The organism is Streptomyces sp. AC512_CC834 (genome assembly GCF_019049325.1).
Taxonomy (GTDB): Bacteria; Actinomycetota; Actinomycetes; order Streptomycetales; family Streptomycetaceae; genus Streptomyces.
On record NZ_JAGMUO010000065.1, the window covers coordinates 108,870 to 337,582 of the forward strand.

Below are 228,713 nucleotides of genomic sequence, written 5' to 3' on the forward strand. Positions count from 1 at the left end.
CAGGATCTCGACGAGTTCACCGAGATCCGAACCCTGATCGAGGTCCCCACGGTGGGGCGCGTCGCGGCGACGACGGCCGTCGAGCAACTGGAGGCCCTGCGTCCGCTGGCGCAGCAGATCGTCACAGCGGCCCAGGAGCACGATGTCCTCAAGTACCTCGAAGCCGATCACCGGTTCCATCTTGAGCTGCTGGCGCTGGCCGGCAACCACCATCTCGTAGAGGTGGTGGCGGGTCTGCGCAAGCGTTCGCGCCTGTTCGGACTGGGCGCTCTCAACGGGACGGGGCGGCTGGTCGCTTCCGCCCAGGAGCATGTGGAACTGCTGGATCTGATGGTGAGCGGCCGGATTCATGAGGCGGAGGAGTGCATGCGCCGCCATCTCGCGCACGTGCGCACCCTGTGGGCGGATGGCCGGACGGACGGCGAAGAGCTCACCCGCCCCGGGGCGCACGTGACACCGATGGCTCAGAGGGTGAACCCCGCCGGGTAGGGATCGGACGGGTCGAGCAGGTACTGCGCGGTGCCGGTGATCCAGGCACGGCCGGTGACGGACGGCAGGACGGCAGGCAGATCTCCGACGGTGGTCTCCCCCAGGACGCGGCCGACGAACCGGGAGCCGATGAACGACTCGTTGACGAAGTCCTGGCCGACCGGAAGCTGCCCGCGTGCGTGCAACTGCGCCATCCGGGCGCTGGTGCCCGTGCCGCAGGGCGACCTGTCGAACCATCCCGGATGGATCGCCATGGCGTGTCGTGAGTGTTCCGCGGTCGATCCGGGGGCCTCGAGATAGACGTGGTGGCACACGTCTATCTCCGGGTTCTCCGGGTGGGACACCGGGTTCTGCTTGTTGACGGCGTCCATGACGGCCAGTCCGGCGTCGAGCAGCCGCTGCTTGTGCGCCCGTTCGAAGGGGATCCCGAGGTCCTCGGTCCGGACGAAGGCGTAGAAGTTGCCGCCGTAGGCGATGTCGTAACGCACCGCCCCGTATCCCGGCACGTCGACGACCTGGTCGAGTGCGTGGCAGTACGACGCGACATTCTCCAGGGTGACCGATTCCGCGTGGCCGTCGCGCACCCGCACCCGGGCCGTCACCAGTCCGGCCGGTGTGTCGAGCCGCACCAGGGTCTCCGGCTCGACCACCTCGACCATTCCGGTCTCGACGAGGACTGTCGCGACGCCGATGGTTCCGTGCCCGCACATCGGCAGGCAGCCGGAGACTTCGATGAAGAGCACACCGTAGTCGGCGTCCGGCCGGGTCGAGGGCTGCAGGATGGCCCCGGACATCGACGCGTGCCCGCGCGGCTCGCACATGAGCAGGGTGCGCAGGTGGTCGCGTTCCGCCACGAAACGTTGTCGTCTCTCGAACATCGTCGCGCCGGGGAGGACGCCGACACCGCCCGTGATCACGCGGGTGGGCATTCCCTCGGTGTGCGAGTCGACGGCGTGAAAGCAGACGGTCGAGCGCATCGTCAGTTCGTCCCGGCGTCGATGACGGCGCGGGTGGCGGAGCGCACGACGGCCTCCGTCTCCGGTGCGAGTGGCCGGCGCGGCGGGCGGCACGCGCCACCGCGGCGGCCGGTCATCTCCTGGCCGAGCTTGATGGCCTGGACGAACTCCGTCTTGCTGTCCCACCGCAGGACCGGGTGCAGCCGGCGGTAGAGCGGAAGCGCCGTCTCCAGGTCACCCGCGAGGGACGCCTCGTACAGTGCGAGACAGGCTCGGGGAAAGACCTGCGGGTATCCGGCGACCCAGCCCTTGGCGCCGGCGACGGCGACTTCCAGCACGGTGTCGTCGGTGCCGATCATGAGGTCGAGGCCGGGTGCCAGCTCGGCGATCTCGTAGCAGCGCCGGACATCGCCGGAGAACTCCTTGACACCGACGACGAACCCTTCGGCGTGCAGCTTGGCCAGCAGGTCCGGGCGCAGGTCCACCTTGGTGTCGATGGGGTTGTTGTACGCGGTGACGGGGAGGCCGGCCGAGGCCACCAGTTCGAAGTGCTCGAGGACCGCGCGATCGTCGGCGCGGTAGGCGTTGGGCGGCAGGCACATGACGGCCTGACAGCCCGCGTCCTTGGCGAACTGGGCGTGCCGCTTGGCCTCGACGGCGCCGTAGGCACCGACACCCGGCATGACGGTGAACCCGTCAGGGGCGTTCGCCACGGCCGTCTCGACGACACGGTCGCGCTCGTCGTACGTCAGGGTCTGGTATTCGCCCAGCGAGCCGTTCGGCGCGACGCCGTGCATCCCCTGCTCGGCGAGCCATGCGACGCTCTCGCCGTAGGCGCCGAAGTCGACCGTGAGGTCGTCGTCGAACGGCAGGCTGGTCGCGACGATGACGCCGTGCCAGGGCTTGCGGGTCTCGCTCATGAGCACTCCTTGTCGGCTTTCCTGTGTCCGTCGAATGCGACGGTCATTCCTCGAGGTCGTCGAGTTCGGCGAGAGCGCCGAGGGTGACGGGGGTCGCGACGAGCCGTTCCGCGGGCTCGTAGGCCCGCCGCTGTGCGGCGAGGCAATGCACGGCAGGTCCGCACATCCGCCCCTGGCACCAGCCCATGCCGGCGCGGGTCAGTTGCTTGATCTGCCGGTGGTCGGGCGCTCCGCCCTCGGCGCGGGCGGCCCGGATCGCACCAGCGGTCACCTCCTCACAGCGGCACACGACGGTCTCGTCGCTCAGCCAGGAGGACCATGCCGGAGGGATCGGGTGCGCGAGAGCCAGCGCCCGCGCGAAGGCGCGTTGCCCGGTCACCGCGGAGCGCACCGCGGCCAGTTGCCTCTGCCGCAGCACGGGGGCGGCGCCGGAGTCGGCGAGGACGGACTCCGCGGCCAGGCGGCCCTCGCCCACCGCGAGTGCCGCACCGCCCACGCCGCATGTCTCCCCCGCGGCGTAGAGACCGGCAACGGTGGTGCGCTGCCCCCTGTCGACCGCGACGACCGCGTTGCCGTCGGCCGAGTCCGTGAGTGCGCAGCCGAGGGGGACGAGCAGGTCGAGCTGCGGCGCGAATCCCCATCCGACCCCGACGGCGTCGACTGCGACGTGCCGTTCGGTGCCCGGGCGCGGGCTGCCGTCCGACGTCAGTGAGGCGATCCGGACCGATGTCACGCGGTCGTCTCCTTCGGCGCCGATGATCGCCGTGCGCGGGCGGATCCGGACGCGATGACGTGCGAGCGTGGCGCCGTACCCGGCTCCCTCGGCCCATTTGCGGGGGTTGCGCAGGAGTGGACCGGGGTGGCGCAGCCATGCCGTCGGGTGGGCGGCCTCGCAGACCGTGACCACCTCGACCCCGCGTGCGGCGAGGCCGGCGGCCACCGGCAGCAGGAAGGGGCCGGTGCCTCCCAGCGCCACGCGGTTCCCGGCTGCGACCCCGCCGCCCTTGAGCAACGCCTGCAGGCCACCGATGGTGAGTACACCGGGCAGATCCCATCCGGGGAAGGGCAGTTGCCGGTCGTAGGCTCCGGTCGCGACGAGGAGCTTCGGCGCGCGCAGGGCCACGGCGATCTCCCGTGGCTCCTGTCGACGGTCGACCACGTGGACGGCGAATCCGTCGTCCTCGCGGACGGCGGACCACACGTGGTGTGCCAGGCGCAGGTCGAGTCGTCCCGCCGTCCGGGCCGCGGACAACGCCTCGCACAGGGCGTGGTACTGGCGCAGTCCGTGGTGCAGATCCTCTGTCGGGATCGAGTCTCGCGCGTGCTCCGGCGGGTGCCGCCAGAACTGACCGCCGACGGCCGTGCCGGAATCGACCAGGACGACGCGCAGCCCACCGGCCAGGGCCGTGGCCGCCGCAGCCATGCCGGCCGGGCCCGCGCCCACGACAATGAGGTCTCCCGAATCACTCATCGTCACTCTCCTCGGCGTCGCTGTCCTCGGTGTCGCTGTCCTCGGCGTCACTGCCTTCGGTGTCGCCGTCCTCGGTCGCGACGGTCATGCCCGTACGTGCCGGTACCAGGCAGGCGCGCCGGCCGCCGGCTCCGTCGATCGTCACGAGGCAGTCGAAGCAGACGCCGATCCCGCAGAAGACGCCGCGTGGACGGTGTCCGACGCGGGTGGTGCGCCAGGCGACCCGGCCCGCGGCCACGAGCGCCGCGGCGACGGTCTGTCCCTCGACGAACGGCAGGGGCTCGCCGTCGACGATGATCTCGTTCACCGCGGCACACCTCCGGGGGTGAGGAAGCGGTCGGGGAGAAGCCCGGTGTGCGCGGCCGGATCGGCGCCGCGCCAGGGACGGCCGAGCAGATGGGCCGTCACGAGCGCGCCGGTCGCGGGGGCGAGACCGATGCCCGCTCCCTCGTGACCGCAGGCGTGGACGACCCCCGGCACACGTGGGTCGGGGCCGACGACGGGCAGATGGTCCGGGCAGTACGGCCGGAAACCGCGATAGGCACGGATCAGGTGGACTTGACGCAGAAAGGGGAAGAGCAGGCACGCCTGTGCCGCGAGCCTGGCGACCACGGCGGTGTTCATCGTCATGTCGAAGCCGACGCGTTCCCGGCTGGCACCGATGAGGATCGTGCCGCCCCGGGTGCCCTCCACGACGCACGAGGTCTCCAGCCCGGCGTCGGACGAGGCGACATTGGCGACGTAGTCGGCCGAGTACACCTTGTGGCGGACCATCGGCGGCAGCGGTTCGGTCACCAGGACGAAGCCACGACGTGGGAGCACCTCGATGGGCGCGCCGAGCCGACGGCCGACCTCACCGCCCCAGGTTCCGGCGGCGTTGACGACGGCGTCGGCGGGCAGGACCTCACCGGCAGTCGTGCGGACGCCGGTGATCCTGCCGTCCCGGCCGGTCACCGCGCCTGCGACCTCGCCCGTGTGGAAGCGCGCGCCGTGCCGCACGGCGGCGCCCAGCAGCGCGACCGCCGCCAGGACCGGCTGCACCTGGGCGTCCTGCGGGTAGTGGACGCCACCGGGGACCTCGGGCGCCAGGTGGGGTTCGAGGTCCCGCACCTGGTCGATCGGCTCGACGCGGACACCGGCCGCTTCCTGCCGCGCGGCGAACTCTCCGAGCGCCACGAGGCCTTCGGGGCTGCCGGCGACAACCAGGCCGCCCTTGGACTCGAGCTCGAACGAGTCCGCCCCGATCTCCTGGCCGGCCTCGTCCCACAGCGTGCGGCTCAGCCGCGCCAGGTCGAGTTCGGGGCCTGGTTCCTTGTCGGAGAGGAGAACGTTGCCCTCCCCACGACTGGTCGTCCCGGCGCCGACGGGGCCGCGGTCGGTGACCGTGACGTCCATGCCCGCCGAGGCGGCGTGGAAGGCGCAGGCGGCTCCGACGACGCCCGCGCCCACGACGACGACCTTCAACGCCACGAGGCTCCCCTCCGCCCTCTGCCTCTGTGCAATGTCACATGACATTGCACAGGCTATACATCCGACCGACCCGGAGACAACGCCGCGGCGGCGTGACTTTGTGACAGGCGAGCCCCGGACCCGGACAAGGGACGCTAGAGGGTGACCACGATCTTTCCGTGGGCGTGGCGCTGAGCCTGGAGTTCGACGGCTTCCCGGAGCCGGTCGATGGGGTAGGTGGCGGCGATCGGTACGGTGATCTCGCCGGCGGCGACGGCGTCGGCGATCCGCCCCAGGTCCTCGGGCCGGGCGTTGAAGCCGCCGGTCGCCCGCACGCCCCCCGGCGGGTTGGGACCGGCGGCGATCGTGGAGATCCGCTGCGCGGGGACACCGAGCCCGAGTGCCGCCTCGGCCGTTTCCGTGCCGAACAGGTCGCTCGCCGCGCTCACACCGTCGGGAGCCATCGCGCGTACCCGGTCCTCCAGTCCCGGACCGTAGGTGACGGGATCGGCGCCGAGCTGCCGAAGGAAGTCGAAGGTGCCTTCCGAGGCGGTTCCGATCACCCGGGCACCGGCGAGCTTGGCAAGCTGGACGACGAGCACCCCGACGCCGCCGGCGGCACCCCCGATCAGGACGGTGTCCCCGGCCTTCACCTCGGCCGCCTCGAGCACCGCCGAGGCGGTCAGTCCCGCCACCGAGAGCGTGCCGGCGACCTCGTCGCTGATCCCTGCCGGGGTGTGAAGGAGCGAATCGGTCGAGGGATCGACCACCGCGGAGTCGGCGGCCGCCCTGCCCAGCGCGCCTCCGTAGACCCGGTCGCCCACGGCGAAGCCGGAGATCCCCTCGCCCACCTCGTCCACGACGCCGGCGAAGTCGGTGCCGAAGCCGGACGGAAGGGTGATGCCGAACTGCGCCGCCACCTCCGGCATCGAGGTGAGGATCCAGTCCATGGGATTGAGGCCGAGGGCAGCCACACGTACGCGGACCTCACCCGGCCCCGCATGCGGCTGCGGGACCTCGCGCAGCTCCAGTACCTCGGGGCCTCCGAACGTGTCGTACACAACGGCTCGGCTCATGGTATTCCTCCGCGTTCAGTGATGAGACTTGGTCAGTGATGAGACTTGGTCCCATCACTGTACACGGTGACGAGACCAAGTCCCGTAGGCTGTACTCATGGCTCGCTGGGAACCCAACGCATCGCAACGACTCGCCGACGCCGCCCTCGAACTGTTCGCGGAGCGCGGGTACGAGGACACGACCGTGCTCGACATCGCGCAACGCGCGGGGCTCGCCAAAAGCACCTTCTTCCGGCACTTCCAGGACAAGCGAGCGGTGCTCTTCGGCGAGGACGCGCTGATCGAGCCGCTCGTCACCGCGATCGCCGCGGCGCCCGCCGGAGCCGCCCCGCTCGAAGCGCTGGCCTGCGGCTTCGACGCACTCGGACGGGACGTCTTCACACCCGCTCGTCGTGCGTTCACCGTCCGCAGGCGAGCGGTGATCGAAGCCCATCCCGACCTCCAGGAGCGTGAAGCCCTGAAGGGCACGAGCCTCACCGCTTCGACAGCAGGCGCCATGGCGCGTCGCGGTATACCCGACCTCACCGCCGGGGTGACCGCACAACTGGGCGCGCTCGCCTTGAAGATGGCCTATGAGCGGTGGAGCGACCCGGGCAACACCGAGGAGTTCGGCAATGTGGCCCGGCAAGCCCTGGGCGACGTACAAGCCGCTGTCTCAACCATGTGAGCACCAGCTCAGCCACGTTCGGGGCAAGAGGCGTGGCTGCGCGTCTCCTGCCAGGGCACGGGCACCGTCGACCACCTCGGCGGGCGGCCGCGCCGACGCCGTCGCCCCGGGACCCCGTCGGTCGAGGATGTCCTGAAACCTACTCGGTCATGTGCGCCCGGTGCCCGTACGCGCGTGCGACGACGTCTCGCGGTCCCCGTCCGGCGCCCGGACGGCCGGTCCGGACAGCCCGCCGGGGACCGCTCTTGGGACCGGGCCTCCGGGGTCCGGCGCGGTGCTCTCCCCGAGGAAGCCGCCCGACTGGTGCTGCCACAGCTTGGCGTAGGCGCCCTTCGACGCGAGCAGTTCCTTGTGGGTGCCCTGCTCGACGACGTTTCCGCGGTCGAGGACTACGAGACGGTCCATGCCGGCGACGGTACTCAGACGGTGGGCGACCACGAGGGCCGTACGTCCGTCCATCAGCCGCCACAGGGCGTCCTGGACGAGGAGCTCGCTCTCCGAGTCCAGCGCGCTGGTCGCCTCGTCGAGCAGCAGGACCGGGGCGTCGCGCAGGATGGCCCTGGCGAGGGCGACGCGCTGGCGCTGGCCGCCCGAGAGCTTCACTCCCCTTTCCCCCACCAAGGTGGCGAAACCGTCGGAGAGTTGGTCGGCGAATTCCGTGACGTGCGCGGCCGCGGCCGCGGCGTGGATCTCGTCGTCGGTGGCGCCGGGCCGGGCGAAGGCGATGTTGTCCCGCAGGCTGCGGTGGAACATGGCGGGTTCCTGCGGGACGTAGGCGATCAGTGAGCGCAGGTCGGTCTGGCGCAGCCGGCTGATGTCCTGACCGCCGATCAGGATGTGTCCGCCGTCGATGTCCGACATCCGCAGCAGGAGCCGGGTGAGCGTGGTCTTGCCGCCGCCGGACCTGCCGACCAGACCGATCCGTGCGCCTGCGGGGACGTCCAGGTCGAGTCCCTGGAAAATCGGTTTCGCACCGTCGTGGGCGAAGATCACCGCGTCGAAGCGGATGCCGGTGTCCCGCGGTGCCGGCGGTTCGGGTGCCGGCGGGTCCAGCACGGTGGGCGGATCCAGCAGCAGCTCCGTGAACTGGGCGGCCTCGGTCATCGAGCTCTCCAGGCGCCGGTAGATCTGGTTGAACTCGAACATGATCTGCGTGGCGTTGGAGTAGTAGGTGAAGGCGACGACGACCTCCTCCACGCCTTGGCCCGAGCCACCGAACGCGACGGCGACCAACAGGCCCAGCACGTTGGTCAGCACGGACATGGGCGCGATCAGAATGTCGACGCGCAGATTGCCGTAGTCCCACGATCTCAGCGTCAGCCGCCGGGAGTCCGCGACACGGCTGCGGTGTTCGTCGGCCTCCCGCCGCTCGGCCGCGAACGCGCGGATGGTCTCCATGTTCATGAGGCTGTCGGAGACGTGGCCGGAGACGCGGGCGATCGCCGCTTCGCGCTCGTTGACGAGTCTCTGCCGACGACGGATCAGAGGGGTCGCGGCCACCACGGTCAGCGCGATCATCACCACCAGGCCGGCGACGAGCATCGGTTCGTAGCTCCACAGCACCACGGCGCCGAAGACCAGCGGGATGAGACTGCCCACGATCCGGTAGGTCACCGTGTCGACGAAGTCCTCGAAGCGCTTGCCGAAGCTGAGCACCCGTTTGGTCAGGGAGCCGGCGAAGTTGTCGTGGAAGAACGCCGCGTCCTTGGCGAGGAGTTCGTCCATCCCACTGACGTACAGGTGTTCCATGCCGAGGGCGTCCACGCGGTTCAGGCAGTGCTGCCCGACCCGCCACACGGCCTCGGCCAGCAGCAGCGTCACCCCGAAGCCCAGCACGTACGGCACTGCCGAGGTGAGGGTGAGACCGTTGTCGTCGGCGGCCTGTCCTGCCAGTTTGGCGATGAGCAGCGGGGCGATGTAGCGGATGCCGATGTTGCCCACGGCCGGCAGCAGCAGCGCGGGCAGGGCCAGTCGTCGTAGTCGCAGCAGCTCCCGGCCGTAGTGGCGCAGCGCCAGAACGACCGCGCTCCTGCCCGGCGTCGGCCCTTGCGTGTCAGTGGTCCCCATCACACTCCCGGAGGTTCGGAAGTCGGAAGTTTCCCGTCAGGGGCCGATCTCAGTCCAGGCATTTACGGCGGACTGGCGAGAACCGGACAGCCGTCTGGCCGCTCGCGTCACAAGCAGCCGGACAGGCGGTGCCGAGCAGCCGGGCGAGGGTGCCTTCGACCCCGCCCAACAGGGTGCGCACCGTCAGGCGGGTTTCCACCGGCGGGGCATCGGTGACGGGCAGGTGGACCAGGCTCCGCTGTTTCGCCGAGGTGGCCGAGCACCGGAATTTCGGCCGCAGACGGTGCCCTGGTAGCACCCGCGACACGCCTCCGTAATGGTCCTGCGGGCCTCGTCCTCGAGCGGGCGTCGGGCGCGGGAATCCCCTTGTTATGGTGCGCCCATGTCATCGATCAGGCAGTTCCAAGTCACCTTCGACTGCGCGGAGCCTGAGCGCGTCGCTCGCTTCTGGTGCGAGGTGTTGGGGTACGTCGTCTCTCCGCCACCGGGAGAGTTCGCCACGTGGGACGAGTTCGACCGCTCCCGGGCTCCTGAGGATCGGGGTGCGTGGTTCGCCTGCGGTGACCCCTCGGGTGCGGGCCCGCGGCTGTTCTTTCAGCGCGTCCCCGAGGGCAAGGTCGTCAAGAACCGGCTGCACCTCGACGTGAGGGTCGGCACCGGGCTCGTGGGTGAAGAGCGCCTCGCCGCGCTCGAAGCCGAGTGCGCACGGCTGGTCCCGCTCGGCGCCGTACGTGTGCGGCTGCTGTATGACGGCAGTGATTCGTGCATCGTGATGCAGGACATCGAGGGCAACGAGTTCTGTCTCGACTGAGCGTCTTCCGAGTCGGTGGAGCGGGTCGGGAATACCTGGTCCAGGCCGACCATGCTGAAGATCCGGCTGACGCGGCCGGGGACTCCGGCCGAGCCGGACCTGCTTCTGTGAGAACGAGACGCCCTACGATCGGCCCGACCAGGCTTCCTGAAGGAACGTCCAGGTCCGAGATGTCAGACCTTCCCGATGCCGAGCGTGGTCTCGCGGGGCAGCATTCCCGAGCCCAGGACCTCCAGCCAGAGCGGCCCGAGGAGTTCGGCCAGCCGCGCGGTGCCTTCGTCGCCGAGAGCCTGCCAGGGGGCAGCGGCCAGTTCGTCGGTGCGGTGCTCGACCTCGGTGCGCAGGGCACGGCCCGCGTCGGCCGCGGTGTGGTCGGCGTTCAGCAGTCCCCGGCTGAAGAGCCGTTCGCCGGCGGCCGACCATTCCTGCTCGGTCCAGCCGCGGCTTGCGAAGACGTCGGCCGGCGCCGCGCCGATCGCGGCGAAGGACACCAGGGCCTCCACCGGGTCGAGGCCTGCGGTGAGCAAAGCGGCGAGATGGCCGTCGCCGCGATGCTCGCGCAGGATCGTCGCGGCCTGCCACAGCACGAGGTGCGGCTCCTTGGGCCAGGGAAGCTCGGCGTTGGCGGCGGCGAGCGGACGGCCCTCGGTGCGCACGGCCTCCGCCGCCCTGCGGGCGAGCGCGGCGGCCTCGGCGAGATCGGGACTGTCCGTCCGCTCGCCGAAGAGAGCGCGGTAGGCCCGGTCGATGCCGCGCGTCCGGGCCTCAATCACCTTGCCCGGTGCGGCGACGTCCCAGGCGGCGGGGATGTGTTCGGCGACCGTGCGCGGGCTGAAGCTGTAGAACGCGGAGGTCACCCGACGGGGTCCTGGGGCCCCGAGTGGCGCCGCCCGCAGGGCGAAGTAGCTCGGCCAGCGCTCGCCGGTGTCGTACCCGAGTGACTCGGCCTCCTCGAAGACCTGTGGCGCGAAATAGAGGACGGCGTGCAGCGGCTCCAGGAGGTGCCACATCTGCCGTACGCGCCCGTTGTCGTTGCTCAAAACGGCTCCCTTTTCCACACCCATTCATCTTGTCGCTGCCTAGACTGTCTTCACCGCATCATCTTGTCAATGCCAAGATTGCGCTAAGCTGCTCATCATGTCCACGGAACGCTCCTACCACCACGGAGACCTGCGCCGGGCCGTACTCACCGCGGCCCTCGACGTCATCGCCGCCAACGGTCCAGCGGCCCTCTCCCTGCGTGACCTGGCCCGCCGCGCCGGCGTCTCCCATGCCGCGCCCGCACACCACTTCAAGGACCGCCCGGGCCTGCTCACCGCCATCGCCACCGAGGGTTACGGTCTCCTGTCCGCCACTCTCGGTGAGGCAAAGGACCTGCGGGACCTGGGCGTCCGGTACGTGCGCTTCGCCGTCGCGCACCCGGCACACTTCCAGGTCATGTTCCACCCGGAGCTTCTGCGCCCGGACGACTCGGAGCTCCGCGCGGCGCGCGAACGGACGCGGAGCATGCTCCGTACGGCCGTGGAGGACCATGGCGACGATCCGGCGATCGGCTTCATGGCGGCCTGGTCGATGGCCCACGGGTTCGCGACGCTACTGCTCTCCCACAACCTTGACGGTCCGGACGGTCCATTGGACGGGCGGAATCCCGAAGAGACCTTCGGGGCACTGGCGGGCGTGATCTTCCGGCCGGCCGGAACCCCCTCGACGGACTGACTCGCCTCGACTGCCACCGCCAGGCGGTTCTTCGAAGCGGCGGGTCACGAGCCGCGTTCGGTGCGCGTCCCTCAGGCGGTGAGCTCGGCGACGAGGTCTGGGATCAAGGACGCGTTGGGGTGGCTCAGAGGCACGGTCAACACCGGCTTCTCGACGCCCGTCCGGTAGACACAGATCATGCCGTTGGACAGTTGCGTGGCGCCGATCGACTCCCGGGGCAGGGAGAGCCGTGGCTTCGCACACGTGATGCCGCTCCGGTTCACCTTCAGGCTGCCGCCGACCGTGATGGTCTCACCACGCCGGATCCGGGCCACCATGTCGGTGAGCAGCCGGGGCTCCAGGTACTGCCTGGCGAGGTTCACCAGGAACGTCCACTCCGCGGGCTGGTCGGCTCGCCGTCCTCCCTGGTAGAAGGGCACGCGGATCACGGGCCCGCCGTAGTACGGGTACCTGCCCACCGCGAACTCCCACGTACTGTCGTGGGTCGTCGGGAACAGGAAGCGCTTGGTGGCGGTGTGGGTCGCCGCATAACCGACCCACTCGACCTCGTCGAGGGCGAGCGAGTGTCTGCCGAAGGTGATCACCTGTGGGTCGGCGTAGAGGCGTTTCCGGCCGATCTGCGTGTCGATGACCGGCACCGGAGGGGAGGTCACCGCGTGGGCCTGGCGCTGGTCGGATGCCCGCGTTGTCGCCACACCGGTGGACCGAGGTGCCGTGCGGGGCGTGGCGGGCCTGGGGCCGGGCCCGCCCTCGCGTTGGCCCGCGACGTATGCGGACAGCCATTCCGGCGTGTGCGCGCGAGGGTAGGCGGCGAGGTCGTCGCGGTACTGCTCGGGGCTCAGCAGGTGATCGTCCGGGAGGCGCTGGTCGCCGTAGTCGTAGTCCGTGGTGATACGGGCGTTCGTTCCGGCGCTGTGGCTGACGGTGAGCAGCAGACGCCACCACGGGCCGGCCGGCATCCACGCGGCCAGGTGTCGCTGCCTGCGCACCAAAAGGGCTGTCTGCTCCGGTACCCGAACCTCGGTGCTCCGGTTTCCCGACCAGAACCGCAGCCGGGCGACCTCGCCGGAGACCGTGAAGGAGAACACGGCGGCGAAGCGGTCCCACCCCGCGTCCGGGCCCAGCAGGGCCAACTGCTGTGTGATCGGGGCGAGAAGCCGGGACGCCCGGGCCGCGGCCATCTCCTGGGAGGGGGCGTCGACGGTGAACGAGCTGATGCCCGCGGAGCCTTGGGCCGCGGAGTCGAGCCGGGTGACCTCGTCCCGGAGGTCGGCCATCAACCGTTCCTCGGCGGGCGGGCGGCGGACGTACGCCTCTTCGGCGGTGAACATCTGCTGTGCCTGCTGCGGAGGGATCGAGCTCGACGTCTCCTTGACCCGTCCGATGTCACTCACGAGGAACACCGACCGGCCCACCGGCATGTCCAGGAACGCCATTGGGTCGGTTTCGTCGATGTCCACGGGGGCGTACACGCTCCAGCCCGCGTCGAAGCGGTCCGCCGCCAGCCCCTGAGTGGGGTAGTCCAGGCGTCGGCCCCGAATCCGGTCCACGACCAGTGAGATCGCCCGCGCCGCGGCCATCCGCCCGCCCTCGGGCGCGGGGACATGGTCAAGGGGGTGGCCGACGGCGTCACCGCCGAGGTCGGTGACGGCCGGAGCCGGGCCCTGGTAGTGCTGGGTGAGGTCGAACCAGAGGCACACCTCCTCGGCCGTCTCGACGTCGACATCGGCCGCGATCACCGACCAGGAGTTGCCGGCACCCCGCCCGTAGAGCGTGACCACGTCGGCACCGTCCAGGCCGGTCACCACGTAGTTCGTCTCGTGGAGATCGCCGAGTCGGGCGGCCTCGGCGAGCGTGGGTGCCGAGGCGCTGACGCGCTCCCCGAAGGGTTCTCCGTCCACGTCGACGGCGGTCGACACGTAGTCGCCCTCAGGGGCTGGGGCGTACTCGAAGCCGACCTGAGGGCTGTCGTCCCGGGCGGGCTCCGGCCGGTACAGGTCATCATGCTGGCGACGTATTTCCACGACGACGGGGGCCGGGGCATTGGCAGCGAGGACCGACCAGGTGCCGGTGGCGTCTCTCCCGTAGAGCGTGATGGCGTGGCCGTGACGGACCGAAACGTAGTTCACCCGGTGGCTGTTGCCGTACTCGGCGGCTTCGTCGAGGGTGGGCGCCGCGGGTGCGACACGTTCTCCGAGCCGTTTGCCGGAGGCGTCGGTGGCGGCCATCACGTGCTCGGTCATCAGTCCTGCTCCTGTCGCGATGGGGATGGGGGTGCAGGTCACCAGGTCACCCGTCACCCTAGCGGCTGACGATGTCAGCCTGCCGGGGCCGGAAAGGACTGCCCCGCCAGGCAAGTGCCCTGCTCCACCGGGCGAGTTGGCCAACCGATCTGTGAACCTTCATCGAGTCTCCGCTTCGAATGCCTGGGCGACGGCGAGGCTGTCCTCGTACACGTGGTGCCGGGTGACGAGACCGTCCTCGACTGTGAGGTGCAGCGCGAACCGTGCGCGATACGCCCGGCCGGTGGACCGGGCGGTCTGGCGGATCTCACCGAGCACGACCGCGTCGTTCCCGTCGATGAGGATGCGCTCGACCTCGGTTGCCACGCCGTCCGGCAGGTGGTGCTCGGCAAGCTCGCGATAGTGGGCCGCCGCGTCCGCCCGGGTGGACCGGTGCCGGATCCATGGCGTGGCGGGACGACCGTGCTCGGCCTCCGGCCAGTCGAGCTTCCAGTCGCCCTGCTCGGCATACAGCTCGGCGATGCGCGCGGGATCGCCCTCGCCGATCCTGCGCAGCAGCTCTTCGATCACTGTGCGTGTGTGCGTGGGTGTGGCAATGGACATGGCTGACCTCTTGCTCCTGGCCCGCATTCTGTCGATGCGGAGAGATCGCCCATCTTGCCGACGCGGCCCGCGCGAAACGATTACCTCCGGGGTAGGGCGAGCCAGCGCCTCACGGACCAGCACGGGTCTTGATCGGCGTTTCGCGTAGCGCGTAGCGTCAGGACGGTGGAATCAACGCACCGGCCCGCCGCCCGGGTCATCTGCCTGGACGCCGGCCTTCGTGTGCTCCTTCTGCGTTGGCGGGATCCGTTCGACGGCACATGGCTTTGGGAGCCGCCCGGCGGCGGCCTCGAGCCCGGTGAGACGCCGCTGGTGGCGGCACGACGTGAACTGGTCGAGGAAACCGGACTCGATCCGGCGGCAGTCCGTGAGCCGTCGGTGCTCGTCGACCGTGACGTGCGGTGGAACGGCAAGCGGTACACCGGGACGGAGCATTTCTTCGTCGCGCGGTTCGCCGACGAGCAACCACCCCTGGTGCGGAGCGGCCTGCTTCCCGACGAGCGGGCCAACCTGGACACGCACGCCTGGGTCGCACGGTCGGATCTGGAGTCGCTGCCGGACCCGGTTGAGCCGCCACAGTTGTCGGCCGTGCTCCGCAGCTTGGTGCCGGACCCGTCGTCGCCGATGTGCTTCAGTCGGCGTCTCGGACGTCCCAGCGGGCCGTGAGGCGCTGGGGCTTGCGGAAGACCAGACCGTACGGGGAGCTTGTCGACCGGTCGTCCAGGCGAAGTGCCGGCAGGCGGTCGAGACAGGCGCGCAGGGCCACGCGGGCCTCCAGGCGTGCCAGGTGGGCGCCCAGGCAGTAGTGGGGGCCATGGGCGAAGGCGAGGTGGGAGCGGGCGTTGCGGCGACGCGGGTCGAAACGGTCGGGGTCGGTGAAGACCGCGGGATCCCGGTTGGCGCCGGCCAGGGAGACGACGACCAGGTCTCCGGCGGCGATGCGGGCGCCCGCCAGTTCCGTGTCACGTGTCGCGTAGCGGTCCACCACGGCCGCGCCGGGCTCCAGCCGCAGCGACTCCTCGATGACGTTGTCGAGCACTTCGGGCTCCCGGCGCAGCAGGTCGTCCGTGCCGGGGGTGCCGAGTATGTGCAGCCGCGCGTTGGTGATCATGCCCTCGGTGGTCTCGATGCCGCCGAAGAGCAGCACGGCGGCGTTCGAGGCGATCTCGTGGACCTCCAGTGCGCCCGTGGCGGCTCGCACGAGCAGGGAGTCCTCGCGCCCGGCGTCCACCGTGCCGGCGACCGCCGCGCGCAACGCGGTGTACGCCGCCGCCCCCTCGCCTGAGGCCGTCCGGCCGCGGGTCAGGGCGTCGACGGCGCTCACGATCGCGTCGTACCAGGCGAGGATGCCGGACACGGGTACGTCCCGCAGGCCCACGGCCTCGGCCATGACCACGGCGGCGAGCGGCCCGGCGAACTGCCTGCGCAGGTCCGCTTCGCCGAGCGGCAACAGGCCGTCGAGCAGCCGGTCCGTCTCGCGGCCGACCGACCCGGCGAACGAGGCTTGTACGGCGCGCGGACGGAAGGGTTCGGTGAAGGGCTCACGGTGCCGGGCGTGCTCGGGTCCGTCGAGCGACAGCATGCTGGGGCCGGTGATCCGCGCGGTCGTGAACCGCGGGTCGTCCACGGTGAACGTCCCGGCGTCCCGCATCACGGCGGACGCGGGCTCCCGCCCGGTCACCATCCACCCGCCGACCGCCGGCACCCACGCGACCGGGGCCTGTGTGCGAAGCGCGGCCAGATGCGGATGCGGATCCTCCGCGAGCGACGCCAACGAGACGTCCGCGGACCCGTACGCTGCGGTTTCCCCGTTCACGGCCATCTATTGAGTCTAGTTCTGCCGCCCGGCGCGGTGCGGTGCGGGAATCCGGGTGGTGTCCCCCGCGTTCGTCTCAGCGTCACCCTTACGTTTCTGTTTCTGTTTCGTCCAGGAGACCTCTCCCATGTCATCAGAGCCAGAGATCGATGTCCTCGTGTTCGACGTGCTCGGCACGCTCGTCGACGAACCTGCCGGTCTACGCGCCGGCGTTCGTCAACTCGACCCATCGCTCGACGATTCCGGGGTCGAGCAGCTTGTGTCGCTGTGGCAGCAGCACGTCGGCCGCGAGCAACGTCGCATCCTCGACGGCGTCCGGCCCTATCTCACCAGCGACGCCCTCGACCTGGAAGCCGCCCGGCTCGTCGCCGATGCCGCCGGAGTCGACGACCCGGCCGCGGTAGCGGCGCTGGCCCTGTCCGGTCGCACGCCGCCGCCGTGGCCCGACACCGTGGCAGGGCTCGCGCGACTCGCCGAACGGTTCCCACTGATCGGGCTCTCCAACGCGAGCCGGACGGCGCTGCTGGGACTCAACGCCCAGGCCGGACTGCGCTGGCACCAGGCGCTGTCCGCCGAAGAAGCCCGGACCTACAAGCCGGACCCGGCGGTCTACCAACTGGCGGTCACCGTTTCCGGGCGGCCGCCGGAGCGGCTCCTGATGGTCGCTGCGCACGCCTGGGACCTGCGCGCGGCACAGGGCCTCGGCCTACGCACCGCCTACGTTGCCCGCCCCGTGGGCGACCCGCCCGCCTCCTCCGACCGGTTCGACCTGCACGCCGACGATCTGGCCGACCTGGCCCGCCAACTCGGTGATGCCCGGGCGTTGACGTGACGCCTGGCGCGACAGCCCCCGGCGGCGAGCCGATCGCCGTACTCCGTCCGTCCGAGGCCGCGATCTACGGCCGCTTCGGCCACGTCGTGTGTGTCTTCCTCGGGAATGCGGAGGAACCGCGCAGGTCCGCCGTCGTGGCACCCACCGCGGCGACGGCACCGAGGCACAGCAGGCCACCGCTGACGAGGGCCGCTGTTCCCGAAGTGGCGTCTGCGACAAGGCCTCCGCGCATGTTTCCGACGTCGGGTCCGGCTTGCCCGACGATCTGTTCAGCCGCACCGACGCGGCCAAGCAGCTCGTGCGGGGTGTGCAGTTGGACGACGGTGCCTCGGGAGACGACGGAGACGGTGTCGGCGGCGCCTGCCACGGCGAGGAAGGCCAGACCGGTCCACGGGTCGTGCGCCAGGCCGAACAGTGTCAACGCCGCGCCCCAAGTGGCGGAAGCGCCGAGCATGACCAGGCCGGGGCGGGGGAAACGGGTGAAGGTTCCCGAGAATAGGGAGGCTGCGACGCCGCCGACGGCGATGGCCGTGAGGAACAGTCCGAGGGTGCGTGGGTTGTCGCCGAACCGTTCGGCGTTGATCAGGGGAAACGTGCTGACGGGCATCGAGAGCACGGTCGTGGCCAGGTCGGTGAGCAGGGCTCCGCGGACGACGGGGGTACGGCCCAGGAAGGCCAGCCCGTCCAGCACTCCCCGCAGGCCGGGCCGTGCGGGCGCGTCTTTGGGGTTCATCGGCGGCAGGCCGAACGCGCCGTACAGGGCGGCGGCGAACGTCAGGGCGTCGAGCAGGTAGCAGGCGCCGATCCCCAGTCCGCCCACGATCAGTCCGCCCAGCGCGGGACCGAGCAGCATCGCGCCCTGGAAGGCGATGCGTCTCAGCGCGAGTCCTGCGGCCAGTTGGTGCTTGGGGAGCAGGTGCGGAACGAAGGTGCGCGAGGCCGGGCCGCCGCCCGCGACGAAGCAGGACTGGAGTGCGACGAGACCCAGCACGCCGACGGCAGGAACGTGTCCGAGGAAGCCCTGGAGTGCGAGCAGGAGTGAACACACGGCCTGTCCACTGGTCGTGAGCAGGTAGAACTTCCTTCGGTCCACTCGGTCGACCAGCGATCCGGCGAACAGCCCCAGCGCGATGAGCGGCACCGCCTGGGCCAGCCCGACGGCACCGGTCCACGTGGGGCTCTCCGTCGCCTGCCAGACCTGGAACATGACGGCGACGAGCGTCATCTGGCTGCCGAACCCGGACAGGGCCTGGCCGATCCACAACCGCCGGAACGGTGGTGAGGACCGGAGCGGAGTCACGTCGACGAGCGTGCCTCTCATCCCCACGCAGGATCCGCGGCCAGCTTCTCGGCGATCCGGTCGTGAAAGCTCTTGCGCTCCAGAGCCCGCTCGATGTCCGTGACGACCTGGGAGAGCGGGTACGGCATCTCGGCTTCCAGGTCGGCCAGAGCGGCCTCGGTGGCTCGCCACTCCGCGGCCAGGCGATCGACGACGTGGCGAGCCTTGTCGGTGAGCGTCACCTTCCTGGTCCGCGCGTCCTCGCCCACGACGGTCCGGACCCAGCCGGCTGTGCGCATTGCGGCGACCTTCTGGCTGAGTGCCGAATGCGTGCGCTCGACGGACTCGGCCAGTTCCGCGATCGTCATGGGTCCGCACGTGTGCAGCCGGAGCAGCTCCATGACGAAGCTGGGCTTGAGCCCGTCGATCGGTTGCTCGGAGTAGATCCGGGCGATGTCCGCGTCCATCGACGCCTGGAGGAGACGCAAGGGCCGCCAGAGGCTCTCCTGCGTCGGGTCGGGTGCGTGGGGATCGGCCATGAGGCAACTATAACAGCATTTATATAAGTGCTGTTATTGCCAACTTCGTGGGACACGATCTAGCGGGCAAGGGGCAGTTCGGTGAGGTGTCGCCAACCTGTGGGGGTGAGGGCAACCACCTGCAACGAGTTGACCTCAGTGGTGATCGGCAGCGAGGCGGCGGTGCGGCGGGCGATGTCGGCGGCGGCTTCCGGGGACGCGTCCAGCGCCACGGTGACGTGCACCGGCGGGTTGGGGCCGTAGCGGCCGCCGTATGGGGCCTGCGCCGGAAAGGCGGTGCGAACGGCCTTGGCCACGGGGCCGAGTTCGGGCACCGGGACGCCGACGAAGCCACCGGTTCGTTCGACCGCGGCCATCCGGATGGGGATTCGGCCGGCCGGTAGTGCCGCCCGTAGCCGGTGCAGCTCCCGCTCGCCGACCTCGTCGACGGCCAGCCATGGATAGAGCAGCGCGGCGTGCGCGGGCACACCTGGTCGCACTGCCTGTGCGTCCGCCTCGGCGGCCGACCGCAACAGCGGTTCGGCGTCCGGCAACACCGCGAGTACCGCCGTCGTTCCAATCCGAGCCAATGTCTCCCCCTGCTCCCCCTGCTCCCCCTGCTCCCCCTGCTCAGACGTCCCCGGGCGACACGGCTCTACGGCTTCCGGGCCATGCCTGCGGCGATGAGACGCTCCCAGACGGTCAGTTCGTCTTCACCGTCTTCACCGTCTTCACCGTCGTCGTCTCTCGCACGGCCGGCGGCCTCGGAACGCCACACGGACGCCGGTACGATCCCCGGCTCGAGAATGTCCAGACCGTCAAGCAGGGCCGCGATCTCCTCGTCGGTCCGCCACCTGCCGCGGCCGAAGGTCCCCTGGAGGACCTTCTCGGCCTCCGCTGTCTCCGGGTTGTTCCCGGAACGGAAGTGGCTGACGAAGAAGCAGCTTCCGGACGGTACGTGATCGCGCCAGTAGCGGACGATCCCGGCGGGGTCTTCCTCGTCGTTGACGTGGTGAAGGATGGCGCTGAACATGACGGCGACGGGGCGATCGAAGTCGATCAGCTCCTGGGTGTCCGGGTGGCTCCGTACTGCCTCGGGGTCCCGGACGTCGACCGGCACGACCCGCGTCCGGTCGTTCTCCCCCAGCAGCGCCCGCCCGTGGACCAGCACCTGCGGGTCGGTGTCGACGTACACCACCCGGGTGTCCCGAGCCCGCCGTTGCGCGACCTGATGCACGTTGTCGGCAGTGGGAAGACCGCTGCCCAGGTCGATGAACTGGCGCACCTCGGTCGTCGTCACGATCTCCCCCACCGCCCGGGTCAACGCCGCGCGGTTGGCGAAGGCGATCGCCACCGACCCGGGCAGGTCACGTTTGAACACGTCACCGATGTCCCGGTCCACGGCGTAGTTGTCCTTGCCGCCGAGCAGGTAGTCGTAGACGCGGGCGATGCTGGGCCTGGTGCAGTCGATGGAGGAACTGTCTCCCGTCATGACACCCATCATCTCCCGAAGCCTGGCGCCGCGACCACCACTTCGGCAGCGGGCGGCCGTTCGTCGGGGTGCACGAGCACGGGCTCCGTTTGACCTTGACACGGTGGCAAGGCCTTCACTGCTTGCCAGGGAGGTGGTCTTGATGACCATGACGAGACAGGACGCGGACGCGACGCGAGCGCTCCGGGGTCTGGAGGACAGCCGTTCGTCCGTGCGGCTGCGGGCGGCCATGGCGGTGGGCACGGCGCCCGACCCGCGCTTCGTCGGCAAGCTCATCGAACGCTCCGCGATCGAGCCGGAGTTCTTCGTCCGCGACATGCTGACCTGGGCGCTCACCCGCCACCCCGTGTCCTTGACGCTCCCCCGGCTGGTCGGTGAAGTCCGTTCGGAGCGTGCGCAGGCACGGAGTCAGGCGCTGCACACACTGTCCAAGATCGGGGACCGGCAGGCGTGGCCGGCGATCACCCGGGCGGTTCTGTCCGACGCCGACGACGAGGTGGCGCGCAGCGCCTGGCGGACCGCGGTCGTGCTCGTGCCGGAGGGCGAGGAGCCCGCACTGGCATCGGTGCTGGCTACGCAGCTCGGGCGCGGCGACCGGGAGACGCACCTGAGTCTCAGCCGGGCACTGGTCGCGCTGGGTGAGACGGTGGTGGGGGTTCTGCGTACCGCCACGACGGCCCCCTCCCCGGACGTGCGCGCACACGCGCTCGCCACCCAACGGCTGCTGCGCGACCCCGACGCCGGATTCGAATCCGCGATCGAGGAGGCGAAGCGCGTCGTGGCCCTCGGCGGGTCCGGCGAGGAGGCAAGATAGAACGTGTTGATCGGTGAGGTGGCGCGACGGTCCGGGGTCAGTGCCCGCATGCTCAGGCACTACGAGTCGCTCGGCCTGGTACGGCCTTCAGGTCGTACGGGCTCCGGATACCGGGAGTACTCCCGGGAGGACATCCGGCGGATCTTCCATATCGAGAGCCTGCGGTCGCTGGGGCTGTCGCTGCGGGAGATCGGCCGCGCGCTCGACGAACCCGGTTTCACGCCGTCGGTCCTCGTCGACGACCTCGTCCGGCAGACCCGCGAGCGCATCGCGGCCGAGACGGAGCTGCTCACCCGGCTGCGCCGGATCGACGCCGCGGACCCCGCGGGCTGGGAGGACGTCCTCCAGGTGGTCGCGCTGCTCCAGGCGCTGGGCTCGAAGAGCGCCGACGCGCGGCAGCGGGCGGCCCTCTCCTCGGTCCACGAGGCCGTGGTGCCGGTGGAGGCGCTGGTCGAGGCGGCACTGAGCGAGACGGACGCGAACGTCGCCGGAGCCCTTCGGTGGGCGCTGGCCCGATCGGGCGACGACGGCACGGCACTGCTGGCGGAGGGTCTGGGCTCACCGGTCGGCGCGGTACGGGAGCGGGCCGTTCAAGCCCTCGCCGAGATGCCCGGCGGTGAGGCCGCCGCGCACCTGCGGGGCGCCCTCGCCCATCCCGACGTCGTGGTCCGCGGGTATGCGGCACTGGCGCTCGGGACACAAGGGGTGACGGACGCGGTCCCGACGCTCATCGACATGATCGTGGCGGGACGGAACGACACCGATGCGGCCGACGCGCTGAGCGTGCTGGCGGGCGAGGCCGCGATGGCCGACGAGATCGCGGCCAGGTTCGTCGGCCGCCTCGCCGACGACGCCACCGCGGCGCCCGCCCGCGGACGGCTGACCCAGGCGCTGGCGGGCATCCCGGGCAGGAGAGCGTCCAGTGCCCTGGTGGAGCTGTCGCGGGACGAGGACCGTGCCGTCGCGCTGACCGCGGAGTACCTGCTTCGGCTGCGGGTCGTAAATACGTCGACAGCGCCCCTCCGCACCCGGCAGAGTGGCCGCCCGTGACGACCAGTGAGCTGTGGACCCGTGCGACCGCCGACCGCTACGACGCCGAGGAGAGCGAGACGTCCTCGGCCGCCGCCCTCGGACCGACTCTCGACTTCCTCACCAAGCTGGCCGGAGACGGACGCGCGCTCGAGTTCGCCATCGGAACCGGACGAGTGGGCGTCCCGCTGCGCCAACGCGGCGTGCCGGTGGCGGGCATCGAACTGTCCGAACCCATGGCCGCGGTCCTTCGGCGCAAGATCGACGAGGACACGCTGCCGGTGACCATCGGGGACATGGCCGCGACCGTCGTGCCCGGCGAGTTCGCCCTGGTCTATCTCGTCTACAACACCATCACGAACCTGCTCACGCAGGACGAGCAGGTCGAGTGCTTCCGCAACGCGGCACGCCATCTGAGGCCCGGCGGCCGGTTCGTCATCGAGCTGGGCGTGCCGCCGCTGCGCTTTCTGCCGCCCGGCCAGCTCGCGGTGCCGTTCGACGTCTCCGAGCGGCATGTCGGTTTCGACACCTTCGACGTGGTCGAGCAGATTCTCGTCTCGCACCACTTCACCCGCGACGGCGACGACGGCGGCTACCGCCGCGACAACTCCCGGCACCGGTACGCCTGGCCGGCGGAGCTCGACCTGATGGCACGGCTCGCCGGGCTGGAGTTGGAACGTCGCGTCGGGGACTGGGACGGGGCGCCCTTCACCCAGGATTCCGCGAAGCACGTCTCGGTGTGGCGCAAGCCGGTCTGAGACCGGCCCTCGCGAACGCACACGGTCGTGGCCTTCGCACGCTCAGTCGGTTCCAGCGCCTTGCGCAGAACGTGAATGGCCTGCTCGACGGCCGCGCTCGAGGCCTGAGTCCCGCGAACCGGGTTCAGCATCATGAAGTCGTGCAGGGCGGCGTTGTAGCGAATGCTCGTGGTCGGCACGCCGGCCTGGAGCAGCTTGCGCGCGTACGCCTCTCCCGCGTCGCGCGCAGGGGCGACGCGGTGATCTGGGCGCGCTCGGCCGGGTCGGTGGTGTAGGCGTCCCAGAACCACTCCATGGTCTTCGCCGCCAGGTGCGGCCCGTGGGCGAAGGTCCGGTAGCTCTCGGTGTCCCGGGCCGCGTCGGTGACGGGGTAGTACAGCGACTGGTGCAGGAAGGTGACGTCCCCGCGCCGCTTGGCCAGGTGCGTGAGGGCGGCGGTCATGTTGCCGCCGACGGAGTCACCGGCGAAGACCAGCAGGGAGGCGTCGAGGCCCTCTCCCGCACCCTTGGTGGTGATCCACTGGGCGGTGGCGTACGCCTGCTCGACGGCGACGGGGTACTTCGCCTCCGGGGAACGGTCGTACTCGACGAAGACCAGCGCCGCCTTCGCTCCGACGGCCAGCTCGCTCACCAGACGGTCGTGGGTACCGGCGTTGCCGAGGATCCAGCCGCCGCCGTGCACGTCGCCGACCCGGGCCGGGACCGTGATCCACTTCTCGTCCACGTCGAGCTATGCGACGGGCTGTGCCTGCACGTCGTCGAGCAGTTTGCGGGCACCGTCGACGCCGAGTTCGTACAGCAGCGGCGGCTTGGCGGTCGCGTCGGCGAATTCCCGCGCGGCGGGCTCGAGAACGATGTCACTCACGGCGTGCTCCTTGGGGGCGGACATGGCCGACTGGGGCCCTGGCGGACGACCGGGGGCTCCGCGTCGCGGTGGAGCCCCCGGTCGTCCGGCGTTGCCGATCAGCGGTCGCCGGCGAACCAGTCCTTCTGCGGGGTCTTGGCCGCGAGCGCGCCGCAGTTGGAGCCGTAGTTCCAGGCCTGGAGGTTGTCGATGACGCCGCCCCACTCCACGCAGGCGCCGCGCGCGGACACGTACACCGGCCCGGCGTACGAGCGGTAGTCCCCCTCGTCGTACTGGTCCTCGCCACTGTCGATGTTGCGCACGTAGGCCACCATGTACGTCGGTGCGCCCGTGCTGTTGCGGATGGTCACGGTGCAGTTCTTGCCGGTTGACGAGTTGTAGGTGAGGTACACCGTGCCGGTACCGCCGATCGGCATGGAGTTCACCACCTTGTAGCCGGAGCCGCAGACACCGTTGTACGACGCGGTCGTACCGGTGGTCGCCGCGCCGGCGGCGGGAGCCGTCGCCAGCAGCCCCGCCCCGATGGCCCCGACGGCGATCAACGACGCCCCCGCGGCTTGCATGGAACGCTTCATGGCACCTCGATCCGTGAATGGACTGGCCTCTCCATGGTGTTGCTGAAGCCACCCATTGAGACCTTTGCACCCGTTCGGTGGTTGTACGCCGTTGGCGGCTTTTTACAGCCATTCGCGAAGAAGATCAGCGAGTTCGCCGACCTTGCCCGGTCCAGGCCACCGAGTGCCGTATCGGCGCTCCCCGACCCGCCCTGGCCGACGCTCACGACCGTCGGCCCCGCTCGTGCGCTGCGTCGGCAGGCGGTATGGGCATCGCCAGGTGTGCGAGGTCTCCTGGTGGGGGCGTACTGACCGGCCACAGGGGGGCGGGCGTGCCGTCGGCGACCGCGGCCGGGGCGTCGGTCAGCCGCATGCGTTCGCGCAGTCGGCCGTAGAAGTCCATGGGCCCCAGCCGTACCGCCCGCAGCCGGCGGGGAGCGGCGTAGACGCCGAGCCAGTCGCCCGGATCGAGTACGCCCCGCAACTGTCCGTCGATGCTCACGGCGGCGCGGCCCGAGCGTTCGAGGATCCGCAGGCCGACGGGCTCGTCCGGTGCGGTGACCACCGAGCGGTCGAACGTCATGTGCGGGGCCACCGCCGTGAAGACGAGTGCCTCGGCCCGGGGAGAGACGACCGGGCCGCCCGCGGCGAAACTGTAGGCGGTGGAGCCCGTCGGGGTGGCCACCAGCAGCGCGTCGGCGGAGTACGAGGCCAGCAGCCGCCCGGAGACATAGACACCCACGGAGATCTGCCGGTCCCTCGCCAGCTTCTCGAGCACCACGTCGTTGAGGGCCGTGACGTTCAGGGCGATGCCCCATTCGTCACCGCTCTCGCAGTCGGTACGCACCCGGGGCGGCGGCAGCAACGGGCCTCGCCCGTAGCGCAGGAGCGATTCCATCTCCGAAGGGATCTCCAACAGGCGGGAGGTCCGCAGCGTGAGCAGCATGCGGCTCTCCGGCTCCAGACGATCACCCTGGACGGCGTCCAGGGCGGAGCGCACCGCGGGCGCGGGAACCTCGGTCAGGAACCCGACCCTTCCCAGGTCCACGCCCAGGATCAGGGCGTCGTTCTCGGCCGCCAGCCGGGCGCCGCGCAGGAAGGTGCCGTCACCTCCCAGGGTGACGATGAGGTCCGGGTCGCCCGCCGCGTCCATCTCCTCCCGGGCGCTGTGGCGGCCGTCGCCGCTCCACACGTCGATGTCCGTACACACGACGGCGTTCTCGTCGCACCACTCGCGGACTTCCCGTGCGGCTTGTGCGGAGCCCTCGCGCCCACCGTGCACCACGAGTCCGACCCGCTCGATCGTCACCACTGCCTCCCTGCGCGTTCGTACGGGTCGCCCGAGGTGTGCTCAGCTCGCGTCGAACCGCGAACGACGGAATCCTCGCCGACCGCCGCCGCGAGGCGGGCCGCGACATGCCGAGGCCGGGCGACCGCGTCGGGAGACGGAGAGGCTGCCGCTCACCCGCGGGTCGCGCGTCAGGTACCGGGTAGGTACCATGCCGGTATGCCATCGCTCAACGTGACCTTCACCGAGGAAGAACTGGAAGGCGTGCGTGCCGCTGCCGCAGCCGAGGGCAAGAGCCTGAAGCAGTACATGCACGACCTGGGTGTCCGCGAGATGCAGCGCAAGCGGTTCGTCGCCGGCGCCACCTCGTGGGCGGACCGGCTGCGTGCCGAGTTCGACGAGGCGTTCCCCGACGAGATTCCCCCGTCCCAGCGTGGCGAGGGAGTCACCGCCGCCTGATGAGCGAGCCCCTGTACATCGATGTCCCTTGGCTCCTGGATGTCCAGGACGCCGCTCTCGACAACGAGGACGTGTCGGTCACGGACTACTCGGCCCTCGTCGCGGCCGTGGCACGTCACAAGACCCGCATGCCGACCCTGGCCGCGTCCAACCCCGACAGCGCGTGGCGGGCGGCCGCCCTGTTGCACACCATCGTGCGTCTCGAGCCGCTCCCCCACCGCAACAGCCTCTTCGCCGCCTTTGTCACCGGTCAGTACATGGACCAGTCCGGGGAGGGCATCGACCCGCCCTACGGGGATCTGTCCGACCTGATCAGAAAGGTGCGCGAGACCGGGCTGAGCATCTACGACATCGCCGACGCGCTTCGTTCCTGGCGCATCTGACACCGCTGCGGCCGGACGTCGGCGGAGCTGTCACATGCCGCGCCAGATGTTGTCGAACGCCGCCTCCTCGATGCTGCGGCGCTGCCGGATCGCGGCCAACTCCACCACCGCGTCGTTCACGGTGGCGAGCACGGCCGCGATCGCGTCGTCCTCGGGGTCCGCCACATGGTCCGCCGACTCGTGCCGGATGCCCACCGCGGCCGCGAGACCCACCAGCACGGGATCGCCGGAGGACCATCGCTCGGTGGCCCGCCGCCGGGCCGACGGATCGGCCGGGGCCGGCCGGTCGGCAGTACGCCGCATGGTCCATCGCGATCGCCTGCGGCCGTCGTCCGCCCCCGCGGCGGCGAGATACTCCGCCGCCAGGCCGCGCCCCCGGCGCCACAGCCAGTCCTCCACGGACTCGGCGGGTTCCTCCGCGACGAGGGAGGCGGCCGCGTCGAGGAGTCGGTCACCGGACTCCGACGGCGACGCCGGGCGAAGGCGGGGACCGTCCAGCGACACCCTTCCCGCGTCCAGCAGGTCCACCAGTTCGGCTCCCGCCAGGGCCAGCGACAGGTCGCCCCGCTCGACCGGATACTCGGAGCCGACCTCGAGAGAGACGATCGTCAGGTCGTGCGCTGTGGTCATGACGGAAGCTCCATATCTGTCACATCCGCTGCGATACGGCAGCCTTGATCCGCGTCAGCCTACCCACGCCCGTCGTACGGCCCGCGTCAGGTGGCCCCTGGCGTGCGAGTCTGCGGCGGCACAGCCGCGGCTGGGTCTGCGCCGTGGAAGACGGCCGTTCGAACGGGGTGGGAGGCGCTGCTCGAGACGGTCGTCGAGGGATGCCGTGCCGGAGGGTGCGAGTGGCTGCATGTCGACTTTGAAGAGCACTTGAAGTCCTTCTACGTCGACACCTGCGGCTTCCGGGAGACGGCGGCGGGGCTGATCGCCCTGGCCTAGCTCCACGACCGCAGCTTCTCCGGGTTGCGGACCGCCCAGATTCGGGTGACGCGGCCCTCGGCGACATCGAACGCGGCTACGGTCATGACGGCGCCGGCCCGCCGGGCCACCAGGCCCGGCACACCGTTGACCGACCGCTCCAGGAGTTCGAGCCCCGGTGCCTTGTCGGCGATGGCGACCATGTACTCGGCGATGCGCGTGCCGCCTTCGACGGGGCGCAGGACGGTACCGACCTGTCCGCCGCCGTCGGCGGTCATCACGGCGGCCGGGTCGAGGAGGTCGACGAGGGCCGCGATGTCCTTGCTCTCCCATGCCTCCTTGACCTGCCGCACCACGTCGGCCTGCACGGCGGCCGTCGCCGGGGCCCGCGCCACGCGCACCCGCCGCCGGGCGGAGGCCGCGAGCTGCTTGCAGGCGGCAGGGGTCCGGCCGACGATGCCGGCGATTTCCGCGAAGGGGTAGCGGAAGACGTCGTGCAGCACGAAAGCCACCCGCTCGGCGGGGGTCATCGATTCCAGGACGACGAGGAAGGCCATGGTCACCGACTCGTCCAGGACCATCCGGTCCGCGGGATCGGCGGAGTCGGCGCCGTGGCCGTGGTGCCACTCGGCGTGGTCGGGCAGGGGATCGGGCAACCACGCGCCGACATAGCGTTCGCGCCGGGCCCGCGCCGAACCGAGCAGGTCCAGGCAGATGCGGCCGGTCACCGTCGTCAGCCAGGCGCCCGGCGCCACGATCTCGTCCTGCCGGCTTCGTGGCAGCGCGTACCAGCGTGCGTAGGCCTCCTGCACGGCGTCCTCGGACTCGGCCAGCGAACCGAGCAACCGGTAGGCGACATTGATCAGTTGGCGCCGTTCACCGGCTGCCGCGTCGGTGCCGCTCCCGGCCGTCTCCATGCCCCGCGCGCCCCCTCGCCTTACCTTTCACCGGCCCGCGTCGTCGGACTGGTGAGACCTTACCGATCCACTGCCCCCGGGGGCGGAACAGGGGATGTGGCATGGCAACCCAGGCGACGGCACGGCGACGGTTCTCGTTTCTGCGGATCACGATCGCCCTGCAGACCCTGACCATCTTCCTTCAGGCGGTCTCCGCCGGACTGCTGCTGACCTCGTCCTTCGGAGAGACGCTGCACAGTGTCGGAGCGCGCGTGATGTACGGGGCGTCGATGCTGTACCTGCTCGCGGCGGTGCTGGCGTGGAAGCCTGGTGGAGGCTCGCCCCGGCCCGTCCGGCACGCCTCCGGCTTCCTCGTCCTTGCCTCCGTCCAGGTCGTACTCGGCATCGCCCACATACCGTCGGTCCATCTCCCGCTGGGTGTCCTGATGTTCGGACTGAGCCTGCTCGCGCTGGCCCGGCGCTGACCTCACCGAGCGCGGACGGCCCGCTCGTCCCGGTCCGGGGTGTGACGGAGGCAGGAGGCGGCGACCACGAAGGGCCACACCGACTGGAGGGACGTCACGACGCGTTCCGCGACACCGGCGCCACCCTGTCGTTGCACCGCGATCAGGAACCACACCCCGCCGGCGGCCATGAGGGCCGTCGCCACGATCGAGGGCGCGCGTCGCAGGGCCCAGGGAGCGGCCGAACCGCCGTTGACGGCCAGCACCGGCCACACCGCCAGGAGGGTGAATCCGACCACCACCACCGCGCCGTGGCGCAGGGAGCCCCCGCTGCTCGGCGCGGGCAGCGCCACCAGGACCAGCGCGGCGAGCCCGCCGCCGGCCAGCGCCACGCGTCCGGCGGTGGCGGCCGGCCGCAGTCCCCAGGCGGTCAGCAGGTGGCAGATGCCCAGGATCAGGAACGCCCCCGTCATCACCCAGAATCCGGAGGCACCGTAGGCACCCAGGACACTGATCGTCTGGGTGACGGGGTCGTAGGAAGACCCTTCGAACAGCGCGGCCACGGTCCAGCCTGCGATCAGCAGGACGGGCGCACACCCTGACGTGAGCAGGACCCATCGGGGAACAAATCGCATCAGGCAACCATAAAGCGGCCACTCATGTGTCGCAGCGAAGACGAGGTCAGCGAGCCGCGCGGCGCCCGGAACGGTCGAGGGCCACGGTCACGATCCGGCGCCAGTCCAGCGGCTGGTCCGCAGGCACGGCGCCCGGCCGCTCCCGCGGGACCAGGACGCGCAGGGCACCCGGTCGGACGGTGCACACCACAGGCGTGGGCAGCGTCAGCGCCTCGCCGTCGACGGCCACCGGGATGCTCACGGCGTCGGCGGTGACCTCGATCCGGCGGGACGTCAGGATGGTGAGGGCCGGGGACAGGGAGCGCCGCACCGCGAGGTCGGCCGCCTGCGCCGCACCGTCCACGCGGACACCGAGCACTCCGAGTTCGCCCCGGTCCAGCCGGGGTCTGCGCCCGACGTCGAGCGGATCGGCCGACGCGTAGGCGTTGTTGCTGACGAGCAGCGCCTGCTGTCCGTCGACCGGCCGGTCGTCGGCGAGGGCGTCGAGACGCTCGCCGGCTCCACCCGCCAGAAGGTCCGGCATCGCGTCGAGCGCGGTACCGGTCTTGGCGTCGCGGTACTCGGGGCGCTGCACGATCGCCGCGTACACCCCGAACGACACCGTGTTGACGAACGCCCGGCCCGCCACGTCACCCAGGTCCACCCTGAGTTCCTCGCCGTCGGTGAGGGCGTCCAGACACCGGGAGGGATCGGCACGGTCCAGACCGAGGTCCATGGCGAAGTGGTTGCGGGTGCCGGCGGATATGACCAGGAACGGCAGGTCGTGCTCGGCCGCCACCGCGGCGACCAGCGCCTGGGTGCCGTCGCCGCCGGCGACGCCGAGCAGGTCGGCGCCCTCGGCGACGGCGTTCCGGGCGAGTTCCCCGACATCCGTGCGGATGCCCGGCTCCAGGAGGAGCACCCGGGCGCCGAGGGCCTCGGCCCGCTCGACGAGTTCGAACCGCTCCACCTTTCCGCCGCCCGATGCCGGGTTCATGATGAGGACCGGCCGCCTGGGCGCGCGGTGCGGCCGGACGGCCGTCCGCGCCGGCTCCGGCCGGTGCTCGGCCCGCAGGGCGCCGCGGGCGCAGGCCAGTGCCACGCCCCACAGCAGGATCGCGGCCGCCGCGGTGAACCACATGCCGCCGGTCAGGAACAGCAGGAGCACGGCCACCGGCGCCGCCACGGCGAGCACCGCGCCCAGCATCCGCAACGGCCCCCGGTGGGCCAGGAACCACCAGGCGCCCACGGCGCACACCGCCAGTCCCGCCAGTGCTCCCAGGATGACGAGGGAACCGCCACCGCCGAGCGACAGCAGGACGACGAGGACGGCCGCCGCGGCGGCGAGCAGCGCGTAACGGGCCAGGGAACGGGCCCTGTCCGACGGATCGACCTTGCTCACCTGCGCGCTCCCCACTGCACCGAGGCTCCGGGCGAGGGGGAGCCGTCGGGCAGCCTACGGCCTCCGTGCGGGCCGTGGACGGCCGTCGGTCCCGCGGTCGCCAACGCTGCCCTTCGGGCGTTCCCGTCCGGACCGCCGCCACTGCCCGCCCGGTCCCCCGCCGACGGAACGGCGGGGCGGGGCGGGCGGCGGGTCGTCTCAGCCCGGCATCGGAACCCGACCCAAGCTCCGCTGCCAGCGCAGCTCGCCGTCGTGCCACCGGCCGGTCGGCGTGAGCCCGGCGGCCAGGGCGACGGCTGCGGAGGCGTGATGTTCGGGGTGGATGTGGGCGATGACGCTTCGCACCCGCTGCCGGGCGAGCCGGCCGACGAGTCCGCGGGCCGCCTCGGTGGCGATGCCCCTGCCCTGCCACACAGAGCCCACCACCCAGGCGATCTCGGCGATCAGTCCGTGCCCGGCGGTGCGGACCGTCGCCTGCACCGTGCCGGTCAGGCACTCCTCCGCCCGGAGCCGGATCACCCAGTTCAGCCAGCAGTCGGCCGGGTCGGGGGAGCCTTTGGTCAGGCGCTCGTACCGCGCACGCAGGGCCTGCGGGGTGTCCGGCGCGCCACCGATGTAGGTGTGCAGGGCCGGATCGGCCAGCACCCGGGCCATCTCCTCGGCGTGATCGACGCGAAGCGGCTCCAGGTCCAGCCGCGCGGTCCCGATGGCCTCGACCGCGAGGCGGCTCATACCGCGCCCTCCTCTGAGCGTTCGCCGGCGGTGAAGCGGTCGTCGTTCCTCACCGGAGTGTGACTTCGCTCGGACCGTTGAACGGCGCCAGCGACAGTACGGTCCGCGGCGTCCGCAGCCCCTCGCTCTCCGCGAACAGCCTGCGCGCCGCGTCGAAGGGGACGTCGTCGCCCGTCACCGCCGAGGCCCTGTCGTGGAGTTCACGGGCGGTGTCGCTCAGCTCCCTTTCGCCTCCCGCCCCCCAGGTGTCCCACAACAGCGTCTCCACCTTGTTCAGCGCCGCGAGGTCGATCCGGACGTCGTGCGCCACGAACCACTCACCGAACATCGGCCCCTCCTGCGGAGGGTGGAGCCCGAAGGCCCTGGGGTCCGCGTCGCCCGCCCGGACGGCCTGCCACGCCTTGCCGGCGACGATGAAGCGGTCACGCGGCACGTCCATCGGATCGAAGTCCACCTTCCAGCGGTCGCAGACCACCGGGTCGGCGAGCTGAGGATCGGCGAGCAGCCAGCCGCGGGCGGGGTCCCAGTACTCGGTCACGACGTGGTCGCCGTGGAAACCGTCCGCACCGAAGTAGTCGGCGAAGCCGGAACGCAGTCGTGCGGGGATGCCCGCGTGGCGCAAGAACGAGCAGCACAGCAGCGCGAAGTCGCGGCACACTCCGACGAACCGGTCACCGACCTCGCGCCGCCGCGTCAGCGGGGCGTCGTCCCGCTCGACGACGATGCGCAGGACGTCGTCGAGGTAGCGCGTCTCGGCGTCGTTGTGCAGGCGGTCCGGCGGGACGGCATGACGGAACAGGTCGCCTTCCAGGCGGTGGACCATCAGGTCCCGGGCGGTGCGGGCGAGCTGTGTTGGATCGTCCGGCAGGTCGGCATAGAGCCCGACGAGTTCGCGGGGATCGGAGAACGGGCTGTGCGCCGTATAGAACGAAGCGGCGTCCCGTCCGAGGCGAGTCGATGGCATGGCTGGCCCCTCAGGGGACGACGGACACGGCTTCGGTCGCCGGGTTTCCGGTGCGCGTCACCGTGTCAAAATCTCCCCGTACCTGTCCAGAGCGGACCGATCGCGCCTCCCCGTCTCCCCGCGCCGTCCGCCGCGGACGCTCACTTCGGCGGGTTGAGTGTGCGGAAGTACGTCCAACTGGTCTCGTTCGGCTCGCTCCACTGCTCCGGGGCCCGGGCGAACTCCGGGTGGTGATCGGCGATGTAGGCGCGGGTGCGCTCCGGTACCTCGGCGTACGAGTCGAGCTTGCGGCCCCGGCAGTGATAGGTGAGGCCGCCGGGCCGTTGGCCGCGGGCCATCCACGGGGCCCACGGGGACATCCGGGTCCAGGACATGGTGGCCGGGACGCTGGGGGCCGGTCCTGCCAGGTCCGCGCGGTGGGCGAAGAACTGGAAGAGCTCCAGGGCCCTGTACGTGTCGCCGGCCGAGTGGACCGGATACTGGGCCACCGGCAGGGGCGAGGGATAGGCGAGCGGGATCTCCAGGCTGAAGCAGACCTGTTCGCCGAGGTCGGTCGTCGGGATCGGGAAGGGGCGCCATTTCTGGTTCGCCGGGTCGTTCCAGATGTGCACCACCGGCAGGTCCTGCCAGGTTTCCAGGATCTCCCCGGTGGTGGGGTCCAGGTAGAAGGCGGCCTCGCGGGTGAGCAGCCGGTAGGAGTCCGGGCCGTCGTCGGCTTCGTGGACGAGGCGGGCGACGTTGACGCCTTCGAAGCCGAAGAGGCGCTCGTAGGGTTCGTCGGGGGCCCAGGTGTACACGCTTCCGGACCACCAGTAGGTGACCTCCTCGCCGTCGAGGGAGGCCCGGGTGCGTGCGAGGGAGCGGAGCGATTCCGCGGGTGTCGTCATGGACAGTACTCTGCGCGACGGTCACCCCGGCCGGGCGGAGAACACCGCGTCCGGGGCCGAAAACGGCCGGAAGCTTCCGTTCCGGAGGGCACGGAAGGGGATCCACAGGAGGTTGTGGGCCCGGCGGACGCGTCGCGCGGGAGTGGGGGATCCCGGCGATGAATTCCGGCGGCGGATGGGGTCCACCCTGTATGACTCGCATCATCGCTGACATCTCGGTCTCTCTCGACGGCTTCGTCACCGGGCCCGATCCCGGCCCGCACAACGGTCTGGGCACCGGCGGCGAGGCCCTGCACACCTGGGCGTTCTCCGACGACCCCGTGGACCGCCGGATCGTGCGCGAGGCGACCGCCCGCTCGGGTGCCGTCGTCCTCGGCCGCCGGCTCTTCGACGTGGTCGACGGGCCGGGCGGCTGGGACGACGAGATCGGCTACGGCGCGGCGGAGGTCGGCAAACCCCCGTTCGTCGTCGTGACCGGCTCGCCGCCGGAGTCGGTCCGGCTCACCGGCCTCGACTGGACGTTCGTCACGACCGGTCTGCCCGACGCCGTCACCGCCGCGCGCGAGCGTGCCGAGGCGGCTGCGGCGGCCGGTGGCAAGGACCTCGACGTCGTCGTCATGGGCGGCGGCGCCACGGTCGGCTCGGCGCTCCACGCCGGACTGGTCGACGTGCTGTCGCTGCACCTGGCGCCCGTCGTTCTGGGCTCCGGAACACCCCTGTCCACCGGCGGATCACCGCGCACACTGGTCCAGCGGAGCGTGCACCCGACATCGACGGCCACACACCTGATCTACGACGTCCTCTGACGGACCTCAGGGTCAAACCGGCACCTCGACGACTTCCTCGCCCGGGCGGCGGACACGACGGTGGCCCGGCAGCGGCACACGGGGCCGCACCGGTACGCGGTCGGGGTGCCCGGCCGCGCGGGCGCGACGGAGGTCGTGTCGGCACCCGTAGGCGCATCGCCATTGACAGGCCGCTCCGAGTCGTTCAAGGATGACCTTGTTGACAACGTTGTCGCCCGCTGAAGAGGACCATCATGGGACCCATTTCCCTCCCTGTCGACCGCAGGCTCCTTCTGCGACTGCTCGGCGCGGGCGGCGCCGCGGCCGCCCTCCAGCCGGCGCTGGGTTCCCCTTCGGCCGCCGCCGGCTCTGCCCCCACCTCCGCCTCCGCCTCCGCCTCTACCAGCGCGTCCGACCGGACCGGTGACCCGCCGGACGACGTCGCCGCCACGTACCACCGCGTTCTCCTGCGGCACACCCGCTGGTCCGAGACGCAGTGGGACGAGGCCAAGGGGACGTACACCGACGAGTACTTCGGCTTCGCCGTGGTCCTCGGGCACGCCGTGCTGCTGACGCACGGGACCTTCGACGAGGACGCGGCCGGTGTCGACCGGGAGACACTCAAGAGCCGGACCCTGGCGACGCTGCGGCACTTCGCCGCCTCCAATCGGCTGATGGGCGGCACCCAGTGGGGCCGCACACTGTTCTTCGACACCACCTTCCAGTCGTACTTCATCCTCGCCGCCCACCTGCTGTGGGACCAGCTCGACGACGCCACCCGCTCCGCGGTGGACACCATCACCCGCGAACAGGCGGCGTACACGCACTCCCTGGGCACCGGCGACGACCCGGCTTCCGGGGACTGGACCCCGAACGGCCTCGAGGGCGGGTACGTCGGTGACACCAAGCTGGAGGAGATGGGCCTCTACGCGCAGACCCTCGCCCCCGCGCTGGCCTGGGCACCGGACGACCGGCGCCGCGCCGACTGGGCGACCGACTACGGCACCTGGTCGCGCAACGAGGGTGGTCTGCCGCCCGCCGACCTGGCCAACCCCACGCGGGTGGACGGGGTTCCGGTCTCGCGCAACACCGCGCACAACACGTACGACACCTTCATCGTGGAGAACCACGGTTCGTTCGGGCCGCACTACCAGGAGGAGATGTGGCGTACCTCGGGGCGCAACGCGGCGCACTTCCTCGCGGCGGGCGAGCCATTGCCCGAGGTGCTGACCAGGCAGCCCAACGCGGAGCCGCTGTGGCGGACGCTGCTGGGTGTCATGTCGGACGCGGGTGAGCCGCTGATGCCGATGGTGGACGACCGCGAGCACCTGTACGGCAGGGACGTCATACCGCTGGCCTTCCTCTCCCGGGTCGCGGGAGACCGGGCGGCGGCCCGCGCGGAGACGGAGCTGGCCGCGCGCCTGGAGGCGTATCAGGCGTACCCGCCGGAGTACCGGCTGGCGAAGTTCTCGGGCGAGCCGAAGTACGAGCCGGAGGCACGCGCGGAGCTCGCCATCAGCTATCTGCTGCACGTGTGGCCGGACGCGGGCCGACGGGTGCGGCCGATGTCCCGCGAGGAGTTGTTCGCGTACGCGGCCGGCGTCACCGACTTCGGGACCGGCCCGGGACTGGTGTCCCACCAGTCCCCCGCCGCCTGGGCGGGTGCGGTGACGAAACCCGGGTTCGTGAAGTTCGCCTGGCAGCCGGGGCACGACGACTGGCTGTTCCGCCTCAGCGGGAAGACCCCCATGTTCCTGCCCTCGACCGCCGCGGCGGTCACCGGCCGGACGGTGCGTGTGCACACGGAGCTGCGGGACGGGTTCGACGGCAGCGCCACGGTGCTGCGGCTGGGCGAACGCTTCGCCGGTTACGCGACGCTCCCCTCGGGCGGAGTCGTCTACGCCTGCGACGGGCCGGAGGCGGCCGGCTCGCGGCTGGAGGTGCACAACCTCACCATGCCCGGTGTGGCGGGCCTCGACGGAAGCCGCACCTACCGCTTCGCGGAGGGTTCGGCCACGGTCCGCGCGCAGGACGCCACGCCCTCGGCCGCGGGACGCGTCGACGAGCTGACCTTCACCCGCGCGACGGTACGGCACATCCGGATGCTGGGCGTGCAACCCGACCCGACGTACGGGTACTCGCTGTACGCGGTCGAGGCACGCGACGGGGCCGATACCCCCGACCTCGCCCGGGGCGGTACGGCGACGGCCTCGTCGCAGTCGCCCGGCATGACGCCGGAGCTGGCCGTGGACGGCGACGCGAAGACCCGCTGGGCGGTCTCCCGCGACGACCGGAACCGGGCGGACAGTTGGTGGGCGGTGGACCTCGGCGCCGACCGTGCGCTCGACCGGGTCACGCTGCGCTGGGAGGCGGCCGCCGGCCGTTCCTACCGCGTGCAGGGGTCGTCCGACGGCGAGCGGTGGACCGACCTGGCGACCGGACCGGCGCCGGCGCTGCGCAGCCACGGCGGCTGGCTCGACGTCGACGGCCGTGCGGGGCTGGTCGTTCGCGGCGGCGAGCAGGCACTGGCCGTGTACGGGGACACGATCGCTCCGGCCGAAGGGGCGCGGGGCCCGCTCGTGGTCGAGGGGCACTGCGGGGTCGCTTCCGACGAACTGCGCGAGCTGGCACGCGCCGACGCACCCGCCGCCGACGACGACCGGGTCCGCGCGGCGCGGGTGGACGGGTACCTGAGCCTGTTCAACCTGTCGGCGGACGAGGTGAGTACACGGGTCGAGGTGCCGCAGCGGGGCCGGCGCCGGCAGGTCTACGAGGGCGAGCAGACGGTGACCGGGGAGGGCATCGGCTACCGGGCTCGGCTGGACGCCGCGTCCGCCCTGCTGCTTCCCCCGCGCTTCACTCTCACGGCGTTGTCGGGGCGGACGCTGCCGCCGGGGCTGCGGGTGCGGGTGAGCGACGGGGCGACCCTGGTCCTGTCCGGCGCCCGTTGCCGGCTGCGGATCGAGGCCCAGGGGCACAGCACCGACGCGACCGTGCGCGACGGACGCGAGACACGTGTCACGGTGCGTGGCGCACAGCCGTATCCGCACCACGACCTCGCCCTGGGACGGAACACCTTCCCGACCAATCCGCTGCCGCCCGGAACGACCGGGCCGGGCGCCGCCGTGGACGGCGACCCGGACACGGTGTGGCGACCGGGCCGCGACGGCCGCATGGTGGTCGACCTCGGGGCGCGCACCCGGGTGCGGTGGGTGGAGGCGCGGTGGACGACGGGGGCGGCCCCGGCCGCCCGCGTGGAGTTCAGCAACGACGGGGTGCGCTACCGGCGCGTGGGGTCCCTGGACGGCCGCGGCCGCGTACGCCGGCTGACCCACGCGGGGTCGGTCCGCTATGTCGCGGTGACGGTGGTGGGCACGCCGCACGCACACGACGGGCTGATCCGGCTCTCCGTGGGCTGAGCGGGCTCCCGTTCCACGGCGTGGCCGTCCGGTGTGCTCCCAGGGGCGCACCGGACGGCCGTTGCCGCTTCGGACCGGTTCAGCAGTACGGCTTGGAGTCGGCCGCGAAGTCCTTGAAGGCCGCCTTGGTCTTCGTTCCGGCGATGCCGTCGATCTTGCCCTTGTAGCCGTGGTACTTCTTCAGGTCGCGCTGCAGGGCGCTGATGGTGTTCTTGCCGACGATGCCGTCGATCCTGTCGTCGTAGCCCCAGTACTTCTTGAGCCAGCGCTGCAGCGACATCCAGCTCTGCGGGCCCAGTTGCCCGTCCAGGGCGCCGTTGTAGTTCCACTTGTCCTGGATCCAGCACTGGACGTACCTGGCCTGCGTCGTGCTCAGGCCGAGGTTGTTCACCGCCAGCGGAGCGGCGTCCCGGGTGCTGGTCGCGGCGGGCGCGGACCGGGTGGGCTGCGCGGTCGCGGTCGCGGCTCCCGCGAGGCCGCCGGCCGCGATACCGGCCGCGGCGGTGAGGCTCACGACCGTCCTCGTCATCGTGTTCGTTCGCATTGCTTCCCCCTGTGGGTCGTCGTGCGTCGGAGTCCTGCCTTCTGCCGTCCTTGCGGGGCGGCATGTACGACGATGGGGGCCGGTCGGCGAGTCCCGCCAGGTCCGCCGCGAATGTGGCGCGGGACGGGGACGCCCTACGCCCGACCTGCGCGTTCGCCGGCCCGGATGACGCGCCCGCGGGACGCTGCGGGACATCACAGGGCGGGATCACGCGCCGTCGGCAAGTGTGAAGCAGGCCCCCGCACGGCCATTGACGGCCGTACGCCGTGCCCCTACGGTGCCCTCACCGCGCGGCCCGCGATCGGTCCCGGGGCGGCCCGAGGGGATGGTGGCAGGGCGATGAAGGCAGTGGTCCAGGAGCGGTTCGGCGCGCCGGACACCCTGCGGCTGCGGGAGGTCGACCGGCCCCGCGCCGGGGCCGGTCAGGTGCTGGTGCGCGTACACGCGGCCGCGGTGAATCCGTACGACTGGCACATGCTGCGCGGAGACCCGTACGCGGCACGGCTGTTGGGAGGGATGGGGCTCACCCGTCCGAAGTCCCGGGTGGCCGGGATCGACGCGGCCGGGGTGGTGGAGGGCGTCGGTGCCGGTGTGCGCGGGCTGCTGCCGGGTGATCCGGTGCTCGGCTTCTGCCCGGGGTCCTTCGCCGAGTACGCGTGCACCACCGAGGAGTTGCTGGTGCCCAGGCCGGCGGGCCTGACCTTCGAGCAGGCCGCGGCCCTGCCGATGGGGGCGGTGACCGCGCTGCGCGGCGTCCGGACCGTCGGCCGGGTCCGTCCCGGGCAACGGGTGCTGGTCAACGGGGCGGGCGGCGGGGTCGGCACCTTCGCCGTGCAGCTCGCGGCGGTGCTGGACGCGGAGGTCACCGGGGTGTGCGGCGCACGCAACACCGACCTGGTCCGCTCACTGGGCGCCGCCCATGTCCTCGACTACGCCCGGGAGGACTTCACCGACGGACGCGAGCGCTACGACGTCATCCTGGACAACGTGGGCAACCAACCGCTGGGCCGGCTGCGCCGGACGCTCACTCCGACGGGAGTCCTGGTGGCCAACGGCGGCGGCTCCCCCGGCCGGGTGTTCGGGGCGATCGGCGCCATGCTGAAACTCGCGGCCGTCGACGCCGTCACCCGGCAACGGCTGCGCCCGATCCTCCCTGCGACCCCGGACGGGCCGGCCCACGCGGACCTGCTGGCCGTCACCGCGCTCGTCGAGGCGGGGCAGGTCGTGCCGGTGGTCGGCCGGTCCTACGCCCTGGCCGACACCGCGCGGGCGCTGCGGCACGTCGAGGAGGGGCACGCCTGCGGCAAGACCGTGATCACGGTGCCGTAGGCCGAAAGCCCCGGGCGGGGTCGCCGTACCGCGCTTCAGCGAAACCCCGTGCGGGGAGCCGTGACCTCGATGGTGTCCTTCACCAGGGCCAGCGCCGCCCCCACCGGGCTCGACCGTCCGCCGCTCACGGTCACGTCACCCGCGTCGGGGCAGCCGAAGACGACGGCCTTCTCGGGTCCGGTCAGCGCGTGCAGGGGATCCCCCGGCTCGGTCTCCTCCAGGCGTACATACACCATGTGGGGCTCGTCCGCCGACGCGCCGGCGACCGCCCGCAGCCGACGGGACCGGGCGGCCGCGTCCAGGGCTCTGCCGACGGTGTTTTCGTCCACCGGCTCCGTCCGCACGCGCACCGCCGCCGGGTCCCATCCCCAGGCCAGTGCCGCCAGCAGCCGCACCTTGGTGGCGGCGTCCTCGCCCGACAGGTCGGCCGAAGGATCCGCCTCCGCGATGCCCCGGAGCCTCGCGGCACGAACGGCGTCGCTCAGCGTGTCGCCGTCGGCGAGGCGGTCGAGTACGAAGGTCACGGTGCCGCCCGGGCAGGCCCGGATCGTCCGGCAGTCCAGGCCGCGCAGGGACGTTCGCGACAGGTCGCCCGCGGGAAGCGCCGCTCCGGTCGCGCCGGAGATCCTGATCATGCTGCCGCCCGCCCGGGCGGCCGCGTCGAGTTCCCGCCAGTGCGTGAGCAGGTGGCTCTTGGTGGCCGTCACCACGTGGATCCCCCGGCGCAGTGCGGTCACGGCCTCTTGTGCCGCGTGCTGCCGCAGTTGTGGCGAGGAGGGGACGGCCTGGACGAAGACGCGGGCGCCGGTCCGGTCGAAGGTCTCGCCCAACGGTCTCGGCGCGCCCCACTCCGAGCGCGGCGGCACGGACCCGTCGTCGCCCGGCCGGCACTGGGCCGAGCTCACGCGCACGGCACCGACGCGCGGACGTACGCCGTAACGGCGTTCGAGCGTGTCCCCGTGCCGGGCCAGCCTGTCGACGAAGGCCTGGCCGACCGGGCCGTAGCCGGAGAGGACCACATCGGTTCGAGTCGCTTCATCCATGGATCCGGGATCCTCTCACATCGCCCGAACGTGACGCGGCCCGTCAGCGCGGTGGCCTCACCAGGCCGGAGCGGTAGGCGTGGGAGACCAGTTGGGCGCGGTCGCGGGCGCCGAGTTTGGTCTTGGCGCGTTGGACGTGGGTGCGTACGGTCAGCGGGCTGAGGAACAGTTCGGCCGCGATCTCCTTGTCGGACTTGCCGTCCGCGACCAGGGCCGTCACCTGCCGCTCCCGGGCGGTGAGGGCGGCCAGGTCCTCGGGCAACACGGGGGAGGCTGCGGGGTCCGGGGAATCGAGGAACCGGGTGATGAGGCTGCGGGTGGCCGCGGCGGACAGGAGGGCGTCGCCGGCGGCCACCGTGCGGATGCCGTCGAGGAGTTCCTCGGCCGTGACGTCCTTGCCCAGGAAGCCGCTCGCGCCGATGCGCAGTGCTCGGGCGACGTGCTCGTCGGTCTCGAAGGTGGTGAGGACGAGGACCCGGGTGTCCTGGAGGCCGGGGTCGGCGCAGATGGCGGCGGTGGCGGCGAGGCCGTCGGTGCCGGGCATGCGGATGTCCATGAGGACGAGGTCGGGGCGGTGGGTGCGGGTCAGCGCGATGGCGTCCTGACCGTCGGCGGCTTCGGCGACGACTTCCAGGTCCTCGCTCGAGTCGATGAGGATCCGGAAGGTCGCCCGCAGCAGAGCCTGGTCGTCGGCGAGCAGCACGCGGATGGTCATTGGGGCTGTTCCCTTGGTGGAGGAGGGGCGGGCAGTTCGGCGGTGACGGAGAAGCCGCCTTCGGGCAGGGCGCCCGCCCGCAGACGGCCGCCGGAGGTCTGGGCGCGTTCCCGCATGCCGACGAGGCCGAAGCCGCCGTCGGGGGCCGGTGGGCGCGGGGTGGCGCCTCCGTCGTCGGCAACCGTGAGGGTCAGCCGGTCGTGGGCGTAGGCGAGGTGCACGTCCGCCGTGCCGGCGTCGGTGTGTTTGGTGACGTTGGTGAGGGCCTCCTGCACGATCCGGAAGGCGGTCAGGTCCACTCCGGGCGGCAGGGGGCGCCGCACGCCCTCGGTGGTGACGGTGACGAGGAGTCCGGCGGAGCCGAACGCGGAGACCAGTTCGGGGAGTCGGCGGAGTCCGGGCGGGGGTTGCAGGGCGTCCTCGGGGTCGTCGGAGCGGCGCAGCAGACCGACGGTGGCCTTCAGTTCGCGCAGTGCCGATGCGGTGGTGCCGGTCAGGTGCGAGAGGATCTCGTGGGCCTGTTCCGGGTGGGTGCGGGCGAGGTGGGCGGCGGTGCCGGCCTGGGCGTTGGCCAGCGCCATGTGGTGGGCGACGACGTCGTGCAGTTCGCGGGCGATGCGGACGCGTTCCTCGGCGACGCGTCGGTGGGCCTCTTCCTCGCGGGTGCGCTCGGCGTGCTCGGCCCGGGTGTGGACGGCGTCGACGTAGGCGCGTCGGCTTCTGACCGCCGTGCCGGCCAGAACGGGAAACAGCATCCAGGCGACCGGGCCGAAGCTCTCGTTCACCCACGGCTGGCCGTTGCGCCCGGAGAGCAGCGCGGTCGGGACGATCAGCGCGACGGCTCCGAGGTAGGAGACGTAGGCCGCTCGCTGCGGGGTGCGGGCGGCCGCTTCGTACAGCGCGACCAGCACGGGTGTCAGCAGCAGCGGCAGGACCGGATAGCCCACCGCCACGGACACGGCGGCGCAGGCGGCGGTCGTCAGGACGGCGGCTCGCGGGTGGTCGCGGCGCCGCAGCAGGCCCGCGGTGGCCGCGAGGGCCAGGGGCTGGCCCGCCCACCAGCCGGGGTCTCCCTCCACGTACTGCCGGCTGGTGACGGCGAGCGCCAGCAGCAGGAAGGCCGCCTCGACGAGGTGCGGGTGGCCATCGGCGTACCGTCGCCAACTGCTGAGCATGAGTTCCTCCTCGGACCAGGATCGCCGATGCGGCCCGCGCACGTCAGGGGGGCCGCCCGTGTCACGCACGGGCGGCCTTCCCGGGGCGCGGTTCAGAGGCGCACCGGGTCCTGCTGTTCGGCGCCGGGCCCGGCGGCGAGCGCCGGGGCGGGGGCCCGGCGGCCGAGGGCCTCGCCCTCCACGTCGACCCGCGGGAGCAGCCGGTCCAGCCGGCGTGGCAGCCACCACGCCCGCTCGCCGAGCAGGACGAGGACGGCGGGCACGAACGCCATGCGGACGACGAAGGCGTCGAACAGGACGGCGAGCGCCAGGCCGAGGCCGACCATCTTGAGCAGGGTCTCGCCGCCGGTCATGAAGCCCGCGAAGACGGCCGTCATGATGACCGCGGCGGCGGTCACGACCCGCCCGCTGTGGCGGAACCCGGTGACGACGGCCTCGGCGGGCGGCTCCCCGTGGATGACGGCCTCCCGCATCCGCGACACGAGGAACACCTGGTAGTCCATGGCGAGGCCGAAGACGATGCCCACCAGCATGAGCGGCATCGTGCTCATGATCGGTCCGGTCTCGTCGATGCCCAGGAGTCCGGCCCCGTGGCCGTTCTGGAAGACGGTGACGAGTGCGCCGAAGGACGCCCCGACCGACAGCAGGAAGCCGAGGGCGGCCTTGAGCGGTACGAGTACGGACCGGAAGACGACCAGCAGCAGGAGGAAGGCCAGGCCGACGACGACCACCAGGTACGGGATGAGGGCGTCCGTCATCTTCTGGGCGACGTCGATGTTGAGCGCGGTGGTGCCGGTCACCTCGAAGGTCGTGCCGGTGGCGGTCTGGGTCGCGGGGCGCTCTTCGCGGATGGTGTGGACGAGTTCCTTGGTCCGCTCGCTGGTGGGCGCGGTGGCCGGGACGGCCTGGATGACCGCGGTGTCCTTCGCGGCGTTGAACCGGGGCGGCGACACGGAGACCACTCCCCCGGTGCCGGCGACCTTCTTGGCGACCGCCGTGACCGCGGAGCGCGGGTCGTCGGCCTGCCGGGCGTCCACGACGATGGTCAGCGGGCCGTTGAACCCGGGGCCGAAGCCGTCCGCGAGGGCGTCGTACGCCCGGCGCTGGGTGGTGGAGGTGGGCTTGGCCTCGTCACCGGGCATGCCGAGCCGCAGGTCCAGCGCCGGCACGGCGAGAGCGCCCAGTACGGCCACCGAGCCGAGCAGCACGGGCACCGGGCGGCGCCGGACGAACCGGGCCCAGCGGGCGCTCCACTCCCCGGTTTCGGCGCCCCGCTCCCCGGTTTCCCGGACCCGCCGGGCGGGACGGGGCTTGGCCCCCTCGCGAGCCTTCGCTCCCTCGCGAGCCCGGCGGGCCAGCAGGGCATCGGGCCAGAAGCCGAACAGCGCGGGCACCAGGGTCAGTGTGATCAGCACCGCGAAGACGACGGCGCCGGCGGCGGCCAGGCCCATCCGCGTCAGGGACGGGACTCCGATCACCGACAGGCCGGCCAGCGCGATGACCACGGTGAGTCCGGCGAAGACGACCGCGGATCCGGCCGTGCCCGCGGCCAGCCCCGCGGCCTCCTGGGCGTGGTGTCCCTTGGCCCGCTCCTCGCGGTAGCGGGAGACGACGAGCAGGGCGTAGTCGACTCCCACCGCGATGCCGATCATCATCGCCAGTTCGCTGTCGGTGGAGGACAGGCCGAGGGCGCCGCCCAGCGCGATGACCGAGGTGAGGGTGAGGGCCACGCCGACGACGGCGGTGATCAGCGGCAGCCCGGCGGCCGCCAGCGATCCGAAGGTGATCAGGAGAACCACCGCGGCGACACCGATGCCCAGGAACTCGCCGATCCCGGTCGACGGTTCGCCCGCCAGGGCGTCGCCGCCGGCCTCGACGGTCAGGCCCGAGTGCCGGGCCTCCTCCACCGCTTCCGTGAGATCTTCCCTGTCGGCGTCGGTGACCTTGTCGTCGGTCACCTCGTAGGTGACGGTGGCGTACGCCGTGGACGCGTCCTCGCTGACCGTCGCCCCCTCGAGGGGGTCCGACACCGCGGCGACCTGTGGTCCGTCGGCCACCTCGGCCACCAGGGTGTCGATCGCCGCCCGGTACTCGGTCGCCGTGACCTTGCGGCCGTCCGGTGCGACGAGGACGATCCGGGCGCTCGAGCCCTCCGCCTCGGCGTCCGGGAACCGTTCGTTGATGAGGTCGAACGCCTGCTGGGACTCGATTCCCGGCATCGAGTCCGAGTCCTCACCCGCCTCGCCGGCGCTCATGGCGCCGAGTCCGACGACGGCGAGGACGGCCACCCACAGGAGCGTCACCCACCGGCGCCGTCGGAAGGCGCCACGTCCCAACCGGTACAACAGGATTGCCATGGAGAGGTCTCCGCATCTGATCTGGGGAACCTCTCCAGCCTCACCGGGCGGGCCCCGCCCCGTCGTCGTCCCCACCGACCGTCGCGTGTACTCAGTTTCGAGTACCGCCGGGCTCCGGCTCCGGGGAGTCCTCCGCTCCTCCCTCCCCCGCGAAGCGCATGTCCACGACGGTGGCGGCGAAGACCAGGGGGCCGGGAAGCAGTGGGATCAGTACGGGGATGGACCAGAGGAGCAGCGCGGCCAGGACGACCGCGCCGGTCAGCAGGAGGCTGCCGCGCGGGTCGGCGACGGAGCGCAGGAGACCCTCGCGCGGGGACAGTGCGTGCGGTGCCGCAAGCGCGGTCGTGCGCAGTGCCACCACCGCGATACCGAGGGCGAGCAGGACCAGCGCGGGGGCCATGACGTCCGCGCCGGGCATGGTGCTGCGCGCCAGCGCGGAGTCGACCAGCAGGATGCCGGCGAGGAGCGGCAGGGCCAGACCGCCGGCGAGTGAGCCCCGGGTCAGACGGGCACGCAGGTGGCGGGCGTACGTACCGGTCCTGACGGGCACCGCGTCCTCGGCCGCCCGGCGCAGGGTGGCCGACGCGGCGGCGAACGCGGCCGGCGCGGTCACGACGGGCAGGCAGGCGACGCCGGTGAGCAGGCCCACCAGCAGCATGTCGGCGAAGAGGGTGAAGCCGGCCGAGAACACCTCTCCGGGTTCCCTGCGGTCGCTGGGCGGCAGCGCGGGTGCCTGGGTCATGGTGTCAGCCCTTCAGTCCGGAGGTGGCCATGCCCTGCACCAGGTAGCGCTGGAAGACGAAGAAGAACAGCACGATCGGCAGCACGGAGATCACGGACATCGCGAACATGGGGCCGTAGGCGGAGGTGCTGGACTGGTCGACGAAGCTGCGCAGGGCGAGGGTGATGGTGAACTTCTCCGGGGCGAACAGATAGATCATCTGCGTGAAGAAGTCGTTCCACGTCCAGATGAAGGTGAAGATCGCCGTGGTGATCAGGGACGGCCGGCTCAGCGGCAGCGTGACCGACCAGTACGTGCGGAAGGCGCCGCAGCCGTCGATGCGGGCGGACTCCTCCAGCTCGCGGGGCAGACCCCGCATGAACTGGACGATGAGGAAGACGAAGAACGCCTCGGTGGCCAGGAACTTCGGCAGGATCAGCGGCCAGTAGGTGTCCACCATGCCGAGCCGGTTGAAGATGATGTACTGCGGGATCAGCACGACGTGGTGCGGCAGCATCAGCGTCGCGACCATGAAGGCGAACATCACCTTGCTCATGCGAAAGCGCAGCCGGGCGAAGGCGTAGGCGGCCAGGGAGCAGGACACCACGTTGCCGATGACGGCGCCGCCCGCGATCAGCAGGGAGTTGCCCAGCAGCCGGCTCACCGGGACTCCGGACACTCCGTCCAGGGCGGTCGTGTAGTTCGACCACTCGAGGTGGCTGGGCCACAGGTCGAGGCTGGTCACCACCTCGTCGGCCGGTTTGAGCGACGTGGCGAGCAGCCAGGCCAGGGGGTACAGCAGGACGAGCAGTCCCACGACGGCGATCGTGTGCGGGAGCCATCGCCTGGTGGTGAGGTTCATCGTCCCTCCTCGTCCGCGTAGAAGACCCAGGACCTGGAGGTCCTGAACAGGATCAGGGTGATGACGCCGATGGCGATGAGCAGCAGCCAGGCCATGGCCGCCGCGTAACCCATGTGGGAGGCGGTGAAGCCGCGTTCGTAGAGGTACAGGGTGTAGAACATGGTCGAGTCGGCGGGGCCGCCCTCGCCGCCGCTGACCGCGAAGGCCGGGGTGAACACCTGGAACGACTGGATCATCTCCAGCACCAGGTTGAAGAAGACGACCGGGGACAGCATGGGCACGGTGACGGAGACGAACTGCCGCCAGCGGCCCGCGCCGTCCAGCGCCGCCGCCTCGTACAGTTCGGGCGAGATCTGCTGGAGCCCGGCCAGGAAGATCACCATGGGTGCGCCGAACTGCCACACCGTCAGCAGGACGATGACGTACACCGCGAGGTCCGGGTTGCCTACCCAGCCGCCGAGGTCGATGCCGAGGGAACCGAGAACGCTGGGTACGGAGCCGCCGTCGTTGAACAGCGCGCGCCACACCAGGGCGATCGACATGCTGGCCCCGAGCAGCGAGGGCGCGTAGAAGGCGGAGCGGTAGAAGGCGCGGCCGCGGCCGAGGTTCTTCAGGAGCATCGCCGCCCCGAGCGCGAGGATCAGCTTCAGCGGCACGGCGACGACCACGTACAGGAGTGTGGTGCCGACCGAGCGCCAGAACCGGGGGTCCTCGGTGAGCATCTCGGTGTAGTTGCGCAGGCCCACCCAGTGCGGCGGGTCGAAGAGGTTGTAGTCCGTGAAGGACAGGTACAGCGACACGGCCATCGGTACGAGCGTCAGGACGGCGGCGCCGAGCATCCACGGGGTGAGGAACACGTAGGCGGGCCACTGCTGTTCGCGGCGGCCGCGGCGGCGCTTGGCCGGCGGCCGCGGTTCGGTCGTGCGGTGGGCGTGCGCGGGCGCCCTGGTCGACACCGTGCTCATGACCGCAGCTCCCGGTTGGCCTCGTCGATGAATTCCCGTGCCGCCTCCCGCGGGGAGGTCAGTTCGTACATCACACGCTGGTAGGCGCGTTTGAAGGCGGTCTGGATGGCGACGTCGCCCCGGGGCGGCGCGGGGGGCGGGGCGTCCAGGCCGTACTTCTCCATCTTCTGCGCGTACTGGTAGATCTCCCGCTCGGCCCCTTCCAGCGTCTTGGCGACCCGGGCGGCGATCTTGCGGTTGGGCGGTGTGGAGCGGGTGAAGCCGAGGACGTCGCCGGCCCGCTCGTCGTTGAGGAGGAAGTCGACCAGTGCGGTCGCCTCCTTGGGGTGGTCGCTGTTCGCCCCGACGCCTAGGAGCATGGAGGGTTTGAAGTACGCGCCCTGGCGCCCGTCGGTGGTGGGGACGGGCGCGAAGTGGACCTGGTCGCCGAGGAGTGCGGGGTATCCGGGGAACGGGGCGTCCCAGGTGAAGTCGGCGGCGGCGAGCCCGCGGCCCATGGGCGACATCTCGGTGGTGTTGGCCTGCGAGGTGTCCGCGGCCTCGGCGACCACGCCTTCCTCGCGCAGCTTGTCGCAGAACGTCCAGAACTCCGTGAGGTCGTCCTCGGTGAAGCCCAGCTTCGTCTGGCTCGCGTAGAGCTTCCCGCCGCGGCTGCGCAGCCAGTCCTCGAAGATGTCCTCGTTGACGCCGTTGTCGTTGGCGCCCACCACGTCACGTCCGTCGGGGGACTCGAGGCCCAGTGCGGTGATCCTCCGGTTGGCCTCGGCCCATTCCTGCCAGGTCCAGTCGGGCTGGGGGGTGGGGATGCCGGCCTGCTGGTAGATCTTGGAGTCGTAGGCGTAGCCGGTGATGCCGCGGCCCATCGGCACGGCGTACTGCCGGCCCTCGAAGGTGCCGGTGCGCAGGAACTCCTCGTCCATCTCGGAGGTGCGGATGGCGCCGCCGGCGACGGCTTCGTCGAGCGGCAGGAGGGCGCCTCCGCCCGAGTACTGGGAGATCTGCCGGTAGTCGAGCTGGGCGACGTCCGGGATGCCGCCGCCGGCCGCCTGGGTGGCCAGCTTCTGCATGTACGAGCCGAAGTCGGCGTTCGACGTGCGGACGGTGACGCCGGGGTGTTCCTTCTCGAAGAGTTCCACGGCCTTCCTGGTGCGCTCGGCGCGGTCGTCGTTGCCCCACCAGGAGAAGGTGAGGGTGACGCCGCCGGACGACACGTCGCCGGAGGAAGAGGAGCAGGCGCTGAGCGATGCCGTCAGCGCGGTGCTGAGACCGACGGCGGCTGCGGCCAGGACGGCCCGGCGGCTCGGGAGTCGGCGCCGGCCGCTTCGTGGCTCGGGCATGGGGGGCCTTCCCAGGGGGTGCGTGGATGGGTGGGGCTGAGGCTCGGGTGGTACCCGCCGTTCGGGAGAGGGGGAGAACGCGGGGGCGAGCCGTGGGGGCGAGCCGTGGGGGACGACGGACCGGAGGTCAGATGCCCGGGTAGACGGCCAGCCTGCCGCACATGCCGAAGCGTCCGCGTGCCGTGGGCCCGGTGGCGGACACCCGGGCGTCGGCGAGGTGTCCGTCGTTCCTGCCGCGCAGGGCGTCGAGTTGGGTCCGGGTCGCCTCGGCTGCGGCGTGCGCGCCCTCGCGCCAGCGCCGCTCCCACGCCGCCAGCCGGGGCCGCACCAGCTCGGCGGCCGCCCGCTGGAACGCCGCCAGCGGCTCCGGATCGCCGCTCTCGGTGGCCTCGCGCAGCTCCAGGAAACGCCGGGTCGCCAGGTCGCGGCGAGCGCGCGCGACCCTCACCTGCTCGGCCTCGGGGACATCGGCGGGGATGCGGATCGCGTCGGCGTACGTGTCGGGATCGGCGAGCAGGTCCCCGGGCAGGGTGAGGACGGCGTCGCCCGCCTCGGGCAGACCGCTGTTCTGCATCACGACGGTGATTTCGAGGCCCGAGTCGTTGATCAGGCGGTGGATCGTGCCGGGCGTGAACCAGGCGACCGTGCCCGGCTCCAGGGGGGTCTCCTGGAAGCCCGAGGTGGTGAGGGTCTGCACCGCGCCCCGGCCCGACGTGACCACGTAACCCTCGCTGCAGGTGAGGTGCAGGTGGGGGGTGCCTCCGCCGGGCAGTCCCTCGACGGTCGGCCAGTCGTAGACGGTCAGCCGGGACACGCCCACCGCTCCCGGGAAGCCGTCGTACGTGGCGCTCACCATGTGAGTCCCTCCAGGTGGGCGGCGACCCGCGCCCGGTCCCAGGCGCCGTCGGCGACGAGCACGCGGTAGCCGCGGGCGAGCGTTTCGCCGGGCGGCAGGACCAGCTCCTCGTGGAACGCCCAGGACGGGGCGACCGCGGCGAAGGGGTCGCTGCGCACGAACCAGTGCGCCGGGTGGGTGCCCTTCTCGCCCAAGTGGTCGTTGGAGGGGGCGTGTTCGAAGACGACCGTGGCGTGGCCGTCCCGTCCGTCGTGCTCGCCGACGTACGCCAGCCAGGAGGCCTGGCTGCCCATGAGGTCGCCCTCGGACGGGTCCACGGACGATTTCATGGACGACGAAGCGGTGAAGACCGTGCCGTCGCGGAAGGCGCGGGGGCCGCGCCAGAACAGCCCGGTGTATCCGGCCGCGGGGCGCCCGTGGGTGGTGGGGCTGCCGAACCGCAGTGGTTCGGCACGCCGGTTGGTGATCGCCGACGTCCAGGTGAGCGTCCAGCTCCCGGTTTCCGGGTCGACGTCGCGCACCTCGATACGGCGTTCCTCCTCGGCCCACAGTTCGCCGCCGTGCGGGTGCCAGGTCAGCTTCTCGGCGATCACGGCGCGGTCCGACGAGGCGCTGACCTCCTCGAAGGCCACGTGGGCCATCGAGCCGACCTTCTCCGGAAGGGCGAGGTAGCCCTCGCCGTGCACATAGGTGTTGCCGCCCCACAGGTTCTGTCCGGAGAGGTGGGAGGCGGTCAACTGGAGTCCCTTGTGCCAGCGGTGGTCGTTGGGCCGGTAGTCGGTGACGAGTGCCCCGGACAGGGTCCGGACCGGGTGCAGATACGGCTTGGGCGCCTCCCAGCCGGCCTCGGGGCGGTACACGTAGGAGAACAGTTCGGTGCCGGCCGCCGTGTGGGCCACGGTGATGCGGTCACCGTGGACGTGGGTCAGTGAGAGCGTCATACGTGGTCCTCTTCCTTGACGGTGGCGGCCGGTGCCCAGCCCGGGGCTCCGCCGTGCAGTTCGGTGTAGTACGGGTCGCCGGGGCCGATGTCGCCCGCGCGTACGGTCGTGCCGGTGAACGCGGACTTGTACAGGGCGGTGATGAACTCCAGGGTCCGCCGGCCGCCCGCGCCGCTGGTGGTGTGGCGCCGGCCGCTGGTGATGTCGTCGACCAGGACGCGTAGTTGGGCCAGGTGCGAGCTGGGTTCGTCGGCGCCGAAGTCGCGCCAGGCCGCGACGGTCTCCTCTGGGACGCCGGGCGCCGGGGTGATGCGCCAGTCCGCGTTGCGGTGGCCGTACAGGTGGGTCAGCTCGATCGTGGCCAGTTCGCAGTCGACGCGTATCCGGCTCACCTCGTCCGGGCTCAGTACGCTGTTGACGAGGGTGGCGACGGCTCCGTCGGCGAAGCGGACCAGTGCGGTGGAGACGTCCTCGGTCTCCACGTCGTGGACGAGCCGGGCCGCCATGCCGCGCACCTCCGCCCACGGGCCCAGCAGATCCAGCAGCAGGTCCGTCTGGTGAATGCCGTGGCCCATGGCCGGGCCCCCGCCCTCGGTGGCCCATCGGCCCCGCCAGGGAACCGCGTAGTAGGCCTTGTCGCGGTACCAGGTGGTCTGGCAGTGGGCCACCAGCGGCCGGCCCAGCGCGCCGCCGCGCAGCAGGGCGCGTACGTGGCGCGCGCCGGACCCGAAGCGGTGCTGGAAGACGATGGAGGCGTACGGGCCGGTGCCGTCGCCCCGTTCGGCCGCCTCGCTGCCGACGCCCTCTTCGGCCGACTGGCCGCCGGTGCCCCCTTCGGCCGCCGCGACGGCGTCGAAGTCGGCCAGTGAGGGGCTCGGCGGCTTCTCGCACCACACCCAGGCCCCGGCCCGGAGCGCGGCCACGGACTGCTCGCGGTGCACGGCGGGCGGCGTGCACAGCACCACGAGGTCGGGGCGCACCGCGCTCAGCGTCGCGTCGAGGTCGGTGGACGCGTGCGGGATCCCGAACTCCTCGGCGAACGCGCGCACCGCCGGGCCGTCCACGTCGACCGCTGCGACGACCTCCACCCCGCCCTCGGCGGCCAGCTTCTGGAGGGCGGGCAGGTGGCTGGAGCGCGCGATGGACCCCGTGCCGACCACTGCTGTGCGCAGTGGGGCGTTCGGAACGTGCGAAGACATGCGGACCCTCTCGTGAGCGGGACGGGCCGGGTGCTGCGGGACACGTGGTGCGGGGTGTGCGCAGTCAGGGGGAGACGTCGGGCGCACCTCGCAGCAACCGCTTGCTATCGTGGTGTTCCAACGTTGTAACCGGCGTGCGTCCGCAAGGTCAACCCTCTGTCGGGAAAAGAGTCGGCGGTCGGCACGCCTGCTGACAGGTGACACACGCAGGTGCATACTCTGCGGAAACTTCGGCAAGGGGGCGGGCTGTGGCCGCGGTGACACTCAAGGACGTGGCGGAGCGCGCCGGGGTTTCGATCAAGACGGTGTCCAACGTTGTACGCGGCGCCCCGCGCGTGTCCGACGCCACGCGGTCGCGGGTGAGGCGGGCGGTGGACGAGCTCGGGTACCGGCCCAACCCCTCGGCGCGCGGGCTCCGCACGGGGCGCAGCGGCCTCGTCGCCCTGGTCGTCCCGGAACTGGCGACGCCCTACTTCGCCGAGCTCGCCCATCACGTGCGCAGGGAGGCCACCCTGCTCGGTCTGACCGTCCTGATCGAGGAGTCACTGGGGGACGCCGCCGAGGAGCTGCGGCTGGCCAACGGGGTCGGCGCCTCGCTGCTCGACGGCGTGATCCTCTCCCCGCTGCGCGTCACGCCGGACGAACTCGCTTCCGTCACCGACGAGTTCCCGCTGGTCCTGCTCGGCGAGCGTACCTACGGACGCGACCGTGTCGTCGCCGACCACGTGTTGATCGACAACGTCGCCGCGGCCCGTGACATCACCGCCCACCTCATCGGCCTGGGGCGCACCCGGATCGCCGCGATCGGCGTGGACCGCCAGGGGTCCGCGACCAGCCGTCAGCGCCTGGAGGGTTACCAGCAGGCCCTGCACGAAGCGGGGTTACCCTTCGACCCCCGGCTCGCGCCCCGGGTCGAGGAGTTCGACCGTCACAACGGGCTGCTGGCGATGCGCGCCCTCGTCTCGCCGGCCGTCGGTGTACGGCCCGACGCGGTCTTCTGCTTCAGCGACCTGCTGGCCGTCGGCGCGCAACGCGCCCTGCACGAGGCGCGACTGGGCATCCCGGACGAGGTCGCCGTCGCCGGCATCGACGGCTCCGAGGAGGCGCTGTACAGCACGCCCTCCCTCACCACCGTGGTCCCCGACAAGGCCGCCATCGCCTCGCTGGCCGTGAAGTGCCTGGCGGCCCGGATACGGTCGCGCTCGCCCCTGCCGTTCGAGGTGCACGTGGCGCCGCACCGGCTGGCGGAGCGGGAGTCCACGCTGGGCGGCAGGCGGCCGGTCCGCACGGGCAGCGGTGAGGGCAAGGACAATTGCCCTCACCGAGAGCACTCTCGCTCGACGAGACACTGAGGCCGCACTCCTGCCGACCTAGGCTTTTGATCATGGAAATCCCGAGACGCCTCATCCAGCTCAGCCATGCCGTCGAGGCCGCGGACAACCGGTACCGCAGCAACTCCGGCGAGAACGCCACGGTCGCCCTGGCGGTCTGGTCCGACGCCACCGCCGCACTCACCCAGGGCATCACCGCCTACGCCGACGAGACCGGTGTGCCTCGCCGGGAGGTGGAACTGGCCCTCCAACGTGCGGCGGGACGACGCGCCCCGACCGACTGAGCCCCCGGCGGGCGCCATTGACAGCGTTGGCTAATAGCAGTAGCTTTTAGCTAACGCCTTTAGCCCACTCTTGGGGAGTGACATGACCGAGTACCTCGCTGTCGACGGCGGCACGATCGCGTACGAGGTGACGGGGTCGGGCCCGCTGATCGTGCTCGCGCACGGCATGGGCGACAGCCGCGCCGCCTACCGTGCCGTGATCCCGCCGCTGGCGGCGGCCGGTTACCGGGTCGCCGCGCTCGACCTGCGCGGCTGCGGCGAGTCCGGCGTCGACTGGCCGGCCTGGAGCCGCACCGCCATCGCCGGTGATCTGCTCGCCCTGATCCGCCACCTGGGCGGCCCGGCCGTACTGGTCGGCCACTCGGTCTCCGGCGGCGCCGCCACCATCGCCGCGGCGCTGGAGCCCTCGCTGGTCACCTCGGTCGTCGAGCTGGCGCCGTTCACCCGCAAGCAGTCGGTCCGGCTCGGCGACCTGCGGGTGAAGCGGTTCCGGCAGGGCATGCTGCGGCTGCTCGGCACGAGCGTGTTCGGCAGTGTGTCGCTGTGGCGCTCGTACCTCGACGTGGCGTACCCGGGCGCGAAGCCGGCCGACTGGGCCGAGCGGCTCGGCCGCATCGACTCCCTGCTGCGCGAGCCCGGCCGGATGAAGGCCATGCAGGGTATGGGCCGCAGCGCGCCGACCGACGCCGGCGCCCAGCTCGGCGGCGTCCGCTGCCCGGTCCTGGTCGTGATGGGCACGCTCGACCCCGACTGGGCCGACCCGCACGCGGAGGGTTCGGCGATCGTCGATGCCCTGCCGTCCGGCCTCGGCCGCCTCGAGATGGTCGAGGGCGCCGGTCACTACCCGCACCACCAGTTCCCCGACCAGGTCGTGGCGCTCACGCTCACCTTCCTCCGCTCGGACGCCGCGCGTGCCTAGGGCGGGCCTGGACCCGGCGGCCGTGGTCACGGCGGGTGCCGCCCTCGCCGACGAGGTGGGCTTCGCCAATCTGACGATGGGCCTGCTGGCCGAGCGGGTCGGTGTGCGTACCCCGTCCCTCTACAAGCACGTGGGCGGGCAGGACGACCTCAATCGGCGGATCGCGGCCCTGGCCCTCAATGAGGCGGCCGACGCCGTCGGCGGCGCGGTCCAGGGATACGCGGGCCGTGACGCCCTGGCTGCGGCCGCGCGCGCCTTCCGTTCCTTCGTCCTGGAACACCCGGGCCGGTACGCCGCGACGATCGGTGAGGAACCGTCAGGACCGGACGATCCGATGGCCACGGCCGGACAGCGGTTGCTCGGCGCGTTCACCGCGGTGCTGCGCGGCTACGAGATCGCGGACCGCGACGTGAACCACGCCCTGCGCATGCTCCGCAGCCTGTGCCACGGCTTCGCCACCTTGCAGGCGGCCGACGGCTTCCAGTGGAGCACCGACGTGGACGAGAGCTTCGAGTGGCTCATCGCCTTCGCCGACCGGGGCCTGCGCGCCATGTGAGCCCCCTCCCCGCCCCCGGCGGCTGCCTTCGACGCGACCCGCGCGGGGCGGGCGTGCCGGACGGTCCCCGTCAGCCGAGCCGGACGTCCGCGGAGCGGCTCTGGACGGCGTCGAGCGCGGCGAGGGACGCCTCGTCCAGGGCGAGCCCGCCCACGGCGATGTTGGCGTCCAGGTGGCCGGCGTCGGCGGTCCCGGGGATGAGCAGCACGTTCGGGGCGTGGTGCAGCAGCCAGGCGAGACCCACCTGCGCCGGTGTGCCGCCGAGGCTCTGCGCCACGGCGTGGACCGCGGGCTCGTCGGTGACCTTGGGCATGTCGGGGAACGCGCCGCCGAGCGGGAAGTAGGGCACCCAGGCGATTCCCTCGGCCGAGCACAGCGCGAGCATGTCCTCGTCGTCGCGGCTGACGACACTGTAGGCGTTCTGGACGCAGACGATGCCCGCGGGAAGGGCCCGGCGCAGTCCGTCCGCGTTCACGCTGCTCAGGCCGATCGCACCGATCTTGCCCTCGTCGCGCATCTGCGTCATCGCGGCGAGCTGGTCGTCGAGGTCGACCACCTGGTCGCCCTCGGCGCGGAGTCCGGGACCGGTGTCGAGGCGGCGCAGGTTCACGATCGCGAGCCGGTCGGTGCCGAGGCTCTTGAGATTGTCCTCGACGCTCGCCCGCAGGTCCTCGGGCCGCTGCGCGGGGCGCAGCGGGATGGGGCGGCCGGGGTCGGGGTCGGCGCCGACCTTGCTGACGACCACGGCGTCGTCCGTGGCGGACAGCGCCTCGCGGAGGACCTCGTTGACAAAGCCGTTGCCGTAGAACTGGGCGGTGTCGAAGTGGTCGACGCCGAGTTCCACCGCACGTCGTACGAGCGCGACGGCGGCGTCGCGGTCGGTGTGCAGGCGCTCGAGCTGCATCGCGCCGTAGCCGATCCGTGAGACGGTCCGGCCCGCGAGCAGCCCGGCGCCGCCGGGGCGAGGGGTGCCGTCGGGCGTGAGGTGGGAGGAGGAGGTGCCGGTTGACGTCATGGGAAGTCCGTCCTCATGAGAAGATGGCAGAAGCGGAGGATCCTCCGCTTTGACCACTGTAGCACTACCGGAGGACCCTCCGCTTTGAGTCCGGACCAGGAACCGAGCCCTGCCGCCGGTCGACCCGACCGGCCGGCCCGCGACGACCGCCCGCTGCGCGCGCACGCGCGGCGCAACCGCGAGAAACTCATCGCCGCCGCGCGAGCCGCGTTCACGGCCGCGGACGACACCGTCCCCCTCGACGGCATCGCCCGCGAGGCGGGTGTCGGCATCGGCACGCTCTACCGGCACTTCCCCACCCGCGAGGCCCTGGTCGAGGCGGTCTACTCCGCCGAACTGGACAGCGTCACGGCCGGTGTCGCCGCGCTGCTCGACGAACTGCCGCCCGACCAGGCCCTGCGCGCGTGGATGGAGCGCCACGCGGCGTTCATCGCGACGAAACGCTCCATGCTCAACACCCTCCGCAGCGGCTGGGCCTCGGGACGCCTCGCGACGCCCGCCACCCGCGAACGCATCACGGACGCGATCGGCGTCATCCTCGCGGCCGGAGCACGAGCGGGCTCGCTGCGCGCGGATGTCGCACCCGACGACGTCACCGCGATGCTCCTGGGCGTATTCCTCTCCACGGCCGACGACGACGATCCGGAGCGGACGGACCGCCTGCTCGACCTCGTCGTCGACGCCCTGCGCCCGCGAGGGAGTTCATAAGCCCGGCCCGAGGCTCACCGCCGGGCCGACGCCGCCAGCATCGGGAGCGAGATGATGTCGGCGAGGGCCTGCTGGCCGGCGATGTTCGCGTGGACTCCGTCGCCCGTGTCGTACGGCGGGTAGATGCTGTTCGGCCGCACGGGGTCCTCGAGTACCTGGTCGAAGGGGAGCACCCCGTCGCAGGTACCGCCGCAACTGTTCCACTTCGAGACGAACGTGCCGACGGCGTGCCGGTCGCGGTTGTGCTGGTCGGTGTAGCCCGGCCGGGGGGTGATGGGCGTGACGTACACCTTGATCCCCGCCGCCCGCAGCCGCTGGAAGACCTCGCGGTAACTCGCCTCGACCTGCGCGGCGTCGCACCCGGCCGGAAGGTCGTTGGTCCCGTAGTAGTAGAGGACTCCGGTGACTCCGTGCAGCGACAGGACGTCCCGCTCCAGCCGGGCCGACGCGTCCAGGCCGCGGACCGAGTCGCCGATGCCCGGGCAGGTCGCGGCGCTGGTGGTGCCGCCGATGCCCGCGTTGGCGACGGCGAACTGCCGGGTGCGAGGGAGTTCCGACGTGATCCGCCTGGCGAGGTCGTCCGTCCACCGCAGATCGGCGCCCGGACGGGTGCAGTCCTGGCCGCAGTCGGTCGACCCGGTTCCGTCGACCACCGAGCTGCCGTAGGCGACGAGGCTGCCGCGCAGCCGCCGGTTGCGCACGTCGACCGCGCTGACCAGGTAGGTGGATCCGGTCGTCTCGGTGAACGCGGTGCCGGCCGTGTCGGCGGTGTGGTCGCCCGAGCCCGACGGGGTCAGGTAGTTGGTACGGAAGGCGCTGTTGTGCCGTCCCGGGGTCACCGTGCCGGAGACGGAGAGCGACACCGCGATGTCGTCCTGGGCCGCGGTCCTGAGTACGGCGGTGTCGCTCCACACCTCCCCGCCGGCCGGGACGACGACCTCGCGCCGGCCGTCGAACGTGACGGTCCGCGGGCGGCCTTCCGTGGCCGCGTCCTTGCCGGTGCTGTGGGCCACCGTCGCCGCGTCGACGGTCAGCGGTGTCTCGCCGAAGGTGTTCTGGACGCGCATCCGCAATGCGTCGCCCCCCTGGCTCAGGTGGGTGATCATGCGCATGGACTGGTCACGCAGGGGGGTGGGCGCGAGGCTCTGCTGTGAGGCGGCCCAGGACGTGAACCAGGCGTTGCCTCCCGGGCCGCGGCCCGCTTCGGCGTCGGCGGGGGCGGCGGTGGTCGCGGACGCGGTGAGGGCGCAGGACGCCAGGGTGAGGGCCAGGGCGGCCGCGACGCCTCTGGCCAGGGGCGCCCGCTTTGGGCCGAGTACTCGGGCAAGGAGACGGTGCATCAGTGCCTGCCTTTCCGACATGACTGGACGGGTGCAGGACTGGATCCTCCCCGGCGCTCACCCGGCCCACGCCACTCGCGACGCTCCAATGCCTTTCTGCCACGCGGACACCAACACCACTCCCCCGCAGCCGTGTCGCGGTCCCCGACCGCCGTCGCGGCAGGCGCCGGCGGGACGGTGTCGCCGTTGCGACATGTCCCACCTGTGCCACCGGAATCGGGTGACACCCCGTCTTCGGCAAGCTCATTCTGGCCAACGCATGAACTTGCATCGAACGCATGGGAAGGCAGCGCACTGATGAGACGGATCCGCCTGTTGGCAGCGATATCGGCTGGTCTGGCGCTGGCCGCCGGCGCCGTGGCACCCGTACCCGCGCTCGCGGGCACACCGCGTCAAGGCGCCCCCGCGACCGCGTCGGACCACGGCGCGGCGACGGTCAAGCTGATCACCGGTGACAGTGTGACGCTCACGCGGGCCTCGGACGGCCGCCAGGCGGCGTCCGTCACGCCGGGGCCCGGAAGACGGGGTCTGCTCTTCCGGACCCTCGAACAGGACGGCCACGTGACGGTCCTGCCGTCCGACGCCGACGCCCTGGTGGCCGCCGGGCGGCTGGACCAGGACCTGTTCGACGTGACGGCGCTCCTCGCGCAGCGGTACGACACCGCGCACACCGACGCGCTGCCGCTCATCGTGGAACAGGCCGACGGGGTGGCGGCCTCTTCCGTGAACGCCCTGACCGAGCTGGGGCAGGACGCGTCGGTCCGCAGGCTCGACAGCATCGACGCGCGTGCCGTGCGGGTCGAGGACGCGGACCTCGGCAGGTTCTGGAAGCAGTTGGTCTCTTCCGACGACGGGCAGCGCGCGCAGGCCGGGGCCGGCACGCCGCGCGTGTGGCTGGACGGCCGGGTGGGCGCCTCCCTCGACCGCAGTACGGCCCAGATCGGTGCCCCGGACGTCTGGTCTGCGGGTTACCGGGGCGAGGGTGTCAAGGTCGCCGTCCTGGACACCGGCGCCGACCAGAGCCATCCCGACCTGGCCGGACGGGTCGTCGCCGCCAAGGACTTCTCCGGCAGCTCCGGCACCGGGGACGCCTTCGGGCACGGCACCCATGTCGCCTCCATCGTCGGTGGCAGCGGAGCCGCGTCCGACGGGCGCCGCCAGGGCGTCGCGCCCGCCGCGCAGTTGCTCGTCGGCAAGGTCCTCGGCGACGACGGCTTCGGCAGCGAGTCGCAGGTGATCGCCGGCATGGAGTGGGCGACGGACCAGGGCGCCGATGTCGTCAACATGAGCCTCGGCTCCTCGACGGCCACCGACGGCACCGACCCCATGAGCCAGGCGCTCAACGACCTCAGCCGGAGCACCGGCACCCTGTTCGTCGTCGCGGCCGGCAACGAGGGCGAGCAGGGCCCCCGTACCGTCGGCTCGCCCGGCGCCGCGGACGCCGCGCTGACCGTCGGGGCCGTGGACCGGGACGACTCGCTCGCCCCGTTCTCCAGCCGCGGCCCGCGGCTCGGTGACGACGCGGTGAAGCCGGACGTGACGGCTCCCGGTGTCGGCATCGTGGCGGCACGCGCGGCCGGGACCGCCATGGGCGACCCCGTCGACGAGCACTACACCGCCGCCTCGGGCACCTCGATGGCGACCCCGCACGTGGCGGGCGCCGCCGCGCTGCTCGCCCAGCGTCATCCGGACTGGACCGGCGCGCAGTTGAAGGACGCGCTGATCAGCACCGCGGCCACGGTGGACGGCCAGAAGGTCACCGAACAGGGCGGCGGCCGGATCGACGTGCGCGCCGCGGGGCTTGGCGCGGTGACGGCCAGCGGCACGCTCGTCATGGGCCCGTTCACGTCGCAGGACACCGAGCCCGTGACCTCCGAGGTCCGGTACACGAACTCCTCGGACAAGGACGTCACGCTCTCGCTCGCCGTCGAGTTGGCCACGGAAGGCGGCAAGGCGCCCGCCGAGGGATCGGCGCGGCTCGGTGCCGACTCCGTGCGCGTCCCGGCCGGTGCCTCGGCCGAGGTCCCGCTGACCGTCGACCCCGCCCGTGCCGGGCAGGGCAAGTTCTACGGCTACGTCACCGCGACGTCCGCCGACGGCTCGGTGGCGGCGCACACCACGCTGAGCCTGGTGGTGCACGGGCCCACGCACCGGATCACCGTGAAGACGATCGACAAGGACGGCAAGCAGGTCCACGACCTGCCGACCATCTGGGGTGCGGAGGGCTTCGTCGGCTACACCGACCCCGCCGCGGCCGTCGCCGAGGTCGAGGAGGGCGTCTACCAGCTCAACACCAGTTGGACCACGTCGGCGGACGACGGCCAGGAGCTGCGCCACGTGGTGCTGCCCGAGGTGAAGGTCACCAAGGACATGACCGTCACCCTGGACGCCCGCAAGACCGTTCCGGTGGAGATCCGCACACCCCGGCCCGCCGAGCAGCGCGGGATCATGAGCTACCAGACCTACCGGGAGATCGGGGGCCGCAGCCTGACGCAGGGCACGATGTACTTCGACATCGCCAAGCGGCTGTACATCAGTCCGACGGCCAAGGTGACCGAGGGCACCTTCGAGTTCGCCTCCCGGTGGCAGCTCGTCGCCCCGCTCATCCGGGCGAAGGTGTCCCGCTCGAAGCTCGACCTGGGCGCCTACTACATGCCCGCGTCGCCGCTGTTCCCCGAGCGTGGCGCGACACTGACCGCGGTCGACGCGGGTGACGCGGCGAACGCCGACTTCAGCCGTGCCCGCGGGAAGGCCGCGGTGGTGAACAATCCGACGGGAGCGAGCGAGAGGGCCCTCGTCGAGCGGGCGGAGGCGGCCGGTGTCCGCGCGGTGATCCTGATCCACTTCAACGACACGGGCTGGACGCGCTGGAGGCCGACGGGCGACCGTACGGCCCTGCCCACGCTGCGGATCGGCAAGGGCACGGGGGCCGAGCTGCTCGCCCGCATCGCCCGCGGCAGGACCTCGGTGAGGTTCTCCGGCACCGCACGCAGCCCGTACCTGTACGACGTGATGCAGGTGTCGAAGCAACAGGTGCCCCGGAAGGTCGTCCACACGGTGTCCGCGCGCAACAGCGCGGTCGTCCGCACCACTTACGCGGACAACGGTGTCACGGGCTGGGCGAGCGAGCAGCGCTTCGGCTGGCGGCCGTACCAGAACACGGCCTGGCTGCAGTACACCCGGTTCGTGCCGCTCGGCTTCGCGCGCACCGAGTACGTGAGCGCCAACGGCACCGCCTGGCAGCACCGGGTGCACCACACCACGACGTTCGACAGGGACCAGCCGCTCGTCGTCGGTATGCGTGACGATCCGCGCACCTACCGGGCCGGCGTGCGGCCCCGGGAGAGCTGGCAGGGGGCGGTCGTGCGGCCGTCGATACCCGCCGGCACCACGAAGCCGACCGTGCGGGACGGCAACGTGATGCGGCTGAGGATTCCGGAGTTCACGGACTCGCAGGCGGGCCACTGGTCGCCCGCCTCGGGAGGCGGCGGCTTCGGGACCTCCGGCACGGTCACCGCGGGTGATGCCGCGAGCGCCGTGCTGTACCGGGACGGCAAGCGGGTCGACGACGTCGAAAGCGCCTGGCAGAACGTGAGTGTTCCCGCCGAACGCGCCGACTACCGGCTGGACATGGAGACCTCGCGCACCTCGGAGGACTGGACGATGGGCGTGGCCACCAGTACGTCGTGGTCCTTCGAGTCGGGCCGGACAAAGGCGGCCACACCGCTGTCGCTGCTCCAACTCGACTACGACGTACCCGTCGACGTGCGCAACACCGTGCGCGGCACCCGGTCGCACCGCATCGGCGTGCAGGTCCGTGCCCAGGAAGGACTCGCCGTTCCGCGCGGCGTGCGGGTCCGCGTCGAGGCGTCCTACGACGACGGGCGCACGTGGTCGACGGCTCGGGTGCACGCCCACGGCCACAACGCCTTCCGGGCCTCGCTCACACCGCCGGCCCACAAGAAGACGTGGGTCACGCTCCGTGTCACGGCGCGCGACTCGGCGGGCGACTCGGTACGGCAGACGGTGCGACGCGCCTACGCGGTGGGCCGGTAGCCCGGCACCGGGGTGTGCGGTGATGCCGTACACCCCCAACGCGCCCTCCTCGCCTGTGCAGTACGGTGTTCAACCGTCACAGCCCAGGATCCGGGGAGGGCGTTCGGGGTGCTGGAGATCGCGGGGCTGTCGCCCGACGAGGAGTCCGTGTACGCACTGCTCGTGGCGTCCGGCCGGGCCGGTGCCGCCGACCTGGCGGAGCGAGGCGGCCTGCCGGTCGCGCGGATGGACGACGTCCTGGAATCGCTCACGGCGAAGGGACTGGCCAGTCCCACCGACGGCACGCCCCGGCTCTACCAGGCGGCTCCGCCCGATGTCGCCCTGCTGCCCCGGCTGAAGCGCAGCGCCGACGCCCTCGACCTGGCCCAGCACGAGGCGGCCAGGCTGATCGAGTCCTACCGGGACACCATGCGCAGACGCGACGCGGGTCAGCTCCTCGAGGTGATCACCGGCGCCGAGGCCCTGCGCCAGCACCTTCGGCAGATCCAGACCAGCGTGCGCGAGGAGATGCTCTGGTTCTGCAAGGCCCAGTACGTCGCCATGCCGTCGGGCAGCAACACCGAGGAGTTCGAGGCGCTGGCCCGGGGCGTTCGCTACCGGGTGCTGTACGAGAAGGCGTTCTTCGACGACGAGGGGGCGGTCGACAACGTGGTGGCGGGGGTACGGGCCGGTGAGGTCGCCCGCGCCGTGCCGCAGTTGCCGTTGCGTCTGGCGGTCGCGGACCGCGCCGTGGCCGTCTTCCCGCTCGTCGCCGGCGGTCCGCACGGCAGTCCGGAGGAACCGACGACGGCGCTGGTTCGGGACAGCAATCTGCTGGCGGCCCTGATAGCGCTGTTCGAACGCTACTGGGAGGACGCGGTCCCGCTGGACGTCGACGACACGGGCGAGCTCTCGGGGACCGACGGACCCGGTGCGCCCGACGCACTGGCCCCCACCGACCGCAGGCTGCTGTCCCTGCTGGTGGCGGGCGTGGCCGACAAGGCGATCGCCTCGCAGATGCAGTTGAGCCGCCGGACGGTCCAGCGCCGTATCCAGAGCATGATGGAGCGCGCCCACGCGGAGACCCGTATGCAGCTCGCCTGGCAGGCGGCGCGGCGGGGTTGGCTGTGACCGGCGAGGTTGGCTGTGACCGGCGGGGATGGCTGTGACCGGCGGGCCGGCGGTGTCCGGGCCCACGGGGTGGCGGCGGGGGACGCCGTGGACAGCCACCGACCCGCTGTGATGTGATCCGTGCGGCGGAACGGTTCTGCTTGGCGTGGTCACCGGGCGATCCCCGGGTTGCCTCGCGCGAGAACGGGCCGACCCCCCAGTCATGTCCTCCGCCGCTCGTTGCGCCCGCCGGCCCGCCCCGCCTCGCCACGGCGAGCGGTCGGGTCCGTCCCCCCAGGCTCGAAAGTTCCGTACACATGCAGAAGACCAAGGCCGCACTCTGGGAATTCCTCCAGGGGCTCGGCAAGACGTTCATGCTCCCGGTGGCCCTGCTCGCGTTCTGCGGCATCATGCTGGGCATCGGCTCCTCCCTGTCCAGCGAAGCCGTCACTGACAACGTTGCCTTCCTGAAGGGCGAGGGCTTCCACCTCGTCTTCACCTGGATGGCCAACACGGGTCTGGTCGCCTTCACGTTCCTGCCCGTCCTGTTCGCGATGGCGATCCCGCTCGGTCTCGCCCGCGAGGACAAGGGCGTGGCCGCGTTCTCGGGCTTCGTCGGCTTCGCCGCCATGAACCTCGCGGTGAACTTCTACCTCACCGCCAAGGGCGTCGACTTCGAGGACGAGAAGGCCGTCGAGCACTACGGCATCGCCGATGTGCTGGGGGTGCAGTCCATCGACACGGGCCTGCTCGGCGCGGTGGCCGTTGGCATCGTTGTCAGCCTTCTCCACCGGCGCTTTCGCACGCAGCGGATGCCCGACGCGCTGGCCTTCTTCGGGGGGCTGCGCTTCGTCCCGATCGTCTCGGCCCTGGTGCTGAGTGTGCTCGGTCTGCTCATCCCGCTGGTGTGGCCGACCTTCAACGGCTGGATCACCTCCGTGGGCCGGGGCATCGGACACACGGGGGTCTTCGGGCCGTTCTTCTTCGGCATGGGCGAGGTTCTGCTGCGCCCGATCGGCCTGCACCACATCCTCGTCGCCATGTTCCGCTTCACGGACGTCGGCGGCTCGGGAGCCGTCTGCGGCGAGCACGTCTCCGGCGCCCTGAACCTGTTCTACGCCCAGCTCGACTGCTCGGCGGCGCCCAACTCCGCGGTCACCGACGCGACGCACTTCCTCTCCCAGGGGAAGATGGCGGCCTACCTGGGCGGCCTGCCGGGCGCCGCGCTCGCGATGTACCACTGCGCGAAGCGGCGGATGCGCCCGGAGATCAAGGCGCTGCTCGTGTCCGGTGTCGTGGCCTGCGTGGTGGGCGGCATCACGGAGCCGCTGGAGTTCCTGTTCCTCTTCGTCGCCCCGTGGCTGTACGCCATCCACGCGGTCCTGGTGGGGCTCGGATTCCTCACGGCGGCGTCGCTCGGCGTCTTCATCGGCAACACCGACGGCAATGTCATCGACTGGCTCGTCTTCGGAGTTCTCCAGGGATCGACGACCAAGTGGTACCTGGTGCCGGTGATCGCGGCGGTGTGGTTCGCCGTGTACTACTTCCTGTTCCGCTGGGCCATCACCCGGTTCGACCTGAAGACTCCGGGCCGCGAGGACGTCCCCGAGCAGGACGAGGACGAGCGGGGCGAGGACGAGCGGGGCGAGGACGAGCTGGACGGCGGCGCGCCGGCCGGCTGCGACGAGACGCCGCGACCGGGTCGTGAGCTGGTGGCCGGGAAGTACGACGCCGTCGCCATCCTCGACGCGATCGGCGGTGCCGACAACATCCGGTCCCTGGACAACTGCATCACCCGCCTGCGCATGACGGTCCAGGACGCCGAACGGGTCGACGAGGCACGGCTGAAGAAGCTGGGGGCCGTGGGGGTCATCAAGCTCGACGGCCACAACGTGCAGGTCGTCATCGGCCCGCAGGTCCAGTCGGTGAAGGACGCCCTCGCCACGATGATCCCGGTGGGCTGACCATGACCTCGCCCTCCTCCCCGGTCCACGGGGCCCGACCGCCGTCGCCACCGCCGTCGCCACCGCCGTCGTACGACTTCGACACTCCCGTGGACCGGCGCGGTACCTGGTGCACGCAGTGGGACTACGTACAGGACCGTTTCGGCGTACCGGACCTGCTGCCGTTCACGATCTCCGACATGGACTTCGAGACCGCCCCGGAGATCCTGGCGGCGCTCCGCGAACGGCTGGACCACGGGGTGCTCGGCTACTCGCGGTGGCGCCAGGACGACTTCCTCTCCGCGATCGTCCACTGGTACGCGTCGCGCCACGCGACCGACGTGGACCCCGGGTCGGTCGTGTACGCGCCCTCCGTCGTCTACCAGATCTCGCGGTTGCTGGGGCTGTGGTCGCGGCCCGGTGACGGCGTGGTCGCCCACACCCCGATGTACGACGCCTTCCCCAAGACCGTGGCGGCGGGCGGACGGCAGCTTCGGGGCTGCCCGTTGGACGACTGGGCGGAGCTCGAACGACTCCTGGCGCTCCCGGACACAGCCGTACTGCTGCTGTGCTCACCGCACAACCCGACGGGCCGGGTGTGGACCGCCGAGGAGCTGGACCGGATGGCCCGGCTGTGCGCCCGGCACGACGTGGCGGTCATCAGCGACGAGATCCACTCCGACCTGGCGTACGCCCCGCACGTCCACCGTCCCTGGGCGCGGCACGGCGGCGACGGCCGGTGGGCCGTGGTCACCTCGGCGTCCAAGTCGTTCAACATCCCAGCTCTGACGGGCAGTTACGGCATCATCGGCGACGCCCCGTCGCGCGACGCCTACCTGCGGCAGCTCAAGGACGCGGACGGCCTCTCCTCCCCCGCGGTGCTGTCGCTGGTCGGCCACATCGCCGCGTACCGCAGGGGGGCGCCCTGGCTGGACGCCCTGCGCGTCTATCTGGCGGGCAACCTCGCGATGGTCGCCGACCGCCTCGGCGAGGAGTTTCCGCGACTCGGCTCGCAGCCGCCGCAGGCGGGATACCTGGCCTGGCTCGACCTGCGCCCCCTGGGTGTCGACGACGCCGTGCTCCAACGGGAGCTGGTGGAGGTGGAGAAGGTGGCCATCATGCCGGGGACCGCCTACGGCTCCCCGGGACGGGTGCGGCTCAACGTGGGCTGCCCCCGGTCCAAGGCGGAGGCGGGCGTCGAGGCACTGGTGCGGGCGTTGCGGCGCGTCGGCAACGCCAATTAACAATGAACACCGTTTTCATGTAGCGTCGTGGTCCAGTTCGGCTCCGCCGCTCCGTGAGCGCCCACGGAGCCGGTCAGCCGTCCGCCGAAAGGACCCGTCCCATGGCCGTTCCCAAGCGCAAGATGTCCCGCAGCAACACCCGTCACCGTCGTGCCCAGTGGAAGGCGGCCCCGCCCACCCTGGTGCCGGTGACGGTGGACGGGGTCACCTACCGCGTCCCGCGGCACCTGGTACCCGCCTACCGGCGCGGCCTGCTGCGGCCGGAGAGCTGAGCCGCGCGTCGCGGGCGCGGGTCTCGCGGCGGTGGCTCGCCGTGAGTGACGGAGACAGCGAAGGCGACGGCACGGTCAGCGCCCGGCGACGGGGTCGAGCGCCAGTGCGGCGAAGGTCGCCAGCCAGTGGTCGGTGGTGAAGTCGCCGCGGCCCACCGCCGGCAGGCCCGCCGAGAGGTGTGCCTCGGCCGCCTCCCCCAGGCGGTCGCGGACCGCTCCGGCGGGCAGGGCGCCGGCGACGGAGCGCAGTGCGGCCGCCCGGCTGAGCGTCAGGCCGAGCAGGTGGCCGATCTGCGGGTCGGCGTGATCGGAGACGACCGGCACCTCCAGCAGCAGGCAGGGGGCACCGGAGCCGAGCGCGGGCAGGAAGCGGCCGAGCCACTGCGCGAACCTGTCCTTCGGCAGCACCCTGCGCATCGCGTCGGCCTCGCTGAGCGCCGGGGACAGGAAGTCCTGCCCCGACGGTTCCCAGTGCGCGGGGGCGTCGTGGTCGTCGGCGAACCAGTCCGACAGGCGCTCTCGTACGGCCAGGTCGGTGGCGGCGGACAGCTCTCCGGAGTCGAGCGCGAGGCCCAGCGCGAAGGCGCTGTTGGGATGGTTGCCGTGGCGCACGGGATACGTGGCCCTGGGCAGCCAGTCGGCCAGCAGCCCGTCCACGACGTCGACCGCCGGTGCCAGTGCCGCGGTCCAGCGCTCGCCCGCCTCGCCTCCGAGGGCACGGCACTCGGCGGCGAGCGCGAGCAGCCACGCCCAGCCGTAGGGCCGCTCGAAGGAGGGGCGGTCACGGAGGTAGGCGGCTTCCGCAGCGAGATTGCCGGGGGTGAGATGCCGGTCGAGCACCTCGACGGCCCCTCCGGTGTCCGGCAGTGCGGGCGTGCCACCGTGGCGGCGGAGCACCCGGACCAGCAGCCAGTGCATGTGGACCGAGGAGTGCCAGTCGTAGGCGCCGTAGAAGGCGGGATGCAGGGAGCTGGGTTCGAGGGGCTCGTCGGGCGAGGTGATCAGGTGAGCGGGGAAGTTGGGGTACTCGCGGGTGATGTTGGCGAGGGCGAGCCCGGCGAACCGGGCCGCGTGGGTGCTGAGCGGCATCAGTGCGTGGCTCCTTCGGTGACCTTCAGGTCCTGACCTGCGGCGGTGCGGGCGGCGGTGGCCAGCAGGGCGCGCAGGCCGTGGGCGACGGTTGCGGGCGGGAGGGAGGGCGCGGTCCCGTCGGGGACCTGCTCCGGCGCCCAGGGCACGTGCGCGAACCCGCCGCGTATGTGCGGGAACTCGGTGGCGACGAGATGGCCGAGGCCGTAGGCCACGTGGTTGCAGACGAAGGTGCCGGCGGTGTTGGACACAGCGGCCGGCACACCGGCCCGGCGCATCGCGGCGACGCAGGCCTTGACGGGGAGGGTGGAGAAGTAGGCGGCGGGGCCGTCCGGTATCACCGGTTCGTCGATGGGCTGCCGGCCCGCGTTGTCGGGGATGCGTGCGTCGTCGACGTTGAGGCCGACGCGTTCGACGGTGACCCCCGGGCGACCGCCCGCCTGGCCCAGGCAGAGCACCAGGTCGGGGGTCTCGGCCCGGAGGGCGTCGCGCAGGGTGTCGAGGGACTTCCCGAAGACGCAGGGCAGTTCGACTGCGGTGGCCGTGAGCCCGGCGGGCGGTTCGGCGGCCACCAGCGACGCGGCCTGCCAGGACGGGTTCACGCTCGCACCGCCGAAGGGGGCGAAGCCGGTGATGAGGACACGGGTCATGAACACTCCTTGCGGGGCGGACGGGTGCGGGGCCGAACGACGGACCTGCGCTGCGGCTCAGAAGGCGAAGAGCGCCATGATCACGGTGCAGCAGCCGAGCAGCGCGACCCCGGTCGGAAGCTGTGCCTTGATCGGCCCGTACTGGTCCTTGAGTTCGAGCAGGGTGGCCGGGACGATGTTGAAGTTGGCGGCCATCGGTGTGCAGAGCGTCCCGGCGAAGCCGGCCAGCATGCCGATCGCGAGGACGGCGGGCTCGTTGCCGTGCATCTGCTGGATGAGCACCGGCCAGCCGATCGCCGCGGTCATCACCGGGAACGCGGCGAAGGCGTTGCCCATGATGACGGTGAACAGGAACATGCCGACGCAGTACGCGATGACGGCGAGGTACTTGGAGTCGTCCGGCAGAACCTTGTCCACGATGTCGCCGACCTGGTCGCCGACCCCGGCGGCGGCGAAGATCGAGCCGAGCACGGCCAGGAGCTGGGGCAGCAGCAGGGCGGAGCCCATCGCCTCCAGCATGGAGCGGCCGGAGTGGATCGGGACCGAGGGCTTCCTCTCGCCGGTGACGAGCATCCCGACCACGAGCGCCGCGACGCAGCCCAGGCCGAGCCCGAGGAGGGTGGCCTTGCCCGACTCGAACAGCCCGGACTCGTCCAGCAGGGAGGCGCAGACGATGGCGACGAGCGGGATGGTCAGGGCGGGGATGAAGATCTTGTTGCCGAGCCGGTCGGCGGAGGCCTCGCGCTGCTCGTCGGTGGTGGTGACCGGGACGCCCTTGCCCAGGAAGTTGAAGCCGGCGAGCACGATCAGGGCGAGGACGGCGACGCCGAGCGGTTCGGCGGGCAGGGTCCAGCCGCCGCTGCCGGCCGTGTCGGTGGCGACGCCGGTGCCGTAGGGGAAGGTGACTCCGAGCAGGCCCCAGAACGCGGCGGACGTCCACCGCTTGGGGTTGCTGCGGTCGGCTGCCATCTGGACGGCCATGACGACGAAGACGAGGCCTATCAGCCAGTAGAGCCATTCGACCTTGATCACTTGTCGGCCCCCTCGGGAAGCGGCAGCTCGTGCTCGGCGGCGGCGAGCGCCATCTCGCGCTCCAGTTGCCGGTCCATGAGCAGCAGCCGGGCGCCGTGGATCAGGAAGGCGCAGACGGCGAGCGGGATCGCCCAGAGGGCGAGCTGGGTCGGTTCGATGTGCTGGTGGTACGTGGAGTTCACGAAGCCGGTGATCAGCAGGATGGAGCCGATGGCGATGAAGCAGTCCTCGCCGAAGAAGACGCCCACGGTGTCGGCCGACGCCGAGTAGGAGCGCACCTTCTCGCGCAGGCGGTCGGGCAGCTTGGCCCCCGTCGAGCGTTCGGCGGCGGCCTCGGCCATGGGCGCCACCAGGGGCCGCACGGTCTGCGCCGGGCCGCCGATGCTGTTCAGGCCGAAGGCCGCGGTGACCTGCCGGACCAGCAGGTAGACGGTGAGGAACCGGCCGGCGCTGAGCCTGCCCAGCCGGCCGATGAGGTTGCGTGCCTGTTCGCGCAGGCCGTAGCGCTCGAGCAGCCCGATCACGGGGAGCACGATGGCGTAGACGGTGACCGAGCGGCTGTCGGCGAAGGACCGGCCGAAGGTCGCGAGGACCTCCTGCGGGTTCATCTTGCCGAGCAGTCCGGTGACGATACCGGCGACGCCCACCACGAGGACGGGGTTGCGGCGCGTGACGAATCCGAGGATCACCACGACCACACCGAGGAGAACGATCATTCGGTGGCCTTCTTCAGGCATGAGGGGGCAGGGCAAGGGGGCAGGCACGGATCCGGGAGCTGCGGAGCCGGGGCTTCAGCGGTCCTCGGACCATAGCTCCGGATGCGTGGCAGATGCACGGACACTAGCGATCGTTGAACGATCTAACAAGGGGCTGATTTCATTCCCCCGTCACGGCCACGGTCCGGCCGTCGTCACGGAGGCGCATCGATCTCTTGTCGGATCGTTCAACGATCGTCTACTTTCAAGGGGTGATCGACCTCAACGCAGACCTCGGTGAGGGCTTCGGCCGCTGGACCCTCACCGACGACGACGCCCTGCTCTCCGTCGTCAGCAGTGCCAACGTCGCCTGCGGCTTCCACGCGGGCGACCCCTCGGTGATGCGCCGCGTGTGCGACCTAGCCGCCGAGCGCGGGGTGCGGATCGGCGCCCAGGTGTCCTACCGCGACCTGGCCGGCTTCGGACGCCGCGCCATGGAGGTGCCCGGCGACGAGCTGGCGGCCGAGGTGGCGTACCAGATCGGCGCGCTCAGGGTGTTCGCCGAGGCCGCCGGGGCCGAGGTGGCGTACGTGAAGCCGCACGGCGCGCTCTACAACCGCACCGTCCACGACGCCGAGCAGGCCCGTGCCGTCGTGGCCGGGGTCGGGCTCGCGGGCGGCGCGCTGCCCGTACTGGGCCTGCCCGGCTCGCGACTGCTCACCGCCGCAGGCGAGGCCGGGCTCACCGGTGTGCCCGAGGCCTTCGCGGACCGCGCCTACACCGCGCGGGGCACCCTCGTCCCGCGCCGTGAGGCGAACCCGGTGGTGACCGACGAGGACGCGGTGGTACGGCGCGCGCTGGGGTTCGCCGTGCGGGGGACGGTCGAGGCCGTGGACGGTACGACCGTCGCGGTCGCCGCCCGCTCGCTGTGTGTGCACGGCGACACTCCGAACGCGTCGAGGATCGCGGCGCGGGTGCGCGAGGCGCTGGAGGCCTCGGGGGTCGGGATCGAGGCGTTCGCATGACGGGGCGCCCGTCTCTCGCGACGCGTCCCGCAGGCCGGTACGCGCTCCTCGTCGAGCTGCCCGACGCCGAGGGCGCCGCCGCCTTCCACGCCGAGGTGCTGCGCAGACGCGCCGCCGGGACGCTGCCGCCGGTGCGGGAGATCGTGCCGGGGGCACGTACCGTCCTGCTGGACGGGGTGCCGGATCCTCAGGCGCTGGCCCGCACGCTCACCGGGTGGGACGTACCGCCGGGCGCCGCGGACGACGGGGACGTCGTGGAGATCGCCGTACGCTACGACGGACCGGACCTGGCCGACGTGGCGGCCCTGTGGGGCGTCGCTCCCGAAGAGGTCGCCGCCCGCCACTCCTCCCCCACCTACCGGGTCGCGTTCTGCGGCTTCGCGCCCGGCTTCGGCTACCTGACCGGCCTGCCGCCCCGGCTGCACGTACCGCGCCGGTCCACACCGAGGACCCGCGTGCCGGCCGGGGCGGTCGCACTCGCCGGCCCGTACAGCGCGGTCTACCCGCGCTCCACGCCGGGCGGCTGGCAGCTCATCGGCACCATGCCCGACCCGCGACCGCTGTGGGACCCCACGCGGGAGCGCGCGGCCCTCCTCGCACCGGGGACGCGCGTGCGATTCGTCACGGCGGACGGCATCCCCGCGGAGGCGGAGGCATGACGGCCAAGCTCACGACCGTGCGCTGCGGCGCCCTGACGACGGTGCAGGACTCGGGCCGGCCCGGTCACGCCCACCTGGGTGTCCCCCTCTCCGGCGCACTGGACGCCCCCGCGATGCGGCTCGCCAACCGCCTGCTGGGCAACGACCCGGGGGCCGCCGTCCTGGAGACCACCCTCACGGGCTGCGTCCTGCGGCCCGACCGCGACATCACCGCCGTGGTCGGCGGCGCGCCCTGCCCGGTGACCGTGGACGGCCGGCCGGCCGCCTGGGGCGCTCCGGTGCGGGTGCCGGCGGGCGCGGTCCTGGAGGTGGGGGCGGTGACCGCCGGTGTGCGCTCGTACGTGGCGGTCGCGGGCGGCATCGCCGCCGAACCCGTGCTGGGCAGCCGCGCGACGGACCTGCTGTCGGGGCTGGGACCGGAGCCCCTGCGCGACGGTGACGTCGTCGAGGTGGGGACCCCGGCCCTGCCGGTGGCGCTGCCCGTCGCCGCCCCCTGGCCCGCGCCGCCCGCCGAACTGGTCCTGCCGGTATGCCCGGGTCCCCGCGCCGACTGGTTCTCCCCCGCCGCGCTGCGCACGCTCACCTCGGCCGCGTACCGCGTCTCGCCGCACAGCAACCGCATCGGCCTGCGTACCGAAGGGCCTTCGCTGGAACGGGCGCGGACGGACGGACTGCCCGACGGACTGCCCGACGAACTGCCCAGCGAGGGCATGGTCCTGGGCGCCGTCCAGGTCCCGCCGGACGGGCGCCCGGTGATCTTCCTGCACGACCATCCGACGACCGGGGGTTACCCGGTCATCGCGGTCGTCGCGGGACCCGCCCTGGCGGCGGTGGCGCAGGCCGCGGCCGGGACGCCGGTGCGGTTCACGCTCGGCTGACCGGCCGGCGCGCACCGGCCCGGCGCAGCCGGGGCACGAGGGACCAGCCGGCCACCGCGCCGACCGCGTACCAGAAGAGGTCCGGTGCGTTGAAGGTGGAACCCAGGACCAGGCGAGCGGCCGTGCTCTGCCGGGCGAGCTGGGCCGGCAGGTCGGTGAGCTGGAGAAACTCCACGCCCCAGCTCACGGCCAGGGCCGCGCCGGCGGCCTTCGCCGGTGGCGTGGACGGCGCCACCACGAAAACGAGGGCGAGGACCAGCAGGGTGTACAGCGCGTCCCCGCCGTACTTGGCCACGTCCCCCGCCGCCACGGCCCTGAGGGTCAGTCCGGCGCCGACGATCACCACCGAGGCCACCGCCGCGGCCAGACGTGTCGTTGTCTGCCGCGAGACCGGGTTCAGCGTGACCGCCGTTGCACGACATCGGCGAGCACCGTGGTCACCAGCTTGTTGACGGTCGCGGTGGTCGGCGGGCCGGGGTCGCGGTCCGCGAACAGGAGATGGCCGCCGCCGACCAGCGAGAGGGTGAGTGAGTCGATGTCGGCGTCGGCCGCGATGCGGCCCATGGCGCGCTCGTCGGCCAGGTAGACGGAGACCGCGGTCGTGACCTGGGCGAGGATCGCGATGCCGCCTCCGGGCCTGGCCTGCCGCAGCCGCGCGCGCAACTCGTCCCGGCAGGTGATGAGCGGGATGATCGCCACGGGAACCGGTCCGAACAGGGTGGTCAGCGCACCCGTGAGGTTGTCGGCCACGGTGCCGGTGCCGGCGGTCTCGCGCAGCGTGTGCGCCTGCGTCTCGAGCTGGGCGGCGCGGTCCAGGACCAGCTCGGCGAGGAAGGCCTCGAAGTCGGTGAAGTGCCGGTGCAGGAGGCCTTTGGCGCAGGCCGCCTCGTCGGTGACGGCCCGGCTGGTCAGCCCGTTCGGGCCGTCTCGCAGCAGCACGCGCTCGGCGGCGTCGAACAACTGCTGCCGCGCGTCGCGCAGGTGTACCCCGGTCGGCACGTACCGCTCCTCTCGCGGGCCAGGCTCCTGGCACCCGTTGGCAAGTGGGCGCTTGCCCACTAAAGTGAACGCATGCCCATTCTACCGCGAGAGCAACCCGAACCGGTGCGGTCCCAACCCCAACCCCAACCCCAACCCCAGCCGCATCAGGCTCGGCAGACGGCCGAATCGTTCGGCACGGACGCCGAGCGCTACGACCGGGCCCGCCCCGGCTACCCCGAGGACCTGGTGGCGCGGGTCGTCGACGGGAGCCCGGGGCCCGACGTGCTCGACGTCGGCTGCGGCACCGGCATCGCGGCCCGCCAGTTCCAGGCCGCCGGCTGCGCCGTGCTCGGCATCGAGCCGGACGCGCGGATGGCCGACCTCGCGCGGGCCCGCGGCCTGCCGGTCGAGGTGACCACCTTCGAGGCCTGGGAACCGGCCGGCCGGACGTTCGACGCGTTGACGGCCGCCCAGTCGTGGCACTGGGTGGACCCGGTCGCCGGCGCCGCGAAGGCGGCCCGGGTGCTGCGTCCGGACGGGCGCCTGACGGTCTTCGGGCACGTCTTCGAACCGCCCGCCGAGGTGGCCGAGCCGTTCGCCGCGGCCTGCCGGCGGGTGGCGCCCGGCTCCCCGTTCAGCGATCAACCGGCTCGACGTCCGCTGGAGACGTACCGAGCGGGGTACGCGAAGATCGCCGACACGATCCGCGAGACCGGGCGGTTCGACGACCCGGAACAGTGGCGATTCGACTGGGAACGGTCCTACACGCGCGACCAGTGGCTGGACCTGCTCCCCACCACCGGTGGCCTCACCCGGCTGAGCCCCGGTCAACTGGCCGGGATACTGGGCGCGGTCGGCGATGCCGTCGACGCGCTGGGTGGCCGCTTCACGATGCACTACACCACCCTGGCGACCACCGCCGTACGCGCGGGCACCCGCTGACCGGCTCAGCAGGCGGGCACGTCCGGGAGCCATGAGTCGGCGACGTCGATGAAGATGTTGGAGACGTAGCCGCCGTAGTCGGGCAGGTACGACCAGGCGTCATTGCTGTAGCCGTCGTGGGTGACGAGTTGGCCGTGGACCTGGCACCGCACCCGCACGGTCGTGGGCCCGGGCAGACCGGCCACGCGGGTGGAGGTGGTCGTCGCCTGCTGCCGAACGCCGACGTCGGTGCTCCACGTCCGGAACGACGTGGTGTCGCCGCCCACGTCGGTCCACAGATAGGTGACGGTCACCCAGCCGTTGTCGTCGAGGCCGACGTTGTAGAAGGTGCCGTCGGCCAGGTCGATGCCCGCCGGATTGGCGACCTGCCGGCCGAACTCGTCGCGTCCGCCGTTGTAGCCGTCCTCGTACGCGGCCTGCGCCTCGGGCAGACCCTGCGGCAGGTCCTTCCACTGCTCGCGCCGGTCGGAGGGGTTCCAGTGGTCGTCGTGCGTGTTCCAGGGGCCGACGTCCCACACCGGCGCCGTCTCGCAGCGGACCGGCCCGCACACCTGCACGGAGTACTGTCCGCTGCCGGCCGGCGAGAGCGCCCGTCGGGAGGGGAGGGCCACGAAGTGGTCGTTCTCGCGGATGACGTGGCCGTTGGCGGTGGTGTGTCCGACCAGGCCCTCGCGGGTGGCGTAGACGCGCGCCGAGAAGGCGGAGCCGGGGGCGGGCTCGGCGGGGACACTCCGCGTGTCGTCCGCCGTCAGGGTCACCGCCCGCACGGCGGCCGTGGGCGCGCCCGTGGCGTTCCACAGGGTGAGCCGGGCCTGGACGTCGACGACATCACGGGGCAGTCGGGCCGGGGTTCCGGCCGCCGCCCGCCGCCACTCGGTCCAGGTTCCGTCGGCCGCGCGTCCCCGCACGTCGACCTCGACGCTCGCCGCCTCGGGCACCGTCGCGTCGAGGCTCACGGTGACCCGGTTCACGGGCCGGCCCACGTGGTGCGCCTCCAGTACGGCGGAGGCGTAGCCGCGGTCCCGGCCCAGCGAGGCGGGGCTGAGGGAGCCGTCCCGCACCCGCAGGGCGCCCGCGTCGTACCGGACGTTGACGTCGTCGCCGCCCGTCCGTGACAGGTCCGGGTGCCAGGACACCGGGGCGGGCGGGAGGGCGGCGTCGGCGGCCGGAGCCGGCGCCGTGGACAGAGCGGTACCGGCGAGGGCGAGCAGGCACACCGCGCCGCCCAGCGCGCGCGGGAGCCGCCGTCCGCGGCGCGGGGCGGAACTCCGGTACCGGGTGGGAGGGGTCAGCATGTGGGCACTCCTGGGAGCGGGCGTCGTTGTGGGAGCGGACGTCGTTGCTCCAGCCGTCGTACTCGACCGGGCCGCGGTCGACCCGGCAGGCCACGCGGACGGACCGCGGTCCGGGCAGGCTCGCCACCCGTGCGGAGTCGGTCGACGGCCACCGACGGGTGCTCACGTCCGGGCTCACGCCGGTACTCACGCCGGTACTCACGCCGGTACTCACGCCGGTACTCATGCCGGTGCGCGTGCCGGGAACGGGGGCGCGGTGAGCCACGACGCTCGTCCCGGGGTGTGCGGCTCGAGGTTGCCGACCGCGTGCCCCCGGCGGGCACACCCCGCTCACCTCGGCGGACTGACGCCCTCGACGGTCAGGTCCAGCAGTCGACGCGCCTCGGCGACAGGGGTCGGATGGTGCTCCGTTGCCAGGGCGATGCCCGTGACCAGCGCGACGAGGTCGGCGGGGGTGACACCCGGCGCCACCACACCCTCCTCGGCGGCGCGCCGCACCAGCGGTTCGACCGCGCCGCCGAGCTTCACCGAGCAGACGTTCACATGCTCCGGGTCGACCAGCCGGTCCTGGGCCAGCGCCTCGGCCATCCCCCGTGCGGAGGCGGCGTACTCGGTGAGCGCGCCCAGCCAGTCCAGCAACGCGGTCCGGACGTCGGGCGCCTCGGCCGACGCGGCGGCGCCGGCGCACAGGGCCTCGATCCGCTCCCCGAACACCGCCTCCAGCAGGGCGCGTCGGCTCGGGAAGTGCCGGCGCACCGTCGCCGAGCCGACACCGGCGATGCGGGCGATCCGTTCCAGGGACGCGTCGGCGCCGTGGGCGGCAACCTCCTGTTCGGCCACGGCCAGGATCCGGGCGTAGTTGCGCCGTGCGTCCGCGCGCTGGTTCTCGGGCATGGCGTCCTTTCGGTATCGCTGATCGGGATTGCTAAGTGGCGGGGCCCTCCGTATCGTACCCAGGAGATAAGTGGCGGGCCCCGCCATTTACCTTTCACCACCCCCGGAGGACACCATGCCCACAGACTCCGCACCCGTTCTGGTCACCGGCGCGACCGGCCGGCAGGGCGGCGCCACCACCCGCGCCCTGCTCAGGTCGGGCATCGCGGTCCGGGCACTGGTCCGCGACCCCTCGACCGACCGGGCGGCGGCGGTCGAGGCGCTCGGAGCCGAACTGGCCACCGGGGACCTGGACGACCTCGACTCCGTGACCCGGGCCGCCGAGGGGGTCCGTGCCGTCTTCTCCGTCCAGATGCCCGACCTCGAAGGGCGCGGCTTCGAGGGCGAGGTCGCCCAGGCCGCCCACCTGATCGAGGGCGCCAGGGCGGCCGGAGTAACCCAGTTCGTGCACACCTCAGTTTCAGGCGCCGGGCAGCACACGAGCCGGGTGCAGGGCCGTTGGGCCTGGATGAGCCCCTACTACGCCGCGAAGTCCGGGATCCAGGACCGGGTGCGCGAGGCGGGCTTCGCCCACTGGACGCTCATCAAGCCGGGGTTCTTCATGGAGAACTTCCTCCCCGCGCAGGGCATCATGTTCCCGCGCGGCCTGGAGCGCGGTCTGGTGAGTCTGCTGAAGCCCACGACCCGGCTGTCGCTCGTCGCCGTCGACGACATCGGGGCCGCCGCGGCGGCGGCCGTGGCCCGACCGGAGCGCTTCGACGGGGTCGAGCTGGAACTGGCGAGCGACCACTTGAGCATGACGGAGATCGCCGCCATCCTTTCCGGCCACTTGAAGACAGCCGTGACCGCACCCGACATGACCGAGGACGAGGCGGTCGCCGCCGGCATGCCCGACATGGGGTTCGGACAGGCACAGCTCAACGAGTTCCCCCAGCCCGCGCTCCCGGAGTTCGCACGGAACCTGGGACTGATACCCACCTCCTTCGAGACGTGGGTGCGCGAGTACATGCCGGTCGCGGCCTGACGCCACCCCGAGCATTCATACAGGTGTACCTGTACAGTTACACCTGTAGAAGTTAGGCTCTCGCGCATGAGTGAGAACCAGAGCCTGTCGCCGTCGGCGGTTCAGGCCTCGCGCGAGGTCCGTACGGTCATCAGCCGCCTGCGGCGCCGCATCCTGAAGGCCTCCGAGGTGGAAGACATCACCCTGGGCCAGGCCTCGGTCCTGGCCCGGCTGTCCGGCAAGGACGGCGTCACGGCCAGCGAGCTCGCCGCCGCCGAAGGGGTGCGGCACCAGTCGATGACGGCGACGGTCGCGTCCCTCGCCTCGATGGGGCTGTTGCGGCGGCGCCCCGACCCGGGCGACGGGCGGCGTCTGCTGATCGCGCTGACCGCCGAGGGCCAACGCCGGGTGGAGGAAGGGCGGCAGGCCCGGACGGAATGGCTCGCCGGCCAGTTGCAGGACAAGTGCACGGAAGAGGAACGCCGGGCCGTGATCTCCACCATGGCCGTACTGGAGCGGCTGACCCGTGACTGACGCGAAGGCGGCTGCGCGGGGGGACACGGACAAGCCGCGCTTCGACCGCCGGCTGCTGCCCCCGATGCTGCTCGGCTCGGTCCTGAACCCGATCAACTCGACGATCATCGCCGTCGCCCTCGTGCCCATCGGCCGGGCCCTGGGCGCGCCGGCCTCGCAGACCGCGTGGCTCGTCTCCGCCCTCTACCTGGCCACCTCGCTCGGTCAGCCGGTCATGGGCCGGCTCATCGACCTGTTCGGACCGCGCAGGCTCTTCCTCCTTGGCACCGGCCTCGTGGGCGTCGCCGGTGTGGTCGGCGCCCTGGCGCCGAACCTGGGCGTGTTGATCGTGGCCCGCGTCCTGCTCGGCTTCGGCACCTGCGCCGGCTATCCCGCGGCGATGGCACTGGTGCGCAGCGAGGCCGAGCGCACCGGACGGGACAGTCCGGGCGGTGTGCTCACCGCGCTGGCGGTCGCCAACCAGACCATCGCCGTCGTCGGCCCGTTGCTGGGCGGCCTGTTGATCGCGGTGGGCGGCTGGCGCACCACGTTCGCGCTGAACGTGCCGCTGGCGGTCGCGGCGGTGCTGCTCGGCGTGTTGCGGCTGCCCAAGTCGGCCGGGACGCCCCGCTCCCCGAGGCGGGGGAGCCTGATCGCCCAGCTCGACCTGCCCGGCATGGGGCTGTTCGCCGCGATGCTCGTCTCGCTGCTGCTCTTCCTGATGAACCTGCACCTGCGCGACTGGTACCTGCTGGCGATCTCCGCCGCCGCGGGAGCCGCGTTCGCGGTCCGGGAGCTGCGGGCCAGGACCCCGTTCATCGATCTGCGGGTCCTCGGCGGCAACACCCCACTCCTGGCCACCTACGGGCGGGCGCTGGTCGCGTACGTCGTCGCGTACGCCTTCCTCTACGGCTTCACCCAGTGGACCGAAGACGGCTTCGGGCTGACGCCCTTTCACGCCGGGCTGGCCCAGATCCCCATGTTCCTGCTGGCCATCGGGGTCTCCATAGTCTCCGGGCGCAGCGGGAGCGTGCGCGGGAAGCTGCTGCTCGGCGCGGTCGGACAGATCGCCGCCTGTCTGGTGATCCTCACGCTCACGGGGGACAGCCCCCTGTGGATGCTGCTGGTGGTCGCCCTGATATTCGGTGTGCCGCAGGGGCTGAACAACCTGGCCCTGCAGAACTCCGTCTACTTCCAGGCCGACTCCGAGCGCACCGCCTCCTCGGCGGGACTGCTGCGCACCTTCGCCTACATCGGTTCGATGGTCGCCTCCTCCGCGACCGCCGCGTCCTTCGGGCAGCACGCCGACACCGGCGGCCTGCACCGGCTCGCCTGGGTCATGCTCGGAGCGGGCGTCCTCTACCTGCTGCTGACGCTCTTCGACCGCTCCCTCGGCCGTACGGGGGCCACGGACGCGCGGGCGGCGACGTAGTCGTGGTGCGGGCGCAATCTCTCCGCATCCCGGCGTCGGTTCCGCGATCCCCCGAGGGGCAGGGCTGAAGGGCCGCAGGCTCAAGAACTGTTTCCCGCAAGTCCATTGACCACAACGGCGTTTGTGCCTAACGTCCCCGTCACGTTCCATTGAAACCTTTCAGTGCCCTGGCCCCACGCTCGGGCGGCCCCACGCGACTTTCACGCACCCGCATGGCTCTTCCCCCTGCCGGACGCGCTCGGCGAACGGCCTCGGGTGCCGCACGTCGACTCACCGAAAGAAGCACATGCGCACCTCCCCCTCACGTCGCGCCTCCGTACTGCTCGCCGCCGTCTCCTCGCTCAGTCTCCTCACCGCCGCGTGCGGTGACACGGACGACTCGGCGGACGACGACGGTACGACCAACGCCAAGAACGCCGAGGCGTCCCCCAACGCGCCCACCAAGACGGGCCTGACCGTCAGTTTCCTTCCCAAACAGGTCAACACGCCGTACTTCACCGTGGCCGACGACGGCGGTGAGCGGGCCGTCGAGGAGCTGGGCTCGACGTTCAAGGAAGTAGGCACGGAACAGGGCTCCGACACCGCCGGTCAGGTCTCCCGCATCAACGCCCTCACCGAGGAGAAGGTCGACGCGATCGCCGTCTCGGCGCTGGACCCCGACGCACTGTGCGACGCCCTCAAGCGGGCCATGGCGGAGGGCGTCAAGGTCGTCACCTACGACTCCGACACCAATCCCGGGTGCCGCTACGCCTTCGTCTCCCCCGCGAGCTCCGAGGACATCGCCGTACGGCAGTTGGCCCTGCTCGGCGAGCAGATCGGCTACAAGGGCGACATCGCGATCCTGTCCGCCGCCCGGACGGCGACGAACCAGAACGCCTGGATCAAGAGCATCAAGAGGGAGCTGGAGGATGCGCGGTACCAGGACATGCGCCTCGTCGACGTCGCCTACGGCGACGACGAGGCGAAGAAGTCGTACCGGGAGGCCGAAGGACTCCTCGAGGAGCACCCGGACCTGAAGGGGATCATCTCTCCCACCACCAACGGCATCAAGGCAGCCGCGAAGTACCTCTCGCAGTCGCAGTCCAAGGGCGACGTCAAGCTCACCGGCCTCGGCGCCCCCAACGACATGCGCCCCTACATCGAGGACGGCACGGTGGATGCCTTCGTGCTGTGGGACCCGGCCAAGCTCGGCGAGCTGGCCGGGCACGCCGCGGTGGCCCTCGCCTCGGGGCAGATCACCGGCCGGGAGGGGCAGATGTTCCTGGCCGGCGACATGGGCTGGTTCAAGCTCGGCGGGGACGGCGTCATCACCCTCGGCGATCCGACGGTCTTCGACGCCGGGAACATCGACGACTACGACTTCTGACCTCCGGCCGGACCGGCGGCGGGGAAACCGCCGCCGGGCTCACCGCGCCTGTCCTCCGGGCGCCCCGGGGCTCCCGGGGCTCCCGGGATTCCCGGGGCCGCCGGCGTTCAGGTGCTGCAACGCCTCGACCAGCTCCTGGCAGGCCGCTTCCACCGACCGTCTGGTGTTGAGCTGTTCGCCGATCACCGCGGAGAGCAGGAGCGCGGTCAGTCCGAGGGTCCCGTTGAAGGCCTGGAGCTTCATCATCGTCTCGATGTCGGTCAGCTTCCCGAAGGAGCCGGCCTCCTGCCGGGCCACGACGGTGGCCATCACCGAGGCGAAGAGGGCGCACGGCATGCCGCCCGCCAACTGGAAGCGCAGCGCGGACCAGATCAGCAGCGGATAGCAGAGGAACAGCACGCTGACCGAGCTGTACATGATCAGCGGCACGGCCACGCACACGACGACGGTGAGGCCGACGGCCTCGACCCAGCGGACCGACGGCGGGGGCGGCAGACGTGCTCGGTACAGCAGGAGCAGCAGCGGAGTGACGAGGACGACGCCCATGGCGTCGCCCACCCACCACGCCAGCCAGATGAGCCCGAGATGGTGGGTGGGGAGCTTGTCCGACAGCACGAGCATGCCGACGCCCGCTCCCGAGCTGATCAGCATGGCGGCCAGCGCCCCCAGGAAGACCAGGGCCAGTCCGTCGCGCAGGCGGCTCAGGCTCGGCCGGAACCCCACCGCGCGCAGCATCAGCCAGGCGCAGACCGGGGCGGCGGTGTTGCCGGCCACGATCCCGACGGCCTCGGCGCCGGGGGTTCCCAGGGAGACGATGACCAGGAGCGCGCCGATGGCGATGCCCGGTACGCAGCTCGGGCCGAAGAGGAGCAGACAGGCCACCGCGAGGCCGGTGGGCGGCCAGATGGGGGTGACGACCGCCCCGTCGGCGGTCAGTCGCTGCGACAGCCCCAGTCGTCCCGCCGCGTAGTAGCAGGCGGCGACGAGCAGCGTCTCACTGGCCAGGACGACCGGTCTCGGCCACGCACGGATTCCCACCACAGCAGCCATCAGACACCTGTGCGGCCGCATCAGCGAGGCGGGAGCCGCCGCGTCCCGCCCTACGGCGTAATGGCACGCCCGTCGTGGCCGACGACGAGTACGGCGGCGTCGTCCTCGTGTCCGATCAACTCGGCGTTCTTCAGTACGGCGGCCGCCAGCGCGTGCGCCTCCATGCCGACGACGGCGGCGAGGCTCGCCAGCCGTACCACCCTCTCCAGGCCTTCGTCGACGTTCAGGGACGGTCCCTCCACGACGCCGTCCGTGACCAGGACGAACACTCCGCCCGTGCCGAGCCGGTACCGCGTCACCGGGTACTCGGTTCCCTCCATGACGCCCAGGGGCGGTCCCCCCTCGTCCCGGCAGACCTCCGCCCTGCCGTCGGCCGTGGCCCGGACGCAGGGAATGTGGCCGGCCCGGGCGCTCTCCAGCACGCCGGTGGCCGGGTCGAGGCGCATGAAGGTGCAGGTGGCGAAGAGGTCCTTGTTCAGGGTGAGGACGAGTTCGTTGGTGCAGGCGAGGAGGTCGCCCGGCTCGCTCGTCACGGAGGCGAGCGCCCGCAGGGCCACCCGGACCTGGCCCATGAAGGCGGCCGCGTCGATGGCGTGCCCCTGGACGTCGCCGACGGAGAGGCCGATGCGGCCGTCGGGGAGGGTGAAGGCGTCGTACCAGTCGCCGCCCACGTTGAGTCCGGCGTACGCGGGCGAGTAGCACGCGGCCAGGTGAATGCCGGGAACGGCGGGGAGGTCCGCGGGAAGCATGTCACGTTGGAGGGCGATGGCCAGCTCCACCTGCGAGCGCCGCAGCTCGGCCAGCTCCCTCGTCCGTGTGGTCAGCGACGACAGTCGGGCGAGCAGCTCTTCACCGTCAGGTGCGGGACGCTTGCGGAACATCGACCACTCCCGGGCCAGGCCGCCTCTCGCAGCAGGAGCCTCTCGGCGCCGCCCTGGACAGTGCAAGTCTGTCATCCGGCACGGAAAAGGTCCTGCCGAAGCCGTCCGGCGGTCGCGGTGGCGGTGGCGGTGGCGTACGCCGCGCCTCGTCACGCCGCGCCGCGCGCCCCGCGCCCCGCCACACCCCGCTGCGCCGCGTCCGCCTCGCCGCGCCCCGCCTCGCCGCGCCCCGCCACGCCGCGTCCGCCCTGCCATGCCCCGCCCTTCCGTGTCCCGCCGCCCCGCGTCCGCCACGCCATGCCCCGCCACGCCGCGTCCGCCCTGCCGTGTCCCGCCGCACCGCGTCCGCCACGCCACGTCCCGCCGCACCGCGTCCCGCCGCGCGCCCCGCCCCGCCACGGACGGCGGCGCGTTCCGTACCCTTGCCGCATGCGCATGCGGCCCACTCTGAGCTGGACCCCGGGAGCGGATCTGCCGCCGGGCACCACGGACCTGGAGCCCGTGGTCGACGCGCTGCGCGCCGGCGGGGTGCTGGTGCTCAGCGGGGCGGGCATCTCCACGGAGTCGGGCATCCCCGACTACCGGGGCGAGGGCGGGAGCCTGAGCCGGCACACGCCGATGACCTACCAGGACTTCACCGCGCACCCCGACGCCCGCCGCCGGTACTGGGCACGCAGCCACCTCGGCTGGCGCACCTTCGGCCGCGCCCGCCCCAACACGGGGCACCGTTCGGTGGCGGCGTTCGGGCGGCACGGTCTGCTCACCGGCGTGATCACCCAGAACGTCGACGGTCTGCACCAGGCCGCCGGCAGCGAGAACGCGGTGGAACTCCACGGCAGCCTGGACCGGGTCGTCTGCCTGACCTGCGGTTCCTTCAGCCCGCGCCGCGAACTCGCCCGGCGGCTGGAGGAGGCGAACGCGGGCTTCGCGCCGGTGGCCGCCGGCATCAACCCGGACGGCGACGCCGACCTCACCGACGAACAGGTCGGGGACTTCCGCGTGGTGCCCTGCGCGGTCTGCGGCGGCATCCTCAAACCGGACGTGGTGTTCTTCGGCGAGAACGTGCCGCCGCGGCGCGTCGAGCACTGCCGCGAGCTGGTGCGCGCGGCGTCCACGCTGCTGGTCCTCGGCTCCTCGCTGACGGTGATGTCGGGGCTCCGGTTCGTCCGTCAGGCGGCCGAGGCGGCGAAGCCGGTACTGATCGTCAACCGGGACCCCACCCGCGGCGACCGGCAGGCCGTCACCCGGGTCGCGCTCCCGCTGGGAACGGCTCTCACGGCCGTGGCCGACCGGCTGGGCATCCCCGTGGCCGACGGGGCGGCGGCCTGATCGGGCGGCGAAACGCCCCGCGCGAGGTCGCGAAAGTCCCCCGGGCCACCCCCTTGACCGCACTGCCTCCACTCCATACAGTCCTCGCACCTCACGAGGTACATCGATTAACCAATCGTTAACCGCTTGGTTGGAGACCACCCCTGTGCGCTCATCGCTGACCCGGCGCGACCTGCTCGCCGCCGGTTCCGGTCTGGCCGCGGCCGCTGCCCTGCCCGCTCTGTCCGGCTGCTCGTCGCTGGCGTCGGCGGACTCCGACCCGGACACCCTCGTCGTCCACACCCAGCTCGGCACCACCGCGCCGGGCTCTGCCACCTACCTGGCCGCCGTGGACCGCTTCCGGGAGGAGAACCCGGGGGTGAAGGTCAAGAACCTCATCAACGGCGACGACCTCGCCCAGGTCTACGAGACCTCCCGGCTGGCCCGCAAGGAGGCCGACGTCGTGATGGTCAACCTCTACGACAAGACGCTGGCCTGGACGGACGTGGGCGCGACCGTCGACGTCAAGCCCTACCTCGACGACTGGGGGCTGCGCGAACGCGTCCTGCCCGAGGCCCTGGCCGACTGGACCGACGACGAGGGCAGGGTCCGGGCCTTTCCCTACTTCGCCACGAACTGGCCGGTCGCCTACAACCGCGCCCTGCTCGACCGCGCCGGGGTCGGCGAGATCCCCACCACGGGGGACGCGCTGATCTCCGCGGCCCGCAAGCTCCGCGCCAGGGGAATCGCCCCCGTGACCGTGGGCGGCAACGACTGGACCGGCCAGAAGCTGCTGGCGCAGATCATCCAGACGTTCCTCACCGAGGAGGAGGCCCGGCACGTCTACTCCACGGGTGACTTCGGCGGGCGCGGCGCGCGCCGGGGCATCGAGTACTTCACGCACCTGCGCGACGCCGGTGTGTTCGCGGACAAGGCCCAGGGCCTCACGTCCGACTCGATGACCACGCAGTTCAACACCGAGGAGGCGGCCGCCCAGTCGGCGATGTCCTCCGCCCTGGCCAAGGTGCCCGACAACGTGGCCCGGCACACCGAGGTGGGCGGCTGGCCCCTGGCCGACGGAGCGGCGCACGACGGCCCGACCGTCATCCGCGCCTACACCCTCATCGGGTTCTGGATCAGCCCCAACGGCGTCCGCAAGATCGAGCACGTGGAGAAGTTCCTGCGCTTCATGTACAGCCCGGACACGGTGGCGCGGTTCGTGACGGAGAGCGGCCGGGACATGGCCCTGCGCACGGACGCCGTGAGCACCGACTTCCCGCTGGTGGGGGCGGCTCAGCGGCTCGGCTCCGAGGTGAGCCAGGTGCTCCTGCCCGACGTGTACGTGCCGCCCGCCGCCGCGCAACCGCTGATCACCGCGACCAGCACGTCGTTCACCCGGGGCACGAGCCCGGCCCGCGTGCGCGCCGCCCTCGAGTCCGCGTACCGGTCCGTATGAGCCGCCCGGTTCTCCTCTCCTTGGCCGCCCGGTCCCTCCTCGTCCCCCTCACCCGTTCTCCGGGAGTCACCGCATGACGACGCTCACGACGACGCCGGACGGCAGAGCGGCCCGTCGGTCCGCCCCGCCCGCCTCCCCCGCTCCGGCCGCGCGCCGCCCCCGGCAGGGCGGCACCGTCCTCGCGGTGCCCGCCCTGGTGTGGTACCTGGTCTTCATGATCGGGCCGCTGCTCGCCATCTTCGTGATCGCGGCCCTGCGCTGGCCGGGCATGCTCCAGCCGGTGTCCTTCGCCGGTCTCGACAACGCCCGTGCGGTGCTGGACGACCCGATGTTCTGGGACGCGGTGCGCAACACCGCCGTGCAACTGACCGTTGCCGTGCCCGTGATGATCGTCTGCGCGTACATGCTGGGGTACTACGTGGCCCAGCGGCCGCCCGGGCACCGCGTCATCCGGTATCTGCTCTTCATCCCGGGCCTGATCTCGACGCCCGCGAAGGCGATGGTCTTCTACGCGGCCCTGTCGCCGGACGGCCTGGTCAACGGGGGTCTTGAGGGCATCGGCCTGGGCTCCCTGACCGATGCCTGGCTGGCCTCGCCGTCGACGGCTCTGGCGTGTCTGATCGCCCTGGACATCTGGGCCGGCATCGGCTTCACCGCCGTACTGTTCGCCGCCCGGCTGGGCAGCGTGCCGGACGAGCTGGGTGAGGCCGCCCAGTTGGACGGGGCGGGGCACTGGCGGACGATGTGGTCGGTCCACTTCCCCGTCATCCGTGACTACGTCGGCGTGGTGACGATGCTCCAGTTCCTGTGGACGCTGTTCGGCTCCGCCCAGCACGTACTGCTGCTCACGCAGGGTGGTCCCGGCACCTCGTCCACCACACTCTCGTTCCTGGTGTACCAGAAGGCGTTCATCGCCGCCGACCTCGGTTACAGCCAGACCGTCGGCGTTCTCCTCTTCCTCGCCGGGCTCGTCGGGCTGCTGACGATCCGCCGCGTCTTCCGCCAGAACTACTGATCGGAGCAGCACTCATGAAGCTCGGCAAGCGCTGGCTCCCGGCCCACATCCTGGTGTGGACGTACGCGGTGCTGCTCGTCGTCCCGCTCTACTACTTCCTCGCCTCGGCGTTCAAGTCCAACGACGAGATCTTCGCCCACCCCTTCGCCCCGCCGTCCTCCCTGGGGCTCGGCAACTTCCGCACCGCGTTCGAGAGCGCCGACCTCGGGCTCGCGATCGTCAACTCGGCGCTGGTGACGGTGTTCTCGCTGGCGCTCACCCTGCTGCTGGCGATTCCGGCCGCGTTCGCCCTGGCGCGTTCGACCGGGCGGCTGGCGGGAGTGGTGGAGAAGGTCTTCTCGCTGGGTTTCCTGATCCCGACGTTCGCGGCGCTCTTCCCCACCTTCCTCCTGGCGGCGGCCACCGGGCTGTTCCACACCCGCGTTTTCATGGTGCTGTTCCTGCCCGCGACGGCGCTGCCGCTGTCGGTGGTGATCCTCGTGCAGTTCATGCGGACCATCCCGCCGGAGATGGAGGAGGCGGCGCGGCTGGACGGGGCGTCCACCTTCGCGGTGCTGCGGCACGTCTACACGCCGATGTGCCTGCCGGGCATCGCCACCGTGCTGCTGCTGAACTTCCTGACCTTCTGGAACGAGTACCTGTACTCGCTGGTCATCATCGGTCCGGACCCGGCGCAGCGCACGGTCCAGGTGGCGCTGCCCACCCTGAAGTCGATCACCGGCACGGACTACGGCGTGCTCACGGCGGGCACGGTGCTGACCCTGGTACCGGTGTGGCTCGTCTACACGCTGCTCCAGAGGCGCATGCAGCAGGCCCTGGTCAGCGGGGCGGTGAAGATGTGAGCGTCTCCACCGAACGGGCCGGACGCCGGCCCACCATCAAGGCGGTCGCGGCGGCGGCCGGCGTGTCGACGGCCGCGGTGTCCCAGGCCTTCAACAACAAGGGCCGGCTGTCCGAGGCGACCCGCCGCCGGATCCTGGACGCCGCGCTGGAGCTGGGCTGGTCGCCGAGCGCCTCCGCCGCGGCGCTGCGCAACGCCCGTACCCGCAGTCTGGCCCTGGTGGTGCGGCGCCCCACGGACGTGCTCGGCTCCGACCCCCACTTCAGCGAGCTGATCACCGGCATAGAGGGCGAGTTGGCGCCGCGCGGCTACGGTCTGCTGCTGCACCTGGTGAGCGGCCACCGCGAGGAGAACGCGCTGTACGAGCGGCTCGCGGCCGAGGGCCGGGTGGACGGCGCCGTGCTCACCGACGCCCGCGACGACGACGCCCGGCCCGCGCTGCTCGCCCGACTCGGACTGCCCGCGGTGCTGCTCGGGTCGCCGGACGACACGGCCGTCGTCCCGCGCGTCGGACTGCGGGAGCAGGGGGCGGGGATCGCCGAGGCCGTCGCGCATCTGCTGGGCCTCGGACACCGGCGTGTCGCGTATGTCAGCGGGCCGCCCGAGCTCCAGCACACGCGCGTGCGCAGGACGGCCTTCGAGGGGGCACTGCGCGAGGCGGGCCTGCGCCCCTTCGCGGTCCTGCCCACCGATTTCAGCGAGCGGCGCGCGGTCGGTGCCACCGAGGCACTGCTCGACGCCGCCGACCGGCCCACCGCGATCGTGTACGCCAACGACTCGATGGCGGTCTGCGGCATCGGCGCCGCGCAGCGCGCCGGCCTGGCCGTCCCCCGTGACCTGTCCGTCGTCGGCTACGACAACCTGCCGCTCGGAAGCTGGCTCCATCCCCGGCTGACCACGGTCGACCAGCAGGTGCAGCGGGTCGGCGCGGCCGCCGCGCTCATGCTGCTGACCCTGTGCGGCGAAGAGGTCGAGGAGGTCGAGGAGAGGACCCTCGCCGAACGGCCCCGACTGGTCGTACGCGAGTCCACGGGGCCCGCCCCCGGCTGACCACCGGCCGCGGCACGCCGCCGCGGCCACGCACCATCCGCACCCCACCACCCGAGAAGGACCATGCGACGCCACAGCGCCCAGCTCACCCACCACCCCGCCGTCCTGCCCTGGCTCGGCGCCAACTTCTGGTCCCGCACCGGCGGTCCGCTGATGTGGCGGAACTACGACCCCGAGACCGTCCGCGACGAACTGCGCGTACTCGGCGACCACGGCCTGAACATGACCCGGTCCTTCTTCTACTGGCCCGACTTCCACCCGGAGCCCGACCGCGTCGACGACGAACTGTGCGCGCGGTTCGAGGACTTCCTCGACGCCCACGCGGAGGCGGGCATGGGCACGGTGCCCACGTTCATCGTCGGCCACATGTCCGGCGAGAACTGGGACCCGGCCTGGCGCGGCAACCGTGACCTGTACGAGGACGTGTGGATGGTCGGCCGCCAGGCGTGGTTCGTCTCCCGCATGGCGCGCCGCTTCAAGGACCACCCGGCGGTCACGGGCTGGCTGATCACCAACGAGATGCCCGGCTACGGGCGGATCCACCAGGTCGACCCGCCGTCCTCCGACGTGGTGACCGCGTGGGCGCAGGCCATGTGCAACGCGGTGCGGGCGACGGGCGCGACGCAGCCGGTGTCACTGGGCGACGGGGCGTGGGGCATCGAGGTCACCGGCCGCGACAACGGCTTCTCGCTGCGGGAGACGGCCGAGTACGTCGACTTCGTGGGCCCGCACGTGTACCGCTCGGACACCGACCGGCCGCGGCAGCACTATCGCGCGGCCTTCGAGTGCGAGCTGGCCGCGGTGACCGGACAGCCGGTCGTACTGGAGGAGTTCGGCCTGTCCACCGACACCGTCTCGGCCGCCAACGCGGGTGTCTACTACCGGCAGACCCTGCACAACTCCCTGTTGGGCGGGGCGACGGGCTGGATGGCCTGGAACAACACCGACTACGACGACCTGTGGGGCCAGTCTCCCTACGACCACCACCCCTTCGAGATGCACTTCGGCATCACCGACTCCACCGGTGCGCCCAAGGAGCCGCTGCGGGAACTGGCCGCCTTCGCCGAGGTGTTGAAGGCGGTGGACTTCCCGCGCTGTGCCCGGACGGACGCCGACGCGGCGCTGGTCGTCCCCGCCTTCCTCGAACGGGGCTATCCCTACAGCCGCGTCGCCGACCGGCCGCTCATCTTCACGTCCCTGCACCAGGGTTACGTCACGGCGCGCGCCGCCGACCTGCCCGTGGCCCTCACCCGCGAAGCCGACGGGCTGCCCGGTGAGGCGTCGCTCTACCTGCTGCCGGCCACCCGGCAGCTCACCACCCGCACCCGCAGGGAACTGGCCCGCCGGGCCGCCGAGGGCGCCACCGTGTACCTGTCGTTCTGCTCCGGCGAACACCCGGCCACCCGCGGCCCCTGGTTCGACGACCTCGACGGGTTGTTCGGCGTCGAGCTGCAGTTGTCCTACGGCGTCGCGGAGCCGATCGAGGACGACGTGCTGGAGATGACGTTCACCGAGGACTTCGGCGACCTGCGCGCCGGCGAGGTGCTGCGCGTCCCGGTCGCAGGCAACGAGGACAGCCGTGCCTACCTGCCCGTCGTGCCGCGTGCGGGCCGGGTCGTGGCCGTGGACGGCCACGGCAGGCCGGCCCTGATCGTGCACGAGACCGGGGTGGGGCGCACGGTGCTGGCCACCTATCCGCTGGAGCACATGGCGGCCCGCACCGCACGCGTCAACCCGGACGCCACGCAGCGACTGTACGCGGCGCTGGCGCAGGTGGCGGGCGTACGGCGGCCCGTCACGGTGGCCGATCCGCACGTCTCGGCGGACGTCCTCGCGCACGCCGACGGCCGCCGCTTCGTGTGGCTGGTCAGTCAGAGTCCCGAGCCGCTCGTGGTCTCTCCGGTCGCCGAGGGGAAGCTGCACGACCTGGCCGGCGGCGAGCCGGTCGAGGACGTGCCGCTCGACGCCTACGGCGTCGCCGTGCTGGAGCTGCGATGACCGTCCCCCGCTACCGCGACCCGGCGGCGCCGGTACCGGAACGCGTCCGCGACCTGCTGGACCGCATGACGCTCGCGGAGAAGGTCGGGCAGCTCAACCAGCGCATGTACGGCTGGGACGCCTACGAGCGCACCGGCGACGGTCATCGCCTCACCGACGCCTTCCGCGCCGAGGTCGCCGCCTTCGACGGCATGGGCGCGCTGTACGGCCTGCAACGCGCCGACGCCTGGTCCGGCGTCGGCTTCGCGGACGGCCTCGACGCACGGGACGGGGCGCGGACGGCGGCGGCCGTCCAGCGGCACGTCATGGACAGCACCCGGCTCGGCATCCCGGTCCTGCTGGTGGAGGAGATGCCGCACGGCCACCAGGCGCTGGACGGCACGGTGCTCCCCGTCAACCTCGCGGTCGGCGCCACCTGGGATCCGGGGCTGTACGCCGACGCGGTGGCCGGGGCCGCCGCCGAACTGCGGGCGCGCGGCGCGCACATCGCGCTGGTGTCCGCCCTCGACCTGGTGCGTGATCCGCGCTGGGGGCGCAGCGAGGAGTGCTTCGCCGAGGACCCCTACCTGGCCGCACGGATGACGGAGGCGCTGGTCGAGGGGGCGCGGCGGGCGGGGGTGGCCGTGGTGCTCAAGCACTTCGCCGGGCAGGGCGCCACGATCGGCGGCCGCAACAGCGCGGCGACGGAACTGGGGCCGCGTGAGCTGCACGAGGTGCATCTCACGGCGGCCCGGGCCGGGGTGGCGGCGGGCGCGGCCGGGGTGATGGCCGCCTACAACGAGTTCGACGGCCTGCCCTGCGTCGCGAACCGGTATCTGCTGACCGGCCTGCTGCGCGAGGAGTGGGGGTTCGAGGGCATCGTCATGGCGGACGGCACCGCGGTGGACCGGCTGGTGCGGCTGACCGGAGACCCGGTCTCGGCCGGGGCCCTCGCCCTGGAGGCCGGCTGTGATCTGAGCCTGTGGGACGACTGCTACACCCGGCTGGGCGAGGCGGTGGAACGCGGCCTGGTGTCCGAGTCGGCGCTGGACACCGCGGTGGCCCGCGTGCTCACGCTGAAGTTCCGCCTCGGACTGTTCGAACAGCCGCAGCCTCCGGGCGAGTCCGAGGCCAAGGCCGAATCCGACTCCGAGGCCGAGGCCGTGGGTCTGCCGGATCCCGGTGAACTGGGCGAGCGTGTCGCCCGTGCGTCGGTGACCCTGCTCGCCCACCAGGGCGGCGTCCTTCCCCTGTCCCGCGCGGTGCGGCGGATCGCGGTCCTCGGTCCGGGCGCCGACTCCCTGGCGCAGCAACTCGGCGACTACACGGCGCCGCAGCGGCCCGGCGGCGGCATCACCGTGCTTGAGGGGATCCGCGCGGCCCTCGCGCCCGGCACCGAGGTGGTGCACGGCCGGGGGTGCGGCCTGGTGGGTGACGACGTGTCGGACGTCCCGGCCGCCGTCGCCCTTGCGGCCGGCTCCGACGTGGCGGTCCTGGTGCTCGGCGGTTCCAGCGCGCGCTCCTCGGACACCGCCTTCGACGCGAACGGGGCGGCCGTCGCCGGGGGCGGAACCCCGTCGGACATGACCTGCGGTGAGGGGGTCGACCTGGCGGACCTGGCGCTGCCCGCGGCCCAGCGGGCTCTGCTGGCCGCGGTGTCGGCGACCGGAACCCCGGTTGTGGTGGTGCTGGTTCAGGGCCGCCCGCATGCCCTGCCCGAGCTGGTCGCGCCCGTCGCGGCGGTGCTGAGCGCCTGGTATCCGGGGCCGCGGGGCGGACGTGCCGTGGCCGAGGTGCTGTTCGGCGACGCCGAACCCCGCGGACGCCTGCCGGTCTGCGTACCCCGCTCGGCGGCCCAACTGCCGGTCTACTACAACGGGAAGGACCACCGCTACCGCGGATACGTCGACCAGAGCGCCCGGCCGCTCTACGCCTTCGGGCACGGTCTGTCGTACACGAGCGTCGACTACGGGGCGCCGCGCCTGTCGCGGTCCCGGGTCGGCGCGGACGCACCGCACCTGATCTGCCGGGTGACGGTCCGCAACACCGGCGCCCGGCGGGCCGAGGAGACGGTCCAGTTGTACGTGAGGCGCCTGTCCGGGGGGACGTCCTGGCCGCGCGTGCGCGAGCTGCGGGGGTTCGTCCGTCTGAGCATCGCGCCCGGCGACGAGGCCGACGCGGTCTTCGAGGTGGGGCCCGGCACGCTGGCCTCGGTGGGGCGCGCGCTGCGCCTCGCCGTGGAGCCGGGGACGGTCGAACTGGAGACGGGCCCGGCGTCCGACCGGACGCGGGGCGCGCGCCTGGAGATCACGGACTCGGAATCGAACGGAACTTAGGCTAGCCTTGCCTGCATGGCCAAGGTTCGTCGGCTCACGCCGCAGCATCCGGAGATGTTCCGCGCCCGTGTCGTGCGGAGCGAGCGGGTCTCCCCGTCCATGCAGCGCGTCACGGTCACCGGACCGCGACTCGGCGGCTTTCCGTGGCTGGGGTACGACCACTGGTTCCGTCTGTTCCTCCAGCTCCCCCATCAACGCGACCTGCGCCTCCCGGAGTTCACCGGGGCCCAGTGGTGGCAGCCGTACCTCGCGATCCCCGAGGACGAGCGGCCACACTGCGCCAACTACTCCGTGGCCGACTACCGCCGGCGGACGGCCGAGCTGGACATCGACTTCGTCGTCCACCGCGGCCCCACCGGCGAGATCGAGGGCAGGGCCGCGATCTGGGCCTGCGGCGCCAGACCCGGGGACGCGCTCGCGCTGCTCGACCAGGGCGTCCTCTTCGACTGCCCGCACGACGCCTCCGAGGTCATCGTCGCGGCCGACGAGACCGGGCTGCCCGCCACGGCGAGCATCCTGCGCTCGCTCCCCGAGGACACCGTGGGGCGGCTCATCCAGGAGATCCCCACCGACGGCGACCGCCGCGAGTTGGACGCCCCGGCCGGGATGACCGTCTCCTGGGTCGTACGCCGGGACAGCGCCTCGGTCCCCGGCGTGGCCGCGCTCCGTGAACTGCGCCGGCTCTCCCGCGCCGACGCGACGGGATACGCCTTCGTCGTCGGCGAGTCGACCCTGGCCACCGAGGGACGCAGGCACCTGCACCGCCTGGGCCTGCCGAAGGAGCGCATCACCTTCTCGGGGTTCTGGAAGCACGAGAAGGTGGCCGCGGCCTGACCCCGGGCGGGCCGCACTCTAGGTCTGGGATTCCTTCACGCGCTGGTAGTGCCGCCGGGCCTTCATCCGGTTCCCGCACTCGGCCATGGAGCACCACCGGGCGCTGTTGGGCTTGCTCCGGTCCAGCAGGAAGCGCCGGCACTCCGGATTGCCGCACGGTTTGAGCCGTCCGGGCCGGGTTTCCCCGACGTGCGCCCAGGTCAGCACCAGCTCCACCGTCAGACGGTGCGCGTCGGGCACCTGGAGGGTCCATTCCAGCCCGCCGTCCCTGATGCGGGGCACGCTGCTGACGCCCTGGAGGAACTCGCTCAGGTACTCGGGATCGCGCCGCCCCCGGACGACCTCCTGGAGGGCGCTTCGCGCGGCCAGCAGGAAGGCGACCTCCTCGCCCGACCCGGTCCCCCCGTGGCCGCGCGCCCAGGCACGGCCCTCGGCGGCCGTACCCAGGGCATCGGTCACGGAGCCCTGCACCACGGGCGTCGTGTTGAGCAGCTCCACGAGGACATCTTCTCGGGCCCTGTCGGTCACCACATCCATCTCCAGCCGTTTCCGCGCCAACCGTTTCCGCGGCTAACCCTTTTACTTCGCTTGACAGGTTACCTCAGGAGTGCTGGACTCTACCTAACCACTAAAAGCAGGCGAAGGAGTTATCATGATCTCCGCAGTGCATCACCGAACCGCCACCGTCGACGGCCTGGACGTCTTCTACCGGGAGGCCGGAGACCCGCACGCACCGACAGTCGTGCTGCTGCACGGCTTCCCGACCAGCTCCCACATGTTCCGGAACCTGATTCCGAGGCTCGCCGACACCTACCACGTGATCGCACCCGACATGATCGGCTTCGGACAGTCGGCCATGCCTGCGACCGACGAGTTCGACTACGGCTTCGACTCCCTCACGGACGTGACCGTCGCCCTCCTGGACCACCTCGGCGTCGAGCGCTTCGCGGTGTACGTGCAGGACTACGGGGCGCCGGTCGCCTGGCGGATCGCCATCCGCACCCCGGACCGCATCACCGCGGTCATCACGCAGAACGGCAACGCGTACACCGACGGCTTCGTCAAGTCCTTCTGGGACGGCCTGTTCGCCTACACCGACAACCCGACCCCCGAGACGGAGGCTGCCGCCCGCGAGGCGCTGACCCCCGAGATGGTCCGCTGGCAGTACCTGAACGGAGTCGTCGACCGGAGCGTCGTCAGCCCCGACACCTGGGCGCTCGACCAGGCCCTGCTCGACCGGCCGGGCAACGACGCCATCCAGCTCACGCTGTTCCGCGACTACCCGACCAATGTCGACCTGTACCCCCGGCTCCAGCAGTACTTCCGCGAGTCCCAGGTGCCGCTGCTGGCCGTGTGGGGTGCCAACGACGAGATCTTCGGCCCCGACGGGGCGCGCGCGTTCCGGCGCGACCTGCCGGACGCCGAGATCCACCTCCTGGAAACCGGGCACTTCGCGCTGGAGAGCCACCTGGAGGAGATCACCGGACACATCAGGGGCTTCCTCGCCCGCGCCCTATCCCCCGCCCGGGTCGAGGGATAGGTCGCCGCGCAGGTCACGATCCGGTCGGCCGGCCCAGGACGTACGGCGCGAGGATGTCGGTCACCGTCCCGTTGCGCGGTGCGGGGACGTTCAGTCGACCTGCGAGATCCACCACTCCCCCGCTGAGCCAGGGCAGTTCCAGCCGGTTGCCCTTCTCCAGGTCGTTGTGCATGGAGGAGGTCATGGCCGCGGGCAGCGTGTCGCAGAAGGCGAGTTGGGCTTCGGCGAAGCCGCCGTCCAGCCGTACTCCGGACGCCGTCGCCACGGCCACCGTCTCGGCCATGATGTCGTGCAGGAGACGGCGGCTCTGTTCGTTGGCGCGGACGACGCCTACGGGCTGACGGACCGTTGCCGTGGTCGCCGACAGGCCCACCAGGAACACGAACTTCTCCCAGATCACCCTCTCGATGTCGTCACTCGCCTCCGCGTCGATCCCGGCGTCCCGGAACGCGGCGAGTACGGCGCCGACGGTCGCCGTCGGAGTGGACCGGTAGGGGCCGAGCACGACCTTCTGCAGGGTGCTGTTGTGCCTGATCACCCCGGGTTCCTCGATGAACGCGGAGATGAAGCAGACACCGCCCAGGACCTGTTCGTCCGTCAGCCGGCCACGCAGGATGGCGTCCTTGTGCACCCCGTTCTGCAGTGACAGCACCGGCGCCTTGTGCGCCGCCGAGGACCGCAGTTGCTCGGCGACGGACTCGGTGTCCCAGAGCTTGACGGCGACGAGGACCAGATCGGTGGGGCCGAGTTCGGAGATGCTCGCCACGACGGATTCGGGTGCGGTGCGCAACTCCCCCAGCGGACTGTGGACGACCAGCCCGGAGCGGCGCACGGCCTCGAGGTGTCTGCCGCGCGCCACGAAGGTGACCACGTTCCCGGCAGCCGCCAGTCGGGCTCCGAAGTAGCCTCCGACGCCGCCCGCCCCGATCACGGCTATGCGCATGACTCCGCCCCACTCCCTTAGTAACCGTTTCAGTGGTTACTATGAAACCATGGATGCCGTGAAGCGGCGCGCGCCCCGTACGAGGGTCACCGCGCGAGTCCGGGAGCTTCGATTCGATGCCGGCGCACTGTCCCTTGACCTTGTCGCCACCGTGGGCCGCAGGCCCGAAGTCCCGATCGAGCGGATGGGCGACGCCGAGCGCCTCGACGCCTGGTGCCGGGGTGTGGGGGTGACGCTGGCGGACGGGTACGACCCCGAGGACGTTCTGCGGTCGCTGCACGCGCTGCGCGCGGCGGCCTACGACGTCGCCTCGTCCGCCCTCGACGCGCACCGGCCGCTGCCGCGCTCGGTCGACCTGGTCAATCTCCTGGCCAGGACCGAACCACCGGTGGCACAAATGGAGTTGTCGGCCGACGGCGAGTGGGCGGCGCGGGGGAACCGGCCGCTCACCAAGGAGGCACTGCTGTCGCTCGTCGCACGGGACCTGATCGATCTCATGACGGACGCCGGTCGCCGGTCACGGCTGACCGCCTGCGCGTCCGAGGTGTGCGGGATGCTCTGTCTCGACTCCGGCGGCGGCCGGCCGCGCAAGTGGTGTTCCATGCAACGCTGCGGAAATCAGGCCAAGGCGGCCGGCCACCGGCGGAAGGCGTCCACGCGCTGAGTGCACTCGTTCGCCGTCATGCGTGTCGTGCACGTCGTGCATGTTCGTGCGTGTTCGTGCGTGCTCCGGCTTCGAGAGCGGGGCACCGCTCACAGGCCGCGGGCCAGCAGCAGGGTGACGTCGTCGGGCGGCGGCGTGCTGGGCAGGGTGCCGATCACCGCCGCGCCCAACTCCTCCAGGGACGAGGCTTTCCGGGTCAGGGCGCGGCCCACCCGTTGCAGTCCGACCTCGATGTCCTGATGACGGTCCTCGACGAGACCGTCGGTGAACAGGGCCAGGAGGCTGCCCGCGGGCAGTTCCAGCTCCGTGGACGGGAACGGCAGCAGGCCGACTCCGAGCGGGAGGCCGTGCGGAAGCTCGGGGAACGAGAAGTCACCGCCCGGATGGACGACGGCGGGCGGCGGATGCCCGGCGAGGGCCAGGGTGCACGTCCGGGTCGCGGGGTCGTAGACCGCGTAGACGCAGGTGGCGCTCATGCCCGGGACGTCCGGGGCGGACGCCTCCTCGTCCTCGGTCAACCGGATGAACGTCCGGTCCAGCCTGGCCAGGACCTCCCCCGGCGGCAGATCGAGATCGGCGAGGGTGCGGATGGCCATGCCCAGCCGCCCCATGGTGGCCGCGGCGTGCACACCGTGCCCGACCACGTCGCCCACGACCAGGGCCAGGCGGCCGCCCGGCAGGCCGATGACGTCGAACCAGTCGCCGCCGACGCCTTCCTCCGCGTCGGCCGGAAGGTAGCGGGCGGCCACCTCCATGGCCGTTCCGCCGTGCACCCGGCGCGGCAGCAGGCTGCGCTGGAGGGCGAGCGCCGTGTTCCGCTCCCGGGTGTAGCGGCGGGCGTTGTCCAGGCTCAACGCGGCCCGGGCCACCAGTTCCTCGGCCAGCAGTTGGTCGTTCTCGTCGAACGGCGTCGGGTTCGACGTACGTACGAAGACCGCCACGCCCAGCAGGACGCCGCGGGCGTGGACCGGGAGAATCAGCAGGGAGTGCATGCCGAACTCGCGGATCTTCGCGGCCCGTGCCGGGTCGTGGGCCAGCCAGGTGTCGTGGGCGGGGTCGATCAGGGGCTGCAGGAGAGGGCGACCTGAGGACAGCACCTGCATGAACGGGGAGGTCTCGGGGACGTACACCACCTCGCCGCGGTGCCACAGGGACTCCGGGGCGCCGGCGTGGACCGAGGCCCTGCCCCCGCGCCGGAACTTGGGGACGCGCCCCTGGGACGGGCCCAGCCGGTCCAGCGGCTCCTCACCGAGCCGTACCGCCTCCGTCAGGTCGACGGTCACGTAGTCGGCTATCAACGGCACGGTGAAGTCGGCCAGTTCCTGCGCCGTGCGCATGACGTCCAGGGTGGTCCCCACACGGGTGCCCGCCTCGCTCACCGTCGCAAGCCGGTCGCCGGCCCACCTCCGGTCCGTGACGACCAGCATCACCATGCACACGCCCAGGGTGCGGCCCTCGGCGTCGTGCAGGCGCAGGAAGGAGGCCGAGAAGGCCCGGTCGCGACGTTTGCCGACGGCCGTCGGAACACGGTACTCACGGCCGGTGACACAACGGCCGGTGGTCAGCACCCGCCGTACGAGCGCTTCCAGTTCGTCGGTGTCCCCGGTCAGTGACTCCCGCGGCCGGCGGCCCAGCCGCTGCTCCCGGGGGATCCCGTCATAACGTGCGAGAGCGTCGTTGACCCAGATGCACCGCAGGTCGGTGTCCCACACGGCCAGCCCGACGACCGAGTCGGTCAGCAGGGCGCGCAGTGCCGGGCCCGCCTCTTCCCCGGATTGCGCCGATTCCGCCGATTCCATGAGCCGACGGGGACTACGACTTCACGAAGGCCAGGAGGTCCGGGTTGAGGACCTCCGGATGGGTCGAGAGCATGCCGTGCGGGAGCCCTTCGTACGACTTCAGGGTGCCGTTCTTCACGAGTTCGACCGACAACGGCGCCGCGTCCGCGTAGGGCACGACCTGGTCGTCCGTGCCGTGCGCGACGAGGACCGGGACGTCGATCTGCTTGAGGTCGTCGGTGAAGTCGGTTTCCGAGAACGCCGCGATGCACTCGTAGTGGGCGTTGGCCGCACCCGTCATCCCCTGGAGCCACCAGCGGTCGATCAGCCCCTGGGAGACCGTGGCGCCCTCCCGGTTGAAGCCGTAGAAGGGACCTGACGGCACGTCGATGTAGAACTGCGCGCGATTGGCGGCGAGGGCCGAGCGGAACTCGTCGAAGACCTCGATCGGCAGACCGCCGGGATTGCTCCCGGACTTCACCATGACCGGCGGAACGGCGCTGACGAGCACGGCCTTCGCGACCCGGCCCGGCTTGGCGCGCGCCACGTAGCGCGCGACCTCGCCGCCGCCGGTCGAGTGCCCGATGTGCACGGCGTCCCGCAGGTCGAGAGCGTCGGTCACCGCCGCTACGTCGGCGGCGTAGGTGTCCATGTCGTGGCCGGCCGAGGGCTGACTCGAACGTCCGTGGCCACGACGGTCATGGGCGATGACGCGATATCCGTGGGAGAGGAAGAACAACATCTGGTTGTCCCAGTCGTCGGCACTGAGCGGCCAGCCGTGGTGGAAGACGACCGGCCGACCGTCGCGCGGACCCCAGTCCTTGTAGAAGATGTCCGTGCCGTCGGAGGTGGTGACCGTGCCCATTGAAGATCCTTCCGCGGGTGCGACTCCGTACCGGCAACTTTACGCCGATTACCGACATACCTCATTTCTCACCCATACTGATCAAAATATTCGATCAGTGCGGAGGACCGTCATGACAGAGACCGTCGCAGGCATCGAGATCCCCGACAGCGCGCTCGCGCGGGAGGCCACCGCACTCATCCGCGACACCACACCGCCGCTGATCTTCCACCACTCGCGCCGCGTCTACCTCTTCGGCAGCCTCCAGGCCGCCGCCCGGGACATCCGGCCCGACCCGGAGCTGCTGTACGTCGCCGCGCTCTTCCACGACACCGGCCTGGTGCCGCCCTACCGCGGCGACGACCAGCGCTTCGAGATGGACGGCGCCGACCAGGCGCGGACGTTCCTCGAGGCCCACGGCGTGTCCGAGGCCGACGCGGGCACCGTGTGGACCGCCGTCGCGCTGCACACCACCCCGGAGGTGCCGTACGCGATGGCACCGGAGATCGCGGCGACCACGGCCGGCGTCGAGACGGACGTGCTCGGCCTCAACCTCGCGGCCCTCACCCGGGCGGAGATCGACGCGGTCACCGCCGCCCATCCCCGCCCGGACTTCAAGAAGCACATTCTCCAGGCGTTCACCGACGGGTTCAGGCACCGCCCGGACACCACTTTCGGCACGGTGAACGCGGACGTTCTCGAGCACTTCGTGCCCGGTTTCCGGCGCACGGACTTCGTCGACGTCATCGAGAACTCCGCCTGGCCCGAGTGACGCCGCCCCCGGGAGGTGCGGCCGAACCCGACAACGCGGTCCGTGCAAACGCACATGCCATGCCAGGGATTCGATGATCCGGCTCATGCGAAGCGACAGGTGACTTTTGCCTGGTATCTGCGGCAGTATCATCTGCGCATGCACACCTACCGGATTGGACCCGTGATGACCCGTTCCGCGCGCCGGACCCGCCGGATGCTTCAGGTGACCGGCGCAGGCGCCGCAGCCCTGCTGGCCCTGAGCGCCTGCTCGTCGTCCGACGCCGATTCCGACGCCGAGTCCGGTGCCGAGTCCGGTGCCTCCTCGTCGGCCGGCGGGTCGGACAAGCTGTCCGGAACCGTGAACGTCTTCGCGGCGGCCTCGCTGACGGAGAGCTTCACGAAGCTGGGCAAGGAGTTCGAGCAGCAGCACTCCGGCACGAAGGTCGTCTTCAACTTCGGCGGCAGCGACTCGCTGGCCGCGGGTATCACCAGCGGCGCCCCGGCCGACGTGTTCGCCTCCGCCAGCCCCAAGACGATGAAGGTCGTCACGGACGCCGAGGCCGCGGCCGGGACGCCGGCCACCTTCGTCCGCAACCAGTTGGAGATCGCGACGCTGCCCGGCAACCCGGACAAGATCACCTCCCTGAAGGACCTCACCGGGGACGACTTGAAGGTCGTGCTCTGCGACAAGACGGTGCCGTGCGGGTCCGCCGCCCAGAAGGCGCTGACCGCCGCCGATCTGAAGCTCACCCCGGTCTCCTACGAGCAGGACGTGAAGTCGGCGCTCAACAAGGTGGTGCTCAAGGAGGCCGACGCCGCGGTCGTCTACAAGACGGATGTGCAGGCGGCCGGTGACAAGGTGGAGGGTGTGGAGTTCCCCGAGTCGGCGAAGGCCGTCAACGACTACCCGATCACTCTGCTCAAGGACGCGCCCAACGCCGAGGTCGGCAAGGCGTTCATCGAGCTGGTGCGGTCGGCAGAGGGCCAGAAGGTTCTGACCGAGGCCGGGTTCACCGCGTCGTGACCTCGCCGCACAAGACCGGTGCCGCAGCCGACCCCCGCACGGGTGGGCCGCGGCGCCGCCGCGTCCGGACGGGCACAGGGCTGCGGGGCGGAGTTCCCCTGCCGCTGCTCATACCCGCGTTGATCGGCCTGGCGTTCCTGGTGCTCCCGCTTCTCGCCCTGCTGATCCGGGCACCCTGGCCGAGCATGCCCGAACTGCTGACCAGCACCGAGGTGTGGCAGGCGCTCAGGCTCTCGCTGATCTGCGCCACGGCGGCGACCGTGGTGAGCATGGTGATCGGCGTACCGCTGGCCTGGCTGCTGGCCCGGGTCGAGTTCCCCGGTCGCGGTCTCGTCCGGGCCCTGGTGACGCTGCCGCTGGTGCTGCCGCCGGTGGTGGGCGGTGTCGCCCTGCTCATGGCGCTGGGCCGCAACGGTGTCGTGGGGCAGTGGCTGGACTCCTGGTTCGGGATCACGCTGCCGTTCACGACCACCGGTGTCATCCTCGCCGAGGCCTTCGTGGCGATGCCGTTCCTCGTCATCAGTGTCGAGGGCACCCTGCGCGCCGCCGACCCCCGCTACGAGGAGGCGGCCACCACCCTCGGCGCCTCCCGCTTCACCGCCTTCCGCCGGGTCACCCTGCCGCTGATCGCGCCGGGCATCGCGGCCGGCGCCGTGCTGGCCTGGGCCCGGGCGCTCGGCGAGTTCGGGGCGACGATCACCTTCGCCGGCAACTTCCCCGGCCGCACCCAGACCATGCCGCTGGCGGTCTACCTCGCCCTGCAGAGCGACCCCGAGGCGGCCATCGCCCTGAGCCTGGTGTTGCTGGCCGTGTCCATCGCGGTCCTCGCCGGGCTGCGCGACCGCTGGATGACCACCTCATGACCGAGACCGAGAAGTCGCCCGAGTCCGGCACCGCCGGGCTCGACGCGCGGCTCGAAGTGGAGCGCGGGTCCTTCCGCCTCGACGTGCGGCTGACGGCCGCGCCCGGCGACGTGGTGGCCCTGCTCGGCCCCAACGGCGCCGGCAAGACCACCGCCCTGCGCGCCCTCGCCGGCCTCGTCCCGCTCTCGGGCGGCCATCTACGGCTCGACGGTGTGGAGTTGGACCGCACGCCGCCCGAAGCCCGGCCGGTCGGGGTCGTCTTCCAGGACTATCTGCTCTTCCCGCACCTGTCCGCGCTGGACAACGTGGCCTTCGGACCGCGCTGCCGCGGCACGGGCAAGGCGGAGGCCCGGGCGCAAGCCGCCGTACTGCTGGACCGCATGGGCCTGGCCGACCACGCGGGAGCCAAACCGCGCCGCCTCTCCGGTGGCCAGGCGCAGCGCGTCGCCCTCGCCCGTGCCCTGGCCACCCACCCGCGGCTGCTGCTCCTCGACGAACCGCTCGCCGCCCTCGACGCCCGCACCCGCCTCGACGTCCGCGCCCAGCTCCGCCACCACCTGGCCGACTTCGAGGCCGTCGCCGTACTCGTCACGCACGACCCGTTGGACGCCATGGTCCTCGCCGACCACCTCGTCGTCGTGGAGGACGGCCACGTCGTCCAGGAAGGCACCCCGTCCCACATCGCCCGCCACCCGCGCACCGACTACATCGCCCACCTGGTCGGCCTCAACCTCTACCGGGGTGAGGCGCAGGGGCATGCGGTGCGTCTCGACGACGGGCCCGCGATCACGACCACCGAGGAGCTGACCGGACCGGTGTTCGTCGCCTTCCCGCCCAGCGCGGTCACCCTGTACCGGGACCGCCCCACGGGGTCCAGCGCCCGCAACCTGTGGCGTTGCGAAGTGGCCGGTCTTGAGACCCACGGCGACCAGATCCGCGCCGGCCTCACCGGCGAACTCCCCCTCGCCGCCGACCTGACCACGGTCGCCGCCGCCGAACTCGACCTGCACCCCGGCGCCGCCGTCTGGGCCACCGTCAAGGCCGCCCAGACCCATGCCTACCAGGCCTGAGGTTCCCGCTCCTGTGCCGGCTCCCGGCCCGGCCCCTCTCACCGGCGTGCGGGAAGCGTGATGCCGTACGCCCTCATCTTGCGGTAGATCGTCGTACGGGAGATGCCGAGCCGCTGGGCCGCGAGCAGTTTGTTGCCGTCCGCCTCCAGCATGGCCCGGACCAGGGTGTCGCGCTCGGACTCCTCCCAGGGGCTCAGGGACCGGCTGCCCGCGCTGTGCAGGGACGGCGGCAGGTCGCGCAGCTCGATCCGGTACGTACGGCGGGCCGCGGCGGACTTGCTCAGGACGAGGCTCAGTTCGCGGACGTTGCCGGGCCAGTCGTGCCGACGACCCAGGTGCCCCGGGCCGCCGCGGTGTCCAGCGCCCGGGCGACTGCGGGTGCCTGCTCGGGAGCCACCGCGTCGACGTTCCGCAGGACCAGGGCGCGGCCCGCTCCGGTGGGCGCCGCACGCAGGGCGGCGGACAGGTCGTGCCCGGAGCTCCCGGCGTTCCGGGCGTTCCCGGTGTTCCCGACGTTCGCGGCGCTACCGACGTTCGCGGCCCCGGGGCCCGCGGCATCCACGACGACAGGTGCCGAGGCCGCCCCGGTCAGGGCGTGTGCGGCACGGACCAGGGTGGCCTTCCCGGTTCCGGTCTCGCCGTGGAGCAGGAGCGGTGTCCGTTCGCGGGCGCAGCGCGACACCGTACGGGACACGGTGTTCCATGCCGGGTCCGTTCCGGCCGGGCCCGGCAGCGGCCACGGCTGGGCCGCGCCCGCCTGCAGTCCAGGTGGTCGGCTACGGCCAGAACCTCGAAATGGCCGAGGTCCCGGCTCCGGAGATCACCGGCCCGTACGACGTGATCGTCAGGATCGGCGGTGCCGGTGTGTGCCGTACCGACATCCACATCCTGCAGGGGCAGTGGGCCCAGAAGTCGGGGGTGGCGCTGCCCTACACGATCGGCCACGAGAACGCCGGCTGGGTCCACGTGGTCGGCAGCGCCATCACGGTTCTCGCCGACGCGGGTCTGACGGCGTACCACGCGGCGGCCAGGGCGGCCCGCAGGCTCCGGCCGGGCGACCGCTGCGTTGTGATCGGCGCGGGCGGCCTCGGGCACATCGGGATGCAGGTGCTCAAGGCCCTCACCGCCGCCGAGAGCGTCGTCGTGGACCGCAACCCCGACGCGGTCACCCTGGCCCTCTCCGTCGGCGCCGACCACGGTGTCCTCGCCGACGGCGAACAGGTGGACCGGGTGCGCGAGTTGTCCGGCGGGCACGGGGCGGAGGCGGTCGTCGACTTCGTCGGTGAGGGCGGCTCCACCAACCGCCGAGATCAACTTCATCGGCAACCTCGTCGGCTCCTACAATGATCTGTGCGAGTTGATGGTCCTGGTCGCGCAGGGCCGCGTACGCCTGCACACCGCCAAGTACCGTCTCGACCGTTTCCAGGACGCCCTGGACGATCTCGGGAGCGGCCGGATCCGGGGCCGCGCGATCCTGACCCCGTGACCCTGCCCTGAACGCCGAGCGACGAACGACGAAGGAAGCAGACCCTTGATTTTCATCACCGCGAAGTTCCGTGTCCTTCCCGAGCACGCCGACCGATGGCCGGAGGTGGTGGAGGAGTTCACCCGCGCGACGCGTGCCGAGCCGGGATGCCTGTGGTTCGACTGGTCCCGCAGCCTCGAGGACCCGACGGAGTACGTTCTGGTGGAAGCCTTCCGCGACGAGGAGGCGGGTGCGGCACACGCGGGCTCGGCGCACTTCAAGGCGGCGCAGCGGGCTCTCGTGCCCCATCTCGCCGCGACCCCCAGGATCGTCAACATGAAGGTGCCCCAGGAAGACTGGTCGCTGCTCGGCGAGATGGCGGTCGACGAGGGCTGACGCCCGGACCGCCTCCCCAGGACCTGCATCCGGGCCTCATAGTCCCGCCGCTGTCCAGGTGTTGGGGAGGCGGCGAACACGCCCGCCCGTTCAACTCGGGTCTCCGTCCTGAGCGAGCATCCGGTGCGCGCCGGCACGGTGCCGTCGACGACATTTGTACAAGACCCTTGGCGGCGCCCGGTGCACCATTCCCGGCATGAGTGAGTACGACGCTGAACTCTCGCACGGGATGCATGTGGTCCACGACGGCCCCCCGCAGGCGCCGCCCATGTTGCTCGTCCACGGATCGGGCGCCTCGGGCGCCTCCTGGGGCCCCGTGGTCCCGACCCTCGCCGGCCGCCGTCACGTCCTGCGCATCGACCTCCCGGGCTGTGGCAAGTCCCCGCCCATGAAGCCGTACGACGTCCCGGTGCAGGCGGGCCGGGTGGCGGCGCTTCTGGACGACCTCGGGCTTCGTTCCGTGACCGTGGCCGGACACTCCAGCGGCGGTTACGTCGCCACCGCGCTGGCGGAGCTGCGCCCCGACCTGGTGGGGGCGATCGCGCTGGTCAGTACCGGCCCGGGTCTCGACGCGTTCCTTCCGCAGCCCGTGGTCCTCCGGGTCATGCTCGCCCCGCCCCTCGGCCCGCTCCTGTGGTCGCGGCGCACGGACACGATGCTCCGCAAGGGGATCCGCGCGACGGCCGCCGGCCCCGTGGACATCCCCGGCGACATGGTCGCCGACCTGCGGGGCATCTCGTACCGCGCCTTCAGGACGGTGGCCCGCGGGAACACGGCCTATCTCGCCGAGCGGAGCGTGCCCGAGCGACTCGCCGCCCTCGACGTCCCGGTGCTGGTGCTCTTCGGTGCCGCCGACCCCCGCTGGGATCCGTCCTCGGCCCGCCGGTACGACGCCGTGCCGAACGCGCGGGTCGAGCTGCTGCCGGGGGTCGGGCACCTACCCCCGCTGGAAGCGCCCGAGGCCACCGGTGAACTGCTGCTGGGACTGGCGGCAAAGGACGTCGGCATCCCGCCCGTCGGCCCCTGAGACCTAGACTGGTCACGTGTTGTCGACCGGGGCACCACCCGACTGGGCAAGCGTGGACATCGCGGTCCCGCGGCCCCCGGCCCGGCTGCCGGGGATCAGCATGGCCGGGTTCAGTCAGCGCCTCCCCACCTTCGTGGACATGGCCATGGTGGCGCACCCGTCGGTCACCCTGCTCATCGACCTGAGCGACGGCGAAGGCCTCCTGTACAGCACCCACGGCCGTTACGGGCACGGCAGTTTCGTCGTCGGGCTCGCCCCGGGCGGGCTCAGGGCGGCCGGCCGGGTGGGCGCGTGTCTCCAGATCCGGCTGGAACCGGCCCTGGCGGCCGCGGTGCTCGGCCCGTCGACCGCGCTCACCGGGAGGGTGGAGTCCTTCGAGGACGTCTGGGGCCGCGAGGCGGGGCGGGCACAGGGCGAGCTGCGCGCCGCCGGGTCGTGGGACGAGCGGTTCGCCGTCGCGACGGGACTCCTCCGCCGCCGGATGGCGGACCGACCGCCGGTCGATCCGGAAGTCGCCCACACCTGGCGGACGACCCTCGCCCGCCGGGGCCGGATACGGGTCGAGGGCCTGGCAGACGCGGTCGGCTGGAGCCGTAAGCGCCTGTGGGCCCGCTTCCAGGCCCAGCTCGGCATCACCCCCAAGCACGCCGCCCGACTGGTGCGCTTCGACCACGCCGCGCACCTGCTCGCCGCGGGCCTCGCCCCGGCCGACGTCGCCCCCGAAAGCGGCTACGCCGACCAGTCCCACCTCCACCGGGAGGTCAGGGCGTTCACCGGGCTCACGCCCACGGCCGTGGCCGGCGCACCGTGGCTCGAGATCGACGACATCGCGTGGCCGGCCTCGGCACCGGCGGCAGGGTCCACGGTGTCCGCACCACGTCGAATGGCACCGCCCGGCCGTGCGTGGAATCGTGGATGAACGGGCATGCGCGGATGCACCCTGAGAAAGCGTCTTCCCAAGGAGGCTTCCATGTCCTCGAAACGACGCCGTAAGAAGAAGGCACGTCGCAAGCACGCCGCCAACCACGGCCGGCTGCCCCAGTCCTAGGGGTGTCCCGGCCGCCTCACCGCCGGCCGCCACGGCCGGCGGTGAGGCGTGGGTCGGCTTGCGGGCACGCGGCGAGCGACAAGTTGCGGTGCGAATGGGGGATCGCCAGGTCAGCGGCCGGGGGGGCGCCGCGCGGAGCGCCGGGAGTTGTCGGCCACGCCGGGGACGCCCTCCCCCTGACCGTTCGGCAGGCCGTGGAGATGGGGCGCCGGGGCGAGCGGTCCGAGCCGGTGGCCGACGGCGTGACGGTGGCCAGGGCCACGCACGACCGGCCACCACCGGACACTCCGCCGGCACTTGATAGGCAAGTGAATGCTTGCCTATGGTGAGGTCATGACGGAGGATGTCTTCAGGGCACTCGCCGACCCCACCCGTCGGCGCATTCTCGACGAGCTGGCGGAGCGGGGCGGCCAGAGCCTGTTCGAGATATGCACCCGGCTGGCGACGAAGCACGGTCTGGGACTGTCCCGGCAGGCGATCAGCCAGCATCTGGCCGTGCTGGAATCCGCGGGTCTGGTCGTGTCACGACGCCAGGGCCGCTACAAGTTCCACGACCTCGACACCGACCCCCTCGAGCGCATCCTGACCCGATGGCTCGGACCCGACGCACCGGAGAACACCTGATGAAGATCCACCTCACCAGCGTCTTCGTCGACGACCAGGCGCATGCTCTGCGCTTCTACACCGAGACCCTGGGCTTCGTGAAGAAGCACGACGTGCCGGTGGGTACGGACCGCTGGCTGACCGTGGTCTCGCCCGACGCCCCGGACGGGACCGAGCTGCTGCTCGAGCCCTCGGGCCATCCCGCGGTGGGGCCGTACCGGACGGCGCTCGCCCACGACGGAATCCCGGCCGCCTCCTTCGCCGTCGACGACGTACGGGCGGAGTTCGACCGGCTGCGCGGACTGGGAGTGCGCTTCACCCAGGAGCCGCTGGAGATGGGCGCGATCACCACGGCGGTGCTGGACGACACCTGCGGCAACCTGATCCAGATCATGCGGGGCGCGTAGGGCGCCCGGCCGCGCGCCCGTCCCTATGGGGCGGTCGCGCCCGTGAGGCGGTCGGCCAGTGTGGCGGCGAACTCCTCCGCCCGCGCCAGTTGGGTCCGCAGGTCGGCGACCCGCTGCCGGGCGGCCCGCTCGAAGGCGCGTACCCGCTCGAGGAGTTCCTCGCGTTCCCCTGCCGACAGCTTCGCGTCGCCGCCGTCGAGGCGGTCGGTGGCCTCCAGGAGGTCGCGCATCTCGTCGAGGGTGAAGCCGAGCGGTTTCATGCGGCGGACGACCATGAGGCGGGCCACGTCGGTCTCCGTGTACAGACGAAAGCCGCCCTGGGAGCGGGCGGAAGGGACGACCAGGCCGGTCTCCTCGTAGTGCCGGATCGTGCGCAGTGACAACTCGGTCCTCGACGCCACCTCGCCGATCTGCATGTGCCCGCCGCTCACCCGCGTGCCTTCCTCGTCGTCCGTCCTGCCACCGCCGCCCCAACGGCTGCCATCTCTACCGTAACGTTAGGGTAGAGTCGCCCGGGTGCCGGGCCGCCGTGCCGTTCGGCACTGCACATGATGCGGGAGACCCGGCCCGTGATGCCCTGCCGGGGTCGAGGAAGCCCCCGGTGCCGCTCGGGCCTCGGGCAGGACCGGTCAGGTCCGGCCCGCCCGTTCTTCCGCACGTCCCCCTCACTGCCGGACGTGCCCGACCACGACAGGTGCCCTCCCTCTTGTCTGTTCCTGCGCTCTCCCCCGTCGCGCGGCTGCGCGGCCTCAGGCCCGACTGGATCTTCGACCCGAAGGTGTGGCGCACCGAGGTCCTCGCCGGACTCGTCGTCGCCCTCGCCCTGGTCCCCGAGGCGATCTCGTTCTCGATCATCGCCGGGGTCGACCCGGAGGTCGGCCTGTTCGCGGCGTTCACCATGGCCGTCACCATCTCGGTCGTGGGCGGCCGCCGCGCCATGATCTCCGCCGCGACGGGTGCCGTCGCCCTGGTGATCGCCCCGTTGAACCGCGAGCACGGCCTGGGTTACCTCGTCGCTGCGGTCATCCTCGCCGGTGCCTTCCAGGTGGTTCTCGGAGCGCTCGGCGTGGCGAAGCTGATGCGGTTCGTGCCGCGCTCGGTGATGGTCGGCTTCGTCAACGCCCTCGCCATTCTCATCTTCATGGCGCAGGTGCCCGAGATGACCGACGTGCCCTGGCCCGTCTACCCGCTCGTCGGGGGCGGGCTCGTGCTGATGGTGCTCTTCCCCAGGATCACCAAGGTGGTCCCGGCGCCGCTGGTCTCGATCGTCGTCCTGACCGTCATCACCCTCGCGGCGGGCATCGCGGTGCCCACCGTCGGCGACAAGGGGGAGCTGCCCCACGCGCTGCCGGTGCCGGGCCTGCCCGACGTGCCGTTCACCCTCGACACGCTGACGACCGTCGCCCCGTACGCGCTCGCCATGGCCCTGGTCGGGCTCATGGAGTCACTGATGACCGCGAAGCTGGTGGACGACATCACCGACACCCGCTCCGACAAGACCCGTGAGTCGATCGGTCAGGGCGTCGCGAACATCGTCACCGGCTTCTTCGGCGGCATGGGCGGCTGCGCCATGATCGGCCAGACGATGATCAACGTGAAGGTGTCCGGGGCGCGTACCCGCCTGTCCACGTTCCTGGCGGGCTCGTTCCTGATGGTGCTGTGCATCGTCTTCGGGCCGGTCGTGTCCGACATCCCGATGGCGGCTCTGGTCGCGGTGATGGTGATGGTGTCGTTCACGACGTTCGACTGGCACTCCGTCGCCCCGAGGACCCTGAAGCGGATGCCCGTCGGCGAGATCCTCGTCATGGCGGTCACCGTCGCCGTCGTGGTCGCCACCGAGAACCTCGCCATCGGCGTCGTGGTCGGCTCCGTCACCGCGATGGTGATCTTCGCCAGGCGGGTGGCCCACCTGGCCGACGTCACCTCGGTCACCGACCCCGACGGCGGCCAGGTCGTCTACTCCGTCACCGGCGAACTCTTCTTCGCCTCCAGCAACGACCTGGTCACCCGGTTCGACTACGCCGGTGACCCCGACAGTGTCGTCATCGACCTGTCCGCCACCCACGTCTGGGACGCCTCGTCCGTCGCCGCCCTGGACGCGATCGAGACCAAGTACGCGCAGCGCGGCAAGCGGGTCGAGATCGTCGGGCTCAACGAGCACAGTGCCCTCCTGCGCGCACGGCTCGGCGGCGACTTCGCCGGCCACCACTGACCGTCCCGCCGGGCGTCACCTGTGCGGCGGGCGGAACCGGGGGACGTAGTCGCCGGGGGCGTACGGGGTGGTGGCTTCCATCAGCTCCGGTGCGGGGCTCTCCAGCCCGCGCATGGTCCCGGACCCGCCGAGCCCGGCGTGCGTGCGTCGCCGTCGGCGTGCGTGCGTCGCCGTCGGTGTGCGGCACCGAGCGCGGCATCCTCCACCCGGTCGGCCCTACCGGCGGCGGTCCCGGTCGGCGCCGGACCGCTCGCGGATCGCCGACGACAACAGGCCGCGGCCCGTTCGCCCGACCGGAGCGCGGTCGACGCCGGTGACGACGCGGCCGGCCGCCCGGCACCGCACGGCGCCGGTGTCGTCATGGCTCGCGGGTGAGTCGATCGTGGTGTGCGGGGCAGCGGTCGACAAGGCCCGCCCCGGCGTCGAGCAGTACGGTCTCCTCGGCCAGCGCCCGCACCGCGGGCAGGTCGTGGCTGATGAACAGCAGGGCGGTGCCGGCCGGGGCGAGCAGGCGGGGCAGCGCGTCGAGGACCCGCTGCCGGGAGACGGTGTCGAGGGCCGACGTCACCTCGTCGCACACCAGCAGCGCGGGGCGTGCCGTCAGTGCCCGCACCAGCGCGCAGCGTTGGAGCTGGCCGCCGGAGAGCCGGTCTGGGGTGCGGTGCAGCAGTTCCTCGTCGAGCCCCAGCTCCTCGGCCGCCTCCGTCGCCCCGGCCCTCGCCGCCGCGTTCGGCAGGTCCCGCAGCAGCCGCGCCGTGTCCGCGAGTTGGTCCAGGATCGGGCGGTGCGCCTCGAAGGACCCGGCGCTGCTCTGGTGCACGTACTGGACGACGCGGCGTTCGGCGGTCGAGCGCCGGTCGAGGCGGCGGGCAAGGGGGCGGCCGGCGAACCGTACCTCTCCCAGGGTCGGTGTGGTCAGGCCGGCCAGGACCCGGGCGAAGGTCGTCTTGCCCGAGCCGGAAGGGCCGAGCAGGGCGGTCCTGCTGCCGGGTGCGAACGTCATCGACACCGGCCCGGTGAGCAGGTCGCCGGTGCGACGGCGTACGGCGACTCCCGAGGCGGTGACCTCGCCGAGGGCTTCCGGAGCAGGGGCGGCCACTCCCCCGGCGGCCCGGCGGACCGGTCCGGTGGGGCGTTCGGCCGCGATCAGGTCCCGGGTGGCCCGATGGCGGGCGGCGGCCGGCCCGGGGCGCGGTCGGGGGCCGCCGGTGCCGAGGACGTCCGCCGTCGGTCCGTGGTCCACGCGGCGGCCGTGCTCGAGTACGACGACCCGGTCGGCGGTCTCCCGCACCAGCGCCAGGTCGTGGCTGAGCAGCAGCACGCCGGCGCCGTCGTCGTCGGCCAGGGCGCGCACCGTGCGTCCCAGCGCCCGGGTGAGGGCCGGGTCCAGGCCGCTGGTCGGCTCGTCGAGCACCAGCAGCCGCGCCCCGGTCACCAGGGCGGAGGCGAGTGCCAGGCGCTGCTGCTGGCCGCCGGAGAGCTGGTGCGGAAAGCGTCGGCGGACCGTGTCCCAGTCCAGGCCGGCCGAGGTCAGCGCCCGGCGTCCGGCGGCCCTGCGCGCGGCCTGGCCGGAGTGCCCCAGGGCGGCCAGCTCGGTCAGCGTTGCGCCGGCCCGGTGGACGGGGTCGAGCACCGTCTCGGGGTGCTGGGGCAGTTGCGCGGCCACTCCGGCGCGGGCCGCTGGACGCCGGCCGGGAGGCAGGAGCAGCAGGTCGGTGCCCGCAAGGAGGACGCGTCCGGTCAGCCGCACGCGATCCGCGGCGGCGCCGAGAACGGCCAGGCCGAGCGTCGTCTTGCCGCTGCCCGACGCACCGACGACGGCGGTGACGCCGCCCGCCTCGACACTCAGCGCGACCCGGTCCAGCAAGGGACGCTGCGCCCCGTCGGCGTGCGCGGACACCTCCGGGACGTCGAGCAGCGACACGTGGGCGCCGGGAGCGGTCACCGGTGTCTCCTGTGGTGGGCGAGGGCGTGGTCCACGAGCAGGTTGCCGCCGACGCACAGTGCCGTCAGCAGCCCGGCGGGCACCAGGACCGCGGCCGGCTGGGTGAACAGGGCGTCGCTGTTGCGCTCGATGAGCACCGCCCAGTCCGGGGAGGACGCGGGCAGGCCGAGACCGAGGAAGTTGGCGGAGGCCAGCAGGTACAGCACGACGGAGAACCGGCCGCCCGCGTCGGTGGCCAGGGGCGCCGCCAGCTCCCGTGCCAGGTGGCGGAAGTGGATGTACGCCCAGCCGCGCCCCTGCATGCGCAGCGCCTCGACGACCGTGCGGGTGCCCGGTGACAGGGCGGCCGCGCGCACCAGGCGGGCGACGGCCGGGACCTGCAGCACGCCGGCGACCGTCACCAGCCAGTACCAGTCACGGTGTCCGGTCGCGGCCAGGGTCATCAGCACCAGCAGTCCCGGGAAGGCGAGCAGCAGGTCCAGTGCGCGCATCACCGTCTCGTCGAGGCGGCGGCCCGGTCCCGCCGCCAGCAGCCCCAACGGCACCCCGGCGGCCATGCCGACCAGTAGTGCGCCGAGGGCACTGGCCAGTACCGAGGCTCCCCCGTGCAGTACGAGCCAGAGCACGTCGCGGCCGATGACGTCCGTGCCGAGGGGATGCCCCGCACCCGGCGGCTGCGACGGGAGCGCGCCCCGCGTCGAGGGCGGGTCGCCGGCCGCCAACGGGCCCAGACAGGCGGCGAGTACCGGCACGCCCAGCAGGACGAGAGCGGTCCACGGGCGGCCGCGGCGCGGGACGGCGGGTACGGGTGCAGATATGGGTGCGGGCGCGGGTGCGGCGGTGTTCTTCGTCCACGGGGTCACGCCGTCACCTCCCGGCGCGGTGCCAGCCGGTGGGCGGCCAGGTCGCCGGCGAGGTTCACCGCGACGGCGGTGCCGGCGAACAACAGCGCGTACGTCTGCACTTGGGGCAGGTCCCGGTTCTGCACCGCCTCGACGAAGCCGGTGCCGAGCCCGCGGAAGCCGAACACCGCCTCCACCAGTACGGCCCCTCCCAGCAGCCCCTCCACACATCGCGCGAACTGCTGCGCGGCCGGGCCGAGGGCGCCCGGCAGCACATGACGGAGCACCACCGTCCGCTCACGCACGCCCAGCAGCCGCAGGTGGCGGGCGACGGGGCCGTGCCGCTGGGCCGCCACTCCGGCGCGGATCTGCCGGGCCAGGTCGCACAGGTGACGGGCGGTCAGGACCGTGACGGGCAGCACGAGTACGGCCGGCTGTGCGAGCAGCGTGGCCGTGTCCATGCCGACGGCGGTGGCGGGCAGCAGTCCGGCCCACAGCGACACCGAGGCGACCAGCAGCAGGCCGAGGACGAACTCCGGGACGGCGTGCAGCACCACGGCCGCCGTGTTGAGTGTCCGGTCCACACGGCTGCCCTCCCTGAGCCCCGACACCGTGCCGAGCAGCGGCGCCAGCACGGTGACCAGCAGCAGCGCCGGCAGGCCCAGCAGCAGCGTCACTCCGGCCCGGCGGCCGATGTCGTCGCCCACCGGCAGCCCCGTCGTCAGGGAGGTTCCGAGGTCACCGGTGACCAGGTGGCCGAGCCAGTGTCCGAAGCGCGTCCAGGCCGGCTCGTCCAGGCCCAACCGCGTACGCAGCGCGGCCACCTGTTCGGGGGTGCCGAGTTCGCCCCGGAGCACGTCGGCGGTGTCGCCCGGCAGCAGGGAGCCCACAGCGAACACGGCGACCAGGACCACGAGACACTGCAGGACGGCGAACAGGGAGCGGCGCAGCACGTAGGCGCGCACGTCAGCCGACGCGGACCCGGTCGAAGCGGGCCCAGTCGTGCGAGTTGGGCGGCGCGGCGCGCAGTCCGCTCACCGACCGGGCGATGGCGTCGTTGGCGTCGGAGAACGCCCACACCAGCAGCCCCGAACCGTCCCGGGCGATCTTCTGCGCCCGGGTCAGGAGCGCGAGCCGTTGCCGCTCGTCCCGGCTGGTGCGGGAGCGCTCCAGCAGTGCGTCGAACTTCTTCGAGGCGTACTGCGTCCGGTTGCGGGCCGCGCCGCCGCGGACCCGTTGCTCGAGGAAGTCGGAGACGGGCAGTGTCGAGGTGGTGTTGAAGGCGGCGACACCCTTGGTCTTGATCTCGCTGAAGTACGTGCTGGAAGCACGGGTGTTGGCGGTCAGCCGCAGTCCCACCTCGCGCAACTGGCCCGCCATGAGGTCCGCGGCCGGCTCCCAGGCGGCGTCGACGGAGCTGGTCTCGACGGTGATGTGCAGCCCCTGCGCACCGGCCTGCTTCACCAGCCGCCGTGCCTCCTCGACGTCCCGTTCGCGGGGTCCGAGGTCGTCCGGGTAGCCGTGCAGGCCCAGTCCGAACAGGTCGTTGCCCACCTCGCCGTGACCGGCCAGGGCGACCCTGACCAGTTCCTCCCGGTCGATGCCCAGTTGCACGGCCCGCACCAGCCGGGGATCGTCGAACGGCTTGCGGCCGGTGCGCAGCAGGAGCTGCTGCGCGGTGGCGCGCGGCGCGGTCAGCAGCCGCGTCGAGCCGTCCTGCTTCAGCCGTTCCACGGAGGCGCCCGCCATGTCGGCGGCGTAGTGGACCTGCCCGGACAGCAGCGCGTTGAGCCGCGCCGACTCCTCGTTGGCGGGGACGATCTCCAGCTCGGCGATGTGCGGGGCGCCGTCCCAGTGGTCCGCCCAGCGCCGGAAGCGGGCGGTGCCGCCGGGCGTGAACGACACGTAGGTGAAGGGGCCGGAGCCGACGGGCTCGCGGAAGTCGGTCGTCCCGTCGGGGACGATCTCGGTTCCGGGGCCGGCGAAGGCGGTGGGGAACTCGAAGTTCGGGGCCTTCAGCACGAGGACGACGGAGCGTTCGCCGTCGGCCCTGCTCGCGTCGAAGTCGATCGCGGAGAGCAACACCTGGGAGGGGGAGCCGGTGGCGGGGTCGGCGGCACGGCGGTAGCTGTAGAGCACGTCCTTGGCGGTGACGGGTTTTCCGTCGTGGAACGCGGCCTCGCGCAGCCGTATGCGCCACCGGGTGCCGGAGGCGTCGCTCTCCCAGGACTGCGCGAGCCGCTCGCGCACGGACATGTCGTCCGCGTACGTGCCCAGCGTGTCGTACAGGGCCTTGGCGCGGGCCTGGTCGACGAAGTTGGGGGCGACATGGGGGTCGAGGGTCTCCTGGGAGCCGCCGGCGGTGAACGCGGCCCGGAACCGGTCGCCGCTCGCCCCGTCCTTCCCGTCCCCGCCGCATCCGGTGAGCAGACCGGACGCGGTCAGCGCCAGGGCACCCGAGGCGGCCAGCACCCCCCGTCTGCCGGGTTCCGGGCGCCGTACGGTCTCCGTGCGGGCATGCGTCGTCACAGCCGATCCTCTCCGGGGTGTCCTCGCCCCTGCCTGCGGACCGGCGACGGGTCAGTCTCCTGGCTTCCGGATCGTCGCTCGCCTCCGCCTTCCCGTCCGCTCGCGCGGACAGTGGCGTGCAGGAGGATCACTTCCCGGTCACAGTGGCGGGACCGCGCCGGACTCGCACCGGCTTCCTGGTCCCCGTCGCCTCTTGCGCCCATTCTGGCCCACGAGGGGTCGCGGTCCGTGACCGGGGCCGCCCCGAGTGCTCCATCCCACCTCCAGGCCCTATTGCATGTTGATCGCAACAACTTATTAAATGCACATGCTGCTCCGTCGGAACGATCAGTCGGCGATCAGCACGCAATCAGCAATGAGCAATGAGCAGGGAATCAGCAGGAAGGTGCGTACGCATGCCGGTCCCCCTGTCCCGCCGCAACGTCCTCGCGGCGGCCGCCGCCGCGGGTGCCGGTCTGCTCACGGGCTGCCAGGCGTCGGGCGGTTCGGGTTCCTCCTCGCCCCGCAGGGGCGGGAGCGCGCGGGCCGTGTTCCCGGGCGCGGGGGTCAAGGAGACGATGGATCCGCACGCGCAGCGGCAGTTCGTCGACATCGCCCGCCACAAGGCGGTCTTCGACAAGCTCGTCGATCTGGACGCCACCCTGCGGCCCGTGCCCCGGCTGGCCCGCTCCTGGTCCAGCGACGACTCGGCCCGCGTCTGGCGGTTCGAGCTGCGCGAAGCCCGCTTCCACGACGGGCACGCCCTCACCCCCGAGGACGTCCTGTACAGCCTCTCCAGGATCCTCGACCCCGACGCCGCGGACCATCTGGCGAAGAAGTCCCTGTCCCACGTGGACCTCGCCAACTGCCGTGCCGTGGGACGGCACGGGGTCGAGATCGCGCTCACCCGGGCCAACGCGGAACTGCCCACGCTGCTGGCCATGACCGGTACGGCCGTCGTCCGTGACGGCTGGAACGACCCGGGGCGTCCCGTGGGCACCGGCCCGTTCCGGTTCGCGTCCTTCACCGGCGGACGGGAGTTCACCGGCCGCCGGTTCGACGACCACTGGGACGGCGCCGCCCACCTGGACGAGGTGCACATCCTGTCCGCCGAGACCGAGGCGCGGGCCGCCGCCGTGCGCGCGGGTGAGGTGCACTACGCGCACGAGATGACGCCGACCTTCGTCCGTACGGTCGAACACGACAGCCGGGTACGGGTGGTGGCGACGCCGCGCAGCGGGGTGCAGGGCTTCGCCCTCAAGACGGACCGGCCGCCGTTCGACGACCCGGACGCGGCGATGGCCGTCAAGCTCCTCCTCGACCGCGAGCGGCTCGTGGACGTGGTCTGCGCGGGCCGAGCCGAGATCGGCAACGACCTGTACGGCAAGGGGTTCACGTACTACCCGGACGGCCTCGATCAGCGCGAGCGGGACGTCGCGGAGGCCAGGCGGCTGAGGCCAGGCGGCTGTTGCGCCGAACCGGCCTGTACAACAAGAAGGTCTCCTTCTACACCTCCACCGCCGCGGACGGCTTCGCGCAGGCCGCGCACCTGTTCACCGAGCAGGCGGGTGAGGCGGGGCTGCGGGTGGAGGTCGTCAACGGGCCGCCGGAGTCGTACTTCACGGACGTTCTGAGCAAGGGCACCGTCACCAACCACCGGTGCGGGGCCATGCCCATTCCCACCTACATCAGCGAACGGCTGCTCACCGACGCGCCGCAGAACGCCACCGCCTGGGAGCGCCGGGACTTCGACGAGGCCTTCGCCGCCGCGCGGGCCGTCACCGACGACGCGGCACGCACCCGCGCGTACCGGTCGGTGCAGACGACGCTCCGCGATCGTGGCGGCCTGGCCCTGTGGGCGCACCCGGAGTGGCTGAACGCCGTCTCCCGCAGCCTGCGGGGGGTGAAGGAGGCGCCGCCCAACACCGTGGACTGGGCGCGGTTCGACACGGTCTGGCTGGACTGAGGTGCTGCGGTACGCGCTGCGGCGGTGCGGGTGGACCGTCGTCCAGCTCGCCGTGCTCAGCGTCGTCGTCTTCCTGCTGACCAATCTGCTGCCGGGCGACGCGGCCACCGTCGACTTCAACGAGCAGGCCGGTCTCGACCAGGTGGCTCAACTGCGCGAGCAGATGGGGCTGGACCGGCCGCTGGGTGAGCGCTTCGTCGACTGGGTGGGGGGTCTGCTCACCGGTGACCTCGGCACCTCGCTGGTGGGCGGCGGTCCGGTGAGCGACGCGCTGTTCTCCACGGTCGGGGTGACGGCCACGCTGGCCGCCGTCACGCTGGTGCTGCTGGTCCCGCTGGCCGTCGCCGTCGGCCTGTTGACGGGACTGCGGGCCGGCGGCCGTACCGACCGCGTGGTGTCCGCCGTGACACTGACCCTGACGTCGATACCGGACTTCGTGCTGGCACTGATGCTGGTGGCGTTCTTCTCGCTGCGGCTGGGCTGGCTGCCTTCGACGTGGGTGGGGGCCGACGACGGGTGGTGGCGACGCCCGGAGCTGTTCGTGCTGCCCGTGGTGGTGCTGCTGGCGCGCACCGTGTGCGTGCTGTCCCGGCAGATCCGGGCCGGCACGATCACGTCGCTCAACGCCGGTTACACGGTGCAGGCCCGCCGTCTGGGGGTGCCGCCGGCGCGGCTGGTGCTGCGGCACGTACTGCCGGGCGCCGCCGTGCCTGGCGTACAGGAACTGGCCCGCACCGGCGACCAGTTGCTGGGCGGTGTACTCATCGTGGAGGCGGTCTTCGCCGTTCCCGGCACCGCGACGGCGCTGGTCGCGGCCGTGCAGAACCGTGACGTGCCCACCGTCCAGGCTCTCACCCTGACCCTCGCCGCGGTCGCCTGTCTGCTCAATCTGGCGGCGGATCTCGTCACCCAGCGCCTGGCTCCCCGTACGGAGGTGCTGCGATGAGCGGCATACGGTCCCGGCCCCGCCGGCGGGTGTGGAGCGGCGCGGTGCTCCTGGTGCCGCCGGTGACGGCGGCCGTCGTCGGACCGCTGGTGACGTCCGCCGACATCCCTTCCGACGGAATGCCGTACGCCCTCGGTGACGGACACCCGCTGGGCACCGACGCGCTGGGCCGGGACGTGCTGTCGCTGGTGCTGCGCGGCGGGGCCAGCGCCCTGGGCGTGGCGTGCGCCGCCGTGGCCCTGGCCGTGGTCGTCGGCGGGATGCTCGGGCTGGCGGCCGCGGCCTCCCGCAGCCGCCTGGTCGACGACCTGCTCATCCGGCCCGTGGAGCTGTTGCTGCCGCTGCCGTCGCTTCTGGTGATCAGCGTGGTGGGAGTCGGCTGGCGTGGGGATCCGGTCGCGGTGGCACTGGCGGTGGCCGCCCTCAACGTACCGGCCGTGGCCCGGCTGTTGCGGGCGGCGGCGCTCGACGCGGCAGGCGGCCCCGTCGCCGAGGCCATGCGGCTTCAGGGCGAGTCACCGGCGCGGATTCTGTTCGGGCACGTCGGACGGGCCGTGCTGCCGGTGGCCGCCGCCGACGCGGGCACCCGGGTCGGCGCCGCGGTCTTCACCGTGGCCGCCGCCAACTTCCTGGGGCTGGGCCTGGACCCGACGTCGCCGGACTGGGGTGTGGTGATCGCCGCGAGCAGGGAGGCGCTGTTCGTACAGCCCTGGGCGGTCTGCGCGCCGACGCTGATGCTGGTGATGTTCACCGTCGGCGTCAACCTGCTGGCGGACGGCCTGCTGCCGCACGCCGCGACGACCGGGGGGAAGGCGGCGGCGTGGAACCGGTGATCGAGGTCGACGGCCTGACGGCACGCGCCGGTACGGCCACGTTGCTGGACGGCATCTCGTTCACCGTGGCGCCCGGCGAGGCGACCGCCCTGGTGGGTCCGTCGGGCAGCGGCAAGACCACCGCGGCGCTCGCCCTGCTCGGCGAGGCCGGGCCCGGGGTCCGGCTCACCGGCACGGTACGGGTCTCGGGCACGCGGGTGGTCGACTCCGGTGGGCCGACCCGCTCGGCGGCGGACGTACGCGGCCGGGTCGTCGCCTACATGCCCCAACACCCGGCCCACGCCCTGAACCCGGCCCGGCGGATCGGCTCGGTCCTGACCGAACTCGCCCGTCTGCACCGCCCGGACGCCGAGGGCGGCCGGTCCGCCGCGCCGGACCACGCGGCCGCGGCCCTGCGGACCGCCGGGCTCCCGGACAGCGCGGCGATCCTGCGCCGCTTCCCGCACCAGTTCTCCGGCGGACAGAGGCAACGGGTGGCGCTGGCACAGGTGCTGGCCTGTGGACCACGGGTCCTGGTGCTCGACGAGCCCAGCACCGGCCTGGACACCGTGGCGCGCATGCGGCTGGCGGGCGAGCTGTCCCGGCTGGCGGCCGACGGCTTCACCCTCCTGCTGCTGAGCCACGACCTGGGCCTGGTACGGGCGGTGGCCACCCGCACGGTCCTCCTGGACCGGGGCCGCGTCACCGCCGATGGCCGCACCGCGGACGTGCTGCCTCCGCAGGCGCCGCCCACTCCCCCGGTTCCCTCCGCGACGGACGGGACTGCCGGGACGGACGCGCCGGACGCGCCGGACAGGACTGACGCCGGAACCGGTACCCCCCTCCTCGAAGCGCGCGGCCTCTCCGCATGGCTGCGCGCCGGGCGGCGGGGCGAGGTACTGCACGACGTGACGGTCGGCGTGCGCGAAGGCGGGTGCACCGCGGTCGTCGGCCCGTCGGGCAGCGGCAAGACCCTCCTCGCCCGGTGCCTCGCCGGTCTGCACGAGCGACACCGCGGGCAGGTCGCGTTCCGCGGTGAACCGCTACCCGTGCTGCGCCACCGCACCCCGCGCCAGACACGTGCGGTGCAGTACGTCTGGCAGGAGGTGCGCAACTCCTTCGACGAACGCCGCACCGTCCTCGATCAGGTCGCCCGCACCGCCGTACGACTGCGCGGAATGTCGCCGGCGCAGGCCGGACAACAGGCCCTGCTGATATGGGAACGCCTCGGTCTCACACCGGAGCACGCGTCCCGGCGCGCCGCGTCCCTGTCCGGCGGCGAACTGCAACGGGCCGCGCTGGCCCGGGCGCTGCTCGCCGAGCCCGACGTACTGGTCTGCGACGAGATCACCACGGCCCTCGACGCCGCCGGCACGGCACGCGTCGTGGCGGAGATCGCCCGGCTCCGTGCGCAGCGGGGCACTGCCGTGCTGTGGATCGGCCACGATCTCGCGCTCGTCGAGCAGTTGGCCGACGACCTGGTGGTCCTCGACGCCGGCACCGTCGTGGACAGCGGCGCGTGCGCCACCGTCCTCGCCGCTCCCCGCTCCGAGACGACCCGCCTGCTGCTGCGCTCAAGGCACCTGTCGCCGAAGTGAAAGGAACACACCCTCCCATGACAACCACCGCCGCGTCCGACTGGCAGCGCTGGCAGACCAGTTGGGACCGTCAGCAGGAGTGGTACATGCCGGACCGGGAAGAGCGCTTCCGGGTCATGCTCGACGCGGTCGAGGCGGTGGCCGGCCCCGCGCCGCGCGTCCTCGACCTCGCCTGCGGAACGGGCAGCATCTCCGACCGGCTGCTGCGCCGCCTGCCCGGCGCCACCACCGTCTGCCTGGACATCGACCCGGCCCTGCTGGCCATCGCCCGCGGCCACTTCGCCGGGGACGAGCGCGTGACCTTCGTCGAGGCCGACCTCACCGGCCCCGACTGGACCGACCGGCTTCCCCACGCGTCCTACGACGCCGTCGTGACCGCCACGGCCCTGCACTGGCTGGACACGGACTCGCTGCGCCGCCTCTACGGCACTCTGTCCGGTGTGGTGCGCGAGGGCGGGGTGTTCCTCAACGCCGACCACATGGTCGACGAGTCCGCGCCCGGGCTCAACGCCGCCCTGCACGCCCTGCACACCGAACGCCAGGAGCGGCAACGCCGGCAGGGAGCCCTCGACTGGGCCGACTGGTGGCACGAGGTGGCCGGCGACCCGGTACTCGCCGAACCGGCGGTGCGCCGTTTCGCCCTGCTGGGGGATCCGCGCGAGCCTCGTCCGGCCGGTGCGCGCGGGGACCGGCCGACCGCGACGCGCTGGCACGTCGACACCTTGCGGGAGCAGGGGTTCGGCGAGGTACGACAACTGTGGTGCTCGGCGAGCGACGCGCTGGTGGCCGCGCTGCGCTGAGCGGGGGCGGTGCGGGGCCGGGCGGTGCGGGGCGGGGCGCGGCATGCCTGCTGAGCGGCCTCACCCGGTCCGGGCGGGGCATGACCGGCCCGTGCGCAGGTTCGTCGCGGCGCCGGTGATGACGGAGTCCAGTCTGTCGCGGGTGCCGACCAGCTCGGTGATCCGGACGTCGACGCGGTCCCGTTCCGTGGACAGCCGGTCCAGCAGTTCCGGCGTGGCGTTGCCGTCGACGACGTACGGCAGCATCTCGACGATGGCGCTGCTGGACAGGCCGGCGGCGTAGAGCTGCTGGATCAGCCGGACGCGGTCGACCGCGCCTGCGGGGTACTGCCGCTGGCCGCTGTGACTGCGCTCCGGAACGAGCAGGTCCTGTTCCTCGTAGTAGCGCAGCGCCCGCACACTGACGCCCGTTCTGGTGGCGAGCTCCCCAATGCGCATCCCGCGCCTCCTCTCGTGAGCCGGTCGGACGACTTGCCTCTCACGTCAACGTGAGGTTTTAGCGTAACTCGGGAGGGGCTCGACACCATTCCTGAGCCCTTCTCCCACGCGTCCGCCGACAGAGAGAAGTGCCCCATCATGACCGCATCAGACATGGCTCCGAGCGGTGCCCCCGCCGCCGCACCGGTCGTCTCGGTGAAACCCGTCGTGCTCCACGCACCGGAGCGTGGCGAGGACCTGCGCGTACGCGTGTCCGCGCCGGTGACCGGGCACGACCTGCCCGTCGTTCTTCTCGCGCACGGCTTCGGCTCGTCGCTCGACGGCTACGGCCCGCTCGCCGACCACTGGGCCGCCCACGGCTTCGTGGTGATCCAGCCCACCCATCTCGACTCGAAGACACTGGCCCTTCCCGCGGACGACCCCCGCAGGCCACGGACGTGGCGGTTCCGCGTCGAGGACATGAAACGCGTCCTCGACGGCCTCGACGTGGTGGAGGCGGCCGTCCCCGGTCTCGGCGGACGCCTGGACCGCGACCGTGTCGCCGCGGCGGGCCATTCCTTCGGCGGCCAGACGGCGGGCATTCTGCTGGGCCTGCGCGTCCGCGACGCCGGGACCGGGAAGGCCGAGGACCTGTCCGACCCCCGGATCAAGGCAGGCGTGCTGCTCGCCACGGCCGGCAACGGCGGAAGCGACCTGACCCCCTTCGCGGCCGAGAACCTCCCGTGGCTCAGGGATCCCGACTTCACGCACATGACCACCCCGGCCCTCGTGGTCGCGGGCGACCGGGACGACCTCCCGTTCACCGTCCGCGGCGCGGACTGGACGGCCGACCCGTACGTGCTCAGCCCCGGCGGGAAGAGCCTCCTCACCCTCTTCGGGGCGGAGCACTTCCTCGGCGGCATCTCCGGCTACGAGGCCGCGGAGACCACCGACGAGAACCCCGCCCACGTGGCCCTGGTCCAGCGGGTCACCCTGGCCTACCTCCGCCACGCCCTGGGTGTCGACAGCTCCGACTGGACGGCGGCGCAGAGGGCCCTCGCCGGGGACACCCATCCCCTCGGCCGGCTCGAATCCAAGTGAGGGCCCGTCGGCTCCGGGCCCCGGTTCGCCGGTCACACACTCTTGACACGATCACGTCGACCGCTTGTATGGTCTAGTCCAACAGAACTCGCCGCTCCGTTCACGGAGTTGATCCATGCCGGGGCCCCAATTCCCCGCGTGGACGGTGAGTGCGCGTCACCTTCGCGCCTCTTGGCCCCACCCACGAGAGGCCGTACTCGGCGTGCGCGGTCCCCCCACACATGACCGCGTGCGCCCTGGGACGGCCTGATGTGAAGGAGTTCCCATGCACGCACGTCGGAAGACCGCTGCCCTGATCGGCGCGGCCCTCGCCCCCGTGATCGCCGTAAGCCTGCCCGCCTCTTCGGCGAGCGCACACGGCTACATCTCCGACCCGCCCAGCCGTCAGGCGCAGTGCGCCGCGGGCACGGTGTCCTGCGGCGACATCACGTACGAGCCCCAGAGCGTCGAGGGCCCCAAGGGCCTGACCAGTTGCAGCGGCGGCAACAGCCGCTTCGCGGAGCTGGACGACGACAGCAAGGGCTGGCAGGTCACCCCGGTGTCGAAGACCACGACGTTCTCGTGGCAGCTCACCGCCCAGCACGCCACCAGCACCTGGGAGTACTACGTCGGCGGTCAGCGGATCGCCCTGTTCGACGACGGCGGCGCCAAGCCGGACGCCGTGGTGAACCACCAGGTCGACTTCGGTGGGCTCACCGGGCAGCAGAAGGTCCTCGCCGTGTGGAACGTCGCCGACACGAGCAACGCGTTCTACGCCTGCATCGACGTCAACGTCGGCGGCTGACGGGCCGGGTGGAGCAGACCGCCCTCCCGCCACGCCGTTCCCCCCACCGAGCAGGAGTCGATACCGTGCAGCACCGCAAACTCGCACTGCTGGCCGCCACCGGCGCGGCCGCCGCCCTGTGCACCCTGACGATGGCACCGTCGGCCGTCGCGGAGAAGTCCCACACCCGGGCCTCCGCCGCCGAATTCGTGGTCAGCGAGGGTCAGTTCAACCAGATGTTCCCGAGCAGGAACTCCTTCTACACCTACAGCGGTCTCACCGCCGCGCTCAGCGCCTACCCGGGTTTCTCGAACACCGGCAGCGACACGGTGAAGAAGCAGGAGGCCGCGGCCTTCCTCGCCAACGTCAGCCACGAAACCGGCGGCCTTGTGCACGTCGTGGAGCAGAACACCGCCAACTACCCGCACTACTGCGACGCCACCCAGCCGTACGGCTGCCCGGCCGGCAACGACAAGTACTACGGTCGCGGGCCCGTGCAGCTAAGCTGGAACTTCAACTACAAGGCCGCCGGAGACGCCCTCGGCATCGACCTGCTCAACAACCCCGACCTGGTCCAGAACGACTCGGCCGTGGCCTGGAAGACCGGCCTTTGGTACTGGAACACCCAGACCGGGCCCGGCACCATGACCCCGCACGACGCCATGGTCAACGGTGCCGGATTCGGTGAGACCATCCGCTCCATCAACGGCAGCCTGGAGTGCGACGGGGGCAACCCCGGGCAGGTCCAGAGCCGGATCGACAACTACGAGCGCTTCACCCAGCTCCTCGGCGTCGAGCCCGGCGGCAACCTCAGTTGCTAGTAGCCAGGAGGCGCCGAGGCGTGTGACGCCCGCCCCCTCGTGATCACCGGCGACGCCGGTGATCACGAGGGGGCCGCCGGTCGAACCAGCGGCCGAGACGGCCGCCTCTCGAACGGCGAGGATCCCGTCGCGTCGTGCGACGCGTTCCCGCTCCGTCCCCGTCCGTGGCAGCGGGGCCTCGCCCCCAGTGGTCGTCGGGTGACAGGAGCGGGGCCCTGCGGTCCGTCTGAGCCCGGATCTCCACATGGGCTTCGTGGGCCGTGACGCGGAACGCCTCCTCGTAGGAGGCCAGGGCCGCGCTCATCGCGCCGCCCGCCGTGCCCCGGCGGCGTATGCGCACCGCCAGCCAGGTGAACAGGCCGAGAACCACGGCAAGGCCACCGGCGAGGATCACGAACGGCAGGAGTGCGGCCATGGCATGAGACTAATGGCCGACCACGGGCTGCTCCCCGTGCCCGGGGCCCGCTCCGGACTCACCGAACCGGGCGAGTTCGTCGGCGTCCGGTTCCTCCAGCAGGAACCCGGCGCCGCCCTCGAGCATCGCGGCGGTTTCGGCGGAGCGCGGGAGCATGGTCTTCTCGTAGGTGTGCACGGCGTCGTCGACGGTCGCGGAACCGGCGAGGGCGAGCGCGAGTTCCGCGGCGTCGAGCATGGCGAGGTTGACGCCGACGCCGAGCGGGGGCATCAGGTGTGCGGCGTCGCCCAGGAGGGTCACGCCGGGCGAGTGCCGCCAGGTGTGCGGCACCGGCAGGGCGAACAGCGGACGGTCGACGTAGGCCCCGTCGTTCTCGGTGATCATCCGGAGTATGCGCGGCGCCCAGCCGGCGTACTCGTCGAGAAGATGTGCGCGGATGCCGTCAGTGTCCTGCGGAGCGAGCCCGCTCGCGGTGATCCAGTCCAGCGGGGCTCGCCGCATGATGTAGACCCGCATGTGACCACCGCTGTTGCGCTGCGCGAAGAGGCCGCGCGCGCCGTCGGCCACGTGGGCGCTGCCCTGGCCGACCAGTGCGGACAGCTCCGGGTGCGCGGATTCCATGTCGTCGAACCAGGCCTCCAGGAAGCCGGCCCCGGTGTAGCGCGGCACGGCGTCGGAAACCGCCGCACGGACGCGGGAGAAGGCACCGTCCGCTCCGATCACGAGGTCCGTTTCCACGGTGCTCCCGTCGGTGAACGTCAGTGTCCGCGGCCCGTCGGCCGGCCCGCTCACCGACTCCAGGGTGTGCCCCCACCGCACCGTCCCGGCGTCGAGCGACCGCAGCAGCAGGTCCCGGAGCTGACCGCGGTCGATCTCGGGGCGGGACGTTTCGCCCGCGTCCGGCAGATGGTGGCCGAGGAGGCGCCCCGCCGGGTCGAAGCGGCGCATCTCCTGGCTCTCGCACCTGGCGAGCGCGAGGAACTCCTCCAGCAGGCCCGCTTCGCGGAGCGCGAGTTGGCCGTCCTCCTCGTGCAGGTCGAGCGAGCCGCCCTGGTCGCGCGAGTACGCGTCCGGGTCGCGGTCGTACACCGTCACGGCGATGCCGTGCTGCCGCAGGACGCGTGCGCAGGTGAGGCCTCCGGGGCCCGCACCGATGATGCTGATCCGCGCGCCCGCCGGTGTCGGAGCGTTCATGGTGGCTTCCTCTCTTGGGGTGGAACCACCAAAGCAGAAACGAGTAAGAAACTGCAACTGTTCCAGTTTATGTCTCGTACCACTTTCTGCCTCGTTCCAGGTGTGCGCTAGAGTGACGCCATGCCCGACTCTTCGAACCTTGGCCGTCGCGAGCGCAAGAAGGCTGCGACCAGGCAGGCCATCGCCGACGCGGCCCTGGAACTCTTCCTGGAGCACGGTTTCGACCGGGTCAGCGTCCGCGACATCGCCGAGAAAGCCGATGTGTCGACAACGACCCTCTTCGCGCACTTCCCGAGCAAGGAGTCACTGGTCTTCGACCGCGAGGAGGACGTGGAGGCACGGCTGACGGCCGCCGTCCGCGAACGGCCCGCGGGCCAGGACGTGGTCGAGGCATTGCGCGCCCACGCGATGCGGTCCTGGGTGCCGGTCGTGTCGGATCCACGTCGCGACCGGTTCACCGCGCTGGTCAACGGCACGCCCGCGCTCCGCGAGTACGGAGAACGGATGTGGATGCGGCATGCGGGCGCCCTGAGCGCCGCGATCGCCGACGAACTCGGCCGGGAGGCGGACGATCTCGCCTGCTCGGCGCTCGCACGGTTCGTGCTGGAAGTACCGGCCCTGGCAGCGGGGCGGCACGATCCGCGCGCGACCGTGGAGACGGTGTTCGACCTGCTCACACACGGCTGGCCGGCGCCGGGCGACTCCTCGGGTCCGGGTGCCGCAGCGGGCGCCCTCGCGGGCTGACGCACCTCAGGAGCGGCCGCGCTCCGTCGTCCCTGTCGCCACCTCGTCCGGCCCGCCCACCGAGGGCGGCCGGGCAGCCACCGGCACCGATGGGGTCGGCGCGGCCGCGTCGTCCAGATCCCCGCGCAGGGCGGCGACGGCGGGACGGCCACCATGGAGGCGGACGCGAGGAGGGCGAGGGTCCCCAGATCGCCGGGATCGCCCACAGCGGCCAGTCGTTGGACTCCTGGGCCCAGAGCGTCAGGACGGCCGCGCCACCCATGCCGACACCGTGCCACCGCACCACGGCCGCCGCCTTCGCGTGCCGCGGGTCTCTCCGGGCGAAGAGGGGCCACAGGCCACCGACGAGGGCGGTCAGGCCGACCGGGAGACAGGCGAGCGCGCCGCCGAAGTGACCCTCCGGCATTTCCACGGGGCCCGCACTCGTCTGCTGCCGGCGGCCGTCGGCGTCCCGCACCTCCACGACCCGCCCGTGCCAGATGACGCCGACGACCTCGTCGTCCGGTTCCAGCTCCGACATCACCGGTTCGGTCGCCCGGAACGTCACCTCCCACGACCTGCCGGAAGGCGGCAACAACTCCGCCTCCGGCGACCGACCCCGCTCACCGCGGTGCGTGCCTGCCGTCCGCACCGTGAACTCCTGCTCCCACAGACACCCCGACGCCCGCACCGGGGCCGAGGCAGAGACCGGCGCGGCCCGGTACTCCCGCTCCCGGTCCAGCGCCCGGCCCACCTGCCCGGCCGACACGACCCCCGTCACGAGAGTCGCGACGGCGACGAGCAGCCACGCCACGGACCGTGCCGCCGCCTTGTATCTCAGCGCGCCTTCCCCGTTCTTGCCGGATCACGGAAACGTCGGCCTGCGGGCGACGACGATCGGGAACGGCCCGGACGGTCCGGGACGGAGCCCCGGGCGCTCCCGTGGGCCATCCGGGACCGAGTCCACGGGTGCTCCCGCGGGTCACCCACGCCCGCGCCCGCGCCCGTGGGCTCCGCCCTCAGGCGGCCCGCGAGTAGTCGGGCAATTCCATCGCCGAGTGCGCCGCGCGTCCTTCCAGCGCGCTCTCGGTCACCAACGCCCTCGCCGCCGCCTCCGGGTCGCGCAGCAGGGCGTTGCGGGCCTCGAGTTCCTCCCGCGTCCCGGGGGTGACCGCCGAGCCGCCGCTGGTGGCCAGCGCCTGGTTGCGCTCCGCGAAGGGGCGGATCCTGCGCTCGTAGGCCGCGAAGGCCTCGGCGTGGTCCGCGTGCGTGGCCAGCTCACCGGCAAGGACGTACGCGCCGACGAGCGCGACGCTCGATCCCTGGCCGGAGATGAAGGACGTGGCGTGCGCGGCGTCGCCCGCCAGTACGACGCGCCCGTGGGACCACGTACGCATGTGGATCTGGCTCACGACGTCGAAGAAGAGGTCGTCGGCCTCGCGCATGCCCTCGACCAGGCGCGGCACGTGCCAGACCTGCTCGGGGAAGCGTGCCGCCACCAGGTCGCGCTGGGCCCGGGGGTCCCGGAACGCGTCGAGGGGCGGGGTGTCGCGGGTGAAGGTGAGGAAGCCGTGCACCCGGCCGGAGGGCTCGTGGGCGTAGAGGACCGCGCTGCGTCCCGGATCGTTCCAGATGGCGGCCTCGTGCGCGAGCCCGAACTCGTTCGGCAGCGTGAAGCCGGCGAAGACGTACCCGAGGTAGCGGTGAAAGGGCTCCTCCGGCCCGAAGACCAGCCGGCGCGTGTTCGAGTGCAGTCCGTCCGCGCCGACCACGAGGTCGAAGGTTCGGCGCATGCCGCTTTCGAAGACGACGTGTACGGCGTCCCCGGCGTCGTCCAGTGTCGCGATCGAGTCGTTGAAGAGGAACTCGACCCGGTCCCGCAGCGGGGTGTAGAGCGCGTCGGCCAGGTCCCCGCGCCGCACCTCGAGGTCGACACCCACCTCTCCCCCGGTGAGCTGCTCGGGCTGCAGCGAGCCGACCGTCTCCCCCGCCGCGTCCACGAAGGTGACCCGCTGGCTGTTCACGTGCGCCTTGGTCAGACGCGGCAGCAGACCCATGCGGTCCACCGCCTCACGGGCCGTGCCGCGAATGTCGATCGGGTATCCGCCCCCACGGACGGCGGCGGCCTTTTCGACGACGGTCACCTCGAAGCCGTACCGGTCGAGCCAGTGCGCGAGCGCGGGGCCCGCGATACTTGCTCCGGAGATCAGGACGCGGCGAGCGGGACGGGATGTGTGGATCATGGCTTCTCACCTTTCCACCGGGGCGGACCCCGGGAGGACGGAGGCACGCGCCGCGAGGGCAGCAAACATGCGTACCTTAGGTATCTTTATGGAGGCCATACGGCACCCTCTCAGGCACCGGCCACTCCCCACGATATAGATACCTAACTCAGGTATGCAAATGGAGACCTCATGACCCCCGAGTCCTCCGGGCCCCCGGTACCGGAAAGCCCGCACGCGGACCTGCTCGCCGTGCTGCCCCGGCTCACCCAGCTCAGCGCCGCCTTCACCAAGGGCCGGCTCACCGAACGTGCCACCGACGCGGCCGGCCTCGCCCTCGACCGCCCCGCCATGGGCGTGTTGCTGGCCCTGCGTACGGCCGACGCGCCGCTGCGGATCGGCGAGATCGCCGACCGGATGCAGGTCGTGGGCCCGCATGTCACCCGTCAGGTCCAGGCCCTGGAGAAGCGTGGTCTCGTGCGGCGGGTCGCCGATCCGCACGACCGCCGTGCGAGCCTCATCGAACCGACCGAAGCGGGAACGGAGGCCGCCAACCGCTATGTGACCTCCCTGCTGGGCTGGTTCGCCGAGGCACTCGCCGACTGGCCGCAGCAGGATCGCGACGACCTCACCCGCCTGCTCACCCGTCTCGCCGACGACGTGACGGCGCGGCTGGCCCGGTTCGACACGGAGGAGTGAGGCGGCGGAGCACCCGAGGGGCCCCTCGCGGGCGGCGGAAGGGGCCTACCCGGCAGTGCTGGACCGGGCCCGCCACAGGTCGCGGAGCAGCGCGATCTCGGCCATGTGGTGGATGAACTCGAGGTTGTCCCCGGCCACGACGCCGATGTAGGGGTCGTCGGGATCCGAGCCGTACGGGTACTGGGAGAAGCCGACGGTGTCGAGCTGCTCGTCGGTGACGGCGGCGACGTCTTCGCGCCAGCGGTCGATCACCGCCCAGAACCGCTCGAGGGCCAGGGCGGCGGAGGGGGTGAAGTCGACCAGCAGCTTCGGATCCTGCCGTCGTTCGCCGAAGGTCCACTCCCACTGGCCCGCGAAACAGGAGTGCAGGTGCGCCAGCCGCCAGGCGATGGTGGTGACCGGCGTCTCGTCGGGCTCCGGCGTACCGGCGTGGGCGAGGACCTGCTCGACCCGCTCGACGCTCACGCTCCAGTCGTCGGCGATCTTGGCGACCGGCATCCCGCCGGCGGCCTGCCGGGCGACCTCGGCGTACTCACTCGGCGGAATGTCCGGGGCGCCCTTGTCGAGCACCCACTCGCCCGGCCCGTACGCCCGGGGTGTCACCGCCTCGCCCCGGCGCCGGATCGACCAGCAGCCGGGCACCGGCTCCCACAGGTACTCCTCGTCGCCGAGCCCCGTCAGCCGCACCTCGGCCATCTCCCTGGCCTGGTCGAACTGGTCGAGCAGCAAGCCCAACCGGTCGGTCCGCGCGCCCTCGATCTCCATGCCCGGCTCCTTTCGCGGTGCGCCCGCGCCACACTGCGCCCAGGCGGAGGCTAACGACTCGCGCCACAGGGGCGCGACCCATTTCCCGCCCGCGAAGGAGCACGGCAACAGCCCTGCCGGGGCGGGGCCTTGACGCGCGGACCGCGTGGCGGTCGTCGCTCGGCCGACGTCATGGGTTCTCGTACTCGGCCCGACGCGGCCTCAGTCCCACAGCCTCGGTCCCACAGCCTCGGTCCCACAGCCTCGTCCCACGACCTCGGTCCCACAGCCTCAGTCCCACAGCCTCGTCCCACGACCTCGGTCCCACGGCACGACCGCTGTCACATCCCTTGATGCGGCCCACAGAGCGTGCATAGGATCGTGAAGACGAGAATTGAATCGTTTCAAGCGATTTCAGGCAGCCGACGCGAGTCACACGCGCACGGTTCGTTCCCGCTGCGTCGGCACGGCGAGCAAAGGCGGATGCACATGACCGAGGACACGACCGAGGGCTGGAACCGCAGAGTCTTTCTCCGCGGCACCGTGGCGACCGCGGGCGCCGGTGTCGCCGCGCTGTCCACCGGCGGTGTCGCCGCGGCGGCCGGCGCCGGAACGACCGACGGCCGACCGGAGCGCAAGGCGGGACTCCGCGTCGTCCGCACCAGTGTCGAGTACGCCGAGAACCTGCTCGGCACGGACGTCGAACTCCCCCGCCTGTCCTGGGAACTGGCCGCCCCCGGACACGGCGCCCGGCAGACGGCCTACCACATCCGGGTCACCAGGGACTCCGGTGGCCGGGGCCCGCACACCCACACGGTGTGGGACTCGGGCAGGGTCGCCTCCGACCGCAGCGTCGGCATCCCCTACGGCGGGCCCGCGCTGCTCCCCCGTACCCGCTACCACTGGCAGGTCCGGGTCTGGGACGCGGCGGGGCGCCGCTCCCGCTGGAGCGAGACCCGCTGGTGGGAGACCTCGCTCCCCGCCGACGGGTGGCGGGCGGGCTGGATCGGCGCCGAGGAGCCGCCCGCACCGCCCTCGCTCGACGGGGCTTCCTGGATCTGGTCCCCCGGCGCGACCTCTTCGGACGCCCCCGAAGGCGCCCGCAGGTTCCGCGCCGCCCTCGCCCTGCCCGAGGGGTCCGTGGTGAAGCGGGCCGTGGTGACCGCCACGGCGGACGACGACTTCACCCTGTACGTGCACGGACAGCAGGTGCTGCACGCACCCGAGCAGACCGACGGCTGGCGCACCGGCCGCACCGCGGACGTCACGGAGCCGGCGCGCTCCGCAGGCGATGAGATCCTCGTCGCCGCCCTCGCCACCAACCGGCCCGGGGCCAGTGTGAACCCCGGCGGGCTCCTGGTCCGCTTCCTCGTGGAGACCGAGGACGGCCGCACCCACGAACTCCGCACCGGGGACGGCTGGCGCACCACAGACACCGCACAAGAGGGCTGGGAGCGACCCGGGTTCGACGACGGCGACTGGGAACCGGCCGCCGTCCTGGCCCCCTACGGCCAGGGGCCGTGGGGCAGCGGAGTCACCGTGGCCACCCCCGAAGCGCCGGCGCCGCTGCTGCGCCGCGACTTCACCGTACGCGGGCGCGTCGCGCGCGCCCGCCTCCATATCAGCGGACTCGCCTACTACGAGGCGGAGATCAACGGCCGCCGCGTCGGCAAGCAGGTCCTCGACCCCGGCTTCACCGACTACGACGAGACGGTGCTGTACGCCGTCCACGACGTGACGGACCTCGTCGAACGCGGTGAGAACGCCATCGGGGTCACCCTCGGACGCGGCTTCTACGGCATGACGACGCCCAACGTCTGGAACTGGCACCGTGCTCCCTGGCACGGCGAACCCCGTCTCCTCGCCCAGTTGGAGATCGACCACCCGGACGGGACCCGCACCACCGTGGCCTCCGACGGCGAGTGGCGCATCACCGAGGGGCCGACGCTCTCCAACTCCCTGTACGCCGGGGAGACCTACGACGCCCGCCGGGCACCCAGTGGCTGGTCCCGGCCCGGATTCGACGACTCGGCGTGGCGGCCCTCAGGCGTACGCGAGGCGCCCGGCGGCACGTTGCGTGCGCAGCCGCACGACCCGATCGAGGTCGTCGACACGGTCCGCCCGAAGGCGATCGAGGAGCTGAGCCCCGGTGTGTACGTCGTGGACATGGGCCGCACGATGGCCGGCTGGACCCGCCTCACCGTGCGCGGGGCCGCCGAGGGCACCGTGATCCGGCTCGTCCACGGCGAGAAGCTCAAGGACGACGGCAGCGTGCACGCCGAGACGGGGCACGTCCCGGGCCGCTTCCAGACCGACGAGTACACGAGCGCGGGCAGGGCCAGGGAGGTGTGGGAACCCGCCTTCTCCTACAAGGGCTTCCGGTACGTCGAGGTGCACGGCCTGCCCGAACGTCCGGACCCGGCGGACGTGCTCGGCCGCCTGGTGCACTCCCGGGTGGACGAGGTCAGCACCTTCTCCTGCTCCGAGCCGTTCTACGAGTGGCTGGACAAGGCCATGCGGCGCACCGTCCTGAACAACCTGCACGGCATCCCCACCGACACCCCGATGTACGAGAAGAACGGCTGGACCGGAGACGCCCAACTCGGCACACCGGTCATGACGTACGCCTTCGGGATGCAGCGCTTCCTGTCCAAGTGGCTCGGCGACCTCTCCGACAGCCAGAACGGCGACGGACAGCTCCCGGTGATCGTGCCCAGCGGCGGCTGGGGCTACGGCGACCTCGGCCCCTCGCCCGAGTGGACGACCGTCTATCCCTTCGTCGTACGCGAGTTGTACCGGGTGTACGGGGACGAGCGGGCGGCCCGGGAGCACTGGGAGACCCTGACCCGTTACCTGGACTGGGAGCTGGCCCGGCTGCAGGACGGCCTGGCCGTCACCGCGCTCGGCGACTACCTGGCGCCCGGATACGGCGGCAACCCGCCCGAGGACACCCGGCTCACCGCCACGGCGTATCTGCACCGGGCGCTGCTGTACACGGCGGAACTCGGCGAGGAACTCATCGGGTTGCCCGGCGACAACGACGACAACGATGTCCCCGAGCGCTACCGGAACGCCGCCGAGAGTCTGCGCGGCGCGTTCAACGAGGCGTTCCTCGGCCCGGACGGTCACTACCGCACGGCCAAGGACCCGGACTACCGGCAGACGTCCAACGCGATACCGCTGGCGTTCGGGCTGGTGCCGCCGGGTGCCAGGGCCACGGTCCTGGAGAGTCTGGTGGCGGACATCGAGGAGCGCGGGAACCACCTGAACACGGGCGCCCTGGGCACCAGCGTGCTGCTGCGGGTGCTGTGCGCCCACGGCCGCCCGGACGTCGCGCACGCCGTGGCGACCCGGCGCACGTACCCGAGCTGGGGCTACTGGCACGACAACGGCGCCGACACCATGTGGGAGATGTGGCCGCTGGACTCCCGCTCCCGCGACCACTACTTCCAGGGCACCGCCGCCCAGTGGCTGTACGAGAACGTGGCCGGGCTCAGGCCGGGTGACGCGGGATACCGCACCTTCACCGTCCGCCCCGACGCCCGTACGGGTGTGGACTGGGCGCGCACCTCGGTCCGCACCGTGCGCGGGGAGGCCGCGGTGGCGTGGTCCGCCGTCGGTGGCACGCTCCGGCTGACGGTCCGGGTGCCCGTGGGGTCACGGGCGGAGGTCCATGTCCCGGTGGCCGAGGGGACGCGCGCGACCGCGCCCGGCGGCGCCACGTTCCTGCGGTCGGTGCCCGGCTTCGACATCCACCGGGTCGGTCACGGCACCTGGGAGTTCACCGGCGCCGCGTGACCCGGCCCGGACGTCAGGGACGTCAATTCGCATCCTTCCGGCATGAATCGATTCATCCCCAAGGTGAGGAGTCCTCATGATCAGCAGAAGGAACATCCTGGCGGGCGCGGCCGCCACAGCCGCGGCCGCCACCGCGGGCGCGGGCGCGGTACCCGCCGCGGCCGCGCCGATGTCCGGGCCGGTGGCCGGGCCCGTGTCCGTGCCGGTCGCGGCGTCGGCACGGCGAGGTGACCTGCGGGTCACCTCGCCGACCGTGGAGTACGTCCGGCGCCCGCTGGGGCTCGACGTGCCACGCCCCCGGCTGAGCTGGCCGCTGGCGTCCGGGAAGCCGGACATGCGCCAGAGCGCCTATCAGGTCCGCGTCGCCACCACCCCGGCCGGCCTGTCCGACCCCGACGTCTGGGACAGCGGCAAGGTCGAGTCCGGCGAGTCCGTCCTCGTGCGGTACGCGGGCCCGGCGCTCCGCCCCCGGACCCGCTACCACTGGTCCGTACGGGTGTGGGACGGCGACGACCGGGTCTCCGGCTGGAGCACGCCCTCGTGGTGGGAGACCGGACTGATGGACGCCGGCCAGTGGAGCGCCGACTGGATCTCGGCGCCGGCGAGCCTCACGGACGCGCCGTCCTTCGACGGGAGCTTCTGGATCTGGTACCCCGAGGGTGATCCGGCCGGCAGCGCTCCGGCGGCCACCCGCTGGTTCCGCGGCACCGCGGAGCTCCCCGACGGGGTCACCGCTGCCACCCTGGCCATCAGCGCGGACAACGTCTATTCCGTCTCTGTCAACGGGGTCGAGGTGGCCCACACCGACCTGGAGACGGACCACGACGGCTGGCGCCGCCCGGGCGTGATCGACGTACGGGAGTGGGTACGGGCCGGGAAGAACGTGCTCGCCGTCCGCGCCACCAACGCCACCGAGGGCCCGGCGGGCCTCATCGCCGTGCTCTCGGTCCACACCGCCGCCGGGGAGCACCGGGTGATCACCGACGGCACCTGGAAGGCCGCCGACCAGGAACCTCCCGCCGACTGGCGCGAAGCCGGCTTCGACGACGGGGCCTGGCCGGCGGCCCGCGAGGCGGCCCCTTGGGGCGGCGGCCCGTGGGGAAGAGTCGTTCCCTCGTCCTACGCCGTCAGCCTGGTGCGGCACGAGTTCCGGCTCCCCCGCAAGCGGGTGGCCCGCGCGCGTCTGTACACCACGGCTCTCGGCCTGTACGAGGCCCACCTCAACGGCCGCCGCGTGGGCCGTGACCACTTCGCTCCCGGCTGGACCGACTACCGCACGCGGGTCCAGTACCAGACGTACGACGTCACCAAGCTGGTGCGGCCCGGCGGCAATGCCCTCGGAGCCCAGCTCGCGCCCGGCTGGTACGCGGGCAACGTCGGCATGTTCGGGCCGCATCAGTACGGCGAACGCCCGGCGCTGCTGGCGCAGTTGGAGGTGGAGTACGCGGACGGCACGAGCGAGCGCGTCGTGTCGGGCACCGACTGGCGGGCCGCGTCCGGGCCGATCGTCTCCGCCGACATCCTGGACGGCGAGAAGTACGACGCGCGCAAGGAGCTGCCCGGCTGGGCCTCGCCCGGCTTCGACGACCGGACCTGGCTCGGTGTGCGCGGTGCCGACGGCGTCGGTCCCGAACTGGTCGTCGCACAGGTGGACGGCCCGGTACGCGTCGCCGAGGAACTGACCCCCAGGAAGATGACCGAACCCGAGCCCGGTGTCTTCGTCTTCGACCTGGGGCAGAACATGGTCGGCTCGGTGCGCCTGCGCGTGTCGGGCCCCTCGGGAACGACGGTCCGGCTCAGACACGCCGAGGTACTCAACGACGACGGCACGCTCTACACCGCGAACCTGCGCACCGCGGCGGCGACCGACACGTACACCCTCAGCGGCCACGGAGAGGAGACCTACGAGCCGTGCTTCACCTTCCACGGCTTCCGCTACGTCGAGGTGACCGGTTTTCCCGGCACTCCCTCGGCCAAGGCGGTCACCGGCCGGGTGATGCACACGTCCGCGCCCTTCACCATGAAGTTCGAGACCGGCGTGCCGATGCTCGACCAGTTGCACAGCAACATCACGTGGGGGCAGCGCGGCAACTTCCTCTCGGTGCCCACCGACACGCCGGCGCGCGACGAGCGCCTGGGCTGGACGGGAGACATCAACGTCTTCGCGCCCACGGCCTCCTACACCATGGAGTCGGCCCGCTTCCTCACCAAGTGGCTCGGTGACCTGCGCGACTCCCAGACCTCGGACGGCGCGTTCACGGACGTGGCGCCCATGGTGGGCACGGTCGGCCACGGTGTGGCCGGCTGGGGCGACGCGGGCGTCACCGTCCCCTGGTCCCTCTACCGGGCATACGGCGACCGCCGGGTCCTGGAGGACGCCTGGCCGTCCATCCAGGCGTGGTTGACGTACCTGGAGAAGAACAGCGACCAACTGCTGCGCCCGGCCCAGGGGTACGGCGACTGGCTGAACGTCGAGGACGAGACCCCCAAGGACGTCATCGCCACCGCGTACTTCGCGCACAGCGCCGACCTGGCCGCTCGTACGGCCCAGGAACTGGGTGAGGACCCCGCCCCCTTCCTCGACCTCTTCGGCCGGGTGCGGGAGGCGTTCCAGAAGGCGTACGTCGGCTCCGACGGCAGGGTCAAGGGCGACACCCAGACGGCCTATGTCCTCGCCCTGTCCATGGACCTGCTGCCGGACGCCGCCAGAAAGGCCGCGGCCGACCGGCTCGTCGCTCTGATCAGGGCCAAGGACTGGCATCTGTCGACGGGCTTCCTCGGCACCCCCCGGCTGCTGCCGGTCCTGACCGCCACGGGGCACACCGACGTCGCCCATCGCCTGTTGGAGCAGCGCTCCTTCCCGAGCTGGGGGTATCAGATCGACAAGGGTGCCACCACGATGTGGGAGCGCTGGGACTCCATCCGGCCCGACGGCAGTTTCCAGACGCCGGACATGAACTCCTTCAACCACTACGCCTACGGCTCGGTGGGCGAGTGGATGTACACGAACCTGGCCGGCATCGCGGCGGGCCGTCCCGGCTACCGGGAGACGGTCGTCCGTCCGCGTCCGGGCGGATCCGTCTCCTCCGTCCGCGCCACGTTCACCTCGGTCTACGGGCCCGTCTCCACGCGGTGGCGGCAGCGGGCCGGCCGCTTCACGCTGACCTGCGAGGTGCCGCCCAACACGACCGCCGAGGTGTGGATCCCCACGTCCGGCCGGGAGGCGGTCTCCCGCGCCGACGGGACGTTCCTGCGCCTGGACGACGGCTGCGCGGTCTACCGGGTCGGTTCCGGCACGCACCGCTTCACCGCTCGATAGGCGCGGAACAGGCCCTGAGCCACGGGTGGGCGTCCGTGTCCACCCGTGGCCGACTTCAGGGCGTCAGGGCGTCAGGGCGTCAGGACGCCAGGACGTCAGGCATCCATGGACTCGGCGAGGGAACGGGGGCGCAGATCGGTCCAGTTGGCCTCGATGTACTCCAGGCAGGCGTCCCGCGTGTTCTCCTCGAAGGCGGTCGTCCAGCCCCCGGGCACGTCCGCGAAGGACGGCCACAGCGAGTGCTGGCCCTCGTCGTTCACGAGGACGAGGAATCGGCCGTCGGCGTCGTCGAAGGGGTTGGTGCTCATGTGCGGTGCCTCCCGGGGAGATTAGGTTAGGCTCGCCTAATGGGCGATGAGCTTAGCCTTCCGACTTTCCGCTCCACAAGGAGACGTTCATGAGGTTGGTGGGGGAAGACACCTTCGCCGCGTTCGGACTGTCCGGAGCGCCCGGCACCGACGACTTCTGGGCCTCGGCGAGGTCGCCCGTGGCGATACCCGACGGCGACGGGTGGGTGACTCTGTTCCTGCGGCGCGGGTCCGAGGCAGCGAGCATCGGCTTCGAGAGCTGGTCGGAGCCGGTGCCCCTGCTGCGGTGGGGTGCGACGGACTGCTGGTACGCCGAGGTGCGGATGCCCGCGCGGCTGCGGGTGACGTACCAGTTCATGGTGGACGGGGCGGCATACGGCGACCCGTGCAATCCGGTCGGTGCGGGCGGTGACCGGTCCGTCGCCGCCACCCCGGACGCCCCGGCCCAGCCGCACTGGCCCGACGTCGGGGCCGACGGTGTCCTTCCCCTCCCCCGCGCCCGGATCCGCTGGAGCAGCGAACGGCTCGGCGGGCGGCGCACCGTGCGGGTCCACCCGGCGGGCGGCGGCGGACCCGTGGTCCTGCTGCTCGACGGGGACGACTGGCTGTACCTGCATCCGGCGACGGCCGCGTTCGACTCGGCCGTCGCCGGTGGCGACATGCCGCCGGTCACCCTCGTCTTCCTCCCCACCAGGGACAGGAAGACCGAGTTCGGGTGCCGGCCCGCGCTGTGGGAGGCGGTCCGGGACGAACTGCTGCCGCTGGTCGTGGAGTCCGGCGTGCCCGCCGACCCGGAACGGATGGTGGTCGCGGGGCAGAGCCTCGGCGGGCTGAGCGCGCTGTACGCGGCGCTGGAGTTCCCGGACCTGGTGTCGCGCGTCGCCTGTCAGTCGGCGTCGCTCTGGTGGACTCCCGACGCCGCGGACCTGGCGGACCCGTTGGGCGGCCCGGTCGGCGGCGCCGTCGCGGCGCGCCTGCGCACGCGCCCCGACCTGTCCGGAACGCGCATCGCATTCGACGTGGGGGAACACGAGACGCGGATGCTCCCCCACTGCGCCCTGGTGGAGACCCTGGCCCAACAGGCCGGTGCGACCGTGCGGGTCTCCCGGTCGGCGTCGGACCACGACCGGGCGGGCTGGCGGCACGCGCTGCTCCGGGACGTCGGCTGGGCGCTCGCCTGAGGCCCTGTCGCCCCGCCGCCGCCCCGCCCGTACTACCGGGCCACGGCCAGGCAGTACTCCTCGTCGGTGGCGAGAAGGTTGCGGTGGGTGTCCTCGGCGGTGATGACGCCCTCGTCCAGGACGAGGACCCGGTCGGCGGCGTCCAGGAGGGCGGGGCTGCTGGTGATCACGAGGGTGGTGCGGCCCCGGCGCAGCTTGGCGACGCCCCGCGCGATGAGCTGCTCGGTGACCGCGTCGACGGCCGTCGTCGGGTCGCGCAGGACGAGGACGTCCGTGTCGGCGGCGAGGGCTCGGGCCAGGGACAGCCGTTGCCGCTGGCCTCCGGAGAGGTTGGCGCCGCGATCGCGGACGGCGTAGTCGAGTCCTTCGCGGTGCAGCGCGACGACGTCGGTCAGCATCGACGCCTCGACGGCCTCGGGGACCGTCCGGCTGGTGCCCGAGGGGTCGATGTTCGAACGCAGGGTGCCCGCGAAGATCTCCCCGTCGTACGGGTTGACCAGCAACTGCTCGCGGACCGCCTCGACCGCCAGGTCCGCGAGGTCCCGGCCGCCGACCCGCACCGCTCCCTCGTACGCGTCGGGCGGGACGTTCAGCGCCAGGATCGCCGCGAGGTCGGCCGCCGCGCGCGGCTGGTAGGCGGCGACGGCCACGAACTCGCCGGCGGCCACCCGGAACCGCACCTTGCGCAGGACCCCGTGCCGGACGCAGTCGACCTCCAGGTCCTCGCCCCCGGCCGGTCGTCCGGCACCCGGTGCCGTCACCGGCGGAGCGGTGAGGACCAGTGCCATCCGCTCGGCCGAGGCACGCGCGATCATCACGTACTTCGGCATCTCCGAGAACAGCTTCAGCGGTTCCATGATGAACTGCGCGAGGCCGACCGCCATGACGAGTTCGCCGATGTTGATCCGGCCCTCGAAGGCCAGCCACCCCGCGGTGAGGGTCACGGCGGCGGCGAGGACCGCGTTGAGGGCCAGCGCGGTGCCCGCGTAGACGCCGCCCACCCGCGCGACGGTGATGGACTGGTGCTTCGCCTCCGTGCTGACCCGGCGGTAGGAGCGGAACGCCGCGTGGTTGCCGCCGAAGCCGTGCAGCGGGCGCAGGCCGATGATCAGGTCGGCGACCTTGGCGCCCGCCCGCGCGACCCGGGCCTGCTGCTCGCGGGTGCTGGAGCCGATGCGTCTGGACATCACGCTGAGGATCGACAGGATAGCGACGGTTCCCACGATGACCAGCAGCCCGAGCCGGAGGTCGGCAAGTCCCAGCGCGAGAGCCGCGATCAGCACCGCGACCAGCGAGCTGATCAGCAGCGGCACCACCTCGATGATGTCGGCGGTCTGGTCGGCGTCCTCGGTGGCGATGGTCAGCACCTCGCCGGACTTCAGGTCGACGTCCCTGGCCACCGGCTGGAGTCCGCAGCCGGCGACCCGGACGCGCCAGCGGTGCGCCTCGGTCGTGTTGGCCTTCTGCAGGATCCGCATCCCGAACCGCCACGACAGCGACACGGTCGTGATGATCACGGCAAGGGCGGCGATGGAGACGCCCAGCGCTTCGGGGCTCCGGTCCCGCATGGTGTGTTCGACGATCAGGCCGAGCGCGATGGGGAAAGCGGTCTCACCGGCCTGGTAGAGGCCCATGAGTACGGTGCCCCAGGCCATCGCGCCGACGTTGCGCCGCAGGGCGGTACGGAGGATGTCGGACCCCGCGCGGGGCCGCTGTGTGTCAGGAGTTGTCATCGAGGTGGCGGGCAATCGCTTCCGGGGTTCGCAGGGTGAACAGATCGCGGATCGTGATCACTGGACCGTACTCCCGGCGGAGCAGCCCGGTCAGCCGCACCGCCAGCATGGAGTGCCCGCCGAGGGACACGAAGTCGCTCACCGCGCTCACCTCGTCGTCGTCCAGGTCCAGTGCCTCGGCGAACAGCTCGCACACGGTCGTCTCCGTCTCCGTCTCCGGGCCGCGCTCCCCCGCCGTGGTCAGCGCGCCCAGCGGCTTGGCCTCGGGCAGCGCCTTGGTGTCTGCCTTCCCGTTCACGGTCAGCGGGATGGCGTCGACCTGGGCGTAGTGCGTGGGGCGCAGGAAGTCCGGCAGCCCGGCGCCCACTTCGGCGGCGACGGCGGCAAGGTCGGCGCCGTCCAGTACGAGGTAGGCGGCCAGCCGGTGGGCGCCGTCGACCTGCGGGTCGGGCTGGGCGACGGCGGCGGCGAACCGCACCGCCGGGTGCGCGGCGAACACGGCCTCGACCTCGCCGAGTTCGACCCGGTGTCCGCGGATCTTGACCTGCTGGTCGGTGCGGCCCAGGTACGTCAGGTTCCCGTCGGGCCGCCGCACCACCAGGTCACCGGTGCGGTACATGCGCTCGCCGGGTGCGCCGAAGGGGCACGCGACGAAGCGGTGCGCGGTCTGGGCGGGCTGCCCGAGGTAGCCGCGCGCGATGCCGACGCCCGCGACGTACAGCTCACCGGGGACCCCGTCGGGCAGGGGCCGCAGCCACGGATCCAGCACGTACACGTCCGTGTTGTCGATCGCGACGCCCACCACGGGGTCCGGGCACTCGAAGGTGCCGACGCCGAGGGTGTTGATGGTGTACTCGGTGGGTCCGTACAGGTTGTAGCCGACGGTGCCCTCGGTCTCGGCGAGCCGCCGCCACAGCGTCGGGGTGACGGCCTCGCCGCCCAGCAGCACCAGCGCGGGCCGGCGGGCCGGGTCGTCCAGCAGGCCCTCGGCGAGCAGTTGCTGTGCGTAGGTCGGGGTGACGTTGACGACGTCGATCCCGTGCTCCAGGCAGTACGCGACCAGCCGGGGAGCGTCGCGGCGCAGTTCCTCGTCGCAGATGTGCACTTCGTGGCCGTCGGCGAGCCACAGCAGTTCCTCCCACGACATGTCGAACGCGAACGACACGGTGTGGGCGATGCGGAAGGTCCGGTGGCCGTGCCGCGCCAGCACCGGTTCGAAGATCCGGCGCCGGTGGTTGACCAGCATGTTGGTGAGTCCGGCGTACTCGGTCACGACGCCCTTGGGCTTCCCCGTCGAGCCGGAGGTGTAGATCGTGTACGCGGGGTGCCGCAGCCGGTTCGGATCGTCCGGCGCGAACGTCGCGAGGGGTTCGGCCTCGGGCAGCGGACGGTCCAGCTCGATCAGTTCGCCGGTGAGCCGGTGCGCCACCGCGCTCACGGTGAGTACGACGTCGGGGCGGGCGTCGGCGACGATCGCGGCGATCCGCTCGTCGGGGTGGTCCAGCTCCAGCGGCACGTACGCGGCGCCCGCACGAAGTACGGCGAACAGGCCCACGATCGAGTCGAGGGAACGCGGGATCGCGAGGCCCACCGTCGCCCCGGGGCCGATACCGCGCCGGGCGAGCACGCCCGCCACCGCCCGGCTGCGGTCCCGCAGTTGCCCGAAGGTCAGCGTCGAGCCGTGGGCGACGAGCGCCACCCGCTGCGGATCGCGGTCCGCAGCGCGGTCGAAGCGGTCCACGACGGTGTCCGTGCCGATGCCCGTGCGTTCGGCGGGCTCGGGGGCGGGTGCCGGGCCGGGGAGGGCGCCGATCGGTCCGGTGGACCGGGTCAGGTCGTCGAGCACACGCAGGTACGCGTCGAGGAGTCCCCGCGCGTTCCCGGTGTCGTGGTCGCGGTACTCCAGCTTGACGGTGAGCCGGTCGCCGGGGGTGACCACCCACGTGAACGGATAGTGGGTGGAGTCGTCGGCGCGCACCGAGGTGATGCCGTGCCGGGCGTTCATCTCGGCGAAGGCGTCCAGGTCCAGGAAGTTCTGGAGGACGAACAGGTTGTCGAACAGGGTGTCGTGGCCGCCGGCCCGCTGGATCTCGCCGAGACCGAGGTGCTCGTGGTCCATGGCCTCGACCCTGGCCTCCTGTACGCCCGTCAGGTAGGCGCGGACCGTGTCGTGCGGACGGGCGCGCGTCCACATGGGCACGGTGTTGAGCAGTACGCCGACGACGTCGGACAGCCCTTCGCCCTCCCGGCCGGAGACGGTCACGCCGAACACGGCGTCGCCGCGGCCGGTGCGGGCACCGAGGAGGAGACCGAAGGCGCCGGTCAGTACGGAGTTGAGCGTGACGCCGTGGGTCCTGGCCGCTTCCCTCAGCGCGTCCGACGCTTCGGCGGTCAGCGTGTGCACGAGCGCGCGCGGCAGGTCGTCGGGGAGGGACGACGCCGGTCCGGCGAGCAGGGTCGGGCCGGGGAGGCCGGCCAGGTGCTGTGCCCAGAAGCGTTCCGAGGGGGCGGGGTCCCTGGCGGCGAGGGCACGGGCGAGGTCCTCGAAGCCCGGCGTGGCCGAAGCCGGATCGAGGGATGTGCCGTCGAGGACGGCCCGGTAGGCGTCGAACAGGTCCCGCAGCACGATCTCCCGCGACCAGCCGTCCCACAGCAGCAGGTGGTAGCTGAGCAGCAGGCCGTCTCGGTCGTCGGGCAGGCGCACCACGGTCAGCCGGATCAGCGGCGGCTCGCCGGGGTCGAATCCCGTGTCACGGTCGGCGAGCCGCAGGGCCTCGACCTCCGCGTCCGTGGCCGCTTCAACGGTGCGGACGTCGACCCGCCGTCCCGCCGCGAGGACCTGGACGGGGTTCCCGTCCTGGTCCGTGGCGAAGCCCGCGCCCACGGCCGGGTGCCGTGCGATCACGTATGCCATCGCCCGAGACAACGCGTTGATGTCCAGGCGCCGTTCGAAGGTGAAGTAGCTCTGGGCCACGTAGTGCCCGGCCGGGCCCGTGAGCTGTGCCTGGAAGAACAGGCCGCGTTGGAGGGGGGTGACCGGCGCCGTGCGCTCGGCCGTCGCGGCGGCGTCCGCGATGCGTTCCAGTGCGCCGTGCCAGTGCTCGGTGATCTCGTCGGGGATGCCCTCGGCGAGGGTGAAGGCCGCGTGGAGGCTGCCGGTGGCCGCGTCGGTCCACGCGTTCACCTCGACGGCGTACGGACTGTCCTGATCGCCGCCGGTGAGGCGCAGGGCCTCGGACTCGGCGCCCCGGCCGAGGTAGTTGAACAGCACCTGTGGGCGGGCGTCCAGCAGCGGGGCGGTCTGCGGGTTGAGGTACCTGAGCCCACCGTAGGTGACGTGCGCGTGCTCGTCCGGACTGCGTTCGGTGACCTCGCGCGCGGCGGCCACGGGGTCGGTGTGCGGGGTGAGCCGTACGGGCGCGATGGACGTGAACCAGCCGACGGTGCGTGTGTAGTCGTGGTGGTCGAGCGCCGGGACCCTGCCGTGTCGCTCCAGTTCGACCGCCAGGTCGGTGGGCGTCGGCTGGACGCGGGTCAGCGCGGTGCGCAGCGCGCCGCAGAGCAGTTCGGTGAGACCGAGGCCCAGTACGGCGGGCGCGGTACGGGTCACGCGGTCACTCACGTCGGGTGCGAGTACGACCGTGGTCTCGCGCGGGTTCCCGGCGGCGGGCAGCGGTGCGGGGGCCTGGAGGGTGGCGATCCACTGGTCCAGACCGTGGGTCGCATGCGCGGCGCGGTACGTCAGTGCTTCGGCGTACTCGGTGTAGGAGGTGGTCGGCGGCGGCAGGGTCGCCCCGCGCATCGCGTCGGTCAGGTCGTCCAGCAGGATCAGCCAGGACACGGCGTCGACGGCGAGGTGGTGCACGGTGACCACGAGGGTCCGGCTCGCCTCCAGCCACGTGAACGCGATGACCTCGCCGGACTCGGGGTCGAGCCGGGCGGCTGCCTCGTCGGCCGCCGTCGCCGCGTCGGTCCCGGCCACGGCGCGTTCGACCGTGACCTCACGGACGGGTTCCGTGGCGAGCGACCAGACGCCGTGCTCGACGCGCAGTCGCAGCCGCAGGGCCGGGTGCGCCGCCACGACGGCCCGCGCGGCCCGCCACGCGTCGGCGAAGCCGGTCCCGTCGGGTGCCACCAGCGTCCTGGCCTGGGCGAACCGGGCCAGTGAGCCGCCCAGTTCCCGCTGACGCAGGATGATCGGCGTGGGCGGCAGCGGTCCGTCCCTGTGGTGGGCGGGCACCGACGACGCCTCGGGCCCCGGTGTGCGCGTGGCCAACTGCTCGGCGAGGGCGCGGGGAGTCCGGAGCAGGAACACGTCCCGAGGCGCGATCGGCAGCCCGAGCGCCCTGGCGCGGTTGATCACGGTGATGGCGACGATGCTGTCGCCTCCGGCGGTGAAGAAGTCGGTGTCGGCGTCCGGGGTGGAGCCGGGCAGCGTCTCGGCGAAGATGCCGACGAGTGAGGCGAGCACGGCGTCGTTCGCGCGGCCCGCGGGAGGTGCCGCCCCGGCCCCCGGGAAGGCGTGGACGGATGCGTCGTGGGCGGATGCGTCGTGGGCGGTCGTGTTCTCCTCCGCCGTCGCCCCGGCGCGCTCGGTCAGGGCCCCGCGGTCCAGCTTGCCGTTGACCGTCAACGGGAGGGCGTCCAGGGGCAGCACCCGGCTCGGCACCATGTGCGCGGGCAGCCTCGCCGACAGGAGCGCGGTGAGGTCGCCGGGCACCCGGCCCACGACATGCGCCACCAGGTGGTCCCCGGTGTCCGCGACGGTCACGGCCGCGTCGGTGACACCGTCGATGTCCCGGATCGCGGACTCCACCTCGCCCGGCTCGATACGGAATCCCTTGAGCTGCACCTGGTCGTCGGCGCGGCCGGCGAACTCCAGCCCGCCGTCGAGCGTACGGCGGGCCAGGTCACCCGTGTGGTACATGCGGGAGCCGTCCGCCGTGAACGGGTTCGCCACGAACCTGCCCGCGGTGAGCCCCGGCCTGCCCAGGTAGCCGAGCGACACCTGGTCGCCGGCGACGTAGATGGCGCCCACCCGGCCGGGCGGCACCGGCCGGAGCCGGTCGTCGAGCAGATGGGTGACCAGGCCGGGGATCGGGCCGCCGATCGGGCTGACGGAGCCGCCGGGCGCGAAGTCCGCCTCGGTCAGCACCCGGTGGGTGACGTGGACGGTGGTCTCGGTGATGCCGTACATGTTGACCAGCTCGGGCGAGTCGGTGCCGTGCCGCTCGACCCAGCCGCGCAGCCGCCCGAGGTCCAGCGCCTCGCCCCCGAAGATGATCCGGCGCAGCGCGGGCAGCGGCTCGCCCGTATGCCGGTCGGCCTCGGCGAACTGGTAGAACGCCGACGGGGTCTGGTTGAGGACACTCACCCCGCGTTCGCGGACCAGCCGGTGGAAGTCGACCGGCGAACGGGTCAGTGCGTACTCCGGGACCAGCAGCTCACCGCCGTGGGCGAGCGCCCCCCACAGCTCCCAGACCGCGAAGTCGAAGGAGAAGGAGTGGAACTGGACCCACACGTCGTCCGGGCCGAAGGCCATGTGGGGCCGGGTGTTCGTGAGCAGCGTCACCACGCTGGAGTGCGGGACGACGACGCCCTTGGGCCGGCCCGTCGACCCGGACGTGTAGATCACGTACGCGGGGTCGTGCCAGCCGGCGCCGGGCCGGGGCTCCGTAGCCGTGCCGACCGGCGCGAGCTCCTCCCCCGGTACGAGCACGCGGGCCGGGACGCCCGCCCGGGCCAGGAGCCGGGTGAAGCGGTCGCGCTGCTCCGGGTCCACGAGGACGACCTGTGGGGCGGCGTCGGCGAGAACGTACTCCAGGCGCTCGTCCGGGTGGGCCAGGTCCAGCGGCACGTATGCGCCGCCCGCGCCGACGACGGCGACCAGGGCGACGACCTGTTCGACGGAGCGTGGGACGGCGACGGCGACCCGTCGGCCGGGACCGACCCCGGCCGCGCGCAGAACTGACGCCAACTCGTCTTTGGCCCGGGCCAGTTCGCCGTAGGTCAGGGACCGGGTTGTGCCGTCGAGGGCGCACTGGGTCACTGCGGTGGCGCCCGCCGCACGGCGTGCGGCGGCGTCGAACAGTTCACCCAGGGTCGTCGGGGCGACCGGCTCGAAGTGTGCCGCTCCCCCGGACGCCAGTGCGTCGACCGGGGCGTCCGGCCGGGTGAGCAGGCCGGTGAGGGTGCGGGTGAACGTGCGCAGGATCTCCTGGACGTCGGTCTCCCGCAGCAGCTCACCGTCGTAGATCAGGTTGAAGCGCGGATGGCCGTCAGGAGTGCGCTCCACCACGAGCGTCAGCGGGTAGTGCGGGGCGCCCTCGTTCACGATGTCGGTGGTGACCAGCGTGTCGCCGGGCCGCCGCAGACCGTCCACGTCGGCGGCCACGTCGAACACCACCAGGGTGTCGAAGAGCGCACCGGCACCGGCCCGGCGGGCGATCCTCGCCAGCGAGACGTGCTGGTGCGGCAGCACCGCGCTCTGGTGCGCCCGGACCGAGGCGAGCAGTTCGCCCGCGGTCGTGGTGGCGGACCACCGGGCGCGCAGGGGGATGGTGTTGATGAACAGGCCCACCATGTCCTCGATGCCGGCGACGTCCGCGTCGCGGCCGGACACCGTGGACCCGAACACCACGTCCCTGCTGTGCAGGATGCCGCCCAGGGTGAGGGCCCAGGCGCTGTGCACGGCGACGCTCAGCGGCACACCGGCCGTCCGGGCGGCCGCGTCGACGTCGGAGTCCGCCGCCACGGAGGTGTCGGCGAACCGGTCGGAGGGGGTGTGTCCCTCGGCGACCAGGGAGGGGCCGGGGAGTTCGGCGAGTTGCTCTGCCCAGACCCGGTCGCTCGCCTCGTCGTCGCGTCCGGCGAGCAGGCGGACGTAGTCGGGGAAGCCGCCGAGCGGGTACACGCTGCCCGGCCTGTGGTACTCGGCCAGGAGGGTGCGCAGCATGGGGGGCACCGACCAGCCGTCGGCGATGATGTGGTGCACCGTCTGCACCAGGACGTGCCGGCCGGCTCCCGTGCGGACGAGTGTGTATCGCATCAGCGGGCCGGTGGCCAGGTCGAACCCGGCGCGGCGGTCCCGCTCGGCGAGGGCGCGGAGTTCGTCGTCGGAGATTCCGGGGCGGTCCAGCGTGGTGAAGGGCGCCTCGACCCCGCTCTCCAGTACGGAGACCACACGGCCGTCGGCCAGGGCCACGAAGCGGGCGGCCAGGTTCGGGTGGAGGGCCAGCAGGCGGGTGGCGGCGGTCGCGAGCCGCTCGGCGTTCACCTCGCCCTCCAGCGTCAGCAGTTGCTGCTCGACGTAGCTGCCGCCCGCGTCATCGTCGTAGACCGAGTGGAAGTACAGGCCCTCCTGCAGCGGGGTCAGCGGCAGGATGTCCCGCAGGGCCGGTCCGTCCAGGGCGTCGACGTCGGCCTGGGTGATCCGGAGCGGGTGGAAGTCGCTGGGTGAGTGGCCGCCCCGGTCGAGTGCGGCGAGCCCGGTCAGGGCCTGTCGGAAGTAGGTGCCGAGCGTCGTGATGTCCGCTTCGGTGAACATGCCGTCGGGCCAGGAGATGGCGGTGAGAAGTTCGTACTCGCCGCTGGGGGCGGGTTCGGCGATCGCGTTGAACTCCAGGGCCCGGGGCAGTTGCATTCCCGGATCTCGCTTCTCGCCCAACTGCCCTGTCGCCCCTGTGAGTTGCCAGTCGCCCGGCGCGCCCGCGTCGAAGCGGCCGAGGTAGTTGAAGAGCACCTGGGGTGCGGGCGCGTCGAAGGTGACCTGGGCCAGATGGCGCAGGGCGCCGTAGGAGACGCCGTTGTCCGGTACTCGCGCGAGGTCATCCTTGACCGCCTTGAGTGCGGCGGCCAGGTACCCGGGTGCGGTGGGGGCGGTGGCGTCGGGGGCGGGGCCGGGGTCGACGGTCACCGGGAACAGGGTGGTGAACCAGCCGACGGTCCGGGACAGTTCCGGCTCGAAACCGGCGGACGGCGCCACGAACCGGCTCTCACGGCCGTGGCCCTCGAGTTCGATGTGCGCGAAGGTCTGGTCCTGGCCGAGGTCGCGGCGCCATCGGGCGAGGGTGACGGCGAGCGCGGTCACCAGTACGTCGTTGACGCCCGCGTGGAACTTCGCGGGTGTCTCGCCGAGGAGCGCGGCGGTGGCCTTGGCGTCGATCGAGACGGTTCGTGTCCGCTCGCGTGCCACGGTGTCGTCCCCGGACAGCGCGCGTCTGCCCAGCGGTTCGTCCGTTCCCGGCAGTGGGCGCCGGAAGTAGGCGCTGTCCGCGTCGAACGCCGCGCGCTCCAGCAACTGGGTCCAGCGCCGGAAAGACGTGCCGACCGGCGGGAGCTCGACCGGTGCGTCCGAGGTGTACTGCCGCCACGCGGTGGCCAGGTCCTCCATCAGCACCCGCCAGGACACGCCGTCGATCACCACGTGGTGGACGACGAGGGCCAACTCCCGTGCCTCGCGGCGCCAGACGGCGCGCAGCATCACCCCGCCCGCCGGATCCAGTCCCACGGTGGCGAGCGCGACGCACGCGTCGAGCGGCCGGTCGCTCTCCTGCCAGTGGGCCGCTGCCGGGTCCGCTTCGGGGATGTCGAAGCTCCAGCGGTCGCCGCGCACCAGCCTGGCGCGCAGCATGGGGTGCCGGTGGACGACGGCGGCGAGGATCGCGTCGAGGGCGTCGGCGGTGAGGCCGGCCGGGGTGTTCAGTACGACGGACTGCACGAAGCCGTCGACGGCGTCCGTGGTCTCGCCGAGCCACTGCACGACGGGCGGTCCCACGACGGAGCCGGTCGCGATGTCGCGGTGGTCCACGGTCGTGGTGTCCTCGCGGCTCGCCACCGCCGCCAGCGCGCCCACCGTGCCGTGGGTGAAGATCTGCCGTGCCGTGACGTACAGACCGGCGTCGCGCAGCGCGCTCAGCAGCGAGATCGCCAGGATGCTGTCCCCGCCGAGCCGGAAGAAGTCCTGGTCGACTCCGACCCGGTCCAGTTGGAGCAGCGCCGCGACCGCCGCGCACACCGCGCGCTCGTTGTCGGTGGTGGGCGCGAGGACCGAGGCCGTGCCGATGACGGGCTCGGGCAGCGCGTTCCGGTCGAGCTTGCCGTTCGCGGTGAGCGGGAACTCCTTCATCACGACGACGTGGGTGGGCACCATGTACTCCACCATGTGCGCGCCGGCCCACGCCTTGACCTCGTCCGCTCCCAGGTCCTCGTGGCCGGCGGCCGGGATCACGTATCCCACCAGGTAGGTGCCGCCCGCGGTGTTCTTCTTCGCGACGACGCAGGTGTGGCGTACTTTGGGGTGCTCCGCGAGGCCGATCTCGACGTCCTCGATCTCCAGGCGCATGCCGCGGATCTTGATCTGGTTGTCGGCCCGGCCGAGGAAGTCGAGTGAGCCGTCGGGTGCGAAGCGCGCGAGGTCACCGGTCCGGTACAGGCGGGAGCCGTCGTTCGCGAAGGGGTTCGCCACGAACCGGGAGGCGGTCAGCCCCGGGGCGCCCACGTAGCCGCGCCCCAGCAGGAGGCCTCCCGCGTACAGTTCGCCGCCGACTCCGACGGGGACCGGGCGCAGCTCCTCGTCCAGTACGTACAACTGGGTGTTGGGATTGGCCCTGCCGATCGATGTCGACAGGCGCTCCGCCGCGCCCCGGTAGACGACGTGCGAGACGCCGATCGTCGTCTCGGCCGGTCCGTAGCCGTGGTAGAGGGGGATGTCGAGCTTGGTGCGGAAGCGTTCGTAGAGTTCGGGTGTGAGCACCTCGCCGCCGCACCAGACGTGCCGGAGGCTGTCGAGGCGCCCCGAGTCGCCCGCCATCTCCAGCAGCACGTCCAGCATGGAGGACACCAGGTAGGTGAAGGTGACGCGCTGTTCGGCGATCACACTCAGCAGGTGGTGCGGGTCGCGTTCGCCGCCGGGCCGCAGGACGACGAGTCTGCCGCCGCTGACGAGGGGCAGGAAGATCTCGTTGATGGAGATGTCGAAGGACAGCGGCGCTTTGAACAGCGACGCGTCGTCGTGGCCGAAGCCCAGGACCTCGTGGATCTGCCACAGCAGGCGTTCGCTGATCGCCTCGTGCCGGATCATGGCGCCCTTGGGCCGCCCGGTGGAACCGGAGGTGAAGATCACGTACGCCAGGGCGTCGCCGTGGACGGTGACCGCGGTCTCGTCGGTGCGGTGGGCGGCGAACCGCCAGTCGCCGAGGTCGACGGCCACGGCGTCCGGTTCGTCCGGGGCGTGCTCGCCCGAGCTGTTGAGCTGTAGGACGACCCGGGCGTCCTCGATGACGACGGCCCGGCGCTCGGCGGGCCAGTGCGGGTCGAGCGGGACGAACGCGCCGCCCGCCCGGACCACGCCGAGCAGCCCGATCACCATGTCGGCGGAGCGTTCCAGGGAGATGCCGACGACGCGTTCGGCGGTGAGCCCGCGTTCGATCAGGTGGTGGGCCAACTGGGAGGACAGCTCGTCTACCTGACGGTAGGTCAGTGACCGGTGTTCGTCGACGACGGCCACGGCGTCCGGCCTGGTGCGTGCCTGTGCGCGGAACATCTCCACCAGGGTGGGGCGGACCCGGTCGGCTTCGGTGTCGTTCCACCTGGCCAGGTCCGCCAGCCGCGCGGCCGGTCCGGAGGGGCTGATGGTGCCCAGGGGCCGGTCCGGGAAGTCGGCCAGGTCGTCGAGCGCGAGCTGCGCGTCGTCGCGTTCGACACCGTCCGGGAGGGTGATGCTCCGGCCGTCCGTTCCGACACCCCAACCGGCGGGTGCCGTACCTCCGTTGTCGACCCGGCCGAGCACGTCGGTGAACAGGGTGGCCGGGGTGAGGTCGAGTCCGGCGGGGCTTTTGCCCGTGGCCCAGTACGACAGTCCGATGGCGCACGCCTCGGCTACGGCCTGGTCGGAGAAGTCGCCGGTCCGCCGGCGGATGTCGGTGAGGTGCCCGGGAGAAAGCCGTACGAGACGAGCGGTCGGTTCCATCATCGAAGACTCAACGCCCCTTCCAAGGAATGAACGCAGGCTAACCTAACTTAGGCTTACCTAACTACCCTGCCCGGCCGCCTTGCCTAACTACCCTCTCGCCAGGCCCGCCAGAGCCGTGCGTACCGCCCGCCCAGCGCCACCAGCTCCTCGTGGGTGCCCTCCTCCACGACCCGCCCGGCGTCCAGGACGGCGATCCGGTCCGCCGCCATCGCCTGGGTCAGGCGGTGCGCCACGAAGAGCGTGGTGCGGCCCGCACAGGCGGCCAGCACGGCCCGTTCCAGCTCTGCGGCCCCCTCGCTGCCCGCCTCCGCGGTCGACTCGTCCAGCACCACCACCGGCGAGCGGCCGAGCACCAGCCGGGCCAGTGCGAGCTGCGCGACCTTGGTCACGTCGAGACGCTCGCCGCCCTCACCGACCAGGGTGTCCAGCCCGTCGGGCAGGGTGTCGGCCCACTTGCCGGCGCCGACGGTCCGCAGCGCGTCCAGGAGTTCGGCGTCGGTCGCCTCCGGCGCGGCCAGCCGCAGGTCGTCGGCGAGCGGTCCGGAGAACACGTGCGTCTCCTGGGTCAGGATGCTCACCAGCGCCCGCGCCCCGGCCTCGTCGAGTCGGGCCAGGTCGGTCGGCCCGACCCGCACCGATCCGGCCTGCGGCGTCCCGATGCCCGCGACCAGGGCGGCCAGGGTCGTCTTGCCCGCGCCCGTCGCCCCCACCAGGGCGAGCGAACCGCCCGCCGGGATCGCCAGGTCCACGTCCCTGAGGACCGGCTCCTCCGCGCCCGGGTAACGGAACGTCAGGCCCCGCACCGTCACCGGGTACGCTCCGGCCGCCGCCGGCGCGACGGACACGTCGCCCACCAGCCGGTCCTCGGCGTCCTCCGCCAGCACGCCCACCAGCCTGGTCAGGCTCGCGCCCGACTTCTGCGCCTCGTCGAAGGTGAACATGATGGCGCCCAGCGGGGTGAACAGCCGGTGGAACAGCAGCGGGGCCGCCGACACCTCGCCCAGGGTGGCCGCGTCCGCCTCCAGCAGGGCGTACCCCACCACGATGATGAGGGTCAGCCCGATGAACTCGGCGCGGTTCTCCCTGCCGACGAACCGGCCGAAGAACCGGAACACCTCGACGCCGAGATCGCGCACCCGCCACGACTCACGGGTGACCCGCTCGCGGAAGGCGTCCTCGAGCCGGTACGCCCGGACCGTGTCGATGCCGTTCAGACCGCTGATCAGGGCCTGCGCACGGTCGGCCTGGGCCACCCGCTGCTTCTGGTACAGCGGGGCGGACCTCGGCAGATACCAGCGCAGGGCCAGCGCGTACGCGGGCAGCGCGCCGGCGCCCGCCAGACCGAGCCGCCAGTCGAGGCCGAACATGCCGGCCGTGGCGATGGCGACGAGGACCCCGGCGGAGAACACCGTGGGAACGGCCGTGCGGATACCGTTGGAGAGCACGGCGACGTCGTCACCGACCCGGGACAGCACGTCTCCACGGCCGACCTGTTCGACGCGTGCGCTCGGCATCCCCAGCACCGCGCGGACCGCGCCCTCCCGCAGCCGGGCGAGCAGATCGGCGCCCAGCCGCCCGATCAGGTAGGTCGACACCGCGGTCGCCGCCGCGCCGAGCAGCGCGGCGGCGGCCATCAGGGCCCCGATCGTGACCAGGACCGACTGCGACCCGCCCTCGACCACCGCGTCGACCACCCGGCCGAGCAGCAGCACCGGGAGCACCTGGAGCGCGGCTCCGGCCACGGTGGTGAGCACCGTGGCGACGGTCAGCCACGGCACCTCGCGGCAGTGGGCGCCGACCCATCGGGTGGCCTCGCGTCCGGTCGCCGTACGCAGCTTGGGCGGGGCGACGCGTGTGTCGGTGCCGCTCACACCTACCCGGCCGACTTGACGAGTTCGTCGACGGCGTACGGCATGGACAGCAGGGTGCCCTGGGAGATCGCCGCGCCGACCGCCGGGCCCTCGCTGTCCAGCAGGTACGACACCTTGCCGTTCTTGACGGCGTCCAGGTTGGTGAACAGCTTGAACTTCTTCAGCGCGTCCTGGTCCGCCTGGTCGTTGATGACGAAGATGCGGTCGACGTCGACCAGGTCGACGCGCTCGGGCGAGAGCGTGGTGTAGAAGTCGCCGTCGGCGATCTTGTCGATCTCGGTCTGGTACTTGAAGCCGATGCCCGTCACGAGCCGCCCGCGTACGTCGGTGGAGGTGAACGGGGCCACCGAGTCCTTGTACCAGGACAGCACGACGGCGGTCTGATCCGCGAACTCGGGGTGCGCCTGCTTGGCCGCGTCGAGCTTGTCCTGGATGTCCGCCACCATCTTCTCGCCCTCCTCGGCCTTGCCGAGCGCCTTGGCGATGTGGAGCGCGTTGTCCTGCCACGGAGCGCTGAACGGCTCCTTCTCGCCCTTGGTGCGGCCCACGGTGGGTGCGATCTTGGAGAGCTTGTCGTAGGCGGCCTGGTCGATCTCGGAGTAGACCGCGACGATCAGGTCCGGGTGCAGGGCGGCGATCTTCTCGAAGTTGGGGCCCGTGTCACCGTTCTTCATGATGACCTCGGGCTTGGTGTCGCCCCACTTGTCCTTGACCCAGGGCCACTGGGTGTTGATGTCGGGGCTCTGGCCGGCCGGGTTCGGGTACTGATCGACCATGCCGACGGGCTTGATGCCGAAGGCCAGGATGGTCTGGTCGTCCGTGTAGCCGACGGAGACGACCCGCTCGGGCGCCTTCTCGATCTTCGTCGTTCCGAACGCGTGCTCCACGGTGACCGGGAAGGCACCGGCACTGGACGAGGTGTCGTCGCCGCCCGCCTTGTCCGCCGAGTCGTTCGAGCCGTCCGAGTCGGAACCGCACCCCGCGAGGAGGCCGACGCCGAGTGCGGCGGCGGACACTGCCGCCGCCCATCGCCGCCAGGGCTTCATACGCGTCGTTCTGAGGAGCATCCGGAGATCCCTTTGCTGTCGCGCCGTCCACTGCACCCCGTCTGAGGGCAGCAAACCTTACCGCGCCCGAGTGAGGTTAGCCTACCCTCACTTTGACAACTCTGTGACGGTCCGGCCGAGTTCGACGTGGGTGCGCCCGATCGGCACGATCAGCGGGCGGTCGCCCACCGGGTCGTCGATCACCATGGCGCGCAGTCCGAACGCCTCGTGCAGGAGGTCGGCGGTGATCACGTCGCGAGGGTGCCCCTGCGCCAGGATCGCGCCCTCCCGCATGACGACGAGGTTGTCGCTGTAGCGGGTCGCCAGGTTGAGGTCGTGCAGCACCATGACCACGGTGCACCCGGACTCGTGCAGGTCGTCCACCAGGTCGAGCACGTCGACCGCGTGCGCCAGGTCCAGATAGGTGGTCGGCTCGTCCAGGAGCAGCAGGTCGGTGCCCTGGGCCAGGGTCATCGAGATCCACACGCGCTGGCGCTGTCCGCCGGACAGCGAGTCGACCGGACGGTCCGCGAGGTCCGCCACGCCCGTCATGGCCAGCGCACGCCGTACGACGTCGGCGTCGTCCGACGACCACTGCCGCAGCCAACTCTGGTGCGGATGGCGGCCCCTGGCGACGAGGTCGGACACCGTCAGCCCCTCCGGCGCGACCGGTGCCTGCGGCAGCAGGCCCAGCTTCTTCGCCACGTCCCGGGTCCTGAGCGCCGCGATGTCCTCGCCGTCCAGCACGACGGTGCCGCTGGTCGGCCTGAGCAGCCGGGACAGCGTCCGCAGCAGCGTGGACTTCCCGCAGCCGTTCGGGCCGATGATCGTGGTGATCACCCCGGGCGGAACCGCCACGTCGAGACCGTCGATGACGGACCGCGCACCGTACCCGACCGTGACTCCCCTGGCCGCCAGCCGTGAGGCGCCGTCAACTCCCGTTTCGGTCCCGGTGATGGACTGAACGACCACAAGGCCCCCCTCGATTAGGCTCGCCTTACTTTGTACCAGCTATCTGCGGTTCGCCCGCACCAGCAGATAGACGAGGAAGGGCCCGCCGATCGCGGCGGTGACCACACCGACCGGCAGTGAGACCGGCAGTGCCGTGCGCGCGAGCAGGTCCGAGCCGGTCAGCAGCAGCGCCCCCACCATGGCGGAGGCCACCAACGGCGGCGTCGGGCACCGCGCCAGCCGCATCGCGACCTGCGGGGCCACCAGCGCGACGAAGGGCACCGGGCCCGCCGCGCTCACCGCGACGCCGGCCAGCAGCACCGCGCACAGCAGCAGCACCGCGCGCACCGCCCCGTACCGGACACCGAGACCGGCGGCGACCTCGTCGCCGAAGTGCATCGGCTTGAACTGGAAGGCGACACACGTCACGACGACCAGGAGGGCGAGCGTGCACCACAGCGCCACCCGGACCTCGCCCCACGACCGGTTGTCCAGCGAGCCGACCAGCCAGGCCTGGGCCCGGGCCACGTCCCTGATGTCCGCCGTGACCAGCAGCCACGTCGTGATCGCCTGCATCACGGCGTTCACCGAGATGCCGATGAGGATCAGCCGGAAGCCGTCGATCCCCCGGCGCCACGCCATGAAGTAGACCAGCAGACCGGTGCCGAGGCCCCCCGCGAGCGCCGCCGCCGACAGGCCCACGGAGTTGACCACGGCCGTCGCGGCACCGCCCGACACCGTCACCAGGAACACCGCGACCGCGCCGGCGCCGCTGGTGATGCCGAGGACGTCCGGGCTGGCCAGCGGATTGCGCGCGATCGACTGGGTGAGAGCGCCGGACACCCCGAGCGCGACGCCCACGACGAGCCCGGCGAGGGCCCGGGGCATCCGCAAGTCCATGATCACGAACTCGTCGACCTGTTCGCCCCGCCCGAAAATCGTGCCGACGACCCGGGGCAGGCCGATGGGGAAGTCCCCCACGCCGATGGACACGCAGAACACCAGGAACGCCGCCCCCGCAAGCAGCAGCGTGACGCCCGCGATCCAGGGCCGCCACACGAACGACACGCCGCCGAGCCGTACACCGGGCGCCACCGACGCCTTCACACCCGCCCCGTCCGCCGTCACGCCCGCCCCGTTCGCCCTCACGCCCGCCCCGCCCGACTTCTCCGCCGCACCGTTCGCCTTCACGTCCGCCCCGTTCACGCGTTCTTGAACTTCCCGCGCCACACCAGTACGGCGAAGAAGGGGGCGCCGAGGAGGGAGACCACGACACCCGCGTCCAGCTCCCCCGGCCGGACGACCAGGCGCCCCACGATGTCGCAGACCAGCAGCACGACGGCCCCGAGCAGACCGGCGTACGGCACCAGCCAGCGGTAGTCGGGACCGGTCAGGTACCGGGCCACGTGGGCCACCATCAGGCCGAGAAACGCGATGGGGCCGCAGGCCGCCGTCGCCGCCCCGGCCAGCAGGGTGATGGCGACGACACCGACGGTGCGGGTCAGCGCGGTGTTCACCCCGAGCCCCCGGGCCACGTCGTCGCCCAGGTTGAGCAGGTTGACGGCGGGCAGCGTCGTCAGTGCCAGCAGCAGCCCGGCCGCGATGAAGACGGAGACCGGTCCGATGACGTCGAATCCGACGCCGGTCAACGAGCCCGCGTTCCAGAACCGCAGCGCGTTCAGCGAGGCCTTGTCCGTCAGCGCGACCGCCGTGGTCATCGCCGCGAGGAACACCGTGACGCCCTGCCCGGCCAGGGCGAGCGTCAACGGGTTGCCCGCCCCCCGGCCGATGCTCGACAGCCCGAACACGACGACACCGGCGACCGCCGCGCCCAGGAAGCCGAACCAGACGTACTGGAACGGGCTGGTGAACCCGAAGGCGGCGATCCCCGTCACCACGGCGAACGAGGCGCCGGAGTTCACGCCCAGCAGACCGGTGTCGGCGATCGGATTGCGCGTGTACCCCTGGATCAGTGCCCCGCCGACGCCCAGGGCGATGCCGGCCACGACCGCGAGCACCGTGCGGGGCACCCGCACGGTCTGCACGATGAGCCTGATCTCGGTGAGCCGCTGGTCGGACTCGGGCCCCGCGAACAGCCCGTGCCAGACCTCGGCGGGACTCAGCGCACGCGCCCCGACGGCCAGCGACGCCGCGGCCGCGACCACGACAAGCGCCGCGAGGACGCCCAAACCGGCAACGCGTCGTCGACGGGCCTCTGTCGGGGCCCTGGGAGCGGGGCGCTCAACCGCAGTCGTGGTCATGGCGACGTACACTAACGCGCGCTGCCGCCGGTTCCGTCGGCGACCGTACGGGCCTCGTCGGAGGCGGACTTGAGACCGCGGTCGAGGAGCGACTCCAGGATCTCGCCGACCCTGATCGCCGTGTTGGACAGCAGCGACGACGTGATGCCGTGCGTGTGCTCCGTGCCGCCCTGCAGATAGATGCCGCAGGGAAGACCGGGCTCCGTCGCGATCCGGTAGTCGCGCTCGACGCGCACCCGGCCCTCGTCGTCGCGCAGGCAGCGGTCCGCGACCTCGCCGAGCAGCCCGAGGGGGTCGGCCGAACCGTAGCCGGTGGCGAAGACCACGACGTCCGCGTCCAGCAGGGTCTCCTCGCCGGTGACCAGGGACGTCACGGTGGCGCGTACCCGGTCGGGCGTCTCCTTGACGTCGGTGAGCCGGGACACGTTGAGGAAGCGCAGCCGCTCGGTGCCCAGGACCTTCTCCCGGTACATCTGCCGGTACAGGTCGTCGATCAGGTCGATGTCCACCACGGAGTAGTTGGTGTTGCCGTGGTAGTCCATCAGCCGGCGTTTGACGCTGCCGGGCGCGGTGAAGTAGTCGTCCACCGCCGCCGGATCGAAGATCCGGTTGGCGAACCCGCTGTCGTCGGCGGGGCTGTAGCCGTAGCGGGTGAAGACCGCGCACACCTCGGCGCCGGGGAAGCGGCGGTGCAGGTAGGCGACGTTCTCGGCGGCGCTCTGCCCGGCTCCGACGACGACGAACCGGGAGGGCGAGGTGCCTTCCAACGCGTCGACCTTGGCGAGCAGTTCGGAGTTGTGCCAGACGCGGTCCCCGCGCTCCACGCCCTCGGGCAGGAGGGGACGCAGGCCGGTGCCGAGGACGAGGTTGCGCGCCCGGTGGACCTCGAGCCCCTCCCCCGAACGGACCGTCACCTCCAGGTGGTCCACGGCTCCGTCCCGCACGACGGGCGCGACGCCGACGACCTCGTGGCCGTAGGAGACCAGGTCGTCGACCTTGGCGGCGGACCACTCGAAGTAGTCGTGGAACTCCACCCGCAGCGGGAAGAGGTTCTTGTGGTTGATGAAGTCGATCAGCCGCCCCTTGCTCTGCAGGTAGCAGAGGAAGCTGAACTCACTGGCCGGGTTCCGCAGTGTCACCAGGTCCTTGAGGAAGGACACCTGCATGGTGGCGTCGTCGATCAGCATGCCGCGGTGCCAGCCGAAGCGCGGCTGCTGCTCGAAGAAGCGGGCGGTGACCGCCTCCTGGGCGTCGGCCTCCTGCCCGTCGGCCACCTGTGCGTTGTGTTCGCGGATCGCGATCGCCATGGCGACATTGGACGGTCCGAAGCCGATACCAATGAGGTCATGGACCAGTGTTGCGTCACCAGGAAGAACCTGTGACATGTCACTCCCATCGTGCGCCGGAAACTTAGGTGAGCCTAAGCTAATTAATTCGGGCTGTCGATAGGGCGATCCGGGTGGCGGCCACGCCAACTGGGGTGTCGCCCATGGATGTTGCACACTAAGGTAAGCCTTGCTTAACTGCCCGGGTCAGCCCCTGCCTTGAGGAGGAACCCCCATGCGGGTCGTCATGTTCGGTTACCAGACCTGGGGCCACCGCACCCTGCGAGCCCTCCTGGACTCCGAACACGACGTGGTCCTCGTCGTGACACATCCCAGGAGCGAGCACGCGTACGAGAAGATCTGGAGCGACTCCGTCGCCGACCTCGCCGAGGAGCACGGCGTCCCGGTGCTGCTCCGCAACCGCCCCGACGACGAAGAGCTGTTCGAGCGCCTCAAGGACGCCGACCCGGACATCATCGTGGCCAACAACTGGCGGACCTGGATCCCCCCGCGCGTCTTCGGCCTCCCGCGCCACGGAACGCTCAACGTGCACGACTCGCTGCTGCCGAAGTACGCCGGATTCTCCCCGCTGATCTGGGCACTGATCAACGGCGAGACCGAAGTGGGCGTCACCGCGCACATGATGAACGACGAGCTGGACGCCGGCGACATCGTGCGGCAGGAGGCGGTGCCGGTCGGGCCGGCGGACACCGCCACCGACCTGTTCCACAAGACCGTCGAACTCATCGCCCCGGTCACCATCGGCGCGCTGGGCCTCATCGCCGCCGGGCAGACGGAGTTCACCCAGCAGGACCGCTCCCGGGCGACCTTCTTCCACAAGCGGTCCGCCGAGGACATCCGCATCGACTGGAACTGGCCCGCCGAGGATCTGGAGCGCCTGGTCCGGGCCCAGTCCGCGCCGTACCCCAGCGCCTTCACCTTCCACCGGGGCAGGCGGCTCGAGGTCCTGACCGCCGTGGTCTCCCGGGGCCGCTACGGCGGCACGCCCGGCCGGATCTTCTACCGCGAGGACGACGGCGTGGTGATCGTCGCCGGAGCCGACGCGCGCGGGGGCCGCAACCACGGCCTCGCCGTCACGCGCGTACGGACGGAGGACGGACGGGAGCTGTCCGCGGCCGAGTACTTCACCTCCATGGGCGGCTATCTGACCGGCCGCCCCTGACCGGCCGCCCCGGACGGGCCGGGCCCGACCGTGCTGCCACGGTCGGGCCCGGCGGCCAACTGCCGGTCGAGTCCCTCAGCCGCTCTTGCGCCGGAACGAGCGCTGACTGGCGGCCGGACCGTGGGTGCCACGGATCTTCGCGACATCGGCGTTCGCGGCGAGGGCCGCGGCCTCCGCCTGCTTGCCGCGCTTGCGCTCCAGGGCCTCGCGGAACTTGCCCTTCAGGTCGTACTGACCGTTCTCGTCGGGGGCCAGGGCCGGGCTCTCGTCCTCGGCCGGTTCCGAACCTGCTTGCGATGAAGACTCTTCAGTCATGATGACCTCCTGGGCTCGGACTGCAAGGACACAGCTTGTCATGCCGACCCCGGCCCGGGGTACCGGCGCCGGCCGACGGTCACCGGCGGCCGCCCGGCACCACCGTGAACGCCCCCGGTCCGGCCGGCAGGGTCACCGTGTACCGGCGCAGGTACGTGTCCAGGTACGGCGACCGGTCGCCGGGGGTGGCGACGTCGTCGGCCGGGTCGTCCAGGGCGAGCCCGAGCTTCGCTCCCCTGATCCTGATCGTCTCGCCGGAAGGCGTGTCGCGCCAGGAGCCCGTCTGGATGGAACCGATCTCCACGGCCAGGACGTGCCCCGCGGCGAGCGTCCAGTCGGTCCCCTTCAGATCGACGCTCGTCCGGCCCCGGTCCACCAGGGAGACCTGCTCGTCGAACATGACCGCGGTGCCGTCCGGGGCGACGTCGTACAGCTTGAGCATGACGTTGCCCTCGCCGCGGGCCGTGAAGGACACCCGCGGGGTGCCGGTGACGCGTGCGGCCTTCTTCAGCGGCTTCGACCAGACGAAGAAGCTGGAGCCGACCTCGCCTGCGCGCTGGCTCTTCGCCGCTGCCGCGGCCAGGCCGGCCGGGGCGGGCCGCTCGGTCGCGGGCGCGTTCTCCATGTCCCACTCGCCGGTCGGCTGCGCCGGCGCCTTCGGAGTCGCACGGCCGGACGCGGTCAGCGCCGCACGGGCCGACGCCCCGCCGTCGTCCACGTAGGAGCCGCCGCCGAGCCGGAGGGTGACCGACCGCTCCGTGACGGGCCACGTGCGCTGGGCCCGCCAGGCACCGGTGGAGTCCTCGACGGCGTAGGCCGGGTAACGCACCGTCGGCCTGCTGCCCTTGAGGTACTGGTCGTAGAAGGAGAGGGTCTCGTCGTACCAGCCCTCGCGGCCCATCGCCAGACGTCCGTCACTGGTCCGGTCCCCGCCGCGTACGTGGTCCCACTGGCCGAGCCAGCCGCGCTCGGGCCCCCTGTGGTTGTCGAGGTACTCCTCCATCTCTTCGGGCTTGGTGTTGTTCTCGATGAAGCCCTGCGTGACGAAGAGCGGGGTGTCGCTGCCCCTGGCCATCCTCGCCAGGTCGCGGGAGGTCCAGTGGTCGTCCCGCTGGTCGGATATTCGGTACCCGGCCGAGTTCTCCGTCAGGCACTCCGGGTGGCGCTCCTCGTACCGGGCGGCCGCCCGGTAGCGCGGATCGTCGTCCGCCATCGGGGGCATCGAGGCGATGGAGTTGTACGCGTCGGCGGTGCCGGTCACGTTCGGGCGGGGCACGCCGTTGGAGTAGATGTACTGGTACATGTCCCACAGGGGTTCCTGGGCGACGACGGCCTTGAGCGCGCGTTGGTCCAGGTTGTTGCCGATGAGCCCCGTGACGGCGTCGTACGACTTGCCGTACATGCCGACCGCACCGGTGGACCACGGCTGCTTCGCGGCCCAGTCGACGGCCGCCCTGACATCGGCCTGTTCGCCCGGCCCGCCCCAGTCGAGGCAGCCGGTGGAGCCGCCGAAGCCGCGCAGGTCCACCATGACAAAGGCGTACCCCTGGTCGAACAGGTCGGTGCCCTCGATGAAGTCCTGGAAGCGGGCGGACGGGCCGGTGCGGGTCCAGCCCTCGGGACCGGTCTGGCCCGCGTGGGCGAAGTACGGGCCGATCGACAGGATGACCGGCACCTTCTCCTTCCGCTTCAGCCCTTCGGGCAGCAGGACGTCGGCGTGGAGGCGGGTGCCGGAGTGGTCGGAGGACGGGAAGTAGTGCTGGGTCCAGACCGAGCCCTCGGGGACACGGTCGTTCTCCTCGTGCGTGACGGGGCCGGTCCCGGTGGCGGCCGGCCCGGCCTCCGCGTCGTGCGCCGCGACGGCCGGGCCGCCGAGGCCGACGGTCAGGGCGAGGGCGGCGACCAGTGCCGAGGCGGTCCGGACGACCGCGCGACGTGCTCTCACATGCTCCTCCTTGGACGGCGGGTGCGAGTGGTGAAGGTGGTACGGGTGGTGCAGGTCTAGCAGCGATGCCCTCGCACGTCGATGGGGCCTGCCCTCAACCACCCCTGACACGCCCGGCGTTGGCGGACTCGACCAGTCCGACGCGACGGGTCCGACGACATCGGTTCTGCTGTCGGCAGACCGGCCGGAGGCCCGCCTCGCGGCCGGGGAGGATGCGGGCATGGGGAAGAACACGGCGGTGCGCCGACTCGACCTGGGGTACTTCGTCCGGCCGGCCTCACAGACGGGTGGGCCGCACCCGCGGGTCGAGCCCGTGCTCGCCTACCTGGTGCGGCACGAGCGGGGTCTCGTCCTGTTCGACACCGGCATCGGCGGTGCCGACTCCGGGACCGAGGCGCACTACCGGCCCCGGCGCCGGGCGCTGCGCACGGCGCTGTCCGCGGCCGGGGTCGGCGTGGACGAGATCGCCCTGGTCGTGAACTGCCACCTGCACTTCGACCACTGCGGCGGGAATCCCCTGCTGGGCGGCAGGCCGATCCTGGTCCAGGACGTGGAACTGGCCACCGCTCGCCGGGGCGGCCACACGTTCGCCGAGCTGGTCGACTTTCCCGGCGCGGTGTACGAGGAACTCACCGGCGAGGCCGAAATCTGGCCCGGCCTTCTGATCCTCCCGACCCCCGGGCACACCGCGGGGCACCAGTCCCTGGCGATCCGGCAAGACGACGGCACCGTGATCCTCGCCGGTCAGGCACACGACTTCGCGTCCGGATTCGCCTCGGACGAGCTGGCCCGCCAGGCCGCGCTCGACGGCGTGGAACAGCCGCTTCCCGGGTATCCGCGGTGGCTGGAACGGGTCGCCGACCTCGACCCCCGGCGGGTGCTCTTCGCCCACGACTGCTCGGTCTGGGAACCCTCGCGCCCGCCCGGCTGACCGGGCTCCGCCGGAATCGCCCGCACCTCGATCCCTGCCTATGGTGGGGCACGCCGACGGAACCGGAGTTCTTGCCGACCGCAGGAGAGTGGGGCGCCATGGCGCGCGGTGTCGAATCGATCCGGCGAACCGCCCTGGGTGTGCTCGGCGCCCTCCTGCTGGTGATCGGCATCGCGCTGCTGGTGCTGCCAGGGCCTGGCCTGCTGCTCGTGTTCGCCGGCCTGGTGCTGCTGGCCCGCGCCGTCCCGGCCCTGGACCGGTTCGTCGCCCCCGCGCGCTCCCGGGCGATGCGCGCGGCCGAGGAGAGCGTCTCCTCCCGATGGCGCATCGCAGGTTCGGTACTGGTGGGGCTGTTCCTCGTCGCCGCGGGCGTGGTGTGGGGCCTCGTCCCCCGGCTGCCGTACTCCGGATGGGCCACCGGAGCGAGCCTGATCATCTCCGGCCTCGTCCTGTTCGCCCTGCTCGTGTGGAGCCACCGCCGCGTCCGGGCGGCGCGTCGGGACTCCCCGTCGGCCCCGGCCCCGCAACGAACGCGCTCGGAATGAACGCGCGGACACACCGCGAGGCCGCCCCCCCGCGCGCCGGGCTCACGTATCCGCACGACGGCATGGTGGCGCCCGCTGGTAAAATGGGCGGCACGCTTTGAGGCGCCCGGGTCCGTACCGAGGGGTACGGACCCGGCCGCGTTCCGGGCGCCTGATCAGGAAGGTCCCCCATGAACGCGAAGCCGCCGTCGGCCCACGACGTCTCCGGGTCCGGCAGGCCCCGGCGAGCGACAGCTCCCCGGGGCGGGTCCGGGACCCCGCAGCCGGTGGCGCCCGACCGTCCGCCGGTCGCGTCCTTCGACGCCCTCGGACTGCCGACGGCGCTGGTGGAGACGATGACCGGGCTCGGGGTGACGGAACCCTTCCCGATCCAGACGGCGACCCTGCCCGACGCGCTGGCCGGGCGCGACATCCTCGGCCGGGCGCGGACCGGCTCCGGCAAGACGCTGGCCTTCGGGCTCGCCCTGCTCGCCAGGACCGCCGGCCGGCGTGCGGAGTCGAAGCGGCCGCTGGCCCTCGTCCTGGTGTCGACCCGGGAACTCGCCCAGCAGGTGAGCGACGCGCTGGCGCCGTACGCGCGGACGCTGGACGTGCGCCTGACGACGGTCGTCGGCGGGCTGTCGATCAACCGGCAGACCGAGGCGCTGCGCAGCGGCGTGGAAGTGGTCGTCGCGACGCCGGGACGACTGGCCGACCTGGTCTCGCGCCGGGACTGCCACCTGAACCACGTGCGGATCACGGTGCTGGACGAGGCGGACCAGATGTGCGACCTGGGGTTCCTGCCGCAGGTCACCGGCATCCTGGACCAGGTGCCCTCCGACGGGCAGCGGCTGCTGTTCTCGGCCACGCTCGACGGGGACGTCGACGCGTTGGTGCGAAGCCATCTGCACGACCCGGTGCTCGCGTCGGTCGACCCGGCGTCGGCCTCGGTGGCCACGATGGAGCACCACGTGCTGACCGTGCACCCCGCCGACAAGTACGCGACCGCGACCGAGATCGCCGCCCGGGACGGCCGGGTGCTGATGTTCCTGGACACCAAGGCCGGGGTCGACCGGTTCACCCGGCAACTGCGGGCCGCCGGCGTGTCCGCCGCCGCCCTGCACAGCGGGAAGTCGCAGCCGCAGCGCACCCACACCCTCGCCCGGTTCGTGGAGGGCGACGTCACCGTGCTGGTGGCCACCAACGTCGCGGCGCGGGGCATCCACATCGAAGCCCTCGACCTCGTCGTCAACGTCGATCCGCCGGCCGACGCCAAGGACTATCTGCACCGGGGCGGGCGTACGGCGCGCGCCGGTCAGTCCGGGAGCGTGGTCACGCTAGTCACCCCCGACCAGCGGCGCGACGTGAACCGGATGATGTCCGAGGCCGGGATCCGGCCGACGGTGACGCCCGTGCGCTCCGGCGAGCAGAAGCTGACCGCCATCACCGGCGCGAAGCGCCCGCCGGCCGGAGGGGGGACCGAGAGCGGCAACGCCCCCTTCCGCGGGATGGGCACCCGCCCGGGGCGCGCCGCGAAAGGGTCCCGCAAGGCCGTCGAGGCGCGCAAGGCCGCGGAAGCCCGCGCGGCGGCCCGGGTGCGCAAGGGCCGCTGACCGCGCCAACGGGCCCCGGCGCCAAGAACTTTGAACACCTCGATGACAAAGTATGGACATGTCAAGCGGAAGTCTCCTACCTTGGCGGCGGAACGTCCGTCCTGCCGCACAAGACCGGAGCGACATCCGGCACGGTCCGGTCCCCATCTTCCGGAGGACCAATGCACCCACGGCTGTTCTCGCGTGCCCGAAGACACCTCATCCTCCTGCTGACGTCGGCCATATCGATCGGCGGCGCCTGGACCGCCCCGGCGTCCGCTGCCACCCCGGCCGACATTCCGCCGCAGGAACCCGGGGTCACGCTGCGCGTGTTCGACGTCCAGACTCCACTGAACGAGCTGTGCACCCTCAAACCGGGGCAGACCCCCAACCACGACAAGCTGATGCCGACGGTCGACTGGTCCACCACCGCGGACTTCGGCGGGATCGCCGACAACTTCGTCTCCCAGGCCTCCGGTTACCTGGTCGCACCGCGCGACGGCACCTATGTGTTCCGGCTCGTCAGTGACGACGGCTCACGGCTGACCCTCGACGACGCCACGGTCATCGACCACGACGGGCTGCACGGCGCGGAGCCCAAGGACGGCACGGTCGACCTCACCGCGGGAGCGCACCCGCTGCGCATCGAGCACTTCGACCGCGGCGGCGGTCAGCAGTTGCAACTGTCCTGGATGCCGCCGGGCGAGAGCGAGTTCACCGTCGTGCCCGGGGAGGCGCTGAGCACCGACGCCGGGGTCGTCCGGGTGACGGCGCCGGGCCGCAAGGAGTGCGAGGCCGGGCGCGACACCCCCGGCGACGGTCTGCCGCTGACCTCCGTGCGCCCCGACCTCACCCTCACCGACCTGCGCCCGGACGGCTTCGAGCCGCAGGTCACCGGCATGGACTGGCTGCCCGACGGACGCCTCGCGATCAGCACCTGGGGCGGCACCGACAACGTTGCCGGGGAGGTGTTCCTCCTCGACAACGTCACCGGGGAGACCAGTCGCGACAAGGTCACCGTCGAGAAGGTGGCGAGCGGGCTGCGGGAGCCCATGGGCATCAAGTACGTGGACGGTTCGCTCTACGTCTCGCAGAAGCACGAACTGACCCGGCTGGTCGACCGCGACGGCGACGACGTCACCGACGAGTACCGCACGGTCGCCACCTGGCCGTACGGGGGCAACTTCCACGAGTTCGCGTTCGGCCTGCTCTACCGCGACGGCTACTTCTACGTAAACCTCTCCGTCGCCATCGACCTCGGCGGCGCGACCACCACCCCGCAGCCCGCGCCGAACCGCGGTACGACCTACAAGGTCAGCAAGAAGACCGGGAAGATCAGCCCGATCGCGGGCGGGCTGCGCACGCCCAACGGCATCGGCTGGGGTCCGGGCGGCGGCCTGTTCGCCACCGACAACCAGGGCGGCTGGCTGCCCGCCTCGAAGCTCGTCCAGATCAAGCAGGACCGCTTCTTCAACCACTACACCGAGCCCGCAGGACCCTTCGAGGACTCCCCCGTCACCGAGCCGGTGCTGTGGCTGCCGCAGAACGAGATCGGCAACTCGCCCTCCACCCCGCTGTACCTGAGGAAGGGCACGTTCGCGGGCCAGATGCTGATCGGCGACGTCACCTACGGCGGCCTGCAGCGCGCCTACCTGGAGAAGGTGAAGGGCCAGTACCAGGGCGCCGTCTTCCGCTACACGCAGGGCCTGGAGGCGGGCGTCAACCGCGTCTCCCTCGGCCCGGACGGCGCGATCTACACCGGCGGCCTGGGCGCCGACGGCAACTGGGGCCAGGCGGGCAAGCTGAAGTTCGGTCTGCAGAAGCTGACGCCCAACGGCGGCGACACCTTCGACATCCAGAAGATGCGGGCCGTACCCGGCGGCTTCGACCTGACGTACACCCAGCCGCTGTCCGACGAGACCGCCGCCGAACTCGCCGCGCGCTACGAGGCCGAGCAGTGGCGCTACACGCCGACCGCCGACTACGGCGGCCCGAAGATCGCCGAGGAGGAACTGACCGTGCGGTCGGCGACCCTCTCGGACGACGGCCGGACCGTCCGGCTGCGGCTGGACGGCCTCAAGCCGGACCGCGTGGTGCACGTGCGCTCGCCGCGGCCCTTCGCCTCGGCCTCCGGTGAGACGCTGTGGAGCACCGAGGCCTGGTACACGCTCAACGAGATGCCCGGAAAGCAGCCGCCGCCGGCCACCCTGTACGAGGCCGAGGAGGCACGCCTGACGGGCCGGGCCGGGATCGGCACCGACCACACCGGCTACTCCGGCAGCGGCTTCGTCGACCGCTACGCCACCGAGGGCAAGGCCGCCACCACCTTCGACGTGAGAGTCCCGAAGTCGGGCACCTACGACGTGGGCCTGCGCTACTCGAACGGCCCCGACCCCTTCGAGGGCACCAAGTCGCTCTCCCTGTACGCGGGCGGGAAGAAGGTGCGCCAGACACAACTCGCGTCCACCGGGGACTGGGACACCTGGTCCACACGGACCGAGACGCTGCGGCTGCGCGCCGGCCACAACACGGTCTCCTACCGGTACGACCCCGGCGACACCGGACACGTCAACCTCGACCTGATCACCGTGCACCCGCACGGCGCCCCGGTCGCCCTGTTCGACGGCACCGCCGCCTCGCAGGACCAGTGGCAGCACACGGACGGACGGCGGGTGGCGTGGCCGCTGACCGAGGAGAGGTCGATGGAGGTGTGCTGCGGCGACATCCGCACCAAGGACGCCTACCGGGACTTCAAGCTGCATGTGGAGTTCCGCGTCCCCCTGCTGCCGGACGACGTGACCGGCCAGGACCGCGGCAACAGCGGCATCTACCTCCAGGACCGCTACGAGCTGCAGATCCTCGACTCCTACGGTGACACCACTCTGGACACCGACGAGGCCGGGGCGATCTATCTGCAGAAGGCACCCGACACCAACGCGGCGACGGCGCCGGAGACCTGGCAGACGTACGACATCGTCTTCCGTGCCGCCCGCTACGACGAGAACGGAGCCAAGACCGCCGACGCACGGGTGACGGTGGTGTGGAACGGAGAGAAGGTCCACGACGACGTCGCCCTCGACGGGCCCACCGCGGCGGGCCGGGCCGAGACGCCGGCCACCGGGGCGATCCGGCTGCAGGACCACGGGAACAAGGTCCGGTTCCGCGACATCCGGGTGGAGCCGCTGAACTGACCCGAAGCGGTGCGGGGCGGCCCCTGACGGCCGCCCCGCACCTCCCGCTCCCCGGCCACCGGCCGGTCCGGAGCCCCCGGAGCCGTCTGGGTAGGGTGAATCGAGACATGCCCCGCACATCGAACAACCAATCGAACGAGGAGCGGAATTGAGCGAGCCGGCGTCCATCGCCCTGCAACTGGAGATCGCCCGGGAACTGGAGGTCGCGGAGACCTTCGACGCCGACCGGGAGATCGAGCGCCGGGTGGCCTTCCTCGCCGAACGGCTGACCTCCGCCGGTCTGCGCGCCCTCGTGCTCGGGATCAGCGGCGGTGTCGACTCGACCACCGCGGGCCGGCTGTGCCAGCTCGCCGTGGAGCGGGCCCGCGCCGCCGGAGTCGAGGCCCGGTTCTACGCCATGCGGCTGCCGCACGGCGTCCAGGCCGACGAGCACGACGCCCGGCTCGCGCTCTCCTTCATCCGGCCCGACCACGTACTGACCGTGGACATCAGGCCCGCGAGCGACGCGGCGCTCGACGCCCTGCTCGCCGCCGACGTGGCCTTCCGCGACGCACACCACCAGGACTTCGTGCACGGCAACATCAAGGCCCGCCAGCGCATGATCGCGCAGTACGCCGTGGCCGGAGCGCACGGCGGCCTGGTCGTCGGCACCGACCACGCGGCCGAGGCGGTCTCCGGCTTCTTCACCAAGTTCGGCGACGGCGCCGCCGACGTCGTACCGCTGACCGGCCTCACCAAGCGCCGCGTACGCGCCGTCGCGGACGCCCTGGGCGCGCCCGCCGAGCTGGTACGGAAGGTCCCGACGGCCGACCTGGAGAACCTCGACCCGGGCAAGGCCGACGAGGACGCCCTCGGAGTCACCTACGAGGAGATCGACGACTTCCTGGAGGGCAAGCCCGTGAAGGAGCAGACCTTCGAGACGATCGTCACCCGCTACCGCCGGACCGACCACAAGCGGCGGTTGCCGATCGCTCCCTGAGCCCGGTCCGCACGAGGTGACTCCACGTCACGGATGTCCATTAAGTGCGGTTTGCCGGAACTCACCTTAATCTGTCCGAGGAGATGCTCGAACAGTCGACGGCCGGTCACGCCGGCGGAAGGTGAGCTTCCATGGCTGAGCGGCTCAAAAGATCCGGTCTGATCGGTGAACTGTCGGCGGAATTCGCCGGCACGATGATCCTCATTCTCTTCGGCTGCGGCGTGGTCGCCCAAGTGGTCGCGGGCGGGGCCCTCACGGACCCGGCGGGCGGCCTCGGGGACCACGACAGCATCGCCTGGGCGTGGGGGCTGGGTGTCACCCTGGGCGTCTACGTGGCGGCACGGCTGAGCGGTGCGCACATCAACCCGGCGGTGACCGTCGCCCTCGCCGCGTTCAAGGGGTTCCCGTGGCGCAAGGTGATTCCCTACACGCTGGCCCAGACGGCGGGCGCCTTCGTGGCGGCTCTCCTGGTCCGCTGGAACTACACCGAAGCGCTGGCGAAGGCCGACCCCGGCCACACCCTCAAGACCCAGTTCGTGTTCTCCACGCTCCCCTCCAACGGCAACACCGCGCTGCCGGTCCACGAGTGGGGCGCGTTTCGCGACCAGGTCATCGGCACCGCCATCCTGCTGCTGCTGATCCTGGCCCTCACGGACATGTTCAACGATCCGCCGAAGGCCAACCTGGCCCCGTTCGTCATCGGCCTGGTCGTGGTCGCGATCGGCATGGCCTTCGGCACCAACGCGGGATACGCCATCAACCCGGCCCGTGACTTCGGTCCCCGGCTGGCCAGCTTCATCACCGGGTACGACGGGGCATGGCGAGATCAGTACGGAAACCTCTACTTCTGGGTGCCGATCCTCGGCCCGCTGGTCGGCGGCGTGCTCGGCGCGGGACTGTACAAGGTGTTCATCGGCCGGTTCCTGCCGACCGCTGAACCCGAGCTGCCGGGACGCGTCCCGGCACCGGAAGACTGACACCGGCCGGAGAGGCGGAGTAACCATGGCGGACTTCATCGGCGCGGTGGACCAGGGAACCACCAGCACCCGGTTCATGATCTTCGACCACGGCGGAAACGAGGTCGCGAAGCACCAGTTGGAGCACGAACAGATCCTGCCCCGCTCCGGCTGGGTGGAGCACGACCCGGTGGAGATCTGGGAGCGCACCAACTCGGTGATGCAGAACGCCCTGCGCAACGGCGGTCTGTCGGGCACCGACCTGGCGGCCATCGGCATCACCAACCAGCGGGAGACCACCGTGGTCTGGGACCCGCGCACCGGCCGCCCCTACTACAACGCCATCGTGTGGCAGGACACGCGTACGGACGCCATCGCGGCGAACCTGGAACGCTCCGGCCGGGGCGACGTCATCCGCCGCAAGGCCGGCCTGCCGCCCGCGACGTACTTCTCCGCCGGAAAGATCCAGTGGATCCTGGAGAACGTCGACGGGGTGCGCGAAGCGGCGGAACAGGGACACGCGGTGTTCGGCAACACGGACGCCTGGGTCCTGTGGAACCTGACCGGCGGTCCCGCCGGCGGCATCCACGCCACCGACGTGACCAACGCGAGCCGCACCATGCTGATGAACCTGGAGACGCTCGACTGGGACGACGAGCTGCTGGGCTTCTTCGACATCCCCCGGAGCATGCTGCCCGCCATCAACCCCTCCTCGCACCGCGAGGCGTACGGCACCACCCGGACCTCCCGGCCGCTGCAGGCCGCCGTCCCCATCACGGGGGTACTGGGCGACCAGCACGCGGCGACCGTCGGCCAGGTCTGCTTCAACCCCGGCGAGGCCAAGAACACGTACGGCACCGGCAACTTCCTGGTCCTCAACACCGGCACCGAGCTGGTCCGTTCCGAGCACGGGCTCCTCACCACCGTGGCCTACCAGTTCGGCGACAGCCCGGCCGTCTACGCGCTGGAGGGATCCATCGCGGTGACGGGATCGGCCGTGCAGTGGCTGCGCGACCAGATGAAGATCATCAAGACCGCGGCCGAGAGCGAGGAACTCGCCCGTACCGTCGAGGACAACGGCGGCATGTACTTCGTCCCCGCCTTCTCGGGCCTGTTCGCCCCCTACTGGCGCTCCGACGCCCGCGGGGCGATCGTCGGCCTCGCCAGGTACAACGACAACGCGCACCTGGCACGGGCGACGCTGGAAGCGATCTGCTACCAGAGCCGCGACGTCGTCGTCGCCATGGAGCAGGACTCCTCGGTCCACCTGGACGTGCTCAGGGTCGACGGCGGCGTGACCGCCAACGACCTCTGCATGCAGATCCAGGCCGACATCCTCGGCGTCCCCGTCAGCCGCCCCGTGGTCGCGGAGACCACCGCCCTCGGCGCTGCCTACGCGGCGGGACTGGCCACGGGCTTCTGGCGCGACACCGACGAACTGCGCACCCACTGGCACGAGTCCAGGCGCTGGGAGCCCCAGTGGTCCGAGGACCGGCGGGCGCAGGGTTACGCCGGATGGAAGATGGCGGTGGAACGCACCCTGGACTGGGTCAAGGTTCCCGAGGAGTGACCCCGGCGGCCGGGGACTGGTGAGTCCGTCGTAGGGACGTCCCCATAGGGTGACCCCCATGTCTGCCAGATTGAGTGCCGCGCGGACCCGGGCCGCGCTGCGCACCAGTGCGCGTGTCTCGGGCGAGTTGCTGCTGATACTCGTCATGCTCGCGGTGGTCCTGTGGGTCCTCGGCCGTATGTGGTCGGTCGTGTGGCCGCTCGTGGTCGGTCTGCTCCTGACCACACTGACCTGGCCCTCGGCCCGCTTTCTGCGGCGGCACGGCTGGCGTCCGGCGCTGGCCGCGGCGGTGGTGACGGTGGCCTTCCTGCTGGTCGTCCTCGGCATCGTGGCACTGATCGCGGTGCCGATGTCCTCCGAGACCGACGAGTTGTCCGACGGCGTGGTCGAGGGCATCCAGCGACTGCGCGAGTGGGCCGCGGGGCCGCCGCTGAACATCGGTGACGACGAGGTCACCGGTGCGGTCGACTCGGCGGTGGCGCGCATCCAGGACAGCGTCGGCAGCATCACCACGGCGGTGGCGACGGGGGTGAGCACGGTGGTCAACGGCCTGATCACCGCGGTCCTGGGCGTCTTCCTGATGTTCTTCTTCCTCAAGGACGGGCCGCGGTTCCTGCCGTGGCTCACCCGCCAGTTGCCCGGCCGGCTGGCCACCGACGTCCCGGTCGTCGCCCTGCGCGGCTGGGAGACCCTGGGCTCCTTCGTCCGGTCGCAGGCGCTCGTGGGTCTGCTCGACGCCGTGTTCATCGGCCTCGGGCTGTGGATTCTGGGCGTGCCGCTCGTACTGCCCCTGGCGGTACTGACGTTCGTGTCCGCGTTCGTGCCCATTGTGGGCGCCCTGTTCGCGGGCTTCGTGGCAGTGCTCATCGCGCTGGTGTCGAACGGCCTGACGGACGCCCTGATCGTGCTCGCGATCATCGTGGTGGTGCAGCAACTGGAGGGAAACGTCTTCCAGCCCATCATCCAGAGCCGTGGCCTCGGTCTGCACGCGGCGGTGATCCTGCTGGCGGTGACGCTGGGCGGCAGCCTCTCCGGGATCGTGGGCAGTCTGCTCGCCGTACCGCTCGCCGCGCTGATCGCGGTGGTCTGGAACTACGTACGCGAGCAGTTGGTCGACTCGCCGGAGGAAGCAGTCGCGACCGCCGACGGCTGAGCCGGGAGGCCGGGGCCCGGGGGGACTTGGGGGCCGCGTGTGCGGCCTTCCCGCCCCGTCGCCGCGAATCGGGTCGCGGCCGGGCGCCCGGTGCTGTTGGCTGTCGGGCGTGGATCTCTTCTCCCGTTCCTGGTCGGCGTTGCGCACCGCGGTCGCCGGACTCTCCGACGAGGACTTCGCGCGTCCGTCCGGCTGCACCGGCTGGCTCGTCCGGGACCTGGTGTGTCACCTGGTCATCGACGCCCAGGACGTCCTGATCACCCTGGCCACCCCCACGGTCGCGGAGCCGACCCGGGACGCGGTGACCTACTGGCGGGTCGTCGAAGCCCCGACGGAAGACGACCCGCTCGACGCGCTGATCGTCCGCCTCGCCGCCGCGTACGAGGAGCCGTGGCTGCTCAAGTTCCACCTGGACGACGTCGGTTCCGCCGCGGGCCGCGCCGCCGGACTCGCGGATCCCACAGGCCGGGTCGGCACCCAGGAACAGGTGCTCGCCGCGGGGGACTACCTCTGCGCCTACGTCCTGGAATGGACCCTGCACCATCTCGACCTGATCGCACACCTTCCCGGGGCGGCGGCTCCGCCCGCGGCGGGGCTCGCTTTCTCGCGCGAGCTGTTCGAAGGGGTCGCCGGAGTGACGTTCCCCGCGTCGTTCACCGACCGGGACGCGCTGCTGGTCGGCACCGGACGTCGTGCGCCGACCGAGGCCGAGAAGGCCGCCCTGGGCGAGTGGGCCGCGCGGCTCCCCTTCCCTGTCGGCTGAGCCGCGTGTCCGGGCCCCGTGCCCGGGCCCCGCGGCGGGCCCGGACGGCCAACCGGTCGTCCCGGCGCGCGGGGCCGGGCAGACGGGCGGCTGAGCGGCTGGGCTCATGGGGCAGGCCGACCACCGGGGCCGAACGGTCCCCGGACTGGTCCGAGTGGCCCCTGGTGTACCTGGCTGGACGGCGGGACGCTCGTACCGAGGACCCCCAGCGTGTACCCGAAGAGAACGACGAGAGGCGGCTGGGCGAGCGGCGTTCTCGCCACCCGCGCGCCGCCCCGCCCCTCCTTGTCGCCGTCCCCTCGGATCACCGAGCCGACCGCGGCGGCACCGAGCGGCTCCATCGCCGGTCCGTCCGCGGGGCGCGCACGAAAGGAGCCGGAGCGATGACCTCAGCCACCACCCTGTCCGCGGCCCTGCCCCACGACCACCGCGAGCGACTGATGCGGATCGCCCGAGAGGTCTCCGTCACGGAAGGCACCCGCCTCTTCGAGGAAGGCCTGCGCGCCGACCGGTTCTGGATCGTGCGGACCGGCACGGTCAGTCTCGACCTGCGCGTCCCCGGCCGCCGGGCCCCCGTCATCGAAACGCTGGGCCACGGCGAACTCGTCGGCTGGTCCTGGCACTTCCCGCCCTACCTGTGGCAACTGGGGGCCGAGGCCACGACTCCGGTGCGGGCATGGGAGTTCGACGCGGACGCCATGCGGGAGATGTGCTTCCGCGATCCCGAGTTCGGCCGGACGGTCGCCGTCTGGGTCGGCCGGGTGGTCGCCCACCGGCTGCACTCGGCCCGGATCCGGCTGCTCGACCTGTACGCGCCGTACGGCAGCGGAGGCCTGCTCTGACTCCGGAGCGCGTCGACGGGTGAAACGGGCAGGGCGGTGGGCAGCCGTGGGCGGCTCACCCTTCGTCCGGCACCGGCGCCCACCACACCAGGGTGGTACCACCGTTCGCCGGGCTGGTGAGCCGAAGCCCGCCGCCCAGCTGAGCGGCCCGTTCCGCCATGTTGCGCAGTCCGCTGCGGCGGCCCCCGGACGGGATGCCCACGCCGTTGTCGGTGACGGTCAGCCGCACCTCGTGACCGTCGGTCTCCAGAGCCACGGCGACCCGGTCCGCCCGCGCGTGCCGGGCTGCGTTGGTCAGTGCCTCGGACAGCACCGCGACCAGGTGCTCGGCGATCCGGCCGGGCACCTCCGTGTCCAGCAGGCCCTCCATCCGGAGGCTGGGGGCGAAGCCCAGAACCGGAGCCGCCTCACCGACGACCCGCACCGCGCGGCCCCGCAGTCCGGCACCGGCGGTGCCGCCACGCGCACGGAGGCCGAAGATCGTCGACCTGATGATCTTGATCGTCTCGTCCAGGTCGTCCACTGCCCGCAGCACCCGCTCCGACGCGGAGCCGTTCTCGATCAGGCGGCCCGCGCTCTGGAGCGTCATCCCCGTGGCGAACAACCTCTGGATCGCCAGGTCGTGCAGGTCCCGGGCGATCCGGTCCCGGTCCTGAAGCACGGCGATCTGCTCGGCGTCACGGCGCCGCTCCGCGAGTTCCATCGCGAGGGCGGCCTGCGCGGCGAAGCCCTGCAGCGGTTCGGTCTCCTTCTCGGAGAACACCGCTCGGCCCGCCTGCCGCACCAGCAGCACCACTCCCCGCACCCCTTCCGCCGCGGCGCCGAAGGGCACGGCCACCGCGGGGCCGAGCCCGGTGAACCGAGGGGCCGCGGCCGACACCCGTTCGTCCCGGGTGATGTCCGGGCTGCTGACGGGCGCGGCGGTGGAGAACGCCAGGCCGGTGAGGCTGTCGTCGATGGGCAGTACCAGGCCGCGGTGGTCCTCCGCGCCTTGTCCGGTGGCCAGCTCCACCACCAGCGAGTCCGTGTCCGGCATGGGCATCGTGAGTACGGCCAGGGCGGCGCCGGTGATCTCCCGGGCGCGCTCCGCGATCAGGCCGAGTGCCGCGCCGCGCTCGCTTCCGGACATCAGACTGTGGGTGATCTCCGCATTCGCCCGCAGCCAGCGTTCCCGCAGCCGCGACCGCTCGTACAGGCGGGCGTTGTCGATGGCGACGCCGGCCGCGACGGCCAGCGTCGACAGGACCGACTCGTCCTCCTCGTCGAACTGCGCCCCGCCCCGCTTCTCGGTCAGGTAGAGATTGCCGAAGACCTGGTCGCGGACCCGGATGGGAACGCCGAGGAAGGTGTTCATCGGCGGGTGGTTCGGCGGGAAGCCGTACGACGAGGCGTGCGCGGAGAGACAGGGCAGCCGTAGCGGCTCGGGGTGGCGGATGAGTTCACCGAGGATGCCGTGGCCCTCGGGATAGGGGCCGATGCGGGCGATCTGCTCCTCGCTGACGCCGACCGTGTGGAAGGCCGACAGCCGCTGTCCGTCCGGGCCGATCACGCCGAGGGCGGCGTACCGCGCGTCGACGAGGGCAGCCGCCGCCTCCACGATGCTGTGCAGCACCTGCTCGAGATCCAGCTCCCGGCCCACCGAGAGCACCGCTTCGAGAAGGCTGTGGACCCGGTCGCGCGTGCCCCGGGCGGCGTCCAGCCGGGCCTGGAGTTCCTCCAGCAGTTCGTCCAGCCTCAGCTGCGGCAGGCGTACCCGGGCTTCCGCCTGGTCAGGGCTCTCCACGGGTGATCCTCCAGGTCCCTCCGACGCGCCGGCGACCGGCCGGCCCGGTCACACCCACGGTAACGGGCCACGCCCGGCCGGGGCGCGCGGGGCCGACGCCGGGAGCCTCAGTGCCCTTCCTGCCGGAGCCGGTCCTGCGCCTGGGTGGCGATCACCGCGGCCTGGATGCGGCGCTCGACGCCCAGCTTGGCCAGCAGCCGGGAGATGTGGTTCTTCACCGTCTTCTCGGCGAGGTAGAGCCGCTGCCCGATCTGCCGGTTGGTCAGGCCCTCGCCGATCAGCGCGAGGATCTCCCGCTCCCGGTCGGTCAGACCGGGCAGGGCGTCCGGCACCTCCTCCTTGGTCCGCTCGCCGCGCAGCCGCGCCATCAGCCTGGTCGCGGCGCTCGGGTCGAGCAGGGACTGGCCGGCCGAGACCGTGCGCACGGCGGTGACTAGGTCCGAGCCCCGGATCTGCTTGAGCACGTACCCGGCGGCGCCTGCCATGATCGAGTCCAGCAGGGCCTCCTCGTCGTCGAACGAGGTCAGCATCAGACAGGCCAGCTCCGGCATGCGGGACCGCAGCTCCCGGCACACGCCCACCCCGTCGCCGTCGGGCAGCCGTACGTCGAGCACCGCCACGTGGGGGCGCAGGGCCGGCACCCGGACGAGGGCCTGCTCGACCGTGCCGGCCTCCCCCACCACCGTGATGTCGGGCTCGTCGTCGAGCAGGTCGCGCACGCCGCGCCGCACGACCTCGTGGTCGTCCAGCAGAAAGACCCGGATCGGGTCCGCGGGGCCGGGCCGCTCGGTGTCCGCCATCGAAATTCTCCTCGTCTGCGCTCTCGTCGCGAGCCGCTCCCCCGTCGGGACGGCGGCTCCTCCCGCACGAGATCCTGCTGTGCCCGGGACCGAAGGGCCAGGGCCGGTCGGCCCAGTCTCTCGCGTGCGGTCGGTGCCGGGCCGGGCGGAGGCGTTCTGGGGGCCGAACGGCCCTAGCACACGGCTCACCGGCGGGGCTCCAATGAATCGACCGAGCCCGTGACCCCGACGAAAGCATGCCATGACCTCCGAGTACGTCCCCTCGACTCCGGTGGCCCCTCGCCGCAGCACCGAGCTGGGCGGCGAGGAGGCCCTCGCGCTGCTGGGCAGCGTTTCCCTGGGCCGGATCGTCTTCACCCGGCACGCGCTGCCGACGATCCGGCCGGTCAACCACATCCTGGACGACGGCGCCGTCATCATCCGCACCCACGAGGGCGCGGCCCTGACCTCCCGCACGCAGAAGGCCGGTGACCCGGGAGTCGTGGTCGCCTACGAGGCCGACTCGATCGACCCGGACACCCACCTCGGCTGGAGCGTCGTGGTGACCGGCTACGCCCGACCGGTCACCGATCGCGCTGACCTGACTCGCTATCAGACCCTGTTGCGTCCCTGGGTCGACCGGACGATGGACTGCGCGATCCGGATCGTCCCCGACCTGATCACCGGCGTGCGGCTCACCGAGGCGCAGCCGTCCACCGTCGTGTGACGCCTTCCCACGCCGGCCGGGCAGGGCCGCAAGGAGCCCTCTGCGAGGGACCTTGAGCCCCGGCGCGAGACGGCCTCATGGGGACCAACGGCCCTGTTCGTCCCTCCGTTGGTCCCCGGTACGCCGCCGGGGGCGCGACGGAGCCGAAACGCGGGCCGCCCGCTGATACACAGGGACTCACCGCCGCACCCGGTGCCGGCGGTCCCTCTCCCCCATCCCCTTACGGGAGGTTCCATGCTGTCCGCAGAGTCCGCGTCCGTGGTACGGGCCACGCTGCCCGCCGTGACCGGAGCGCTCGACGAGATCGCCTCGCGCTTCTACGGCACGATGTTCCACGACCGGCCGGAACTGCTCGACGGGCTGTTCAACCGCGGCAACCAGGCGAGCGGCGCCCAGCGAAGGGCGTTGGCCGGTTCGATCGCCGCGTTCGCCAAAGCGATGCTCGACAACCCGGACACCCGTCCGGACGCCCTGCTGGAGCGCATCGCGCACAAGCACGTCTCCGTCGGCATCACCGACGACCAGTACACGATCGTGCACAAGTACCTGTTCGGCGCGATAGCCGACGTCCTGGCCGACGCGGTCACCGCGGAGGTGGCGGCCGCCTGGGACGAGGTGTACTGGCTGATGGCCGGTGCGCTGATCGGCATGGAGGCGCGTCTCTACCACGAGGCGGGGCTGCGGCCCGGCCACGTCTGGCGCCGGTGGACGGTGGTCGAGCGCCGTACGGAGACCCCCGACGTGGTGTCCTTCGTGATCCGCCCGGCCGACGGCAAGCCGGCCCCCCCGCGCACGGGCCGGCCAGTACGTCAGTGTTCGCATGCTGATGCCCGACGGCGCAGCGCAGTTGCGCCAGTACAGCCTCTCCTCGGATCCCGGCGGCGAGCTACGACGGATCACCGTCAAACGGGTCGCCGGCACGGACGGGGCTCCGGACGGCGAGGTCTCCAACCTGCTGTACGGCGACGTGTGCCGCGGTGACGAGCTGACCCTGTCGACGCCGACCGGCGACATCGTCCTCGACGACTCCGAGGAGTCCGCTCCCGTCGTGCTGGTCTCGGCGGGCATCGGCTGCACTCCCCTCACCGGAATGCTGGCCCACCTCGCGACGCGGGAGTCCGCCCGCCCGGTGCTGGTCCTGCACGCCGACCGGTCTCCCGCCGAGCACGCTCTGCGCGCCGAGACGCGGGAGCTCGTGGAGCGGCTGCCGGACGCCCGTACCGTGTTCTGGTACGAGCGCCCCGGCCCGGAGGAACCTCAGGCGCGCAGTGGCCCGATGGACCTGTCCGACATCGAACTGCCCGAGGGCGCGGCGGTGTTCATGTGCGGGCCGCTGCCGTTCATGCGCGACCTGCGCGCTCGGCTGCTCGCCACGGGTGTCCCCGCCCGCCGCATCCGGTACGAGGTCTTCGGCCCCGACCAGTGGCTGGCGGACACTGCGGCCTGACGACGGTGTCCCTGCCCCCTCGGTCACGCGGCCGGCCGGGGCAGGGCGCTGCCCGCCCGCGCCCGTACGGCCTCTACGGCCTCCCACTGTTCGGTGGTCAGGGTCGTCAGCGCGGCCGGGAACACGCCGTCCTGCTCCTTGAGGATGTGGTCGCGCAGTTGGGCGAGGACGTCCAGCAGCCGGTCGGGCCAGGCCGGGTCGGCGGGAACCGCGTCGGCCGCCTCTGCCAGTACGGCCTCGATCCGGCGGTGTTCCGCCTCCAGGACGGCGATCTGGTCGGGGAACTCGGCGGCCATCGCCGGGAACAGACCGTGCTCCTCCACCTTGGTGTGGGGCGCCAGGACGGCGGCGATGCGGCGGGCGAGGCCGGCGGCGGCGACCGCGTCGCCTTCGCCGCGGGCCTTGCGCACCCGGCTGATGAGTGCCACCACCGCGTCGTGTTCGCGGGTGAGTTCGTCGATCGAGGTCAGCGACTGGCAGCCGCAGTACTCGCACATGAGTGCCTCCGGGAGGTTGGGGGTCGGGTGCTGGGCGGGAAGTCGGGGCGGCTCAGTCGGCGGGTGCGGACGGTGGCTCTTCCGTGGCCGTCCGGCGCAGGCTGGTGGCGGTGTAGGTCAGTGCCGCCGCCGCGACGACGCCGAGGAGGACCAGGCCGAGCGCGTACGAGCCGTACGTGCCGTAGAGGGAGCCCATCACCAGGGGTGGCACGAAGCCGCCGAGACCGCCCGCGGCGCCCACGACACCCGTGACCGACCCGAGCCTGTTCGCCGGGGCCAGCAGGGCCACCAGGGCGAACACCGCGCCGCTGCCCGCGCCGAGTGCGGCGGCCAGTGCCAGGAACGCGACGGTGCCGACCGGTGTCAGTGCCGGTGTCGAGGACTGGACCAGCGCCGCCGCCAGCACTACGACGAGCGTTGCGGTCACCACCCGCACCGGTCCCACGCGGTCGGACAGCCAGCCGCCCACGGGGCGCATCGCGACCGCGAGCAGGACGAATCCCGCCATGCGGTCCGCGGCGGCGGCGTGGGTGAGCCCGTAGCCGGTCTTCAGGTAGGTGGGCAGGTAGACGGAGAAGGCGACGTAGCCGCCGAAGGCCACCGTGTACAGCGCGGACGCCTGCCAGGTCGTGCCCAGGCGCAGGGTCGCGGCCAGCCTGCGGGCGAGCGGCGCGGTGGGCACGACGCGTCCGGGGGCGTCCCTCAGCAGCAGCGCCGCCACGATCGCGTAGGCCGCCAGCACGGCCGCGGTGATCTGGAACGGGGTGGCCATGCCGTGCGCGTCCACGAGCTTCACCGTCGTCAGGGCACTGATCGCGGTACCGCCCATGCCCATGCCGAAGATGCCGATGGCCAGGCCGCGGCGCTCGGGCGGGAACCATGCGTTGACGAAGGGCACGCCGACGGCGAACGACGTACCGCCGATGCCGAGGAGGAACCCGCCGGCCAGCAGCGCGGTCAGCGAGGAGTGGCCTGCCAGGCCCAGATGGAGCACCGGCACGATGGTGGCCGCCGACACCAGCGGGAACATGACCCGCCCGCCGAACCGGTCCGTGAGCGCGCCGACCGGGATTCGGCCGAGGGAACCGACCACGACGGGCACCGCCACCAGCAGCGACTGCTCGAACGACGACAGTCCGAGGCTTTCCTCCAAGCGGGGACCGAGCGGGCTGAGCAGCGCCCACGCCCAGAAGTTCACGGCGAAGCCGGCCGTGGCCAGGCCCAGCATCAGCCAGGCCCGGCCGGATACGGACACAGACACGGACACGGTCGCGCCCTCGTGTTCCGGCGGTGACGTGTCCCTCTGCTCGCTCAACTGCTGGACCATGCCGTCCGTCCTCTTCCCGTCACGCCGACCGATCACGGTGACCGGTCGCTGTGCCCGGCGCGCCGCAACGCGGGTGACCGCGAAGCCTGTCGGCCGTGCGCCGGGTTCTCGTGATCACTCTTGTGCCGCCCGGCGTCCCGGCGGCATGGGCCGGGGGTCCCGGCCGCCGGCCGGAGGGTCCCCGGGGAGAGGGCCGGGGGTCCCGGCGGCGCGCGGAGTACGGCCGCCCTCGGGTCCGTAGCCGAACCGGATCAGCAGGTGCGGGCAGTGGCGCCGCCGGGGGCCGCTCATCGCCGCCCGCAGGTCGGGCCACTCCATCGCCTGGTGCAGCATCGAGGTGCGCACCCCGTGCGCGGTCGCGGTCAGCAGCACGCGCTGCAGGGCCTGCCCGGCGCGCAGCCAGTCCTGCCGTCGGTCGTGAGGGGTCCACAACAGGCCTACCTGGACGTGGCGTTCGAACCGCAGGGTCGGCCGGCCGAGGGTGGGCAGCGGGGCGGCGAAGTCACGCATCGGCACGTGTCCGGAGCTGTCGCGGGGGCCCAGGGCGGTCGCGGGGATACCGAAGGGGGTGCCCGTTCCCGGTGCGGTGAGCCAGGCTCGGGTCTCGGCGACGCGCTCGGCACTGGCGGCGTTGCGGGCCTCGGCGGCCGCTGTCAGCCGCAGCAGCCGACGGCTCGCGACGATGTCGGGGACCTCCAGGTACGCCCCCTCCGCGCGGGCCGCGCCGGTCATCTCCGCCACGACGGGATCGGGCACCGGGCGGCCCGTGAAGGGCATCCGGCTGGTGTGGCGGCGCTCGACGGCTTCGTACAGGCCGGCGAGCCGCTGCGGCTCCCCGGCCGGCGACTGCTCGGCCAGCCGTACGGTCGCCAGCAGGCTCGGATCGCCCGCCGGCGCAAGCAGCTCGACGACCGGGGTCCAGCCAAGGTGGCGGGCGGCCACCCGGAGGTTGAGGACGGCCGCGCCCACCGACAGGTGCTGTGCGCGCCGTTCGGGGTCGGCGGACCTCAGCCACCTGGCGTGGTCGGCGCGTACTTCGACGGTCCGGCTGTCCGCCTCCAAGCCGAACCGCCAGGGCTGCGTGTTGTGCACGGACGGCGCCGCCACGGCAGCGGCGAGCAGGGTCTGGACGGCGGTGGCGTCGACTTCCCGGGTGTGCATGGCGGCTCCTTCGCGAAAGCTCTGCCTGTTCGTCCCAACCCTGCGTCGTCGTCGTGTCCGCGGCGAGGGTGGAACGGCCCCTCGGCCGCGGGCCGGGTGGCCCCCGCGCCGGGACCGCGCGGCACGTGCGGCTCCGGTGTGCGCGGATGTCAGGTCGCGGGCAGCGCGGTGGCCAGCAGGACGACTCCGAGCGAGGCGACGAGGGAGGCCACGGCCAGTGCGCGGGCCAGTGCGGCGCGGCCCTTGGCGTGGGCGACGCCGTGTCCGGCCGCGGCCAGCATCACCAGGGCGAACAGGCACAGTTTGGCCGCCAGGGCACGCCCGTAGCCGGGTTCCGCGAGGGAGGCCCAGGTGACACCCTTGTGCCAGGCCATGGCCCAGCCGGTGCTCAGCTGGGCAGGCAGGAACACCGCCGCGGTGAGGAGTCCGAAACGGCGGCCGACCCGTGCACCGAAGCGGTCCTTCGCCTCCGGTTCGAGCAGGTGGCGGGCCAGCGGCAGGACGACCAGCGTGAGGGCAAGCTGGCCGCCGACCCACAGGGCGGCTCCGGCGACGTGCGCGAACCGCACCACGGACCACCATCCGACGAGGTCCACTACTCGCTCACCTCGACCGTGCCCCGGGCTCCGGCCCCGGCGTGGCGCATGTCGTGGTCGACGAAGGAGTAGTGCCCCGCCTCGGGGAACGTGGTCTCGACGTATCCGCCCTGCGCCGGGGCCAGGTCGAGCACCTGGGCGCCGCCCGGGTCGTCGGGCCTCAGCAACTGGACGCCCTCCTTGTACACGGTGTCGAAGACGGTGCCGACGATGTGGAAGGCGACCCCGTCGCCGGGTCCCGCGGCGATCACCCAGAACCGGGTCCGGTCGCCTGCCCGCACCCGCAGGGGCCGTTCGGCGTACTGGTCGGCGATGCCGTTGAACACCCAGGCGTCCGGTTCGTGGCTGCGCAGCTTCGCGACCTGTGCCGCGCTGCCGGGCGTGCCGAGGTACAGCTCGGAGGAGACCAGGACGTACTCGTGGTCGACCTCCGCCAGGCCGGGCGGGTCGACGACGACCGCGCCGTACATGCCGTTGGCCATGTGCTGGAGCATCGGCGCGGTACTGCAGTGGTAGAGCCACGCCCCGGCCCGCTCGGCACGGAAGCGGTACCGGAGGCGTTCGCCGGGCTCGAGGGTGCGCATGGCGCGGTCGGGTGCGAGGGAGCCGGCGTGGAAGTCGATGCCGTGGCCCATGGTGTCGTCGTTGACGAGAGTGATGTCGAAGACGTCGCCGACCCTGCCGCGCAGGGTGGGGCCGGGCGCGCTGCCGCCGAAGGTCCACATCTCCTGGGTGACACCGGGCGCCACCTCCACCCGGGTGCGGGCGGCGCGCAGTTCGACCCGGTGGACCGTGCCGTCGGGGGCCGGGGCCAGGTCGGCGTCGCGGGGCTGCCAGTCGGAGGAGAAGTCGGCGGACGGGTCGAGGCCGTCTACCGCGCCGGCCGTGTGGCCCTCGTGCCCGTCGGCCTCCACGGTGGTCTCGTCGCCGTGCTCCGCGCCGGTGTTCTCGCCGATGTCGATGTCCAGGGTCATTCCGGCGGCCCGGTGTCCCGGCAGGGTGCAGTACGCGGTGCGGTCCTCGGTGACCCGGCCGACGTCGAGGGTGTGGCTCTGCCCGGTGTCGAGCATGGGCGTGGCAGGGCCGCCGTCCACCTTGAGGTCGTGGCGCATGCTGTCGCTGTTGGTCACCTTCAGCCGCAGGGTGGTACCGGCGGCGACCTCGATCCGGGCGGGGCTCACACGCATGTCCTCCAGGGTCACCGCGAGGGTGCGGGTGCCGGCGGTGTCCGCCCGGCCTGCCCCGGTGGCGGCGGCCGGCCGGTCGGGGCTTCCGCCGCTGTTGGCCACGAGGACGCCGACCAGTACGAGGGCCGTCCCCGCGGCGGTGCCCCACAGGACCGGCCGTCGCGCGAGCGCCCGTTCCCGGTGGGCCGGGTCCAGTACACGGCGTTCCCACAGCCGGGCCCGGCCCGCGCGGACGAGTACCGGCACGAGGAGAGTGACGAAGGCGGTTCCCGCCGCGACGGCCGCCAGTGCCCCGGCCGTGCCCACCGGGGCGGGCAGTGGCAGTGTCCAGAGCGCGACTCCCGCGTTGAGGAGGGCCGACCGCCATCGCCACCCCCGCTCGAAGGAGGCCCGCAGCGCGTTCCGCTCACCGGGGCCGGTGGCCAGCACGACCGGCAGCAGGTACGTCAGGGCACCGACGAGTACCTGGGCCACGAACCCGACGAGCAGCACGGGCACCAGGGACGCCACGTCGTCCCGTGCCTCCGCCGGCGGCCGGACGGCGAGAAGGGCCAGGTCGGTCAGGACGGCGAAGCCCAGCCAGCCCATCGCTGCGGCCAGCATCCACGCGGCGGCCGACGAGACCGGGCGCCGTGCCCGCACCGTCCGGGCGAAGAGCACGACGGCGACGGCCACCCCTGCGGCGTACCCGGCGACACCGACGACGGCGGCCGGCCGCCATCCCGCCACCAGCGCCGTGACCGCGAGGAGCAGGCCTGATCCGGTCAGCGCCAGGACCCGGCGCGCCGCCCGGGGGGTGTACTCGGCCATGCGTACGCCCAGCACGGTGGGCCAGAGCATGAACAGCGTGCCCAGCACGGGCAGTCCGATCCAGCCGAGCAGGGTCACGTGCACGTGGGCCAGGCGCAGTCCGGTGTACCACTGGGGACCCGCCCCGCCGGTGGCCAGCAGCCAGCCCGCTGCCGCACCCGCGATCAGCGCCAGGACGGCCACCCGGTAGAAGCCGACGACGGGGGCGAGCCGTCCGCCCAGCGCGCCCCGTCCGAGCGCGACCAGCGTCACCAGGTGCGCGCCGATGGACGCGACGAGCAGCACGCACGCGGCGCCGGTCAGCACGGGCCGGTCCGCCCACACCCCCGCCAGGACCCCGGCGACGGCGATGTTGACGCCGGCCAGGCGTGCGGCGCTGCCCCGGCGTCCGGGTCGGGGGGCGTGCAACAGGGCGACGGCGAAGTGCTCGCTCCAGACGACGATCGCGGTGGTGGCGGCGCCCAGGAGGAAGAGGTGGATGGCCAGCCAACGCGCCACCGGCAGGTTCTGCTGGGCGGCGGCGGCCGCGGTCGCCAGCAGCAGCCACGCCGCGATCAGGGCGTGGGCGGTCAGGTGGTGATCACGCGGCCGGGAGGCCCTGGGCCTGTCGGGCGGCGGGCCGAACACCGGGGCGGCCACGGGGACGGGGGCCGACGTGGGGGCGGGTTCGTCAGGGGTGTTCGACACGTTGCTCCTTGCCGCTCGCGGTGTCCGCGACATCCACACCGTCCGCGGCATCCACGTCGTCCTCCGCTCCGGCTCCGGGCAGCAGTGCGGCCAGTTCACGCTGGTGGGGAAAGGACCCGGGGACGTAGCCGCACCACGGTTCCTCGGCGTACGGGTCGCCGGTCGTGCCGTAGGCGCGGGAGCGTGAGCCGCCGCAGACCCGGCCGAACTCGCACCGCCCGCAGCGACCGCCCAGCCGGCCGGGGTCGCGCAGGCCGGTGAAGAGTTCCGAGGTGCGGTAGATCTCGGTCAGCGGCGTCCGGCGGACGTTCCCGGCGTCCATCGGCAGGAATCCGCTGGGGTGCACGCTGCCGGTGTGAGAGACGAAGACGAAACCCCGGCCGGCGTTGACGTCCAGCGGCGGACGGCGCACTCGCCGCTCGCCCCCGGCCGGCCCCAGTTCTTCGGCGCGCTCGCTCAGCTCCCGGTACAGGGAGCCGAGTCCGAGCGCTGCCACGGGGTCTTCGCCGGTACGCGCGAGGATCTGCCGTTGCAGGGCGACCCGGCGGAAGTGGTGTGCCTCCGTGGTCTTGGCGGGCACGGTGCGGCCCATGTCGTACACGAAGTTGAGTACGTCCTCGACCTCGCCGGCGGTGAGCGGTCCGAGACTGCGTCCGCGGCCGGTGGGGACGAGGAAGAAGGCGCTCCACAGCATCGCTCCGTGGTCGGCGACCAGGCGGACGATGTCGGGCAGGTCGCGCAGGTTGTGCCGGGCTACGGTGGTGTTGATCTGGACCTTCATACCGAGGGCTCGCGCGGTGTCCCAGGCGTCGAGGGTCAAGTCGTACACGCCGGGCACGCCGCGGAAGTCGTCGTGGAGAGCGGGGGTGGAACCGTCCAGGCTGAGCGAGATGCCCGCCGCGCCCGCTGCGTGCACCTCCCGCAGCCGTTCCTCGGTGAGGGTGGGGGTGCCGGACGGCGAGACGGCGACACGGACACCGATGCTCCTGCCGTGGGCGATGAGGTCCGTGAGGTCGGGGCGCTGGAACGGATCGCCGCCGGTGATGACGAAGAGCGGCGCGGGCCGGCCGAAGGCGGCGACCTGCCGCAGCAGTTCCCGTGCGGCGCTCGTGTCCAGCTCCCGGGGGTCGCGTTCGGGTACGGCCTCGGCCCGGCAGTGGCGGCAGGCCAGCGGGCAGGCCCGAGTGGACTCCCAGATCACGATGAACGGCCGCTGTGCCGCATCGTGCCGTTGGTGGCGGATCGCACGGGCGGTGCTCATCACGCGCCTCTCCTGGTCGGGTGCCCCCGTCGTGGGTGATCGCGTCCGGCCGGGGATGGCCGGCCGGACGCGTGACCGTACGGGCGTGCCCGGCGACGTGTTCCTCACCGCGGCCGGGGACGGGGGATTCACCGGTCGGCGGCCGTGGGACGCGTCGGGCCGACGGCACCGCTCGCTCGATCACCGCCAGCATGCACCCCGGGACATGCCCGGCTCGGCGCCGACCGGCCCCCGTCACGGGGCCGTTGGTCCCGGTGCCGGACGCGGGAACGGGGCCGGTCGCCCGGCGGGCGGGGACCGCTGGACCCCCGGTGTGCCCGGCGTGCGCGGCATAGCGTTCCGGGCCATGGAGAACGATCGTGAGGGGCGGCGCCGGCAGTCGGGCGTCGCGGAGAACTGGCCGCTGGCCGCCCGCAGGCTGCTGACCCGCCGGGAGGTGTCGGCCGACGGGCGTGCCGTGTTCGGCGAGGGCGACGGGCGATGGGAGGGCTTCTACCGCGACCGCTGGTCGCACGACAAGGTGGTGCGCTCCACCCACGGCGTCAACTGCACCGGGTCCTGCTCGTGGATGGTGTACGTCAAGGACGGCATCATCACCTGGGAGCACCAGGCCACGGACTACCCGTCGATCGGTGCCGACTGCCCCGAGTACGAGCCCCGCGGCTGCCCGCGCGGGGCGTCGTTCTCCTGGTACACCTACTCCCCCAGCCGGGTCCGCCACCCGTATGTCCGGGGCGCGCTGCTGAAGCTGTGGCGCGAGGCGCGGCGCCGTCTGGGCGACCCGGTGGCGGCCTGGGCGGAGATCACCGGCGACCCGGCGAAGGCACGGGCCTACAAGCGGGCCCGCGGCAGGGGCGGCCTGGTGCGCGCGGAGTGGGACGAGGTGAACGAGTTGATCGCCGCCGCGCATGTGCACACCGTCAAGGCGTACGGCCCCGACCGGGTGGCGGGCTTCTCCCCCATCCCCGCGATGTCGATGGCGTCGTACGCGGCCGGCTCGCGCTTCATGTCGCTGATCGGCGGCACTCTGCTGTCGTTCTACGACTGGTACGCGGACCTTCCGCCGGCCTCGCCACAGGTCTTCGGCGACCAGACGGACGTGCCAGAGGCGGCAGACTGGTGGAACGCGGGCTATCTGGTGATGTGGGGCTCCAACATCCCCGTGACCCGCACCCCGGACGCGCATTTCCTCACCGAGACCCGTTACAACGGCACCAAGGTCGTCGCGGTCGCCCCCGACTACGCGGACAACGTGAAGTTCGCCGACGAGTGGCTGGCCCCGCACCCGGGCACCGACGGGGCGCTGGCGATGGCCATGGGGCACGTGATCCTGCGCGAGTTCCTCGTCGACCGCGAGGTGCCGTACTTCCGCGACTACCTGCGCACCTACACGGACGCGCCGTTCCTGGTGACCCTGCGCGACAGCAACGGCCACGGACTCGTCCCGGACGGCTTCCTCTCCGCGGCCGATCTCGGCAGCGAGGAGGAGCACGCGCGGTCCAAGACGGTGCTCCTTGACGGGGCCACCGGCGAACCGGTGGTCCCCGGCGGCTCGCTCGGCTTCCGGTGGGGGGAGGCCGGGCGGGGCCGCTGGAATCTCGACCTCGACGGCGTGGAGCCCGAGCTGAGCCTGCTGGCGACGGCCGAGGAGACGGTGGAGGTGGCGCTGCCCCGGTTCGACGAGGGCGCCACCGAGGGCGGCTCGGTCATGGTGCGCGGGGTGCCGGTACGGCGGATCGGCGGCCGGAGCGTCACCACGGTCTTCGACCTGATGCTGGCCCAGTACGGGGTGGCCCGGCCGGGCCTGCCGGGCTGTTGGCCCGCCTCGTACGACGACGCGGACCAGCCGTACACGCCCGCCTGGCAGGAGACGATCACGTCCGTGCCGGCCGGGCAGGCGGCCCGGATCGCCCGCGAGTTCGCCCGCAACTCCGAGCGCACCAACGGACGTTCGATGATCGCGATGGGTGCGGGCACCAACCACTGGTTCCACTCCGACACCATCTACCGCGCGTTCCTGGCGCTGACCACCATGACCGGCTGCCAGGGCGTCAACGGCGGCGGCTGGGCCCATTACGTCGGTCAGGAGAAGGTCCGTCCGCTGACCGGCTTCCAGCATCTGGCGTTCGCCTTCGACTGGCAGCGGCCGACCCGGCACATGGCGGGCACCTCGTACTGGTATTTCAACACCGACCAGTGGCGTTACGAGGCCTTCGGGCCGCAGGAGCTGGCGTCCCCGCTCGGCGAGGGCAGGTTCGAGGGCAGGGCGTTCGCGGACTGCCTGGCGCAGGCGGTGCGCCTGGGCTGGACGCCGGGACACCCCGGCTTCGACCGCAATCCGCTGGATCTGGCCGACGAGGCCGCCGCCGCGGGCCGCCCGGTCGCCGAGTACGTCGTGGACGAACTGAAGGCCGGACGGCTGCGGTTCGCGGTGGAGGACCCGGACGATCCGGCCAACTTCCCCCGGGTGCTGACCGTGTGGCGGGCGAACCTGCTGGGCTCCTCGGGCAAGGGCAACGAGTACTTCCTGCGTCATCTGCTGGGCGCCGAGGCAGCCGTACGCTCGGACGAGACCCCGCCGAGGGAACGGCCCGAGGAGGTGGTGTGGCACGAGGAGGCACCGGAGGGCAAGCTCGACCTGCTGGTCACCCTGGACTTCCGGATGACCTCCACCGGGCTGCTGTCCGACGTGGTCCTGCCGGCGGCGACCTGGTACGAGAAGGACGACCTGTCCAGTACGGACATGCACCCCTTCGTGCACGCCTTCACCCCGGCCATCGCCCCGCCCTGGCAGTCGCGCACCGACTACGACACGTTCCTGGGCATCGCCGACCGGTTCAGTGAGCTGGCGGCGGAGCACCTGGGCACCCGCACGGACGTGCTGGCGGTGCCGTTGGCGCACGACACGCCGGACGAACTCGCCCAGCCGGGCGGGGTGGTGCGGGACTGGAAGTACGGCGAGTGCGAGCCGGTACCGGGGCTGACCATGCCGAAACTGGTGGTCGTCGAGCGGGACTACGCGGCCGTGGCGCAGAAGATCCGTGCCGTCGGCCCGCTCCTGGACACCCTCGGCACGACCACCAAGGGCGTCACCGTCCACCCGGACCGGGAGATCGAGGAGCTGCGGCACCGCAGCGGCACCGTGCGCGACGGCGTGGGCGCCGGCCGTCCCTCCCTGGCCACCGCCACCGACATGTGCGAGGCGATCCTCGCGCTGTCCGGCACCACCAACGGGCGGCTGGCGACCGAGGGTTTCCGTGAGCTGGAGCGGCAGACCGGCAGCGAGGGAATGGTGGAGCTGGCCGCCGAGCGCGAGGCCGAGCGGATCACCTTCGCGGACACCCGCACCCAGCCCCGGGCGGTGATCACGTCGTACGAGTGGTCGGGCTCGGAGGCGGGCGGGCGCCGCTACTCGCCGTTCGTGATCAACGTCGAGCACAAGAAGCCCTGGCACACCCTCACTGGTCGCCAGCACTTCTTCGTCGAGCACGACTGGATTGCCGAGCTGGGCGAGCAACTACCCGTCTATCGGCCGCCGTTGAACGCGATCCGGCACTACGGCGACGAGCATCTGCACGAGGGCGGCCGGGCGGCGGAGGTCACGGTCCGCTACCTGACCCCGCACTCCAAGTGGTCCATCCACTCGAACTACCAGGACAACAAGTACATGCTCGACCTGTCCCGGGGCGGCCCGGTGATCTGGATGTCCACCGCGGACGCCGAGAAGACCGGCGTCAGGGACAACGAGTGGATCGAGGCCTACAACCGCAACGGCGTGGTGGTGGCCCGTGCGGTGGTCACCCACCGGATGCCCGAGGGCACGGTGTACATGTACCACGCCCAGGACCGGAACGTGAACGTGCCGAAGACCGAGATCAGCGGCAGGCGTGGCGGCACCCACAACTCGCTGACCAGGCTGCTGGTCAAACCGACCCATCTCGCGGGCGGCCACGCCCAGCTCACCTACGCCTTCAACTACTACGGGCCGACCGGCAACCAGCGCGACGAGGTCACCGTCATCCGCCGCCGCAGCCAGCAAGTGGAGTACTGAGATGCCCCGTGCCCGTGGCGAAGCCACTGTCGGACGAGTGATGGCCCAGATCGCCATGGTGATGAACCTCGACAAGTGCATCGGGTGTCATACCTGTTCGGTGACCTGCAAGCAGACCTGGACCAACCGGACCGGTGTCGAGTACGCGTGGTTCAACAACGTGGAGACCAAACCGGGCATCGGCTATCCGCGCCACTACGAGGACCAGGAGAAGTGGAAGGGCGGCTGGAGGCTGGACCGCAGGGGTCGGCTGGTGCTGCGGTCCGGCGGCCGGATCAGGCGGCTGCTGTCGCTGTTCGCCAACCCGGACCTGCCGGCCATCGAGGACTACTACGAGCCGGTGACCTACGACTACGACAACCTGCTGAGCGCTCCCGCCGGCCCGGACATGCCGGTCGCCCGGCCGCGCTCGGTGCTGACGGGCCGGCCCGCCGCCATCACCTGGGGCGCCAACTGGGAGGACGGCCTGGGTGGTGCGCCCGAGCACGCGGGCGGGGACCCGAACCTGAGCGGCGAGTGGGCCGAGAAGGTCAAGTTCGAATTCGAGCAGACCTTCCTGTTCCACCTCCCCCGGCTCTGCGAACACTGTCTCAACCCCGCCTGTGTGTCGGCCTGTCCGTCCGGCGCCATGTACAAGCGGGTCGAGGACGGCATCGTCCTGGTCGACCAGGACCGCTGCCGCGGCTGGCGGATGTGCGTGACGGCGTGCCCGTACAAGAAGGTGTACGTCAACCACGCCACCGGCAAGGCCGAGAAATGCACGTTCTGCTTCCCGCGCATCGAGGCGGGGCAGCCCACGGTCTGCTCGGAGACGTGCGTCGGCCGGCTGCGCTACCTGGGCCTGCTGCTGTACGACGCCGACCGGGTGGGCGAGGCTGCGGCGGCCCTCGACGAGCAGGACCTGCTCGAAGCCCAGCGCGGCGTCTTCCTCGACCCGCGCGATCCCGAGGTGATCGCGGCGGCCCGGCAGTCGGGCATTCCCGAGGACTGGTTGGACGCGGCCCGCCGCTCGCCGGTGTACGACCTGGTCGCCCGCTACAAGGTGGCGCTGCCCCTGCATCCGGAGTACCGCACCCTGCCGATGGTCTGGTACGTGCCGCCGCTCTCCCCCGTCCTGGACGCCGTCACGGTGGCCGGCGGCGACCAGGACGACCCGGACCACGTGTTCGCCGCCGTCACCCGGCTGCGCATCCCGCTCGAATACCTGGCGAGCCTGTTCACCGCCGGGGACACGGACGTGGTGGGCGGGGTGCTGATGAAACTGACCGCGCTGCGCTCGTACATGCGCGCCGTGACGCTGGGCGAGGAGGGCGACGAGGCGGCCCTGCGGGCGGTCGGGCTGACCGCCTCCCAGACCCGGGACCTGCACCGGCTGCTCGCCGTGGCGAAGTACACCGACCGCTACGTGGTCCCGGCGGCACACAAGGAGGACGCGGCCGCGCTGAGCGCCGTGGAGAGCCGCTGCCCGGTGGAGTCGTCCGGTGAGCCGTCGTCCGGCGGCAAGGTCGCCCTCGGCATTCCCACCCTGCGCCGCGCGTCGTCGGAAGGTCCCGCATGAGCCCGCTGCCCACCACCGTCCCCGCCATGGTCCGCACCCGCGTCCGCGCGGCCGTCCGGCGCCGGGCACCGATGTCCCCGCAGGAGGCGGAGGAACGTGCGCTGGTGCTGCGTCTGCTGTCGCTGCTGTCGCAGTATCCGGACGAGGAGCTGTCGGCGCACCGGCCGCGGCTGGCGGCCGCCGTCGCCGCCCTGCCGGCGTCGCCGGCCGCGGACGAACTGAGCGCCTTCATGGACTGGTTCGCCGCCCAGGACTCCGAGGCGCTCGCCCGCCACTACGTCGAGACGTTCGACCTGCGCCGCAGGAGCAGTCTGTACCTCACGTACTACCTGCACGGCGACACCCGACGCCGGGGCATGGCCCTGCTCACCCTGGCCAGGCGCTACCGGGCCGCGGGCTGGGACGCCGACGCCGGGGAGCTGCCCGACCACCTGCCGGTCGTACTGGAGTTCGCGGCACTGACCGGCCCCGGCACCGGCGAGGCGCCGCTGCGGTTGCACCGGCGTGGGCTGGAGCTGATCCGGCATGCGCTGACCGAGTCCGGTTCGCCGTACCGGCACGTGCTGTCGGCCCTGTTGAGCCTGCTGCCGCCGACGAGCGAGGCGGACCGGACGGCTGTGGCGAAGCTCGCCGCCGAGGGCCCGCCCGAGGAGGAGGTGGGACTCGATCCCTACGGGTCCGGCCACGAGCACGGCACGTACGGGGAGGGCGAGTTCGCTCCGCCGTCCGCGTTCGTGCCGCCGACGGCCGCCCCGCCCACCCGGGTCCCGCGCGCAGCGGACGCCCCCCGCACGGAAGGGTGTTCATGAACACCGCGTCCTCGTTCCTCCTCGCCGTGTCCGCGGACGGCACCGACCTCCTTCTGTGGGTCGCCGTCCCCTACGTCTGTCTCGCCGTGTTCGTGGTCGGGCATGTGTGGCGCTACCGGCAGGACCAGTTCGGTTGGACCTCGCGCACCAGTCAGCTCCTGGAACACCGGTGGCTGCGCTGGGGAAGCCCGCTGTTCCACCTGGGCACTTTCATGGTGATCGCCGGGCACGTGGTGGGGCTGGCCGTGCCCGCCTCGTGGACCGGAGCCCTGGGCGTCGACGAGCACATGTACCACACGGGTTCCGTGTGGGCCGGTTCGGTCGCGGGTGTGGCCATGGTCGCGGGGCTCGGCATGCTGTGCGCGCGGCGGCTGCTGACCCGGCAAATCCGGCTGGGCACCGACCGCAGCGACAAGGTGCTGTTCCCGCTGCTGTCCCTGACTGTGCTGCTGGGCATCACCGCCACCGCCGCGCACAACGTCTTCGGCGGCGGATACGACTACCGGGGCACGGTGTCGGTCTGGTTCCGCGGCCTGTTCTCACTCGGCCCCCGGCCGGAGGCGATCGCCGACGCCCCGCTGCTCTTCCAACTGCACGCGCTGAGCGCCTGTCTGCTCTTCGCGGCCTGGCCGTTCACCCGGCTGGTGCATGTCTGGAGCGCGCCGATCGGGTACCTGGTCCGGCCCTGTCTGGTCTACCGGCGGCGCGGCGCCCCGGCACCGACCTCGCGGACCCGGCCGAGGGCCAGGTTCTAGCCCGTCAGTCCTGCGCGGTGGGGCGGACGACGATGTCGCCCACGTCGACCCCGGCGGGCTGCTCGACGGCGAAGGCGACCGCGCGGGCCACCGCCTGCGGCGGGATCGCGATCCGGTCCATGGTGTCGAGGATCTGGGTCCTGGCCCCGGGGTCCGGGATGCCGTCCGCGAAGTCCGTGCTGACGAAGCCCGGGGAGACGACGGTGACGCGGAGGCTGTCACCGGCCTCCTGTCGCAGGCCCTCGGACACGGTGCGTACGGCGTTCTTCGTCCCGGCGTAGACCGACATGAGCGGGACGATGCGCAGTCCGGCGGTGGAGACGATGTTGACGAAGTGGCCGGAGCCCTGTTCCCGGAAGACGGGCAGGGCCTCGGCGATGCCGTAGAGGACTCCCTTCAGGTTGACGTCGATCATCCGCTCCCAGTCGTCGACGCGGAGTTCGTCCAGGGGCGAGATCAGGCCGACCCCGGCATTGCTCACGAGGACGTCGAGCCTGCCGAACCGCTCACGTGCCAGGCCGACGAGGCCGGCCAGGTCCTCGCGCCGTGTCACGTCCGTGCGGACCCAGGCCGCCTCGCCGCCGTTCTTCTCGATGCGCAGGGCCAGGTCTTCGAGACGGTCGGGGCGGCGTGCTCCGAGGACTACCTTGGCTCCGCGCTCGGCGAGCAGGAGCGCGATCGCCTCGCCGATGCCGCCGCCGGCGCCTGTGATCGCCACGACCTTGCCTTTGATTCCGGCGATTTCGATGATTCCAGGTATGTCAGGTATTTCAGACATGCTGGGCAGTCCTTCCGGACGGGATGGGGGGCAGACCTCTGTCATGCCCTAGAGTGAAAGTGGAGGCGCCGCCACTTCATTCACAGTAACCGGGGACGCCTCCACTTAGCAACCGGTGACGAGGAGAGCCGCCCATGTCCGAAGCCACGAAACGTCCTCTGAGGGCCGACGCGCAGCGCAACCGGGACAAGATCCTTGCCGCGGCGGTGCGGGTGTTCAGCGAAGAGGGGCTGGACGCGCACCTCGAGCGCATCGCCAGGGAGGCGGGGGTCGGAAGCGGCACCCTCTACCGGAACTTCCCCACCCGTGAGGCCCTGATCGAGGCGGCGTACCGCAACGAGGTGGCCCGGCTGTGCGACTCCGTCCCGGGCCTGCTGGCGGAGCTGTCCCCGGCCGAGGCGCTGCGCGCCTGGACACGCCGCTTCATCGACTACGCCACCGCGAAGCTCGGCATGGCGGACGCCCTGCGGGCCGTCGTCGCCTCGGGCGGCAACCCGTACGCGGACAGCCGGGAGCTGATCCAGGCCGCCCTCTCGTCCCTCATGGACGCCGGTGTGACCGCCGGCGAGATCCGGTCCGACATCAGGCCCACCGACATGTTCGCCGCCCTGGCGGGCATCGCCCTCACCTCGGCCCGCCCCGAGCAGCGCGAGCAGGCCGAACGCCTCCTCGACCTCGTCCTGGACGGACTGCGGCCCACGGCTCCGCGCCCCGCACGACCGTGACCGTCCCCGCGCGGACCGCGGTGGCCGGGATCACCACTGATCAAGCTCGGGACGGCGTCCGGTGGCGTGAAGGGAGCCGAGGAGGCCGAGGGCGTGGGCGCTCGGGCTGCCCGGCTCGGCGTGGTAGATGACAAGCTGCTGGCCGGGTGCGTCACGTACGTCGAAGGCCTGGTAGGTGAGGGCGAGGGGGCCGACCTCCGGGTGGCGCAGGTTCTTGGCGTCCTGCGTCTTGCCGCGCACGCCGTGGGCGTTCCACAGGCGGGTGAAGTCCGGGCTCCGCTCGGTGAGACCGGCGACCAGGCGGCGCAGCGGTGGGCTGTCCGGGTCGAAGCCGGCGGCCTGACGCAGGTTGGCCACGGTGGCCTGGGCCACCTGCTCCCAGTCGGTGTAGAAGTGCCGGCCCGCGGGGTCGAGGAAGGTCATGCGGGCCAGGTTGTCCGCCGGGTCGAAGGGGGTGAAGAGGGCCTCGGCCAGGGCGTTGACGGCGAGCAGGTCCAGAGTGCGGCTCAGGACGAACGCCGGGGTGTGCGGGTAGCCGTCCAGCAACTGGCGCAGTGCAGGGCTGACCGACGCGGCCGTGTGGACGGAGAGTTCCTCCTCGCCCGGTGTGCTCCGGGCCAGGCGGAACAGGTGCGCCCGGGCGTCGGTGTCCAGGCGCAGCGCACGGGCGAGGGCGTCGAGTACCTGGGGTGAGGGGTTGCGTTCGCGGCCCTGTTCCAGGCGGGTGTAGTAGTCGGCGTTCACTCCGCCGAGGACGGCCACCTCCTCGCGGCGCAGTCCGGCGACCCTGCGGGTCCCGTGGCTCACCATGCCGACGTCCCCCGGCCGCAGGCCGGCCCGGCGGGCGCGCAGGAACTCCCCCAGGTGGTTCTCGTCCATGACGTACAGGCTAGGCGGCGGCCCGGTGCGCTGCCCGGGTGTGTCGCACCCAGGCAGGACTCGTCCTGGTCCCGCGTCGCCGACCTGCACAGACTCGGTGGGACAGCCGCGGAACCACCGAAAGGACATCGTCATGACACACACCGCCAAGGTCGTTCTGATCACGGGGGCGAGCAGCGGGATCGGTGCGGCGGCGGCCCGCCGACTGGCCGCCGACGGACACCGGGTGTTCCTGGGAGCGCGCCGCACCGACCGGCTGGAGGAGTTGGCCGGCCGGATCGCCTCCGAGGGCGGCACCGCGGACTTCCGGCGGCTGGACGTCACCGACGCCGACGACGTGCGGGCGTTCGTGGCGGCGGCGACGGAGCGCTGGGGGCGGGTGGACGTGATGGTCAACAACGCCGGCGTGATGCCGCTCTCGCCGCTCGCGGCACTGAAGGTGGACGAGTGGGAGCGGATGATCGACGTGAACGTCCGAGGCGTGCTGCACGGTGTCGCCGCCGCCCTGCCGGTCATGCGTCGGCAGGGCGGCGGGCACTTCGTGAACATCGCGTCGGTCGGCGCGTACGAGGTGGTGCCCACGGCCGCGGTGTACTGCGCGACCAAGTTCGCCGTACGGGCCCTCTCCGAGGGTCTGCGCCAGGAGTCGGCCGGGGACATCCGGGTCAGTGTGGTTTCCCCCGGGGTCACCGAGTCCGAGCTGGCGGACTCCATCTCCGACCCGCGTGCGCGCGAGGACATGAAGACCTACCGTTCGGTGGCCGTCCCGGCGTCCGCGATCGCGGACGCGATCGCCTTCGCCGTCTCGCGGCCCGCCGGGGTGGACGTGAACGAGATCGTGGTGCGCCCGGCCGCCAGTGCGCAGTAGGCGTCAGCTCCAGGCCCGGCGTTCCTGCCCGTGGGGGTCGTCGATCTGCGTCCACTCCGTGTCGATGCGCATCGTGGCCCGGCGCCCGGTGTCGTACGGGTCCCAGCCGGGGTCGCCGGTCCTCGCGAACCGGATCCAGGCCGCGTGGGTGCGGGTGGCGAGGTCCGCGGGGGGTTCGCCGGGGCCGAGGAGACCGGCGGGTCCGTACAGCTCGGGCAGGCGGGTCCGGTCGAAGACGAAGGGCAGCTCCATCGTGTGGGTGGCGCCGAGCTGTCCGTCCAGGCCCTGGGAGCGCCACGCGAACTCGTAGGCGTGGGTGGCGGACGCGGAGTGTGCCGCGTGTGCGTCGGCCAGGGCCCTGCTGCCGACGCCGAACAGGGCGTCGCCCATGACGGCGGAGCGCAGTTCGCCGAAGGACGCGTCGGGGCGGGCCTTGCGGTACGTCTCGACCAGCCGCGCCGGATCCGGGTGCGACTGGGCCGCCGCCGCGTCGACGTCTTCGGCGCGTGAGGTGGCGTACCGGCCGGCGGGAGCCAGGTAGAGGTTTCCCTCTTCGGTGGTGGTCCCGACGAGCAGGTCGACGTCCGCGCCGAGGCCGGCGGCGACGGATGCGGCGGGCTGGGTGTCGAGGACCAGGCTGAAGGGGCTGAGGCCGATCAGCGGGTCACGGTGCGTCCTGGTCCGCAGGTCGATGCCCGCGAGGCCGGCGGCGGCCTCGACCAGGCGTTCGTCGGGGATCTCGGCGAAGGCGCCGGCCTGGGGTGCGACGCCCAGGGCTTCGGCCGCCGCGCCGGTGACGCGGGCGGCCTGCTCGGTGGTGAACGCGCCCAGGCCGCTGCCGCTCTGGACGATCGCCCGGCGAAAGAGGCCGGCGGCCCCCGGGGTGGCGAGGACACCGCCGACGACGGTCGCGCCGGCCGACTGGCCGAAGAGGGTGACACGGTGCGGGTCGCCGCCGAAGGCCGCGATGTTCTCCCGCACCCAGCGCAGCGCGGCGACGACGTCCAGCAGGCCGCGGTTGGCGGGCGCTCCGGGCAGGTCGAGGAACCCGGCGATGCCCAGCCGGTAGTTCAGGGTGACGAGGACGACGCCGTCCCGGGCGAAGGCGGAGCCGTCGTACATCGGGGACCGTGTCGATCCGGCGACGGATCCCCCGCCGTGGACGAAGACCATGACGGGCAGCCCGCCGCTCCCGGCCTCGGGCGTCCAGACGTTGACGGTGAGGTAATCGTCGCCGCGTGACCAGCCGGGGCCGAAGTAGGGGGACATGTCGACACTGCCCAGCCGTCGCTCGGACTGCGGCGCGCTCGGACCGGGCCGGGTGGCGTCCCGTACACCGTCCCAGGGAGCGTGCGGCCGGGGCGGTGCGAACCGGCCGGCACCGAGCGGAGGTGCCGCGTAGGGGATGTCGAGGAAGGCGGCGGTGCCGTCCTGGCGGATGCCTCGTACGGCGCCCCTGGCCGTGGTCACGACGGGGTGGTGGTGATTCACTTCTGCTGCCTTTCCGGCGCTCTCAGCGCAGCTCAGCACTGCTCAGCGCTGCTCGGTGTACGGGGTGAAGGGCGCCCAGCCCTTGATGGCGAACTTGTCCGCGTCGCGCGTGACCTCGGCGGCTCCGTGGCCGCCCAGGTGGGCGGGGAAGACGAGGGCGTTGTGGTCGGCGGCCCAGCCCAGGAGCCTGCGGCGGGTGGCACGGGCCGCCGCGGGGTCCTCGCAGAAGCAACTGTTGTGGTCCGGTGCCAGGATCTGCACCGGGCTGTGCAGCAGGTCGCCGACGAACACCGCGCGGTCCGGTCCGCGGTCGAGGGTCAGCACGCTGGAACCGGGGGTGTGGCCGGGAGCCGCGTCCAGGCGCAGATTGGCGTCGATGCGGTGGCTGCCCTCCCACAGGAGGGTCCGTCCGGCCCGGTGGACGGGGGCCACGCTGTCCTCGAAGACGTTCTGGTTGCCGCGGCCGAGCAGCGGTGTGTGACCGTTCTCCGGATTCCAGAAGTCGAAGTCGTCCTTCGGCATCAGATAGGTGGCGTTGGGAAAGGTGGGAATCCAGTTCCGCCCGTCCAGGCGGGTGTTCCAGCCGACGTGGTCGACGTGGAGATGCGTGTTGATGACGAGGTCCACGTCCTCCGGTTCGACACCGGCCCGGGAGAGGTTGGCCAGGAAGCCGGTGTCGAGGTGGCTCCAGACCGGCGAGTACGGGCGTTCCTTGTGGTTGCCCACGCCCGTGTCGACCAGGATGTTCCTGCCCTCGCTGCGCAGCAGCCACGTCTGGATCGCCGAGTTCACGGTGGTGGCCCCGGAATCCAGGAAGTGCGGGGCGAGCCACGGGGAGCTCTTGTCCCACACCTCTTTCGGGACGTCCGGGAAGAACGTCTCCGGTGCTATGTCAACGGGCCCGAAGTATTCCCTCACCCGTGTGACGGTGACGTTTCCGAGCTCAATCCGGTCCATGACGCTCCTTGCCGCTGCTTGACGAATCGGTCAGTGCCGAGGCCTTCTCGAAACCTAGGAGCGGCCCCGGCGTGCGCGGTATCCGTCACGTGACTGCACCCGGGCGCCCGCGCCCACCGGGGCACCCGCCCGCCGCTTGTAGCCTGGGTCCGTGGACGAGCGGGAGCCGATCGTGGGCCGGGACGCGGAACTGGCGCGTCTGCTGCGTACCGCGGCCGGTCCGGTCCCTTCGGCGGACCCGGCGGCGGGCGACCGGGTTCTGCTGGTCGCCGGTGAGGTGGGCACCGGCAAGAGCACGCTGCTGGACTCCGCGGCGCGCCGGGCCGGGACGGGCGGCGCACGGGTGCTGCGGGCCACCGGCAGCGAGTCGGAGTCGGGCCTCGCGTTCTCCGCGCTGCATCTGCTGCTGCGGCCGGTGCGCGGCGAGGTGGACGGGCTGCCGACGCGACAGCGCACGGCGCTGCGGGACGCCCTCGGGGCGGGGCGGCAAGCGGCGTCACCCGATCTGATGCTCCTCGGTGTCGCCGTACTCGACCTGCTTTCCGCCCTGGGCGACCGGGCACCCGTGCTGGTGGTGCTGGACGACGCGCACTGGCTCGACCGCGCCTCCTTGAACGTGCTGTCGTTCGTCGCCCGACGGCTGGCCGACGAGCCGGTGACGATGCTGGTCGGGACCCGTTCCGGGGAGCGCCTGCCGGGGTTCGGCCGGCAGGTGCCGACCCTCGCCCTCGGACCGCTCGACGACGCGTCGGCCCACCGCCTGCTGGATCTGCAACCACACAGCCCCACCGGTCGGACCAGGGCCCGGATCCTCGAACAGGCGGCAGGCAATCCGCTGGCCCTGGCCGAACTGGCGAGGTCCGCGCGGGACATGGCCGGCATGGCCGGGATGGCCGCGCGGGTGCCGCCCGTGGGGCCGCTGCCGCTCACCGATCGCCTCGAGCGTGTCTTCGCCGCCCGCCTCGCGGACCTCCCCTCCCTCACCGTCCGGGCGCTTGTGCTCCTGGCCGCCATGGACACCGTCGACTCCGCGCTCGCCGTCCCGGCCGGGCCGCCGGATGCCGGGGACGAGGTGTGGCTGCCCGCCGAGCGGGCGGGGCTGGTGCGGCGGGCGGGTCACGGCGTCCGGTTCCGCCACCCGTTGGTGCGGTCCGCCGTGTATCACTCCGCGCCCTTCGACACCCGCCGCGCCGCACATCTCACCCTCGCCGGGATGCTGGGCGACGAGCCGGACCGGCGGGCCTGGCACCTTGCCGCCGCCGTCACGCACGGGGATCCGGCCGTGTCGGCGGAGCTCGAGCGGACCGCCGAGCGGGCCCGCCGCCGGGGCGGCCACGCGGCCGCGGCCAAGGCGCTGCAACGCGCCGCGGAACTCGCCCCGGGACGTGCGGACGGTGCCCGGCTGCTGGTGGCGGCCGCCCGGGCGGCCGTGCTCACCGGAGACATCGCCTGGGTCGACGAACTGGCCGCCGCGGTCCGGGCGCGCACGGACGACGCCGCGCTGCTGGCCGACGCCGCCGTGCAGGCGGGGCGGCTGGCCGTCCTGACCGTGCGCCATTCGGTGGTCTTCTCCCGGCTGACCGACGCCGCCGGGCGGCTGTCCGGCTCGCGGCCCGCCGCCGCACTTGACCTGCTGGCCGGTGCCGCCGTGGTCCGCTTCTACTCGGGCCGGGAGTCCCAGCGGGACCGTGTCCGGGACCTGTTGCGGCGCCTGCCCGAGGACCCGTCGCACGCCTGGCTGCGCACCTGGGTGAGCGCGGTGTCCGACCCCTTCGACGGCAGGGCCTCTCTCGTGACCCGACTCGCCCGGTCGGCCGCCGAGTCCGAGGGCCGGCCGGAACGGCTCACCGCGCTCGCCGTCATGGCCTGGCTCCTGGACGAGACTCCGCTGGCGGTCGGTGCCTTCGACGAGGCGTTCGACCGCTGGGAGTCGCGGGGACCGCTGCCCGAGGGCATGGGCGGCGCGGCGGCCTGGGCCTATCTGGAACAGGGGCGGTGGGAGGAGGCCCGCGAGGTCTGCGCCCGCACCGCCGCGACCGGTTCGACGCTCGGCCTCGACCACGCCGTGGCCTGCGCCGCCGCGGTGGACGCCACGCTGCTCGCCCTCCAGGGCGACACGGCGGCGGCCCGGGCCCGGGCCGCGGACGCGCTCGACCTGATCGATCCGCTGGAGAGCCGCTCCGTCTCCGTCTACGCCCGTCGTGCGCTCGGCACCGCAGCGGCCGTCGAAGGCTCCTACGAGGCCGCCTACGACCACCTCCGCCCGGTCTTCACGGCGGACGGCTCACCCGTGCACTACCACGCCTCCTACCCGGCTCTCGCGGAGCTGGCCGCCGCCGCTGTGCGCGCGGGCCGGCGCGAGGAGGCCGCCGTGATCGTGGACCGGTGCTCGCGCGAGCTCGGCCAGAACGCCTCGCCCCGCCTGCGCGCGCTGATCGACCGGGCCCGCGGTCTGCTGGCGGACCCGGCGGACGCCGAGCCGCACTTCAGGGCGGCCCTGGCGGACCCGGCCCTGGAGCACTGGCCCTTCGAGCGCGCCCAGACCCTGCTGGACCTCGCCGAGTGGCTGCGGCGCCGGCGGAGGATCGCGGAGGCGCGCGGGCCGCTCGCCGAGGCCCTGGAGACCTTCCGGCGGCTGGGCGCGCGCCCGTGGATCGAACGGACCCGGGCCGAATCGCGGGCCGCCGGACTCGACGTCACCGACGCGGCTCCCGACGCGCTCGCCGAGCTGTCCCCGCAACAGCGGCAGATCATCGGGCTCGCCGCCCGCGGACTGACCAACCGCGAGATCGGCGAAAGGCTCTTCCTCTCCCCGCGCACGGTCGGCTCTCACCTCTACCGGAGCTTTCCCAAGCTGGGCATCACCGCCCGCTCCCAGCTCCGCGACCTGGTCGAGGGCGGCCTCGCGACGGCCGCGGGGCCGCAGGGGCGGTGATCGTCCCGACGGGCGGGCCCGGAGCGGGCGCGGACAGGTCTGCTAGCCGGCGTCCAACGGCCGTTCGAAGAACGTTTCCAGGACCACGGTCGCCTGGGTCCCGCTCACCCCGTCGATCGCGTAGAGACGGCGCAGCACGTCCTGGAGCCGCTCGGTGGTGGCCGTGCGTACCTTCACCAGGACCGCCGCGCTGCCCGCAATGACGTGCGCCTCCTGGATCTCCGGCACGGCGGCGAAGTCCTCGGCCCGGTCGCCCATCCACGTCGTGGAGTCCACCAGCACGAAGGCGAGGACTCCGCGGTCGAGCGCCTCGGGGTCGACGTCGACCGTGGTGGCCCTGATGACGCCCTGTTCGCGCAGTTTGCGGACGCGTTCGTGCGCGGCGCCCGCCGACAGGCCGACCTCCTTGCCCAGTGCGGCGTACGGCCGGGTCGCGTCCCGCTGGAGCAGCGCGATCAACCGACGGTCGATGTCATCCATTGACTTCACCCATTGATCGTACCTGATTCAGTGATGTGCGTGCTACGTTGAATGACATTCTGTGCACTCCTGCTGAGAGGACACCATGTCCACCGACAGCCCGTACGAGATCCTGGACGACCGCTTCCGCACCGGACGCTGTGCGAACGGTGACAGCAGGCTGGAGGTCCTGTACGACGACTGCCGCTGGGCCGAGGGCCCGCTGTACGTCCCCGCCTGGCGTCAGCTCATCTGGAGCGACATCCCCAACGACCGCATCCTGCGCTGGGACGAGGCCACCGGCACGGTCGGTGTCTTCCGCACTCCGGCCGGCCACAGCAACGGGAACACCCTCGACCGCCGGGGCCGCCTGGTCACCTGCGAACAGGGCAACCGGCGCGTCACCCGCACCGAACCCGACGGGACCGTGACCGTCCTCGCCGAGCGCTACGACGGCAAGCGGCTCAACAGCCCGAACGACTCCGTCGTGCGCTCCGACGGCACCATCTGGTTCTCCGACCCGGACTTCGGCATCACCAGCGACTACGAGGGCCATCGCGCCGAGTCCGAGACCGGCGCGTGCAACGTGTACCGGATCGACCCGGCGTCCGGGGACGTGCGGCTCGCCGCCGACGGCTTCGAGGGGCCCAACGGCGTGATTCTGTCCCCCGACGAGCGGCGGCTGTTCGTCTCCGACTCCCGGGCCGCCCGGATCCACGCCTTCGACGTCCAGGAGGACGGCACGCTGTCCGACCGAAAGATCTTCGCCGAGGCCCGGGAGGACGTGCACTTCGACAACATCCGCTTCGACGACGAGGGCCGCCTGTGGGCCGCCGCCCTGGACGACGGCGTCCACTGCTACGACCCCGACGGCACCCTCATCGGCCGGCTTCGCGTGCCCGAGCCCGTCTCCAACATCGCCTTCGGCGGCCCGAAGAACAACCGCCTGTTCATCACCGCCACCACGTCCCTGTACTCGCTGGTGATGTCGGTGACGGGCGCACCGCGCCTCTAGGACCCGCCCGTCGGCGAACCCGTGTACAGGAAGGGGCCGTTGCGACGTAGGTTGTGGGGAAGCACCCACGCCTCGGCTGAAAGACGGACCGTATCCATGAGCGACCCTGCGACGCCCCCCGGCCACGCGGCCCACCAGAAGATCGACACCTCGGTGCCGCACTCGGCCCGGATCTGGAACTACTGGCTGGGCGGGAAGGACAACTACCCGGTCGACGAGGAGGCCGGAGACGCGTACACCGCCGTCTTCCCCGGCATCGTCACCATCGCCCGCAGCAGCCGCGCCTTCCTGCGCCGCAACATCACCCACCTGGTCGCCGAGGCGGGCATCCGGCAGTTCCTCGACATCGGGACCGGTCTGCCGACCGCCGACAACACCCATGAGGTCGCCCAGCGCATCGCGCCCGAGACCCGGATCGTCTACGTCGACAACGACCCGATGGTCCTCGCCCACGCCCGCGCGCTGCTCTACTCGGCCCCCGAGGGGGCGACCGCCTACATCGACGCCGACGTACTCGACCCCGACGCCGTCCTCGCGGCCGCCGCCGAGACGCTGGACTTCGACCGGCCCATCGCCCTGATCCTCAGCAACATCCTGGGCCACATCCCCGACTACGACCGGGCGCGTTCCGTGGTCACCCGCTTGCTGGCCGCCCTGCCGTCCGGCAGCTACCTGTCCGTCAACGACGGCTCGCGAGGCATCGACCCGGGTTTCGAGCGGGCCCAGGACGCCTACAACGAGAGCGGTGCGGCGCCGTACATCCTGCGCACCGTCGACCAGATCACGGCGTTCTTCGACGGCCTGGAGCTGTTGGAGCCCGGCGTCGTACCGGTGCCGCTGTGGCGTCCGGAGCCCGGTGCCCCCACCCCCGCCCCCATCGGTGAGCACGGCGGGCTCGCCCGCAAGCCGTGACGCGCTGAGCGGCGCCCGCAGGAGAGGAACCGTCCCATGTCCGCATGGCCGTTGCCCGAGTCGTTTCCCAGCAGCTCGGGCACCGTCCGCTGGAACCGGCTCGGCTCACCGGACGGGCGCCCGCTGGTCCTTCTGCACGGAACGCCGTTCTCGTCGTACGTGTGGCGTGCGGTGGCCCGCTCGCTGGCGCGCGAGCACCAGGTGTTCGTCTGGGACATGCCCGGTTACGGGCGGTCGCAGATGTACGCGGGGCAGGACGTGTCCCTGGCCGCCCAGGGCCGGGTCTTCACCGAGCTGCTGGACCACTGGGGCCTGGCGGAGCCCCTCGTGGTCGCCCACGACTTCGGCGGCGCCGTCGCCCTGCGGGCCCATCTGCTGCACGACGCGGCGTACCGGGCGCTCGCCCTGGTCGATCCGGTCGCGCTGGCACCCTGGGGGTCGCCGTTCTTCCGGCTGGTCCGCGAGCACGCCGAGGTCTTCGAACAGCTTCCGGCGGCGCTCCATCAGGCCCTGGTGCGCGAGTACGTGGCGTCCACCGGCGGCCCCGGGCCGCACCCGGCGGTCCTGGAGCGGCTGGTCGGGCCCTGGCTCGGCGAGTCCGGGCAGCCGGCCTTCTACCGGCAGATCGCCCAGGCCGACCAGCGGTACACGGACGAGATCCAGGACCGCTACGCCGGGATCAGTGTTCCGACGCTGATCTGCTGGGGCGAGGAGGACGCCTGGATTCCCGTGGCGAGGGGACGCGAACTCGCCGATCGTGTCCCGGGCGCACGGTGGGAGCCGATCGCCCACGCGGGTCACCTCGTCCAGGAGGACGCGCCCGCCGAGCTGACGGCCGCACTGCTGGCCTTCCTCGGCCGCGTCCCCTGACGGCATGCCACAGGGCAGGGTGCCCGGGAACGCTCGTTTCCCGGGCACCCTGCCCTGTTCAACGGTCTCCCGATCAGGCGGGGGTGATGTTCTCCGCCTGCGGGCCCTTCTGACCCTGGGTGATGTCGAAGGTCACGGCCTGGCCTTCCTGCAGCTCGCGGTAGCCCTGGGCGTTGATGTTGGAGTAGTGCGCGAAGACGTCGGGGCCGCCGCCGTCCTGCGCGATGAAGCCGAAGCCCTTTTCAGAGTTGAACCACTTGACAGTTCCGCTGGCCATGCCTTTTGCCTTTCAGCCGTTATCGGATCCGCACCGCGCGAACCCGGAGGTGGTCGTCCTGGTCCTCCGGCATTGCACAGCAAACCGCCCGCACTCCTGGGCGGGCGGTCTGGGCGAACCACGACATCTGCTGCTGACGCTACACGGCATGTCCGAGCCTCACCAGTGAGTAAGGGGTGTGAGCGGGAACGATGTTGTCGACCGGCGCCCTCGGTCGCAGCCGTGCGGGGTCGCTTCTGCGCCATACGGGGGAGACCGCGAGGCGGCCGCACAACCCGGTTCCGTTAGTGGTCTAGCTATGAGTAGTCCACACACGGAGTCGGAGATCGATATGACCGTCAGGAAAGCGCTGGCCCTGGTGATCGGCGCTGTCATGTGCACCGGCGTGCTGGGAACCGGCTGCGCCCGGGAGCACACGGGCGCCTCCTCGCAGGACGCACACGCCCCCGGCAGTTCCGCGGCACAGCCCGCGTCCCCGCGCGCCGCTCCCCCGCGCACCTTCCCCCGCCCGCTGCCCGGGGTCGGGCCGGTCATGCGGGACCGCCTCCCGGCCGGTTCCCGGCAGGCCCTGGTGGTCACCGGCGAGACCGAGGACTCGTCGCAGGCGCGGGCGGTGCTCTACGAACGGATTCCCGCCGAGGGCTGGCGCGCGGTCGCCGGTCCCTGGCCCGCCCACAACGGCCTGCGCGGCTGGACCGCCGACCACGAGGCGGGCGACCTGCACACCCCGATCGGTGTCTTCGGCCTCAGCGACGCCGGAGGCCGGCTGCCCGATCCGGGCACGCTGCTCCCCTACGACCAGGATCCGCAGTTCGCCGTGTCGGGCACGGGGTATCTGGGCGAGCCGCTGGAGGGGTCGTTCGACTACGTGGTCGCCATCGACTACAACCGGGTGTCCGGCACCACCCCGCTGGACACGACCAGGCCCCTGGGTGAGGACAAGGGCGGCGGGGTCTGGATCCATGTGGACCACGAAGGGCCGACCAACGCCTGCGTGTCCCTGAGCGAGGAGCACATGCGCGCGTTGCTGACCGCCCTGGACCCGGACAAGGAGCCGGTCGTCGTCATGGGGCCGGAGCAGGTCCTGAACCAGTAGGCGAAGAGGGTCCCGCACGGCGTCATGTCGCCGCCCGCTCACCCGGTGGTGTGCGTGCCGTGCTCAGCCGACGGGCGGCATGTCGGTGGGCGTCGAGTCGAGGCCGGGCCTGCGCTCCCGCCAGGCGCCCCGGGTGAAGTCGGGGATCTCGACGGGGCGCCCGCCCCTGGCCAGCGAGGTGACGCTGAGGGGAACGGGCGAGCACCAGGCGGCCGAGTCGTAGATGTCGATGTCCGGCACCAGACCCGCCCGCATGAGCTGGACGGTGCGCCACTGCAGGACGTAGTCCATGCCGCCGTGGCCGCCGTTGTTCGCGGCGTCGTCGCCGACCTTCCGCCACAGCCAGTGGTCGTACTCCTTGCGGTAGCCCTCGAAGTCGCGCCAGGTGTGCCCACTGTGGTCCGGCTCGACGTAGATGCGGGCGCCGGTCGGTGCGGGCCCCGCGTAGTCCTCGACGATGCCGCGGCTGCCGGCGAGGGTGTTGATCCGGCTGTAGGGCCGGGGCGAACTGACGTCGCGCTCCGCGCGGACGGTCCTGCCCTTCGCCGTTTCGATCATGCAGGTGACCAGGTCACCGTTGATGTAGGTCTCCTTCCAGGACGGGTGGTCCCGCGGGACGAAACGGGCGCGGTAGTCGGCCAGCCCCTTCGGGGCGGTCGTGGTGGCGCTCAGGGTCGTCATGCGGTCGCCGCGGTTGATGTCCATGGCCGCCGCGATCGGGGCCAGCCCGTGCATCGGGTAGAAGGAGGCGGTGCTGCGGGTGTGCCACAGCCGTCGCCAGGAGTCGGTGTAGTAGGTGTCGGAGAAGAGGAGTTCACGCAGGTCGTGCAGGTAGCCGCCGTGGCCGTTGGTGATGTCTCCGAACAGGCCGTCGTGTGCCCCCTTCAGCATGGCCAGCTCGTTGCGGCCGTAGCTGCAGTTCTCGGACAGGAGCAGGTGCCTGCGGGTGCGCTCGGACGTGTCGACGAGGTCCCACAGCTCGCGCAGTTCCGTCGCGACGGGGAGTTCCACCACGGCGTGCCTGCCGCTGAGCAGCGCCGCCCGGCCGTGCTCGTGGTGGAACTCCCAGGGCGTGGCGACGTACACCAGGTCGATGTCGTCACGCCGCAGCATCCGGGCGTAGGAGTCGGCGGAGCCGCCGTACTCGGCCGGGCGCGGGTTGCCCTTGCGCTCCAGGCGGTCGGCGGCGCTCTTGGCGCGGTCGGCGCGGATGTCGCAGACGGCGGTCACGGTGCAGCCGGGTACGGCCGCCCAGCCGGTGATCATGCTGCCGCCCCGGTTGCCGAGGCCGATGACGGCGACGCGGACGGTCCGGTGGACGTCGAAGGGCACGCCGATCATCGACTTCTGGCCGGGCCTGCGGCGGGGCGTCTGCCCGGCCGCGGCCGACGCGGACGGCGCGGACGCGGTCGTCCCGGCCGCGAGGGCGCCGGTGGCGACGGCCGAACCCAGGAGCAGTCGGCGTGAGACAGCGGGCGTTTCGGACATGACGGCAACACTCCTCGTGGGGCGGTCGGCATCACGGTCGGTGCATGACTCTGCGGGCTCTGCCGTGACATGTCAATACGTGCTTGATACACAGCGGTTCCGAGCACTTCCACGCACCGAGAGGCCGAAGGTGCCGCTACATCCCGTCCCCCTGCACCACCCCGCGCGTCGAGAGCGTGACGGGGTCCTGGGTGGTGAAGTCCCCCGGCGGGATGCCCGGATGGTGGCCCTCGCCCGGAGGCGGCGCCTGGTCGCGCGGGCCCAGGGTGAGCCGGGAGACGATGCGGTAGCGGTCGCCGCGGTAGAGGGAGTGCACGTACTCGACGGGCCGGCCCCGGGTGTCGGTGGTCAGGCGCTCGAAGAGCAGCGCCGGGGACAGTTCCGGCACGTCGAGCAGGTCGGCCTCCGCGCGGGTGACCACGGTGGGCTCGATCGACTGCGCGGCCTCGCTGACCCGGACGTCGTGCCGCTCGCCCAGGTGCTCGTACAGGTCGCCCTGCTCCAGTTCCTCACTGGTCAGGTCCGAGACGAGGTCGGTCGGCACGTGCAGGTACTCGATGGCCATGGGCGAGCCGTCGACGAGCCGCAGGCGTGCCACGTAGTGGATCGGCGCCGCAGGCGACATGCGCAGTTTGCGGCCGACCCGGGCACCCGCGGGCAGGGTGCGGACCTCCAGGAGCCTGCTGGTCCAGGCGCCCGCGGCCTGCGGAAGGCTGAAGGCGCGCCGGTCGGAGACCAGTTCCTGGGTGATCTTCTCGGCGGCGACGAACATGCCCCGGCCGTGCTCGCGCACCAGCAGTCCGGCGACCACCAGTTCGTCGACCGCGGCACGCAGCGTGGGCCGGGACACTCCCAGTTCGGCGCACAGGGTGCGCTCCGAGGGGATCGCGTCCCCGGGGCGCCGTTCCTCGATGAGTTCCAGGACGGCGTCGCGGACGCGCTCCCGCTTGAGCACCGCACCGGAGGCGGCGGCGTCGATCTCCATGCAGTACTCCCGTAACTGGTCTGCTGGTCAGTCGAGCTTACCTGTCCACCTCGGCCGTGAACCAGCCACATCGATGATCACGCGACCGAAAACCCGTATATACGGGAGGGGTTGACGCCCCCATTGGTCCATGCCACCTTCGACCAACGCCAACTGGTAAGCCTGACGCCCCTTACTGGTCAAGTGTGGGCGCGTCGTCCCTTCCAGCTCTCCCCGAGGTGAACCGTGAAGTACCGCTCGCTCGCCCTGCTCTCCACCCTGGTGCTCAGCGCCGGACTCGCCGCCTGCTCGTCGTCCGGCGACACCTCGGACGGAGTCGGCGACGGCAGGACCGCCCTCGACGTGTGGCTCATGCGTGACAGCGTCTCGGCGGGCTTCCAGAAGGAGTTCGAGACGGGCTTCGAGAAGGCCCACCCCGACATCGACCTGAAGATCCAGATCCAGGAGTGGGAGGGCATCGGCGAGAAGGTCACCGCGGCCCTGGCAAGCAACGACGCCCCCGACGTCATCGAGGTCGGCAACACCCAGGTCGCCCAGTACGCCCAGAGCGGCGGCCTCACCGACTTCACGGACCGGGTGGACGAGCTGGGCGGCGACGACTGGCTGAAGGGGCTCGCGGAGCCCGGCTCGTACGACGGCAGGCAGTACGGCATCCCCTACTACGCCGCCAACCGGGTCGTGATCCACCGCACCGACCTGTTCGAGAAGGCCGGCGTGGACCCGGCCGGCATCAAGACCCGGGACCAGTGGATCGACGCCACCCGCAGGCTCGACAAGGGCGGGACCCAGGGCATCTATCTGCCGGGGCAGAACTGGTACGTCCTGTCCGGCTTCGTCTGGGACGAGGGCGGCGACCTGGCCACGAAGTCCGGCGGCGAGTGGAAGGGCGGCCTCGACAGCCCCGAGGCGCTGCGGGCGATGGACTTCTACCAGCGCCTCCAGGCCCTCGGCAAGGGCCCCAAGGACTCCGACGAGGCCCGGCCGCCGCAGGCCGAGGTGATGGCGAAGGGGCGGGTCGCCCAGATCATCGCCGTCCCCGGCGGCGCCAAGGTCATCGAGGAGAAGAACCCCGAACTCAAGGGAAAGCTCGGGTTCTTCCCGGTCCCCGGCAAGACGGCCGACCGTCCGGGTGCCGTCTTCACCGGCGGCTCCGACCTGGTCGTCCCGGTCGTCGCCGCACACCAGGAGGAGGCCTTCACGTTCATCCGCGAACTGACCGGTGACGCCTGGCAGAAGAAGCTCGCGGTCGCCATGAGCTACGTACCGAACAAGACCACCCTGGCGGGGGCCGTCTCCGCCGACCCGGGCACCGCGGCCATGGCGGCCGGCGCCGTGAACGGACACGCCACCCCCAACACGCCCCAGTGGGCGGCGGTCGAGGCGAAGAACCCGATCAAGGAGTACATGACGGCCGTACTCACCGGCGGGGACGCCGAGTCCGAGGCGGCGAAGGCGTCCCGGACCATCACCGACACGCTGGGCAGCGACTCCTGAGCGCGGCCCGCCCCGACACCACGAGGACCAGGAGGCGCCGTGTCGACCGTCCGTGAGCGGAGCGTCCCGCGCAAGACCGTCCCCCGCCCGCCGGCGGCCACCGGGCGCACCGGCGGGCGCGGCGGGGCGGGCCGGGGCACGCTCTGGCCGTACCTGCTGATCGCGCCCGCCGTGCTGGGCATGCTCTATCTGCTGCTGTATCCGCTGGCGCGCGCCGTGCTCATCTCCTTCCAGGACTTCCGGCTGCGTCAACTGATCCTGGGAGACGCCGACTTCGTCGGGCTGCGCAACTACCGGACGCTGCTGGGCGACCCGGAGTTCTGGGAGGTGGTGCGCCGCACCTTCGTGTTCATGGCCGTCGCCGTGGTCGCGATCATGGTGCTGTCCACCCTGGTGGCGCTGATGAGCGAGCGGCTGGGCAGGGTGGCCAGGACCGTGGTCCTCAGCTCGCTGGTGCTGGTCTGGGCGGTGCCGGTGGTCGCGGCCACCACCGTGTTCCAGTGGCTGTTCCACTCCGAGTTCGGCATCGTCAACGAGACCCTCACCGGCCTCGGTTTCGACTCGTACGAGAGCTATCCCTGGTTCGCGCACGGCGGTGCCGCCTTCGCCATCATCGTGGTCCTGGTCGTCTGGCAGTCCGTGCCGTTCGCCGCGATCACGCTCTACTCGGCGCTGGTGACGGTGCCGGCCGAGCTGTACGAGTCGGCCCGGATGGACGGCGCGGGGGCTGTGCGCGTCTTCCGGTCCGTCACGTTCCCGCTGATCCGGCCGATCTTCATGCTCGTCCTGTCCCTCGAAGTGATCTGGACGTTCAAGGCGTTCGTGCAGATCTGGGTGATGACCCGCGGCGGTCCGGGCGAGGCCACCACGATCCTGCCGGTGTACGCCGTGCAGACGGCGCTGGCCGGCCAGCGCTACGACCTGGGCTCCGCCGCCTCGATGCTCACGGTCCTGATGATGAGCGGCGTCCTCGTCCTCTACTTCCGCCAACTGTTCCGTCAGGAGGGTGAGCAGCCGTGACCACCTCGCACCACCCGCCGCACCCCTTGCCGCACCCCTTGCCGCGCCGCGCGCTGCGCCGCCTCCCGCTCAACGCCGCCGCCGCGCTCACCGTGGTGATCTGCCTGTTCCCCGTGTACTGGATGGTCACGACCGCCTTCAAGCCGTCCACGGACATCCAGTCCTACGATCCCCGGCTGGTGCCCCGTTCCTGGACGTTCGAGCACTTCCGGACGGCGGTCGGCGCCGACGGCTTCGCGCTGTTCTGGCGCAACAGCATCCTGGTCACGCTCAGCGCGGTCCTGCTCGCTCTGGTGGTCGCCCTGGGTGCCGCCTACGCCGTGGCCCGCATGCGGTGGCGCGGGCGCCGGCAGTTCATGCTGGCGGTGTTCATCGCGCAGATGGCGCCCTGGGAGTCGCTGATCATCCCGATCTACATCATCTCCCGCGACACCGGGATGCTCGACCGGCTGCCGACGCTCACCCTGATCTACTTCATGATCACGCTGCCGTTCACGGTGGTCGTGCTGCGCGGCTTCATCGCCGGGATTCCTCCCGAACTGGAGGAGGCGGCGCAGGTCGACGGCTGCACCCGGGCCGGTGCCTTCCGCAAGGTGGCGTTCCCGCTCCTTGCCCCCGGTCTCATGGCGACCTCGCTGTTCGGGTTCATCACCGCCTGGAACGAGTTCACCTACGCCAACTTCCTCATCATCAAGCAGCAGGACAGCCGCACGCTGCCGGTGTGGCTCTCCTCGTTCCAGTCGACCTTCGGCACCGACTGGGGCGCGACCATGGCGGCCTCCACGCTCTTCGCCCTCCCCGCGCTGATCATCTTCCTCGCCCTGCAGCGCCATGTGACGGCCGGACTGGCCTCGGGAGGCGTCAAGGGCTGACCGCACCCGCCGTCCCTCGTCCTTCTCCCCCACCGTCGTGCACCGCCGACCACCGGAGCCGTCCCGTGGACCTGCCACGCCCCGAACTGGCCCTCGTCCCCCGCCCCCGCCGCCTCTCCACCCGTTCCGGGCGTTTCCGCCTCGACGGCACGACCCGGCTGCGGGTCACCCCGGGGGCCGGTCCGGCCGCGGCCCTGCTGCGCACCCTCCTCGCCCCGGCCACCGGACTGCGCCTGGACTCCGCCGCCGACGGTGCCTTCGTGCTCGCCCTCGACCCCGCCCTGACCGGCCTCGGCGACGAGGGCTACGGCCTGACCGTGAGCGCCCGGGGTGTCCTGCTGCGCGCCGCCCGGCCGGCCGGACTCCTGCGCGGCGTGCAGACGGTGCGGCAACTCCTGCCCTACGACGCCCTGTCGCAGCGGCCGGTGCGCGGGGTGCCGTGGGACCTGCCGGCCGTGGAGATCACCGACGTCCCCCGGCACGCCTGGCGCGGTTCCATGCTCGACGTGGCCCGGCACTTCCAGCCGGTGTCCTACCTGCGGCGCTACGTCGACCTGCTGGCGCTGCACAAGCTGAACGTCTTCCACCTCCATCTCACCGACGACCAGGGCTGGCGGATGCCCGTGGCCGCACACCCGCGGCTCACCGAGGTCGGTGGCCGGCGCGCGGAGTCGATGGTGGGTCCCGCCGGCAGCGACCGGTTCGACGGCGTGCCGCACGCGGGCTCCTACACCCGGGCGGAACTGCGGGACCTGGTCGCCTACGCGGCGAAGCGCGGGGTGAGTGTGCTGCCGGAGACCGGTGTTCCCGGGCATGTCCGCGCCGCCCTGGCCGCCCACCCCGAACTGGGCACCGTTCCCACCCGCCGCCTGGACGTGTGGACGCACTGGGGCGTGTGCGAGAACGTCCTTGGCACCGGCGAGCACGTCCTGGACTTCTTCCGCACCGTCCTGGACGAGGTGATGGACGTCTTCCCCTCGCCGTACGTCCACCTCGGCGGCGACGAGGTCCCCACCACGGAGTGGGAGCTGAGCCCGGCGGCGCGCGACCGCGCCGCCCGTGAGGGGCTGACGGGGCCCCGCGCGCTGCACCCCTGGTTCATCGCCCGCCTGGCCGAGCATCTCGTGCGCGCGGGCCGCCGGCCGGTCGTATGGGCCGAGAGCGGTGTCACCCTCCCCCTGGACTGCACGGTGATGAGCTGGCGCGAACCGGCGCACGCCCGGGCGGCGGCACTGCGCGGGCACCATGTCGTCCACGCCGACCACCGCGCGACCTACTTCGACTACGCGCGCGGCCACGGCCCCGAGGAGCCACCCGCCCAGCCCGGCGGGATCGTCGACCTGCGCGCGGTGTACGACGTGGATCTCGCGTCGCCGGTGCCGGACCCGGAGGTCGCGTCCCGGGTGCTCGGCGCCCAGGGCCAGTTGTGGACGGAGTTCGTGCCGACCCCCGGGCACATCGAGTACCTCACCTATCCCAGGCTGTGCGCGCTCGCCGACCGGGTCTGGGACGGCACGTCGGGCTGGCCGGACTTCACCGCCCGCCTGGCGGGGCACCGGGCCCGCCTCGACGCCCTGAACGTCCCGCACGCCCACGCACCACGACCCCCCACCGACGCCTCCGCGCTGACGGAGGCCTGCCGAAAGGATCCCGGATGAGAAACCGAACCACCGCCGGCCGCGCCCGCCTGGCGCTCGCCCTGGCGGTTCTGCTGGGCGGGGGCGCCCTGACCGCGCTCCCCGCCCAGGCCGCCCCCGCGGCCGACGGACTCACCGTCCAGTACCGCACCAGCGCGAGCGGAGCCACCGCGGGCCAGACGGAGCCCTGGCTCAAGGTCCGCAACACCGGCTCGTCCACGGTGCGGCTGAGCCAGGTGAAGATCCGCTACTACTTCAAGGCGGACTCACCGACCGCCTCCTACCGCTTCGCCTGCTCCTGGGCGGTGCGCGGCTGTGCCGGCATCACCGGCACGTTCGGCACCCTGGGCAACCCCACCTCGACGGCCGACCGCTACCTGGAGATCGGCTTCACGTCGGCGGCCGGCACCCTGGCGCCGGGCGCGGACACCGGTGACATGCAGTTGCGCTTCTACCGGGCCAACTGGCAGACGCTGCGGCAGAGCGACGACTACTCCTTCAACGGCGTGCAGACGTCGTACGCGAACTGGGACAAGGTCACCGCCCAGCTCGCCGGCGCCACCGTCTGGGGAGCGGCTCCCGAGGGCAACGACCCCACGGACCCGACCGATCCGACCGACCCGACGGACCCGCCCGGCGGGGGGCAGACCCTGTTCGACGACTTCGACTACACCTCGTACACCGACCCCGCGATCTCCGCGCACGGCTGGAGTGTGCGCTCCAACTCCGGTGGGCCCGGTGTCCCCGGCGCCACCTGGGACCCGTCGAAGGTCACCTTCGTCTCCGCCGGCGGCAACTCGGTGATGAACCTGGAGACCTCCACGGCCGGCACCGGCGCGTCCACCACGCAGACCGAGGTCCTGACCAAGTCCATGAAGTTCAAGGACGGCACCTACGCGGCTCGCGTCAAGTTCGCCGACGCCCCCGAGTCGGGACCCGACGGGGACCACCTGGTGCAGACCTTTTTCACCATCAACGACCTCAAGGCCCCGATGGCCGACGACTACGCCGAGTACGACTTCGAGTACCTGCCGAACGGAGGCTGGGGCGAGCCGTCGAACATCCTGTACACGACCTCATGGGAGACCTACGACCCCGATCCCTGGCAGGCCGTCAACCAGCACTCGGAGGCACGCAGCAGCTACGCGGGCTGGCACGACCTGGTGGTCACCATCGACGGCAGCGCCATCACGTACTACGTCGACGGGCAGCGGTTCGGCACTCATGACGCGCGGTACCTGCCCGAGCGGCCGATGTCGATCAACTTCAACCAGTGGCTGATCGACCTGAACGGCCAGACGTCGACGACCCCGCGCGCCTACGACCAGCAGGTCGACTACGTCCTGCACGTCAAGGACCAGGTGCTCACCCCGGCCGAGGTCGCCGCGAAGGTCGCCGGGTACCGCGACGCCGGTACCGGGTTCGTGGACGAGGTGCCCGCTCCCTGACCTCTGCCCTCATCCCGGCGGGGACGGTCAGAACAGCCGCTCCTGAGCGGGTGAGGGCCGTCCCCGCCCCCTGCGGCGCGAGGCGCCCGGGGCGGGGGCCGCCTCCCCGAACAGGGGCGCGGTGCCGTACTCGTCGGGCTCGGCGGGGACGGTGGCGGGCCCGGTGCACACGTTGAGGACCAGCGGAGCGTCACGGTCGAAGTCGCCGGGTGTCATCGCCACCCACTCACGGTCCTGCCGCTCTCCCACGCACCGACACCTTTCTCGCGCCGCCCGCCGCGACCACGCGACGCTACCAGCCCCCGCGGCAGCCCGGTGATCACGGCTCCCGCCCGGCTCGCTCCCCTCGTTCCCGGGCAGGCCACGAGCGACGCTTCATGATTGTTTCTGCGCCAAACAAGCCGTCTTCAATCATGTTCGTGCATCAACTGCCTCGTTTCGAACTCTTGACAGGGGCAGGATCCGGTCGATTTACTCCCGATCAACGCCGATGTCGTGTGATCGGCGGCAGAGGTACGCCCAGCCGGTAGCTGGCTTCGCGCCAGGAGCCCGGACTGAGTCGCCAGGACCGCCACGCGCGTCCGAGGCGGGGACGTGCCCACCACCCCCGGAGCTCGAACCATGAGCCGTATCCAGGTGCACACCCCCAAGAAGCCCGTGCTGGCCGGCGTATGCGCCACCGCCGTCCTCGTCACCGCCGCCGCGCTCGTCCCGGGCAGCACCCCGGCCGAGGCGGCCACCCCGGCCCCGCCCCCCGCCCACGCGGACTTCGACTACCAGATCGGCGGCGCCTACACCCCGCCCGCCGGAGTGCGGGTGGTCAGCCGCGACCACACGGCCTCTCCCGCGGCGGGCCTGTACAACATCTGCTACGTCAACGCCTTCCAGGCGCAGCCCGGCGCGGAGGACGACTGGGACGACGACCTGCTGCTGCGCGACGCGAACGGTGACGTCGTATACGACACCGACTGGGGCGAGGCCTTCCTCGACATCCGCACCGCCGACAAGCGCGAGCGCATCGCCGAGAAGGTCGGCACGTGGATCGACGGCTGCGCGGACAAGGGCTTCCAGGCCGTCGAACCGGACAACTACGACAGCTACACCCGTGCGGGCGATCTGCTGGACGCCGCCGACGCCCAGGGCCTGATCAAGCTGCTGGCCGAGCGCGCGCACTCCGACGGACTGGCCATCGGCCAGAAGAACACCGTCGAGCTGGCCGCGAACCGCGAGGAGAACGGTCTGGACTTCGCGGTCGCCGAGGAGTGCGGCGAGTGGGACGAGTGCGGCGACTACACGGCCGAGTTCGGCGACAACGTGATCGTCATCGAGTACACCGCCAAGGGCCTGTCGAAGGCGTGCTCGGGGTTCGGCGACACGCTGAGCGTCGTCCGGCGCGACCTGGACGTGTCCCCGAAGGGCAGCAGCGGCTACGTCCGTGAGACCTGCTGACACCCGACGGCCAGTCCAGTCCTTGGAGGTACAGATGAATGCGGTCCGACGTGCCGCCGCTCCCTCACGCAGGGGCGTGCTGCGGGCCGGCGGGGGTGCCGCGCTCGCGGCGGTCGCGGGCACCGCGGTGACCGGCTGCGGGGCCGGTGCCGATGACGGCGTCGGGCCCGACGGCACGGTCACCGTCGAGATGTGGCACGGCCAGGCGGACACGGCGAAGAAGGCCCTGGAAGGGCTCGTCGCCGACTTCGAGCGGGCACATCCGAAGATCAGGGTGAAACTCGGCGGCGGAGTGCTGTCGGACGTGATGCTGCAGAAGGTGACGGCGGCCCTCGCCGCCGGCTCCTACCCCGACATCGCGTACATCTTCGGGTCGGACCTGGCCCGGGTGGCTCGCAGCCCGCAGGTCGTCGACCTCACCGACATGGTCGCCGACGGTCCCGTTCCGTGGAAGAACTACTGGGCCGCGGCGCGCGACGCCGTCACGCTCAACGACAGGGTCAGGGCCGCCCCCGCGGTGCTCGACTCGCTCGCCGTCGTCTGCAACAAGAAGCTGTTCCGCGAGGCCGGTCTGCCGCTGCCGAAGGCCGGCTGGACCTGGCAGGACTTCGTGTCCTGCGCGCGGACGCTCACCGAGTCGGGCCGGGGACGGTTCGGCACGGGCTGGCCCGGCACCGGCGACGAGGACACCGTGTGGCGCCTGTGGCCGCTGATCTGGGACCTGGGCGGCGACGTCGTCGACGACAGCGGCAAGGGCATCGGCTTCGCCGACACCGGCGCCCGAGCGCTGGAGGTGGTGGCCGACCTGGCCCGGGACGAGAGCGTCTACATCGATCCCAAGCCCGGCAGCGAGCAGATGTACCAGGTGTTCCAGTCCGGCCGGATGGGCATGGTGGTCACCGGGCCGTGGCAGCTCCCCGACATCGAGACCGCCGGGGTCGACTACCACGTCACTCCCCTGCCCTCCTTCAGCGGACGCCCGGTCACCATCTCGGGGCCAGACACCTGGACGGTGTTCGACAACGGCGAGGCACGGTCCGGGGCCGCCCGTACCTTCCTGAGCTGGCTGGCCCGGCCCGAACAGGACGTGCGCTGGGACATCGAGGCCGGCAGCCTCCCGCTCAGCCGCCGCACCGAGGCGCTGCCCGAGTGGCAGGACAAGGTCGCCGGCACCGAGGGCCTGAACGTGTTCACCACCGCGCTGGAGACGGCACGCGTGCGCCCCGTCCACGCGGCGTACCCGGAGGTCTCGCAGGCGCTGGGGCAGGCGATCGTCGCCGTGCTCCTGGGGCGCAGTACTCCCGAGAAGGCGTTGCGTGCCTGCGCCGACGACGCCAATGCCGCCCTGCTCATACCGCGTTGAGGAGCCACACCGCCATGCCGCGCCTCCCCCGCCCCATCACCGTCGAGGGTCCGCCACCGGATCCACGGCCACTTCGCCGCAAGCGCCGGCGCGAGACCACCGCCGCCTGGGCGTTCGTCTCACCGGCGGTCCTGATCGTCCTCGGTCTGAGCATCGTCCCGGTCGTCTGGTCGCTGCTGCTGTCCTTCCAGGCCAGTGACCTCGTGACGCCCAGCCGCTGGGTCGGCCTGGACAACTACCGCGCCCTCGCCCAGGATCCCAACTTCAGCCAGGCGGTCCGCAACACGCTGCTCTACACGGTCCTGTACGTGCCGTTGAGCCTGCTGTTCGGCCTGGCCCTCGCCCTGGTGCTGAACCGGCGCATCCGCCTGGTCGGCCTCTACCGCACCCTGATCTTCGTGCCGTTCGTGCTGTCGGCGACCGCGCAGGGCGTGCTGTTCTCCTTCATTCTCGACCCGGAGTTCGGCGCCGCCAACTCGGTGCTGCACCACCTCGGCGTCTCCTCGCAGGGCTTCCTGTCCGATCCCTCCCAGGCGCTGCTGGTCCTGGTGGCGATCACCCTGTGGAGCGGCACCGGTTTCTGTGTCGTCGTCTACCTCGCCGCCCTCCAGGACGTGCCGCAGTCCCTGATCGAGGCGGCCCGTCTCGACGGCGCCGGCCGCCGGCACCTGCTGCGCCACGTCACCCTGCCCACGCTCACGCCGGTCACCGTCTTCCTCGTGCTGTGGCAGGCCATCCAGTCCCTCCAGGTCTTCGACCTCGTGTACGTCACGACCAAGGGAGGTCCGCTCGGTTCGACCACGGTGATCGTCTACTTCATCTGGGAGAAGGCCTTCAAGGACGCCACCGCCGGATACGGGGCCTCGGCCGCCTACGTCCTGGCCGTCGCCCTCGGTCTGGTCGCGGGGGCCGTCCGCATCGTCCGGCGTCGGGGACGCCACCGTCTCGAAGGGGCCCGATCATGACGGCGACCTCCACCCCGCCCGACACCGCCGGCACCGCCCGTGCTCTCGTGAAGGCGCCCGCCGCCGGCGCACGGCGCGGTCCGCGGCTCCCGTTCAGTCCCTGGCACCTGCTGCTCGCGCCGCTCGCCCTCGTGTTCGCCGTGCCGCTGGTCTGGCTGGTGCTCAGTTCGGTGATGAGCAACGCGGAGATCAACCGGTTCCCGCCGGCCCTGTGGCCGTCCGGCATCGACCTCGGCGGCTACCGCTATGTGCTGGGCAACGCGATGTTCCCGCGCTGGTTCGTCAACTCGCTGATCGTCTCCGCCGTCACCGTCACCGCGAACCTCGTCTTCGGCTCGCTCGCCGGGTACGCCTTCGCGCGGATGCGGTTCGCGGGCTCGCGGGTGCTGATGGGGCTGATGCTGGCCACCATGGCGGTGCCGTTCCAGCTCACCATGATCCCGACGTTCCTGGTGATGAAGAAGCTCGGGCTCATCGACACCCTGGGCGCGCTGATCGTGCCGTCCCTGGTCACGCCGTTCGCGGTGTTCCTGCTGCGGCAGTTCTTCCTCTCCCTGCCCCGGGAGCTGGAGGAGGCCGCCTGGATCGACGGCTGTTCACGGCTGCGGGTGCTGTGGCGCATCGTGCTGCCGCTGTCCCGGCCGGCGCTGAGCACGGTGGCCGTGCTGACCTTCCTGACCACGTGGAACGACCTGACCTGGCCGCTGATCGCCATCAACCACGACACGCAGTACACGCTGCAACTGGGCCTGACCACGTTCCAGGGGCAGCACCACACCCAGTGGGCCGCGGTGATGGCCGGCAACGTCATCACCGTGCTTCCGGTGCTGCTCGCCTTCCTCGGTGCGCAGAAGACCTTCATCCAGTCGATCACCTCGAGCGGGCTCAAGGGCTGACCGCCGCGCCCGCCCCGGCCGCCACTTCAGGCAAGGCCATGCCGGACACCTTCGAACTCGCCGCTGTGCGCGGCGCCCTGTCCACCTGGGACGAAACGTTCACCCAGGTCACCCGCAACGGAAAGAACCCCGCATGAGCACCGCCCACCCGACCGCGCCCAAGATCACCTTTGTCGGAGCCGGCAGCGTCGTCTTCACCCAGGGCCTGCTCGCCGACCTCTTCGCGTTCGACGAGCTGAAGTCCGCGCACATCGCGCTGCACGACATCGACGCCGAACGCCTGGCCACCGCGAAGGCGGCCGCCGAGTACATCGCCGCCGAACGCGGCGCCCGCCCGCGGGTCACCGCGCACGCCGACCGCCGGGAGGCGCTCGTCGGCGCCGACTTCGTCATCAACATCGTGCAGGTCGGCATGGGCGAGGCGACCCGCACCGACTTCGAGGTACCGGCCCGCTACGGACTGCGCCAGACCATCGGCGACACCCTCGGCGTCGGCGGCGTCTTCCGCGCGCTGCGCACCTTCCCGCTGCTCAAGGCGCTCGGGCAGGACATCGCCGAGGCCTGCCCGGACGCCTGGCTGCTCAACTACACCAACCCGATGGCGATGAACGTCCAGTACCTCGCCGAGGCGACCGGCCTGACGCGGGTGGTGGGACTGTGCCACTCCGTCTACTGGACGGTCCAGGGCCTGTGCGAGCTGCTCGAGGTCCCCTACGAGGAGGTCGTCTACCAGGCCGCGGGCGTCAACCACCAGGCGTGGGTGCTGCGCCTGGAGCACGAGGGCAAGGACCTCCACCCACGCCTCGACGCCCTGATCGCCGAGGACGCCCAACTGCGCCGCCGGGTCCGCATGGACATGTACCGGCGGCTGGGGCACTACCCGACGGAGACCAGCGAGCACTCCTCCGAGTACGTCCCCTGGTACCTGCACCACGACAGCGAGATCGACCGGCTGCGGCTGCCCGTCGGCGCCTATCTGGGCATCGTGGACGAGAACGTGGCCGAGTACGAGCGCACCCGCGACGCGCTGGCGTGCGGTGCGCCGCTCACCGTCGAGGGCACCATGGAGTACGCGCCGCAGATCATCCACAGCGTCGTGACCGGCACGCCCCGCACGGTCTACGGCAATGTACCCAACCACGGTCTGATCGAGAACCTCCCCGACCGGGGCACCGTCGAAGTGCCGTGCCTGGTCGACTCCTCGGGCATCCAGCCCACCCGCGTCGGCGCGCTGCCCCCGCAGTTGGCCGCCCTCAACCGGGCCTACCTGAGCACCACCGACCTGGTGGTGCGGGCGGCGACGGAGGACGACCCGCGGCACATCAGGCACGCCGCGATGGCCGACCCGGCGACGGCGGCGACCCTGCGGGTCGAGGAGATCTGGCAGTTGTGCGACGACATGGTCCGCGCCCACGGGGACCGGCTGCAACCGGGGCTGCGGAGCGTACTCGCCCTCTGAGCCGGCGGACCGGATCGCGCGCTGGTGCGGCCCCGCGTACGGGGGAGAACGCGGGGCCGCACCAGCAAGCTATCGGAGTAATCGGCCGCCTGCCAGACCCGGTCGCCTCCCGACTGCCACGGACCTTCGCCCGGGACCTCGATCAGGGACCTGATCCGGTGCCTGATCCGGGGCGCGGCCGGGCCGCCCGGGCTGCCCGTTCGGGCATCTCCTTGTGCCTCGGGGACTCCTGACGCCCTCGGAGGGCGGCGATACCGTCCCCTCGTGAGCATCACGTCCCGGCGAGCGCCCAGGTGAACGACGAACAGCTGACCGTGGCGGAGCCGGCCGACGAGTCGGACGAGCAGCGGCCGGTCCAACCGGAACAGCCCCGGAAGCGAAAGCGGCGCGGGCCCGGCCCCGTCACGCTTCTGCTGCTGCCCGCCCTGGTGACGGTCACCGGCGTGGCCGCGTTCCTCGCGCTGGGCGGACTGCCGAATCCCTGGCCCGACGACTCCGACGCCGACCCGTCCACCTCGGTCGACATCGACCCCTCGTACGTCCCGTGGCTGCGCAAGGCGGCCTCGGCCTGCGCCGTTGTGGAGCCGTCCGTGCTCGCCGCCCAGATCGACCAGCTCTCGGGCTGGAGCGACGACTCGGACGCGCTCTCGGGCCAGAAGGGCATCGCCGGGTTCACCGACGGCGAGTGGCGGAGCTGGGGCAAGGACGACGACGGCAACGGGCACTCCTCGCCCCACGATCCGGCGGACGCCATCATGGCGCTCGGCCGGCGGGACTGCTCCCTGGCTGGGAAGATGACCGAACTGCGCACCGAGGGCAGGATCAACGGCGACCTCGTGGAACTGACCCTCGCCGCGTACGCCGCGGGAGAGGACGCCGTGACGAAGGCGGGGCGGGTTCCCGCGCAGGCGAAGACGTACCTCGACGAGGTCCAGGCACTGATCCCGCGCTACTTGGCACTCGACCGCGACGACTCCGGCGGCGGCGCGGGCGGGGCGGCGGGCGCCCTCCTGACCGCGCCGGTGAGCCCGCTCACCATCACCTCGCCCTTCGGGTCGCGCGAGCACCCGCTGACCGGTGTGACCAAGCTGCACACGGGCGTGGACTTCGCCGCGCCCCAGGGTGCGCAGGTCGTGGCGGCACGAAAGGGCCGCGTCGTCTTCGCGGCGCTCACCAGCGCGTACGGCAACCGCATCGTGATCGACCACGGAACCATCCAGGGCAAGGGGGTGCAGACGACCTACAGTCACCTGTCCGCGCTGGAGGCGGCCGTGGGACAGACCGTGGAAGCCGGCACGCCGATCGGACGGGTCGGCTCCACCGGCCTGTCCACCGGCCCCCACCTGCACTTCGAAGTGATCCTCGACGGGTACTACACCGATCCGCGCCCCTGGGTCGTCGCCGGCGGTTAGACACCCGCGACAGTGGCACGCGTGAAAAGGGGTTTGATCCGGCGGATCGGGTCGAAGGACACAACATGACCCAGTCGAAGCGCGAGACAGAGCGAAAGTACGAGCCGCCCTCCGGCGGCGTCGCCGGGCTGCCGGACCTCACCGGCGTCGGGCCCGTCTCCTCGGTCACCACGGCCCAGCCGGTGGAGCTGGACGCGGTGTACCACGACACCGTGGATCTGCGGCTCGCCGGGTCCTCGGCCACGTTGCGCCGCCGTACGGGCGGTCCGGACGCGGGCTGGCACCTGAAGCTGCCGCTCGCCGGGGACACCCGGGAGGAGGTGTGGGCGCCGCTGTCGGACGAGGTGCCCGAGGCGCTGCGCGAGCTGGTCCTGTCGCGAACCCGGGGCGCCGAGCTGCGTCCGGTCGTACGGATCCGGTCCGTCCGGGCCGTGCGAGAGCTGCGCGACGCCGAGGGCGGGGTGCTCGCCGAGCTGAGCCTCGACGAGGTGCGGGCGGAGTCGACGGCGGCCGGCGGCGGCCGTGCCGAGTGGGGTGAGCTGGAGGTCGAACTCGCCGACGGCGTCCACGCCGGGCTGCTGGACCTGGTCGAGAGGAAGCTCCGCAAGAAGGGGATCGTCCGTGCCGACAGCCCGTCCAAGCTCGCGCGGGCGCTGCGGGACACCGGATCGGCGGCCGAGCGGTCACGGCCTTCGGGGGTGGTCCCCGGGTCCCCCGGCTCGTACGTGCTCGCGTACCTGCGGGAGCAGGTCGGGATCCTGGTGGCGTTGGACCCGGCGGTCCGCCGTGACCTGCCCGACGGGGTGCATCAGATGCGTGTCACGTGCCGTCGGCTGCGCAGTTGTCTGCGCTCGTACCGGTCGGTGCTGGACCGACGGGTGACCGATCCGGTGCGGGCGGAACTCCAGTGGCTGGCGGGTGAGCTGGGGGTGGCGCGCGACCAGGAGGTGCTGCGGGAGCGCATCGGGACCGCGCTGGACGAACTGCCCGGTGATCTGGTGCTGGGACCTGTCGCCGCCCGGCTGCGGGTGTGGGAAGTCTCCCGGGGCGGCGACGTGCGGTCCCGGACGCGGGAGGCCCTGGACACGCCGCGTTATCTGCGTCTCCTGGACGCGCTGGACTCCCTGGTCCGGCGGCCGCCCCTGCGCGCCAGGGCCGCGGGGAAGCCGGCCCGGACGATGGCCCGGGCGGTGCTCAAGGAGTACGACCGTCTCGCCGGGCGCATGGACCACGCGCTCGCGCGGCCGGCCGGCCGGTCGCGCGAGACGGAGCTGCACGAGGCGCGCAAGGCGGCCAAGAAGCTCCGCTACGCGGCCGAGGTCGCACGTCCCGCGCTGGGCAAGCCCGTCGCCCGGCTCGGCAAGCGGGCCAAGGCGGTGCAGCAGCTGCTCGGCGAGCACCAGGACGCCGTGGTCGCCCAGGACACTCTGCGGGGGCTGGCGGTGGCCGCCCACGGGGCGGGAGAGTCCGCGTTCACGTGGGGACTGCTGCACGGCCGGGAACGGGCCGGGGCCGACGCTCGCCAACGGGAGCTGCCCGCGGTGTGGCGTGCGGCGTCGGATCCCGCGCTGCGTGCGCCGCTGAGGCACTGATGCGAGCCGGGGCCGAGCCGGGACCCGCCGTCGGCGCCCGGGGGTCTCGTTTGGATCTTGCCGCCCCGAGCGAGGCCCGGCACGCCCTCCTCCGCCTTGCAACTGCACGCTCCCCCACGCTCGGCTTCTCCCCCGCTCGGGTCGGCAACACGGCACCGTTGCCTGGAACCGGCCTGATCCACACGACACCCCTTGCGCCGGGCGCCTGGACGGGCGGCCTCAGGGCGACTCGTCCGGGTGGGTCCCCGGGCCGCCGCCCTGCCCGGCCAGTGGTGTCGGCGAGAGGTCGACCGGTTCCTCGTCGGCCTCGAGCAGGGTGTCGGCGGCGCCCACGATCAGCGGATCGGGGCTGCCCGCGGCCCGGTGGTCCTTGGCCGGGTAGTCGCAGCGGTCCAGCAGGCTGCGCATGGCCTCGAGGCGACCGCGGCGTTTGTCGTTGTTCTTGACCACCGTCCAGGGCGCGTGCGGTGTGTCGGTGGCCCGGAACATGTCGACCTTGGCCGCGGTGTAGTCGTCCCAGAGATCCAACGAGGCGAGGTCCGTCGTCGACAGCTTCCAGCGGCGCACCGGGTCGACCCGGCGGATCGCGAAACGGGTCCGCTGCTCGGCCCGGGAGACGGAGAACCAGAACTTCACCAGCAGGATGCCGTCGTCGGTGAGCAGTCGCTCGAAGGCCGGTGCCTGTTGGAGGAACGCGCGGTATTCGGGCTCGGTGCAGAATCCCATCACGCGCTCGACGCCCGCCCGGTTGTACCAGGAGCGGTCGAAGAAGACGATCTCGCCGCGGGCGGGCAGGTGGGCCACGTAGCGCTGGAAGTACCACTGTCCCGCCTCCCGCTCGGTCGGCTTGTCCAGCGCGACCACGCGGGCGCCGCGGGGGTTGAGGCGTTCGGTGAAGCGCTGGATGGTGCCGCCCTTGCCGGCCGCGTCGCGGCCCTCGCACAGGACGACGACCCGCTGCCCGGACTCCTTGACCCAGCGCTGCATCTTGAGCAACTCGATCTGCAGGACCCGTTTCCGCCGCTCGTAGTCGGCCCTGCGTACCTTGCGGTCGTAGGGGTGGTTCTCCCGCCAGGTGTCGATGGGGGTCCCCTCGGAGTTGAGGAGGATCGGCTTCTCCGGTCTGCGCTCGTCGATCCGCAGGCCGTCGAGGAGATCGCCCTCGGTCGGCTCCCCGGCCGGTGCCCCGGCCCCGGCCGCCTCGGAGTCGTCGTGCTTCTTCGCCGCGTCCTCACGCTCGGGCTTCACCGGCGCTCCCGTCCTTCCACCCACGCCGGCACCGCTCCCGGGCCCGCCGCACCGCCTGTGGCCGCTCGATCCCGTCTCACGCGGCGCGGGCCCGTTCCGCGTCCGGGCGTACGGGTGCCGCCGGGGTGCGGGCGGCGCGGACCCGGTAGGTCGTCCGGGCCGGATCGGCGAGGGGCTCGCCGAGTGTGATCCGGCCGGCGGCGTGCAGCATGTCGCACTGGGCGGTGGGCAGCGCGACGTAGCAGCCCCCTCGGCCGGTGGCGGAGTCCAGCGGCCGCCAGTAGCTGTATCTGCGCCGGCCGCCCTCGCGCACGGTGACGAAGACGGGGGTACGCGCGTCGGCGACGATCCGCAGGACCTCGGCCTCACCTGCGCCGAGCGGGGTGCTCGGGCGGGGCGGTCGGCGGACGGCGGCGGACGGGGTGCCCGTGGGCAGCGGCGTAGCGGGCTGTGCGCGGCGCCCGGTCACACGGAAGTCGGCGGTCTGCGGGCGGACGACGGTGGGCGGCATCGGCTGTGGCCTTTCCAGGTCGGTGACTCGAGACCGCCTACCCGGTCCGGCCGGTGTTGATCTCGCTTGCCCGCATTCTTCAGCACGACACTGACAAACCGTGCTCCGCGGCGCCGGACCACGCCGGGTCAGCCGTGCCAGGCACCCGCGTCGGCGCCCATCCGGCGCAGGGGGTGGGGATTGACCCGGGCGAAGCCCTCCTGTCGTTCGTAGGGGAAGTACGGATAGGGGGCGGCCTTGGCACTCGCGGCGTCGAGCCTGGCCACCTGATCCTGCGTCAGGGACCAGCCGACGGCGCCGAGATTCTGCCGGAGCTGTTCCTCGTTGCGGGCGCCGATGAGGACCGAGGAGACGGTCGGACGCCGCAGCAGCCAGTTGATGGCCGTCTGGGGCACGGTCTTGCCCGTCTCCTCAGCGACGGCGTCCAGGGCGTCCACCACCCGGAACAGCAGGTCGTCCGCCACGGGCGGACCGTAGGCGGCGGTGGCGTGCAGTCGGCTGCCGGCGGGGAGGGGCCGGCCGCGGCGGATCCGGCCGGTCAGCCGCCCCCACCCCAGCGGGCTCCAGACGACGGCTCCGACACCCTGGTCGAGACCGAGCGGCATGAGTTCCCACTCGTAGTCCCGTCCGACGAGGGAGTAGTAGACCTGGTGGGCCGCGTAACGCT

200 protein-coding genes, 3 pseudogenes and 1 riboswitch (2 of these 204 cut by a window edge) are annotated in these 228,713 nt (G+C 72.1%); of the genes and pseudogenes, 106 read left to right on the forward strand and 97 right to left on the reverse strand.

Features of this window, described 5'->3' with window-relative positions; genetic code table 11:
* A protein-coding gene (locus KUM40_RS22680) for a GntR family transcriptional regulator (RefSeq protein ID WP_217167851.1) crosses the window boundary here: on the forward strand, window positions 1–489 show its 3' portion. 246 nt of this gene lie to the left of the window's left edge; the window shows 489 of its 735 coding nt (coding positions 247–735); the start codon falls outside the window, past its left edge; its stop codon occupies window positions 487–489.
* Here KUM40_RS22680 and KUM40_RS22685 read toward each other — a convergent pair.
* The 6 genes from KUM40_RS22685 to KUM40_RS22710 form a co-directional block, all read right to left on the reverse strand.
* A complete protein-coding gene (locus tag KUM40_RS22685; protein WP_217167852.1) occupies window positions 465–1,466 on the reverse strand; it encodes a proline racemase family protein in 1,002 nt (333 codons plus the stop codon). The genes KUM40_RS22680 and KUM40_RS22685 overlap by 25 nt on opposite strands.
* Before the next feature lie 2 nt (window positions 1,467–1,468).
* On the reverse strand, window positions 1,469–2,365 hold the full coding sequence (locus KUM40_RS22690) for a dihydrodipicolinate synthase family protein (RefSeq protein ID WP_217167853.1): 897 nt from the start codon (window positions 2,363–2,365) through the stop codon (window positions 1,469–1,471).
* Window positions 2,366–2,408: 43 nt separating this feature from the next.
* Window positions 2,409–3,836 carry an NAD(P)/FAD-dependent oxidoreductase gene (locus tag KUM40_RS22695; RefSeq protein WP_217167854.1) on the reverse strand — a complete coding sequence of 476 codons (1,428 nt, stop codon included), beginning with the start codon at window positions 3,834–3,836 and terminating at the stop codon, window positions 2,409–2,411.
* Window positions 3,829–4,143, reverse strand: a complete 315-nt coding sequence (locus KUM40_RS22700) for a (2Fe-2S)-binding protein (protein WP_217167855.1) — start codon at window positions 4,141–4,143, stop codon at window positions 3,829–3,831. Before KUM40_RS22700 ends, KUM40_RS22695 begins: the two co-directional genes overlap by 8 nt.
* Entirely contained in the window at window positions 4,140–5,300 is a 1,161-nt protein-coding gene (locus tag KUM40_RS22705) for an FAD-dependent oxidoreductase (RefSeq protein WP_217168563.1), read from the reverse strand. The genes KUM40_RS22700 and KUM40_RS22705 overlap by 4 nt, the downstream gene beginning before the upstream one ends.
* A 140-nt stretch (window positions 5,301–5,440) precedes the next feature.
* Window positions 5,441–6,361 (reverse strand): NADP-dependent oxidoreductase, encoded by a 921-nt coding sequence (locus KUM40_RS22710; RefSeq protein WP_217167856.1) that lies wholly within the window; start codon window positions 6,359–6,361, stop codon window positions 5,441–5,443.
* A 97-nt stretch (window positions 6,362–6,458) separates the two neighbouring features.
* Here KUM40_RS22710 and KUM40_RS22715 point away from each other — a divergent pair, with 97 nt between their 5' ends.
* Window positions 6,459–7,028, forward strand: a complete 570-nt coding sequence (locus KUM40_RS22715; RefSeq protein ID WP_217167857.1) for a TetR/AcrR family transcriptional regulator — start codon at window positions 6,459–6,461, stop codon at window positions 7,026–7,028.
* A 147-nt stretch (window positions 7,029–7,175) separates the two neighbouring features.
* On the opposite strand, the gene KUM40_RS22720 is transcribed toward KUM40_RS22715, so the two are convergent.
* Window positions 7,176–9,095: an ABC transporter ATP-binding protein gene (locus KUM40_RS22720; protein WP_217167859.1), complete on the reverse strand. Its 1,920-nt coding sequence runs from the start codon at window positions 9,093–9,095 to the stop codon at window positions 7,176–7,178.
* 382 nt (window positions 9,096–9,477) lie between these two features.
* Between KUM40_RS22720 and KUM40_RS22725 the strand changes: the two genes are divergently transcribed.
* On the forward strand, window positions 9,478–9,906 hold the full coding sequence (locus tag KUM40_RS22725) for a VOC family protein (protein WP_217167861.1): 429 nt from the start codon (window positions 9,478–9,480) through the stop codon (window positions 9,904–9,906).
* 173 nt (window positions 9,907–10,079) lie between these two features.
* Here the strand turns inward: KUM40_RS22725 and KUM40_RS22730 are convergent, their stop codons facing one another.
* Entirely contained in the window at window positions 10,080–10,970 is an 891-nt protein-coding gene (locus tag KUM40_RS22730) for a hypothetical protein (RefSeq protein ID WP_374227411.1), read from the reverse strand.
* A 73-nt stretch (window positions 10,971–11,043) separates the two neighbouring features.
* Between KUM40_RS22730 and KUM40_RS22735 the strand changes: the two genes are divergently transcribed.
* On the forward strand, window positions 11,044–11,622 hold the full coding sequence (locus KUM40_RS22735) for a TetR/AcrR family transcriptional regulator (protein ID WP_217167864.1): 579 nt from the start codon (window positions 11,044–11,046) through the stop codon (window positions 11,620–11,622).
* 71 nt (window positions 11,623–11,693) lie between these two features.
* On the opposite strand, the gene KUM40_RS22740 is transcribed toward KUM40_RS22735, so the two are convergent.
* Together KUM40_RS22740 and KUM40_RS22745 are read right to left on the reverse strand one after the other, a co-directional pair.
* Window positions 11,694–13,865: a hypothetical protein gene (locus KUM40_RS22740; RefSeq protein WP_217167866.1), complete on the reverse strand. Its 2,172-nt coding sequence runs from the start codon at window positions 13,863–13,865 to the stop codon at window positions 11,694–11,696.
* 159 nt (window positions 13,866–14,024) lie between these two features.
* Window positions 14,025–14,468 carry a nuclear transport factor 2 family protein gene (locus KUM40_RS22745; RefSeq protein WP_217167867.1) on the reverse strand — a complete coding sequence of 148 codons (444 nt, stop codon included), beginning with the start codon at window positions 14,466–14,468 and terminating at the stop codon, window positions 14,025–14,027.
* 165 nt (window positions 14,469–14,633) lie between these two features.
* On the opposite strand from KUM40_RS22745, the gene KUM40_RS22750 reads away from it, so the two are divergent.
* On the forward strand, window positions 14,634–15,134 hold the full coding sequence (locus tag KUM40_RS22750) for an NUDIX hydrolase (protein ID WP_217167868.1): 501 nt from the start codon (window positions 14,634–14,636) through the stop codon (window positions 15,132–15,134).
* Here the strand turns inward: KUM40_RS22750 and KUM40_RS22755 are convergent.
* Window positions 15,100–16,290: a cytochrome P450 gene (locus KUM40_RS22755; protein ID WP_217167869.1), complete on the reverse strand. Its 1,191-nt coding sequence runs from the start codon at window positions 16,288–16,290 to the stop codon at window positions 15,100–15,102. The genes KUM40_RS22750 and KUM40_RS22755 overlap by 35 nt on opposite strands.
* A 121-nt stretch (window positions 16,291–16,411) precedes the next feature.
* Here KUM40_RS22755 and KUM40_RS22760 point away from each other — a divergent pair, with 121 nt between their 5' ends.
* Window positions 16,412–17,116 (forward strand): haloacid dehalogenase type II, encoded by a 705-nt coding sequence (locus KUM40_RS22760; protein ID WP_217167870.1) that lies wholly within the window; start codon window positions 16,412–16,414, stop codon window positions 17,114–17,116.
* Between the two features lie 64 nt (window positions 17,117–17,180).
* Here KUM40_RS22760 and KUM40_RS22765 read toward each other — a convergent pair whose 3' ends face one another.
* The 4 genes from KUM40_RS22765 to KUM40_RS22780 form a co-directional block, all read right to left on the reverse strand.
* Window positions 17,181–18,437: an MFS transporter gene (locus KUM40_RS22765; protein ID WP_217167871.1), complete on the reverse strand. Its 1,257-nt coding sequence runs from the start codon at window positions 18,435–18,437 to the stop codon at window positions 17,181–17,183.
* A complete protein-coding gene (locus tag KUM40_RS22770) occupies window positions 18,434–18,934 on the reverse strand; it encodes a MarR family winged helix-turn-helix transcriptional regulator (RefSeq protein ID WP_254395506.1) in 501 nt (166 codons plus the stop codon). Before KUM40_RS22770 ends, KUM40_RS22765 begins: the two co-directional genes overlap by 4 nt.
* Window positions 18,935–18,993: 59 nt before the next feature.
* A complete protein-coding gene (locus KUM40_RS22775; protein WP_217167873.1) occupies window positions 18,994–19,503 on the reverse strand; it encodes a 2'-5' RNA ligase family protein in 510 nt (169 codons plus the stop codon).
* 65 nt (window positions 19,504–19,568) lie between these two features.
* Window positions 19,569–20,405: an SAM-dependent methyltransferase gene (locus KUM40_RS22780; RefSeq protein WP_217167874.1), complete on the reverse strand. Its 837-nt coding sequence runs from the start codon at window positions 20,403–20,405 to the stop codon at window positions 19,569–19,571.
* 142 nt (window positions 20,406–20,547) lie between these two features.
* Between KUM40_RS22780 and KUM40_RS22785 the strand changes: the two genes are divergently transcribed.
* Genes KUM40_RS22785 through KUM40_RS22795 form a run of 3 tightly spaced genes read left to right on the forward strand, consistent with a single transcriptional unit; the run spans window position 20,548 to window position 23,006 of the window.
* Window positions 20,548–21,219: a HEAT repeat domain-containing protein gene (locus KUM40_RS22785; protein ID WP_217167875.1), complete on the forward strand. Its 672-nt coding sequence runs from the start codon at window positions 20,548–20,550 to the stop codon at window positions 21,217–21,219.
* Between the two features lie 3 nt (window positions 21,220–21,222).
* The gene (locus tag KUM40_RS22790) at window positions 21,223–22,269 is read left to right on the forward strand and encodes a HEAT repeat domain-containing protein (RefSeq protein WP_217167877.1); all 1,047 of its coding nucleotides are present in this window, start codon (window positions 21,223–21,225) and stop codon (window positions 22,267–22,269) included.
* Window positions 22,266–23,006 (forward strand): class I SAM-dependent methyltransferase, encoded by a 741-nt coding sequence (locus tag KUM40_RS22795; protein WP_217167878.1) that lies wholly within the window; start codon window positions 22,266–22,268, stop codon window positions 23,004–23,006. Before KUM40_RS22790 ends, KUM40_RS22795 begins: the two co-directional genes overlap by 4 nt.
* A gap of 53 nt (window positions 23,007–23,059) precedes the next feature.
* Here KUM40_RS22795 and KUM40_RS22800 read toward each other — a convergent pair.
* The 3 genes and pseudogenes from KUM40_RS22800 to KUM40_RS22810 form a co-directional block, all read right to left on the reverse strand.
* Window positions 23,060–23,871 (reverse strand): annotated as a pseudogene (locus KUM40_RS22800) (alpha/beta hydrolase); the annotation flags it as partial.
* 98 nt (window positions 23,872–23,969) lie between these two features.
* Window positions 23,970–24,434: a spore-associated protein A gene (locus tag KUM40_RS22805; RefSeq protein WP_217168565.1), complete on the reverse strand. Its 465-nt coding sequence runs from the start codon at window positions 24,432–24,434 to the stop codon at window positions 23,970–23,972.
* Between the two features lie 214 nt (window positions 24,435–24,648).
* The gene (locus KUM40_RS22810; protein ID WP_217167880.1) at window positions 24,649–25,734 is read right to left on the reverse strand and encodes an NAD(+)/NADH kinase; all 1,086 of its coding nucleotides are present in this window, start codon (window positions 25,732–25,734) and stop codon (window positions 24,649–24,651) included.
* A 198-nt stretch (window positions 25,735–25,932) separates the two neighbouring features.
* On the opposite strand from KUM40_RS22810, the gene KUM40_RS22815 reads away from it, so the two are divergent.
* Window positions 25,933–26,172, forward strand: coding sequence for a hypothetical protein (locus KUM40_RS22815; RefSeq protein WP_217167881.1), 240 nt, complete (start codon window positions 25,933–25,935; stop codon window positions 26,170–26,172).
* A complete protein-coding gene (locus KUM40_RS22820; RefSeq protein ID WP_217167882.1) occupies window positions 26,172–26,555 on the forward strand; it encodes a toxin Doc in 384 nt (127 codons plus the stop codon). The genes KUM40_RS22815 and KUM40_RS22820 overlap by 1 nt, the downstream gene beginning before the upstream one ends.
* Window positions 26,556–26,585: 30 nt before the next feature.
* On the opposite strand, the gene KUM40_RS22825 is transcribed toward KUM40_RS22820, so the two are convergent.
* On the reverse strand, window positions 26,586–27,185 hold the full coding sequence (locus tag KUM40_RS22825; RefSeq protein ID WP_217167883.1) for a GPP34 family phosphoprotein: 600 nt from the start codon (window positions 27,183–27,185) through the stop codon (window positions 26,586–26,588).
* A gap of 80 nt (window positions 27,186–27,265) precedes the next feature.
* On the opposite strand from KUM40_RS22825, the pseudogene KUM40_RS22830 reads away from it, so the two are divergent.
* A pseudogene (locus KUM40_RS22830) lies at window positions 27,266–27,503 on the forward strand (GNAT family N-acetyltransferase); the annotation flags it as partial.
* Here KUM40_RS22830 and sigJ read toward each other — a convergent pair.
* Window positions 27,500–28,399, reverse strand: coding sequence for an RNA polymerase sigma factor SigJ (gene sigJ, locus KUM40_RS22835; protein WP_217167884.1), 900 nt, complete (start codon window positions 28,397–28,399; stop codon window positions 27,500–27,502). The pseudogene KUM40_RS22830 and the gene sigJ sit on opposite strands and share 4 nt — an antisense overlap.
* A gap of 101 nt (window positions 28,400–28,500) precedes the next feature.
* Between sigJ and KUM40_RS22840 the strand changes: the two genes are divergently transcribed.
* Entirely contained in the window at window positions 28,501–28,863 is a 363-nt protein-coding gene (locus KUM40_RS22840) for a hypothetical protein (protein ID WP_217167885.1), read from the forward strand.
* 2 nt (window positions 28,864–28,865) lie between these two features.
* Here the strand turns inward: KUM40_RS22840 and KUM40_RS22845 are convergent, their stop codons facing one another.
* The 5 genes from KUM40_RS22845 to KUM40_RS22865 all read right to left on the reverse strand — a co-directional run bounded on the left by KUM40_RS22845 (window position 28,866) and on the right by KUM40_RS22865 (window position 33,441).
* The gene (locus KUM40_RS22845; protein ID WP_217167886.1) at window positions 28,866–29,477 is read right to left on the reverse strand and encodes a DUF998 domain-containing protein; all 612 of its coding nucleotides are present in this window, start codon (window positions 29,475–29,477) and stop codon (window positions 28,866–28,868) included.
* A 46-nt stretch (window positions 29,478–29,523) separates the two neighbouring features.
* Complete coding sequence (locus KUM40_RS22850; protein WP_217167888.1) at window positions 29,524–30,858, reverse strand: diacylglycerol kinase family protein; 1,335 nt, start codon at window positions 30,856–30,858, stop codon at window positions 29,524–29,526.
* Window positions 30,859–31,056: 198 nt separating this feature from the next.
* Window positions 31,057–31,590, reverse strand: coding sequence for a GNAT family N-acetyltransferase (locus KUM40_RS22855; RefSeq protein WP_217167890.1), 534 nt, complete (start codon window positions 31,588–31,590; stop codon window positions 31,057–31,059).
* A 49-nt stretch (window positions 31,591–31,639) separates the two neighbouring features.
* Window positions 31,640–32,554 (reverse strand): transglutaminase-like domain-containing protein, encoded by a 915-nt coding sequence (locus KUM40_RS22860; RefSeq protein ID WP_217167891.1) that lies wholly within the window; start codon window positions 32,552–32,554, stop codon window positions 31,640–31,642.
* Between the two features lie 140 nt (window positions 32,555–32,694).
* Window positions 32,695–33,441 (reverse strand): DUF1838 domain-containing protein, encoded by a 747-nt coding sequence (locus KUM40_RS22865; RefSeq protein ID WP_217167893.1) that lies wholly within the window; start codon window positions 33,439–33,441, stop codon window positions 32,695–32,697.
* 191 nt (window positions 33,442–33,632) lie between these two features.
* Between KUM40_RS22865 and KUM40_RS22870 the strand changes: the two genes are divergently transcribed.
* Both KUM40_RS22870 and KUM40_RS22875 read left to right on the forward strand, forming a co-directional pair.
* A complete protein-coding gene (locus tag KUM40_RS22870) occupies window positions 33,633–34,247 on the forward strand; it encodes a dihydrofolate reductase family protein (protein WP_217167895.1) in 615 nt (204 codons plus the stop codon).
* Between the two features lie 233 nt (window positions 34,248–34,480).
* A complete protein-coding gene (locus tag KUM40_RS22875; RefSeq protein WP_217167896.1) occupies window positions 34,481–37,645 on the forward strand; it encodes a discoidin domain-containing protein in 3,165 nt (1,054 codons plus the stop codon).
* A gap of 79 nt (window positions 37,646–37,724) precedes the next feature.
* On the opposite strand, the gene KUM40_RS22880 is transcribed toward KUM40_RS22875, so the two are convergent.
* Window positions 37,725–38,189 (reverse strand): peptidoglycan-binding domain-containing protein, encoded by a 465-nt coding sequence (locus tag KUM40_RS22880; protein ID WP_217167897.1) that lies wholly within the window; start codon window positions 38,187–38,189, stop codon window positions 37,725–37,727.
* A gap of 339 nt (window positions 38,190–38,528) precedes the next feature.
* Here KUM40_RS22880 and KUM40_RS22885 point away from each other — a divergent pair, with 339 nt between their 5' ends.
* A complete protein-coding gene (locus tag KUM40_RS22885; RefSeq protein WP_217167899.1) occupies window positions 38,529–39,518 on the forward strand; it encodes an NAD(P)-dependent alcohol dehydrogenase in 990 nt (329 codons plus the stop codon).
* Between the two features lie 35 nt (window positions 39,519–39,553).
* Here the strand turns inward: KUM40_RS22885 and KUM40_RS22890 are convergent, their stop codons facing one another.
* From KUM40_RS22890 to KUM40_RS22940, 11 genes are all read right to left on the reverse strand, one after another.
* The gene (locus KUM40_RS22890) at window positions 39,554–40,561 is read right to left on the reverse strand and encodes a homoserine dehydrogenase (RefSeq protein ID WP_217167900.1); all 1,008 of its coding nucleotides are present in this window, start codon (window positions 40,559–40,561) and stop codon (window positions 39,554–39,556) included.
* Between the two features lie 43 nt (window positions 40,562–40,604).
* On the reverse strand, window positions 40,605–41,276 hold the full coding sequence (locus tag KUM40_RS22895; RefSeq protein ID WP_217167902.1) for a response regulator transcription factor: 672 nt from the start codon (window positions 41,274–41,276) through the stop codon (window positions 40,605–40,607).
* Entirely contained in the window at window positions 41,273–42,451 is a 1,179-nt protein-coding gene (locus KUM40_RS22900; protein WP_217167904.1) for a sensor histidine kinase, read from the reverse strand. The genes KUM40_RS22895 and KUM40_RS22900 overlap by 4 nt, the downstream gene beginning before the upstream one ends.
* Window positions 42,452–42,543: 92 nt before the next feature.
* Window positions 42,544–44,808, reverse strand: a complete 2,265-nt coding sequence (locus KUM40_RS22905; RefSeq protein ID WP_217167905.1) for an MMPL family transporter — start codon at window positions 44,806–44,808, stop codon at window positions 42,544–42,546.
* Between the two features lie 91 nt (window positions 44,809–44,899).
* Entirely contained in the window at window positions 44,900–45,550 is a 651-nt protein-coding gene (locus tag KUM40_RS22910; protein WP_217167907.1) for a hypothetical protein, read from the reverse strand.
* A gap of 4 nt (window positions 45,551–45,554) precedes the next feature.
* Window positions 45,555–46,391: a carbohydrate ABC transporter permease gene (locus KUM40_RS22915; protein ID WP_217167909.1), complete on the reverse strand. Its 837-nt coding sequence runs from the start codon at window positions 46,389–46,391 to the stop codon at window positions 45,555–45,557.
* A complete protein-coding gene (locus KUM40_RS22920; protein WP_217167911.1) occupies window positions 46,388–47,356 on the reverse strand; it encodes a carbohydrate ABC transporter permease in 969 nt (322 codons plus the stop codon). Before KUM40_RS22920 ends, KUM40_RS22915 begins: the two co-directional genes overlap by 4 nt.
* Window positions 47,353–48,693 carry an ABC transporter substrate-binding protein gene (locus tag KUM40_RS22925; RefSeq protein WP_217167913.1) on the reverse strand — a complete coding sequence of 447 codons (1,341 nt, stop codon included), beginning with the start codon at window positions 48,691–48,693 and terminating at the stop codon, window positions 47,353–47,355. Before KUM40_RS22925 ends, KUM40_RS22920 begins: the two co-directional genes overlap by 4 nt.
* Before the next feature lie 127 nt (window positions 48,694–48,820).
* The gene (locus tag KUM40_RS22930) at window positions 48,821–49,549 is read right to left on the reverse strand and encodes a cupin domain-containing protein (RefSeq protein WP_217167914.1); all 729 of its coding nucleotides are present in this window, start codon (window positions 49,547–49,549) and stop codon (window positions 48,821–48,823) included.
* Window positions 49,543–50,490 carry a PmoA family protein gene (locus tag KUM40_RS22935; RefSeq protein WP_217167916.1) on the reverse strand — a complete coding sequence of 316 codons (948 nt, stop codon included), beginning with the start codon at window positions 50,488–50,490 and terminating at the stop codon, window positions 49,543–49,545. Before KUM40_RS22935 ends, KUM40_RS22930 begins: the two co-directional genes overlap by 7 nt.
* Window positions 50,487–51,689: a Gfo/Idh/MocA family protein gene (locus KUM40_RS22940; protein ID WP_217167918.1), complete on the reverse strand. Its 1,203-nt coding sequence runs from the start codon at window positions 51,687–51,689 to the stop codon at window positions 50,487–50,489. The genes KUM40_RS22935 and KUM40_RS22940 overlap by 4 nt, the downstream gene beginning before the upstream one ends.
* A 248-nt stretch (window positions 51,690–51,937) precedes the next feature.
* Here KUM40_RS22940 and KUM40_RS22945 point away from each other — a divergent pair, with 248 nt between their 5' ends.
* The 4 genes from KUM40_RS22945 (at window position 51,938) to KUM40_RS22960 (ending at window position 54,779) form a co-directional block, all read left to right on the forward strand.
* Window positions 51,938–53,041 (forward strand): LacI family DNA-binding transcriptional regulator, encoded by a 1,104-nt coding sequence (locus KUM40_RS22945; RefSeq protein WP_217167920.1) that lies wholly within the window; start codon window positions 51,938–51,940, stop codon window positions 53,039–53,041.
* Window positions 53,042–53,073: 32 nt separating this feature from the next.
* Window positions 53,074–53,304: a hypothetical protein gene (locus KUM40_RS22950; RefSeq protein WP_217167922.1), complete on the forward strand. Its 231-nt coding sequence runs from the start codon at window positions 53,074–53,076 to the stop codon at window positions 53,302–53,304.
* Between the two features lie 82 nt (window positions 53,305–53,386).
* Entirely contained in the window at window positions 53,387–54,223 is an 837-nt protein-coding gene (locus tag KUM40_RS22955) for an alpha/beta fold hydrolase (RefSeq protein WP_217167923.1), read from the forward strand.
* A gap of 22 nt (window positions 54,224–54,245) precedes the next feature.
* A complete protein-coding gene (locus KUM40_RS22960) occupies window positions 54,246–54,779 on the forward strand; it encodes a TetR/AcrR family transcriptional regulator (protein ID WP_217168566.1) in 534 nt (177 codons plus the stop codon).
* Window positions 54,780–54,849: 70 nt separating this feature from the next.
* Here KUM40_RS22960 and KUM40_RS22965 read toward each other — a convergent pair whose 3' ends face one another.
* Complete coding sequence (locus KUM40_RS22965; protein WP_217167925.1) at window positions 54,850–55,794, reverse strand: aldo/keto reductase; 945 nt, start codon at window positions 55,792–55,794, stop codon at window positions 54,850–54,852.
* Window positions 55,795–55,878: 84 nt separating this feature from the next.
* Here KUM40_RS22965 and KUM40_RS22970 point away from each other — a divergent pair, with 84 nt between their 5' ends.
* Window positions 55,879–56,502: a TetR/AcrR family transcriptional regulator gene (locus tag KUM40_RS22970; RefSeq protein WP_254395508.1), complete on the forward strand. Its 624-nt coding sequence runs from the start codon at window positions 55,879–55,881 to the stop codon at window positions 56,500–56,502.
* 14 nt (window positions 56,503–56,516) lie between these two features.
* On the opposite strand, the gene KUM40_RS22975 is transcribed toward KUM40_RS22970, so the two are convergent.
* Complete coding sequence (locus tag KUM40_RS22975) at window positions 56,517–57,863, reverse strand: SGNH/GDSL hydrolase family protein (protein WP_254395509.1); 1,347 nt, start codon at window positions 57,861–57,863, stop codon at window positions 56,517–56,519.
* A 276-nt stretch (window positions 57,864–58,139) separates the two neighbouring features.
* On the opposite strand from KUM40_RS22975, the gene KUM40_RS22980 reads away from it, so the two are divergent.
* The 5 genes from KUM40_RS22980 to rpmF all read left to right on the forward strand — a co-directional run bounded on the left by KUM40_RS22980 (window position 58,140) and on the right by rpmF (window position 66,446).
* Window positions 58,140–61,898, forward strand: coding sequence for a S8 family serine peptidase (locus KUM40_RS22980; RefSeq protein WP_217167928.1), 3,759 nt, complete (start codon window positions 58,140–58,142; stop codon window positions 61,896–61,898).
* Between the two features lie 108 nt (window positions 61,899–62,006).
* Window positions 62,007–63,008 carry a LuxR family transcriptional regulator gene (locus KUM40_RS22985; protein WP_217167930.1) on the forward strand — a complete coding sequence of 334 codons (1,002 nt, stop codon included), beginning with the start codon at window positions 62,007–62,009 and terminating at the stop codon, window positions 63,006–63,008.
* Window positions 63,009–63,304: 296 nt separating this feature from the next.
* On the forward strand, window positions 63,305–64,951 hold the full coding sequence (gene malX / locus KUM40_RS22990; RefSeq protein ID WP_217167932.1) for a maltose/glucose-specific PTS transporter subunit IIBC: 1,647 nt from the start codon (window positions 63,305–63,307) through the stop codon (window positions 64,949–64,951).
* Window positions 64,952–64,953: 2 nt separating this feature from the next.
* On the forward strand, window positions 64,954–66,174 hold the full coding sequence (locus KUM40_RS22995; protein ID WP_217167933.1) for a MalY/PatB family protein: 1,221 nt from the start codon (window positions 64,954–64,956) through the stop codon (window positions 66,172–66,174).
* A 101-nt stretch (window positions 66,175–66,275) separates the two neighbouring features.
* A complete protein-coding gene (gene rpmF, locus KUM40_RS23000; protein WP_217167934.1) occupies window positions 66,276–66,446 on the forward strand; it encodes a 50S ribosomal protein L32 in 171 nt (56 codons plus the stop codon).
* Window positions 66,447–66,521: 75 nt separating this feature from the next.
* Here the strand turns inward: rpmF and KUM40_RS23005 are convergent, their stop codons facing one another.
* The 4 genes from KUM40_RS23005 to KUM40_RS23020 are packed head-to-tail and all read right to left on the reverse strand — an operon-like array spanning window position 66,522 to window position 69,933.
* Window positions 66,522–67,535 carry a DUF2891 domain-containing protein gene (locus KUM40_RS23005; RefSeq protein ID WP_217167936.1) on the reverse strand — a complete coding sequence of 338 codons (1,014 nt, stop codon included), beginning with the start codon at window positions 67,533–67,535 and terminating at the stop codon, window positions 66,522–66,524.
* A complete protein-coding gene (gene pcp, locus KUM40_RS23010; protein ID WP_217167938.1) occupies window positions 67,535–68,185 on the reverse strand; it encodes a pyroglutamyl-peptidase I in 651 nt (216 codons plus the stop codon). Before pcp ends, KUM40_RS23005 begins: the two co-directional genes overlap by 1 nt.
* 57 nt (window positions 68,186–68,242) lie before the next feature.
* Window positions 68,243–69,217, reverse strand: a complete 975-nt coding sequence (locus KUM40_RS23015; RefSeq protein ID WP_217167939.1) for a DUF979 domain-containing protein — start codon at window positions 69,215–69,217, stop codon at window positions 68,243–68,245.
* Window positions 69,214–69,933 (reverse strand): DUF969 domain-containing protein, encoded by a 720-nt coding sequence (locus KUM40_RS23020; protein WP_217167941.1) that lies wholly within the window; start codon window positions 69,931–69,933, stop codon window positions 69,214–69,216. The genes KUM40_RS23015 and KUM40_RS23020 overlap by 4 nt, the downstream gene beginning before the upstream one ends.
* Window positions 69,934–70,184: 251 nt before the next feature.
* On the opposite strand from KUM40_RS23020, the gene KUM40_RS23025 reads away from it, so the two are divergent.
* From KUM40_RS23025 to KUM40_RS23035, 3 genes are read left to right on the forward strand one after another with little or no spacing between them, the layout of a single operon-like run.
* Window positions 70,185–70,937 (forward strand): LamB/YcsF family protein, encoded by a 753-nt coding sequence (locus tag KUM40_RS23025; protein ID WP_217167942.1) that lies wholly within the window; start codon window positions 70,185–70,187, stop codon window positions 70,935–70,937.
* Window positions 70,934–71,596 carry an allophanate hydrolase subunit 1 gene (locus KUM40_RS23030; RefSeq protein WP_217167943.1) on the forward strand — a complete coding sequence of 221 codons (663 nt, stop codon included), beginning with the start codon at window positions 70,934–70,936 and terminating at the stop codon, window positions 71,594–71,596. Before KUM40_RS23025 ends, KUM40_RS23030 begins: the two co-directional genes overlap by 4 nt.
* On the forward strand, window positions 71,593–72,474 hold the full coding sequence (locus KUM40_RS23035) for a biotin-dependent carboxyltransferase family protein (RefSeq protein WP_217167945.1): 882 nt from the start codon (window positions 71,593–71,595) through the stop codon (window positions 72,472–72,474). Before KUM40_RS23030 ends, KUM40_RS23035 begins: the two co-directional genes overlap by 4 nt.
* Here the strand turns inward: KUM40_RS23035 and KUM40_RS23040 are convergent.
* Complete coding sequence (locus KUM40_RS23040; RefSeq protein WP_217167946.1) at window positions 72,461–72,820, reverse strand: DUF2809 domain-containing protein; 360 nt, start codon at window positions 72,818–72,820, stop codon at window positions 72,461–72,463. The genes KUM40_RS23035 and KUM40_RS23040 overlap by 14 nt on opposite strands.
* 50 nt (window positions 72,821–72,870) lie before the next feature.
* Window positions 72,871–73,473, reverse strand: coding sequence for a TetR/AcrR family transcriptional regulator (locus tag KUM40_RS23045; RefSeq protein ID WP_217167948.1), 603 nt, complete (start codon window positions 73,471–73,473; stop codon window positions 72,871–72,873).
* Between the two features lie 72 nt (window positions 73,474–73,545).
* Here KUM40_RS23045 and KUM40_RS23050 point away from each other — a divergent pair, with 72 nt between their 5' ends.
* Entirely contained in the window at window positions 73,546–74,397 is an 852-nt protein-coding gene (locus KUM40_RS23050) for a class I SAM-dependent methyltransferase (protein ID WP_217167950.1), read from the forward strand.
* Window positions 74,398–74,402: 5 nt separating this feature from the next.
* Here the strand turns inward: KUM40_RS23050 and KUM40_RS23055 are convergent, their stop codons facing one another.
* Together KUM40_RS23055 and KUM40_RS23060 are read right to left on the reverse strand one after the other, a co-directional pair.
* The gene (locus tag KUM40_RS23055; protein ID WP_217167951.1) at window positions 74,403–75,692 is read right to left on the reverse strand and encodes a hypothetical protein; all 1,290 of its coding nucleotides are present in this window, start codon (window positions 75,690–75,692) and stop codon (window positions 74,403–74,405) included.
* 330 nt (window positions 75,693–76,022) lie between these two features.
* Entirely contained in the window at window positions 76,023–76,586 is a 564-nt protein-coding gene (locus tag KUM40_RS23060; protein ID WP_217167953.1) for a TetR/AcrR family transcriptional regulator, read from the reverse strand.
* 115 nt (window positions 76,587–76,701) lie between these two features.
* Between KUM40_RS23060 and KUM40_RS23065 the strand changes: the two genes are divergently transcribed.
* The 4 genes from KUM40_RS23065 to rhaS all read left to right on the forward strand — a co-directional run bounded on the left by KUM40_RS23065 (window position 76,702) and on the right by rhaS (window position 80,900).
* Window positions 76,702–77,610, forward strand: coding sequence for an NmrA/HSCARG family protein (locus KUM40_RS23065; RefSeq protein ID WP_217167954.1), 909 nt, complete (start codon window positions 76,702–76,704; stop codon window positions 77,608–77,610).
* Window positions 77,611–77,676: 66 nt separating this feature from the next.
* Window positions 77,677–78,123, forward strand: coding sequence for a MarR family winged helix-turn-helix transcriptional regulator (locus KUM40_RS23070; RefSeq protein ID WP_217167956.1), 447 nt, complete (start codon window positions 77,677–77,679; stop codon window positions 78,121–78,123).
* A 64-nt stretch (window positions 78,124–78,187) separates the two neighbouring features.
* A complete protein-coding gene (locus KUM40_RS23075) occupies window positions 78,188–79,534 on the forward strand; it encodes an MFS transporter (RefSeq protein WP_254395577.1) in 1,347 nt (448 codons plus the stop codon).
* Between the two features lie 286 nt (window positions 79,535–79,820).
* Complete coding sequence (rhaS, locus tag KUM40_RS23080) at window positions 79,821–80,900, forward strand: rhamnose ABC transporter substrate-binding protein (RefSeq protein ID WP_217167959.1); 1,080 nt, start codon at window positions 79,821–79,823, stop codon at window positions 80,898–80,900.
* 39 nt (window positions 80,901–80,939) lie between these two features.
* Here the strand turns inward: rhaS and KUM40_RS23085 are convergent, their stop codons facing one another.
* Together KUM40_RS23085 and KUM40_RS23090 are read right to left on the reverse strand one after the other, a co-directional pair.
* Window positions 80,940–81,950, reverse strand: coding sequence for an MASE1 domain-containing protein (locus tag KUM40_RS23085; protein WP_217167961.1), 1,011 nt, complete (start codon window positions 81,948–81,950; stop codon window positions 80,940–80,942).
* 50 nt (window positions 81,951–82,000) lie between these two features.
* On the reverse strand, window positions 82,001–82,831 hold the full coding sequence (locus KUM40_RS23090) for a PP2C family protein-serine/threonine phosphatase (protein WP_217167962.1): 831 nt from the start codon (window positions 82,829–82,831) through the stop codon (window positions 82,001–82,003).
* Between the two features lie 429 nt (window positions 82,832–83,260).
* Here KUM40_RS23090 and KUM40_RS23095 point away from each other — a divergent pair, with 429 nt between their 5' ends.
* The 8 genes from KUM40_RS23095 (at window position 83,261) to KUM40_RS23130 (ending at window position 93,648) form a co-directional block, all read left to right on the forward strand.
* Window positions 83,261–84,160, forward strand: coding sequence for an NAD-dependent protein deacetylase (locus KUM40_RS23095; protein WP_217167964.1), 900 nt, complete (start codon window positions 83,261–83,263; stop codon window positions 84,158–84,160).
* 145 nt (window positions 84,161–84,305) lie between these two features.
* Window positions 84,306–85,595: an ABC transporter substrate-binding protein gene (locus tag KUM40_RS23100; RefSeq protein WP_217167966.1), complete on the forward strand. Its 1,290-nt coding sequence runs from the start codon at window positions 84,306–84,308 to the stop codon at window positions 85,593–85,595.
* Window positions 85,596–85,668: 73 nt separating this feature from the next.
* Window positions 85,669–86,610: a carbohydrate ABC transporter permease gene (locus KUM40_RS23105; protein WP_217167967.1), complete on the forward strand. Its 942-nt coding sequence runs from the start codon at window positions 85,669–85,671 to the stop codon at window positions 86,608–86,610.
* Between the two features lie 14 nt (window positions 86,611–86,624).
* Entirely contained in the window at window positions 86,625–87,452 is an 828-nt protein-coding gene (locus tag KUM40_RS23110) for a carbohydrate ABC transporter permease (protein WP_217167968.1), read from the forward strand.
* Window positions 87,449–88,501 (forward strand): LacI family DNA-binding transcriptional regulator, encoded by a 1,053-nt coding sequence (locus tag KUM40_RS23115; RefSeq protein ID WP_217167969.1) that lies wholly within the window; start codon window positions 87,449–87,451, stop codon window positions 88,499–88,501. Before KUM40_RS23110 ends, KUM40_RS23115 begins: the two co-directional genes overlap by 4 nt.
* A 63-nt stretch (window positions 88,502–88,564) precedes the next feature.
* On the forward strand, window positions 88,565–90,499 hold the full coding sequence (locus tag KUM40_RS23120) for a cellulase family glycosylhydrolase (RefSeq protein WP_217167970.1): 1,935 nt from the start codon (window positions 88,565–88,567) through the stop codon (window positions 90,497–90,499).
* Window positions 90,496–92,814, forward strand: coding sequence for a glycoside hydrolase family 3 N-terminal domain-containing protein (locus KUM40_RS23125; protein WP_217167971.1), 2,319 nt, complete (start codon window positions 90,496–90,498; stop codon window positions 92,812–92,814). The genes KUM40_RS23120 and KUM40_RS23125 overlap by 4 nt, the downstream gene beginning before the upstream one ends.
* Window positions 92,815–92,829: 15 nt before the next feature.
* Window positions 92,830–93,648 (forward strand): siderophore-interacting protein, encoded by an 819-nt coding sequence (locus KUM40_RS23130; RefSeq protein WP_217167972.1) that lies wholly within the window; start codon window positions 92,830–92,832, stop codon window positions 93,646–93,648.
* 18 nt (window positions 93,649–93,666) lie between these two features.
* Here the strand turns inward: KUM40_RS23130 and KUM40_RS23135 are convergent, their stop codons facing one another.
* Window positions 93,667–94,176 (reverse strand): CGNR zinc finger domain-containing protein, encoded by a 510-nt coding sequence (locus KUM40_RS23135; RefSeq protein ID WP_217167974.1) that lies wholly within the window; start codon window positions 94,174–94,176, stop codon window positions 93,667–93,669.
* A 124-nt stretch (window positions 94,177–94,300) separates the two neighbouring features.
* Between KUM40_RS23135 and KUM40_RS23140 the strand changes: the two genes are divergently transcribed.
* On the forward strand, window positions 94,301–95,188 hold the full coding sequence (locus KUM40_RS23140) for an alpha/beta fold hydrolase (RefSeq protein WP_217167976.1): 888 nt from the start codon (window positions 94,301–94,303) through the stop codon (window positions 95,186–95,188).
* Between the two features lie 13 nt (window positions 95,189–95,201).
* Here KUM40_RS23140 and KUM40_RS23145 read toward each other — a convergent pair whose 3' ends face one another.
* The gene (locus KUM40_RS23145) at window positions 95,202–96,131 is read right to left on the reverse strand and encodes a ketopantoate reductase family protein (protein WP_217167978.1); all 930 of its coding nucleotides are present in this window, start codon (window positions 96,129–96,131) and stop codon (window positions 95,202–95,204) included.
* Window positions 96,132–96,180: 49 nt separating this feature from the next.
* Here KUM40_RS23145 and KUM40_RS23150 point away from each other — a divergent pair, with 49 nt between their 5' ends.
* The gene (locus tag KUM40_RS23150; protein ID WP_217167980.1) at window positions 96,181–96,795 is read left to right on the forward strand and encodes an ABATE domain-containing protein; all 615 of its coding nucleotides are present in this window, start codon (window positions 96,181–96,183) and stop codon (window positions 96,793–96,795) included.
* Window positions 96,796–96,884: 89 nt separating this feature from the next.
* On the opposite strand, the gene KUM40_RS23155 is transcribed toward KUM40_RS23150, so the two are convergent.
* Entirely contained in the window at window positions 96,885–98,594 is a 1,710-nt protein-coding gene (locus KUM40_RS23155) for a SpoIIE family protein phosphatase (protein ID WP_217167981.1), read from the reverse strand.
* A gap of 13 nt (window positions 98,595–98,607) precedes the next feature.
* Window positions 98,608–99,438: an alpha/beta fold hydrolase gene (locus KUM40_RS23160; RefSeq protein ID WP_217167982.1), complete on the reverse strand. Its 831-nt coding sequence runs from the start codon at window positions 99,436–99,438 to the stop codon at window positions 98,608–98,610.
* Window positions 99,439–99,550: 112 nt separating this feature from the next.
* Here KUM40_RS23160 and KUM40_RS23165 point away from each other — a divergent pair, with 112 nt between their 5' ends.
* The 4 genes from KUM40_RS23165 (at window position 99,551) to KUM40_RS23180 (ending at window position 103,127) form a co-directional block, all read left to right on the forward strand.
* On the forward strand, window positions 99,551–100,189 hold the full coding sequence (locus KUM40_RS23165; protein ID WP_217167983.1) for an HD domain-containing protein: 639 nt from the start codon (window positions 99,551–99,553) through the stop codon (window positions 100,187–100,189).
* A 165-nt stretch (window positions 100,190–100,354) separates the two neighbouring features.
* Window positions 100,355–101,194, forward strand: coding sequence for a molybdate ABC transporter substrate-binding protein (gene modA, locus KUM40_RS23170; protein WP_217168568.1), 840 nt, complete (start codon window positions 100,355–100,357; stop codon window positions 101,192–101,194).
* Window positions 101,191–102,057, forward strand: a complete 867-nt coding sequence (gene modB / locus KUM40_RS23175) for a molybdate ABC transporter permease subunit (protein ID WP_217167984.1) — start codon at window positions 101,191–101,193, stop codon at window positions 102,055–102,057. Before modA ends, modB begins: the two co-directional genes overlap by 4 nt.
* Window positions 102,054–103,127: an ABC transporter ATP-binding protein gene (locus KUM40_RS23180; RefSeq protein WP_217167985.1), complete on the forward strand. Its 1,074-nt coding sequence runs from the start codon at window positions 102,054–102,056 to the stop codon at window positions 103,125–103,127. The genes modB and KUM40_RS23180 overlap by 4 nt, the downstream gene beginning before the upstream one ends.
* Before the next feature lie 38 nt (window positions 103,128–103,165).
* Here KUM40_RS23180 and KUM40_RS41610 read toward each other — a convergent pair whose 3' ends face one another.
* Both KUM40_RS41610 and KUM40_RS41615 read right to left on the reverse strand, forming a co-directional pair.
* Window positions 103,166–103,279 carry a helix-turn-helix domain-containing protein gene (locus KUM40_RS41610; protein WP_254395513.1) on the reverse strand — a complete coding sequence of 38 codons (114 nt, stop codon included), beginning with the start codon at window positions 103,277–103,279 and terminating at the stop codon, window positions 103,166–103,168.
* A gap of 140 nt (window positions 103,280–103,419) precedes the next feature.
* On the reverse strand, window positions 103,420–103,821 hold the full coding sequence (locus KUM40_RS41615; RefSeq protein WP_308401216.1) for a sigma 54-interacting transcriptional regulator: 402 nt from the start codon (window positions 103,819–103,821) through the stop codon (window positions 103,420–103,422).
* Between the two features lie 101 nt (window positions 103,822–103,922).
* Here KUM40_RS41615 and KUM40_RS23190 point away from each other — a divergent pair, with 101 nt between their 5' ends.
* From KUM40_RS23190 to KUM40_RS23215, 7 genes are all read left to right on the forward strand, one after another.
* Window positions 103,923–104,474: an alcohol dehydrogenase catalytic domain-containing protein gene (locus KUM40_RS23190; RefSeq protein ID WP_254395514.1), complete on the forward strand. Its 552-nt coding sequence runs from the start codon at window positions 103,923–103,925 to the stop codon at window positions 104,472–104,474.
* 13 nt (window positions 104,475–104,487) lie between these two features.
* A complete protein-coding gene (locus tag KUM40_RS42185; RefSeq protein ID WP_302180886.1) occupies window positions 104,488–104,613 on the forward strand; it encodes a hypothetical protein in 126 nt (41 codons plus the stop codon).
* Between the two features lie 45 nt (window positions 104,614–104,658).
* Window positions 104,659–104,988, forward strand: a complete 330-nt coding sequence (locus KUM40_RS23195; protein WP_217167986.1) for a putative quinol monooxygenase — start codon at window positions 104,659–104,661, stop codon at window positions 104,986–104,988.
* A 196-nt stretch (window positions 104,989–105,184) separates the two neighbouring features.
* A complete protein-coding gene (locus KUM40_RS23200) occupies window positions 105,185–106,015 on the forward strand; it encodes an alpha/beta fold hydrolase (protein ID WP_217167988.1) in 831 nt (276 codons plus the stop codon).
* Window positions 106,016–106,031: 16 nt separating this feature from the next.
* Window positions 106,032–106,934, forward strand: a complete 903-nt coding sequence (locus KUM40_RS23205) for an AraC family transcriptional regulator (RefSeq protein WP_217167990.1) — start codon at window positions 106,032–106,034, stop codon at window positions 106,932–106,934.
* A gap of 462 nt (window positions 106,935–107,396) precedes the next feature.
* On the forward strand, window positions 107,397–107,687 hold the full coding sequence (locus KUM40_RS23210; protein WP_217167992.1) for a helix-turn-helix transcriptional regulator: 291 nt from the start codon (window positions 107,397–107,399) through the stop codon (window positions 107,685–107,687).
* Window positions 107,687–108,073: a VOC family protein gene (locus tag KUM40_RS23215; RefSeq protein WP_217168569.1), complete on the forward strand. Its 387-nt coding sequence runs from the start codon at window positions 107,687–107,689 to the stop codon at window positions 108,071–108,073. The genes KUM40_RS23210 and KUM40_RS23215 overlap by 1 nt, the downstream gene beginning before the upstream one ends.
* Window positions 108,074–108,096: 23 nt before the next feature.
* On the opposite strand, the gene KUM40_RS23220 is transcribed toward KUM40_RS23215, so the two are convergent.
* Window positions 108,097–108,489, reverse strand: coding sequence for a MerR family transcriptional regulator (locus tag KUM40_RS23220; protein WP_217168570.1), 393 nt, complete (start codon window positions 108,487–108,489; stop codon window positions 108,097–108,099).
* A 290-nt stretch (window positions 108,490–108,779) separates the two neighbouring features.
* Between KUM40_RS23220 and KUM40_RS23225 the strand changes: the two genes are divergently transcribed.
* Window positions 108,780–110,285 carry a SulP family inorganic anion transporter gene (locus KUM40_RS23225; RefSeq protein ID WP_217167994.1) on the forward strand — a complete coding sequence of 502 codons (1,506 nt, stop codon included), beginning with the start codon at window positions 108,780–108,782 and terminating at the stop codon, window positions 110,283–110,285.
* 358 nt (window positions 110,286–110,643) lie between these two features.
* Here the strand turns inward: KUM40_RS23225 and KUM40_RS23230 are convergent, their stop codons facing one another.
* From KUM40_RS23230 to KUM40_RS23245, 4 genes are read right to left on the reverse strand one after another with little or no spacing between them, the layout of a single operon-like run.
* Window positions 110,644–112,230: an ABC transporter ATP-binding protein gene (locus KUM40_RS23230; protein ID WP_217167996.1), complete on the reverse strand. Its 1,587-nt coding sequence runs from the start codon at window positions 112,228–112,230 to the stop codon at window positions 110,644–110,646.
* A complete protein-coding gene (locus tag KUM40_RS23235) occupies window positions 112,227–113,093 on the reverse strand; it encodes an ABC transporter permease subunit (RefSeq protein WP_308401217.1) in 867 nt (288 codons plus the stop codon). Before KUM40_RS23235 ends, KUM40_RS23230 begins: the two co-directional genes overlap by 4 nt.
* Window positions 113,090–114,037 (reverse strand): ABC transporter permease, encoded by a 948-nt coding sequence (locus KUM40_RS23240; protein WP_217167998.1) that lies wholly within the window; start codon window positions 114,035–114,037, stop codon window positions 113,090–113,092. Before KUM40_RS23240 ends, KUM40_RS23235 begins: the two co-directional genes overlap by 4 nt.
* Window position 114,038: 1 nt before the next feature.
* Entirely contained in the window at window positions 114,039–115,601 is a 1,563-nt protein-coding gene (locus KUM40_RS23245) for an ABC transporter substrate-binding protein (protein WP_308401218.1), read from the reverse strand.
* Window positions 115,602–115,653: 52 nt separating this feature from the next.
* A riboswitch (cobalamin riboswitch) is annotated at window positions 115,654–115,782 on the reverse strand.
* A gap of 214 nt (window positions 115,783–115,996) precedes the next feature.
* Between KUM40_RS23245 and KUM40_RS23250 the strand changes: the two genes are divergently transcribed.
* The 6 genes from KUM40_RS23250 to KUM40_RS23270 are packed head-to-tail and all read left to right on the forward strand — an operon-like array spanning window position 115,997 to window position 121,702.
* Complete coding sequence (locus tag KUM40_RS23250; RefSeq protein ID WP_254395515.1) at window positions 115,997–117,214, forward strand: ABC transporter substrate-binding protein; 1,218 nt, start codon at window positions 115,997–115,999, stop codon at window positions 117,212–117,214.
* 35 nt (window positions 117,215–117,249) lie between these two features.
* The gene (locus KUM40_RS41620; RefSeq protein WP_254395516.1) at window positions 117,250–117,546 is read left to right on the forward strand and encodes a hypothetical protein; all 297 of its coding nucleotides are present in this window, start codon (window positions 117,250–117,252) and stop codon (window positions 117,544–117,546) included.
* Window position 117,547: 1 nt separating this feature from the next.
* Window positions 117,548–118,492 carry an ABC transporter permease gene (locus KUM40_RS23255; RefSeq protein ID WP_217168000.1) on the forward strand — a complete coding sequence of 315 codons (945 nt, stop codon included), beginning with the start codon at window positions 117,548–117,550 and terminating at the stop codon, window positions 118,490–118,492.
* Window positions 118,489–119,325, forward strand: coding sequence for an ABC transporter permease subunit (locus tag KUM40_RS23260; RefSeq protein ID WP_217168002.1), 837 nt, complete (start codon window positions 118,489–118,491; stop codon window positions 119,323–119,325). Before KUM40_RS23255 ends, KUM40_RS23260 begins: the two co-directional genes overlap by 4 nt.
* Window positions 119,313–120,902 (forward strand): ABC transporter ATP-binding protein, encoded by a 1,590-nt coding sequence (locus KUM40_RS23265; RefSeq protein WP_217168004.1) that lies wholly within the window; start codon window positions 119,313–119,315, stop codon window positions 120,900–120,902. Before KUM40_RS23260 ends, KUM40_RS23265 begins: the two co-directional genes overlap by 13 nt.
* A 17-nt stretch (window positions 120,903–120,919) precedes the next feature.
* Window positions 120,920–121,702, forward strand: coding sequence for a trans-aconitate 2-methyltransferase (locus KUM40_RS23270; RefSeq protein ID WP_217168006.1), 783 nt, complete (start codon window positions 120,920–120,922; stop codon window positions 121,700–121,702).
* 60 nt (window positions 121,703–121,762) lie between these two features.
* Here the strand turns inward: KUM40_RS23270 and KUM40_RS23275 are convergent, their stop codons facing one another.
* The gene (locus KUM40_RS23275; RefSeq protein ID WP_217168008.1) at window positions 121,763–122,140 is read right to left on the reverse strand and encodes a MerR family transcriptional regulator; all 378 of its coding nucleotides are present in this window, start codon (window positions 122,138–122,140) and stop codon (window positions 121,763–121,765) included.
* Window positions 122,141–122,278: 138 nt separating this feature from the next.
* Here KUM40_RS23275 and KUM40_RS23280 point away from each other — a divergent pair, with 138 nt between their 5' ends.
* The 3 genes from KUM40_RS23280 (at window position 122,279) to KUM40_RS23290 (ending at window position 124,804) form a co-directional block, all read left to right on the forward strand.
* Window positions 122,279–123,220 (forward strand): chlorophyllase, encoded by a 942-nt coding sequence (locus tag KUM40_RS23280; protein ID WP_217168010.1) that lies wholly within the window; start codon window positions 122,279–122,281, stop codon window positions 123,218–123,220.
* Window positions 123,221–123,485: 265 nt separating this feature from the next.
* On the forward strand, window positions 123,486–124,004 hold the full coding sequence (locus KUM40_RS23285; protein WP_217168012.1) for a lytic polysaccharide monooxygenase auxiliary activity family 9 protein: 519 nt from the start codon (window positions 123,486–123,488) through the stop codon (window positions 124,002–124,004).
* A gap of 65 nt (window positions 124,005–124,069) precedes the next feature.
* Complete coding sequence (locus tag KUM40_RS23290; RefSeq protein WP_217168014.1) at window positions 124,070–124,804, forward strand: chitinase; 735 nt, start codon at window positions 124,070–124,072, stop codon at window positions 124,802–124,804.
* A 43-nt stretch (window positions 124,805–124,847) separates the two neighbouring features.
* Here KUM40_RS23290 and KUM40_RS23295 read toward each other — a convergent pair whose 3' ends face one another.
* Entirely contained in the window at window positions 124,848–125,219 is a 372-nt protein-coding gene (locus KUM40_RS23295; protein WP_254395517.1) for a hypothetical protein, read from the reverse strand.
* A gap of 9 nt (window positions 125,220–125,228) precedes the next feature.
* Window positions 125,229–126,413 (reverse strand): NAD(P)/FAD-dependent oxidoreductase, encoded by a 1,185-nt coding sequence (locus tag KUM40_RS23300; RefSeq protein WP_217168016.1) that lies wholly within the window; start codon window positions 126,411–126,413, stop codon window positions 125,229–125,231.
* A 120-nt stretch (window positions 126,414–126,533) separates the two neighbouring features.
* Here KUM40_RS23300 and KUM40_RS23305 point away from each other — a divergent pair, with 120 nt between their 5' ends.
* Entirely contained in the window at window positions 126,534–127,157 is a 624-nt protein-coding gene (locus KUM40_RS23305; RefSeq protein ID WP_217168018.1) for a TetR/AcrR family transcriptional regulator, read from the forward strand.
* On the opposite strand, the gene KUM40_RS23310 is transcribed toward KUM40_RS23305, so the two are convergent.
* Window positions 127,087–127,950: a hypothetical protein gene (locus KUM40_RS23310; RefSeq protein ID WP_217168019.1), complete on the reverse strand. Its 864-nt coding sequence runs from the start codon at window positions 127,948–127,950 to the stop codon at window positions 127,087–127,089. The genes KUM40_RS23305 and KUM40_RS23310 overlap by 71 nt on opposite strands.
* 205 nt (window positions 127,951–128,155) lie before the next feature.
* Window positions 128,156–129,379: an FAD-dependent monooxygenase gene (locus KUM40_RS23315; RefSeq protein ID WP_217168020.1), complete on the reverse strand. Its 1,224-nt coding sequence runs from the start codon at window positions 129,377–129,379 to the stop codon at window positions 128,156–128,158.
* 171 nt (window positions 129,380–129,550) lie between these two features.
* Between KUM40_RS23315 and KUM40_RS23320 the strand changes: the two genes are divergently transcribed.
* Window positions 129,551–130,057 (forward strand): MarR family winged helix-turn-helix transcriptional regulator, encoded by a 507-nt coding sequence (locus KUM40_RS23320; RefSeq protein WP_217168021.1) that lies wholly within the window; start codon window positions 129,551–129,553, stop codon window positions 130,055–130,057.
* Between the two features lie 45 nt (window positions 130,058–130,102).
* Here the strand turns inward: KUM40_RS23320 and KUM40_RS23325 are convergent, their stop codons facing one another.
* Window positions 130,103–130,822: a DinB family protein gene (locus tag KUM40_RS23325; RefSeq protein ID WP_217168022.1), complete on the reverse strand. Its 720-nt coding sequence runs from the start codon at window positions 130,820–130,822 to the stop codon at window positions 130,103–130,105.
* A 468-nt stretch (window positions 130,823–131,290) separates the two neighbouring features.
* On the opposite strand from KUM40_RS23325, the gene KUM40_RS23330 reads away from it, so the two are divergent.
* Window positions 131,291–134,599: a family 78 glycoside hydrolase catalytic domain gene (locus KUM40_RS23330; protein WP_254395518.1), complete on the forward strand. Its 3,309-nt coding sequence runs from the start codon at window positions 131,291–131,293 to the stop codon at window positions 134,597–134,599.
* 76 nt (window positions 134,600–134,675) lie between these two features.
* Window positions 134,676–137,918, forward strand: coding sequence for an alpha-L-rhamnosidase (locus tag KUM40_RS23335; RefSeq protein WP_217168024.1), 3,243 nt, complete (start codon window positions 134,676–134,678; stop codon window positions 137,916–137,918).
* A 95-nt stretch (window positions 137,919–138,013) separates the two neighbouring features.
* On the opposite strand, the gene KUM40_RS23340 is transcribed toward KUM40_RS23335, so the two are convergent.
* The gene (locus KUM40_RS23340; RefSeq protein WP_217168026.1) at window positions 138,014–138,226 is read right to left on the reverse strand and encodes an MbtH family protein; all 213 of its coding nucleotides are present in this window, start codon (window positions 138,224–138,226) and stop codon (window positions 138,014–138,016) included.
* An 89-nt stretch (window positions 138,227–138,315) separates the two neighbouring features.
* Between KUM40_RS23340 and KUM40_RS23345 the strand changes: the two genes are divergently transcribed.
* Complete coding sequence (locus KUM40_RS23345; RefSeq protein WP_217168028.1) at window positions 138,316–139,407, forward strand: alpha/beta hydrolase-fold protein; 1,092 nt, start codon at window positions 138,316–138,318, stop codon at window positions 139,405–139,407.
* A gap of 32 nt (window positions 139,408–139,439) precedes the next feature.
* On the opposite strand, the gene KUM40_RS23350 is transcribed toward KUM40_RS23345, so the two are convergent.
* The 8 genes from KUM40_RS23350 to KUM40_RS23385 all read right to left on the reverse strand — a co-directional run bounded on the left by KUM40_RS23350 (window position 139,440) and on the right by KUM40_RS23385 (window position 159,626).
* Complete coding sequence (locus KUM40_RS23350; protein ID WP_217168030.1) at window positions 139,440–141,140, reverse strand: ABC transporter ATP-binding protein; 1,701 nt, start codon at window positions 141,138–141,140, stop codon at window positions 139,440–139,442.
* Window positions 141,127–152,112 (reverse strand): non-ribosomal peptide synthetase, encoded by a 10,986-nt coding sequence (locus tag KUM40_RS23355; protein ID WP_217168032.1) that lies wholly within the window; start codon window positions 152,110–152,112, stop codon window positions 141,127–141,129. Before KUM40_RS23355 ends, KUM40_RS23350 begins: the two co-directional genes overlap by 14 nt.
* A gap of 83 nt (window positions 152,113–152,195) precedes the next feature.
* The gene (locus tag KUM40_RS23360; protein ID WP_217168034.1) at window positions 152,196–153,983 is read right to left on the reverse strand and encodes an ABC transporter ATP-binding protein; all 1,788 of its coding nucleotides are present in this window, start codon (window positions 153,981–153,983) and stop codon (window positions 152,196–152,198) included.
* Between the two features lie 2 nt (window positions 153,984–153,985).
* Window positions 153,986–155,050 (reverse strand): iron-siderophore ABC transporter substrate-binding protein, encoded by a 1,065-nt coding sequence (locus tag KUM40_RS23365; protein ID WP_217168036.1) that lies wholly within the window; start codon window positions 155,048–155,050, stop codon window positions 153,986–153,988.
* A gap of 87 nt (window positions 155,051–155,137) precedes the next feature.
* Window positions 155,138–156,001 carry an ABC transporter ATP-binding protein gene (locus KUM40_RS23370; RefSeq protein ID WP_217168038.1) on the reverse strand — a complete coding sequence of 288 codons (864 nt, stop codon included), beginning with the start codon at window positions 155,999–156,001 and terminating at the stop codon, window positions 155,138–155,140.
* Window positions 156,002–156,040: 39 nt separating this feature from the next.
* The gene (locus KUM40_RS23375; protein ID WP_374227419.1) at window positions 156,041–157,108 is read right to left on the reverse strand and encodes a FecCD family ABC transporter permease; all 1,068 of its coding nucleotides are present in this window, start codon (window positions 157,106–157,108) and stop codon (window positions 156,041–156,043) included.
* 74 nt (window positions 157,109–157,182) lie between these two features.
* Window positions 157,183–158,241 (reverse strand): iron ABC transporter permease, encoded by a 1,059-nt coding sequence (locus tag KUM40_RS23380; RefSeq protein WP_217168040.1) that lies wholly within the window; start codon window positions 158,239–158,241, stop codon window positions 157,183–157,185.
* Between the two features lie 11 nt (window positions 158,242–158,252).
* Complete coding sequence (locus KUM40_RS23385) at window positions 158,253–159,626, reverse strand: lysine N(6)-hydroxylase/L-ornithine N(5)-oxygenase family protein (protein WP_217168042.1); 1,374 nt, start codon at window positions 159,624–159,626, stop codon at window positions 158,253–158,255.
* A 175-nt stretch (window positions 159,627–159,801) separates the two neighbouring features.
* Here KUM40_RS23385 and KUM40_RS23390 point away from each other — a divergent pair, with 175 nt between their 5' ends.
* Window positions 159,802–160,749 (forward strand): methionyl-tRNA formyltransferase, encoded by a 948-nt coding sequence (locus tag KUM40_RS23390; RefSeq protein WP_217168044.1) that lies wholly within the window; start codon window positions 159,802–159,804, stop codon window positions 160,747–160,749.
* A 75-nt stretch (window positions 160,750–160,824) separates the two neighbouring features.
* Here KUM40_RS23390 and KUM40_RS23395 read toward each other — a convergent pair whose 3' ends face one another.
* Together KUM40_RS23395 and KUM40_RS23400 are read right to left on the reverse strand one after the other, a co-directional pair.
* On the reverse strand, window positions 160,825–161,064 hold the full coding sequence (locus KUM40_RS23395; RefSeq protein ID WP_217168047.1) for a DUF5302 domain-containing protein: 240 nt from the start codon (window positions 161,062–161,064) through the stop codon (window positions 160,825–160,827).
* Window positions 161,065–161,143: 79 nt separating this feature from the next.
* On the reverse strand, window positions 161,144–163,009 hold the full coding sequence (locus KUM40_RS23400; protein WP_217168049.1) for a CocE/NonD family hydrolase: 1,866 nt from the start codon (window positions 163,007–163,009) through the stop codon (window positions 161,144–161,146).
* 220 nt (window positions 163,010–163,229) lie between these two features.
* Between KUM40_RS23400 and KUM40_RS23405 the strand changes: the two genes are divergently transcribed.
* The 10 genes from KUM40_RS23405 to KUM40_RS23450 all read left to right on the forward strand — a co-directional run bounded on the left by KUM40_RS23405 (window position 163,230) and on the right by KUM40_RS23450 (window position 175,510).
* On the forward strand, window positions 163,230–163,940 hold the full coding sequence (locus tag KUM40_RS23405; protein WP_217168051.1) for an N-acyl homoserine lactonase family protein: 711 nt from the start codon (window positions 163,230–163,232) through the stop codon (window positions 163,938–163,940).
* A gap of 98 nt (window positions 163,941–164,038) precedes the next feature.
* Window positions 164,039–164,485 carry a PGPGW domain-containing protein gene (locus KUM40_RS23410; RefSeq protein ID WP_217168053.1) on the forward strand — a complete coding sequence of 149 codons (447 nt, stop codon included), beginning with the start codon at window positions 164,039–164,041 and terminating at the stop codon, window positions 164,483–164,485.
* Window positions 164,486–164,655: 170 nt separating this feature from the next.
* Window positions 164,656–166,077, forward strand: a complete 1,422-nt coding sequence (locus KUM40_RS23415) for a DEAD/DEAH box helicase (protein WP_254395519.1) — start codon at window positions 164,656–164,658, stop codon at window positions 166,075–166,077.
* A gap of 161 nt (window positions 166,078–166,238) precedes the next feature.
* The gene (locus tag KUM40_RS23420) at window positions 166,239–169,247 is read left to right on the forward strand and encodes a family 16 glycoside hydrolase (RefSeq protein ID WP_217168055.1); all 3,009 of its coding nucleotides are present in this window, start codon (window positions 166,239–166,241) and stop codon (window positions 169,245–169,247) included.
* A 148-nt stretch (window positions 169,248–169,395) separates the two neighbouring features.
* Window positions 169,396–170,226 carry an ammonia-dependent NAD(+) synthetase gene (nadE, locus tag KUM40_RS23425; protein WP_217168057.1) on the forward strand — a complete coding sequence of 277 codons (831 nt, stop codon included), beginning with the start codon at window positions 169,396–169,398 and terminating at the stop codon, window positions 170,224–170,226.
* A 131-nt stretch (window positions 170,227–170,357) separates the two neighbouring features.
* Window positions 170,358–171,203 carry an MIP/aquaporin family protein gene (locus KUM40_RS23430; RefSeq protein WP_217168059.1) on the forward strand — a complete coding sequence of 282 codons (846 nt, stop codon included), beginning with the start codon at window positions 170,358–170,360 and terminating at the stop codon, window positions 171,201–171,203.
* Between the two features lie 25 nt (window positions 171,204–171,228).
* Window positions 171,229–172,752 (forward strand): glycerol kinase GlpK, encoded by a 1,524-nt coding sequence (gene glpK / locus KUM40_RS23435; protein WP_217168061.1) that lies wholly within the window; start codon window positions 171,229–171,231, stop codon window positions 172,750–172,752.
* Window positions 172,753–172,810: 58 nt separating this feature from the next.
* The gene (locus KUM40_RS23440; RefSeq protein ID WP_217168062.1) at window positions 172,811–173,905 is read left to right on the forward strand and encodes an AI-2E family transporter; all 1,095 of its coding nucleotides are present in this window, start codon (window positions 172,811–172,813) and stop codon (window positions 173,903–173,905) included.
* A 109-nt stretch (window positions 173,906–174,014) separates the two neighbouring features.
* Entirely contained in the window at window positions 174,015–174,668 is a 654-nt protein-coding gene (locus tag KUM40_RS23445; RefSeq protein ID WP_217168064.1) for a maleylpyruvate isomerase N-terminal domain-containing protein, read from the forward strand.
* A gap of 383 nt (window positions 174,669–175,051) precedes the next feature.
* Window positions 175,052–175,510: a Crp/Fnr family transcriptional regulator gene (locus KUM40_RS23450; protein ID WP_217168066.1), complete on the forward strand. Its 459-nt coding sequence runs from the start codon at window positions 175,052–175,054 to the stop codon at window positions 175,508–175,510.
* Window positions 175,511–175,565: 55 nt separating this feature from the next.
* Here KUM40_RS23450 and KUM40_RS23455 read toward each other — a convergent pair whose 3' ends face one another.
* Together KUM40_RS23455 and KUM40_RS23460 are read right to left on the reverse strand one after the other, a co-directional pair.
* Entirely contained in the window at window positions 175,566–177,293 is a 1,728-nt protein-coding gene (locus tag KUM40_RS23455; protein WP_217168068.1) for a GAF domain-containing protein, read from the reverse strand.
* A 107-nt stretch (window positions 177,294–177,400) separates the two neighbouring features.
* Window positions 177,401–178,093, reverse strand: coding sequence for a response regulator transcription factor (locus KUM40_RS23460; protein WP_217168069.1), 693 nt, complete (start codon window positions 178,091–178,093; stop codon window positions 177,401–177,403).
* Window positions 178,094–178,334: 241 nt separating this feature from the next.
* On the opposite strand from KUM40_RS23460, the gene KUM40_RS23465 reads away from it, so the two are divergent.
* Window positions 178,335–178,799 (forward strand): pyridoxamine 5'-phosphate oxidase family protein, encoded by a 465-nt coding sequence (locus tag KUM40_RS23465; protein ID WP_217168070.1) that lies wholly within the window; start codon window positions 178,335–178,337, stop codon window positions 178,797–178,799.
* A 234-nt stretch (window positions 178,800–179,033) separates the two neighbouring features.
* Window positions 179,034–180,246 (forward strand): annotated as a pseudogene (locus tag KUM40_RS23470) (globin domain-containing protein).
* Between the two features lie 23 nt (window positions 180,247–180,269).
* On the opposite strand, the gene KUM40_RS23475 reads toward KUM40_RS23470, so the two are convergent.
* From KUM40_RS23475 to KUM40_RS23500, 6 genes are all read right to left on the reverse strand, one after another.
* A complete protein-coding gene (locus KUM40_RS23475; protein WP_217168071.1) occupies window positions 180,270–180,743 on the reverse strand; it encodes a hemerythrin domain-containing protein in 474 nt (157 codons plus the stop codon).
* Window positions 180,744–180,795: 52 nt separating this feature from the next.
* Window positions 180,796–181,971: an MFS transporter gene (locus tag KUM40_RS23480; RefSeq protein ID WP_217168575.1), complete on the reverse strand. Its 1,176-nt coding sequence runs from the start codon at window positions 181,969–181,971 to the stop codon at window positions 180,796–180,798.
* A gap of 213 nt (window positions 181,972–182,184) precedes the next feature.
* On the reverse strand, window positions 182,185–183,231 hold the full coding sequence (locus KUM40_RS23485) for a hypothetical protein (protein WP_254395520.1): 1,047 nt from the start codon (window positions 183,229–183,231) through the stop codon (window positions 182,185–182,187).
* 149 nt (window positions 183,232–183,380) lie between these two features.
* Window positions 183,381–183,827 carry a hypothetical protein gene (locus KUM40_RS23490; RefSeq protein ID WP_217168072.1) on the reverse strand — a complete coding sequence of 149 codons (447 nt, stop codon included), beginning with the start codon at window positions 183,825–183,827 and terminating at the stop codon, window positions 183,381–183,383.
* Window positions 183,827–186,511, reverse strand: a complete 2,685-nt coding sequence (locus KUM40_RS41625) for a multicopper oxidase domain-containing protein (RefSeq protein WP_217168073.1) — start codon at window positions 186,509–186,511, stop codon at window positions 183,827–183,829. Before KUM40_RS41625 ends, KUM40_RS23490 begins: the two co-directional genes overlap by 1 nt.
* Window positions 186,495–187,772 (reverse strand): TIGR04053 family radical SAM/SPASM domain-containing protein, encoded by a 1,278-nt coding sequence (locus KUM40_RS23500; protein WP_217168074.1) that lies wholly within the window; start codon window positions 187,770–187,772, stop codon window positions 186,495–186,497. Before KUM40_RS23500 ends, KUM40_RS41625 begins: the two co-directional genes overlap by 17 nt.
* Window positions 187,773–188,118: 346 nt before the next feature.
* Between KUM40_RS23500 and KUM40_RS23505 the strand changes: the two genes are divergently transcribed.
* The 4 genes from KUM40_RS23505 to narI are packed head-to-tail and all read left to right on the forward strand — an operon-like array spanning window position 188,119 to window position 194,945.
* Entirely contained in the window at window positions 188,119–191,823 is a 3,705-nt protein-coding gene (locus KUM40_RS23505; RefSeq protein ID WP_217168075.1) for a nitrate reductase subunit alpha, read from the forward strand.
* Window position 191,824: 1 nt separating this feature from the next.
* The gene (gene narH, locus KUM40_RS23510) at window positions 191,825–193,381 is read left to right on the forward strand and encodes a nitrate reductase subunit beta (RefSeq protein ID WP_217168076.1); all 1,557 of its coding nucleotides are present in this window, start codon (window positions 191,825–191,827) and stop codon (window positions 193,379–193,381) included.
* Complete coding sequence (gene narJ, locus KUM40_RS23515; protein WP_217168077.1) at window positions 193,378–194,190, forward strand: nitrate reductase molybdenum cofactor assembly chaperone; 813 nt, start codon at window positions 193,378–193,380, stop codon at window positions 194,188–194,190. Before narH ends, narJ begins: the two co-directional genes overlap by 4 nt.
* Window positions 194,187–194,945, forward strand: coding sequence for a respiratory nitrate reductase subunit gamma (gene narI, locus KUM40_RS23520; RefSeq protein ID WP_217168078.1), 759 nt, complete (start codon window positions 194,187–194,189; stop codon window positions 194,943–194,945). Before narJ ends, narI begins: the two co-directional genes overlap by 4 nt.
* 4 nt (window positions 194,946–194,949) lie before the next feature.
* Here narI and KUM40_RS23525 read toward each other — a convergent pair whose 3' ends face one another.
* Complete coding sequence (locus KUM40_RS23525; protein WP_217168576.1) at window positions 194,950–195,687, reverse strand: SDR family oxidoreductase; 738 nt, start codon at window positions 195,685–195,687, stop codon at window positions 194,950–194,952.
* 170 nt (window positions 195,688–195,857) lie between these two features.
* Here KUM40_RS23525 and KUM40_RS23530 point away from each other — a divergent pair, with 170 nt between their 5' ends.
* Window positions 195,858–196,448, forward strand: coding sequence for a TetR/AcrR family transcriptional regulator (locus KUM40_RS23530; RefSeq protein WP_217168079.1), 591 nt, complete (start codon window positions 195,858–195,860; stop codon window positions 196,446–196,448).
* Window positions 196,449–196,478: 30 nt separating this feature from the next.
* Here KUM40_RS23530 and KUM40_RS23535 read toward each other — a convergent pair whose 3' ends face one another.
* Window positions 196,479–197,327 (reverse strand): helix-turn-helix transcriptional regulator, encoded by an 849-nt coding sequence (locus KUM40_RS23535; protein ID WP_217168080.1) that lies wholly within the window; start codon window positions 197,325–197,327, stop codon window positions 196,479–196,481.
* A gap of 133 nt (window positions 197,328–197,460) precedes the next feature.
* Here KUM40_RS23535 and KUM40_RS23540 point away from each other — a divergent pair, with 133 nt between their 5' ends.
* Window positions 197,461–198,195, forward strand: a complete 735-nt coding sequence (locus KUM40_RS23540) for an SDR family oxidoreductase (RefSeq protein WP_217168081.1) — start codon at window positions 197,461–197,463, stop codon at window positions 198,193–198,195.
* 3 nt (window positions 198,196–198,198) lie between these two features.
* On the opposite strand, the gene KUM40_RS23545 is transcribed toward KUM40_RS23540, so the two are convergent.
* Window positions 198,199–199,686 (reverse strand): carboxylesterase/lipase family protein, encoded by a 1,488-nt coding sequence (locus tag KUM40_RS23545; RefSeq protein ID WP_217168082.1) that lies wholly within the window; start codon window positions 199,684–199,686, stop codon window positions 198,199–198,201.
* A gap of 42 nt (window positions 199,687–199,728) precedes the next feature.
* Complete coding sequence (locus tag KUM40_RS23550) at window positions 199,729–200,643, reverse strand: MBL fold metallo-hydrolase (RefSeq protein ID WP_217168083.1); 915 nt, start codon at window positions 200,641–200,643, stop codon at window positions 199,729–199,731.
* A gap of 151 nt (window positions 200,644–200,794) precedes the next feature.
* On the opposite strand from KUM40_RS23550, the gene KUM40_RS23555 reads away from it, so the two are divergent.
* A complete protein-coding gene (locus KUM40_RS23555) occupies window positions 200,795–203,578 on the forward strand; it encodes an AAA family ATPase (protein WP_217168084.1) in 2,784 nt (927 codons plus the stop codon).
* 42 nt (window positions 203,579–203,620) lie between these two features.
* On the opposite strand, the gene KUM40_RS23560 is transcribed toward KUM40_RS23555, so the two are convergent.
* Window positions 203,621–204,058, reverse strand: a complete 438-nt coding sequence (locus tag KUM40_RS23560; protein ID WP_217168577.1) for an Lrp/AsnC family transcriptional regulator — start codon at window positions 204,056–204,058, stop codon at window positions 203,621–203,623.
* An 85-nt stretch (window positions 204,059–204,143) separates the two neighbouring features.
* Between KUM40_RS23560 and KUM40_RS23565 the strand changes: the two genes are divergently transcribed.
* The 3 genes from KUM40_RS23565 to KUM40_RS23575 all read left to right on the forward strand — a co-directional run bounded on the left by KUM40_RS23565 (window position 204,144) and on the right by KUM40_RS23575 (window position 206,834).
* On the forward strand, window positions 204,144–205,052 hold the full coding sequence (locus tag KUM40_RS23565; RefSeq protein WP_217168085.1) for an SMP-30/gluconolactonase/LRE family protein: 909 nt from the start codon (window positions 204,144–204,146) through the stop codon (window positions 205,050–205,052).
* A 96-nt stretch (window positions 205,053–205,148) separates the two neighbouring features.
* Entirely contained in the window at window positions 205,149–205,964 is an 816-nt protein-coding gene (locus KUM40_RS23570) for an SAM-dependent methyltransferase (RefSeq protein WP_217168086.1), read from the forward strand.
* A 36-nt stretch (window positions 205,965–206,000) separates the two neighbouring features.
* Window positions 206,001–206,834: an alpha/beta fold hydrolase gene (locus tag KUM40_RS23575; RefSeq protein ID WP_217168087.1), complete on the forward strand. Its 834-nt coding sequence runs from the start codon at window positions 206,001–206,003 to the stop codon at window positions 206,832–206,834.
* 73 nt (window positions 206,835–206,907) lie between these two features.
* Here the strand turns inward: KUM40_RS23575 and KUM40_RS23580 are convergent, their stop codons facing one another.
* Window positions 206,908–207,111: a cold-shock protein gene (locus KUM40_RS23580; protein WP_003978336.1), complete on the reverse strand. Its 204-nt coding sequence runs from the start codon at window positions 207,109–207,111 to the stop codon at window positions 206,908–206,910.
* Window positions 207,112–207,442: 331 nt separating this feature from the next.
* On the opposite strand from KUM40_RS23580, the gene KUM40_RS23585 reads away from it, so the two are divergent.
* Complete coding sequence (locus KUM40_RS23585; RefSeq protein ID WP_217168088.1) at window positions 207,443–208,207, forward strand: hypothetical protein; 765 nt, start codon at window positions 207,443–207,445, stop codon at window positions 208,205–208,207.
* A 63-nt stretch (window positions 208,208–208,270) separates the two neighbouring features.
* Here the strand turns inward: KUM40_RS23585 and KUM40_RS23590 are convergent, their stop codons facing one another.
* Window positions 208,271–209,695, reverse strand: a complete 1,425-nt coding sequence (locus KUM40_RS23590) for a Gfo/Idh/MocA family protein (protein ID WP_217168089.1) — start codon at window positions 209,693–209,695, stop codon at window positions 208,271–208,273.
* A gap of 136 nt (window positions 209,696–209,831) precedes the next feature.
* The gene (locus KUM40_RS23595) at window positions 209,832–210,680 is read right to left on the reverse strand and encodes a GntR family transcriptional regulator (RefSeq protein ID WP_217168090.1); all 849 of its coding nucleotides are present in this window, start codon (window positions 210,678–210,680) and stop codon (window positions 209,832–209,834) included.
* A gap of 225 nt (window positions 210,681–210,905) precedes the next feature.
* Between KUM40_RS23595 and KUM40_RS23600 the strand changes: the two genes are divergently transcribed.
* From KUM40_RS23600 to KUM40_RS23620, 5 genes are all read left to right on the forward strand, one after another.
* Window positions 210,906–212,174 (forward strand): extracellular solute-binding protein, encoded by a 1,269-nt coding sequence (locus tag KUM40_RS23600; RefSeq protein WP_217168091.1) that lies wholly within the window; start codon window positions 210,906–210,908, stop codon window positions 212,172–212,174.
* A 39-nt stretch (window positions 212,175–212,213) separates the two neighbouring features.
* The gene (locus tag KUM40_RS23605; RefSeq protein ID WP_217168092.1) at window positions 212,214–213,194 is read left to right on the forward strand and encodes a carbohydrate ABC transporter permease; all 981 of its coding nucleotides are present in this window, start codon (window positions 212,214–212,216) and stop codon (window positions 213,192–213,194) included.
* The gene (locus tag KUM40_RS23610; RefSeq protein ID WP_374227412.1) at window positions 213,191–214,066 is read left to right on the forward strand and encodes a carbohydrate ABC transporter permease; all 876 of its coding nucleotides are present in this window, start codon (window positions 213,191–213,193) and stop codon (window positions 214,064–214,066) included. Before KUM40_RS23605 ends, KUM40_RS23610 begins: the two co-directional genes overlap by 4 nt.
* 65 nt (window positions 214,067–214,131) lie before the next feature.
* Complete coding sequence (locus tag KUM40_RS23615; protein ID WP_217168093.1) at window positions 214,132–215,724, forward strand: beta-N-acetylhexosaminidase; 1,593 nt, start codon at window positions 214,132–214,134, stop codon at window positions 215,722–215,724.
* Window positions 215,721–217,151, forward strand: a complete 1,431-nt coding sequence (locus KUM40_RS23620) for a cellulose binding domain-containing protein (protein WP_217168094.1) — start codon at window positions 215,721–215,723, stop codon at window positions 217,149–217,151. The genes KUM40_RS23615 and KUM40_RS23620 overlap by 4 nt, the downstream gene beginning before the upstream one ends.
* A gap of 27 nt (window positions 217,152–217,178) precedes the next feature.
* Here KUM40_RS23620 and KUM40_RS23625 read toward each other — a convergent pair whose 3' ends face one another.
* Window positions 217,179–217,400: a hypothetical protein gene (locus KUM40_RS23625; RefSeq protein WP_217168095.1), complete on the reverse strand. Its 222-nt coding sequence runs from the start codon at window positions 217,398–217,400 to the stop codon at window positions 217,179–217,181.
* A 372-nt stretch (window positions 217,401–217,772) separates the two neighbouring features.
* Here KUM40_RS23625 and KUM40_RS23630 point away from each other — a divergent pair, with 372 nt between their 5' ends.
* The 7 genes from KUM40_RS23630 to KUM40_RS23660 all read left to right on the forward strand — a co-directional run bounded on the left by KUM40_RS23630 (window position 217,773) and on the right by KUM40_RS23660 (window position 226,287).
* Window positions 217,773–218,600, forward strand: coding sequence for an endo alpha-1,4 polygalactosaminidase (locus tag KUM40_RS23630; RefSeq protein ID WP_217168096.1), 828 nt, complete (start codon window positions 217,773–217,775; stop codon window positions 218,598–218,600).
* A gap of 34 nt (window positions 218,601–218,634) precedes the next feature.
* Complete coding sequence (locus KUM40_RS23635) at window positions 218,635–219,963, forward strand: ABC transporter substrate-binding protein (protein WP_217168097.1); 1,329 nt, start codon at window positions 218,635–218,637, stop codon at window positions 219,961–219,963.
* A gap of 14 nt (window positions 219,964–219,977) precedes the next feature.
* Window positions 219,978–220,928, forward strand: coding sequence for a carbohydrate ABC transporter permease (locus KUM40_RS23640; RefSeq protein WP_217168098.1), 951 nt, complete (start codon window positions 219,978–219,980; stop codon window positions 220,926–220,928).
* Window positions 220,925–221,824, forward strand: coding sequence for a carbohydrate ABC transporter permease (locus KUM40_RS23645; protein ID WP_217168099.1), 900 nt, complete (start codon window positions 220,925–220,927; stop codon window positions 221,822–221,824). The genes KUM40_RS23640 and KUM40_RS23645 overlap by 4 nt, the downstream gene beginning before the upstream one ends.
* Window positions 221,825–221,957: 133 nt before the next feature.
* On the forward strand, window positions 221,958–223,283 hold the full coding sequence (locus KUM40_RS23650) for an alpha-glucosidase/alpha-galactosidase (protein ID WP_217168100.1): 1,326 nt from the start codon (window positions 221,958–221,960) through the stop codon (window positions 223,281–223,283).
* A 293-nt stretch (window positions 223,284–223,576) separates the two neighbouring features.
* Window positions 223,577–224,695, forward strand: a complete 1,119-nt coding sequence (locus KUM40_RS23655; protein ID WP_217168101.1) for a M23 family metallopeptidase — start codon at window positions 223,577–223,579, stop codon at window positions 224,693–224,695.
* A 65-nt stretch (window positions 224,696–224,760) separates the two neighbouring features.
* A complete protein-coding gene (locus KUM40_RS23660) occupies window positions 224,761–226,287 on the forward strand; it encodes a CYTH and CHAD domain-containing protein (protein ID WP_217168102.1) in 1,527 nt (508 codons plus the stop codon).
* 219 nt (window positions 226,288–226,506) lie between these two features.
* Here KUM40_RS23660 and ppk2 read toward each other — a convergent pair whose 3' ends face one another.
* The 3 genes from ppk2 to KUM40_RS23675 all read right to left on the reverse strand — a co-directional run.
* Window positions 226,507–227,535 (reverse strand): polyphosphate kinase 2, encoded by a 1,029-nt coding sequence (gene ppk2 / locus KUM40_RS23665; RefSeq protein ID WP_217168103.1) that lies wholly within the window; start codon window positions 227,533–227,535, stop codon window positions 226,507–226,509.
* A 76-nt stretch (window positions 227,536–227,611) separates the two neighbouring features.
* Window positions 227,612–228,046, reverse strand: coding sequence for a hypothetical protein (locus KUM40_RS23670; RefSeq protein ID WP_217168104.1), 435 nt, complete (start codon window positions 228,044–228,046; stop codon window positions 227,612–227,614).
* Window positions 228,047–228,174: 128 nt separating this feature from the next.
* Window positions 228,175–228,713: the 3' portion of an aldo/keto reductase gene (locus KUM40_RS23675; RefSeq protein WP_217168105.1), read on the reverse strand. The gene runs 532 nt beyond the window's last position; the window shows 539 of its 1,071 coding nt (coding positions 533–1,071); its start codon lies off the right edge, out of view — the gene reads right to left on this strand; the stop codon is at window positions 228,175–228,177.

Coding starts and splice junctions, on each gene's coding strand:
- KUM40_RS22875 (WP_217167896.1), top strand. CDS start 34,481: ATGGGACCCATTTCCCTCCCTGTCGACCGCAGGCTCCTTCTGCGACTG.
- KUM40_RS23550 (WP_217168083.1), bottom strand. CDS start 200,643: ATGGACCGGATTGAGCTCGGAAACGTCACCGTCACACGGGTGAGGGAA.
- KUM40_RS23110 (WP_217167968.1), top strand. CDS start 86,625: ATGAAGCTCGGCAAGCGCTGGCTCCCGGCCCACATCCTGGTGTGGACG.
- KUM40_RS23320 (WP_217168021.1), top strand. CDS start 129,551: ATGACCCCCGAGTCCTCCGGGCCCCCGGTACCGGAAAGCCCGCACGCG.
- KUM40_RS23060 (WP_217167953.1), bottom strand. CDS start 76,586: ATGCCCGAGAACCAGCGCGCGGACGCACGGCGCAACTACGCCCGGATC.
- KUM40_RS22740 (WP_217167866.1), bottom strand. CDS start 13,865: ATGACCGAGCACGTGATGGCCGCCACCGACGCCTCCGGCAAACGGCTC.
- KUM40_RS23340 (WP_217168026.1), bottom strand. CDS start 138,226: ATGAGCACCAACCCCTTCGACGACGCCGACGGCCGATTCCTCGTCCTC.
- KUM40_RS23190 (WP_254395514.1), top strand. CDS start 103,923: ATGGCCGAGGTCCCGGCTCCGGAGATCACCGGCCCGTACGACGTGATC.
- KUM40_RS23325 (WP_217168022.1), bottom strand. CDS start 130,822: ATGGAGATCGAGGGCGCGCGGACCGACCGGTTGGGCTTGCTGCTCGAC.
- KUM40_RS23355 (WP_217168032.1), bottom strand. CDS start 152,112: ATGATGGAACCGACCGCTCGTCTCGTACGGCTTTCTCCCGGGCACCTC.
- KUM40_RS22755 (WP_217167869.1), bottom strand. CDS start 16,290: ATGGCCGTGAACGGGGAAACCGCAGCGTACGGGTCCGCGGACGTCTCG.
- KUM40_RS23405 (WP_217168051.1), top strand. CDS start 163,230: ATGGGGAAGAACACGGCGGTGCGCCGACTCGACCTGGGGTACTTCGTC.
- KUM40_RS23035 (WP_217167945.1), top strand. CDS start 71,593: ATGACGGCCAAGCTCACGACCGTGCGCTGCGGCGCCCTGACGACGGTG.
- KUM40_RS23485 (WP_254395520.1), bottom strand. CDS start 183,231: ATGCACACCCGGGAAGTCGACGCCACCGCCGTCCAGACCCTGCTCGCC.
- KUM40_RS22760 (WP_217167870.1), top strand. CDS start 16,412: ATGTCATCAGAGCCAGAGATCGATGTCCTCGTGTTCGACGTGCTCGGC.
- KUM40_RS23650 (WP_217168100.1), top strand. CDS start 221,958: ATGAGCACCGCCCACCCGACCGCGCCCAAGATCACCTTTGTCGGAGCC.
- KUM40_RS23210 (WP_217167992.1), top strand. CDS start 107,397: ATGACGGAGGATGTCTTCAGGGCACTCGCCGACCCCACCCGTCGGCGC.
- KUM40_RS22910 (WP_217167907.1), bottom strand. CDS start 45,550: ATGACCCAGGCACCCGCGCTGCCGCCCAGCGACCGCAGGGAACCCGGA.
- KUM40_RS23380 (WP_217168040.1), bottom strand. CDS start 158,241: ATGACCACGACTGCGGTTGAGCGCCCCGCTCCCAGGGCCCCGACAGAG.
- KUM40_RS22825 (WP_217167883.1), bottom strand. CDS start 27,185: ATGACCACAGCGCACGACCTGACGATCGTCTCTCTCGAGGTCGGCTCC.
- KUM40_RS41620 (WP_254395516.1), top strand. CDS start 117,250: ATGCCCATTCCCACCTACATCAGCGAACGGCTGCTCACCGACGCGCCG.
- KUM40_RS23300 (WP_217168016.1), bottom strand. CDS start 126,413: ATGAACGCTCCGACACCGGCGGGCGCGCGGATCAGCATCATCGGTGCG.
- narH (WP_217168076.1), top strand. CDS start 191,825: ATGCCCCGTGCCCGTGGCGAAGCCACTGTCGGACGAGTGATGGCCCAG.
- KUM40_RS23305 (WP_217168018.1), top strand. CDS start 126,534: ATGCCCGACTCTTCGAACCTTGGCCGTCGCGAGCGCAAGAAGGCTGCG.
- KUM40_RS22785 (WP_217167875.1), top strand. CDS start 20,548: ATGACCATGACGAGACAGGACGCGGACGCGACGCGAGCGCTCCGGGGT.
- KUM40_RS23275 (WP_217168008.1), bottom strand. CDS start 122,140: ATGCGCATTGGGGAGCTCGCCACCAGAACGGGCGTCAGTGTGCGGGCG.
- KUM40_RS22980 (WP_217167928.1), top strand. CDS start 58,140: ATGAGACGGATCCGCCTGTTGGCAGCGATATCGGCTGGTCTGGCGCTG.
- KUM40_RS23065 (WP_217167954.1), top strand. CDS start 76,702: ATGCCCACAGACTCCGCACCCGTTCTGGTCACCGGCGCGACCGGCCGG.
- KUM40_RS22930 (WP_217167914.1), bottom strand. CDS start 49,549: ATGGTGAGCGCCACGTACGACGGCTTCCCGGGAGCGGTGGGCGTGTCC.
- KUM40_RS23590 (WP_217168089.1), bottom strand. CDS start 209,695: ATGTCCGAAACGCCCGCTGTCTCACGCCGACTGCTCCTGGGTTCGGCC.
- KUM40_RS23540 (WP_217168081.1), top strand. CDS start 197,461: ATGACACACACCGCCAAGGTCGTTCTGATCACGGGGGCGAGCAGCGGG.
- KUM40_RS23500 (WP_217168074.1), bottom strand. CDS start 187,772: ATGAGCACCGCCCGTGCGATCCGCCACCAACGGCACGATGCGGCACAG.
- KUM40_RS23475 (WP_217168071.1), bottom strand. CDS start 180,743: ATGTGCGAGTACTGCGGCTGCCAGTCGCTGACCTCGATCGACGAACTC.
- KUM40_RS23660 (WP_217168102.1), top strand. CDS start 224,761: ATGACCCAGTCGAAGCGCGAGACAGAGCGAAAGTACGAGCCGCCCTCC.
- sigJ (WP_217167884.1), bottom strand. CDS start 28,399: ATGGAGACGGCCGGGAGCGGCACCGACGCGGCAGCCGGTGAACGGCGC.
- KUM40_RS22975 (WP_254395509.1), bottom strand. CDS start 57,863: ATGTCGGAAAGGCAGGCACTGATGCACCGTCTCCTTGCCCGAGTACTC.
- KUM40_RS23155 (WP_217167981.1), bottom strand. CDS start 98,594: ATGGAATCGGCGGAATCGGCGCAATCCGGGGAAGAGGCGGGCCCGGCA.
- KUM40_RS23570 (WP_217168086.1), top strand. CDS start 205,149: ATGAGCGACCCTGCGACGCCCCCCGGCCACGCGGCCCACCAGAAGATC.
- KUM40_RS23365 (WP_217168036.1), bottom strand. CDS start 155,050: ATGCTCCTCAGAACGACGCGTATGAAGCCCTGGCGGCGATGGGCGGCG.
- KUM40_RS22940 (WP_217167918.1), bottom strand. CDS start 51,689: ATGTCTTCGCACGTTCCGAACGCCCCACTGCGCACAGCAGTGGTCGGC.
- KUM40_RS23090 (WP_217167962.1), bottom strand. CDS start 82,831: ATGTTCCGCAAGCGTCCCGCACCTGACGGTGAAGAGCTGCTCGCCCGA.
- KUM40_RS41610 (WP_254395513.1), bottom strand. CDS start 103,279: ATGCTGGAGGCGGACGGCAACAAACTGCTCGCGGCCCAGCGGCTCGGC.
- KUM40_RS23535 (WP_217168080.1), bottom strand. CDS start 197,327: ATGGACGAGAACCACCTGGGGGAGTTCCTGCGCGCCCGCCGGGCCGGC.
- KUM40_RS23285 (WP_217168012.1), top strand. CDS start 123,486: ATGCACGCACGTCGGAAGACCGCTGCCCTGATCGGCGCGGCCCTCGCC.
- KUM40_RS23005 (WP_217167936.1), bottom strand. CDS start 67,535: ATGCCGCTCAGCACCCACGCGGCCCGGTTCGCCGGGCTCGCCCTCGCC.
- KUM40_RS23140 (WP_217167976.1), top strand. CDS start 94,301: ATGATCTCCGCAGTGCATCACCGAACCGCCACCGTCGACGGCCTGGAC.
- KUM40_RS22950 (WP_217167922.1), top strand. CDS start 53,074: ATGGAAATCCCGAGACGCCTCATCCAGCTCAGCCATGCCGTCGAGGCC.
- rpmF (WP_217167934.1), top strand. CDS start 66,276: ATGGCCGTTCCCAAGCGCAAGATGTCCCGCAGCAACACCCGTCACCGT.
- KUM40_RS22860 (WP_217167891.1), bottom strand. CDS start 32,554: ATGCCATCGACTCGCCTCGGACGGGACGCCGCTTCGTTCTATACGGCG.
- KUM40_RS23450 (WP_217168066.1), top strand. CDS start 175,052: ATGACCTCAGCCACCACCCTGTCCGCGGCCCTGCCCCACGACCACCGC.
- KUM40_RS23160 (WP_217167982.1), bottom strand. CDS start 99,438: ATGGGCACGGTCACCACCTCCGACGGCACGGACATCTTCTACAAGGAC.
- KUM40_RS23430 (WP_217168059.1), top strand. CDS start 170,358: ATGGCTGAGCGGCTCAAAAGATCCGGTCTGATCGGTGAACTGTCGGCG.
- KUM40_RS42185 (WP_302180886.1), top strand. CDS start 104,488: ATGGTCCTGGTCGCGCAGGGCCGCGTACGCCTGCACACCGCCAAGTAC.
- KUM40_RS23165 (WP_217167983.1), top strand. CDS start 99,551: ATGACAGAGACCGTCGCAGGCATCGAGATCCCCGACAGCGCGCTCGCG.
- KUM40_RS23200 (WP_217167988.1), top strand. CDS start 105,185: ATGAGTGAGTACGACGCTGAACTCTCGCACGGGATGCATGTGGTCCAC.
- KUM40_RS22745 (WP_217167867.1), bottom strand. CDS start 14,468: ATGTCCATTGCCACACCCACGCACACACGCACAGTGATCGAAGAGCTG.
- KUM40_RS23630 (WP_217168096.1), top strand. CDS start 217,773: ATGAGCCGTATCCAGGTGCACACCCCCAAGAAGCCCGTGCTGGCCGGC.
- KUM40_RS22725 (WP_217167861.1), top strand. CDS start 9,478: ATGTCATCGATCAGGCAGTTCCAAGTCACCTTCGACTGCGCGGAGCCT.
- KUM40_RS22765 (WP_217167871.1), bottom strand. CDS start 18,437: ATGAGAGGCACGCTCGTCGACGTGACTCCGCTCCGGTCCTCACCACCG.
- KUM40_RS23670 (WP_217168104.1), bottom strand. CDS start 228,046: ATGCCGCCCACCGTCGTCCGCCCGCAGACCGCCGACTTCCGTGTGACC.
- KUM40_RS22815 (WP_217167881.1), top strand. CDS start 25,933: ATGCCATCGCTCAACGTGACCTTCACCGAGGAAGAACTGGAAGGCGTG.
- KUM40_RS23350 (WP_217168030.1), bottom strand. CDS start 141,140: ATGACAACTCCTGACACACAGCGGCCCCGCGCGGGGTCCGACATCCTC.
- KUM40_RS23585 (WP_217168088.1), top strand. CDS start 207,443: ATGACCGTCAGGAAAGCGCTGGCCCTGGTGATCGGCGCTGTCATGTGC.
- KUM40_RS22690 (WP_217167853.1), bottom strand. CDS start 2,365: ATGAGCGAGACCCGCAAGCCCTGGCACGGCGTCATCGTCGCGACCAGC.
- KUM40_RS22780 (WP_217167874.1), bottom strand. CDS start 20,405: ATGACGGGAGACAGTTCCTCCATCGACTGCACCAGGCCCAGCATCGCC.
- KUM40_RS23560 (WP_217168577.1), bottom strand. CDS start 204,058: ATGGATGACATCGACCGTCGGTTGATCGCGCTGCTCCAGCGGGACGCG.
- KUM40_RS22685 (WP_217167852.1), bottom strand. CDS start 1,466: ATGCGCTCGACCGTCTGCTTTCACGCCGTCGACTCGCACACCGAGGGA.
- KUM40_RS23565 (WP_217168085.1), top strand. CDS start 204,144: ATGTCCACCGACAGCCCGTACGAGATCCTGGACGACCGCTTCCGCACC.
- KUM40_RS23575 (WP_217168087.1), top strand. CDS start 206,001: ATGTCCGCATGGCCGTTGCCCGAGTCGTTTCCCAGCAGCTCGGGCACC.
- KUM40_RS23330 (WP_254395518.1), top strand. CDS start 131,291: ATGACCGAGGACACGACCGAGGGCTGGAACCGCAGAGTCTTTCTCCGC.
- KUM40_RS23105 (WP_217167967.1), top strand. CDS start 85,669: ATGACGACGCTCACGACGACGCCGGACGGCAGAGCGGCCCGTCGGTCC.
- KUM40_RS23635 (WP_217168097.1), top strand. CDS start 218,635: ATGAATGCGGTCCGACGTGCCGCCGCTCCCTCACGCAGGGGCGTGCTG.
- KUM40_RS22900 (WP_217167904.1), bottom strand. CDS start 42,451: ATGCTCAGCAGTTGGCGACGGTACGCCGATGGCCACCCGCACCTCGTC.
- KUM40_RS23410 (WP_217168053.1), top strand. CDS start 164,039: ATGGCGCGCGGTGTCGAATCGATCCGGCGAACCGCCCTGGGTGTGCTC.
- KUM40_RS22855 (WP_217167890.1), bottom strand. CDS start 31,590: ATGAGCCGCCTCGCGGTCGAGGCCATCGGGACCGCGCGGCTGGACCTG.
- KUM40_RS22890 (WP_217167900.1), bottom strand. CDS start 40,561: ATGGATGAAGCGACTCGAACCGATGTGGTCCTCTCCGGCTACGGCCCG.
- KUM40_RS23580 (WP_003978336.1), bottom strand. CDS start 207,111: ATGGCCAGCGGAACTGTCAAGTGGTTCAACTCTGAAAAGGGCTTCGGC.
- KUM40_RS22820 (WP_217167882.1), top strand. CDS start 26,172: ATGAGCGAGCCCCTGTACATCGATGTCCCTTGGCTCCTGGATGTCCAG.
- KUM40_RS23270 (WP_217168006.1), top strand. CDS start 120,920: ATGACAACCACCGCCGCGTCCGACTGGCAGCGCTGGCAGACCAGTTGG.
- KUM40_RS22920 (WP_217167911.1), bottom strand. CDS start 47,356: ATGAGCACGGTGTCGACCAGGGCGCCCGCGCACGCCCACCGCACGACC.
- narI (WP_217168078.1), top strand. CDS start 194,187: ATGAACACCGCGTCCTCGTTCCTCCTCGCCGTGTCCGCGGACGGCACC.
- glpK (WP_217168061.1), top strand. CDS start 171,229: ATGGCGGACTTCATCGGCGCGGTGGACCAGGGAACCACCAGCACCCGG.
- KUM40_RS22730 (WP_374227411.1), bottom strand. CDS start 10,970: ATGGGTGTGGAAAAGGGAGCCGTTTTGAGCAACGACAACGGGCGCGTA.
- KUM40_RS23130 (WP_217167972.1), top strand. CDS start 92,830: ATGGCCAAGGTTCGTCGGCTCACGCCGCAGCATCCGGAGATGTTCCGC.
- KUM40_RS23335 (WP_217168024.1), top strand. CDS start 134,676: ATGATCAGCAGAAGGAACATCCTGGCGGGCGCGGCCGCCACAGCCGCG.
- KUM40_RS23085 (WP_217167961.1), bottom strand. CDS start 81,950: ATGGCTGCTGTGGTGGGAATCCGTGCGTGGCCGAGACCGGTCGTCCTG.
- KUM40_RS23480 (WP_217168575.1), bottom strand. CDS start 181,971: ATGCTGGGCCTGGCCACGGCCGGCTTCGCCGTGAACTTCTGGGCGTGG.
- KUM40_RS22770 (WP_254395506.1), bottom strand. CDS start 18,934: ATGGCCGATCCCCACGCACCCGACCCGACGCAGGAGAGCCTCTGGCGG.
- KUM40_RS22925 (WP_217167913.1), bottom strand. CDS start 48,693: ATGCCCGAGCCACGAAGCGGCCGGCGCCGACTCCCGAGCCGCCGGGCC.
- KUM40_RS23440 (WP_217168062.1), top strand. CDS start 172,811: ATGTCTGCCAGATTGAGTGCCGCGCGGACCCGGGCCGCGCTGCGCACC.
- KUM40_RS23465 (WP_217168070.1), top strand. CDS start 178,335: ATGACCTCCGAGTACGTCCCCTCGACTCCGGTGGCCCCTCGCCGCAGC.
- KUM40_RS23385 (WP_217168042.1), bottom strand. CDS start 159,626: ATGTCACAGGTTCTTCCTGGTGACGCAACACTGGTCCATGACCTCATT.
- KUM40_RS23505 (WP_217168075.1), top strand. CDS start 188,119: ATGGAGAACGATCGTGAGGGGCGGCGCCGGCAGTCGGGCGTCGCGGAG.
- KUM40_RS23645 (WP_217168099.1), top strand. CDS start 220,925: ATGACGGCGACCTCCACCCCGCCCGACACCGCCGGCACCGCCCGTGCT.
- KUM40_RS23050 (WP_217167950.1), top strand. CDS start 73,546: ATGCCCATTCTACCGCGAGAGCAACCCGAACCGGTGCGGTCCCAACCC.
- KUM40_RS22735 (WP_217167864.1), top strand. CDS start 11,044: ATGTCCACGGAACGCTCCTACCACCACGGAGACCTGCGCCGGGCCGTA.
- narJ (WP_217168077.1), top strand. CDS start 193,378: ATGAGCCCGCTGCCCACCACCGTCCCCGCCATGGTCCGCACCCGCGTC.
- KUM40_RS23415 (WP_254395519.1), top strand. CDS start 164,656: ATGAACGCGAAGCCGCCGTCGGCCCACGACGTCTCCGGGTCCGGCAGG.
- KUM40_RS23420 (WP_217168055.1), top strand. CDS start 166,239: ATGCACCCACGGCTGTTCTCGCGTGCCCGAAGACACCTCATCCTCCTG.
- KUM40_RS22715 (WP_217167857.1), top strand. CDS start 6,459: ATGGCTCGCTGGGAACCCAACGCATCGCAACGACTCGCCGACGCCGCC.
- KUM40_RS23180 (WP_217167985.1), top strand. CDS start 102,054: ATGACCGAGACCGAGAAGTCGCCCGAGTCCGGCACCGCCGGGCTCGAC.
- KUM40_RS23250 (WP_254395515.1), top strand. CDS start 115,997: ATGCCGGTCCCCCTGTCCCGCCGCAACGTCCTCGCGGCGGCCGCCGCC.
- KUM40_RS22905 (WP_217167905.1), bottom strand. CDS start 44,808: ATGGCAATCCTGTTGTACCGGTTGGGACGTGGCGCCTTCCGACGGCGC.
- KUM40_RS22720 (WP_217167859.1), bottom strand. CDS start 9,095: ATGGGGACCACTGACACGCAAGGGCCGACGCCGGGCAGGAGCGCGGTC.
- KUM40_RS23295 (WP_254395517.1), bottom strand. CDS start 125,219: ATGGCCGCACTCCTGCCGTTCGTGATCCTCGCCGGTGGCCTTGCCGTG.
- KUM40_RS23315 (WP_217168020.1), bottom strand. CDS start 129,379: ATGATCCACACATCCCGTCCCGCTCGCCGCGTCCTGATCTCCGGAGCA.
- KUM40_RS23075 (WP_254395577.1), top strand. CDS start 78,188: ATGCTGCTCGGCTCGGTCCTGAACCCGATCAACTCGACGATCATCGCC.
- KUM40_RS23345 (WP_217168028.1), top strand. CDS start 138,316: ATGAGGTTGGTGGGGGAAGACACCTTCGCCGCGTTCGGACTGTCCGGA.
- KUM40_RS23215 (WP_217168569.1), top strand. CDS start 107,687: ATGAAGATCCACCTCACCAGCGTCTTCGTCGACGACCAGGCGCATGCT.
- KUM40_RS23020 (WP_217167941.1), bottom strand. CDS start 69,933: ATGATCGTTCTCCTCGGTGTGGTCGTGGTGATCCTCGGATTCGTCACG.
- KUM40_RS22995 (WP_217167933.1), top strand. CDS start 64,954: ATGACCTCGCCCTCCTCCCCGGTCCACGGGGCCCGACCGCCGTCGCCA.
- KUM40_RS23280 (WP_217168010.1), top strand. CDS start 122,279: ATGACCGCATCAGACATGGCTCCGAGCGGTGCCCCCGCCGCCGCACCG.
- KUM40_RS22895 (WP_217167902.1), bottom strand. CDS start 41,276: ATGACCATCCGCGTGCTGCTCGCCGACGACCAGGCTCTGCTGCGGGCG.
- malX (WP_217167932.1), top strand. CDS start 63,305: ATGCAGAAGACCAAGGCCGCACTCTGGGAATTCCTCCAGGGGCTCGGC.
- KUM40_RS23640 (WP_217168098.1), top strand. CDS start 219,978: ATGCCGCGCCTCCCCCGCCCCATCACCGTCGAGGGTCCGCCACCGGAT.
- KUM40_RS22885 (WP_217167899.1), top strand. CDS start 38,529: ATGAAGGCAGTGGTCCAGGAGCGGTTCGGCGCGCCGGACACCCTGCGG.
- KUM40_RS22845 (WP_217167886.1), bottom strand. CDS start 29,477: ATGCGATTTGTTCCCCGATGGGTCCTGCTCACGTCAGGGTGTGCGCCC.
- KUM40_RS23395 (WP_217168047.1), bottom strand. CDS start 161,064: ATGACTGAAGAGTCTTCATCGCAAGCAGGTTCGGAACCGGCCGAGGAC.
- KUM40_RS23260 (WP_217168002.1), top strand. CDS start 118,489: ATGAGCGGCATACGGTCCCGGCCCCGCCGGCGGGTGTGGAGCGGCGCG.
- KUM40_RS23095 (WP_217167964.1), top strand. CDS start 83,261: ATGCGCATGCGGCCCACTCTGAGCTGGACCCCGGGAGCGGATCTGCCG.
- modA (WP_217168568.1), top strand. CDS start 100,355: ATGACCCGTTCCGCGCGCCGGACCCGCCGGATGCTTCAGGTGACCGGC.
- KUM40_RS23145 (WP_217167978.1), bottom strand. CDS start 96,131: ATGCGCATAGCCGTGATCGGGGCGGGCGGCGTCGGAGGCTACTTCGGA.
- KUM40_RS23150 (WP_217167980.1), top strand. CDS start 96,181: ATGGATGCCGTGAAGCGGCGCGCGCCCCGTACGAGGGTCACCGCGCGA.
- KUM40_RS23055 (WP_217167951.1), bottom strand. CDS start 75,692: ATGCTGACCCCTCCCACCCGGTACCGGAGTTCCGCCCCGCGCCGCGGA.
- KUM40_RS23460 (WP_217168069.1), bottom strand. CDS start 178,093: ATGGCGGACACCGAGCGGCCCGGCCCCGCGGACCCGATCCGGGTCTTT.
- KUM40_RS22955 (WP_217167923.1), top strand. CDS start 53,387: ATGACCGAGTACCTCGCTGTCGACGGCGGCACGATCGCGTACGAGGTG.
- pcp (WP_217167938.1), bottom strand. CDS start 68,185: ATGACCCGTGTCCTCATCACCGGCTTCGCCCCCTTCGGCGGTGCGAGC.
- KUM40_RS22915 (WP_217167909.1), bottom strand. CDS start 46,391: ATGAACCTCACCACCAGGCGATGGCTCCCGCACACGATCGCCGTCGTG.
- KUM40_RS23220 (WP_217168570.1), bottom strand. CDS start 108,489: ATGCAGATCGGCGAGGTGGCGTCGAGGACCGAGTTGTCACTGCGCACG.
- KUM40_RS22865 (WP_217167893.1), bottom strand. CDS start 33,441: ATGACGACACCCGCGGAATCGCTCCGCTCCCTCGCACGCACCCGGGCC.
- KUM40_RS23030 (WP_217167943.1), top strand. CDS start 70,934: ATGACGGGGCGCCCGTCTCTCGCGACGCGTCCCGCAGGCCGGTACGCG.
- KUM40_RS22805 (WP_217168565.1), bottom strand. CDS start 24,434: ATGCAAGCCGCGGGGGCGTCGTTGATCGCCGTCGGGGCCATCGGGGCG.
- KUM40_RS23125 (WP_217167971.1), top strand. CDS start 90,496: ATGACCGTCCCCCGCTACCGCGACCCGGCGGCGCCGGTACCGGAACGC.
- KUM40_RS23530 (WP_217168079.1), top strand. CDS start 195,858: ATGTCCGAAGCCACGAAACGTCCTCTGAGGGCCGACGCGCAGCGCAAC.
- KUM40_RS22870 (WP_217167895.1), top strand. CDS start 33,633: ATGACTCGCATCATCGCTGACATCTCGGTCTCTCTCGACGGCTTCGTC.
- KUM40_RS23120 (WP_217167970.1), top strand. CDS start 88,565: ATGCGACGCCACAGCGCCCAGCTCACCCACCACCCCGCCGTCCTGCCC.
- KUM40_RS22840 (WP_217167885.1), top strand. CDS start 28,501: ATGGCAACCCAGGCGACGGCACGGCGACGGTTCTCGTTTCTGCGGATC.
- KUM40_RS22710 (WP_217167856.1), bottom strand. CDS start 6,361: ATGAGCCGAGCCGTTGTGTACGACACGTTCGGAGGCCCCGAGGTACTG.
- KUM40_RS22935 (WP_217167916.1), bottom strand. CDS start 50,490: ATGACGCTCTCACTGACCCACGTCCACGGTGACCGCATCACCGTGGCC.
- KUM40_RS23390 (WP_217168044.1), top strand. CDS start 159,802: ATGCGGGTCGTCATGTTCGGTTACCAGACCTGGGGCCACCGCACCCTG.
- KUM40_RS23620 (WP_217168094.1), top strand. CDS start 215,721: ATGAGAAACCGAACCACCGCCGGCCGCGCCCGCCTGGCGCTCGCCCTG.
- KUM40_RS22880 (WP_217167897.1), bottom strand. CDS start 38,189: ATGCGAACGAACACGATGACGAGGACGGTCGTGAGCCTCACCGCCGCG.
- KUM40_RS22965 (WP_217167925.1), bottom strand. CDS start 55,794: ATGACGTCAACCGGCACCTCCTCCTCCCACCTCACGCCCGACGGCACC.
- KUM40_RS23070 (WP_217167956.1), top strand. CDS start 77,677: ATGAGTGAGAACCAGAGCCTGTCGCCGTCGGCGGTTCAGGCCTCGCGC.
- KUM40_RS22695 (WP_217167854.1), bottom strand. CDS start 3,836: ATGAGTGATTCGGGAGACCTCATTGTCGTGGGCGCGGGCCCGGCCGGC.
- rhaS (WP_217167959.1), top strand. CDS start 79,821: ATGCGCACCTCCCCCTCACGTCGCGCCTCCGTACTGCTCGCCGCCGTC.
- KUM40_RS23595 (WP_217168090.1), bottom strand. CDS start 210,680: ATGGAGATCGACGCCGCCGCCTCCGGTGCGGTGCTCAAGCGGGAGCGC.